The sequence below is a fragment of the Kumtagia ephedrae genome (assembly GCF_003012745.1).
In the GTDB taxonomy this organism is placed as follows: Bacteria; Pseudomonadota; Alphaproteobacteria; order Rhizobiales; family Rhizobiaceae; genus Kumtagia; species Kumtagia ephedrae.
Genome location: NZ_PXYK01000003.1, coordinates 111313 through 311663, shown reverse-complemented (window position 1 = coordinate 311663; position 200351 = coordinate 111313). Strand labels below are relative to the sequence as shown.

At 66.4% G+C, this 200351-nt stretch carries 183 protein-coding genes, 1 other RNA gene and 3 pseudogenes (1 of these 187 running past the window's edge); 69 read left to right on the top strand and 118 right to left on the bottom strand.

Annotated features, from left to right (window positions below):
• The 4 genes from C7I84_RS29500 to C7I84_RS04700 all read right to left on the bottom strand — a co-directional run.
• Nucleotides 1-143 (bottom strand): formate--tetrahydrofolate ligase (locus C7I84_RS29500; RefSeq protein ID WP_120785110.1); only part of this gene is annotated, 143 nt, incomplete at its 3' end.
• Between the two features lie 44 nt (nt 144-187).
• On the bottom strand, nt 188-1087 hold the full coding sequence (locus C7I84_RS04710; protein ID WP_106771008.1) for a bifunctional methylenetetrahydrofolate dehydrogenase/methenyltetrahydrofolate cyclohydrolase: 900 nt from the start codon (nt 1085-1087) through the stop codon (nt 188-190).
• A gap of 170 nt (nt 1088-1257) precedes the next feature.
• On the bottom strand, nt 1258-1632 hold the full coding sequence (locus C7I84_RS04705; RefSeq protein ID WP_106770970.1) for a BRA0787 family protein: 375 nt from the start codon (nt 1630-1632) through the stop codon (nt 1258-1260).
• Between the two features lie 277 nt (nt 1633-1909).
• The gene (locus C7I84_RS04700) at nt 1910-2641 is read right to left on the bottom strand and encodes a helix-turn-helix domain-containing protein (protein WP_106770969.1); all 732 of its coding nucleotides are present in this window, start codon (nt 2639-2641) and stop codon (nt 1910-1912) included.
• Between the two features lie 221 nt (nt 2642-2862).
• Between C7I84_RS04700 and C7I84_RS04695 the strand changes: the two genes are divergently transcribed.
• Nucleotides 2863-3312, top strand: a complete 450-nt coding sequence (locus C7I84_RS04695) for a cupin domain-containing protein (protein ID WP_245428313.1) — start codon at nt 2863-2865, stop codon at nt 3310-3312.
• A 94-nt stretch (nt 3313-3406) separates the two neighbouring features.
• On the opposite strand, the gene C7I84_RS04690 is transcribed toward C7I84_RS04695, so the two are convergent.
• From C7I84_RS04690 to C7I84_RS04680, 3 genes are all read right to left on the bottom strand, one after another.
• Complete coding sequence (locus C7I84_RS04690) at nt 3407-4252, bottom strand: citryl-CoA lyase (protein WP_106770968.1); 846 nt, start codon at nt 4250-4252, stop codon at nt 3407-3409.
• Nucleotides 4249-5430 carry a CaiB/BaiF CoA transferase family protein gene (locus C7I84_RS04685; RefSeq protein ID WP_106770967.1) on the bottom strand — a complete coding sequence of 394 codons (1182 nt, stop codon included), beginning with the start codon at nt 5428-5430 and terminating at the stop codon, nt 4249-4251. Before C7I84_RS04685 ends, C7I84_RS04690 begins: the two co-directional genes overlap by 4 nt.
• 112 nt (nt 5431-5542) lie before the next feature.
• Entirely contained in the window at nt 5543-9439 is a 3897-nt protein-coding gene (locus C7I84_RS04680; protein ID WP_342587150.1) for an AsmA-like C-terminal region-containing protein, read from the bottom strand.
• A gap of 351 nt (nt 9440-9790) precedes the next feature.
• Here C7I84_RS04680 and C7I84_RS04675 point away from each other — a divergent pair, with 351 nt between their 5' ends.
• From C7I84_RS04675 to C7I84_RS04660, 4 genes are read left to right on the top strand one after another with little or no spacing between them, the layout of a single operon-like run.
• Nucleotides 9791-10408, top strand: coding sequence for a glycosyltransferase family 29 protein (locus tag C7I84_RS04675; RefSeq protein WP_106771005.1), 618 nt, complete (start codon nt 9791-9793; stop codon nt 10406-10408).
• 22 nt (nt 10409-10430) lie between these two features.
• Nucleotides 10431-11132 (top strand): glycosyltransferase, encoded by a 702-nt coding sequence (locus C7I84_RS04670; RefSeq protein ID WP_106770966.1) that lies wholly within the window; start codon nt 10431-10433, stop codon nt 11130-11132.
• Nucleotides 11133-11180: 48 nt separating this feature from the next.
• Complete coding sequence (locus C7I84_RS04665; RefSeq protein WP_106770965.1) at nt 11181-11498, top strand: type II toxin-antitoxin system RelE/ParE family toxin; 318 nt, start codon at nt 11181-11183, stop codon at nt 11496-11498.
• The gene (locus C7I84_RS04660) at nt 11479-11769 is read left to right on the top strand and encodes an addiction module antidote protein (protein ID WP_106770964.1); all 291 of its coding nucleotides are present in this window, start codon (nt 11479-11481) and stop codon (nt 11767-11769) included. Before C7I84_RS04665 ends, C7I84_RS04660 begins: the two co-directional genes overlap by 20 nt.
• 10 nt (nt 11770-11779) lie before the next feature.
• Here the strand turns inward: C7I84_RS04660 and C7I84_RS04655 are convergent, their stop codons facing one another.
• Nucleotides 11780-13183 carry an FAD-binding oxidoreductase gene (locus C7I84_RS04655; protein WP_106770963.1) on the bottom strand — a complete coding sequence of 468 codons (1404 nt, stop codon included), beginning with the start codon at nt 13181-13183 and terminating at the stop codon, nt 11780-11782.
• 98 nt (nt 13184-13281) lie between these two features.
• Between C7I84_RS04655 and C7I84_RS04650 the strand changes: the two genes are divergently transcribed.
• Both C7I84_RS04650 and C7I84_RS04645 read left to right on the top strand, forming a co-directional pair.
• Nucleotides 13282-13761, top strand: a complete 480-nt coding sequence (locus C7I84_RS04650; protein ID WP_106771004.1) for a thioesterase family protein — start codon at nt 13282-13284, stop codon at nt 13759-13761.
• A gap of 162 nt (nt 13762-13923) precedes the next feature.
• Nucleotides 13924-14127: a hypothetical protein gene (locus C7I84_RS04645; RefSeq protein ID WP_106770962.1), complete on the top strand. Its 204-nt coding sequence runs from the start codon at nt 13924-13926 to the stop codon at nt 14125-14127.
• Between the two features lie 34 nt (nt 14128-14161).
• On the opposite strand, the gene C7I84_RS04640 is transcribed toward C7I84_RS04645, so the two are convergent.
• Complete coding sequence (locus C7I84_RS04640; RefSeq protein ID WP_106771003.1) at nt 14162-15040, bottom strand: dienelactone hydrolase family protein; 879 nt, start codon at nt 15038-15040, stop codon at nt 14162-14164.
• Nucleotides 15041-15305: 265 nt separating this feature from the next.
• Nucleotides 15306-16421, bottom strand: a complete 1116-nt coding sequence (locus C7I84_RS04635) for a metallophosphoesterase (RefSeq protein WP_106770961.1) — start codon at nt 16419-16421, stop codon at nt 15306-15308.
• Between the two features lie 220 nt (nt 16422-16641).
• Here C7I84_RS04635 and C7I84_RS04630 point away from each other — a divergent pair, with 220 nt between their 5' ends.
• Nucleotides 16642-17316 (top strand): L,D-transpeptidase, encoded by a 675-nt coding sequence (locus C7I84_RS04630; protein WP_106770960.1) that lies wholly within the window; start codon nt 16642-16644, stop codon nt 17314-17316.
• 10 nt (nt 17317-17326) lie between these two features.
• Nucleotides 17327-17875, top strand: coding sequence for an OmpA family protein (locus C7I84_RS04625; RefSeq protein ID WP_106770959.1), 549 nt, complete (start codon nt 17327-17329; stop codon nt 17873-17875).
• Nucleotides 17876-18165: 290 nt separating this feature from the next.
• Here C7I84_RS04625 and C7I84_RS04620 read toward each other — a convergent pair.
• A pseudogene (locus C7I84_RS04620) lies at nt 18166-18692 on the bottom strand (glyoxalase superfamily protein).
• 244 nt (nt 18693-18936) lie between these two features.
• Between C7I84_RS04620 and C7I84_RS04615 the strand changes: the two are divergent.
• The gene (locus tag C7I84_RS04615) at nt 18937-19638 is read left to right on the top strand and encodes an HXXEE domain-containing protein (protein WP_245428312.1); all 702 of its coding nucleotides are present in this window, start codon (nt 18937-18939) and stop codon (nt 19636-19638) included.
• 7 nt (nt 19639-19645) lie between these two features.
• On the opposite strand, the gene msrA is transcribed toward C7I84_RS04615, so the two are convergent.
• Together msrA and C7I84_RS04605 are read right to left on the bottom strand one after the other, a co-directional pair.
• The gene (gene msrA, locus C7I84_RS04610; protein ID WP_106770958.1) at nt 19646-20161 is read right to left on the bottom strand and encodes a peptide-methionine (S)-S-oxide reductase MsrA; all 516 of its coding nucleotides are present in this window, start codon (nt 20159-20161) and stop codon (nt 19646-19648) included.
• Between the two features lie 280 nt (nt 20162-20441).
• Nucleotides 20442-22760, bottom strand: coding sequence for a glucose/quinate/shikimate family membrane-bound PQQ-dependent dehydrogenase (locus C7I84_RS04605; protein ID WP_106770957.1), 2319 nt, complete (start codon nt 22758-22760; stop codon nt 20442-20444).
• A gap of 209 nt (nt 22761-22969) precedes the next feature.
• On the opposite strand from C7I84_RS04605, the gene C7I84_RS04600 reads away from it, so the two are divergent.
• The 3 genes from C7I84_RS04600 (at nt 22970) to C7I84_RS04590 (ending at nt 28093) form a co-directional block, all read left to right on the top strand.
• Entirely contained in the window at nt 22970-25798 is a 2829-nt protein-coding gene (locus tag C7I84_RS04600; RefSeq protein ID WP_425351297.1) for an ATP-dependent helicase, read from the top strand.
• A 72-nt stretch (nt 25799-25870) separates the two neighbouring features.
• Nucleotides 25871-27595, top strand: a complete 1725-nt coding sequence (locus C7I84_RS04595; RefSeq protein WP_106770955.1) for an AIPR family protein — start codon at nt 25871-25873, stop codon at nt 27593-27595.
• 303 nt (nt 27596-27898) lie between these two features.
• The gene (locus tag C7I84_RS04590) at nt 27899-28093 is read left to right on the top strand and encodes a hypothetical protein (protein WP_106770954.1); all 195 of its coding nucleotides are present in this window, start codon (nt 27899-27901) and stop codon (nt 28091-28093) included.
• 848 nt (nt 28094-28941) lie between these two features.
• Here the strand turns inward: C7I84_RS04590 and C7I84_RS29910 are convergent.
• Nucleotides 28942-29082, bottom strand: a complete 141-nt coding sequence (locus tag C7I84_RS29910) for a hypothetical protein (RefSeq protein WP_165815979.1) — start codon at nt 29080-29082, stop codon at nt 28942-28944.
• 219 nt (nt 29083-29301) lie between these two features.
• Here C7I84_RS29910 and C7I84_RS04585 point away from each other — a divergent pair, with 219 nt between their 5' ends.
• The 3 genes from C7I84_RS04585 to C7I84_RS04575 all read left to right on the top strand — a co-directional run bounded on the left by C7I84_RS04585 (nt 29302) and on the right by C7I84_RS04575 (nt 31394).
• Nucleotides 29302-29973, top strand: a complete 672-nt coding sequence (locus C7I84_RS04585; RefSeq protein WP_106770953.1) for a Crp/Fnr family transcriptional regulator — start codon at nt 29302-29304, stop codon at nt 29971-29973.
• A 92-nt stretch (nt 29974-30065) separates the two neighbouring features.
• Nucleotides 30066-30446: a VOC family protein gene (locus C7I84_RS04580; protein ID WP_106770952.1), complete on the top strand. Its 381-nt coding sequence runs from the start codon at nt 30066-30068 to the stop codon at nt 30444-30446.
• Nucleotides 30447-30548: 102 nt separating this feature from the next.
• Nucleotides 30549-31394, top strand: a complete 846-nt coding sequence (locus tag C7I84_RS04575) for a BON domain-containing protein (RefSeq protein WP_245428311.1) — start codon at nt 30549-30551, stop codon at nt 31392-31394.
• A 64-nt stretch (nt 31395-31458) separates the two neighbouring features.
• Here C7I84_RS04575 and C7I84_RS04570 read toward each other — a convergent pair whose 3' ends face one another.
• The 4 genes from C7I84_RS04570 to C7I84_RS04555 form a co-directional block, all read right to left on the bottom strand.
• On the bottom strand, nt 31459-32298 hold the full coding sequence (locus C7I84_RS04570) for an EamA family transporter (protein WP_106770951.1): 840 nt from the start codon (nt 32296-32298) through the stop codon (nt 31459-31461).
• Between the two features lie 186 nt (nt 32299-32484).
• On the bottom strand, nt 32485-32982 hold the full coding sequence (locus C7I84_RS04565; RefSeq protein WP_106770950.1) for a hypothetical protein: 498 nt from the start codon (nt 32980-32982) through the stop codon (nt 32485-32487).
• A 127-nt stretch (nt 32983-33109) separates the two neighbouring features.
• Nucleotides 33110-33751: a DapH/DapD/GlmU-related protein gene (locus tag C7I84_RS04560; protein WP_106770949.1), complete on the bottom strand. Its 642-nt coding sequence runs from the start codon at nt 33749-33751 to the stop codon at nt 33110-33112.
• A 38-nt stretch (nt 33752-33789) separates the two neighbouring features.
• Complete coding sequence (locus C7I84_RS04555) at nt 33790-34278, bottom strand: CreA family protein (RefSeq protein WP_106770948.1); 489 nt, start codon at nt 34276-34278, stop codon at nt 33790-33792.
• A gap of 134 nt (nt 34279-34412) precedes the next feature.
• Here C7I84_RS04555 and C7I84_RS29905 point away from each other — a divergent pair, with 134 nt between their 5' ends.
• From C7I84_RS29905 to C7I84_RS04545, 3 genes are read left to right on the top strand one after another with little or no spacing between them, the layout of a single operon-like run.
• Nucleotides 34413-34574 carry a hypothetical protein gene (locus tag C7I84_RS29905; RefSeq protein ID WP_165815978.1) on the top strand — a complete coding sequence of 54 codons (162 nt, stop codon included), beginning with the start codon at nt 34413-34415 and terminating at the stop codon, nt 34572-34574.
• 55 nt (nt 34575-34629) lie between these two features.
• Entirely contained in the window at nt 34630-35208 is a 579-nt protein-coding gene (locus C7I84_RS04550; RefSeq protein WP_106770947.1) for an SCO family protein, read from the top strand.
• Nucleotides 35209-35224: 16 nt separating this feature from the next.
• Nucleotides 35225-36097: a 50S ribosomal protein L11 methyltransferase gene (locus C7I84_RS04545; RefSeq protein ID WP_106770946.1), complete on the top strand. Its 873-nt coding sequence runs from the start codon at nt 35225-35227 to the stop codon at nt 36095-36097.
• A 37-nt stretch (nt 36098-36134) separates the two neighbouring features.
• On the opposite strand, the gene C7I84_RS04540 is transcribed toward C7I84_RS04545, so the two are convergent.
• Nucleotides 36135-36317, bottom strand: coding sequence for a hypothetical protein (locus C7I84_RS04540; protein WP_106770945.1), 183 nt, complete (start codon nt 36315-36317; stop codon nt 36135-36137).
• A 202-nt stretch (nt 36318-36519) separates the two neighbouring features.
• Between C7I84_RS04540 and C7I84_RS04535 the strand changes: the two genes are divergently transcribed.
• Nucleotides 36520-38364: an aminopeptidase P family protein gene (locus C7I84_RS04535; protein WP_106770944.1), complete on the top strand. Its 1845-nt coding sequence runs from the start codon at nt 36520-36522 to the stop codon at nt 38362-38364.
• A 44-nt stretch (nt 38365-38408) separates the two neighbouring features.
• Here C7I84_RS04535 and C7I84_RS04530 read toward each other — a convergent pair whose 3' ends face one another.
• Both C7I84_RS04530 and C7I84_RS04525 read right to left on the bottom strand, forming a co-directional pair.
• Nucleotides 38409-38705 carry an AzlD family protein gene (locus C7I84_RS04530; RefSeq protein ID WP_106770943.1) on the bottom strand — a complete coding sequence of 99 codons (297 nt, stop codon included), beginning with the start codon at nt 38703-38705 and terminating at the stop codon, nt 38409-38411.
• Nucleotides 38702-39451, bottom strand: a complete 750-nt coding sequence (locus C7I84_RS04525) for an AzlC family ABC transporter permease (protein WP_106770942.1) — start codon at nt 39449-39451, stop codon at nt 38702-38704. The genes C7I84_RS04530 and C7I84_RS04525 overlap by 4 nt, the downstream gene beginning before the upstream one ends.
• Before the next feature lie 204 nt (nt 39452-39655).
• Between C7I84_RS04525 and C7I84_RS04520 the strand changes: the two genes are divergently transcribed.
• A complete protein-coding gene (locus C7I84_RS04520) occupies nt 39656-40495 on the top strand; it encodes a VOC family protein (RefSeq protein ID WP_106770941.1) in 840 nt (279 codons plus the stop codon).
• A 104-nt stretch (nt 40496-40599) separates the two neighbouring features.
• Here the strand turns inward: C7I84_RS04520 and C7I84_RS04515 are convergent, their stop codons facing one another.
• Both C7I84_RS04515 and ligA read right to left on the bottom strand, forming a co-directional pair.
• A complete protein-coding gene (locus tag C7I84_RS04515; RefSeq protein ID WP_106770940.1) occupies nt 40600-41289 on the bottom strand; it encodes a DUF2461 domain-containing protein in 690 nt (229 codons plus the stop codon).
• Nucleotides 41289-43502 carry an NAD-dependent DNA ligase LigA gene (ligA, locus tag C7I84_RS04510; RefSeq protein WP_106771000.1) on the bottom strand — a complete coding sequence of 738 codons (2214 nt, stop codon included), beginning with the start codon at nt 43500-43502 and terminating at the stop codon, nt 41289-41291. The genes C7I84_RS04515 and ligA overlap by 1 nt, the downstream gene beginning before the upstream one ends.
• A 307-nt stretch (nt 43503-43809) precedes the next feature.
• Between ligA and C7I84_RS04505 the strand changes: the two genes are divergently transcribed.
• Entirely contained in the window at nt 43810-44448 is a 639-nt protein-coding gene (locus C7I84_RS04505; RefSeq protein ID WP_133170057.1) for a hypothetical protein, read from the top strand.
• A 9-nt stretch (nt 44449-44457) separates the two neighbouring features.
• On the opposite strand, the gene recN is transcribed toward C7I84_RS04505, so the two are convergent.
• The 21 genes from recN to C7I84_RS29620 form a co-directional block, all read right to left on the bottom strand.
• Complete coding sequence (gene recN, locus C7I84_RS04500; protein WP_106770938.1) at nt 44458-46134, bottom strand: DNA repair protein RecN; 1677 nt, start codon at nt 46132-46134, stop codon at nt 44458-44460.
• Nucleotides 46135-46144: 10 nt separating this feature from the next.
• Nucleotides 46145-47014: an outer membrane protein assembly factor BamD gene (locus tag C7I84_RS04495; RefSeq protein WP_106770937.1), complete on the bottom strand. Its 870-nt coding sequence runs from the start codon at nt 47012-47014 to the stop codon at nt 46145-46147.
• A gap of 156 nt (nt 47015-47170) precedes the next feature.
• A complete protein-coding gene (lpxC, locus tag C7I84_RS04490) occupies nt 47171-48121 on the bottom strand; it encodes a UDP-3-O-acyl-N-acetylglucosamine deacetylase (RefSeq protein ID WP_106770936.1) in 951 nt (316 codons plus the stop codon).
• A 271-nt stretch (nt 48122-48392) separates the two neighbouring features.
• Nucleotides 48393-50111, bottom strand: a complete 1719-nt coding sequence (ftsZ, locus tag C7I84_RS04485) for a cell division protein FtsZ (protein WP_106770935.1) — start codon at nt 50109-50111, stop codon at nt 48393-48395.
• A gap of 68 nt (nt 50112-50179) precedes the next feature.
• Complete coding sequence (gene ftsA, locus C7I84_RS04480) at nt 50180-51490, bottom strand: cell division protein FtsA (protein ID WP_106770934.1); 1311 nt, start codon at nt 51488-51490, stop codon at nt 50180-50182.
• Nucleotides 51487-52413, bottom strand: a complete 927-nt coding sequence (locus C7I84_RS04475) for a cell division protein FtsQ/DivIB (protein ID WP_106770933.1) — start codon at nt 52411-52413, stop codon at nt 51487-51489. Before C7I84_RS04475 ends, ftsA begins: the two co-directional genes overlap by 4 nt.
• Nucleotides 52401-53327 (bottom strand): D-alanine--D-alanine ligase, encoded by a 927-nt coding sequence (locus C7I84_RS04470; protein WP_106770932.1) that lies wholly within the window; start codon nt 53325-53327, stop codon nt 52401-52403. The genes C7I84_RS04475 and C7I84_RS04470 overlap by 13 nt, the downstream gene beginning before the upstream one ends.
• 290 nt (nt 53328-53617) lie before the next feature.
• The gene (locus tag C7I84_RS04465; protein ID WP_106770931.1) at nt 53618-54070 is read right to left on the bottom strand and encodes an NUDIX hydrolase; all 453 of its coding nucleotides are present in this window, start codon (nt 54068-54070) and stop codon (nt 53618-53620) included.
• 92 nt (nt 54071-54162) lie between these two features.
• Complete coding sequence (murB, locus tag C7I84_RS04460; protein WP_106770930.1) at nt 54163-55128, bottom strand: UDP-N-acetylmuramate dehydrogenase; 966 nt, start codon at nt 55126-55128, stop codon at nt 54163-54165.
• Nucleotides 55125-56531: a UDP-N-acetylmuramate--L-alanine ligase gene (gene murC, locus C7I84_RS04455; RefSeq protein ID WP_106770929.1), complete on the bottom strand. Its 1407-nt coding sequence runs from the start codon at nt 56529-56531 to the stop codon at nt 55125-55127. Before murC ends, murB begins: the two co-directional genes overlap by 4 nt.
• Complete coding sequence (murG, locus tag C7I84_RS04450) at nt 56528-57655, bottom strand: undecaprenyldiphospho-muramoylpentapeptide beta-N-acetylglucosaminyltransferase (protein ID WP_106770928.1); 1128 nt, start codon at nt 57653-57655, stop codon at nt 56528-56530. Before murG ends, murC begins: the two co-directional genes overlap by 4 nt.
• Before the next feature lies 1 nt (nt 57656).
• Nucleotides 57657-58814, bottom strand: coding sequence for a putative lipid II flippase FtsW (ftsW, locus tag C7I84_RS04445; protein ID WP_106770999.1), 1158 nt, complete (start codon nt 58812-58814; stop codon nt 57657-57659).
• A complete protein-coding gene (gene murD / locus C7I84_RS04440; RefSeq protein ID WP_106770927.1) occupies nt 58814-60214 on the bottom strand; it encodes a UDP-N-acetylmuramoyl-L-alanine--D-glutamate ligase in 1401 nt (466 codons plus the stop codon). Before murD ends, ftsW begins: the two co-directional genes overlap by 1 nt.
• Before the next feature lie 6 nt (nt 60215-60220).
• Entirely contained in the window at nt 60221-61303 is a 1083-nt protein-coding gene (mraY, locus tag C7I84_RS04435) for a phospho-N-acetylmuramoyl-pentapeptide-transferase (RefSeq protein WP_106770926.1), read from the bottom strand.
• Between the two features lie 20 nt (nt 61304-61323).
• Entirely contained in the window at nt 61324-62757 is a 1434-nt protein-coding gene (locus C7I84_RS04430) for a UDP-N-acetylmuramoylalanyl-D-glutamyl-2,6-diaminopimelate--D-alanyl-D-alanine ligase (protein WP_106770925.1), read from the bottom strand.
• Nucleotides 62754-64208 carry a UDP-N-acetylmuramoyl-L-alanyl-D-glutamate--2,6-diaminopimelate ligase gene (locus C7I84_RS04425; protein WP_106770998.1) on the bottom strand — a complete coding sequence of 485 codons (1455 nt, stop codon included), beginning with the start codon at nt 64206-64208 and terminating at the stop codon, nt 62754-62756. Before C7I84_RS04425 ends, C7I84_RS04430 begins: the two co-directional genes overlap by 4 nt.
• A gap of 65 nt (nt 64209-64273) precedes the next feature.
• On the bottom strand, nt 64274-65992 hold the full coding sequence (locus tag C7I84_RS04420) for a peptidoglycan D,D-transpeptidase FtsI family protein (protein ID WP_106770924.1): 1719 nt from the start codon (nt 65990-65992) through the stop codon (nt 64274-64276).
• The gene (gene ftsL / locus C7I84_RS04415) at nt 65989-66360 is read right to left on the bottom strand and encodes a cell division protein FtsL (RefSeq protein ID WP_106770923.1); all 372 of its coding nucleotides are present in this window, start codon (nt 66358-66360) and stop codon (nt 65989-65991) included. Before ftsL ends, C7I84_RS04420 begins: the two co-directional genes overlap by 4 nt.
• A gap of 2 nt (nt 66361-66362) precedes the next feature.
• On the bottom strand, nt 66363-67373 hold the full coding sequence (gene rsmH / locus C7I84_RS04410) for a 16S rRNA (cytosine(1402)-N(4))-methyltransferase RsmH (protein WP_106770922.1): 1011 nt from the start codon (nt 67371-67373) through the stop codon (nt 66363-66365).
• Nucleotides 67370-67834: a division/cell wall cluster transcriptional repressor MraZ gene (gene mraZ, locus C7I84_RS04405; protein WP_106770997.1), complete on the bottom strand. Its 465-nt coding sequence runs from the start codon at nt 67832-67834 to the stop codon at nt 67370-67372. The genes rsmH and mraZ overlap by 4 nt, the downstream gene beginning before the upstream one ends.
• Before the next feature lie 415 nt (nt 67835-68249).
• Nucleotides 68250-68474 carry a hypothetical protein gene (locus C7I84_RS29620; RefSeq protein ID WP_133170056.1) on the bottom strand — a complete coding sequence of 75 codons (225 nt, stop codon included), beginning with the start codon at nt 68472-68474 and terminating at the stop codon, nt 68250-68252.
• A 72-nt stretch (nt 68475-68546) separates the two neighbouring features.
• Between C7I84_RS29620 and C7I84_RS29495 the strand changes: the two genes are divergently transcribed.
• Entirely contained in the window at nt 68547-71846 is a 3300-nt protein-coding gene (locus C7I84_RS29495; protein ID WP_120785109.1) for a calcium-binding protein, read from the top strand.
• 105 nt (nt 71847-71951) lie between these two features.
• On the top strand, nt 71952-73070 hold the full coding sequence (locus C7I84_RS04385) for a cystathionine gamma-lyase (RefSeq protein WP_106770918.1): 1119 nt from the start codon (nt 71952-71954) through the stop codon (nt 73068-73070).
• A 67-nt stretch (nt 73071-73137) separates the two neighbouring features.
• Here C7I84_RS04385 and rnpB read toward each other — a convergent pair.
• Nucleotides 73138-73585, bottom strand: an RNA gene (gene rnpB, locus C7I84_RS04380) — RNase P RNA component class A.
• An 83-nt stretch (nt 73586-73668) separates the two neighbouring features.
• On the bottom strand, nt 73669-74154 hold the full coding sequence (locus tag C7I84_RS30525) for a lytic transglycosylase domain-containing protein (RefSeq protein ID WP_342587149.1): 486 nt from the start codon (nt 74152-74154) through the stop codon (nt 73669-73671).
• Nucleotide 74155: 1 nt separating this feature from the next.
• Here C7I84_RS30525 and C7I84_RS30520 point away from each other — a divergent pair, with 1 nt between their 5' ends.
• Nucleotides 74156-74617 carry a hypothetical protein gene (locus C7I84_RS30520; protein ID WP_245428310.1) on the top strand — a complete coding sequence of 154 codons (462 nt, stop codon included), beginning with the start codon at nt 74156-74158 and terminating at the stop codon, nt 74615-74617.
• Nucleotides 74618-74741: 124 nt separating this feature from the next.
• On the opposite strand, the gene C7I84_RS04370 is transcribed toward C7I84_RS30520, so the two are convergent.
• The 3 genes from C7I84_RS04370 to C7I84_RS04360 form a co-directional block, all read right to left on the bottom strand.
• Nucleotides 74742-75518, bottom strand: a complete 777-nt coding sequence (locus tag C7I84_RS04370) for an N-acetylmuramoyl-L-alanine amidase (protein WP_106770916.1) — start codon at nt 75516-75518, stop codon at nt 74742-74744.
• Entirely contained in the window at nt 75515-76222 is a 708-nt protein-coding gene (locus C7I84_RS04365; RefSeq protein WP_106770915.1) for a J domain-containing protein, read from the bottom strand. Before C7I84_RS04365 ends, C7I84_RS04370 begins: the two co-directional genes overlap by 4 nt.
• Nucleotides 76223-76435: 213 nt before the next feature.
• On the bottom strand, nt 76436-76654 hold the full coding sequence (locus C7I84_RS04360; protein ID WP_106770996.1) for a hypothetical protein: 219 nt from the start codon (nt 76652-76654) through the stop codon (nt 76436-76438).
• Nucleotides 76655-76921: 267 nt separating this feature from the next.
• Here C7I84_RS04360 and C7I84_RS04355 point away from each other — a divergent pair, with 267 nt between their 5' ends.
• Both C7I84_RS04355 and C7I84_RS04350 read left to right on the top strand, forming a co-directional pair.
• On the top strand, nt 76922-78166 hold the full coding sequence (locus tag C7I84_RS04355; RefSeq protein WP_106770914.1) for a BtaA family protein: 1245 nt from the start codon (nt 76922-76924) through the stop codon (nt 78164-78166).
• On the top strand, nt 78163-78831 hold the full coding sequence (locus C7I84_RS04350; RefSeq protein ID WP_106770913.1) for a class I SAM-dependent methyltransferase: 669 nt from the start codon (nt 78163-78165) through the stop codon (nt 78829-78831). The genes C7I84_RS04355 and C7I84_RS04350 overlap by 4 nt, the downstream gene beginning before the upstream one ends.
• Here the strand turns inward: C7I84_RS04350 and C7I84_RS04345 are convergent.
• Complete coding sequence (locus C7I84_RS04345) at nt 78822-80198, bottom strand: serine hydrolase domain-containing protein (RefSeq protein ID WP_106770912.1); 1377 nt, start codon at nt 80196-80198, stop codon at nt 78822-78824. The genes C7I84_RS04350 and C7I84_RS04345 overlap by 10 nt on opposite strands.
• Before the next feature lie 213 nt (nt 80199-80411).
• On the opposite strand from C7I84_RS04345, the gene C7I84_RS04340 reads away from it, so the two are divergent.
• Nucleotides 80412-81233: a GH25 family lysozyme gene (locus C7I84_RS04340; protein WP_106770911.1), complete on the top strand. Its 822-nt coding sequence runs from the start codon at nt 80412-80414 to the stop codon at nt 81231-81233.
• Nucleotides 81234-81329: 96 nt separating this feature from the next.
• Entirely contained in the window at nt 81330-82508 is a 1179-nt protein-coding gene (locus tag C7I84_RS04335; RefSeq protein ID WP_106770910.1) for a lytic murein transglycosylase, read from the top strand.
• 85 nt (nt 82509-82593) lie between these two features.
• Here the strand turns inward: C7I84_RS04335 and C7I84_RS04330 are convergent, their stop codons facing one another.
• Entirely contained in the window at nt 82594-82968 is a 375-nt protein-coding gene (locus tag C7I84_RS04330) for a hypothetical protein (protein WP_106770909.1), read from the bottom strand.
• A gap of 100 nt (nt 82969-83068) precedes the next feature.
• A complete protein-coding gene (locus C7I84_RS04325) occupies nt 83069-84292 on the bottom strand; it encodes an alanine racemase (protein ID WP_106770908.1) in 1224 nt (407 codons plus the stop codon).
• Nucleotides 84293-84506: 214 nt separating this feature from the next.
• Here C7I84_RS04325 and C7I84_RS04320 point away from each other — a divergent pair, with 214 nt between their 5' ends.
• Entirely contained in the window at nt 84507-85439 is a 933-nt protein-coding gene (locus C7I84_RS04320; protein WP_425351295.1) for a DMT family transporter, read from the top strand.
• Nucleotides 85440-85796: 357 nt separating this feature from the next.
• On the opposite strand, the gene metF is transcribed toward C7I84_RS04320, so the two are convergent.
• Nucleotides 85797-86717, bottom strand: coding sequence for a methylenetetrahydrofolate reductase [NAD(P)H] (gene metF / locus C7I84_RS04315; RefSeq protein ID WP_106770907.1), 921 nt, complete (start codon nt 86715-86717; stop codon nt 85797-85799).
• Complete coding sequence (locus C7I84_RS04310) at nt 86717-87721, bottom strand: ArsR/SmtB family transcription factor (RefSeq protein WP_106770906.1); 1005 nt, start codon at nt 87719-87721, stop codon at nt 86717-86719. The genes metF and C7I84_RS04310 overlap by 1 nt, the downstream gene beginning before the upstream one ends.
• A gap of 85 nt (nt 87722-87806) precedes the next feature.
• Between C7I84_RS04310 and tsaA the strand changes: the two genes are divergently transcribed.
• Nucleotides 87807-88349: a tRNA (N6-threonylcarbamoyladenosine(37)-N6)-methyltransferase TrmO gene (gene tsaA, locus C7I84_RS04305; RefSeq protein WP_245428309.1), complete on the top strand. Its 543-nt coding sequence runs from the start codon at nt 87807-87809 to the stop codon at nt 88347-88349.
• Nucleotides 88349-88657, top strand: coding sequence for a DUF2293 domain-containing protein (locus tag C7I84_RS04300; protein WP_106770905.1), 309 nt, complete (start codon nt 88349-88351; stop codon nt 88655-88657). The genes tsaA and C7I84_RS04300 overlap by 1 nt, the downstream gene beginning before the upstream one ends.
• Nucleotides 88658-88712: 55 nt before the next feature.
• Here the strand turns inward: C7I84_RS04300 and C7I84_RS04295 are convergent, their stop codons facing one another.
• The 5 genes from C7I84_RS04295 to C7I84_RS04275 form a co-directional block, all read right to left on the bottom strand.
• Nucleotides 88713-89336, bottom strand: a complete 624-nt coding sequence (locus C7I84_RS04295) for an MOSC domain-containing protein (RefSeq protein WP_165815977.1) — start codon at nt 89334-89336, stop codon at nt 88713-88715.
• Between the two features lie 10 nt (nt 89337-89346).
• Nucleotides 89347-90459, bottom strand: coding sequence for a beta-ketoacyl-ACP synthase III (locus C7I84_RS04290; RefSeq protein ID WP_106770904.1), 1113 nt, complete (start codon nt 90457-90459; stop codon nt 89347-89349).
• Nucleotides 90460-90645: 186 nt separating this feature from the next.
• Nucleotides 90646-91416: a trans-aconitate 2-methyltransferase gene (gene tam / locus C7I84_RS04285; RefSeq protein ID WP_106770992.1), complete on the bottom strand. Its 771-nt coding sequence runs from the start codon at nt 91414-91416 to the stop codon at nt 90646-90648.
• Nucleotides 91417-91589: 173 nt separating this feature from the next.
• A complete protein-coding gene (locus C7I84_RS04280; RefSeq protein ID WP_106770903.1) occupies nt 91590-92444 on the bottom strand; it encodes a hypothetical protein in 855 nt (284 codons plus the stop codon).
• Between the two features lie 126 nt (nt 92445-92570).
• Complete coding sequence (locus C7I84_RS04275) at nt 92571-92828, bottom strand: hypothetical protein (RefSeq protein WP_106770902.1); 258 nt, start codon at nt 92826-92828, stop codon at nt 92571-92573.
• A 205-nt stretch (nt 92829-93033) separates the two neighbouring features.
• On the opposite strand from C7I84_RS04275, the gene C7I84_RS04270 reads away from it, so the two are divergent.
• Genes C7I84_RS04270 through C7I84_RS04260 form a run of 3 tightly spaced genes read left to right on the top strand, consistent with a single transcriptional unit; the run spans nt 93034 to nt 94995 of the window.
• A complete protein-coding gene (locus tag C7I84_RS04270) occupies nt 93034-93678 on the top strand; it encodes an MT-A70 family methyltransferase (RefSeq protein WP_106770991.1) in 645 nt (214 codons plus the stop codon).
• Complete coding sequence (locus C7I84_RS04265; protein ID WP_106770901.1) at nt 93675-94295, top strand: BglII/BstYI family type II restriction endonuclease; 621 nt, start codon at nt 93675-93677, stop codon at nt 94293-94295. Before C7I84_RS04270 ends, C7I84_RS04265 begins: the two co-directional genes overlap by 4 nt.
• Nucleotides 94288-94995, top strand: a complete 708-nt coding sequence (locus tag C7I84_RS04260) for a hypothetical protein (protein WP_207770965.1) — start codon at nt 94288-94290, stop codon at nt 94993-94995. Before C7I84_RS04265 ends, C7I84_RS04260 begins: the two co-directional genes overlap by 8 nt.
• Before the next feature lie 87 nt (nt 94996-95082).
• On the opposite strand, the gene C7I84_RS04255 is transcribed toward C7I84_RS04260, so the two are convergent.
• The 3 genes from C7I84_RS04255 to C7I84_RS04245 all read right to left on the bottom strand — a co-directional run bounded on the left by C7I84_RS04255 (nt 95083) and on the right by C7I84_RS04245 (nt 100227).
• Complete coding sequence (locus C7I84_RS04255; RefSeq protein WP_106770900.1) at nt 95083-95277, bottom strand: hypothetical protein; 195 nt, start codon at nt 95275-95277, stop codon at nt 95083-95085.
• 97 nt (nt 95278-95374) lie between these two features.
• Complete coding sequence (gene ettA / locus C7I84_RS04250) at nt 95375-97024, bottom strand: energy-dependent translational throttle protein EttA (RefSeq protein ID WP_106770899.1); 1650 nt, start codon at nt 97022-97024, stop codon at nt 95375-95377.
• A 191-nt stretch (nt 97025-97215) separates the two neighbouring features.
• On the bottom strand, nt 97216-100227 hold the full coding sequence (locus tag C7I84_RS04245; RefSeq protein WP_165815976.1) for a M10 family metallopeptidase C-terminal domain-containing protein: 3012 nt from the start codon (nt 100225-100227) through the stop codon (nt 97216-97218).
• 512 nt (nt 100228-100739) lie between these two features.
• Here C7I84_RS04245 and C7I84_RS04240 point away from each other — a divergent pair.
• The 6 genes from C7I84_RS04240 (at nt 100740) to C7I84_RS04225 (ending at nt 106154) form a co-directional block, all read left to right on the top strand.
• Nucleotides 100740-101675, top strand: coding sequence for an alpha/beta fold hydrolase (locus tag C7I84_RS04240; RefSeq protein WP_106770897.1), 936 nt, complete (start codon nt 100740-100742; stop codon nt 101673-101675).
• Nucleotides 101676-101931: 256 nt separating this feature from the next.
• Nucleotides 101932-102054, top strand: coding sequence for a hypothetical protein (locus C7I84_RS30835; protein WP_280954213.1), 123 nt, complete (start codon nt 101932-101934; stop codon nt 102052-102054).
• Nucleotides 102051-102896 carry an FRG domain-containing protein gene (locus C7I84_RS04235; protein WP_245428308.1) on the top strand — a complete coding sequence of 282 codons (846 nt, stop codon included), beginning with the start codon at nt 102051-102053 and terminating at the stop codon, nt 102894-102896. The genes C7I84_RS30835 and C7I84_RS04235 overlap by 4 nt, the downstream gene beginning before the upstream one ends.
• 9 nt (nt 102897-102905) lie before the next feature.
• A complete protein-coding gene (locus C7I84_RS29615; RefSeq protein ID WP_133170055.1) occupies nt 102906-103274 on the top strand; it encodes a pPIWI-associating nuclease domain-containing protein in 369 nt (122 codons plus the stop codon).
• A 67-nt stretch (nt 103275-103341) separates the two neighbouring features.
• Nucleotides 103342-104508: a CaiB/BaiF CoA transferase family protein gene (locus C7I84_RS04230; protein WP_106770896.1), complete on the top strand. Its 1167-nt coding sequence runs from the start codon at nt 103342-103344 to the stop codon at nt 104506-104508.
• Nucleotides 104505-106154, top strand: a complete 1650-nt coding sequence (locus tag C7I84_RS04225) for a thiamine pyrophosphate-binding protein (protein WP_106770895.1) — start codon at nt 104505-104507, stop codon at nt 106152-106154. The genes C7I84_RS04230 and C7I84_RS04225 overlap by 4 nt, the downstream gene beginning before the upstream one ends.
• Before the next feature lie 2 nt (nt 106155-106156).
• On the opposite strand, the gene C7I84_RS04220 is transcribed toward C7I84_RS04225, so the two are convergent.
• From C7I84_RS04220 to C7I84_RS04180, 8 genes are all read right to left on the bottom strand, one after another.
• On the bottom strand, nt 106157-106423 hold the full coding sequence (locus tag C7I84_RS04220; RefSeq protein WP_106770894.1) for a type II toxin-antitoxin system RelE family toxin: 267 nt from the start codon (nt 106421-106423) through the stop codon (nt 106157-106159).
• A complete protein-coding gene (relB, locus tag C7I84_RS04215; RefSeq protein ID WP_106770893.1) occupies nt 106407-106640 on the bottom strand; it encodes a type II toxin-antitoxin system RelB family antitoxin in 234 nt (77 codons plus the stop codon). Before relB ends, C7I84_RS04220 begins: the two co-directional genes overlap by 17 nt.
• A 170-nt stretch (nt 106641-106810) precedes the next feature.
• Nucleotides 106811-107251 carry a CHRD domain-containing protein gene (locus C7I84_RS04210; RefSeq protein WP_106770892.1) on the bottom strand — a complete coding sequence of 147 codons (441 nt, stop codon included), beginning with the start codon at nt 107249-107251 and terminating at the stop codon, nt 106811-106813.
• A gap of 141 nt (nt 107252-107392) precedes the next feature.
• Nucleotides 107393-108364: an ABC transporter substrate-binding protein gene (locus tag C7I84_RS04205; RefSeq protein WP_106770891.1), complete on the bottom strand. Its 972-nt coding sequence runs from the start codon at nt 108362-108364 to the stop codon at nt 107393-107395.
• A 22-nt stretch (nt 108365-108386) separates the two neighbouring features.
• A complete protein-coding gene (locus tag C7I84_RS04200) occupies nt 108387-109529 on the bottom strand; it encodes an ABC transporter permease (protein WP_106770890.1) in 1143 nt (380 codons plus the stop codon).
• A gap of 214 nt (nt 109530-109743) precedes the next feature.
• A complete protein-coding gene (locus C7I84_RS04195) occupies nt 109744-110625 on the bottom strand; it encodes an ABC transporter permease (RefSeq protein WP_106770889.1) in 882 nt (293 codons plus the stop codon).
• The gene (locus C7I84_RS04190; RefSeq protein WP_245428307.1) at nt 110618-111061 is read right to left on the bottom strand and encodes an endonuclease domain-containing protein; all 444 of its coding nucleotides are present in this window, start codon (nt 111059-111061) and stop codon (nt 110618-110620) included. The genes C7I84_RS04195 and C7I84_RS04190 overlap by 8 nt, the downstream gene beginning before the upstream one ends.
• Before the next feature lie 234 nt (nt 111062-111295).
• Nucleotides 111296-112078 (bottom strand): ABC transporter ATP-binding protein, encoded by a 783-nt coding sequence (locus C7I84_RS04180; protein WP_165815975.1) that lies wholly within the window; start codon nt 112076-112078, stop codon nt 111296-111298.
• Between the two features lie 130 nt (nt 112079-112208).
• Here C7I84_RS04180 and C7I84_RS04175 point away from each other — a divergent pair, with 130 nt between their 5' ends.
• Nucleotides 112209-112673: a cupin domain-containing protein gene (locus tag C7I84_RS04175; RefSeq protein WP_106770887.1), complete on the top strand. Its 465-nt coding sequence runs from the start codon at nt 112209-112211 to the stop codon at nt 112671-112673.
• Here C7I84_RS04175 and C7I84_RS04170 read toward each other — a convergent pair.
• Nucleotides 112621-112965 (bottom strand): type II toxin-antitoxin system PemK/MazF family toxin, encoded by a 345-nt coding sequence (locus C7I84_RS04170; protein WP_106770886.1) that lies wholly within the window; start codon nt 112963-112965, stop codon nt 112621-112623. The two genes, C7I84_RS04175 and C7I84_RS04170, sit on opposite strands and share 53 nt — an antisense overlap.
• 225 nt (nt 112966-113190) lie before the next feature.
• Here C7I84_RS04170 and C7I84_RS04165 point away from each other — a divergent pair, with 225 nt between their 5' ends.
• Nucleotides 113191-113466, top strand: a complete 276-nt coding sequence (locus tag C7I84_RS04165) for a hypothetical protein (protein ID WP_106770885.1) — start codon at nt 113191-113193, stop codon at nt 113464-113466.
• A 106-nt stretch (nt 113467-113572) separates the two neighbouring features.
• Here the strand turns inward: C7I84_RS04165 and C7I84_RS04160 are convergent, their stop codons facing one another.
• The 4 genes from C7I84_RS04160 to aptA all read right to left on the bottom strand — a co-directional run bounded on the left by C7I84_RS04160 (nt 113573) and on the right by aptA (nt 117138).
• On the bottom strand, nt 113573-113986 hold the full coding sequence (locus tag C7I84_RS04160; RefSeq protein WP_106770884.1) for an NUDIX hydrolase: 414 nt from the start codon (nt 113984-113986) through the stop codon (nt 113573-113575).
• A 16-nt stretch (nt 113987-114002) separates the two neighbouring features.
• The gene (locus C7I84_RS04155; RefSeq protein ID WP_106770883.1) at nt 114003-115253 is read right to left on the bottom strand and encodes a Zn-dependent hydrolase; all 1251 of its coding nucleotides are present in this window, start codon (nt 115251-115253) and stop codon (nt 114003-114005) included.
• A 263-nt stretch (nt 115254-115516) separates the two neighbouring features.
• Nucleotides 115517-115810: a cupin domain-containing protein gene (locus tag C7I84_RS04145; protein WP_106770882.1), complete on the bottom strand. Its 294-nt coding sequence runs from the start codon at nt 115808-115810 to the stop codon at nt 115517-115519.
• The gene (gene aptA / locus C7I84_RS04140) at nt 115810-117138 is read right to left on the bottom strand and encodes an omega-aminotransferase AptA (protein WP_106770881.1); all 1329 of its coding nucleotides are present in this window, start codon (nt 117136-117138) and stop codon (nt 115810-115812) included. Before aptA ends, C7I84_RS04145 begins: the two co-directional genes overlap by 1 nt.
• A gap of 239 nt (nt 117139-117377) precedes the next feature.
• Between aptA and C7I84_RS04135 the strand changes: the two genes are divergently transcribed.
• From C7I84_RS04135 to C7I84_RS04125, 3 genes are read left to right on the top strand one after another with little or no spacing between them, the layout of a single operon-like run.
• Nucleotides 117378-118010, top strand: a complete 633-nt coding sequence (locus tag C7I84_RS04135) for a TetR family transcriptional regulator C-terminal domain-containing protein (protein WP_106770880.1) — start codon at nt 117378-117380, stop codon at nt 118008-118010.
• Between the two features lie 38 nt (nt 118011-118048).
• Nucleotides 118049-118693 carry a sigma-70 family RNA polymerase sigma factor gene (locus tag C7I84_RS04130; RefSeq protein WP_106770879.1) on the top strand — a complete coding sequence of 215 codons (645 nt, stop codon included), beginning with the start codon at nt 118049-118051 and terminating at the stop codon, nt 118691-118693.
• A complete protein-coding gene (locus C7I84_RS04125) occupies nt 118690-119067 on the top strand; it encodes a VOC family protein (protein WP_106770878.1) in 378 nt (125 codons plus the stop codon). Before C7I84_RS04130 ends, C7I84_RS04125 begins: the two co-directional genes overlap by 4 nt.
• A gap of 282 nt (nt 119068-119349) precedes the next feature.
• Here the strand turns inward: C7I84_RS04125 and C7I84_RS04120 are convergent, their stop codons facing one another.
• From C7I84_RS04120 to C7I84_RS04110, 3 genes are read right to left on the bottom strand one after another with little or no spacing between them, the layout of a single operon-like run.
• Complete coding sequence (locus tag C7I84_RS04120) at nt 119350-119718, bottom strand: DoxX family protein (RefSeq protein WP_106770877.1); 369 nt, start codon at nt 119716-119718, stop codon at nt 119350-119352.
• 58 nt (nt 119719-119776) lie between these two features.
• Nucleotides 119777-120238 (bottom strand): carboxymuconolactone decarboxylase family protein, encoded by a 462-nt coding sequence (locus C7I84_RS04115; protein ID WP_106770876.1) that lies wholly within the window; start codon nt 120236-120238, stop codon nt 119777-119779.
• Nucleotides 120239-120277: 39 nt separating this feature from the next.
• The gene (locus tag C7I84_RS04110) at nt 120278-120775 is read right to left on the bottom strand and encodes an RrF2 family transcriptional regulator (protein ID WP_106770875.1); all 498 of its coding nucleotides are present in this window, start codon (nt 120773-120775) and stop codon (nt 120278-120280) included.
• Nucleotides 120776-120982: 207 nt separating this feature from the next.
• Between C7I84_RS04110 and C7I84_RS04105 the strand changes: the two genes are divergently transcribed.
• Complete coding sequence (locus tag C7I84_RS04105; RefSeq protein WP_106770874.1) at nt 120983-121969, top strand: TAXI family TRAP transporter solute-binding subunit; 987 nt, start codon at nt 120983-120985, stop codon at nt 121967-121969.
• A gap of 83 nt (nt 121970-122052) precedes the next feature.
• Entirely contained in the window at nt 122053-124110 is a 2058-nt protein-coding gene (locus C7I84_RS04100) for a TRAP transporter permease (RefSeq protein ID WP_106770873.1), read from the top strand.
• Nucleotides 124111-124157: 47 nt separating this feature from the next.
• Here the strand turns inward: C7I84_RS04100 and preA are convergent, their stop codons facing one another.
• The gene (gene preA, locus C7I84_RS04095; protein ID WP_106770872.1) at nt 124158-125471 is read right to left on the bottom strand and encodes an NAD-dependent dihydropyrimidine dehydrogenase subunit PreA; all 1314 of its coding nucleotides are present in this window, start codon (nt 125469-125471) and stop codon (nt 124158-124160) included.
• An 82-nt stretch (nt 125472-125553) separates the two neighbouring features.
• On the opposite strand from preA, the gene C7I84_RS04090 reads away from it, so the two are divergent.
• Entirely contained in the window at nt 125554-125784 is a 231-nt protein-coding gene (locus C7I84_RS04090) for a type II toxin-antitoxin system HicB family antitoxin (protein ID WP_106770871.1), read from the top strand.
• A gap of 3 nt (nt 125785-125787) precedes the next feature.
• Nucleotides 125788-126024 (top strand): type II toxin-antitoxin system HicA family toxin, encoded by a 237-nt coding sequence (locus C7I84_RS04085; RefSeq protein WP_106770870.1) that lies wholly within the window; start codon nt 125788-125790, stop codon nt 126022-126024.
• Here C7I84_RS04085 and C7I84_RS04080 read toward each other — a convergent pair.
• The 3 genes from C7I84_RS04080 to C7I84_RS04070 form a co-directional block, all read right to left on the bottom strand.
• Nucleotides 126021-127385, bottom strand: a complete 1365-nt coding sequence (locus C7I84_RS04080) for an NAD(P)-dependent oxidoreductase (RefSeq protein WP_106770869.1) — start codon at nt 127383-127385, stop codon at nt 126021-126023. The two genes, C7I84_RS04085 and C7I84_RS04080, sit on opposite strands and share 4 nt — an antisense overlap.
• Nucleotides 127386-127508: 123 nt before the next feature.
• On the bottom strand, nt 127509-128000 hold the full coding sequence (locus C7I84_RS04075) for a DUF1772 domain-containing protein (RefSeq protein ID WP_106770868.1): 492 nt from the start codon (nt 127998-128000) through the stop codon (nt 127509-127511).
• Between the two features lie 121 nt (nt 128001-128121).
• On the bottom strand, nt 128122-129657 hold the full coding sequence (locus tag C7I84_RS04070) for a trimethylamine methyltransferase family protein (protein ID WP_106770867.1): 1536 nt from the start codon (nt 129655-129657) through the stop codon (nt 128122-128124).
• Nucleotides 129658-129871: 214 nt separating this feature from the next.
• Here C7I84_RS04070 and C7I84_RS04065 point away from each other — a divergent pair, with 214 nt between their 5' ends.
• Nucleotides 129872-130462, top strand: coding sequence for a transglycosylase SLT domain-containing protein (locus tag C7I84_RS04065; RefSeq protein ID WP_106770866.1), 591 nt, complete (start codon nt 129872-129874; stop codon nt 130460-130462).
• A 17-nt stretch (nt 130463-130479) separates the two neighbouring features.
• On the opposite strand, the gene C7I84_RS04060 is transcribed toward C7I84_RS04065, so the two are convergent.
• The 6 genes from C7I84_RS04060 to C7I84_RS04035 form a co-directional block, all read right to left on the bottom strand.
• Entirely contained in the window at nt 130480-132921 is a 2442-nt protein-coding gene (locus C7I84_RS04060) for a dipeptide ABC transporter ATP-binding protein (protein ID WP_106770865.1), read from the bottom strand.
• 210 nt (nt 132922-133131) lie between these two features.
• Nucleotides 133132-134289 (bottom strand): ABC transporter permease, encoded by a 1158-nt coding sequence (locus tag C7I84_RS04055; protein WP_106770864.1) that lies wholly within the window; start codon nt 134287-134289, stop codon nt 133132-133134.
• 12 nt (nt 134290-134301) lie between these two features.
• The gene (locus C7I84_RS04050; RefSeq protein ID WP_106770863.1) at nt 134302-135339 is read right to left on the bottom strand and encodes an ABC transporter permease; all 1038 of its coding nucleotides are present in this window, start codon (nt 135337-135339) and stop codon (nt 134302-134304) included.
• A gap of 95 nt (nt 135340-135434) precedes the next feature.
• The gene (locus C7I84_RS04045; protein ID WP_106770862.1) at nt 135435-137087 is read right to left on the bottom strand and encodes an ABC transporter substrate-binding protein; all 1653 of its coding nucleotides are present in this window, start codon (nt 137085-137087) and stop codon (nt 135435-135437) included.
• 266 nt (nt 137088-137353) lie between these two features.
• Nucleotides 137354-143113 (bottom strand): translocation/assembly module TamB domain-containing protein, encoded by a 5760-nt coding sequence (locus C7I84_RS04040; protein WP_106770861.1) that lies wholly within the window; start codon nt 143111-143113, stop codon nt 137354-137356.
• A gap of 10 nt (nt 143114-143123) precedes the next feature.
• Nucleotides 143124-145055: an autotransporter assembly complex protein TamA gene (locus tag C7I84_RS04035; RefSeq protein ID WP_425351294.1), complete on the bottom strand. Its 1932-nt coding sequence runs from the start codon at nt 145053-145055 to the stop codon at nt 143124-143126.
• A gap of 255 nt (nt 145056-145310) precedes the next feature.
• Between C7I84_RS04035 and C7I84_RS04030 the strand changes: the two genes are divergently transcribed.
• The gene (locus C7I84_RS04030; protein WP_425351293.1) at nt 145311-150776 is read left to right on the top strand and encodes an alpha-2-macroglobulin family protein; all 5466 of its coding nucleotides are present in this window, start codon (nt 145311-145313) and stop codon (nt 150774-150776) included.
• 125 nt (nt 150777-150901) lie between these two features.
• On the opposite strand, the gene C7I84_RS04025 is transcribed toward C7I84_RS04030, so the two are convergent.
• Complete coding sequence (locus C7I84_RS04025; protein WP_106770986.1) at nt 150902-151288, bottom strand: helix-turn-helix domain-containing protein; 387 nt, start codon at nt 151286-151288, stop codon at nt 150902-150904.
• 390 nt (nt 151289-151678) lie between these two features.
• Between C7I84_RS04025 and C7I84_RS30515 the strand changes: the two genes are divergently transcribed.
• Nucleotides 151679-154033 (top strand): penicillin-binding protein 1C, encoded by a 2355-nt coding sequence (locus C7I84_RS30515; protein ID WP_245428306.1) that lies wholly within the window; start codon nt 151679-151681, stop codon nt 154031-154033.
• 267 nt (nt 154034-154300) lie between these two features.
• Here C7I84_RS30515 and C7I84_RS04005 read toward each other — a convergent pair whose 3' ends face one another.
• On the bottom strand, nt 154301-155071 hold the full coding sequence (locus C7I84_RS04005) for a pyrroline-5-carboxylate reductase (RefSeq protein ID WP_106770860.1): 771 nt from the start codon (nt 155069-155071) through the stop codon (nt 154301-154303).
• Between the two features lie 137 nt (nt 155072-155208).
• Between C7I84_RS04005 and C7I84_RS04000 the strand changes: the two genes are divergently transcribed.
• Both C7I84_RS04000 and C7I84_RS03995 read left to right on the top strand, forming a co-directional pair.
• Nucleotides 155209-155523, top strand: a complete 315-nt coding sequence (locus C7I84_RS04000) for a hypothetical protein (protein ID WP_106770859.1) — start codon at nt 155209-155211, stop codon at nt 155521-155523.
• Nucleotides 155524-155776: 253 nt separating this feature from the next.
• Complete coding sequence (locus tag C7I84_RS03995) at nt 155777-156991, top strand: MFS transporter (RefSeq protein ID WP_106770858.1); 1215 nt, start codon at nt 155777-155779, stop codon at nt 156989-156991.
• 130 nt (nt 156992-157121) lie between these two features.
• Here C7I84_RS03995 and C7I84_RS03990 read toward each other — a convergent pair whose 3' ends face one another.
• The 6 genes and pseudogenes from C7I84_RS03990 to C7I84_RS03965 all read right to left on the bottom strand — a co-directional run bounded on the left by C7I84_RS03990 (nt 157122) and on the right by C7I84_RS03965 (nt 164031).
• Entirely contained in the window at nt 157122-158288 is a 1167-nt protein-coding gene (locus tag C7I84_RS03990; RefSeq protein ID WP_106770857.1) for a serine hydrolase domain-containing protein, read from the bottom strand.
• A gap of 61 nt (nt 158289-158349) precedes the next feature.
• Nucleotides 158350-159384 carry an ABC transporter substrate-binding protein gene (locus tag C7I84_RS03985; protein WP_106770856.1) on the bottom strand — a complete coding sequence of 345 codons (1035 nt, stop codon included), beginning with the start codon at nt 159382-159384 and terminating at the stop codon, nt 158350-158352.
• Nucleotides 159385-159412: 28 nt separating this feature from the next.
• A complete protein-coding gene (locus C7I84_RS03980) occupies nt 159413-160216 on the bottom strand; it encodes an ABC transporter permease (RefSeq protein WP_106770855.1) in 804 nt (267 codons plus the stop codon).
• Nucleotides 160209-161132 carry an ABC transporter permease gene (locus tag C7I84_RS03975; protein ID WP_106770854.1) on the bottom strand — a complete coding sequence of 308 codons (924 nt, stop codon included), beginning with the start codon at nt 161130-161132 and terminating at the stop codon, nt 160209-160211. Before C7I84_RS03975 ends, C7I84_RS03980 begins: the two co-directional genes overlap by 8 nt.
• 2 nt (nt 161133-161134) lie before the next feature.
• Entirely contained in the window at nt 161135-162229 is a 1095-nt protein-coding gene (locus tag C7I84_RS03970; RefSeq protein ID WP_106770853.1) for an ABC transporter ATP-binding protein, read from the bottom strand.
• 138 nt (nt 162230-162367) lie between these two features.
• Nucleotides 162368-164031 (bottom strand): annotated as a pseudogene (locus C7I84_RS03965) (amidohydrolase).
• A 203-nt stretch (nt 164032-164234) separates the two neighbouring features.
• On the opposite strand from C7I84_RS03965, the gene C7I84_RS03960 reads away from it, so the two are divergent.
• Nucleotides 164235-165266 (top strand): histone deacetylase family protein, encoded by a 1032-nt coding sequence (locus C7I84_RS03960; protein ID WP_106770852.1) that lies wholly within the window; start codon nt 164235-164237, stop codon nt 165264-165266.
• 257 nt (nt 165267-165523) lie between these two features.
• Here C7I84_RS03960 and ilvD read toward each other — a convergent pair whose 3' ends face one another.
• From ilvD to C7I84_RS03885, 12 genes are all read right to left on the bottom strand, one after another.
• Nucleotides 165524-167359 carry a dihydroxy-acid dehydratase gene (ilvD, locus tag C7I84_RS03955; RefSeq protein ID WP_106770851.1) on the bottom strand — a complete coding sequence of 612 codons (1836 nt, stop codon included), beginning with the start codon at nt 167357-167359 and terminating at the stop codon, nt 165524-165526.
• A gap of 289 nt (nt 167360-167648) precedes the next feature.
• A complete protein-coding gene (locus C7I84_RS03950; protein WP_106770850.1) occupies nt 167649-168548 on the bottom strand; it encodes a transglutaminase family protein in 900 nt (299 codons plus the stop codon).
• Between the two features lie 487 nt (nt 168549-169035).
• A complete protein-coding gene (locus C7I84_RS03940) occupies nt 169036-171435 on the bottom strand; it encodes a circularly permuted type 2 ATP-grasp protein (protein ID WP_106770849.1) in 2400 nt (799 codons plus the stop codon).
• A gap of 264 nt (nt 171436-171699) precedes the next feature.
• Nucleotides 171700-175053: a transglutaminase family protein gene (locus C7I84_RS03930; protein ID WP_106770847.1), complete on the bottom strand. Its 3354-nt coding sequence runs from the start codon at nt 175051-175053 to the stop codon at nt 171700-171702.
• A gap of 109 nt (nt 175054-175162) precedes the next feature.
• Nucleotides 175163-175474, bottom strand: a complete 312-nt coding sequence (locus C7I84_RS03925; protein WP_106770984.1) for a HigA family addiction module antitoxin — start codon at nt 175472-175474, stop codon at nt 175163-175165.
• A 23-nt stretch (nt 175475-175497) separates the two neighbouring features.
• The gene (locus C7I84_RS03920) at nt 175498-175776 is read right to left on the bottom strand and encodes a type II toxin-antitoxin system RelE/ParE family toxin (RefSeq protein ID WP_106770846.1); all 279 of its coding nucleotides are present in this window, start codon (nt 175774-175776) and stop codon (nt 175498-175500) included.
• Between the two features lie 89 nt (nt 175777-175865).
• Complete coding sequence (locus tag C7I84_RS03915; protein ID WP_106770845.1) at nt 175866-176207, bottom strand: winged helix-turn-helix domain-containing protein; 342 nt, start codon at nt 176205-176207, stop codon at nt 175866-175868.
• An 8-nt stretch (nt 176208-176215) separates the two neighbouring features.
• A complete protein-coding gene (locus C7I84_RS03910; protein WP_106770844.1) occupies nt 176216-176956 on the bottom strand; it encodes an SDR family oxidoreductase in 741 nt (246 codons plus the stop codon).
• Nucleotides 176949-177941, bottom strand: a complete 993-nt coding sequence (locus tag C7I84_RS03905) for an ABC transporter permease (protein WP_106770843.1) — start codon at nt 177939-177941, stop codon at nt 176949-176951. Before C7I84_RS03905 ends, C7I84_RS03910 begins: the two co-directional genes overlap by 8 nt.
• A 232-nt stretch (nt 177942-178173) precedes the next feature.
• Nucleotides 178174-179175, bottom strand: coding sequence for an ABC transporter permease (locus C7I84_RS03895; RefSeq protein WP_106770983.1), 1002 nt, complete (start codon nt 179173-179175; stop codon nt 178174-178176).
• Nucleotides 179176-179278: 103 nt separating this feature from the next.
• On the bottom strand, nt 179279-180781 hold the full coding sequence (locus tag C7I84_RS03890) for a sugar ABC transporter ATP-binding protein (protein WP_106770841.1): 1503 nt from the start codon (nt 180779-180781) through the stop codon (nt 179279-179281).
• A gap of 161 nt (nt 180782-180942) precedes the next feature.
• A complete protein-coding gene (locus tag C7I84_RS03885; RefSeq protein ID WP_106770840.1) occupies nt 180943-181926 on the bottom strand; it encodes an ABC transporter substrate-binding protein in 984 nt (327 codons plus the stop codon).
• Between the two features lie 182 nt (nt 181927-182108).
• Here C7I84_RS03885 and C7I84_RS03880 point away from each other — a divergent pair, with 182 nt between their 5' ends.
• On the top strand, nt 182109-183206 hold the full coding sequence (locus C7I84_RS03880; protein ID WP_245428305.1) for a LacI family DNA-binding transcriptional regulator: 1098 nt from the start codon (nt 182109-182111) through the stop codon (nt 183204-183206).
• 190 nt (nt 183207-183396) lie between these two features.
• On the opposite strand, the gene C7I84_RS03875 is transcribed toward C7I84_RS03880, so the two are convergent.
• From C7I84_RS03875 to C7I84_RS03865, 3 genes are read right to left on the bottom strand one after another with little or no spacing between them, the layout of a single operon-like run.
• On the bottom strand, nt 183397-184413 hold the full coding sequence (locus tag C7I84_RS03875) for a Gfo/Idh/MocA family protein (RefSeq protein WP_207770963.1): 1017 nt from the start codon (nt 184411-184413) through the stop codon (nt 183397-183399).
• A complete protein-coding gene (gene uxuA / locus C7I84_RS03870) occupies nt 184410-185603 on the bottom strand; it encodes a mannonate dehydratase (protein WP_106770839.1) in 1194 nt (397 codons plus the stop codon). The genes C7I84_RS03875 and uxuA overlap by 4 nt, the downstream gene beginning before the upstream one ends.
• Nucleotide 185604: 1 nt before the next feature.
• Nucleotides 185605-187071: a mannitol dehydrogenase family protein gene (locus C7I84_RS03865; RefSeq protein WP_106770838.1), complete on the bottom strand. Its 1467-nt coding sequence runs from the start codon at nt 187069-187071 to the stop codon at nt 185605-185607.
• 150 nt (nt 187072-187221) lie between these two features.
• Here C7I84_RS03865 and uxaC point away from each other — a divergent pair, with 150 nt between their 5' ends.
• From uxaC to C7I84_RS03825, 8 genes are all read left to right on the top strand, one after another.
• On the top strand, nt 187222-188631 hold the full coding sequence (uxaC, locus tag C7I84_RS03860) for a glucuronate isomerase (RefSeq protein WP_106770837.1): 1410 nt from the start codon (nt 187222-187224) through the stop codon (nt 188629-188631).
• A 38-nt stretch (nt 188632-188669) separates the two neighbouring features.
• On the top strand, nt 188670-189647 hold the full coding sequence (locus C7I84_RS03855) for a TRAP transporter substrate-binding protein (RefSeq protein WP_106770836.1): 978 nt from the start codon (nt 188670-188672) through the stop codon (nt 189645-189647).
• Nucleotides 189648-189873: 226 nt separating this feature from the next.
• Complete coding sequence (locus C7I84_RS03850) at nt 189874-190449, top strand: TRAP transporter small permease (RefSeq protein ID WP_106770835.1); 576 nt, start codon at nt 189874-189876, stop codon at nt 190447-190449.
• A 4-nt stretch (nt 190450-190453) separates the two neighbouring features.
• The gene (locus tag C7I84_RS03845) at nt 190454-191734 is read left to right on the top strand and encodes a TRAP transporter large permease (RefSeq protein WP_106770834.1); all 1281 of its coding nucleotides are present in this window, start codon (nt 190454-190456) and stop codon (nt 191732-191734) included.
• Between the two features lie 9 nt (nt 191735-191743).
• Nucleotides 191744-192505 carry a FadR/GntR family transcriptional regulator gene (locus tag C7I84_RS03840; RefSeq protein WP_425351292.1) on the top strand — a complete coding sequence of 254 codons (762 nt, stop codon included), beginning with the start codon at nt 191744-191746 and terminating at the stop codon, nt 192503-192505.
• 31 nt (nt 192506-192536) lie between these two features.
• Nucleotides 192537-193385 (top strand): 5-dehydro-4-deoxy-D-glucuronate isomerase, encoded by an 849-nt coding sequence (gene kduI, locus C7I84_RS03835; protein WP_106770832.1) that lies wholly within the window; start codon nt 192537-192539, stop codon nt 193383-193385.
• Nucleotides 193382-194146, top strand: a complete 765-nt coding sequence (gene kduD, locus C7I84_RS03830) for a 2-dehydro-3-deoxy-D-gluconate 5-dehydrogenase KduD (RefSeq protein ID WP_106770831.1) — start codon at nt 193382-193384, stop codon at nt 194144-194146. The genes kduI and kduD overlap by 4 nt, the downstream gene beginning before the upstream one ends.
• A 32-nt stretch (nt 194147-194178) precedes the next feature.
• Nucleotides 194179-194523: a cupin domain-containing protein gene (locus C7I84_RS03825; RefSeq protein ID WP_106770830.1), complete on the top strand. Its 345-nt coding sequence runs from the start codon at nt 194179-194181 to the stop codon at nt 194521-194523.
• Between the two features lie 22 nt (nt 194524-194545).
• Here C7I84_RS03825 and C7I84_RS03820 read toward each other — a convergent pair whose 3' ends face one another.
• On the bottom strand, nt 194546-194860 hold the full coding sequence (locus C7I84_RS03820) for a hypothetical protein (protein WP_106770829.1): 315 nt from the start codon (nt 194858-194860) through the stop codon (nt 194546-194548).
• A 145-nt stretch (nt 194861-195005) separates the two neighbouring features.
• Between C7I84_RS03820 and mbfA the strand changes: the two genes are divergently transcribed.
• Nucleotides 195006-195989 carry an iron exporter MbfA gene (gene mbfA, locus C7I84_RS03815; protein ID WP_106770828.1) on the top strand — a complete coding sequence of 328 codons (984 nt, stop codon included), beginning with the start codon at nt 195006-195008 and terminating at the stop codon, nt 195987-195989.
• A 2-nt stretch (nt 195990-195991) separates the two neighbouring features.
• Here mbfA and C7I84_RS03810 read toward each other — a convergent pair.
• From C7I84_RS03810 to C7I84_RS29900, 3 genes and pseudogenes are all read right to left on the bottom strand, one after another.
• A pseudogene (locus C7I84_RS03810) lies at nt 195992-196335 on the bottom strand (antibiotic biosynthesis monooxygenase family protein).
• Nucleotides 196332-196664, bottom strand: a complete 333-nt coding sequence (locus tag C7I84_RS03805) for an NIPSNAP family protein (RefSeq protein WP_106770980.1) — start codon at nt 196662-196664, stop codon at nt 196332-196334. Before C7I84_RS03805 ends, C7I84_RS03810 begins: the two are co-directional and overlap by 4 nt.
• A 92-nt stretch (nt 196665-196756) precedes the next feature.
• Nucleotides 196757-196975 (bottom strand): DUF1127 domain-containing protein, encoded by a 219-nt coding sequence (locus C7I84_RS29900; RefSeq protein WP_165815974.1) that lies wholly within the window; start codon nt 196973-196975, stop codon nt 196757-196759.
• A 71-nt stretch (nt 196976-197046) separates the two neighbouring features.
• Here C7I84_RS29900 and C7I84_RS03795 point away from each other — a divergent pair, with 71 nt between their 5' ends.
• A complete protein-coding gene (locus C7I84_RS03795; protein WP_106770827.1) occupies nt 197047-197727 on the top strand; it encodes an ArsR/SmtB family transcription factor in 681 nt (226 codons plus the stop codon).
• Between the two features lie 48 nt (nt 197728-197775).
• Here the strand turns inward: C7I84_RS03795 and C7I84_RS03790 are convergent, their stop codons facing one another.
• Entirely contained in the window at nt 197776-198282 is a 507-nt protein-coding gene (locus tag C7I84_RS03790; RefSeq protein WP_106770826.1) for a YciE/YciF ferroxidase family protein, read from the bottom strand.
• Nucleotides 198283-198682: 400 nt separating this feature from the next.
• Here C7I84_RS03790 and C7I84_RS03785 point away from each other — a divergent pair, with 400 nt between their 5' ends.
• Entirely contained in the window at nt 198683-198880 is a 198-nt protein-coding gene (locus C7I84_RS03785; RefSeq protein ID WP_106770978.1) for a hypothetical protein, read from the top strand.
• Nucleotides 198881-198892: 12 nt separating this feature from the next.
• Here the strand turns inward: C7I84_RS03785 and C7I84_RS03780 are convergent, their stop codons facing one another.
• A complete protein-coding gene (locus C7I84_RS03780) occupies nt 198893-199309 on the bottom strand; it encodes an iron chaperone (protein WP_106770825.1) in 417 nt (138 codons plus the stop codon).
• Between the two features lie 129 nt (nt 199310-199438).
• Between C7I84_RS03780 and C7I84_RS03775 the strand changes: the two genes are divergently transcribed.
• On the top strand, nt 199439-199882 hold the full coding sequence (locus C7I84_RS03775; RefSeq protein WP_106770977.1) for a thiol-disulfide oxidoreductase DCC family protein: 444 nt from the start codon (nt 199439-199441) through the stop codon (nt 199880-199882).
• A 74-nt stretch (nt 199883-199956) separates the two neighbouring features.
• Here C7I84_RS03775 and hrcA read toward each other — a convergent pair whose 3' ends face one another.
• Nucleotides 199957-200351 carry the end of a heat-inducible transcriptional repressor HrcA gene (hrcA, locus tag C7I84_RS03770; protein ID WP_106770824.1) on the bottom strand. Its footprint extends 676 nt past the window's final position, so 395 of the gene's 1071 nt are visible here — the last part of the coding sequence; its start codon lies beyond the right edge, outside the window; the stop codon is at nt 199957-199959.

The window sequence follows — 200351 nt, the reverse complement described above, 5'->3', positions numbered from 1 at the left end:
ATGAACTCGGCCGACACTTTTGCCTTGTCGTGGCCGTAGGGCAGCAGATGCTCGGATGGAATGCCGATCCGGGCGCCGATCTCCTGGATCGGCAGCTTCTTGGCAGCACGTGCTATCGCGATGTCGGTCTTGAAATCGGCCATGGGGCTCCCCTGGAAAACGGTTGGTTCGAAGTGGAGGATTTGGATCAGAACGCCGGCCTCGGCCGTCCGGCGGCGAGGCTGGCCGAGACCAGCGTGTTGGCCATCAGCAGCGCGATCGTCATCGGCCCGACCCCGCCCGGCACCGGGGTGATGGCGCCGGCCCTCTCCGCCGCCTCGCCATAGGCGACGTCGCCCACCAGCCGCGTCTTGCCCTCGCCCTTCTCGGGTGCTGCGACGCGGTTGATGCCGACGTCGATCACGGTGGCACCCTGCTTCACCCAGTCGCCGCGGACCATCTCCGGCCTGCCAACCGCCGCGACAAGAATGTCGGCGCTCCGGCAGATCTCGGCCAGGTTTTTGGTGCGGCTGTGGGCGATGGTCACGGTGGCGTTGGCGGCGAGCAGCAGATTGGCCATCGGCTTGCCGACGATGTTGGAGCGGCCGACCACCACGGCATTCAGCCCGGACAGATCCCTGCCGCGCAGCCGCTCGATCAAAAGCATGGAGCCGGCCGGCGTGCACGGCACGAAGGCGGTGGCGAGCTCGCCGGTGCCGAGCTTTCCGACATTGACGAAATGAAAGCCGTCGACGTCCTTGTCCGGCGAGATCGTCTGGATGATGCGGCCGCTGTCGATATGCTCCGGCAGCGGCAGTTGCACAAGAATGCCGTGGATGGCCGGATCGGCGTTGAGCGTCTCGACGAGCGCGACCAGCTCGGCCTCAGCCGTGTCGGCCGGCAGCGTGTGCTGCACCGAGTGGAAACCGCACTCCTTGGCCTTCTTGCCCTTGGAGGCGACATAGACCTGGCTGGCCGGATCCGCGCCGACGATGACCACCGCCAGGCCCGGCACGATGCCGGTCCCGGCCCGCAGCTCCGCCGCAAGCACCTTCACCCGCCCGACCACATCCTCCGCGACCGCCTTGCCGTCGATCACCGCAGCCATGCGCGCCTCCCCGTCCGCCGGCCACGGCTGTCGGCGGCGCTCGCCGCCCATGCCGTCCGCCGATCCGCCTCTTCCGGCGATTGTGGCTCCAGGTCGCTGCGATCGTAGCTGTCGGTCACGAAAGATCCTGCAATGAATATGTCTAAGGCCCGGCTTCGAACGCCGCCTGTCTAGAGGGCGCCGCTGGCGCAGGCATCGGCCGCGGCGCTCGGCAGGCACGGCTCCGCGGTCTTCCGCCGGGCGCAATCGGACAGCAGGAGCGCGGCCCAGCGGCCATAGGTGTCGCCGCTCTCGACCGTCGGGCCGCTTGGCATCGACCGTGCCAGGACCTGCAGGACATCGCGGGTCCTGAGCGGGACGAGGTCCGTGCAGTCGATCATCCCGGCCAGAACCGCGGTCGCGGCAAAACGGCGGCCGTCGACGAAAACCGGCGGTTCCGGCTCGCCCGGCGCCCACGTTTCCAGCGCTTCCATCGTCTCATGGAAGGCGTGGTGCAGCGCGATCGGGGCGTGGCCAAGATGAAGCCCCGGCAGGATTTTCGACATCGATTCCTCCCCATCGACGGACGGACATTTGCGCCCGGCGCGCGTCCGCCCGATTGAACCACAAGAAAAATACTTTCACACAGTTCAAGGCATAGCCAAGCTACAGCAATGACGGGAGACGTCAATGCGCCATCCCGGTCGGCTGATAGAAGGTTTCTATCACGCAGGCGTGACATGGCGGGAACGGGCCGGAAGGGGGAAGTCGTCGCCGCCTTACCCGGTGCCGCCGCACCGCGCCCGCATAAGCCGTCCGGATGCCGGACGGGAATGGGGCGGGTTATTCGCTGCCGCTGCCCTTGCGGTAGGAGATGATCGACAGATAGCGGATCGGCAGCCTGGTCAGTTCGTCCGGGCCGTGCGGCGCGTCGGCGTCGAAGAACAGGCTGTCGCCGGGCAGCATCCGGTAGAGGTTGGCGCCGTGACGGTACACGACCTCGCCCTCCAGCATGTAGAGGAACTCCATGCCGTCATGCTGGAAGGTCGGGAAGACGTCGGAGTTTTCGGTAAGCGTGATCAGGTAGGGCTCCACCAGCACGCCCGCGGTGTTGGAGCCGATATAGCCGAGCAGATTGTACTGGTGGCCGGCGCGGGTGCCGCGCCGCTCGACGTCGACGCCTTCGCCGGCCTTCACGAACACGGCGTTGCGCTCCTCCTCGAAGCGGCGGAAGAAGGCGGTGAGCGGCACGCCGAGGGCGCGCGACAGCGCCTGCAGCGTCGTCAGCGACGGCGAGGTGATGCCGTTCTCGATCTTCGACAGCATGCCGAGCGAGATGTTGGTGGTGGCGGCGAGGTCGGCGACGGTGATGCCGAGCTTCTTGCGGAAGGCCCGCACCTCGTGGCCGATCGCCACCTCCAGCACCTTTTCGCGCGTGTCGCGGATGGCGTGCGGATCCTGATGCAGCGTCGTCTGCCGTTGTGGCGGCGCGAGCGGAATCCTGGTTCCCGCGGCCGCGGCCGCCGCTGTCTGCTGGCCGTTGTCCTTATTGGCCCCTTGCCCCCCGCCCGCCATGACTACCTCTCCCGATTTCACCACAGGTGAAGATACGTATCCTGCTGTTCAAGTCCACCAAAATATGGCTTGCGATGCCAAGCCACCGGCAGGCATGTCGGACCGCCGGACCCGCACGCCGCGCAAGTGCCCTGGCCCGTGCGATATCGGGCGAGTGAGGCTTGCCACGCCGGCCCGCCGGCCGCAAAGTCGGTCTCGTCGGGATGCGTCGGGGGGAAGGCATGGTCGGGATGCGTGCGGGAGTTTTCGGATGCGCCGGCCTTGCGGCGCTGCTTTTGCAGGCCGCCGCCGCCCGCGCCTTCGACGCGACGGAAAAGGCGCCGCCAGCAATCGTCACGCCGCTCGCCTCGGCCGAGGTCACGGCGACCGGCCAGCCGATAACCCTGCCGGGCAAGGATGTGCAGGTGCTGGCGTGGATCTACGAAATCGCGCCGGGCGCCACCTTGGCGGTGCACAAGCATCCTTTCGCCCGCTATGCCTACGTGCTCGCCGGAAACCTTCGCGTCACCAATGTCGAGACCGGCCAGGGCACCGACTACAAGACCGGCGACTTCATCGTCGAGATGATCGGCCAGTGGCATCAGGGCACCAACACCGGCGCCGAGCCGCTGAGGCTGCTGGTGATCGACCAGGTCGAGAAGGGCTCGCCGCACACTGTGGTGCGGGACTAGCGCCAAAGTATCGAGCTTTCTGCAAGCACCCTTCACCGGCCGGCGAAGATGTTTCTGCCCACCGAAACTCCGCTGCCGACTTGTGTGGACGCCGCTACTCGTCCTCCGCCTTCGGCAGATCTCGCGCCGGCTCGCCGGCATAGGCCCACAGCCATTCGCGCGGCAGCGGGCCCTTGTTGCGCTCGCCCTGCTGCGACTGCTCCCAGGCATGCGCCAAGATGCCGACGGAGCGCGACAGCACGAACAGGCCGCGCGTCAGCGGCGGCGGGAAGCCGAGCTCGCCGTAGATGACGGCGGTGGCGCCATCGATGTTGAGCGGGATTTTCTTGCCCTTGCGCCGCTCGACCCCGGCCTCCACCGCTTCCGCGATGTCGGCGAAGCGGCCGGGCACGACGCCGCGGCCGGCGAAATCGCGCGTCACGGCCAACAGCCTGGGGGCACGCGGGTCGACCGGGTGGAAGCGGTGGCCGAGGCCGGGAACGTAGCCTTCCGCCTCGGCGAAGAAGCGATCGAGCCGAGCGGCCGCCGCGGCTTCCAGCGCGTGCCCGGCATCCATGGCCGCGGCGATGTCGCCGAAGAATGCCAGCGCCTGCTCGCCGGCGCCGCCATGCACGTCGCCCAGCACGTTGACGGCCGATGCCATGGCGCTGTTGATGCCGACGCCGCAGGTCATGGCCATGCGGGCGATCGCGATCGACGGCGCCTGCGGCCCGTGGTCGACCGCCGCCGACAGGGCGATGCCGAGCAGGTCGGCCTGCTCCTCGCTCGGCAGCTCGCCGCGCAGCATCAGCCAGATCATGGCGGGAAAGCTGACGCGGCCGATCAGCTCCTCGATGGCATAGCCGCGCAGGCGGATCATGCCCGGCTTCATCTCGATGATCTTCGTCGTCCACCATTCCTCGCCGCGGGCGCGGCCGGTCTTCTTGTCGTCCGTGCTCATGAGGCGGCCTTTCGGGCGCGGCGCGGCGTCGCCGCGAAAATCTCGTCCGAATGCTCCCCGAGCACCGGCGGCGGCGATTCGGGCAGCGGCGGCCGGCCGTCGACGATGACGCCGCCGCGCACCACCGTCAGCGGCTTTTCGCGGCCGGCGACGCCGGCGAAGCTGCGCGTCATGCGCCGCTGCCGCACCTGCTCCTCGTCGAGCACCTGCGGGATGGTGAGCACGCGGCCCGCCGGCACGCCGGCGCGATTGAGCTTTTGCTCCCACGCCGCCGCCGTATCGCCGGCCAGCGCTTCCTCGAGCAAGGTCTTCAGCGCGGTGCGGTTCTTCTTGCGCGTCTCCCGTTCGGCGAAGCGCGGGTCGGCGGCGAGTTCCGGCCGGCCGGCCAATGCGCACAGCGTCACGAACTGCTCCTGCTTGTTGGCGGCGATGTTGAGCAGACCGTCGCCGGTGCGGAAGGTGCCGGAGGGTGCCGCCGTCATGTTCTCGTTGCCCATCGGTGTCGGCTCGACATCGGCGGTGAGATAGTTCGATACCGGCCAGCCCAGCGCCGACAGCGCGCTCTCCAGCATAGACACGTCGAGGAAGGCCCCTTCGCCGGTGGTCTTCTGCCGCACCAGCGCGGCGCAGGTGGCGAAGGCGCCGACCAGCCCGCCGACCGTGTCGGCGACGGGATAGCCGACCCTGAGCGGCGCGGCCTCCGGCGTGCCGGTGATGCTCATGATGCCGGAGAGCCCCTGGATGATCTGATCGTAGGCCGGGTTGTCGCGCATAGGGCCGGTCTGGCCGAAGCCGGAGATGGCGCAATAGACCAGGCGCGGCTGCACTCCCTTCAACACGTCGTAGCCGAGCCCGAGCCTCTGCATGACGCCTGGCCGGAAATTTTCCACCAGCGCGTCGGCGGTGGCGACGAGGTCGAGGAAACGCTCGCGCTCGGCTTCCTTCTTGAGGTCGAGCACGACCGAGCGTTTTCCGGCGTTCTGGGCGAGGAAGGAGGCGCCCATGCCGGCGCGGTTGAGCTCCGGCGAGGCGCCGAGCTGCCGCGCCAGGTCGCCGCCCGCCGGCGCCTCGACCTTGATCACGTCGGCGCCGAGCAGGGCGAGCTGGTAGCAGCAATACGGCCCGGCCAGCACGTTGGTGAGGTCCAGCACGCGGACGCCGGAGAGTAGGTCGATCATTGCACCTCCTGTCATCCGGTAATCCTTGGCGGCGGCGCCGGTTTTTGATCGCCATTCGCGACGCGCCCCTGAATTTCGATCCACCCCCGAGGCACGAGCCGGGCGAGCCCCCTTACCCGCCCGTCAGTGAATCGATGAAGCCCTCGATGGTCTGCGGCGTCGGTTGCGCCGGCCGGAGGGGCTGGACGTCCTGGCGCGGTGCCGGCAGCGGCACGTCGCCGGGATCCGAGGGCAAGGGCGCCACCTGGTCCGCCTGGCGCCGGAGGGTGGCGGCGCGCTGCCGCTCCTCTTCCGCGGCGCGCCGAGCCTCGGCCGCCCTGCGGGCCTCGTCCTCGGCGACGATGCGCCGGAATTCCTCTTCCTCGGCGCGCAGGCGTGCCTGCTCGGCCGCCCTCGCCTCCTCTGCCGCCTCCTGCCGCGCCTCCTCTTCGGCGCGGCGGCGGCGTTCTTCCTCTTGCGCCTTGCGGCGGGCTTCGGCTTCGGCGCGCTGGCGGGCCTCCTCCTCCGCCTTGCGCAGCGCCTCGGCGGCGACCCGCTCGCGCTCGGCCTGCAGGGCGGCGTAGTAGCGGACCTCGCGGCGCAGCCGCTGCTTCTCGACCAGCGCGGCCTGCATCGCCTCCACCCGCTCCTGCTCGCGCTCCAGGGCGCGCTGGGTCAGGAACTGCGCCAGCGGACCGCTGTCGAAGCTCGCCTCCGTGACCCCGGCCCGACGCCGCGCGGAAAAGTTCAGGCTCGGCTCCGAGCCGGTCAGGGCCGCCTCGCCCGCCGCATAGGCGATGCTGCCGATGGCCGAGGCCTCGCCGCTGCTGAAGTCGCTCCGCAGCTCGGCCGTGATCCGCGCCCTCGGATTGCCGAGCAGCACCGGCGGGGTGCGCAGCACGCCGGCGGCGATGGTGAAGGCGGCATCGGCGTCGCCCGCCGCGAAAGCGCCCGCGCCGACGATCGCGGGGGCGAAGGCGGCGACCTTGCCGGCGTCGATGTCGCGGCCGATCGCGTCGGCGCGCGCCAGCAGCGCCGGCAGCGCCGTGTCGGCGATGCCCTGGATGGCAAGCCCCCTGGCCGATGCCGTTCCCGAACCGGACAGTGACGCGACCAGCGCTTCGACCGACTTGCCATTGCCGGTCACGGTGGCCGAGAGATTGCCCTTTCCGGCAAGCCCGCCCGCCACCGCCTCGCTCAGCTCGGCGCCATCGAGCCGGAACTGCCCGGAGAACAGGGCGGTGCCGCCATTGTTCTTCAGCTCGAACCGGCCGTCGAGCGCTCCGCCGGCATAGGTCGCCTTCAGGTCGGCGACCCGCAGCCCGTCGTCGTCGAGCCCGAGCGACAGCGTCGTGTCGTAGGCCGCCGCCGAGCCGGCCGTCAGCGTCGCGGCGGAGACATCCAGCGACGCGGTGAAGGGCAGCACCGTTTTCTGCCCGAAGGGCGCCGAGGCCCACCGGCCCTTCACGCTCGCCAGCGCCTCCCCGCCGACGACCATTGCCGCGAACGGCTCCAGCGGCAGATCGTCGAGCACCAGCGCCCCGTCGAGGCTCGGCCTGTCCGCCTCCAAGCCGACATTGAGGTCGCCGGCGACCGCAGTCTCGTTGACGACGCCGTCGACTCCGTCGAGCACGAGCAGGCCCGAGCCGAGATCGGCATTGGCGGTGAAGTGGACGGCCGTGCCCAAGCCCATGCCGGGCAGGCTCAGGCCCATGGTCATCAGCCACGGCTCGATGTCGGCCGCCTCCACATTGGCCTTTCCCTTGGCGGCGAAGCCGTCTTCCTCCATGGTCGACGTCCCGGCGAAAGTCGCGAGGAACGCGTCGCCCTTCAGGGTCGCGATGCTGTCCAGCCCGCCCGCCAGCGTGCCCCTGGCGGACACGGCCAGCTCGCCGGGGCCGGTGACGCCGAGCGGCAGCGCCGGCAGCCCCGCAAGCGCCAGCAGGGCGGTGGCGTCGCCATTGCCGGCCGAGGCCGACAGCGACAGCTCGGCATCCCGGATCGCGTCGGCCTGGCCGTCGCCGGATATGCTGGCCGACAGCGTCGACCCGCCGGCGATGCCGTCGAGCCCGAGTTCCACGGCGGTCCGGCCATCCGTGCCTTGCCGCGCCTTGGCCACGATGTCGAGGCGGGCGTCCGTCAGCAGGCCCGGATAGGCGGCGACACGGCGCTCGAGCTGCTGCGCCGGAAAGCTGTCGGGAAAGCGTCGGGCCACCAGGCCGGCCAGCGGCGCAAGGTCGACCGAGACGATCGAGGCATCGACGTTGCCCGCCGGCTTCTCCGGAAATCCCTCGATCATGCCGGTCGCGCTGATCGATGCGCCCGCCAGCCCGCCGATGGACAGGCGATCGATCTCCAGTCTTCCCTCGCGCAGCCGCAGCGCCGTGTCGACGGTTTCCGCCGAAAGCCCGGCCATGTCGACCGGTCCCGCCTTCACCTGGAGGTCGAGATCGGACGCGCCGAACCGGGTCCGCCCGGCATCGCTGACGAAGAGCGATGCGAAGGCCGAAAGCCCGTCGACATCGAGCGCATCGCCGTCCAGCCGGACCAGCATCGACGGACGCTGGTCGACGGGCTGACGGCTGTCGATCTCGCCGCGGAAGCGCGCCTTGCCGAGCGCCAGCTCCAGGTCGCGGAAGAGCTGCCGCCGCTCGGTCATCTCGACCCTGGCGCTGAAGCCGGCGGCCGGCAGCCGGCGGATGGCCTCGTCGATGTCCCGGGCCACCCAGGCGGCGAAGCCGGATGGCTGGGCAACGGCGATCAGCAGATTGCCGTCGAAGCCGAATTCACCCTCGGTGCGCAGGAATCCGTCGGCCTCCAGCGTGGTGCGGCCGGGCAGCGTGGCTGCGGCCGACTTGATGCTCCAGCCGCCGTCGGCCGGCTCCGCCGCCAGCCGCACGTCGCGGATCGTCGTGTCGCCGGCCACCACCGCCGGCAGGTCGACGGAGATCGAGCCCGGGATCGTCGGCTTCGGCAGGGCGAGCATCGCCGCCGTGAAAGCCCTTAGCCGCTGCTCGAGCGACAGGCTGGCACCCTGGTCGGCGCCGAGCGCTTCGTCGATGCGCATCTGCGCCCCGCTCGCCTTGATGGTAAAGCGCGGCTCGGCGCCGAAATCGAGGCTCGCCATGCCGTCGGCCGTATAGGGATGATCGAGCGGCCCGCTCTCGAAGCGGAACGCCGCCAGGTCCAGCTTGCGGCTGTCCAGGATGAATTGGCCGTTGAGGCGGTAGCGCGGCGCCTCCGCCTTTCGGACCGGCTGCGCCTCGCCTTCCGCCGCAGCCGGCTTGACCGGCGTCTCGGTCAGCCGGAAGCCGCCGGAGTAGACGAGCCCCTCCGGCTTCAGCGCCACCTCGCCATCGGCATCGAGCGAGACCGGCTGCCGCGCGGGCGCCAGCTTGACCCTGAGACGCAGGCGCCCGTCCGGATCGGCTACGCCCGTCGCCGCGGAGACGGCGGCTGCCTCGCCGTCGAAGGCCAGCGTTCCGGCGAGCCGCCACGGGCCGGCCAGCGACTTCGCCGACAGCTCCGTTTCGATGCCGGACACGACATGCGTGCGCCCGGACGGGCGGTGGCGGATCTCCACCCGGCCGTCCGTCACCGTCAGCTTCTCCAGGGCGATCTTCGAGGCCGGGATCGGGCTCGACGGCCGCACCGCCCAGTCGACCATGCCGTCCTCGCCGATATCGACGATCGCCCTCGGCCGCACCATGCGCATGTCGAAGATCAGGAACTCGCCGCGCAGGAACGGCGCGAGCTCGGCATCCATGGAGAAGGTCTCGACCGTCATTGCCGGCTCGCCACGCAAACCGCCGCCCACCGAGACATCGGAGAAGCTCACCGAGGGGAACGGCAGCAGCCGCGCCTCCGCCGGGCCCTCGACTGTAACCTTGCGGCCGAGGACCGCGCTCGCCTCGCGCTCGAAGGCGGCGCGATAGCTGGTCCAGTCGATGAAATAGGGAGCGACCAGCGCCGTGGTCAGCGCCAGAACGATCAATCCACCGACGAAGACGAACAGCCGCGCCAGAATCAAGCCCTTTCATCCATGGGAGCGGATACTCACTCTAAGCAGGTTCCGCAAAAGTGTCGCACGGTTTTGCGACGGGAACCTGCGACGGACAAACGAATCTAAAAGGCATCCGTCCGTCGATAAAGTGGCGATTCGCCTCGCTTGCCCGGTTGTGCGGCTCATCGCAAGGTTGCGCGTGCATCCTTCACGAAGCCGTGTCATAAGCAGCCGCGTCGGTGCTCCAGGCACAGCGGCGAATCGGCCGCCCTCCCCCAGTCCCGCCCGGCGACGGCGCGAAACCTCGCGCCGGTTGACAGCTTGGACCCGGACGGCAGGCGCGGCAGGCGGCCAAGCCATCCGGACCAGAGACGGATGATGGCGCGCAAGACCCTCTACATCGTCGGCAACGGACCGGTCGGCCGCGACATGTCGGCCGAGATCGACGCGGCGGATTTCGTCGTCCGCTTCAACGAGCCGAAGGCCTCGATCGGCATGTCGGGCGTGAAGACCGACATCCTGTTCCTGTGCAATGCCGGCAAGCCGATGCAGCGGCGGCTGGAGAGCCCGGATTTCCTGGCCTCGGCCATTGTCAGGAACGCCGGTCAGGTCATTCTCGCCTATCACCCGATCATCATCGACCGCTACTTCCCGAAACCCAACTTCCTGTCGCGGCTGAAGGGCCGGCGCGAGGACTGGACCTTCGCCACCATCATGGCGCTGGGCGGCATTGGCAAGGCCAGCATCGTCTTCCCGGCCTCCTTCTACATGGACGGCTGCCGCGAGCTCGGCCTGCCGGAGGACAAGATGGCCAGCGTCTATCCGAGCACCGGCTATTTCGGTATTTTCTACGCCCTGCGCCATTTTTCTGCCGCGGAATGGGCGATCTCCCTGTGCGGCTTCTCCTGGGAAGGCTGGAAGCGGCATGCCTGGGCCGACGAGCGCAAGTGGGTCGAGGACAGGGTCAGGCAGGGCCTTCTCACAATGATAGAGTGACGAGCAAAACGTCGAGGACACTATGAGCAGATCTCTGGACATCTACATCGGCTGGGATTCACGCGAGCCGATCGCCTATGAAGTGGCGAAGCGCACCATTCTCGACCACGCCTCCATCCCGGTCCGGGTCATCCCCATCGTGCTGAACGAGCTGGTGGAGAAGAAAGCCTATACGCGCGAGATCGATCCGCTCGCCTCCACCGAATTCACCTATTCGCGCTTCTTCACGCCGTGGCTGGCCGGCTACGAGGGCTGGGCGCTGTTCTGCGACTGCGACTTCCTGTTCTTCGCCGACGTCGCCGACCTGCTGCAATACCGGGACGACAGCAAGGCGGTTGCCTGCGTCAAGCACGACTACCGGCCGAAGGAAGGCGTCAAGATGGACGGCAAGGTGCAGACCACCTATCCGCGCAAGAACTGGTCGTCCTTCATGCTGTTCAACTGCGCCCATCCGTCGACCCGCCAGCTGACGCCGGAGCTGATCAACCGCGAGAGCGGCGCCTACCTGCACCGCATGCAGTGGGCGGCCGACGACGAGATCGGCGAGATCCCGGTGAGCTGGAACTGGCTGGAGGGCTGGAACGACAAGCCCGCCGCCGGCACGCCCAACGCCGTGCACTTCACCAATGGCGGCCCCTGGTTCAAGGACTGGCAGAACGTCGACTACGGCGACGAGTGGCGCGCCGTCGCCCGCGAGATCGAGCCGGACTTCAAGCCGATCTGAGGGATGCTGGGTGGTTGACGGTATGTAATCTTTAAATTACATACCGTCATGCCGGTGATCAAGCAAACCGAGACGTTCCGCAAATGGGAACGCAGTCTCAGGGATCCCAAGGTGAAAGCCGCGATCGCGGCTCGCCTCTTCCGACTCGTCAATGGCTTGGCCGGCGACGTATCGCCGGTCGGCGGAGGCATCAGCGAGTTGCGAATTCACTACGGTCCCGGCTATCGCCTTTATTTTCAGCAGCGGGGTGCCGAGATCATCCTCCTGCTGTGTGGTGGAGACAAAAGCACGCAGGACCGCGATATCAGGCTTGCCAAGCAGTTGGCCGCTGAATGGGACAACCGAAATGGTAGAGAAATTCTATGACTACGATCCCGCAGATGCGTTGAAGACCGACGAGGCCATCGAAGTCTTCCTCAACGATGCGTTCGAGACGGGAGATGCGCAATATATCGCGCGTGCCCTGGGCGTCGTGGCGCGCGCGAAAGGCATGACGAAAATCGCCAACGAGACCGGCCTGGCGCGGGAGCAGCTCTACAAGTCCCTCAGCGAGCAGGGTAATCCGACGCTTGCGACCACGCTGGCCGTGCTGAAGGCGATAGGCTTCGAGTTGACAGGCAAGCGTCACGCTGCCTGATCGGCAGCCTCTAAAAAATCTTCCCCGGATTGAGAATTCCCAGCGGGTCGAGCGCTGCCTTGACCGCGCGCATGACGTCCACCCCGTGGCCGAGCTCGTGCTCGATAAAACCCATCTTGCCCTGGCCGATGCCATGTTCGCCGGTGCAGGTGCCGTCCATAGCGATCGCCCGCATGTTGAGCCGCTCCACGAACCGTTCCGTGCTTTCGATCTCCGCGCGGCTGTCGGGGTCCATCAGCACCAGGACGTGGAAATTGCCGTCGCCGACATGCCCGACGATCGGCGCGATCAGGCTCATTTCGGCGATATCCGCTTCGGTTTCGGCGATGCATTCGGCCAGCCGCGAGATCGGCACGCAGACATCCGTCGACAGGCCCTTGGCGCCCGGCCGCAGCGTCATCGACGCCCAGTAGGCGTCGTGCCGCGCCTTCCACAATCTCGCCCGCTCCTCAGCGACCTTGGTCCACTGGAACGGCCCGCCGCCATACTCGGCGGCGATCTCGCCGAATAGTTCCGACTGCTCGGCCACGCCGCTGTCGCTGCCGTGGAATTCCAGGAACAGGCAGGGCGATTCCGGATAGTCGAGCTTCGAATAGGTCTTCAGCGCCCGCATCTGCAGCGCGTTCACCAGCTCGATACGCGCCACCGGGATGCCCATCTGGATGGTGGCGATCACCGCCTGGCAGGCGGCGTCCACGCTCGGGAACGGGCACACCCCGCCGGCGATCGCCTGCGGTATGCCGTAGAGCTTCAGCGTCAGCGCGGTGATGATGCCGAGCGTGCCTTCCGAGCCGACGATCAGCCGCGTCAGGTCGTAGCCGGCCGAGCTCTTCTTGGCCCGCTTGCCGGTGGAAATCAGGCTGCCGTCGGCGAGCACGGCCGACAGCGACAGCACGTTTTCCCGCATGGTGCCGTAGCGCACGGCGTTGGTGCCGGACGCCCGCGTCGCCGCCATGCCGCCGAGGCTGGCGTTCGCACCCGGGTCGATCGGGAAGAACAGGCCGGTGTCGCGCAGATGCGTGTTGAGGCCCTCGCGCGTCACGCCGGGCTCGACCACGACGTCGAGATCCTCCGCATGCACGGCCAGCACCCGGTTCATGCGCGAGGTATCGAGCGAGATGCCGCCGCCGGGCGCGTTCACATGCCCTTCCAGCGAGGTGCCGGTGCCGAAGGCGATCACCGGCACCCGGTGCTGGGCGCAGAGCTTCACCACCTCCTGCACCTCTTCCGCGGTCTCGGGAAAGACCACGCCATCCGGCGCCTGGACGGGAATGTAGGTGGTCGTGTGCGCGTGCTGCTCCCGGATCGCCTGGCCGGTCTGGAACCGCTCGCCGAACCGCTGCTTGAGCACGCCGGCGACCAGCGCCGCCCCCTCCGCGTTGCGGGCAACGGGTTTGAGGTCGCGCAAAGCCATGGTTTCCTCCGCGAATGGACCAGCGGCCACTTCCGCCGGCCCTTATGGTCGCCTATGCCGAGAACCGCCTCTTGTCCAGCGCCAGAAGGATCGCCTCCATGCCCCTGCCCGCCCCCTTCGTCTCCAGCCTCATGGACATCGAGAAGGAGTGGATCGACTACAACGGCCATCTCAACATGGCCTATTACAACGTGCTGTTCGACCGCGCCTCGGACGACGGCTACGAGCTGATGGGCATGGGCCCGGCCTATGCGCGCGAGCGCGGCCTCACCATCTACACGGCGGAAGTCCATGTCTGCTACGTGCGCGAGCTGCATCTCGGCGACCGCGTGACGGCGAGCCTGCAGCTGCTCGACCATGATGACAAGCGCATCCGCGGCTACCAGGAGATCCGCCATGTCGACGGCTGGCTGGCGGCGACCTCCGAGCATCTTGCCCTGCATGTCGACATGAGCGGGCCGAAGGTGGCGCCGTTCCCGCCCGACATCGCCGAAAAGGTGGCGGCGCTCGGGGCTGCCCATGCCGGCCTGCCGGTGCCGGAGCGCGCCGGCCGCTCGATCGGCATCAGGCGGAAATAGCCGTTTACCGATCCTTAACCATGCCGGGCATCAAAATCTTAAGGTTACCGTTTATGCACAATTTGAATGGTCGGGCCCGGTTGATCGAACCGGCCTGACCGAAAACACTCCGGTCCAAGAGACCGAGTCGCGTGGGCGGAACGCGATTCGCCGGAGATTGGTATGAAGCTGGACATCGCGGCGATGTCGGCGCGGCTCGCGTCCGACACGAAGCTCACCGACTATGATTTCTGGCGAGCCATCAAGATGATCGATGACGAGCTCTACCAGATCGAGCGCCGCGGCAACCCGATCCCCATGCAGATGCTCTATGCCCGCCACGTCCTCAGGATCGCCCGCTCGACACGGCTCAAGCGGAAAACATAAGGCCCCCTCCGCTGTCGCTCCGGCACAGAAACCCCTACCCCAGCTTCTCCTTCAGAAACGCCACCGACCTGCCCCAGGCGAGATCCGCGGCCTCCTTGTTGTAGCGGGCTTCCGACGTGTCGTTGTTGAAGGCGTGCTGCGCGCCCTCATAGACGTAGACGGTGAACTCCTTGCCGGCCGCCGTCAGCGCCGCCTTGTAGGCGTCGATGCCGGCATTGATGCGCTCGTCCTGGCCGGCATAGTGCAGCAGCAGCGGCGCCTCGATCCGGCCGATCGCCGCCTCGTCCTTCACCTGCGCGCCGTAATAGGCGACGCCGGCCGCGAGGTCCGGCGCGGCGGCGGCGAGATTGTTCACCGTGCCGCCGCCCCAGCAGAAGCCGATGGCGCCGACCTTGCCGTTGACGTCGTCGCGGCCCTTCAGATAGGCGATCGTCGCCACGCCGTTGGCCGCGGTCTTCGCCGGATCGAGCTGCGAGAACATCCCGCGCGCTGCCTCCTCGTCGGCCGGCGTGCCGCCGAGCGGCGACAAAAAATCGGGCGCCAGCGCGACGAACCCCTCCAGCGCCATGCGCCGCGCCACGTCCCTGATATGGGCGTTCAGCCCGCGGTTTTCGTGGATGACGATGACCGCGCCGAGCTTGCCGCTCTGCTCGGCGGGGCGCACCAGATAGCCCTTCATCTCGCCCCCGTCGCCCGGCCAGGCGACGTCCTCGGCCGCGAGCCGCGTATCGTCCTCGGCGACGACAGCGGCCTGCGCCGAATTTGCCGCCAGCATCGGCGCGATCACCGCCGCGGCGGCACCTGACCCCGCCAGCCTCGTCAGCTTCTCCATGAAGCCGCGGCGGTCCAGCGTCAGATGCGTGTATTCGTCATAGGCGTCGATCATCGCCTGGGTGATGACGGGTTCTGTCATGGCGGTCTCCCTCGGATGGATGGACGGAACATAGGCCGGCGGCATCGCAGGTCCAGTCAAGGCCCGCTCGCTGCGTCTGGTCAACTGTCACGCCAGGCTCAAACTGGCAGTCGTCCCTCATACCCCCACCCCTCAAGGGGAGGGGGACCGGCTGGCATCTTTCCCGGCGCAAATCATCCACGAATTTGCACGCGTGGCGGCCGCAAAGTCCCCTCCCCCTGAGGGAGGGGTTAGGGGTGGGGGTATGACACGCCGAAAGGCGGCATCATTTCTCCAACACCTTGCTGAACGCGTTGGTGAAGCGCACCGTCCCGCCGCGATCCACGGCCTCGCCCAGCACGACGTCCATGAAGCCGTCGGTGACCCGCACCAGCGCGAAGCCGCCCATATAGGCGGCCTTGGGCTTGAACAGATCGAGACCGTCGCGGCGGTAGATCATCGGCGTCTCGTGCTGGTGGCCGTGAAAAATGCCGACGACGTTATAGCCCGCGAGCGCGTCCAGCATCGCCTGCCGCTCCGCCTCGCTCCACCAGTGCGGCGCGCCCTCGCCGTCGTCGTCGAAGGTCCTTTTCGTCGGATCCCAGCGCTCGATCGAGAAAGAATCCCAGCCGTAGTGCTGGAACAGCACCACCGGCCGGCCGTCGCCGGCATGGGTCTTCAGATCGTCCCTCAGCCACGGCAGGCCGCTCGCCGCGCCCTTGGCCGTGTCACCGCCGAAGCGGTGGAGCTGCACGAGGTGCAGCCCGCCCCAGTTCCAGGAATAGCAGTCGGAGGCAACATCGTAATTGTCGGCCGGCACCGGCGGCTTGAAGAACACGCCCGGCCGGTGGTTGAGCTCGACATAGTCGCGCAGCTCGCGGCGGTACCAGTCGACGCGGGGCGGCTGCCCGTCCTGGTCGAGATCGTGGTTGCCGAGCCCGACATAGACGGGAAAATGCACCCGGTCGGGCCCGACTCCCTGCTGATAGCGGTGGCTGAATTGCAGCAGTTGCGTGCCTTCGTGCGGCAGCGCGGTCTGGCCGCCGCCGTCGTCGGTCACGTCGCCGCCGATCACCAGCCCGAGCGGCCGGGCGATCGGGTGGCCGGCGCCGGCAAGCCCGCTGGCAGCGCCGGCCACCTCCTTCGGCCAGTGGCCGCGCTCCAGCCCGTTCAGCGCCGCGATGTGGCTGAGCAAATTGGCGTCGGTCTTGCCCTCTTCCGCGCAGTTCGGGCTGAGGCCGTTGCCCATGCGGCAGGCATGGACATCGTTGGAAAACAGGAAGGTGGCGTCCGTGTGCGGCCGCCCCGCCTGCGGCTGGGCCACTGCACGGCCCGGCACCAGCGGCGACAGTATCGCCGCAGCAAACCCGCAGATCAGGTCGCGCCGGGACAGGATGTTCATGCGTCGATCACCAAATGACCACGGCGCCGGCCGGCAGATCGGTCCGCCGGAAGCCATGACATCTTGGCAGGATCGCAGCCGGCAAATCAACTGGCAAGCCCGCGCGTCGGGCGAAAGTCATGCCGTTGACCCTGCCGGCAAGATCGGCGATTTCCATTTGAACGCAAACAACTCTGCATTATGCTCCGCGCCACGAAAAGCTTCGAGGGGGAAGTTGTCGATGATTCTTTCGAGACGCCAGGTCGTTCTCGGCGGGCTGGCCGTGGCCGCGGCCGGCCTTGCCGGAACCGACGCGGAGGCGGCGGCCGCGTCCTATTTCGCCGGCACCGCGGTCGACAACGGCGTCACCTACGCCAAGACCAATTTCGCCAAGATCGACAGGAAATGGCACCGCCAGGTCGTCAAGTTCAAGTCGAGCGAGCCGCAGGGAACGGTCGTCGTCGACACCCGCAACCACTTCCTCTACCTGATCATGGAGAACCGAACGGCGATCCGCTACGGCGTCGGCGTCGGCAAGGAGGGGTTCCAGTGGTTCGGCCGCTCCACCATCGACCGCAAGGCGCTGTGGCCGCGCTGGACGCCGCCGCCGGAAATGCGCAAGCGCCATCCCGAATTGCCCGCCTTCGTCGAGGGTGGCTCGCCCAAGAATCCGCTCGGACCGCGCGCCATGTACCTGCACCGCGACGGCGCCGACACCGGCTACCGCTTCCACGGCACCATCGCTCCGTGGAGCATCGGCACCGACGCCTCGTCGGGCTGCATCCGCATGTTCAACGAGGACGCCATCGACCTCTACCAGCGCTGCCCGGTCGGCACCGCCGTGCAGGTCCTGCCGCATCTGGCCGAGCAGGCGCGGAAGTCGCTCGCCCGCCCCGAAGAGCCGGAAACCGAGTAGGCCGCCGATCATGATTTTTCGCTCCGACGCCTTCCGGCGCCCGCTCGCCGCCTGCCTGCTGCTGGCGCTCGCCGCCTGCACCTCCACCAACACGGGAATCGAGACCCCGCAGGTCGCCGCCGCCGTGAACCCCAACGACATCGGCAACACCAACGACCCCGCCGCCGGCTTCGCCAACATGCAGCCCGGCAGCGAGGAGGACTTCATCCTCAATGTCGGCCGCCGCACCTTCTTCGCCGCCGGCTCGGCCGAGCTGGATTCGGTCGCCAGGACGACGCTCGACCAGCAGGCCGCCTGGCTGACGAAGAACCCGCGCTGGCTGGTCAAGCTGCAGGGTTTCGCCGACGATTCCGGCTCGGACGCCCAGCAGGTGGCGCTGTCGCAGAAGCGCGCCGGCGCTGCCATGGCCTATCTCGTCTCCAAGGGCGTCGACGCCAAGCGCATGTGGGCAAAAGGTTACGGCAAGGACCGCGAGGTGCGTGCCTGCACCGACAGGTCCTGCAAGGTGCAGAACCGCCGCGTCGTCACCAATCTGCGCAACGAATACGACACGCCGTAGCCATCCTCCCCCCTTGCGGGGGAGGTGCCCGCGAAGCGGGCGGAGGGGGTAACCTCAGAAGGCACCGCCCTTGGCAGCCTCAGAAGGCACCGCCAAAACGCCGAGCACTGCCGCGGCTACCCCACCCGGCCGAGCGCCGCGTCCCCTCCCCCCTCGCGGGGGAGGTGCCCGCGAAGCGGGCGGAGGGGGTAACCTCAGAAGGCACCGCCCGGACGCCAGAACGCCGAGCACTGCCGCACCGACCCCACCCGGCCGGACTGCGTCCGGCCACCCTCCCCTCAAGGGGGCCGTCACTCCTCCAGAAACCGGATCCTGTTCCCGAACGGGTCGATGACCACGCATTCCAGCCCCCAGTCCTGCCGCTGCAGGCCGGGCCGGTTGTACCGATAATTCTTGCCGGCCAGCTCCTTCTGCCAGGCCTCGACGCCGGTCATGTAGACCAGCATGTTGGCCCCCGGGCTGGCGTCGCCCGAGTGCTCGCTGAGATGCAGTTTCAGCGCCCCGCGCGACACCTGGCAGTAGAGCGGCATGCCCGGCTCGAAACGATGCTCCCAGTCGAGCGTCAGGCCGAGGAAGCCGAGGTAGAAATCGCGCGCCTTCGCCTCGTCAAAAATCCTGACGATCGGCGCCGGCGGCTCGAAGCGCCACGGCACGCCCTCCGCTTCACCGATCTTCGCCGACAGCACGTTCCAGCTTCCAGCCCGAACTGTCTCGCCACGATCTCCAGCGCCTCGGCGTGCTGGATCGTCACGCCGCGCGCGGCAAGCTGTTCGCGCATGGCCTTTGCCATCGCCTTGGCGTTCAAGAATGTACGCATGGGTTCCGGTTCTCCGTCCCGGCGAAGCTTCTTCTACCTCAGCGCCCGCATTGCCGAAGTCTCCGCCGGACAGGTTCACCGGTTGGACTTTTCCAGGTCGACGCATTCGCCAAAAAAACCCTTTCGGGCGCGGACTGCCGGCTGCGTCGCGGCCGTGCGGGAAAGCTAGCGGCGGGCGCTGGCGGCGTCAACGATGCGGCGCGCCGGACTGGCGGAGGCGCAGCGCGGCTTCTAAGCTTGCCCGATGTCTTCGTTCTCGCATCTCTGGCCATGGATCGGACTGGGCTTCGCGGCCGGGGTGCTCGCCGGTCTGCTGTTCGGCGAGTTGCGCGGCGATCGCACGGTGCCGCGCAGCCGTGACATGGTGTGGCTCGCCTGGGCGGCCACCGCGGCCTACCTGCTGCACCAGTTCGAGGAGCATGGCATCGACGCCGAAGGCCAGCCCTATGCCTTCCACGCAATGATGTGCGAAACATTCGGCTTTGCCGACGCGGCCGCCTGCCCTGTCCCCAAGGCCTTCATCACCGCGGTGAACATCCCGCTGGTATGGCTGGCCGGCCCGATCTCGGCCCTGCTCGGACGCCGCTGGCCGGCGGTCGCGCTCAGCTTCTTCGGCGTAGTGTCGGTCAACGCGGTCGCGCATATCGGGCCGGCGCTGGCCAACGGCAGCTACAATCCCGGCCTCGTCACCTCGATCCTGCTGTTCCTGCCGCTGTCGCTCAGGGCCTTGTGGATTGCCCTGCGGCGGCCGGACCTGGGAGTGCCCGCCGTCGCCGCGACCGTGCTCGCCGGCATCCTGATCCACGCCGTGCTCATGCTCTCGCTGAAAGCCTATCTGGCCGGCTGGATCGGCGAACCCGTCCTGATCGCGATCCAGATCGTCAATCCGGCGATCCCGATGCTGCTGCTTGCGGCGTTGACCTTGCGCCGGTCGGCTCGGGTCTGAGAACCCCTCACGCGCTCTTCCGCTCCTCCCGCCTCGGCAGCCTCCAGTTCGGCCGCGGGAAATGGCAGGTATAGCCGTTGGGGTAGCGCTCCAGGTAATCCTGGTGCTCGGGCTCGGCCTCCCAGAACGCGCCGGCCGGCGTGACCTCGGTCACCACCCTGCCCGGCCACAGGCCGGAGGCGTCGACATCGGCGATGGTGTCTTCCGCCACGCGCTTCTGCTCGTCGCCGATATAAAAGATCGCCGAGCGGTAGCTGGTGCCGACGTCGTTGCCCTGCCGGTCGCGGGTGCTCGGGTCGTGGATCTGGAAGAAGAATTCCAAAAGGTCGCGGTAGCCGATTTTTGCCGGGTCGAACACGATCTCGATCGCCTCGGCATGGCTGCCGTGGTTGCGGTAGGTAGCGTTCGGCATGTCGCCGCCGGAATAGCCGACGCGGGTGGAGATCACGCCGGGATAGCGGCGGATCAGATCCTGCATGCCCCAGAAACAGCCGCCGGCAAGCACTGCGCGTTCGGTCGCCATGGTGGTGTCCTCGCTTCTCGGATTGGATGCGCCTGATATAGGAATTTCGCAGCGTTTTGTTAGCGGCGGCCTCCTGCCTTGATCACGTCCGCGCCAGATTACCCCCACCCCTAACCCCTCCCCACAAGGGGGAGGGGATTCGCTGGCGTGTCCGCCAGGCGCGCCAATCGACGGTTTCGCGTGGCATGGCGGCCGCAAGGTCCCCCTCCCCCTTGTGGGGAGGGGTCAGGGGTGGGGGTGCGAGCGACGATAAGGCCACGCCCGGCGTATGGATCGCCCCTCACCGCGGCAGCGTATAAGCGAGCACATAATCCCCCGCCTTGGTGCCGATCGAGCCGTGGCCGCCGGCCACCATGACGACGAACTGGCGCCCGTCGGAGGCTTCGAAAGTCATCGGCGTGGACTGGCCGCCGGCCGGCAGGCGCGCCTCCCAGAGCTGCCGCCCCGTGGTCAGATCATAGGCGCGCAAGAAATCGTCGACGGCCGCGCCCAGAAACACCACGCCGCCGGCCGTGATCATCGGCCCGCCGATGCCGGGCACGCCGACCTTGAACGGCAGCGGCAGCGGGGTCATGTCACGCACCGTGCCGTTGCGGTGGCGGTAGACGATCTTGCCGGTCCTGAGATCGGCGGCGGCGACGAATCCCCAGGGCGGCGCCTGGCAGGGAATGCCGAGCGCCGACAGGAACGGCCCCATGACGACCGCATAGGGCGCGCCCTCGTTGCGGTTCAGTCCCTGCTCGCTGCCGCGCCCCTCGTCCGGCGGCGGCACTTCCGCGCGAGGGACGAGCTCGGACTTGAAGGCAAGATAGGTCGGCATGCCGAACATCACCTGCCGCACCGGGTCGACCGCCACGCCGCCCCAGTTGAAGGTGCCGAAATTGCCGGGGAAGACCAGCGTGCCCTGCACCGAGGGCGGCGTATAGCGGCCCTCGTAGCGCAGCCGGCGCAGCTCGATGCGGCAGGCGAGCTGGTCGAACATGGTGACGCCCCACATGTCCGCGCCGGTGAGCGGCGGCGGCATGAAGGTGAGGTCCGAGACCGGCTGTGTCGGCGCGGTAAAGTCGCCTTCGATCGCGCCGCCCGGCGCCGGCACCTCGTTGACGGCGATGATCGGCTCGCCGCTGCGCCGGTCGAGCACGTAGATGTCGCCCTGCTTGGTCGGCCCGACCAGCGCCGGCATCACGCCGTTCGCCGTGGTGATGTCGATCAGGCTCGGCTGCGCCGGCACGTCCATGTCCCACAGGTCGTGATGCACCGTCTGCCGCACCCAGCGCACCTGGCCGGTATCTAGGTCGAGCGCCGTGATCGACGACGAGTATTTTTCCACATGCTCGCTGCGATTCATGCCGAGCTGGTCGGGCGTCTGGTTGCCGAGCGGGATGTAGACCAGCCCCAAGGCCTCGTCGGCGCTTGCCGTCGACCACATGTTGGGCGAGTTGTGGGTATAGGTCTCGCCCGGCCCGAGCGGCGTCGTGCGGTCCGGGTTGCCGGAATCCCAGGCCCACACGATCGCCCCGGTGACGGCGTCGTAGGCGCGGATGACGCCGGACGGCTCTTCCGTCGAATAATTGTCGTTGACGGCGCCGCCGACGATGATCTTGCCGCCGGCGATCAGCGGCGCCGAGGTCGAATAATAATAGCCCGCCTTGTCGGCATAGGGCATGTTGGCGAGCAGGTTGAGCGTGCCACCCTCGGCGAAGCTCGTGCAGATCTCGCCCGTCCCGGCATCCAGCGCGATCAGCCGCGCGTCCGAGGTCGGCAGGTAGACGCGCTCGGCGCATGGCTGGCCGGCCGGTGCGCCCGCCACCGCGTGATAGGCGACGCCGCGGCAGGTCTGGTGCTGGCGATCCTTCTCCAGCCCGACCCTGGGGTCGAAGCGCCAGCGCTCCTTGCCCGTCTCCGCCTCGATGGCGATGGCCCAATTGTGCGGCGTGCAGATGTAGAGCAGCTCGCCGATTTTCAGCGGCGTCACCTGGTAGGTCGTCTCGGTCACGTCGTCGGGGCCGCGCACGTCGCCGGTGCGATACGTCCAGGCGGGCTGCAGCGAGCCGACATTTTCCGGCGTGATCTGGGCGAGCGGCGAATAGCGCTGGCCGAACGGGGTGCGGCCGTAGAAATGCCATTCGCCCGGCGGCATCGCGCCGCCGCCGAGATTGGGCTGGGCCGCGACCTGCTCGGTCGGCAGCGCGCCGGGGATGTCGTAGCGGTCGGTCGTCATCGCATAGCCGGCGACCACCAGCGCCGCCAGCACGGCCATGCCGAGCGCCGTGGCCCCGCCGGAGCCCGCAAGCCGGCGCCGCACCCAGGGGGTCAGCAGCCACAGGCCGATCAGCACGATGACGCCGCCGCGCGGGCCGAGCTGCCACCAGTCGAAGCCGACCTCCCAGATAGCCCAGGCGAGCGTGCCGACCAGAAGCAGCGCGTAGACCCATAGCGCCGTCTGGCGCCTGCGCACCAAAAGCAGCGCGGTGGCAAGAAAGCCGAGCGCGGCGACGACGTAGTACCAGCTGCCGCCGAGCACCGCGAGCCAGATGCCGCCGGCGCCGATGGCCAGACCGATGAGCGCCAGAACCAGAGCCGTGATGCCGATGACCAAGGGTCGCCTCCCTCTTGCCTGTCGCAGCCGCCGCGCAAGCGCAGTCTTCAACCTCCGGCAGCAGACTGTCAAACACTGGTTGATTCGCGAGAGCGGCACCGCCACCGCCAAGGAAATAATTCCTCGACCTCGCGCCTTCTCCTCTTGCTTTCGGTACAAAACGGAAACGCCGCTGGCCTTTCCCACCCGAATCACTACATTCGGTGGCGATGTCACCGGACGACCTGCCTTTCTTCGACGACGACGCGCCTGCCCCGCGCGGCGGCGAAGCCGCGCGCGCCCCGGCACCCCCGCGCGCCGAAGGCGGCATCGCCGCGCGCGCCATGGCGGCCAGGGCCGGCCACAACAACCGGACGCCCGACTACCTCAACGGCCTGAACCCCGAGCAGCGGCTGGCGGTGGAGACCACCGAAGGCCCCGTGCTGGTGCTTGCCGGCGCCGGCACCGGCAAGACGCGCGTGCTCACCACCCGCATCGCCCACATCCTTGCCACCGGCCGCGCCTTCCCCAGCCAGATCCTCGCCGTCACCTTCACCAACAAGGCCGCGCGGGAAATGAAGCAGAGGGTGGGCCTCCTCGTCGGCGAGCAGGTCGAGGGCATGCCCTGGCTCGGCACCTTCCACTCGATCGGCGTAAAGATGCTGCGCCGCCATGCCGAGCTGGCCGGCCTGCGCTCCAGCTTCACCATTCTCGACACCGACGACCAGATCCGCCTCATCAAGCAGCTCATCCAGGCCGAGGGGCTGGACGACAAGCGGTGGCCCGCGCGCCAGTTCGCGCAGATGATCGACGGCTGGAAGAACAAGGGGCTGGGCCCCGCCGAGATCGCCGAGGGCGACGCCCGCGCCTTCGCCAACGGCAAGGGCCGCGCGCTCTACAAGGCCTATCAGGACCGCCTGCAGACGCTGAACGCCTGCGACTTCGGCGACCTTCTGTGCCACCCCATCCGCATCTTCCGCGCCCACCACGACGTGCTGGCGGAGTATCACCGGCGTTTCAGGTACATCCTCGTCGACGAGTACCAGGACACCAACACCGCGCAGTACATGTGGCTGCGGTTGCTGGCGCAGCGGCCCTCCTCGAAGGATGGGGTGCGGCCTGGCGGCCGCGATCTCTCCCCCCTTGAGGGGGAGATGGCCGGCAGGCCAGAGGGGGTACCGTCAGAAGGCACCGCCAGAACGTCGAGCACTGCCGGACGTACCCCCTCCGGCGGCTTCGCCGCCACCTCCCCCGCAAGGGGGGAGGGAGCGTCGCGCACTGCCGAGGCTACCCCACCCGGCCAGCCTCCGGCTGGCCACCCTCCCCGCAAGGGGGAGGGAAGAATCCCCGTCAACATCTGCTGCGTCGGCGACGACGACCAGTCGATCTATGGCTGGCGCGGCGCGGAGGTCGACAACATCCTGCGTTTCGAGAAGGATTTTCCCGGCGCCGCCGTTATCCGGCTGGAGCGCAACTACCGCTCCACCGCCCACATCCTCGGCGCCGCCTCGCATCTCATCGCCCACAATGAGGGCCGGCTCGGCAAAACCCTGTTCACCGAGCGCGAAAACCCCGAGGACGCCAGGGTCGCCGTGCATGCCGCCTGGGATTCGGAGGAGGAGGCGCGCGCCGTCGGCGAGGAGATCGAGCAGCTGCAGCGCAAGGGCCATCTGCTCAACGACATGGCCATCCTGGTGCGCGCCTCCTTCCAGATGCGCGAGTTCGAGGACCGCTTCGTCACGCTGGGCCTGAACTACCGCGTCATCGGCGGCCCGCGCTTCTACGAGCGCCAGGAGATCCGCGACGCCATGGCCTATATGCGCGTCGTCGCCCAGCCGGCCGACGACCTCGCCTTCGAGCGCATCGCCAACGTGCCGAAGCGCGGGCTGGGCGAGGCCGCCATCCGCCAGGTGCACGACACGGCCCGCGCGCTCGGCGTGCCGATGCTTGCCGCCGCCGAAACCCTTGCCGAGAGCGACGAGCTGAAGCCGAAGCCGCGCGCGGCGCTGCGCCAGCTCGCCGCCAACTTCCGCCGCTGGCAGGAGCTTCTGGAGACGACGCCCCACACCGAGCTCGCCGAGACGATCCTCGAAGAATCCGGCTACACCGAGATGTGGAAGAACGACCGCTCGGCCGAGGCGCCGGGGCGGCTCGAAAACCTCAAGGAGCTGATCCGCTCCATGGAGGAATACGAATCGCTGCGCGCCTTCCTGGAGCATGTGGCGCTGGTCATGGACACCGAGCAGAACGCCGAGCTCGACGCCGTCTCCATCATGACGCTGCATTCGGCCAAGGGGCTGGAGTTCGAGACGGTTTTCCTGCCCGGCTGGGAGGAAGGCCTGTTCCCGCACCAGCGTGCGCTTGACGAGGGCGGCCGCTCGGCGCTGGAGGAGGAGCGCCGCCTCGCCTATGTCGGCCTCACCCGCGCCAAGCGCAACCTGCATCTGTGGTTCGTCTCCAACCGGCGCATCCACGGCCTGTGGCAGTCGACCATCCCCTCGCGCTTCCTCGACGAGCTGCCGGAGGCGCATGTCGAGGTGCAGCAGGCCGACACCTCCTATGGCGGCTACGGCTCGCCCTACGGCCGCTCCGGCGGCGGCTTTTCGGCCGGCCGCCAAAACCCCTACGGCGCCTCGCGTTTCGACAATCTCGGCGGCACCAGCGGCGGCTCGGGCGGCCAGCGCGGCGGCGACCAGGGCCGCTCCTTCTCCAACACCTACGCCACCCCCGGCTGGCAGCGCGCCCAGCAGAACCGCACCGAAGCCACCGACCGCAACTGGGGCTCGCGCTCCGGCCACCAGGTCGAGCGCATCGGCTATGGCGAGACCGATTCCGGCTACGGTGCGGGAGCGGGCTCGGTGAAGGGAAAAACCATCGACGGCGAGCTGGTGGCAAAAAGCGTCGCCGATACCCCCTCCCCCTTCAACATCGGCGACCGCGTCTTCCACCAGAAGTTCGGCAACGGCAATGTCGCGGCCATCGAAGGCAACAAGCTGACGATCGACTTTGATCGGGCCGGGCAGAAGAAGGTGCTGGACGGGTTTGTGACGGGGGTGTGAGTCCACCCGCGGTACTTGCATCGAGCTGAATTCTTCGTTTAATCTTTGCTATTGTTTCCGGGCGGGTGGGTGATGAATCCAGTTGTGAAAGCACAGCTTAAGGCATTTGAGCGCGCGAACCCGCATACCGGACTGCCCGATCCTGATCTGTTTGAAGTTTTTGCGATATTTTCCGTCGCAAATGGAATCCTTACCGACAATATCGATCCCTTCTCCGCGCATTTGAAGGGCACGGAGTTCGGAATCGACGGCATCGCGATAATGGTCCAGGGCGAGTTGTGCAGAACCGCTGACGACGTCGCTGGAGCACTAGCGTCAGGGAAAAATCATTCAGTAGAATTCAACATCTTTCAAGCAAAAAGTAGCGACAAAATTGACTATGGTGACTTGTCCAAATTTTTTGACGGAGTCAGCACCTTTTTCGACGGAAACTTTGTAGACGTTACGGAGCAAATTAACGAGCTGATTGACGCAAAGAACACGATATACGCCTCAGCTCTAAAGAAAAATCCTGTTTTGAGATTATTTTATATAACGACCGGCAGTGCCGAGTTAAGCAAGCATGTAATTCAATTAATAGATACTAATAAGACCCGCTTTGGTGAAAAAAACATATTTGAAGCCATTGAAATTGAGATTATTGGAGCCAGAGAACTTCAGGCAGGATATCGGTCAGCCACCAATTCCATCTCTGCGAAACTTGACATCTCCAAGCCGATCACGCTACCAGACCACCCATCGGTGGAACAGGCATTTCTTGGATATGTTTCTGCGGAGGATCTCGTTGGCCTCGCTACCATCGCTAGCTCTGAGCACGGAGAGCGGCGAATAAATCGAGCCGTTTTCTTTGACAACATACGCGACTTTAACCCAAAATCCAGTATAAACATTTCCATTATTGAAGAACTCATGAACGACCACAGGGCAGCGGAATCCTTTATATTCAAGAACAACGGGGTAACGGTGGTCGCGAGGGACATCAATCGGAAGGGCGACTCTTTCGAGATCGACGACTATCAGATAGTAAATGGATGCCAGACTAGCAATATCTTATTCCTGGCAGGGAATAAGGCAAAAGGAGTTCAAGTGCCTATTAGACTTATAGGCAGCATCGATCCCGATTTTGTTTCAAGTATTATTGTTGGAACTAACAAGCAAAACGAAGTCAAGGAAGATCAATTTTGGGCATTGACCCCTTTTATGAAAAATCTCGAGGAGTATTCCAGGGAGCAAGATGAAGAGATAAGGCTATTTATTGAGCGTAGGGAGAACCAATATCGAAATGAGCTAATTGAGAGGACGCGCATTTGTAAGCCAAGCGACCTGGTGAAAGCGGTTGCTGCCATGTTCCTATCACAGCCTCATCGCGCAGCAAGGGACTATCGAGGCATAAGGAAGGAGTTCTCTAGTCAAATCTTCCAAGAAACACATTTCGTGCCCTTGTACCATGCTGCTGCGTTCGCCTCTTATCGTGCCGACTTCGCGCTACGAAACCGGCGAATTAATGGAAGCTGGGGCATTTATAAGTACTACGCATTGGCTGCGGCCGGACAAAGATTGGGAGGCGAGCACGACGTTTTCAGCTTGAAGAAATCTAAGCAGGAGGCCATTGCAACGGCAATTATCGAACTATTTAGAGACGAAGCTTCGCTGGTAAAGCACTACAAAGAAGTAGTATCTATACTTGAAAAGATAGCCGGTCTGACACATGCAGCATCAAGGGAGCGCCTTCGAGATTTCTTGCGCACGGAAAGCGTCGCGTCGCAATTTTCACAGGCCCTAAAGAAGGGAGCATAGTGGGTCCTCAGAGGCCCTCAGCCGCCCGCTTCATCACCCTCTTCGCGTGCGTCGGCCTACAGCTCCTCCGACGGTTCCGATTGGCCCTTCCCTTCGTCATCCTATGGCGAAGCAGGCCGAAGGCCGTCGCGCAGACCATAGGATCCATGCCGTACCGACAGCGGAGGGCTCCGGCGGTGCAGAAGATACCTCCGCCTGCTCGCCCAGAGAGCATCCCAGGTACCAATACCAGGAACAACCTGCCCCCATTCCTCGTTCCTTGCTGCGAGGCGCAATGCCTCGACTGCGACCAGGGAGGTCAAGATGCCTGACAAGGACAAGAAGAGCGGCCAGAGCGACCGCGACATGAAGCAGGACATGAAGGAGCGCGGCCGCCAGCAGGAGGCTGAGCGCGGCGGCACCGGCGGGCAGGAGAAGAGCGGCCAGATGGGCGGCGACAAGCAGCGCGACAAGCAGCAGCGCGGCGGCCAGACCGACAACACCCGCCAGAATCGTTAGCTCACGGAAAACCGGCGCGGGAGCACATCCCGCGCCGATTTCGGCATCGACCGCCCGGGCGCGTGCTCCGCGCAGGGGACAGATTATTTGCTGTCGGCGGAAAAGTGGCGGCGCTGCAAGGTTGGCGCGACCAGAAAAAACAAGCCGGCGCAGGTACTTACGCCACCTCGCCGCAACCTCGGCAAGCCAAGGCAGCGGCGTTCCGGCCGATTCTTATCCCCGGCCTCTCCACCTCCCTTATTCTTGCCGGCAGTCCCTCCTGCGGGAACGCCGGTCATGACGGTGGTTTGCGGGGAGGGATCGGTGTCCGGAAGGTAGCGGCTAACGTGGCCGCGAGGTCCGGCGCTGCTTCAGAGTTTCTACCGATCCCGAAGAATGAGCGGGACGGGGCTCCGGTATGGCCTCAGGAGCCGTCATGAAGGATATCGCCGGCGTCACTCAAGTCGGAGTACGATCCCATGACCCGGAAATGAAGCGGCGAAGAAGCACCGGACGGGCGGCCGAAAGGTCGCATATAAATTTAGATGAGCGATCCTGCGGCCGCCCGTCTTCCCGACTTCTTCAATGGCCAGACTGCGATGCAGGGCGTGGCAAGGACGAGATGTGTGGGTCGGATAAGCGCGAGCGGGTCACGGATACCGGATGGCTGGCGACAGCATCGAAGCGCCTCGAAACTCAGGCGGCGCGGCGGATACGCCCGACCTTTGTCCGCCACGCCGCCTTTTCCGCACCATGGCCAGCCGGACCGTCTTTCGTGGAACGGGCGCGGCCGTCGGGGCCGGGGAGGACGGACCCGCCGTCGCCTTTCGCCTGATGTTCCATCCGCGGTCCGGCTGGCATGGAAGCCTTCACATGCGGCCGCGCCGATTCAGCATGCGCCGGGTGGCCGGGCCGGGCCCGCGCATGTAATAGAGCGCCGGCCTGTAGCTCGGCAGGATGAATTCGCGGAGCGCCGATGCCAGGTGTGCGAAAAGTGTCCAGGGTTCCATCGTTTGTCCTCCTGCACCGTGTGCCGTCTTGCAGGCCGGCACCGTCCAGGTAATGGCGGAAGGATACGGGCATCGCGCCGAACCGTCTGTGCGGTTTCGCACAGTCCCGGCGAAATCCGCACTGGGAGCGCCGGCGCCGGATTCCGGGCTCGGTCCGCCGCGCTTCCGATATGCGGGCAGGAGCGGTAAAGTCGGGGAAAAAAGAGGGGAAAGACTAGAGTGACGACTTCCACGGCCTTCCTGTCGAGGCTTTCCGACGCCGATTTCGCCGCTCTGGCCGGGCGCTGGGCGGCATCCGGCTACCGCCCCGGCGCGCTGATCATCGCCCATGGCGACACCGACCGCGACGTCTTCTTCCTTCTCGACGGCAGGGCGCGCGTCACGCTGTTTTCCGAGGATGGCCGCGAGATCTCCTATCGCGATCTCGTGCAGGGCGACATTTTCGGCGAGCTCGCCTGCATCGACGGCAAGGAACGTTCGGCCAGCGTCGTCGCGCTGGAGCCGACACGCGCGGCGCGGCTGTCCGCCGCCGCCTTTCGCGAGCTCGTGCATCACCATCCCAATCTGGCCTGGCTTCTGCTGGAGCACTTGTCGGCGCTGCTGCGCCGCATGACCGACCGGGTTTTCGAGTTCAGCACGCTGGTGGTGCGCAAGCGGCTGATCCTCGAGCTGCTGCGCCGGGCCGACGAGATCGAGCCGGCCAACGGGCGTGTGTCGATCTGCCCGGCGCCCACCCATTTCGAGCTGGCGGCCAAGATCAGCACGCACAGGGAAGCGGTGTCGCGCGAGATGAGCACGCTCGCCAAGAAGGGGCTGGTCGAGAAGCACGGCAACCGGCTGGAGCTGCGCGACCTCTCGGCGCTCGAAGCGCTGGCGACGGCGGAGGATTAGCGGCGGCGGCATGCGCGAGGCATCTGCCCTGTCGGAACCGGACATCCCCGGACGTCTTTCAGAAAGCGGGGCAACCGAAAGGGAGAAGCAGCATGCTGAAGGAAAAGTCCTCCGCGGCGATCGTCGCCGTCAGCGACATCGAGCGCGCCAAGAAATTCTACCGCGACACGCTCGGCCTCGACCTCGAAGAGGAGTTCGAGGGCCATGTGCTGACTTTCCGTACCGGGCAGACGCATCTCGTCGTCTATCGCTCGGAGATGGCCGGCACCAACAAGGCCAATGCCGTCGTCTGGGGCGTCGGCGACGACATCGAGACGATCGTCGCCGATCTCAAGGCCAAGGGCGTCGTCTTCGAGCATTACGGCGACATGCCGGGCGCGCGGCTGGTCGGCGACATCCATGTCGGCGACGGCATCAAGACCGTCTGGTTCAAGGACCCCGACGGCAACCTCCTGCACCTGAACAGCATGTGATCCGCATCGGGCCCGCGGCCGACAAATCCATGTCCGTTCCTGGAACAGGATGCCCGCAAGCTGGTTTCCTGCTCAGAGCAGTTTTCCAGAGAGGAGACGGACATGGACAATCGCAGAGGCATGCGCGGCGAGCATCGCGGCCGCGAGGATTTCGATACCGAATACGGTCGCAGCCGCCAGCAGGGCGGCGACTATGGCGACCGCGGCCGGCAGCAGGACCAGTTCAGCCGCGACTATCGCCAGCAGGGCGGCTACCAGGAGGATTTCCGCCAGCAGGGCGGCAATGTCGGTCGGGACGAATGGTCCGCCGGCGACGAATACGGCTATGCCCAGCGTCGTGACCGCGGCGGCTACGGCTATGGCGGCGAACCCGGCGGCTACGAGAGCGGCTATCGCGGACGCGACGAATGGCAGTCGCGCGGCGCCTTCCCGCAAAGCAGCGGCTACTCGCCCGGCGACAGCGGCTATGGCTACGGTTATGGCGGCGAGGACTACGGCTCTCGCGGAAGGTCCGGCCGCTGGTCGCGCGAACGCTCCTACGGCGGCGGGCGGCGCGGTGCGTCCGAGGGCGGGCGCGACTTTTGGGACAAGGCCTCCGACGAGGTGTCGTCCTGGTTCGGCGACCATGATGCCGAACGCCGCCGCGAGATGGACCAGTATCGCGGCCGCGGCCCGAAAAACTACGCCCGCTCCGACGAGCGCATCAAGGAGGATGTCAACGACCGCCTGACCGACGCCGGCTGGCTGGACGCCAGCGACATCGAGGTCGAGGTGAGCGATCGCGAGGTCACATTGTCCGGCGAGGTCGACAGCCGCATGGCCAAACGCCAGGCCGAGGACATCGCGGAAGCCGTATCGGGCGTGACCAACGTCCAGAACAATCTGCGGGTACGCGGCGGCACGGGCACGACCGCGTCGACCATGGACAAGCGCTCGGGCACGTTCTGACCGGAACGACCGGCGCTTGGGACCCGGCGAAGCTGGCCCTCGCCGGGTCCTTCCGCGAGGGCGGTCAGCCGGATGCGGCTAGCAGGATCACGCCGGCGGCCACCACCAGGGCCGCCGCCAGGCGCCATCGCCACGGCCGCTCGCCGAAGAAGACAACGCCGATAAGCGCCGCGATCACCACGCTCGATTCGCGTACCGCCGACACCGCGCCGATCGGCGCGATCGTCTTGGCGTAGAGCACCGTGCCGTAGGCGGTGACGGAGAAGACGCCACCGATCAGGCCGAGGCCGAACACCCGCCACGAGATCGTGCCTTTTTTGACGTGCCGGTTCCACAGGATCGCCAGCACCACCGGCGCCTCCAGCAGGAATAGCCAGCCCATGTAGCCGAGCGGACTTTCCGAAACCCGGATGCCGATGCCGTCGGCCACCGAGTATGCGGCGATCGTCAGGCCGAGCAGTGCCGCCACGCCCACGGCGCGCGGATCGGCATGCACCGCGCCGCGCTGCAGCGCCAGGAGGCCGATGCCGAAGGAGATCGCCGCCAATCCCGTCCAGCCCTGCGGCGACAGCGTCTCGCCGATGATCAGGAACGTTCCAAGCGCCACCAGGGCGGGCGCCAGTCCGCGCGAGATCGGATAGACCTGACTGAGGTCGCCCAGCCGGTAGGCCTGGAACAGCAGCGCGTAATAGATGTAGTGGATCAGCGTCGAAGCCGCGATCGACGGCCAGCTCGCCATAGCCGGCGGCGACGAGATCGCGATCAGCGCCAGACCCGTCGCGGCATGCGCCCCCGAAACCGCCGCCAGCACCAGCGCCCGGTCGGACGCCGCCTTGACCAGTGCGTTCCAGCTGGCATGCAGCACGGCCGCGAACAGCACGAGCGACAGGGCGAATGCGGACATCGTTCTCCTTAGCCGGCTTGGACGCAACGGCTTGCGGCGCTATCTGCCTGCTCCAGGGCGGCAAGGCATTACGGCAGCGGCAGGAGATTCACCCGTCCACGGGATGCGATAGCACGAAGCGGGGAGTCTGCCCAAAAGAAAGTGCCGGCCAAGCGGCCGGCACTCAAGTGGTCATCGAAGGGCTAATCAGGCGCCGTCATAGACATAGACGACCATCGATCCGTCGGGCTGGATCTGCGTTGCCACCACGTTGTCCGTGCGGATCTGCTGCTCGGTCAGCCGTGCGCTCACGGCCTGGTTGGCGACCAGCGCCGCGCGCAGATCGCTCACCGGCTGCATGTTCTGGCTCATGGCGGCGTCGAAGGCCTGCTTGTCGGCGCTGGCCCAGTCATTCACCTTCACCACCCGAACGGTCGATACCTCGCGGATGGTCTGGATCTGGCCGGCCGTCGTCGTGCCCTGCGCCATCACCGGAACGAGCGTCTCGACGCTGGTGATGCTGGAGGTGGTCATCGCGTCGGTGCCGTCAGCACCCTCGGCGTTGAGCTGCTGGACTCCCGGATTGATCTGCGTCTGGCCGGTCGAATCCGGATTGCCGGACTGTGCCGGGCTCTCGGCGAAGCTCGGAGCCGCGAGGGCGGCGATACCGGCGACGGAGGCGGCGAACAGAAGGCTGCGTTTCATCTTGATATCTCCTTTGCTAGTCCCTCGCCGCCTCAACCCGCGGGACTCGCGAAGGTTCCGGGCACAATCGGTCGCAAAATCTTACAGGACGATAGACAGGGACAGCCGGCGCGAGGAGCGACGCCGATCAGTCTTTTTGGCCTTCCCAGCGAGCCAGAAAAGCCTCGATCGGCAGGGTTTGCATGTCGGGAATGGCTTTCACCAGCCGCTCCAGCGGCCAATCCCACCAGGCAAGCGCGGCAATGCGGCGGCAGACGGTCTCGTCGAACCGCGGGCGCAGCCGTTTTGCCGGCACTCCGGCGACGATCTCGAACGGCGCCACGTCCTTCGTGACCACCGCGTTGGCACCGACCACCGCGCCATTGCCGATCGACACCCCCGGCAGGACGACCGCGCCGTGGCCGATCCAGACATCGTTGCCGATTGACACCTGCTTTGCCCGCCGGCGCTCGCGGAAGGCCGCGTCGACGCCGAGATAACGGAAGAATTCGTTCGGCCGGTAGCTGACCTTGTGGCTGGTGACCCGCTCGATCGGATGTTCCAGCGCGTTGATGCGGGCGTTGGCGGCGATCGAGCAGAATTTTCCGATCGTCGTGTAGATCGCCTCGGCATGGCGCTCGAAATAGGAGAAGTCGCCGACGGCGACCTCGCGCAGGATCACGCGCTCGCCGACCACCGCGTAGCGACCCAGCCGGCAGGATTTGAGTTCCGCCGTCGGGTGGATGCGGGGTTCGGGATCCTTGAAGCGCAGATCGGGATCGACAGCCATTCAGGCGCCCCGGACGAGCGCCGGCGGGGTGCGCGGCCTCATTGCGGCTTGCCGTTCGTCCACACGACCTCCTGGCCGTAGAGGGGAACGGTGGAGATCGCCATCTTGGCCGAGCCGTCCTGCACCTGCCTGGAATGCGAGAGATAGATCAGCGTCTGGTTGGCCTTGTCATAGATGCGGTTCACCACCTGCTTCTTCCAGATCAGGCTGATGCCCTGCTTGAACACCTCCTCGCCACCCTGGCCGAATTCGATGTCGCGGATGGTGATCGGCCCGGTCTGCTCGCAGGAGATCGCCGAATCGGACGGGTCCTCGAACCAGTTGCCCTTCTGCAGCCGGTCGACGACGCCACGGTCGAAATAGGACACGTGGCAGGTGACGCCGTCGACCTTCGGGTCCTTGATCGCCTCCACGATGATGTCGTTGCCGAACCAGTCGACCCCGACCTCGCCGACCTGCTGGGCAAAGGCCGAGCCGGCCGATATGCCGAAAAAGGCTGTCGCGAGACAGAGCGCGATGCAACGCATGGACGATCTCCTCAAGGTCGAACACCAAAGGACTTGAGAGTTGGTACGGTCGCCGGTCGAATGCAAGCCCTGTCGCCGCGGCAGCGTCAAGATGGCCTCTTTCACCTGCCCGCCGCCGGCGCTATCTTCCAACCATGACGTCGCTCGCCAAGATTCACCTGCCGTCCGCGGTCAAGTATGCCGCCGCAGTCGCCGTCGCGGCAGCCGCCACCGGCGCGGCTTTCGCCGCCTGGGCGGCGCAGGGCTCCGACATACTGGTGACGATGATCCAGTCCGGCCTCTCCTGGTGCTTCTAGGCGGACGGCAGGCACAGCCAGGCAACGAAAAGCTTACCCGACAGGCCAAGCCAACATGATGCGAACCATACTCGTCGGCATTCTGGTTCTTATGGCGGCCGGCGTAGGCTGGCTCACCTTCGACTGGTACCGTGCCCGCAGCAGCGCCGAGGCCTTCGGCGCGCCCTTCACCCTGGTCGACCAGAAGGGCGCGGAGATCACCGAGAAGGCGTTCCGCGGCCAGCCATCGGCTGTGTTCTTCGGCTTCACCCACTGCCCGGAGGTCTGCCCGACCACGCTGGTCGAGCTCGACAGCTGGCTGAAGAAGCTCGGCGACGAGGGCAAGGACATCCGCGCCTATTTCGTCAGCGTCGATCCCGAGCGCGACACGGCGGAAGCGATGGACCGTTATGTCGGCAACGTATCGGACCGCATCACCGGCATCACCGGCGATCCGCAGAAGGTCGCGGAGATGACCAAAGCCTTCAAGATCTTTTCGCGCAAGGTGCCGCTGGAAGACGGCGACTACACGATGGATCACACCGCCTCGATCCTGCTTCTCGACCGCAATGGCGGCTTCTTCGGCACGATCTCCTATGGCGAGGACCCGGATGCGGCGATCGCCAAGCTCAAGCGCCTTGTCGCCGAAGGCTGAGCGGCCGCGCGCATCGATGACCCAGACGCGGCTTTTCTTCACCGCCGGCAGAGACGCTGCCGGGCGGCTGTTCCCGGCACTCGAGGCCGCCTTCGAGGAGGATGGGCTGCCGCTCGCCGTCATCGAGCTGGACGAAGCCGAGAACACCCAGGAAATCTCGCTCTATGTCGACGGCGACACCGCCGACGCGCAACGGCGCTTAGCCGAAATCCTGCGCGAGCACGGCGAGCCGGAAACGATCTCGCAGGAAAAACTGCCGGACGTCGACTGGGTGGCACGCTCCCTGGAAGGCCTGAAGCCGGTGCGCGCCGGCCGCTTCTTCGTGCATGGCTCGCACGACCGCCACCGCCGCCGCATCGGCGATCTCGCCATCGAGATCGAAGCGGGACTGGCCTTCGGCACCGGCCATCACGGCACGACGGCAGGCTGCCTCGACATGATCGGGGCGGTGGTGCGACGCGAGCGCCCGGCTAACGCGCTCGATCTCGGCACCGGCAGCGCCGTGCTCGCGATCGCATTGGCGAAGATGGCACACATCCCGGTGCTGGCGACCGACATCGATCCGGTGGCGACCAAGGTGGCGGCGGAGAATGCGCGCCTGAATGGCGTTTCCGCCTTCGTCCACACCGCGACAGCACCGGGCTTCCATCATCCGGTGTTCGGGCACGCCGGGCCCTTCGACCTGATCGTCGCCAACATCCTGGCGCGGCCGCTCATGCAGCTTGCGCCGCGGATGGCTGCCCATCTGACGCCGGGTGGATCGCTGATCCTGTCCGGCATTCTCGAACGCCAGCGCGATGCCGTTGTCGCAGCCTATTCGGCGCAGCGCTTCCGCCACGTCCGCACCCTGCCCCGCGAGGGCTGGGTGACCTTGCACCTGAAACGCTGAAGCGCGGCGATGCGTCCGATGCCGCGGACCGCAGTCCTTACAGATGGGAGACCGTCGCCCGCTTCCTGAGGTCGGCACGGTCGTAGCCGCCGGCATGCAGCGTCTCGTCGTCCATCGACAGCAGCACGCCCGCCACATAGCGGTCAGCCTGCGCCTGGCGGGCGCGGACAAACGCGTCGAGAGCGGACTTGAAGAAACCGGGAGCAGCACGGGTGGTCATCGACGTTCTCCTTCGGAACGAAACATGTCCTCCACGCCTCACAAGATATGGTGCACCGCACAAACCTTGAAGTGCGGATTGTGCATGGCTCCCATCCTGGTTTGCGTTCCGTCGCGGCAACGCCGCGCGAGCGTCGGCCGCGTTGCCTTGCTCCCGGGCCGGCGATAGGGTCGCGCATTCGAATCCGGCAAGGAGGCTCGCCATGTTCCAGACCTTCGACGAGGTGAGCGATCCCACGCTCGGGGCGGACAGGGTGCGGCAATTGCGCGAATGGCTGGCGACGCGGCAGCTGGGCGGCTTCATCGTGCCCCGCTCCGACGAGCACCAGGGCGAATACGTCGCCGAGCGCTCCGAGCGGCTGCGCTGGCTGACCGGTTTCAGCGGCTCCGCCGGTGTCGCGCTCATCCTCGGTGACCGCGCCCTGCTCTTCGTCGACGGCCGCTACACGCTGCAGGCGCAGCAACAGGTCGATCCGGCGGTGTTCGCCATCGAAAGCCTGATCACCAACCCGCCACCGGACTGGCTGAAGGAGAATGCTGCCAAGGGCCTGCGCCTCGGCTTCGATCCCTGGCTGCACACGATCGGCGACACCAAGGCGCTGCGCACCGCGCTCGAGGCGAAGGGCGCGGAATTGGTTGCTGTCGACAAGAACCCGATCGACGCGCTGTGGGCCGGACAGCCGCCCGCTCCGCTGCGGCCGGTCGAGATCCATCCGGCCGCCTTCGCCGGTGAACTGGCCAAGGAGAAGCTGGCGCGGCTCGCGGCCGACATCGACAAGCAGGGCGCCACCCATGCCGTGCTGACCGACCCGTCCTCGCTGGCCTGGACCTTCAACATCCGCGGCTCCGACGTGCCGCATACGCCGCTGGCGCTCGGCTTCGCCATCCTGGCGGCGGACGGATCGCACAAGGTTTTCCTCGACAAGCGCAAGCTGCCGATCGAGCCGGAGGCCTACCTGACCCAGCTCGCCGATCTGCGGCCGCCTTCCGCGCTGGAGGGAGATCTCGTGGCGCTCGCCCGGTCCGGCGCGCGCGTGGCGCTCGACCCGGCGCTGGCGGCGGAGCGGCTGCGCCAGCTCGTCGCCGACAATGGCGGCACGGTGGTCGAGGCGCTCGATCCCGCCCGCATTCCGCGCGCCACCAAGAACGCCGCCGAGGTCGCCGGCACGCGCGCCGCCCACCGGCGCGACGGCGCGGCGATCACGAAAATGCTCGCTTGGCTGGACCGGCAGCAGCCGGGCTCGATCGACGAGATCGCCACGGTGGAGCGGCTGGAAGGCTTCCGCCGCGGTGTCGGCGAGGAGACGCAGATGCCGCTGCGCGACATCTCCTTCGCCACCATCGCCGGCGCCGGCCCGAACGGCGCGATCATGCACTATCGCGTGTCGCGCGCCACCAATCGCGTTCTTCGTGACGGCGAGCTGTTCCTGATCGATTCCGGCGGTCAATACCAGGACGGCACCACCGACATCACCCGCACCGTGCCGATCGGCACCCCGACCGAGGAGATGCGCGAGCGCTACACGCTGGTGCTGAAGGGCATGATCCGCATCTCGATGCTGCGTTTCCCGGCAGGCACGCGCGGCGCCGACATCGACGCAATTGCCCGCGCCGCCCTGTGGGAGCGCGGCCTCGACTATGCCCACGGCACCGGACACGGCGTCGGCTCCTATCTCTCCGTCCACGAGGGGCCGCAGCGCATCGCCAAGACCGGCGTGCAGAAGCTGCTCGCCGGCATGATCCTCTCCAACGAGCCGGGCTACTACAAGGAGGGCCATTACGGCATCCGGCTTGAGAACCTGATCTTGGTGACTCCGGAGGGATCCCTCGAGGGCGGCGACATCGCGATGCACGGCTTCGAGACGCTGACGCTGGCGCCCTTCGACAAGCGGATGCTGCTCACCGACCTGCTGACCCGCGACGAGCTGCACTGGCTCGACGCTTACCACGCCCGCGTGCTCGCCGAGATCGGCCCGATGCTCGACGGCGAGACGCTCGCCTGGCTGGAGGCGGCGGCGGCGCCATTGCCGCACGACCACAAGGGATGATGGCGAAGGTCGTCTCGACCTAGCGGAAGGCGCTTTGGGCGGCGTCAGGCCATGAACTGACGCAGGACGATCAGCACCGCGGCCCCGGCGAGGAACATCGTCAGCAGGCCGCCGCGCAAAGCGACCAGCCCGCCGACGGCGAGTGCTATCCACTCGGCCGGGCCCGCGGTGAGCATGGCCGGCGCGACCAGCGTCGTCAGCACCGCCGCCGGCACGGCGTTGAGGCCCGCCTCGACGCGCGGATGCACGGTCTCGAAGCGCGACAGCACGAGATGGCCGCCGACGCGCGTCAGATAGGTCGCGACCGCGGCCGCCAGGATGATCCAGACGGTCGTGCTCATGGCGTCGGCTCCTCGGCTTCGACCTTGCCCGGTGCCGGACCGAAGATGGCGCCGATCGCGATGCCGGCGACCGCGCCCAGCGACACATGCCAGGGCGAGCCGACGAACTTGTAGGCGAGGATCGAGGCGACGCCGCTGACAAGGACGATCGGCAGCCAGAGCGGGCGCTTGCGGAAACCCATGACGATGCCGAGGAAATAGATCGGCAGCAGGAAATCGAGGCCGAGCGCCTGCGGGTTCGGCACCAGCCTGCCGAAGGCGGCACCCACCCAGGTGCAGGAGACCCAGGACACGCCGACCGGCATGGCCGCGCCCATGTACCAGACGAAACCGACCTTGCGCCCGCTCTCGGCGCGTGCCTCGGCCAGCGCGAATTGCGGATCGGTCAGCAGGAAATAGCCGGCCGCCTGCTGCCACACCGGCCAATGCGCCAGCCGGCTGCCGATGGCGGCGGAATAGAGCACATGGCGGAAATTGACGGCGAAGATCGACAGCACGATCAGCCACGGCGCCACCTTCTGGCCGAACAGCTCGATGCCGACCATCTGGCTGGCACCGCCGAACACGGTGAGGCTCATCAGCGTGGCCTCGAAGACGCTCAGCCCGTTCGCCACCGCCAGCGCGCCGAACAGCATGGCGAATGGCGCGGACGACACGATGACCGGCACGCCCAGCCGCGCGCCGTCGAGAAAGTCGCGGCTGGCCGGACGCTCGGCGTCCTCTTCGATGGTCGCATCGGTCGACATGGCGGCTCCGGAGATTGAGCGCTAGGTAGGGAGCCGGCTTGGCAAAGTCACGCGAATTCGGCTGAACCAGTCTTCAGCGCTGCTGACTGGAGCAGTCGCTCGAAAGGCGCGTCGGGGGCATTACCCGGATACCGGCCAGCACAGCGATTGCCCGCGGCACGGACCGTGAGCTACCGTCGCGCCGCACGCATCGTGAGAATCCGCATGAACAAGATCGATCATCTCGTGCTTGCCGGGCACGACCTTGGCGCAATGCGCGCCACCTACGGGGCGCTCGGCTTCACGCTCTGTCCGGCTGCCCGGCACCCCTTCGGCACCGCCAACACGGCGATCCAGCTCGAGGGAAACTATCTCGAGCTGCTGTCGCTAGCGGCACCGGAACAGGTTCCCGAACATGGGCCGGCGCGCTTCTCCTTTGCCGCCTTCAACCGCGACTACCTGGCGCGGCATGACGGTTTTTCCATGCTGGCGCTTGGCACACAGGACGCGGATGCCAACATTGCACGCTGGCGTGCGGCGGGTCTGCGCACCTACGAGCGCTTCGACTTCTCGCGGCCGGCGAAGACAGCCGGTGGAGAGGACGTGACGGTCGGCTTCTCGCTCGCCTTCGCCTCCAGCCCGGCCGCGCCCTGGCTCGGCACCTTCGCCTGCCAGCATTTTTCGCCCGGCTATTTTGCGCAGGCCGAGTACCAGCGGCACGCCAACACGGCGCGAGGCGTCGCCGACGTGTGGATGAGCGGCGCCGACGCGGAGGAGCTCGCAGGCTATTTCGAGACGCTGGCGGGAGCGGCCGCCGAGCGTCTGGCCGACCGCATCGAGATCAGGACTGCTGCCGGCACGATCGTGCTGGCTTCGCCCGAAACGTTCCGCAGCGCCTTCGGCGTGGCGCCGCCGCATCCCGAGGACGGCCCGCACCTCGCCGGGCTCACCGTCGCCTGCCGCGACCTGACCTTTTTCGGCGGCCTCGGCCTGATGGAGGTGGGCGACCGGCTGGTGCTTCCGCCGGATCGCTGCTGCGGCACGGCGCTGGCGTTCATGGCGTAGATGACAGGCGGAGACATAAGCAGAAGCGGAAGCGATTGGACGTCAGGTCCTCCCTCGATCTCGGCTTCGCCACGGTTTTCGTGAACTCCGGGTCCGGCGAACATCTACCGAGGAGGATGCTTCTCGATCGCCCTGCCCCAGTCGAGCAGCGGTTTCGCCCGAAGCGTGAAGTCGACAAGCTCCTCGACGAAGTCCGGGCCGTGGATGCCCGCCGGGTCGATGTCATGGCGGGTCACGAAATGGCGGTTGCGGACGGCTTCACCGAGATCCGCCTCGGCTACCTGTTCGAAGCCGCGCGGCAGCCACTTCAGGCGTTCGTCATCGTCGAGCACGAGACCGTTGCTGCGCAAGGCGTCCGACATCGCGCGGAATTCGTCCGGACGCGCCACGATGGCGCTGCGCATCGCCTGCAAAAGCTCCGGCCGCGGCTGCCACCAAGCCACACCGGCGAAGCACCGGTCGACGCCGACATAGACGAACAGGACACCTTCCGACGACTTCGAGCCATCGGGCGACAGGATTGCCGAAAGATGCTGGTTGTAGGGCCGCTTGTCCTTGGCAAAGCGGACGTCCCGCGTGATCCGGAACATCGACTTCTTGCGGTCGCCCCTGAGACCAAGTCCGAGGGCGCCGAAACGTTCGGTCAGCGTCTCAACGAGGTCGCCGAACGGCTCCCGCAGCGCGCGCTCGAAAAGCTCGCGGTTCTCTTGGAACCACTCGCGGCTCTGATGGAACCCGAGCGCCTTGAGGAAGGGGATTGCGTCCTTGCCGAATCCCTTGAATTCCGCGCCCATCACGATGATCCGGCGACGCGCTCGAACCAGGCGTCCTCGTCGATGACCTCGATGCCGAGCTCCGTCGCCTGCTTCAGCTTGGAGCCCGCGCCGGGGCCGGCGACCACCAGGTCTGTCTTGGCCGACACCGAACCGGCGACCTTGGCGCCCAGCCGTTCGGCCATCGCCTTCGCTTCACCGCGCGACATCTTTTCAAGCGAGCCGGTGAAGACGACGGTCTTGCCCGCCACCGGGCTGCCGGCCGCTATGCTGACCACGTAGGGTTTAGGGCGAACCTGGGCGAGCAGCGCGTCAAGCACCGCGTCGTTGCGCTCGTTGCCGAAGAAATCGACGAGCGCGCCGATGACGGTGCCGCCGATGCCGTTGATCGATGGAAACACGGTGTGCGGATCCTCCGCAGCGGCCGTCTCCTTGCCGACGCGAATGAATTCCTCGACGGTCGAAAACGTCTTCGCCAGCAGCGCGGCCGTGGTCTCGCCGATGTGGCGAATGCCGAGCGCGAAGATGAAGCGGTCGAGTTCCGGCTCGCGCCGCGCGTCGATTGCCCCAAAGAGCTTCTCCAGTCCTTCGAAATTGCGCTCCTCCGCGCCGCGCGCGTTCTTGCGCGTCTTGCCCGAGGCCGCCTCGCGCTGCCGCGCCTGCTCCTCCCGGCGTTCCGCAAGCGCCCGCTGAACATCCGAACGCCTGTCCTTCAGCGTAAAGATGTCGGCGGCGGTCTTGACCAGGCCGTTGTTGAAGAAAAGATCGATATTTTCCGTGCCGAGGCCCTCGATGTCCATTGCGCCGCGCGACACGAAGTGGCGCAGCGCTTCCACCGCCTGCGCCGGGCAGATCAGTTCGCCAGTGCAGCGCCGCCGTGAATCCTCCTTGCCGGTCTTCTCGTTGATCTCGCGTGTGGCCGGGGAACCGCAGACCGGGCATTTGTCGGGAAACCGATAAGGCTTTGCATCGTCTGGCCGCTTTTCCAGCACGACACGCACGATCTGCGGAATGACGTCCCCTGCCCGCTGGATGACGACGGTATCGCCGATGCGGACGTCGATGGGTTCTTCGCCGCGGATGGGCAACCCGTTGCTGTCGATCCCGGCGATATAGTCCTCGTTGTGGAGTGTCACGTTGACGACGGTGACGCCACCGACGGTCACCGGGTCGAGCCGTCCAACCGGCGCCAGCGTACCCGTGCGGCCCACCTGGATGTCGATCTGACGCAAGACGGTGGTTGCCTGTTCCGCCGGGAACTTGTGCGCGACAGCCCAACGTGGCTCGCCCGTCACGAAACCCCAGCGGCGCTGCAGCTCCAGCTGGTCGACCTTGTAGACGACGCCGTCAATGTCGTAGCCGAGCGAGGAGCGCTGCGCCTCGATGAGCTTGTAGTGCGCGATCAGTTCGTCGACCGATTTGGCGCGGATCATCAGCGGGCTGATCCGGAAACCCCAGTCGGCGAATTTCCGCACCGATTCGTACTGTGTCGGCGCCGGGTCCCCGGTGGTGTAGCCCCAGGCATAGGCGAAGAATTTGAGGTTGCGGCTGGCCGTGACCGACGGATCCTTCTGACGCAGCGAACCCGCCGCGGTATTGCGCGGATTGACGTAGTCCTGGCCGCCGACCGCGGCCGAACGCTGCTTGAGCGCCTGGAACTCCGCATAGGTCATGTATACCTCGCCACGGATCTCGATGACTTCCGGCCAGCCTGTCCCTCGCAACCTGTGCGGAATGTCGGCAATGGTCTTCAGGTTCGCGGTTATGTCCTCGCCGACCGTGCCGTCGCCGCGCGTGGCGCCTTGGACGAACACGCCCTTCTCGTAGCGCAGCGAGGCCGACAGCCCGTCGATCTTCGGCTCGGCCGTGAAAGCGATGTCGAAATCCTTGTCACGTTCGAAGAAGCGTTTCGCCCGCTCAAGAAAATCGACAACATCCTGATCGGTATAGGCTTTTGCGAGGCTGAGCATCGGCACGGCGTGGCGTACCTTGGCAAAGCCTTCCGCAGGCGGCGCTCCAACCGACCCGGTCGGGCTGTCCGGCCGCACCAGGTCCGGGAAAAGCTGTTCGATCGCCGCATTGCGCAGCCTCAACGCATCGTATTCGGCGTCCGAAATCGTCGGCGCATCCTCGCCGTGATAGCGCCGGTCATGCTTGGCGATCTCGGCGGCGAGCCGCGCGAGTTCCTCGGCGGCCTCGGCCTGGGTGAGGTCTTCGACGGATTTCTCGTTCACCGACATGGCTTTCCTTCCGCAACAAATGCCGCCGGCACGTTAGTTCAGTTTCGCCGCGCAAGGGAGGCTCCTGGCCGAGGAGGACCGCTGCTGTTGACAGGTTCTGACTCGGGCTGTGCCGACAGTGCCCCACCGAGCACCTCGAATTGGACCTCAGTCACAAGCTACCGTCTACAATCTTTGATTGTAAAACGATCACATCGCATTGCTTTAAAAGGAAAAACCTCCGGAAATTTGATAAAATACCTTCAAAATACAACTATAACGTGATATCCAAGTAATGATCGCACGGGCTTCGGGGGCCGTCATGCTGGATGCGGATTGGGCAACGTTCACTCTGGCTGCGGTGACTGCCGCCGCAGGACTCTGGCGGTACTGGCGCAACAGCGGGCAGGCGAGCGCGATCAAGGCCGCCGATGAGATGGAGAAGTTCCACACCGACAGATCGGTTTCCATCGCCGAACGGCTGCTGGACTACAGCACCTGCTACATCGGCTATGAGAAACTCTCCGGTGGCGTGGAGAAGATCAAGATAGAGCCGCAGGATTTCCACTTGGCTCTCCGCCACCATTCGGTCCGGCGGAAGGAGGTTCCCGGCTATGATCCCGAGAAGGACATCTTTGCCAAGACGACGCCCGAAGGCAACTACGATCCGCAATATGTGTTCTCCGGCAGAGAACACTACGTCCGCGACGTCTTCGACCGGTTTCTCGGCCGCCTCGAACGAATCGAGGCGCTGATCTCGAAGGAGGTCATCGCTCCCGAGGACTTTGCCGACCACTTCTCCTACTGGCTGAAGGTCATCGGCGATCCAAAAGGACCGCAGACGCAATTCAGCGCCGACAAGCGCAAAACACTGCTCGACTACATCAACAGATACGAATTCAACGGTGTGATCAGGCTGTTCGCCCGCTACGGGATGGATATTTCCCGCCCTGTGGCGTGACGACCGGCGTCAGGAAGCGGCCGCGACATTCTCCCTGAGCAGGCGCTCGGCGGCCGCCCTCGCCTCCTCTGTGATGGTCTCGCCGGCCAGCATGCGGGCGATCTCCTCCTGGCGCGACGGCCGGTCGATCTCCCGCACGGTGGTCGACACGCGGTCGAGTCCGCCCGACTTCGAGATCAGGAAATGCGTCTCGGCGCGCGCCGCAACCTGCGGCGCGTGCGTGACGGTCAGCACCTGCACACGCTGCGACAGCCGCCCCAGCCGCTGTCCGATGGCGTCGGAGACCGCGCCGCCCACGCCCGAATCGATCTCGTCGAACACCAGCGTTGGGGCCGAGCCGCGATCGGCCAGCGCCACCTTGAGCGCCAGCAGGAAGCGCGACAGCTCGCCGCCGGAGGCGACCTTCATCATCGGACCGGGCCGCGTGCCGGGATTGGTGCGCACCCAGAACTCGACCTGGTCGTTGCCTTCCTCGGCACGGCTCTCCCGCTCGGTCGATATCTCGACGATGAAGGCCGCGCGCTCCAGCCTGAGCGCCGGCAGTTCGGCCATGACCGCGGCTTCGAGCGCCGACGCCGCCGACCTGCGCAGTTCCGACAGATGCGCCGCCTGATCGTCGTAGGCGGCACGCGCCGCCGCGGATTGCGCCTCCAGCGCCCTCAGCCTCTCCTCGCCCGCATCGAGGTCGGCGAGGTCGGCGACCATGGCGTCGCGCAGCTGCGCGAGATCGTCGACCTGGACATTGTGCTTGCGGGCGGCGGCGCGCAGCGCAAACAGCCGCTCCTCGGCGCGCTCCAGCTTCTGCGGATCGTATTCGGTCGCCCGCAATGCCGCGTCGATGCCGGACTGCGCCACATCGAGCGAGATCAGCGCCTCGTCCAGCGCCTTGACCACGTCGTCGAGCAGATCCGGCACCTCCGGCGCCTTGCGCTGCAGCCGCCTCAACAGGCTGGCAAGCTGCGGCAGCGGCGAATTCGAGCCGGACAGCACGTCCTGCGCGTCCTGGATCTCGGAAGCGACCTTCTCCACGCGCATCATCGAAGCACGCATCTCGGCAAGGTCGGTTTCCTCCCCCGGCTGGGGATCGAGCTTCGACAATTCGGTCACGGAAGCGCGCAAGAAATCCGCTTCCCGCGCCGCCGCCTCGACCTTCGCCTTGTGGCGGGCAAGCTCCTGCTCGGCGTCGCGCCAGCGGCGCCAGGCGGCGGCGGTTGCTTCGGCCTCGCCTACATGGCCGCCGAAAGAGTCGAGCAACTCGCGATGCGCGCCGGCGTCGACCAAGGCGCGCTCGTCGTGCTGTCCATGGATCTCGACAAGCGCCCGGCCGATGTCGCGCATAAGGCCGACGCTCGACGGCTGGTCGTTGACGAAGACGCGGGTGCGCCCGTCCGCCGTCTGCACCCGGCGCAGGATGACGTCGCCGTCGTCGTCGATGGCGTTGTCGGCCAGGATGGCGCGGGCCGGATGATTGCGCGGCACGTCGAACACCGCGGTGACCTGGCCCTGCGCCGCGCCATGCCGCACCAGGGACGCGTCGCCGCGCGCGCCGAGCGCCAGCGACAGTGCGTCGAGGAGGATCGACTTGCCGGCGCCGGTCTCGCCGGTGAGCACCGACAGGCCGGGCGCGAAATCGATGTCCAGCCGGTCGATCAGGACGATGTCGCGGATCGAAAGGCGCGAAAGCATGCGAAAGCCGTCAGGCGCCGGTGATGAGTGCTCCGGCCCTGGATATCCACGATCCGGAATTTTCGCGTGGCTCCAGACCGCCCGACTGCAGCAGCTTGTAGGAATCCTTGTACCACTGGCTGTCCGGATAGTTGCGGCCGAGCACGGCCGCCGCCGTCTGCGCCTCGGTGGTCAGGCCCATCGCGTAATAGGCTTCCGTCAGACGCGACAACGCTTCTTCGACGTGACGCGTATTGGCATAGTTCTCGATCACGTAGCGGAAGCGCTTGACCGCGGCGATGTATTCGCGCCGTTCCAGATAGTAGCGGCCCGTCTGCATCTCCTTGCCGGCGAGCTGGTCGCGGGCGACACGGATCTTCTGCCGGGCATCGTCGACATATTCGGACTCAGGCCAGCGCTGCACCAGTTCCTCCATCGCCTGGATGGTGTTGCGCGATTCCTTCTGGTCCTGCGTCACGTCGCGGATCTGACGGAAATAGGAAAGCCCGACGATATACTGCGCGTAAGCCGCATCCGGAGAAGAGGGATAGAGCGTCACATAGCGTTTGGCGGCGTTGATCGCCTCGTCATACTTGCCCTGGCGGTAGTTGGCGAAGGCGCCCATAACCATCGATTTGCGGGCATATTCGGAATAGGGATGCTGGCGGTCGATCGCCTCGAACTTGCGGCTGGCTTCGGTCAGCCGGCCGGCATCGAGATTGGCGAGAGCCTGATTGTAGAGAACGTCCGCGGGCTCGGTCTGCTCGACATAGGTGGCGAGGTCGACATCCGCTTCGGTGGACATGCATGCCGACAGCACGAGCGGCGCGCCAAGCGCGGCCAAGGCGAGCAGGATGCGCCCGTTGCGGTGGATTTCCGTGGCAGCACGCGTAAACGACATGTTTTCGAATCGCCCCTCTGGCGTCGGCAAAACCGAAGGCGAGCAGCCATAACCACAACGGCTCGCGACGGCAACGCTATCCGGACGCAATGGCGCTTTTTTGTGGCACCTGCCGCAGTTTCGGCCCGATGCCGGAGAAACGCCCGGGGTTTCGGATCACAGGACCCAGGGCGCGTAGACCGGCGCGTTCACCGCGATCAGCTCCGCGGTGCGGCCACGCGCACGGCGGCCGGTCTCGACGATCTCGAAGGCCGTGGGATCGGACAGCAGGTGCCTGAGCGCCGCTGCATTGAGCCGGTGGCCACCGCGGAAGGAGCGGAAGCTGCCGATGAAGCGTGCGCCGGCCAGCGCGAGGTCGCCCATCGCGTCGAGCGTCTTGTGACGCACGAACTCGTCGACGTAGCGCAGGCCTTCCATGTTGATGACCCGGTTGTCGTCACCGATGACGATCGAGTTCTCGAGCGAGGAGCCCAGCGCGTAGCCCGCGGCCCACAGTCTCTCGACGTCGCGCATGAAGCCGAAGGTCCGTGCCCGCGCGATATCGCGCCGAAAAGCGGTGGGCTCGATGTCGGTGGCAAAGGCCTGGCGCCCGATTGCCGCGCTGTCGAAGTCGATCTCGATCTCGAAGCGGGTGCCGCGATACGGCCGGAACTCCGCCCAGGACGCACCGCTGTCGATGCGCACCGGCTTCACCACGCGGATATAACGGCGCTTGGCATCCAACGTCTCGATACCGGCCTGATCGAGGGCGTCGACGAAAGGCGCCGCGCTGCCGTCCATGACCGGCACTTCGTTGCCGTCGATCTCGACCACGACATTGTCGATACCGAGGCCGAACAGCGCCGCCATCACATGCTCGACGGTGGCCACGTGAAAGCCCGACGGCGCGCCCAGCACCGTGCAGAAGGCGGTCGCGCCGACTTCCGAAACCAGGGCCGGAACCTGGCGGCCCGCACCCTGCTCGCCGCTATAGACGAAGACGACTCCCGTATCCGGGTCGGCCGGAAGGAAGCGGATCGTCACCGGCTTGCCGTTGTGGACGCCAATGCCGGACAGCGTCACGCACGATTTCACCGTGGTCTGATAGTCGTGCAAATTCGTCCCCATAAGCCATTCATGCTCAAGACCGCGGACCCTTCCCAACCCGCGGATATTTCGTCTCGGCAGAAGCGGCTTTCCGCAGTCCAATTCCTGCCATCTTTCGGTGGCGAAGATAGTCTTCCGGAAGGCTCTCTCCAAATCACGGTTTCTTACTCTGTGTTACCGCCGAGCGGCGTCGCGCGGCAACGGTAACGCCTTGATTATCCTTCATAAACAAACGGCGCGGATGGGTGGTGAAAAACCCTTCCGCGCCGTTTTGTTAACGAGCGTTTACGCCTCAGTTCGCCTGCCGGCGAAGGAATGCGGGAATCTCGAGCTGGTCGTCCTCATGAGTCGCGCGCGCCTGCGGCGTGAGCCGGCCCTGGTCATCGAGCTGGCCGCGACGCGGGGCGTAGACCTGCGGGTCCTGGCTGCCGAGGCGACGCGCCTCGGGTGCCGGCTGGCGCAGTCTGGGCTCGCGCGGCTGCGCCGGCTCGAGCCGTGCCGGCTCCTCCTCGCGGCGGGTCAGGCCGACCGTCAGCCGCTTGAGCAGGCCGATCGGACCGCGATCCTCCTGCTCGGCAGGACGGGCCTTGGCTTCCGCCTCCGCCTTCACCATCGGCGGAAAGTCTTCGACCCTGGGCATGCGCGGGGCGGCGGCAGCCGGCTGCGGCGCCGGGGCCTGACGCTGCACGGCTTCGACCGGCTGAGCGGCAACAGGCTGCAGGACGACAGGCTGCATCTCCTCGGCCATCTGGACCGGCGCGGCCGGCTGCGGCGCCGGCTGGCGGACCGCGACGGGCTCCGGCTGCTGCGCCTGGAACAGCTTGCTCTGCGGCCGGAAGTCCTCGGCCGCAGCAGGCTGCGGACGCGCCGCCGCCGTCGCGGCGTTCTGTTCGGCCATGCGGATCGCCTCGGCGACCGGGTCGGCAGCACGCATGTCGGCGCGCGGCGCTTCCGCCGGGGCGACCCTGCCGTCCGCGACCGGACGCGGCTGCGGCTTCGGCGGCGCCTGGCGGATGGCGATCGGCGCCTGTGCCATCTGCTCGGCCGACTTGTCGATGCCGGTCGCCACCACGGACACGCGGATCACGCCCTCGAGTTCTTCGTCGAAGGTGGCGCCGAGGATGATGTTGGCATCCTGATCCACTTCCTCGCGGATGCGGGTCGCAGCCTCGTCGACCTCGAACAGCGTCAGGTCGCGGCCGCCGGTGATCGAGATCAGCAGGCCCTTGGCGCCGCGCATCGAGGTCTCGTCGAGCAGCGGGTTGGAGATCGCGGCTTCCGCCGCCGCCATCGCCCTGCCCTCGCCGGAGGCCTCGCCGGTGCCCATCATCGCCTTGCCCATCTCGCGCATGACGGAGCGCACGTCGGCGAAGTCGAGGTTGATCAGGCCTTCCTTGACCATCAGGTCGGTGATGCAGGCGACGCCCGAATAGAGCACCTGGTCGGCCATGGCGAAGGCGTCGGCGAAGGTGGTCTTGTCATTGGCGAGCCGGAACAGATTCTGGTTCGGAATGACGATCAGCGTATCGACGCTCTTCTGCAGCTCCTCGATGCCGAAGTCAGCGGTCTTCATGCGGCGCTGGCCTTCGAAATGGAACGGCTTGGTGACGACGCCGACGGTGAGGATGCCCTTTTCGCGGGCCGCCCTGGCGACCACCGGGGCAGCGCCGGTGCCGGTGCCACCACCCATGCCGGCGGTGACGAAGCACATATGCGTGTTGGAGAGGTGGTCGACGATCTCGTCGATGCACTCCTCGGCGGCGGCGCGGCCGACTTCCGGCTGCGAGCCGGCGCCGAGGCCTTCGGTGACATGCGCGCCGAGCTGGATCAGCCGCTCGGACTTCGACATGGTGAGCGCCTGCGCGTCGGTGTTCGCAACAACGAAATCGACGCCGCGAAGACCCGCCGTGATCATGTTGTTGACGGCATTGCCGCCGCCACCCCCGACGCCGAACACGGTGATCCGGGGCTTGAGCTCGGTGATGTCCGGTCTCTGGAGATTAATGGGCATTTCTTTCGTCCTCTGCCTTCCTGCCGCATCGCCGCCGCGGCTGTTTCTGGGGCTTGCCCCGCCGAATACTAGAAACTGTCTCTCAACCACTGACCCATGCGCTGCAGCCGGCCGCCCGTCCCGCTCATGCGCAATCTCGTGTTGCCGCTGATTCTGTCGTCCTCGAAACTGGCGACCTGCGGATAAATCATCAAGCCGACCGCAGCCGAAAAAGCCGGCCCCTTGGCAGCTTCGGGCAAGCTTGCCACGCCGAGCGGGCGTCCCACCCGGACATTGCGGCCTAAAATGCGTCGCGCCGCGTCCGGCAGCCCGGCAAGCTGGCTGGCGCCGCCGGTCAGCACCACGCGCTTACCCACGACATTGCCGTAGCCCGACTTGTTCAACCGGTCGCGCAGCAGCTCCAGCGTCTCTTCGACGCGGGCCCGGATGATGCGCGTCATCACCGAGCGCGGCACCTGCAGATGGATGTCGGTCTCGTCTCCGCCGATCGGCTGCACCGTCACGATGTCCCGATCGTCGGCACTGCCCGGCAGCGCCGAGCCATGCATGACCTTCAGGCGTTCGGCATCGTCGAAGCTCGTGGACAGGCCCTTGGCCATGTCGAGCGTCACATGCGTGCCGCCGATGGCGATCGCATCCGCATGCACGAACTTGCCGTCGGCGAAGACCGAGATCGTCGTCGTGCCGCCACCCATGTCGATACAGGCCGCGCCCATTTCGAGCTCGTCGTCGACCAGCGCGGCAAGGCCGCTGGCATAAGGCGTCGCCACCAGTCGCTCGACCGACAGGTGCGAGCGGTTGACGCAGAGCTCGAGGTTGCGCTGCGGCGCGGCGTCGCCGGTGAGCACATGCATGTCGACGCCGAGCGTCTCGCCGACCATGCCGCGCGGATCGCGCACGCCGCGCTCGGCATCGAGCGAGAATGCGACGGGCAGCGCGTGCACCACCTCGCGCTCGGCCTTCAGCGCCTGCTTGGCGCCGGCGGCGAGCACCCGCCTTATGTCGCCCTCGTCGACCTCATGGCCGCCGAGATTGACGGTGGCGGAATAGGCATGGCTCTTGAGACGCCCCGAGGTCAGATTGACGAGAAGGGAATCGACGGTCAGTCCCGACATGCGCTCGGCCGCGTCGACGGCGAGCCGGATCGCCTGCTCGGCGCGGTCGAGATCGACGACCACGCCCGACTTCACGCCGTGCGACTTCTGATGGCCGATCCCGATCACCCTGATCTTGTGGGTGCGGCCGCGCAGCAGCTGGCTGGGCTCGCAGGGCTTCAGCTGGGCGACCACGCAGCAGATCTTGCTCGAGCCGACATCGAGCACGGTGACGATGCCGGATTTGCGCTGGCTGCCGTCCTTCTGTCCGCCAAGCCAACTCATATGCGCTTCTCCGGCTTGGATTTCTTCTTGCCGGCATTGGCGATATCGGCCTGCCGGCTTTCGGCCGCCTCGGGCGTGAGCTGCAGCACCAGGCGGTCGGAAAACCTGAGATCGATGGCCGCCAGCTGGCGCTTGAACAGGCTCTGCTCCCGTTCCATGCGCAAAAGCGCCGCGACCGCCGCATCCACTCCAGCCTCGGGCAGCCTAACGGTCATGCCATTGTCCAGCCGCAGATCCCAGCGACGGCCGGCGACCAGGATGTAGCCCTTCACGCGCGCGGCGAGATCGGGATATTTCGCCATCTCGTCGACAAAGGCCGCCGCGCGTTCCGCCGCCCCGGCCCCGACGACGAGCGGCAGATCGGCATGGCGCCCGCCGGTGAACGGCACGATCACATTGCCCTTCCTGCCGATGATGGAGAGCTGGTTGTCGTGCTGCCAGATGGCGAAGGGCTCGCGCTCGGTGATGCGGATTTCGAGCGTCTCCGGATAGACCTTGCGCACGGAGGCGACCTCGACCCAGGGAAGCGCCGCGACACGGTCCCGCGCATCGTCGACGTCGAAGCCGATCAGCGAGGTCCAGCCGGTCAGGTCGAGCTTTTCGAGGATGTCGATCTCGGACGTTTCGCGATGCCCGACGACCCTCACCTGGTCGACAGCAAAGCCGGTGCGCGCGGTAACCGCCTGCGCCACTTCCAGCATCCGGCCACCGACATAGGTTCCGTAAACACCGGTGACGGCGAACAGCGCCGCCGTCGCCATGGTTGCAGCAAAGCGCGGCGGGACGAAGTCGCCGGTGCCGAGCCGCGCGAACAGCCTGACCGGCCGCCGCAGCCAGCGCGGCAGCACGAAGCGGTCAGCCTGCGAGGAGGCGCCCGGCACGCCCGCCGCCCTCCTGCCCTGCCCCGCCCTCAACGCGAACACGACGCGTCCTCCACCATCCAACTCAACAATTCACCGAAGGAATGGCCCGCTTCAGCGGCAATCTCCGGTACGAGCGACGTCGGCGTCATGCCGGGCTGGGTATTGACCTCCAGCCACACGACCTCGCCATTTTCGGAATGGCGATCGTCGTAGCGGAAATCCGACCGGGAGACGCCCCGGCAGCCGATTGCTTGATGAGCCTTGAGGGCCAGTGTCTGTATCTTTTGGTAAATATTTAGTGAAATTTTAGCGGGAACGACGTGTTTTGATCCGCCCGGCGCATATTTCGAGTCGTAATCGTAGAAGGAATGGCCGGTCGGCACGATCTCGCAGACGCCGAGCGCCACATCGCCCATGACGGCGCAGGTGAGCTCGCGCCCGTGGACGTAGCGCTCGACCATGACGCGGTCGCCATATTTCCAATCCGGCGAGGAGATGACCTGCGGCGGGAAGGATTGCCCCTCCTTGACGATCACGACGCCGAAGCTCGACCCCTCATTGACCGGCTTCACGACATAGGGCGGCTTCATCGGATGCTGGTTCTGGATGGCATGGCGATCCATGATCCGCGATTCCGCAACAGGAATCCCCGCTGCCCTAGCGATTTTCTTCGCCTGCTCCTTGTCCATGGCCAGCGCCGAGGCGAGCACACCGGAATGCGTGTAGGGAATGGAGAGGAACTCCAGCACACCCTGGATGGTCCCATCTTCGCCGAACGGCCCGTGCAGCGCATTGAAGGCGACGTCCGGCTTGAGCTCGGCCAGCACCGCGCCGATGTCACGGCCGACATCGACCCGGGTAACCCTGTAGCCCGCCGCCTCCAGCGCATCGGCGCAGGCATTGCCCGACGAAAGAGACACGGGCCGCTCCGACGAGAAACCGCCATGGAGAACAGCAACGTGCTTTTTCGACATACTCCGCAATCCCCTCGAGCGCTACGCACCACCATCGCGTCCGGACAGAGTCCCGGCCGTTCCGGCGAGCCTCCTCGCCAGCTACGCACCACACGACTCAAATCAGGAAACGCTTTCAAGCCAAAGAATCAGACCATGGATTCCGTGGCAAGCATTGATTTCCGGGAAATCGAAATTCGTGACTTCCTGACAGAAATTCGCCGGCCGACTATGGCATTTTGGACTCACCGCAGGTTGCGGCTGGTACCTGATCGCGATGCTGCGGCGGACGCCACCCACGCTGCATTCGCTCACGACCGCGGCAGGCGCCGCAGAAGCGGCCTCTGCCCGACGATCATCTTTTCGGTCGCCTCTTGAGGTCGGAACCAGGCCGCGCGATCGACTTCGGGAAAGGACTGAATCCGGCCGCTGCGTGGTGGCCATTCCAGTTCGAACGCATTGCTCTGAAGGGTATTTACATCGAAGTCGCCCTCCGCTGCGAAGGCGGTCACCACTTTGCCACCGCCCTGGCGGACCGTTCCGAGCGGGGCAAGATCGCCGTCGAGCGTCCATCCCGTCTCCTCGGTGAATTCCCGGCGCGCCACGGCTTCCGGGTCCTCGCTCTCGACATACTCGCCCTTTGGGATCGACCAGGCACCCAGATCCTTCAGGCGCCAGAAAGGGCCGCCGGGATGCACCAGCAGCACCTCCACCGCACCAGCGGTCCGCCGGTAAACGAGAACGCCTGCGCTCAGCTTCGCCATTTGGCATTCCTTCCGCTCGCGCATGGCGGGAAAGGAGAGTTCAAAGGCCCCCGGGAGCCAGCGACTATGTAACCGGGAAACGTCCCGGCGGCCTACAACAACTGCCCCAAAAACTCCTGCACCTCATGCCCGGGCTTGAAGCGGCCGATGCGCTTGATCTCCCAATGCAGCCGTATTCCGGACGTTTCGAGAACCCGCGCCCGTACCGTTTCGCCCAAAAATTCGAGGTCGTAGCCGGTGGCGTTGCCGGTGTTGATCATGAAGTTGCAATGCATCGGCGACATCTGCGCCCCACCGATCATCAAGCCGCGGCAGCCGGCCTTGTCGATCTCCTTCCACGCCGAGGTTCCTTCGGGATTCTTGAAGGTCGATCCCCCGGTCTTCTCGCGTATCGGCTGCACCGTCTCGCGGTGATGCTGCACCGCGTCCATCGCCGCCTTGATGGCGTCGCGCTCCTCGGCAAAACCCTCGAACAACGCCGATGTGAAGATCAGCTCGGCAGGCGCCGAGGAATATCGATAGGCATAGCCCATATCGGCATTGGACAGCTTGTGGACCTTGCCCTTGCGGTCGAGTGCCCGCACCTCGACGACGCGCTCGCGCGTCTCGACGCCGTTGGCACCGGCATTCATGCGCAGCGCTCCGCCGATGGCGCCGGGAATGCCGTGATAGAAATGAAAGCCGCCGATGCCCGCCTCAAGCGCCAGCGCCGCGACGCGCTTGTCCGGAGTGGCCGCCCCGGCGCGGATGCGCGTCGGCGCAGCCAGTTCCGCCTCGCCGAAACCCTTGGCCGACAGCCGCACCACGAAGCCGGGGATGCCGCCTTCGCGCACCAGCAGATTGGAGCCGATGCCGACGACGGTGATCGGGATTTCCTCGGGCACGGCCTTCAGGAAGGTGGCAAGGTCCTTCTCGTCGGCCGGCTGGAACAGCGCATCGGCGGTGCCGCCGGCGCGGAACCAGGTGATCTTGTCCATCTCCGCATCGGCGGTAATACGGCCACGCAGGCCGGCAAGCCTGTCGCCGAGGCCGGCAAGAAGATCCTGGCCGCGCGTCATGCCGCCTCGCCGCCCAGTTCCCCGGGCAGGGCGTAGGCCCATTGCGTGATGTTGCCGGCGCCGAGGAAGACGACGAAGTCGCCCGGCCTGGCGAGTTCGCGCACCACGGGCGCCACCGCCGCCGGCCCCTCGATGTAGCGGGCGTCGCGATGGCCGCCGGCGCGGATGCGCTGCGCCAGGGTTTCCGAATTGACGCCTTCGATCGGGTCCTCGCCCGCCGCATAGACAGGCGCCACGAGGATGGTGTCGGCATCGTTGAAGCAGGCGGAAAAATCGTCGAACAGATCGCGCAGCCGCGTGAAGCGGTGCGGCTGGGTGATGGCGATCACCCTGCCTTCGGTCGCCTCGCGCGCCGCCCGCAGCACCGCCTTGATCTCGACCGGGTGATGGCCGTAGTCGTCGAAGATGCGCACCCCGTTCCACGTGCCGGTCGGCGTGAAACGGCGCTTGACGCCGCCGAAGGTCGACAGGCCCTTGCGGATGGCATCGGCGGAGAGGCCGAGTTCGTATGCGACGGCAATCGCGGCAGTGGCGTTCGACACGTTGTGGCGGCCGGGCATCGGCAGGAGCAAATCCGGGATCGCCGTATCCGCGCCCGTCTTGCGGTTGCGGATGATCACGTCGAACAGCGACGAGCCATTGGTCATGCGGTGCCGGCTGAAGCGCACGTCTGCCTGCGCGTTCTCGCCGTAGGTGATGACCCTGCGGTCCTCGATGCGGCCGACCAGCGTCTGCACTTCCGGATGGTCGGTGCACATGACGCCGAAGCCGTAGAACGGCACGTTCTCGACGAACTGCCGGAACGCCTCGCGCACCTTGTCGAAGCTGCCATAGTGGTCGAGGTGCTCGGGATCGATGTTGGTGACGACGGCAATGTCGGCGGGCAGCTTCAGGAAGGTGCCGTCGCTCTCGTCGGCCTCCACCACCATCCAGTCGCCGGCGCCCATGCGGGCATTGGTGCCGTAGGCGTTGATGATGCCGCCGTTGATGACCGTCGGGTCGAGCCCGCCGGCATCGAGCAGCGCCGCCACCATGGAGGTGGTGGTCGTCTTGCCATGCGTGCCGCCGATGGCGACGGCCTGACGGAAGCGCATCAGCTCGGCCAGCATCTCGGCGCGCCGCACGATCGGCAGCAGTTTTTCGCGCGCCGCCATCAACTCGGGATTGGACTTCTTGATCGCCGTCGACACGACGACCACCTCGGCATCGCCAAGATTCTCGGCGCGGTGGCCGACGAAGCACTCGATGCCGTTGTCGCGCAGCCGCTGCACATTGGCGCCGTCGGCCTGGTCGGAGCCCTGCACGCGGTAGCCGAGATTGCGCAGCACTTCGGCGATGCCGCTCATGCCGATGCCGCCAATGCCGATGAAATGCACCGGTCCGATGCTCTGCGGCATCTTCATGAGCGCGCTCCCTGTCCGAATTCGCTTGTCGTCCTCCCTTCGGCAATAGCCTCTGTGAGGTCGGCGAGCAACCGCGCCGCATCCGGTTTGCCGGCTGACTTCGCGGCAGATGCCATAGCGGAGAGCCGCGCCGGGTCGTCCATCAGCCCGCCGATCAGCTCGGCGATGCGCTCCGCCGACAACGTCGCCTGGGGGTGCACTTCCGCCCCACCCACCGCAGCCAACGCCGCTGCATTGGCCGCCTGGTCGTGGTCGAGCGCATGCGGAAAGGGCACCAGCAGCGCCGGCCGGCCGATAACGGCGATCTCCGAGACCGTCGAGGCGCCGGAACGCGACATGACGAGATGGGCGGCGGCGATGCGCGCCGCCATGTCGGTGAAGAAGGGCGAGATTTCGGCCGGAACGCCCAGATCCGCATAAGCCTGCCTGACCTGCTCGGCGTCCTCCTTGCGGGCCTGCTGCACGACGCTCAGCCGCCTGCATTGACCCTCGGAGAGTTTCGCGATCGCCGCGGGGACCGCCTCCGAGAAGAACTGCGCGCCCTGGCTGCCGCCGAACACCAGCAGCCGGAACGGTCCTCCGACTTGCGGAGCATCATACGGCTGCCTTGCCGCCTCCAGCACGGCCGGGCGGACGGGATTGCCGGTGGCAACGATCTTCGCCGCGACGCCGCTGTCGCCTTTTTCGAGGAAACCGCCGGCGATCGCGTCGACGCGGCCTGCCAGCGCCTTGTTGGCGCGCCCCATCACCGCGTTCTGCTCGTGGATCAGCGTCGGCACCTTGCGGCGGGTCGCGGCATAGAGCGGCGGCACGGTCGGATAGCCGCCGAAGCCGATGACGACGGCAGGCTTGATCCTGCCGATCACCGCGGAGGCCTGGCGCACGCCTCGCCAGATCGTCCAGAAGGCGCGAAGCAGCGCCACCGGGTTGCGGGCTCCGATGGTCGCCGAGGCGATCGGATGGACGGCTTCGGCCGGAAAGCTGCCGGCATAACGCTCGGCGCGGCCGTCGGTCGCCAGATGCACCGACCAGCCGCGCGCCGCCAGTTCGTGGGCCAGCGCCTCGGCAGGAAAGAGATGGCCACCCGTTCCCCCGGCAGCCAGCAGGATCGTCCCCTTCGCCATGCTATTCGGCGGGCAGAGCGTGCCGCGCCATCATGGCGATCCCGGGTCGCTTGCGCCCTTCAGGCTTCTTGCGCGTCAGCGCCAGCACCATGCCCATCGACACGGCGACTGCGATCAGCGACGAGCCGCCATAGGAGATGAAGGGCAGCGTCATGCCCTTGGCCGGCATCATCTGCAGGTTCACGCCCATGTTGATGATCGACTGGAAGCCGAACACGGCGACCAGGCCGGACACGGCATAGCGGGTAAAATCGTCCTGCTCCCTCAGCGCCGTTTTCAAGCCCCGAAGCACCACGAAGGCGAACAGCGCCATGATTAGGAAACACATGATCAATCCGTATTCCTCGCCGGCCACCGCGAACACGAAATCGGCATGGCTGTCCGGGATCATCTTCTTGTAGACGCCCTCGCCCGGACCGACGCCGAACCATCTGCCGTTGAGCAACGCGTCGAGCGCCATATCCACCTGATACCTGTCGCCCTCGCCGGTCAGGAAGCGGTCGATGCGGCCGGCGAAATGGTCGAAGGTCACATAGGCGCCGAACACGCCCACGACCGCCAGGGAGCCGATGCCGATGATCCAGAACCATGGCATGCCGGCCATGAAGAACATCACGCCCCAGGTGCTGATCGTCAGGATCGTCTGGCCGAGGTCGGGCTGCAGCACCAGCAGCGCCACCACGAGGCAGAGCAACAGCAGCGCCAGCAGGTTGCCGGGAATGTGCGGGTTGCGCGCCTTCTCCGCGAACAGCCAGGCACAGATGATGACGAAGGCCGGCTTCATGAACTCGGACGGCTGAACGGACACGCCGAAGAGCGATACCCAACGGTGTGCGCCCTTCACCTCGACGCCGATGTAGAGCACCGCGACCATGAGCAGCAGCGCGCCACCGAGCATGACGACGGCGAGCCGCCGGACCTCCCGCGGCGTGAGGAAGGACACGGCGAGCATCGCCGCCAGCGCCGGGATCATGTAGACGATCTGCCGGGTGGCGAAATGGAAGCTGTCGAGGCCGATGCGCTCGGCCACCGCCGGGCTGGCCGCGAAGGACAGCAGGATGCCCAGGCCCATCAGCGACAGGAATGCGGCGAGGAACCAGCGGTCGATCGTCCGCCACCAGACGGCGACCGGGCTGCGGTCCAGACGGCTGCTCTGCATCAGCATGTCCCTCCGATGGGCACAATGTCGGGAATGGCGTGCACGGCGGCCCGGAAGGCATCGCCGCGCACCTCGAAGTTGCGGAACTGGTCGAAGCTGGCGCAGGCCGGCGAAAGCAGGACGACGGCTTCGCCGGCCGCGTCCTCCGCCGCGTCGCGCGCCGCGTGCTCGACGGCCGCGGCCAGCGTTCCGGAGATCTCGTAAGGCACCGCTTCGCCGAGCGTCGCGGAAAAGGCGGGAGCGGCCTCGCCGATCAGATAGGCCTTGGCGATGCGGCCGAAATAGGATCGCAGCGGCTCGATGCCGCCCTCCTTCGGCAGGCCGCCGGCGATCCAGTAGATGCGCGGGAAGCTGGAGAGTGCCGGCGCCGAAGCATCGGCATTGGTCGCCTTGGAATCGTTGACGAAAAGCACGTTGCCCTTGCGGCCCACCTGCTCCATGCGGTGGGCAAGGCCCGGAAAGCTCTCCAGCCCGGACTGAATCTCGCCAAGATCGAGCCCGACCTTCAGACAGGCCGCGACCGCGGCGAGCGCATTCTGCGCATTGTGCTGGCCGCGCAGCGAGCCGATGCCCTCGAGGAAGGCGATGCGGCTGTAGCGGCCGTCGATCGCTTCCATCAGGCTGGTGCCGTCGGCAAAGTAGCCGTCGGGCAGCGGCAGCCGCTTGGAGATGCGCACCACCTGCCTGCCGGCCTTTTCCAGCCGGTCCGCGATCTGGGTGCAGTAGATGTCGTCGACGCCGATGATGGCGGTGTCGCTGCCCGAGACCAGCCGCTCCTTGATCGCCGCGTAGTGCTGCATGGTGCCGTGGCGGTCGAGATGGTCGGGCGTCAGGTTAAGCAGGACGCCGGCCGTTGGGTTGATCGAGGGGGCAAGGTCGATCTGGTAGGACGAGCACTCGACCACGTAGAAGCGGTCGGCGGCGAGCGGATCGAGCGTCATCACGGCGCGGCCGATATTGCCGCCCATCTGGGTGTCGCGGCCGGCCGACCTCAGGATATGCGCGGTGAGCGCGGTGGTGGTCGACTTGCCGTTGGTCCCGGTGATGGCGACGAAAGGCGCAGCAGGTGCCTGGGCAATGCGCTCGCGGGCGAACAGTTCGACATCGCCGATGACCTCGACGCCGGCGCCGCGCGCCAGCTCGACCGTCCAGTGCGGCTTGGGATGGGTCAGCGGCACGCCCGGCGACAGCACGAAGCTGGAAAAACCGCTCCAGTCGGCGGCGCGCAGGTCGCCGACCGCGATGGCCTCGACCTCGGCGCGCGCCACGCTCTCCGGATTGTCGTCCCAGGCGAGCACCTCCGCCCCGCCCTCGACCAGGGCGCGGCCGGTGGCGATGCCCGAGCCGCCGAGCCCGAACAGCGCGACCTTCTTTCCGGCAAAGGAGCGGGCTGGAATCATCCTGGGCTACCGCAGCTTGAGGCTGGAAAGGCCGACCAGCGCCAGGATCACGGCGATGATCCAGAAGCGGATCACGACCTGGCTTTCCGTCCAGCCGAGCTTTTCGAAATGGTGGTGGATCGGCGCCATCAGGAACACCCGCTTGCCGGTCATCTTGAAGAAGCCGACCTGGATGATGACCGACAGCGCTTCCATGACGAACAGCCCGCCGATGATGGCAAGCACGATCTCGTGCTTGGTGGCCACGGCGATCGTGCCGATCAGGCCGCCCAGCGCCAGCGAGCCGGTGTCGCCCATGAAGATCGCCGCCGGCGGGGCATTGAACCAGAGAAAACCGAGCCCGGCCCCAATGACCGCGCCGAGGATGACGGCGAGCTCGCCGGTGCCGGGCACGAAGTGGATCTGCAGGTAGTCGGCGAACACGGCGTTGCCCGACAGGTAAGCGATGACGCCGAACGAGGCGGCCGCGATCATGATCGGCACGATGGCGAGCCCGTCCAGGCCGTCGGTGAGGTTCACCGCATTGCCTGCGCCCACCACGACCAGGCAGGCGAACGGAATGAAGAACCAGCCGAGGTTGAGCAGAAAATCCTTGATGAACGGAAAGGTGAGCGAGGAGGAGAACGGCGCCTGGCCGTTCTGCATGATCACCCAGGCGGCAATCGCGGCGATGACGAACTCGATGCCGAGCCGCGCCCGGCCGGAGAGACCGAGATGCGACTGCTTCGTCACTTTGAGGTAGTCGTCGTAGAAGCCGATCGCGCCGAAGCCGAGCGTCACCAGCAGCACCACCCAGACATAGACGCTGGTAACGTTGGCCCACAGCAGGGTCGAGCCGACGATGCCGGAGATGATCATCAGGCCGCCCATGGTGGGCGTGCCGGCCTTCTTGAAATGCGTCTGCGGCCCGTCGGCGCGGATCGGCTGGCCCTTGCCCTGGCGTATCCGCAGCGAGTCGATGATGCGCGGCCCGAAGATGAAGACCAGCAGCGCCGCCGTGATCAGCGCACCGCCAGTCCGGAAGGTGATGTAGCGGAAGATGTTGAAGACCGAGACATGGTCGGAAAAACTGACGAGAAGCGTGAGCATGCGTCCCCCGGAGCCCGCGGTCAGGTTGGTTTCTGGCCGCCGGCTTGCGCCGGGAACCGGTTGAGGAGCGCTTCGACCAGCTTCGAGAAGCCGATCCCCTTGGAAGATTTGACCATGACCACGTCGCCGGGCCGGACCGCGTCCAGCAGGATCGGCTTCAGATCGTCGACGCTCGGGCGGTATTCCTTGCGAATGTCGCCGGGCAGCGTGTCGGCAAGGTTCTTCATCTGCGGCCCGGCCATCAGCACGATGTCGGTGTGCGTCTCCGAGATCACCCGGGCGAGCCCGGCATGCAGTTTCGCCGAGTGGCTGCCGAGCTCCAGCATGTCGCCGAGGACGGCGATGCGCCGGCCTTCGGCCGTAACCGGCGTCGCCTCGAGCAGCTCGATCGCCGCCTTCATGGAGGCCGGATTGGCGTTGTAGCTCTCGTCGATCAGCGTGAAGGCGCCGCTCTCCGTGCCGAGCCGATGCTGCCGGCCGCGGCCGGTCTCCGGAACGAGCTCCGCCAGCGCGGCGACAACGGCCTTGAGGTCGGCGCCGACCAGCCGCGCCGCGCCGAGCACCGCGAGCGCGTTCTGGACGAAGTGCCGCCCTGGCGCCCCGACCCGCGCCTCGATCTCCTTGCCGCCGATCTTGACGGAGATCAGCGAGTGGTCGGCGGCGAGTTCGCATTTGGTCAGCCGCACCTGGGCGCGCGCGTTCTCGCCGAAGCCGACGACGTTCTTGACGCCGGCGTCGCGCGCCAGCCGCTCCAGCAGCTTCCAGCGCCCGTCGTCGCGGTTGAGCAGGGCGTAGCCGTTCGGCTCGATCCCCTCGAAGATCTCGGCCTTGGCGCGGGCGATCTCGTCGAGGCTGTTGAAGAAACCGAGATGGGCGGCGGCGATCAAGGTGACGATGGCGACATGCGGACGCACCATCTTCACCAGCGGCCGGATCTCGCCGGGATGGTTCATGCCGATCTCGAAGACGGCGTAGTCGCAATCGGCCGGCATGCGCGCCAGCGTCAGCGGCACGCCCCAGTGATTGTTGAAGGACTTGTCGGACGCATGCACCTTGCCTGCCGCCGACAGCACGTGCCGCAGCGCTTCCTTGGTGGTGGTCTTGCCGACCGAGCCGGTGACGGCGATGATTTTCGCCTTGCTTCGCGCCCGCGCCGCCATTCCCGCCTTTTCGAGGGCGACGAGCACGTCCGGCACCACGATCATCGGCACCGTCAGCCTCCCGAGCGCCGGCAGCTTGCCTTGCGCCACGACGAGCAGGGCCGCCCCCGCCTTGATCGCGGCGGTGGCGAAGTCGTGGCCGTCCATCGCCTCGCCCTTGATGGCGAAGAACGCATCGCCCGGCCGCAGCGTGCGGCTGTCGATCGAGATGCCGCCGATCCCGCCGGGCATCGCGCCGACCGGACGACCGTCCATCGCCGCGATCAGCTCCTCGCTCGTCCACAGCAGGCTCATGCGGCGCGCTCCCGGAGAGCCTTGCGCACCTCCTCGTGGTCGGAGAACGGCAGCGTTTCCGCCCCGATGGTCTGGCCCTCCTCGTGGCCCTTGCCGGCGACGATCAGCGTATCCCCGGCCTTGAGCATGTCGACGGCCGCACGGATCGCCTCGTGCCGATCGCCGATCTCGATGGCGCCCGGCGCGGCGGCGAGGATGGCGGCACGGATATCGGCCGGCACCTCGGAGCGCGGATTGTCGTCGGTGACGATCGTCACGTCGGCCAGCCGGGTCGCGATTTCGCCCATGATCGGGCGCTTGCCGCGGTCGCGGTCGCCACCGCAGCCGAACACCACGATAACCCGCCCGGTGGTGAACGGCCGGACGGAGGACAGCACGTTCTCCAGAGCTTCGGGCTTGTGGGCATAGTCGACATAGACCGGCGCGCCATTGGCCGCCGTCCCGACGAGATCGAGGCGACCCGGTGCGCCCTTCAGTTTCTCCAGCGCCTTCAGGGCTTTGGAAGCATCGGTTCCGGTGGCGATGGCGAGCCCGGCGGCGACCAGCGCGTTGTAGATCTGGAAATCGCCGGCGAGCGGCAGGTCGATCTCGTGGATCACGCCGGCATGCTCGATCTCGGCACGCTGGCGGTAGCGCTCGTGCTCCACCCGCTTCAGCGTCAGGAAATCGCCGTGGCGGCCGACGGTATGCACGGCAAGGCCTGCGGCCCGCGCCGCCTCGATCGTCGGGGCGGAATAGGCGTCGTCGGCAAAGATGACGGCCGGCGCCCCCCTGGGCAGCAGCGTGTCGAACAGCCTGAGCTTGGCCGCGAGATAATCCTCCACGGTCGGATGGTAGTCCATGTGGTCGCGGCCGAGATTGGTGAAGGCGCCGGCGGCGAGCCGCACGCCGTCCAGCCGCCGCTGGACGAGGCCGTGGCTGGAGGCCTCCATCGCCGCGTGGTCGACGCCGGCCGCCGCGAGCTCGGCGAGCAACATGTGCAGCGCGATCGGATCGGGCGTCGTCAGCGAGCCGTAGTCGTTGCGGCCGGGCGCGATGACGCCGGTCGTGCCGATGCTTGCGGCGCGAAATCCGACCTGCTCCCAGATCTGGCGCGTGAAGGAAACGACCGAGGTCTTGCCGCTGGTGCCAGTCACCGCGACCATCGTCTGCGGCTGGCGGCCGTAAAAACGCGCCGCGATCCGCGCCAGCGCCAAGCGTGGGTCGTCCACGGGTATGACGGGCACGGCCAGCCGAGCCGGCGCGGTCTGCCTGCCTGTGATCACCGCCACGGCTCCCCGTGCTTCGGCATCCGCGGCAAAAGCCGAGCCGTCCGCCTTCACCCCGGGCACGGCCACGAAGATCATTCCCGGCCGGACCGCGCGCGAATCCGAGGTTATGCCGGCCACTTCCAGGTCTGCGGGCAAGCCCGGCGCGACGGGAAGAACAGCGGCGAGGTCGGCGAGCTTCATCTTTTCTTCGTTGTTCTTTGCGGCCTGCGTAAACAAACGGCGCGCTTTGCCGGCGCGCCAGGGAATCACTGCGTCGAGACCAGCGTTGCCTCGCCTTCTTGTCCGAATTCGGGCTTCACGCCAAGCAGGGAAGCCGAACGGCGGATGATGTTGGCAACGATCGGCGCGGCGTTCAGACCCGACGTGGCGGCCATGCCCGGCTTTTCTGGTTTCGGCTCGTCTACGACGGAGAGTACAATGTATTGCGGGTCGTCCATGGGAAACGCCGCCACGAAGGCGTTGAAGCGCACGTTCTTGGCGTAACGCCCGTTGACCACCTTCTCGGCCGTCCCGGTCTTGCCGCCGACGCGATAGCCGGGAACCTGCGCCCGCGCACCCGAACCGCCCGAACCCTTGGTGGCGTTCAGCTTGTAGAGATAGCGCATCGATTCCACCGTGTAGTCGGAAACGACCTTTTGGCCGACGGCATCAGCTTCGTCTTCGGAACGCGGCAGGAAGGTCGGCGGCAGCAGCTTGCCGCTCATCAGCGCGGCTGCGCCGACGGCGGTCTGCAATGGCGTCGTCGTGAAGCCGTGACCGAAGGCGGCGGTGATCGAATGCACCTTCTTCCATATCCTCGGCTCGGTCGGCCGCGCCACCTCCGGCAACTCCGTCTGCATGCGGTCGAGCAGGCCGAGACGGTGCAGGAACTCGCGATGTCCCTCGATGCCGACCACGTCCGCCTCGCGCGCCGAGCCGATGTTGGAGGAATAGATGAAGACCTCCGGCACGCTGAGCACCCTGCCCTTGCCGTGGAAGTCGCGGATAGTCTGGCGGCCGATGGTGATCGGTCGGGTGGCGTCGAAGCGGCTCTCCAGCGTCACCTTGCCGGAATCCAGCGCCATCGCCGTGGTGAAGCTCTTGATGGTCGAACCCATCTCGTAGACGCCGGCCGACATGCGGTTCAGGCGGTCCTTGTCGAGAGCGTTGAAGGGGTTGTTGGGATCGAAATCGGGCACCGACGCCATCGCCAGGACTTCGCCGGTCTTGACGTTGAGGACGACCGCGCCGGCGGCGATGGCGTGGTAACGCTCCATCGCCCGCACGATCTCGTCGCGCACGATGTGCTGCACACGCAGGTCGATCGACAGCCGCACCGGCTGCAGGTCCCCGGCCACGGCGAGACCGGTGGCCTGCAGGTCGGCAAAACCCTGGTCGTCGATGTACTTCTCCAGGCCGGCGATGCCCTTGTTGTCGATATTGGTGAGGCCGAGGATGTGCGAGGCGGTCGGGCCGCCGGGATAGAAGCGCCGCTTCTCGGTGCGGAAGCCGATGCCGGGCAGGCCGAGCGCCATGATGTCGGCCTGCTGGCGCGGCGTGAGCTGCCGCTTCAGCCAGACGAAGCCCGATCCGCTCTTCAGCTTATGGTAGGTCTGCTCCACCTGCAGGTCGGGCAGCACGGTCGACAGCTTTTCGATCACCTCGTCGGCGTCGACGATGCGGCGCGGCTCGGCGAACAGCGAGGCCGTCTTGATGTCGGTCGCCAGCACCTGGCCGTTGCGATCGACGATGTCGGGCCGCGAGGCGGTGACCCGCGCCACCGGACCGGAGCCGTTGTCTGGCTCAATCAGGCCAAAATAGACCAGCCGTCCGGCGATGGCCGCGTAGATGCCGAAGAAGACGGCCATGGTCATGATGACCCGCGTCCGCGCCCGCCCGCCGGTCGCCATGCGGGCACCGTCGACGACGATCGCGGCGGTCGAGCTTGCGGCGGCGGCCGCTTTCCTGCGCCAGAACTTCATCATTGCCGCACCGCACCCGTCGTCGTTTCGTCCATGCCGTCGTCGGGCAGGTCGAAGGCCTGACCGATGATGTCCGTGATTTCCAGCGGCCGGATCGGAATCTCGTCGACCCGCGCGAACTGGCGCGCGTCGGTCGGCTGCAGCTTGAGGTCGGCCTCATAGGTCTCGGTGAGCTTCTGCAGACGCGAGGGCTGCGTGAGCAGGCTCCAGTCCGCCTTGAGCAGCACGATCGAATCCTCTTCCAGGCGGATCTGCTGCTCCAGCTTGCGCACCAGCGTGAGCTGGTCCTCGGCGACCTGCTTGGTCTTGTAAGTGAAGGCGGCGGCCGAAACCATGACCGCGATCAGCACCATGTCGCTTGTCCGGAACATCGTTACCTCTCTGGCCGCAGATCGGGGAGCTTCGGCAGGCCGAACAGGCCGAGATCGGCGGGGCGCGCCGACGCAGTGGTGCGGACCGCCGCCCGCAGCTTCGCCGATCGCGCCCGCGGATTGGCGGCGATTTCGGCTTCGCCGGGCGCCACCGCGCCGCCGCGCTTGTCGAAGGTCGCCACCACGGCGTGTTTCTGCGGCAGATGCCGCGAGCCGGCGGGCGCCGAGGACCGGTCGGCGATGAAGCGCTTGACGATGCGGTCCTCCAGCGAATGGAAGGTGACGACGACCAGCCGGCCGCCCGGCTTCAGCACCCGCTCGGCGGCGATGAGCGCCAGTGCCAGCTCGCCCAGTTCGTCGTTCACATAGATGCGCAGCGCCTGGAAGACGCGGGTCGCCGGATGGATCTTTTCACGCGGCGGGAAGCCGACGAGATCGGCGATCGACTGGGCGAGATCCGTGGTGCGCAGGAACGGCCTTTCAGCCCGCCGCCGCTCGATCATGCGGGCGATGCGGCCGGCATGCCGCTCCTCGCCGAGCAGGCCGAAGATGCGGGTGAGGTCGCCGGCCATGAAACGGTTGACGACATCGGCGGCCGACGGGCCCGCCTGCGCCATGCGCATGTCGAGCGGCCCGTCGGCACGGAAGGAGAAACCGCGTCCGGCCTGGTCGACCTGCATGGAGGAGATGCCGATGTCGAGCACGACGCCGTCGACCGCCTCTGCATGCTCGTCCAGGGACGAGAACGGCGCCTCGACCAGCCTCAGCCGGCCGCCGGCCGCCGCCTCCAGCGCCTTGCCCGCGGCGATCGCGTCGGGGTCGCGGTCGATCGCCACCACCGATGCGCCGCGATCGAGGATCGCCCTCGTATACCCACCCGCGCCGAACGTGCCGTCGACGATCACCTGGCCCGCTGCCGGCTGCAGCGCCTCCAGCACCTCGGCGAGAAGAACCGGAACATGGCGGGCCGGTCCGCCAACCGCGAAGTCGCCTTCGCCGTGGCCCGCCATCATTCCGGCGCCCCCGCACCAACGGATTGCGGAACTTGCCTGAGTCTCAGCAACCTGTCCCGCACGACCTTGCCATGCGCCTCGAAGCGGCCCGGCTCCCATATCTGAAAGAAGGCGCCGCGACCGACAAAGACCGCTTCCGTCGTGATGCCCGTATGGGCGCGGATGAAGTCGCTCATCGTGATGCGGCCGTCCTGGTCGATCTTCAAAAACGTCCCGTCGCCATGGACGAAGAAGGACATATCGTCGGCAGCGCCCTGGAAGGGGTCCTCCTGCGCGATGCGCTGCTCGTAGCGGTCGAGCAGGTCGAGCCCGCCGACGTCCATGGCCGGCGCATCGAGCGCCCGCAGCGCATAGAGATCGCAATAGCCCCGCTTCTGCACGACCGCGCGGAAATGCGCCGGCACGGAGACGCGCCCCTTCGCATCGATCCTGTTCACGGCGTTCGACAGAAAGCGATCCATCATCCGAAACGTCCGCCGCGCCCCACTCGCACTCCTGGCGGCCACCGACCGGACCGCCGCATCTCAGCACCCGAATCCCGCGCGCAAAGCCGCCCGGACGCGGCAAAAGCCCACCGCCGGCCGCCGAACGCATCGACGCCGCCACCCTTCCCCGCGCAACTTCGTGAATATCGAAATGGGATATCATGGGGCAATATGGGCGTCAACGGGAGCAATCTCGAAACCGGAGCCGGAATCAGCGAAGCGAAGGCATTTCCGGCCCTTGCGCCTTTATCGTCCATTAAGCCTAACGAAGGGTTATTGCGGGGTTGCGGCCTCGTGCTTGCCCAGACAACCGGATGGCGGACAACCGCCCGGCCAGTTCTTAGCCAGGCAACGAAAGTGACCGAACACCCACCCGCAGTTGCGCAGATTATCAGAGCCCGAATTCCTTCAGGAGTCGTTGATCTTGCTTGCGCCGCCATCTTTCCGGACCAACGTCTGCCATCCGCCAAACAAACGATCCATTCCAATGCAACATTGACTTGCGCAGTATGTATTTGGCATACGTCAGAGTGGGTATGTTTGGGGACAAATCTGTGCCGATGCCGCCGGAGGCAGGCGCGATCAATTCCATGACCCGATGCAGCTTGCCGGACATTCGTGTCGCGGCACAGGATTTCGCGAAGCACGGCAGAGCCGGTGCTCACCGTGACCGCACGAGAGGGCAAGCATGGCAACGTATGTTCTGACCGCCGGCGACGACAAGATCACCGGGACCGCAGATGCGGACACGTTCAAGGGCAACGTGCAAGGAAAAATCGGCGGAGTTGATACATTAAAGGGCGAAGGGGGAAATGACACATTTTTGCTAGGAGAGTACGGACAATTCAATCAAAATGATCGAGTTTCTGTTGATGGTGGAGAAGGAACCGATACAATATTACTTTTCAAAAGATACAGTCCTGACGATTTTTTTCTTGTGAAGAACGTTGAACTTCTTGATATTGCAACAATAAGTATAAGCACTTCTACAGAATTTCTTTCTTTGTTTCAAAAAATATTTAGCTCATATACAGCTAATAATTACATAAGGATCAATCTTTACAGCAATGGAAATCCCATCGACTTTTCGTCGCGGATTGCCGATGGGCAGAAAATAAGCGTAGATGGCGAATACTCAGAATACGGGCTTGGCATAATCGCAACAAAGGCAGACGACATAATTTCAGGCTCATCCTTCGATGATAATATAGATGGCTTCGACGGAAACGATCTAATTTATTTTTCAGAGGGAAAGGACAATTTGGCAGGAGGTAGTGGCGATGACACGTTTTCAACTCTTTTGACGTATTCAATAAAGAGCGCCGTTGATGGAGGGGAAGGATTCGATACATTCGTAGCGTCCGATGCTTATATTCCAGAGTACTCGGTAAAAAACGTCGAGCTACTTATTGCAGAGGGCATTATTTCAACAGAAATTGGATTTTTACTGTCGTTTGAAAGAGTAAACTTGAATGAGATTCAGGAGATACAGCTCGTCGGGGCGGGCGGTGCGTTCGATTTTTCCAAGACCAAAACTGTACCAAGCGGAATAGATACTTCTGCAGCAAATGCTACTTCCGGCGTTGAATTAATAGGAACCGCTCATTTCGACAGAATAGTCGGCACCAAATTTGCTGACACCCTCCACGGAAAGGGGGGCGGCGATGTTCTTAATGGTGGCGGCGGCAACGACGTGCTCATCGGGGGTACAGGTTCTAACCATCTCGACGGAGGGTTAGGTACGGACACCGCCTCTTATGTGGACAGCAGCAGCGGCGTCGTGGCAAGTCTTGGTGATCTGGACGACATCGACATTACCACAGACGACAGCTATTTCTCTGTGGAGAATCTGAATGGATCTTTGTTCAGTGATCGGCTGTATGGCAGTGCTCAGGCCAACACGATCCTTGGCCACTCGGGCAACGACATCATCGATGGCATAGTCGGTGACGACAAACTTTTTGGCGGCGACGGCAATGATACCCTGATAGGCGGCGGCGGTGCGGACTACCTGAGCGGCGGTACCGGCATCGACACTGCCAGCTATCTCCATGCTTCGGCTGGTTTGGTCGTGAGCCTCACCGATCCCTCGACAAACACCGGCGACGCCGCAGGCGACACCTACAATTCCATCGAAAACCTCGCCAGTTCCGCCTTCAGCGATCGGCTCGAAGGCAATGCCGGCATCAACACTATTTTCGGCGAGGCCGGCAACGACGTCATCGCCGGACTGGGCGGCAGCGACAAGCTGTCGGGCGGAGATGGCAACGACACGCTCTCAGGCGGCGTCGGCGCGGATTATCTCAGCGGTGGTGCCGGTACCGACACGGCGTCCTATGAAGCCTCAGCAACAGCGATACGTTTGAATCTCGCCGACCCATCCAAGAACGCCGGAGAAGCCAAGGGCGATACTTTCAACTCGGTGGAGAACCTGAGAGGCTCGGCCTTCGACGATCGGCTGGAAGGCAATGCCGGCATCAACACTATTTTCGGCAACGCCGGCGACGACGTTATCGCAGGGCTCAGCGGCAGCGACAAACTGTCCGGCGGAGACGGCAACGACATCCTTAGCGGCGGCGTTGGTGCCGACTATCTGAGCGGCGGCCTCGGCATCGATATCGCCTCGTATCTCGGCGCTGCCGCAGGCGTGGTCGTGAGGCTCGGGGATGCCACGAACAATGCCGGCGAAGCGGCAGGCGACACCTACAATTCGATAGAGAACTTGTCAGGCTCGGTCTTCAACGACCAGCTCGAAGGCAATGCCGGCGTCAACGCCATCATCGGCAATGCCGGCAATGACGTCGTCGCCGGACTGGGCGGCAGCGACAAGCTGAGCGGCGACGACGGCAACGACACGCTCCTCGGCGGCCTCGGTGCCGACTATTTGAATGGTGGAACGGGCATCGATACCGCATCCTACCTTCATGCCGCCACGGGCGTGACTGCCGCTCTGGGCAACATTGCGCTCAACACCGGTGAAGCAGCCGGCGACACCTATTCTTCCGTCGAGAATCTGGCTGGCTCCGCCTACGCCGACCGACTGAACGGCAACCACGGCGTCAACTCCATTGCCGGCAATGCCGGAGACGATACCATCAAGGCATATGACGGCGACGACAAGCTGTTGGGCGGCGACGGCAACGACATCCTCATCGGCGACGACGGCGCCGACTACCTGAGCGGCGGTCTGGGCATAGACACCGCATCTTACGCCGGCGCCTCCTCCGGCGTGCACGCCAGTCTCTCCGATCCCACGCAGAACTCCGGAAGTGCAGCCGGCGATTCGTACAACTCGATCGAGAACCTCGTTGGTTCACAGGAGGACGATATCCTGACAGGCAACGCAGGTGCGAACACGCTCTTTGGCGGCAGCGGGTATGACACGCTGAACGGTGGTACCGGTGCCGACCTGCTTATCGGCGGAGCCGGGAACGACGAGGCATCCTACGAAACCGCAACAAGCGGCGTGCGCGCCAGCCTGGAAGATCAGTCGATCAACACAGGCGAAGCAGCGGGAGACAAATACAGCTCGGTCGAGGGACTGGTCGGCTCGAAATTCGCGGATTTTCTCTACGGGGCCGCATCCGCCGACTTTATCGTGGGCGGCGATGGCAATGACCTGATCAATGGGCGCCGCGGCACCGACATCGTGGTCGGCGGCGCCGGCAGCGACATTTTCGTGTTCGACACCGCTCTGAGCCAAATTACGAATGTCGACCTGATCAGAGATTTCGTCACAGCAGTGGACACTATCCAGCTGGACAATGCCATTTTCGATGCGATCCTGGGTACCGGCACGCTATCGGCCGATCAGTTCGTCGCCAATGCCAGCGGGACTGCGCAGGATGCCAGCCACCGGATCATCTACGAGATCGACGAGGGCAGGCTTTTTTACGACGCTGACGGCAATGGCGCAGGCGAGAGCGTGATATTCACCGTCCTCGATAATGCACCTGCTTTAAGCCACGCGGATTTCGTGATTGTCTGATATCCCAGGCATGGGTGTCCCGCCTGGTATGCCCATCTGCATCGGTCAGACTTGCCGCGACCGCTGCCTCCCGCTACTGCAACCCGGCGCAGCGGAGTGGACGGTATGAGCGACGGGACGAATGCACGGGCGGCGGGGCTGCAGCACCTGCGCAGGCGCGGGCTGGACAAGGGCGATCCGATCCCGCTGCCCCTCACCCTCGCCTCGACCTTCCACCTGCCCGGCGAGCCCGGCGATTTTCACCAGTACGGCCGTTCCGAGAACCCGACATGGGAAGCGCTGGAGGAGATGCTGGCGCATCTGGAGGATGCGCCCTGCGTCGCCTTCCCCTCCGGCATGGCGGCGATCTCGTCCGTCCTCTTCGGCCTGCTGAAGGCCGGCGACCGCATCCTGCTGCCCAGTGACGGCTATTACACGCCGCGGGTTCTCGGCGACCGCTTCCTGTCGCGCTTCGGCGTCCGCTTCGACCTGCGCCCGACCGCCTCCTTCCTCGACGGCGGCTTCGACGGCTACCGGCTGGTCTATGTCGAGACGCCGTCCAATCCCGGCCTCGATCTCTGCGACATCGCCGCCGTCGCCTCCGCCGCCCATGCGGCCGGAGCCCTGGTGGTCGCCGACAACACCACCATGACGCCGTTCGGGCAGCGGCCGCTCGAGCTCGGCGTCGACATCCTGGTCGCAGCCGACACCAAGGCGCCCAACGGCCATTCCGACGTGCTGTTCGGCCACGTCGCCAGCCGCGACGCCGAAATCCTCAAGTCCATACGGGAGTGGCGAAAACTCTCCGGCAGCATTCCCGGCCCGTTCGAGGCCTGGCTGCTGCACCGTGGCCTGGAGACGCTGGAATTGCGTTTCGAGCGTATGTGCCGATCGGCGGAGACCATCGCGCCGCGATTGAAGGCGCATTCGGCGGTCCGCGCAGTGCGCTATCCCGGCCTGCCCGACGATCCCTCGCACAATCTCGCCGCCGCGCAGATGCTGCGCTTCGGCTCGCTCATCGGGCTGACCCTCGACAGCGCCGACAAGGCCGAGGCCTTCATCGACGGCTGCGCCTTGCTGCAGCCCGCGACTTCGTTCGGCTCGGTGCACAGTTCGGCCGAGCGCCGCGCCCGCTGGGGCGACGCGGTGGCGCCGGGTTTCGTCCGGCTCTCCCTGGGCTGCGAGCCGACGGAGGAGCTTTGGAGCGCGATCGAGGCGTCGCTGGACGCGCTGTCCCGGTCGTGACGGGCGGCGTCCGCGCCTGATTCATTTTGTCAACGCGATCGGGAATCGCGTTGAATCCGTTTAGAAAAGTGTCAGCCGGCCTGTAAGCCGGGTTCTGTACGGCCCGTGCGCCTTGCGGCGCGCGGACGCGGCGGCCATTCGTCTTGGGCGCGGATTGCTCCGCGCCTCGCGCAACCTACCCGGATGGCCGGACCGGAAACAGTCCTGAGGGTCTCCCCTCGCGCCATCCCTATTCGGTCTTGCTCCCGGTGGGGTTTGCCGTGCCGCCACCGTTGCCGGCAGCGCGGTGGGCTCTTACCCCACCCTTTCACCCTTACCCCGCCGGCACAGCGGCCGGTCCGCCCGGGAAGTCGGACGGATGCAGCCGTTGTGCAGGCGGGGCGGTCTGCTTTCTGTGGCACTTTCCCTGGGGTCGCCCCCGCCGGTCGTTAACCGGCACCGTGTCTCCATGGAGCCCGGACTTTCCTCACCCGCGGCCTTTCGGCGTTTGCGGGTGCGGCCGCCCGGCCGGCTGACCGCCCGTATAAAGGTGCTCACCGGGCAAAACGCAACCCCGATTTCCGCCTCTCCTCGGAAATCGGGGCCTCGGCGTGTCCAATCAGCTGGCGAGCAGGCGCTGCACCTTGCCGCAATAGGCCTTCGACACCGGGTTCATGCGGCTGGCGCCATGACCTGCATTGTATTTGAGGATCGTGCCGCAGGTCGTGCCGCCGCCGAGCTGATGCGCCATGGCCAGATATTTCATGCCGAAGCGGATATTGGTCTCGGGATTGTAGAGAGCCGCAACCGAGCCGCTGTAGCCCAGGCCACGGGCGGTGGCCGGCTTGATCTGCATCAGCCCGACCTCGCCGGCGGAGCCGGTCGAGTTCGGCTGGTAGTTGCTTTCCACGCTGATCACGGCATGCGCGAGCGAGACCGGCACGCCGTATTCGGCGGCGTAACGGGCGATCACCGCGTGATACGGCCTGCCAGACTTCGCTGCCGACAGCGTATCCGGCTTGACCGGATAGCCGGACGCGGTCTTCACCTCGACGGTGGTTTCGGTCACCGTGATGCCGCCCGACTTGGCTTTCCGGCGGCTCACCTTGGCGCTCCGCTTCGCATTCCTGGTATCCAGCCTCGCCGTCTTGCGTTTCGCATTCGATGCCTTGCCGGCCTTCAAGGTCTTTGCCGCTACCTTGGCGTTCGGCTTGACCGCGCTGCCGGCGGCCTTTGTCGTCTCAGTCCCGGTTTTCTTGGTCGTAAACAGCGGAGTCCGGGCAATGGCAGGCTTCTTCGCCGGAGCAGCCTTCGGAGTAGCGGCAGCCTTCGTCGCGGATTTCCTCGTCGTTTTGGCGCCCGGCTTCGCCTTCTCCGTGGTTGCGGCAGCTTTCTGCGTGGAAAACAGTGGCGTGCGCGGGATGTTGGGGAACTCAGCCGCGTTGGCGGCAAAAGAGGTCAGGGCGGCGGCAAGCGCCACCGTCAAGAAGATCGGCTTTTTCATCAGTTCCTGTTCGCTGACGACGGGGCGGAAGCGCCCGGTCGGTGTAGTCTCAAGCCTGCGGTGACAGCTGGCCGGCGGGTATGACCGGCCGTTTGCTGGTGAAGTTTGGGGCGAAAATGGCCCAGGCGTTCACTTTTTGTTACAGTGCATGTCAACCGAAGGTCGAGCAGCAGCAGCCTTCCGCTACGTCAAGCAGCCCGCTCTCCGACTCGTGAGGGCAATGCGGCAAGCAGCCGCTGAAGGGTTTCCCGCGTCGCCGGATCGGCGATTCCATCGACTTTTTTCGGCCGGAAATGCAACTGAAAGGCCGAAACCACGGTCTTTGTGGCGCCGTCGTAAGTGCCGCCGGTCTCCAGTCCATATCCATAGGAAGCAAGCATCGCCTGCAGCCGCGTGACCTCCTGGCCCTCGTCGCCGGGCTGCAGCGCTGCGCCGCGCCGATGCCGCGCCGGCGCGACGAAATGGCCCACCCCGGCACGGGCGAGCGCGCGCCACGGAAACCGTTCGCCCGGGTCGATCTTGCGCCCCGGGGCCACGTCGGAATGGCCGAGAACCATTTCCGGGCGGATCCGATGGCGCGCGACAATACCTTGGCAGAGCGAGATCACCGCGGCGATCTGCCTCGGGGGAAACGGCGGGTGACCAGCCAGCGGGCCCGGATTGACGACCTCGATGCCGATCGACTGCGAGTTGATGTCGGTCACGCCCCGCCAGGAACTCTGTCCGGCATGCCACGCACGGTCGCTCTCGCGCACCATCTGCACGATCCGGCCGTCCTCGTGGACGAGATAGTGCGAAGACACCTCGCTTGCCGGATTGCACAGCCAGTCCTCGGCCCCCGCCCCGGTCGTCATGCCGGTATAATGGAGCAGGATGATTTCTGGCCGAAATCCCTCGCGTCGGGGCCCGAAATTCGGCGAGGCCCTGACCATTGCACCGGGCTGGTCGGGGGCAAAGCCGCTCATAGCTGGCGCATGCCGCGTTCGATCATCTCGTAGGCGGTGTTGATGGTGGCAAGCCGCGTCGTGGCAAGCGCGATGAACTCGGCCGGCAGCCCGCGACCGATCAGCCGGTCGGGGTGGTTGTCCGCCACCAGCTTGCGGTAGCGGCGACGCACTTCATCGAACGGCCGGCCGCGAGCGATGCCGAGCACCGCGTAGGGATCGGCCAGGCCGATATCGACGTGGCGGGCCAGGATAGTGCGGTAGTGCTCCTCGCCGATCTCGAAAATCTCGGCGACCCGCCGCAGGTACAGGCTCTCACGCTCATGCAGCAGGCCGTCCGCCTTGGCGATGTGGAACAGTCCGTCGAGGATATCCTCCAGCATGGCGCAGTTCGGCCGTCCGGAGCCGCAAAGTCGCGCCATCTTCTCCGCATAGGCCTCGAAGCCGGCGATGTCGGCCTGCGCCAGATCATAAAGCCGCGCGACATTGCGCGCCTCGGCGGGCGGGACCGAGAATATCTGCTGGAAGGCGCGCACCTCGTCCTGCGTGACCACGCCGTCCGCCTTGGCCATCTTCGCCGACAGGGCGATCATGGCCACGGAGAAGGCGACGCGCCGACGCAGTTCCGGGTCGCCGCCGAAGACGACGCGCAACGCCTCGGCGAGGTCGGACACACCGGCGCCCGCCTTGCTGACGAATTCTCCGATGCGCTCCCATATCGACATGGCCGCTTCATAGCCAAGGCCTTCGTGCTTGGCGAGGCTTGATCGGCAACGATCTGGTGAAGTTTCGGCATCAGACGGACGTGGCCCAAGCGATTGTCGGCCACGGAGCAACTGCTTTTCGGACTGAGGCTCGAGGCTGCCGGCGCCAGATGGAGCGCATGGCAAAGCCGCGCGACCAGGATGGCCGCGCGGCTTCTTCAAATGAAACGGACGTTACTGGGCCGGTGCCGGCGCAGGCTGGGCCGGCGGGCTTCCCTGGGTGTCGCCGCCCGTGCCGGTCTGCGGCGCAGGTGCCGCATTCGGCGTTGTCGTGTTGTCGATCGCTGGCGGCGGCGTCGTGCTCTGCGTCGTCGTGTTGTCGGCGCTGTCGCTGCAGGCCGCGAGGCCGAGCAGGCCGATCGCGGCGGCAGAGGCGAGTACGAGCTTCTTCATCATGGACTCCTTCGTCATTCGGCAAGGCAGACGCGGGAGAAATGACGCGAGGCCCTCTAACGTTTCTTCACGTATGACGACGGCCGTAAACAATACGTGATAATCGCAATTCTCGCTGCACGACCGCGTGATCGTTTTTTTTCGATCGGCCGCGATCCGCGCGTCCCCATCGCGAGCCTGTCACGGCAGCGTCATCGCCGCGTCACCGCTCCGTCATGGCGTCGCGCTACCCGCTTGCGGAATACGCCAACGGGATTCGCGCCGCTCATGACCGGTCCTTCCGCAACCCCTCTCCTGCGCGGCAATGCGCGCCTGAAGCAGGCCGTCTACCAGCACCGTGCGCTCTCCCGCGCCGGCCTGTCGGAGCGGCTGTTCACGTTGCTGTTCTCCGGGCTGGTCTATCCGCAGATCTGGGAGGACCCGGACGTCGACATGGAAGCGATGCAGCTGGGCGAAGGCCATCGCGTCGTCACCATCGCTTCCGGCGGCTGCAACGTGCTGGCCTATCTCACCCGCTCGCCGGCGGCTATCGAGGCGGTCGACCTCAACCCGGCGCATGTCGCCCTCAACCGCCTCAAGCTCGCGGCGCTCGCCCACCTGCCCTCCTACGCCGATTTCCATCGCTTCTTCGGCGAGCCCGGCAACCGCCACAACAGCCTCGCCTACGACCGCTTCATCGCGCCGCACCTGGACGAAAGCTCGCGCCGCTACTGGGAGCGCCGCCGGTTGCGCGGCCGCCGCATCGACGTGTTTCAGCGCGATTTCTACCGCACCGGCCTGCTCGGCTGGTTCATCGCCACCGGCCATCTCGCCGCCCGGCTGCACGGCGTCGACCCCCGCAGGCTGACCGAAGCGAAGAGCCTCGACGAGCAGCGCCGCTTTTTTGAAGACGAGCTGGCGCCGGTCTTTGGAAAACCGCTGCTGCGCTGGGCGACGGCGCAGAAGGCGTCGCTGTTCGGGCTCGGCATCCCGCCGGCGCAATACGATTCCCTGGTGACGTCAGGAGACGGCACCATGGCGAGCGTGCTGAAAGCGCGGTTGGAAAAGCTCGCCTGCGATTTCCCGCTGGCCGACAACTATTTCGCCTGGCAGGCCTTTGCCCGCCGCTACCCGCGGGAAGGCGAAGGCGCCCTGCCCGCCTATCTCGACCGCGCCAGCTACGCCACGATCCGTGCCAACGCGCCCAGCGTCAGCATCCGCCATGCCAATGTCGCCGAGCTCCTGGCGCGAAAGCCGGCCGGCTCCGTCGATCGCTACGTGCTGCTCGACGCGCAGGACTGGATGACGGACGGCCAGCTCAACACGCTCTGGACCGAGATCATCCGCACCGCGGCTATCGGCGCCCGCGTGATCTTCCGCACCGCCGCCGAGCCGAGCATTCTCCCCGGCCGAGTGTCGCAGAGCATCCTCGACCACTGGGACTACCGCCAGGAGGAGTCGCTGGACTTTTCGGCGCGTGACCGTTCGGCCATCTATGGCGGCTTCCATCTCTACGTGCTGAAGGACAGATGAGCGCCGTCGGCGGCCATGCGGCGCTGATGGACCGGAACTACCGGCTGCAGCGCCATGTCTACGACCTGACCCGCAAATACTATCTGCTCGGCCGCGACGGAATGATCGCCGGGCTCGGCGTGCCGCAAGGCGGCTCCGTGCTGGAGCTCGGCTGCGGCACGGGGCGCAATCTGATCCTCGCCGGCCGGCGCCACCCGGAGGCGAGGCTGTTCGGACTCGACATCTCCGCCGCCATGCTGGAGACCGCCGCCGGCAATCTCGCGAGAAAAGGCATCGCCGGCCGGACGACGCTTACGCACGGCGACGCCACCGCCTTCCACGCAAAGGAACTGTTCGGCGAAGAGACGTTCGACCGCGTCTTCATTTCCTACGCGCTGTCGATGATTCCCGACTGGGAAGGGGCGATAGCGGCGGCCCTGCGGGCGCTGTCGCCTCAGGGCTCGCTTCACATCGTCGATTTCGGCCAGCAGGAGCGCCTGCCCGGCTGGTCCCGCAGTACACTCCACGCGTGGCTGGCAAAGTACCACGTGACGCCGCGGGCTTCGCTGGAGGCCGAACTGCGCAGCCAGGCCGGGGCTGCCGGCCGGCCGCTGCGCTTCGAGCGCTGGTACCGCGGCTATGCCTGGCACGCCGTGGCAGGACCTCGGCCGGCCCTTCAGTCCTGACCCAAAACCTTCGCCAGAGCGCCGACCATCGCCTGCGGCTTGTAGCCGAGCCGCTCCGGGGTCAGGCCCATGCGCACCACGACCAGCCTGAGTGAGGGGATGATCGCCGTCGACTGGCCGTCATGGCCGATCAGCCAGAACGTGTCGCCGGGCACGCCGAGCGCGACGTCTTGCGCCTTCGTGCTTCTTGGTCCGCGCAGCCAGAGCTGGCCCCGCCCATAGCTGCCGTCCGAGGCGGCCACGGGCTCGCGCATCCATGCGGCGTAGCCGGCCGGTAGGACCGGCTCGCCGTTCCATTCCCCGTCCTGCAGCAGGAACTGGCCGAAGCGCGCCCAGTCGCGCGCCGTCGCATAGAGATAGGACGACCCGACCAGCGTTCCCGCCGCATCCGGCTCAAGCACCGCGCTCGCCATGCCGAGTGGCCCGAACAGTTTTTCGCTCGGCCAGGCGAGTGCGGCCTGCGGGTCGCCGACCGCCTCCTGCCAGACACGCGAAATGAGCAGCGTGGTACCACTGGAATAGCTGAATGCCGTGTCCACCGGCGCCGTCAGCGGCTTGGCCGCGGCGAAACCCGCCATGTCCTTCTCCAGGAACAGCATGCGGGTGACGTCGGTCACGTCGCCATAGTCCTCGTTGAAGGCGAGGCCGCTCGACATGCCCATGAGCTCGGCGAGCGTGATGTCCGCACGGCCGTCGGCGCGCCAGGCCTGGAAAAGCTGCTTCTTGTCGACGGAGAGCTTTCCTTCCCTGACCAGCATGCCGACGAGCGCCGCCGTCACCGTCTTGGTCATCGACCAGCCGAGCAGCCGCGTCCCGGCCGAAAAGCCTTCGCCATAACGCTCGGCGACGATGCGGCCGTCCCTGACCACGACCACCGCCCGCATGCCCGGACCGGTCATCGCCAGATCGTCGAGGATTTTTGCCAGCGCCTGATCTCCCGAGACCTCGACCTGCTCGCCCTCCGGCCACAGCACCGGCGACGGTGCGGCCGGCACCGGCATCGCCGCCTGCCGGTCGGCGAGTGCTGCCGGCACGATCCCCTCCGGCAGCACGGTGCAGCCAAGCCCGCCGCGGGCAATCGCCGTGCGCGCGCCCCAGAAGCCGAACAAGCCCGCCCGCACCATGCGCGCCTCGCGATCGACCTTCACCTGCATCAGCTTCAGCAGCGGATGGCCCGGCGCCTGCACGTCGTCGGCAAGCACCTGATCGGGGTCCCGGCCGGCAAGGAAGACGTTCGAGCAGACGATCTTGGCGCTGTAGCCGGCGCCGACCCGGATAAGCTCCGGCGGCACCATGGCGAACCAGCCGACGGTCCCGGCCGCGCAAAGCAAGGCCGCCGCAGCAACGCTCCTGATCACCGCCCTCATGCCGTCCCTTCCATCGTTTCCATTGACGAATGCCTTCACGCAGATTTTATTCGCCTTCGTGCATCGTCAACCGGTTATCAACCATGTTCGACGATCACGGAGGGGACTATTCCGCTCCATAGGCGCGGGCGCGCCCGAGAGTGCGTTGTCGGCCGGAGGGCCAGCCTACTCGAAGATGCAGCTTTGCCGCCGCGCCGGCAAGAAGGGGACGTGATGCGCCGACTGGCGGCTCTTGTGCTTGCTTGCGTGCTTGCCGGCTGCAGCACGGTGGACGACCTTGGCCTGCAGTCCACCGCGGCCGCCCTGCCGCCGGCCGGCGCCAGGCTGGCGACGGATCCTTCCGTGCTGCATCCGCGCTTCGGCGACAACGACCCGCATCAATGGGGCACGCGCACGCCCTTCCACTATGCGGTGCATGGCACCGACGTGTCGAAATACCAGACGAGCATCGACTGGGCCAAGGCCAAGGCCTCCGGCATCTCCTTCGCGTTCATCAAGGCGACGGAAGGCGGCGACCGGCTCGACGACAGATTCGCCGAGCACTGGCGCGGCGCGGGGAATGCCGGCGTGCCGCGCGGCGCTTATCATTTCTATTATTTCTGCCGCCCGGCCGCGGAGCAGGCGCGCTGGTTCATCGCCAACGTGCCGCGCGACCGCTCCGCCCTGCCGCCCGTGCTCGACATGGAATGGAACCCGCACTCGCCGACCTGCAAGCTGCGGCCGCCCGCGGAAACGGTGCGCAGCGAGATGAGCATCTTCCTGTCCATGGTGGAGAAGCACTACGGCAGGAAGCCGATCATCTACACCTCGATCGACTTCTTCGACGACAACCGGCTCGCCACCTTCACCGGCTATCCCTACTGGCTGCGCTCGGTGGCCGACCATCCGTCCGACCGTTACGGCGCCCACCCCTTCACCTTCTGGCAATACACCGGCACCGGCGTCGTGCCGGGCATCAGGGGCAACGCCGACATCAACGTCTTCAACGGAAGCCATGCCACGTGGAGAAAGTGGCTCGCCCAGAACACGCGCTGAGCCCGGACGCGCGCCGAAAATTGCCGTTCTGCCCGGTTTTCGCCATGACTCTTGGGCAGAGCACAAAACTTCTCAAACAATCAGGACACGCCCCGAATGCGGATTTCCGTAAAAGCCCTCTCTGTTCTTGCCGTGATGGCATCGGCAACGGCCGCGCAGGCCCAGGAGTGCGGCGTCGATTTCGAGGTATGGCGCAAGGGCGTGGCCGACGAGGCGCGCGCCGCCGGCGTCGGCGAGCGCGGTCTTTCGGCGCTGGCGGTAGCCGACATCGACACGCGCGTGCTGGCGCGCGACCGCGCCCAGGGCGTGTTCAGCCAGACCTTCATCGAATTCTCCTCGCGCATGATCTCGGACTACCGGCTGAAGCAGGGTGCGGCCAATCTGAAGAAATACGCCGACGTCTTCGCCCGCGCCGAGCGGGAGTTCGGCGTGCCCGGACCGGTGGTCGCCGCCTTCTGGGCGCTGGAGACCGATTTCGGCGCCGTGCAGGGCGATTTCGGCACGCTGAACGCGCTGGTCACGCTGGCACATGACTGCCGCCGGCCGCAGCTCTTCCGCCCGCAGCTCGTGCCGCTGTTGACGCTGATCGACCGCGGCATGCTGCCGGCCGACGTCAAGGGCGCCTGGGCCGGCGAGATCGGCCAGACCCAGATCCTGCCCACCGACTATCTCCTGCGCGGCATCGACGGCGACGGCGACGGCATCGTCGACCTGCGCGGCAGCGCGCCGGACGTGATCATGACCACCGCCAACAAGATCCGGCACCGCGGCTGGAAGGCCGGCCAGCCCTGGCTGGTCGAGATACGCGTGCCCGACGACATGCCGTGGGACCAGACCGGCCGCACCAACAAGCTGCCGGTCGCGCAGTGGAGCGACTGGGGCGTCACCAAACGCGACGGCTCGCCGCTCGAGGACCACGGGCTCAATGCCGGCGTCGTCCTGCCGATGGGCCGCAAGGGCCCGGCCTTCCTGAGCTACGACAATTACGACATCTACCTGCACTGGAACCAGTCGGCCACCTACACGCTCACCGCCGCGGTGCTCGCCACCCGGCTGGCCGGCGCTCCCGCCTACGACAAGCGCAACCCCGAGCCGGGCCTCATCGGCGACACCATGAAGCAGCTCCAGCAGAAGCTCGCCGACAAGGGCTACGACGTCGGCGGCATCGACGGCATTCTGGGCGCCGGCACCCGCGAGGCGGTGCGCCAGGAGCAGATCAAGCTCGGCCTGCCGGTCGACGGCTGGCCGACCCCGGCGCTGCTGGGGATGATGTGAGGGTGCGCCTGCTCGTCATGGCGGCACTCATTCGCCTGCCCGCCGCGACCACGAGCCAACCCGGCAACCGAGATTCGGTCTTACGCTACCTTAAGTTCTGAGTTCCGTAGTGGAACTCCCCAATGCTGCAGGTAAGTACCTTCACGTCCGGCTTGAAGGCCTTCCTTGCCCGCCGCCTGAACTCCTCTTCGCCGGTGATCGACCAAGCATATCTGTAGAAAACCGGTTTATCGACGAACTCGTATGTAAACCTCACCGAGGGGCGGCGGTTTATCATGCCGCATTCCACTCCGGTGACGAGGCCGTGATGTCCGAACGACCTCATATTCTTCGAGAATGCAGCAACCCTGTCCAGCCGAATCCATCTCGTGGCTTTAGCTTCCGCTACCGTGGAAAGCAGCAGGGTTTGAGCGATAGCAATGAAGAGAACCAGCAGCTTCGATAGCACGCGCACGTTCACCGATACTCCCCCTGGCCCCAGATAGCCTTGACGTAGAAGTGTGGATCGATTGGGCCAAGATCGACCGGCACAGTTATCCGTGGCAGCGCGACTGTCTCCCTCATTCCGCCGCCATCGTCTCGACGCTGGCGAACCCCTGCGGCGCCACGCCTTCCTCGAAGGGCGTCGTCACCTCGACGAAGGTGTCGGGATAGAAGCCGTTGAAGCGCGTCCGCAGCGACAGCGAATAGGCGCCGATATGGCCGATCTCGATCCAGTCGCCGGTGTCGACCGTCTCCGGCAGCCAGAACGGGCGCGACAGGATGTCGACGGAATCGCAGGTGGCGCCGCACACCTTGAACGGTACGATGTTGCTCTCGCTGCCGTTGCGCGAGCGGATCGCCGGATCGGGGATGAAGCGCGCCGGCAGCGTCAGCTTGCCGGTCCACGAGTCCGACAGCGAGGCCCAGATGCCGTCGTTGATGTAGAGCCGCCTGCCCTTGCGCAGCAGCACGCGCACGATCAGCGAGAAGGCGCGCGCCACGATGACCCGCCCCGGCTCCGCCACCAGCGGCAGCGTGTCGAACTGCCACTCCCTTAGGTCCGCACGCAGCCGCGCCATGAGATGTTCGAGCGACGGCATGGGCGGCTTCTTCGACGCCGGGTCGATGCCGTATTCGGCCGGAAAACCGCCGCCGACGTCGAGCCCGGCAATGTCGAAGCCGACCCGGTTGCGCACCCAGTCGGCGGACGCCAGCGCCCGCTCATAGGTATCCGGATCCTCGATCTGGCTGCCGACGTGGAAGCACAGTCCCACCTTGTAGCCGTAGCGGTTCAGGCGGTCGGCGAGTTCCACCGCATAGGCCGGCCCCGCCCCGAACTTCTTCGATAGTTCGTAGGCGGCCAAACCCTTGGTCTGGATGCGCACGAAGACGGTGATGGCGCCCGGGTCGATGTCGAGCGCCCGTACCACGCGCGTCAGCTTGGTGACCTCGTCCTCGTGGTCGACGGCGATCACGCGGATGCCGTAACGCTCCAGCGCCAGCCTTATGTCGGACTGTGCCTTGACCGGGTGCATGTAGAGCATCTCGGCATCGGCGGAGACGGCCCTCACGGACGCGAACTCGCCGGGCGATGCGACGTCGAAGGCGGTCACGCCTGCCTCCACCAGCGCCTTCAGCACCAGTTGTTCGCCATTGGTCTTGACCGCATAGGCGGTCTTGCCCGGAAACATCTGCATGAACTGGCGGGCATCGGCCTTCAGCACGTCCGGCCGGAAGCAATAGACCGGATCGTCGGGCCTCAGTGCCAGCGCCGCTTCGGTGGCGTTGTCGAATTTCTGCATCGGGCCTCCGGCGAACGAGGTGCGGCCCATACTTAGGGCAAGGCCGAACGGAAGGGAAATGGTCATCGGCGCGGAACGCTCCGCCGGTCGCGCGGACGCCATCGCGCCAACCTGCCGCGATGCGGAACAATCGTTGCGCCAGCGACCGGAAAACGGGTGGCCGCTGCCTCGCGCCGGTTCTATGGCGGGCCTACAAACACAGCGGGAGGTTCCGATGTCGACGCTCGATGCTGCCCGGAACGCGGGCCAATCCATGTCGCTGAAAAGCTGGGCGATGCTGGTGCTGCTCGGGGCCATCTGGGGCGGCTCATTCTTCTTCGCCCGCGTCGCCGTCGCCGAGATCCCGCCGCTGACGCTGGTGCTGTTCCGCGTCGCCCTGGCGGCGATCGCCCTGCACGTCTATCTGGCTGCGCGCGGGCTTTCCTTCCGCCTCGCCCTGCCCTATGCCGCCGGCTTCTTCCTGCTGGCCCTGCTCAACAACGTCATCCCGTTCTCGCTGATCTTCGCCGGCCAGACCGAGCTCGGCGCCGGCCTCGCCTCGGTGCTCAACGCCACCACGCCGTTCTGGACGGCGCTGCTCGCCAACAGCCTGACGACGGACGAGAAGCTCACCTGGAACAAGGTGGCGGGCATCCTGCTCGGCATCGCCGGCACCGCCATCATGATCGGCCCCGGCCTCGTCGCCGGACTGGGCGGCCCTGTCTGGGCAAAGTTCGCGCTGGTCGGCGCCTCCGTCTCCTACGCCTTTGCCCTCATGGTGGCCAAGCGCTTCAAGGGCGTGCCGCCGACGGTGGTCGCCACCGCGCAGCTCACCGCCTCGACCGTCATCATGCTTCCCGTCGTGCTTGCCGTCAGCGGCGACGAAGACCTGTTTTCGGCGGGCGGGCATGTCTGGGCCGCCGTCGCCGGCCTAGCGCTGGTGTCGACGGCCTTCGCCTATATCCTCTATTTCCGCCTGATCGCCGATGCCGGCGCCACCAACGCCTCGCTGGTCACGCTGATCGTACCGGTCAGCGCCATCCTTCTCGGCACCGCCTTCCTCGGCGAGCGTCTGGAACCGGTCGAGATTCTGGGCATGGCGGTCATCGCGGCCGGATTGGTGACCATCGACGGGCGGCTGTTCGGCGGCATGACCCGGCGTTCCTGACGAATTCCGCCACAATTTCGCGAGACCGGATTCCCGAAATCTTTTCAACGGCTAACGGCCGAACCCGGCGGGAGTTTTCCATAGTTCCGCCGCAATGCAGCATGTTTTCCGCTTGTCTGCCGGGCAAACTCGCTTAGATTCCGCCTCCATGCTCTACTCATGGAGGCATCGCATGGGACTTGCACGGTCAGTCAACGCTCTGATGATTTGTGCTGCGTTCGCCGTTATCGGCGCCCTCATTATGGGAGTTCTTCCGTGACCGCATGAGTTTGGGGGGTATCGGAGCGGTTCCGGTACCAGAGACGAGAAAGGCCCGCCGGCGACGGCGGGCCTTTTCGTTTGAGAAGCTTCTGCCGCTCAGGCGGCGGCCGACCCTGCGTCCACGGCGGGCTCGTGCGCCCGGATGCCGATCATGTGGCAGATGGCGAAGACCAGGTCGGCGCGGTTCATCGTGTAGAAGTGGAAATCCTCGACGCCCCGCTCCATCAGGTCCATCACCTGCTCGGCCGCGACGGCCGACGCCACCAGCGCATGCGTCTGCGGGTCCTTCTGCAGCCCGTCGAAGCGCTCGGCCAGCCAGGCCGGCACATGCGCGCCGGCTCGCGAGGAGAAGTTGGCGACCTGCGAAAAATTGTGCACCGGCAGCACGCCCGGCACGATCGGGATATAGATGCCGGCCCGCCGCGCCCGCTCGACATAACGCTCGTAGAGATCGTTGTCGAAGAAGAACTGGGTGATCGCCCGCGTCGCGCCACTGTCGACCTTGCGCTTCAGCATGTCGATGTCGGTGGCGAAATCCGGGCTCTCCGGGTGCTTTTCCGGATAGGCGGAGACGGAGATGTCGAAATCGCCGACGGCGCGCATGGCGCCGACCAGTTCGGCGGCATTGGCATAACCTTCCGGATGCGGGCGGTAGCGCGCGCCGACGCCCTCGGCCGGATCGCCGCGCAGCGCCACGAAGCGCTTCACGCCCATCTCCGCGAATTCGGCGACCACCTGGTCGACCTGGTCGCGCGTCGCGTCGACGCAGGTCATGTGGGCAGCCGGCGTGAGCCGCGTCTCGGTGAGGATGCGCCTGACGGTACGCGCGGTGCGCTCGCGCGTCGAGCCGCCGGCACCGTAGGTGACGGAGACGAAGCGCGGCCCGAGCGGCTCCAGCCGCGTCACCGTCTGCCAGAGCTTTTCCTCCATTTCGTCGGTTTTCGGCGGAAAGAACTCGAAGGAGACGCGAATCCTGCCGCCCATGTCGGGACGGCGCGAGAAACGGAACTGGTTCATCAGGCGGTTTCTCCCTGCAGCGCTGTGTTCGGGCGGTCGGCGATCAGCATGCGGCGGTCGCGGCCGAGCCAGAGTTTCACGGTGAGCGTCGCGTCGCCGGCGACGCGCGGCTCGAAGGCCTCCGCCAACTCGACGTCGAGGTCTGCCTCGGCAAACCATTCGGCGATCTGCTGGTCGGAGAAGCCGAGGCGCAGATGCGCATGGTCGTCGCGCAGGAATTCCAGCGCATGCGACGCGAAGTCGACGATGACGAGCCGGCCGGACGGGCGCAGCAGCCGCGCCGCCTCGCGGATCGCCGCCCCCGGCTCCTCGAGATAGTGCAGCACCTGATGGATGGTGATCAGGTCGAAGCTGTCACGCTCGACGGGCGGGGCAAAGATGTCGCCCTGGCGCACCTGCGCATGCGACACCCCTGCCCGATCAAGATTGGCGCGCGCCACCGCCAGCATCTCGCGCGAGAGATCAACGCCAACGCCGCGGCGATAGAGCGGTGCGAACAATTCCAGCAGCCGCCCCGTGCCGGTGCCGAGGTCGAGCATGGACTGGAACGGCTTCTTGCCGACGGCGGCGAGCAGCGCCGCCTCGACGGCCCGGTCCGGTGCATGCAGGCTGCGCAACTGGTCCCAGGAGGCGGCGTTGCGGCTGAAATAGGCGCTCGCCTTCTCCTGGCGGCGCTGCTTCACCGCATGCAGCCGCTCGAGATCGCGATCGACCTGCGGGTCGCGTTCATGCACGCGCGAGACGATGCCCTGAACGAATTCGCGGATGTCCTCGTCGTCGGAGATACGGAAGAACGCCCAGGAGCCTTCCTGATAGCGCTCCACCAGCCCCGCCTCCATCAGCAGCTTCAGATGACGCGACACCCGCGGCTGCGACTGGTTGAGGATTTCGGTGATGTCCGAGACGGTCAGATCGCCGCGCGAGATCAGCGCGAGGATGCGCAGCCGGCTGGATTCGGCCGCCGCCTTCAATATATCAACCATCTGGTCGAGGGTTATGCGCATGGACGTACAAGCCAACAAGACATAAACATATCTTTATGTGAAGAAAGGTTCGACTGCAAGAGCCATGTCGCTTGAGGACAAGAAAATGCCGCTCGGGGAAGATGCCATGTTCGAGACGCGCGACGGCGAGGTGGCCCTGGCCGGGGACCCCGCCGCGCAGGCTGGCGACGCCCATCTGGTCTTCATCGGCGTGATCCGCTCGCCCTGGAAGCGGCGCGAGGACTGCCCGAAGAACATGCGCGAGGCGCGCGAGCGCGGCGGCGGCGCGACGGTGGAGATCGCCCCGGCCTACCGGCCGGGGCTCGAAGGCCTTGCCGCGACCAGCCACGTCGCCGTTCTGAGCTGGCTGCATCATGCGCCGCGGAATCTGATTGTGCAGAAACCCCGGCATGCCGTTCAATCGAAAGGCGTTTTCGCGCTGCGCTCGCCTGTGCGCCCCAACCCGGTCGGATTGCATGTGGTCCGTCTTGTCGACGTCGATCCGACCTCGGGAGTACTTTCGCTGGAGGCGATCGACGTGCTCGACGGAACGCCGGTCATCGACATCAAGCCGTACTTCGCCTCGACCGACGCCGTGCCGGACGCCGCCTATGCCAAGGGCCAGACATCCGGGGACGGGTCGAGCTGATGTCGACGCAGCGGCAGCGGGCGATCGCCAAGGTGCTGACGGCGCTGCTGCCGCAGGCGCCTTATGCCGATACGGAGAAGATCAGGGCCGACGCCAATGCCAGGCACCTGAAGACGCTGCCGCCGTCGGTGGCGGTCTGGCTGGCGACGGTGGCGCATGTCCGCCACACCCATACCGATTACGAGGCGCTGCTCGAGGATGATTACGACCGCGACTCCGCCCGCTTCTTCGTCGTCGACCAGATCAATGCGATGCTGACCCGCTGGCGGGCGACCCGGCTGCTCGATCCGGACGACGAGGAGGTGTAGCGGCGGTATCCGACCTGTCTGCGGGCAACCCCTCCCAATCGAGACGGCCGTCGAACTAGGCCCGATAGATCCATTGCTCCGGCACGCGCACCGACACCTCCTCGCCGAGCGCCACCCTGCCCGGCTTCTCGACCCAGGCGACTAGGCCGCGCAGGCGCTTCGCCACCTTCGGAAAGAGCAGCGCGCCGGCCTCCTCGTCGGCCATGCCGGCACGGACCGCTATCTGCTTGCCGGCAAAGCGGCACGGGCCGTTCTGCGCGTCGATCTTCACCGTCGCGCCGCCCTTGAAGAACAGCAGCGTGCCGGCGGGCAGCATCGACAGATGCGGGATGCCGTCGAGCAGAAGGTTGGCGCCGGTCCATTCGGGCAGTATCTCCGCCAGCCCCATGCGGCCGGCCACGACAGCCAGCTCGTCCGGCGCGACGATCGACAGCTGCCGCTCGTTGCGCATCTCGGTACCGCGCGGATACCAAGGCTCGCGGCTGCCGGATCGCCGGGTCGGGCCGGCATGGAAATCGCCGGGAATGCCGTCCAGCGCGAGGTCGAGCGTTTCGGCCGCGCTGGTCTCGAAATGATCGCCTGCCGCGGCATAGAGGCCGGCAACGCGGCCGGCGAGCTTCCTGGCGGGAATGATGTCGAAAGCGGCGTCGCCGGCAGGCGGCATGGGCAGGTCGAGCATAAGGTGTCCCCTACATCATCCTCAGCAGCCCGCCGCCGATCGAATAGCCGGCGCCGAAGGCGCATAGCAGACCCCAGTCGCCGCGCTCCATGTCCTTGTGGTTCTCCTGCATGGCGATGACCGCCCCGGCCGCCGCCGTGTTGCCCAGCCGGTCGAGCACCATCGGCGCGCGGTCGGGGCCGACGTCGTGGCCGAACGACAGCCGCAGGATCATGGCGTTCATGCGCGCATTGGCCTGGTGCAGCCAAAAACGTCTTATGTCGTGCGGCGTCAGCCCGTGCTCGGCCAGGAAGTCGACGATGAAGCGGTGGCCTGCCACCGTCACTTCCTTGAACACCTTGTTGCCGACCTGCTTGATGAGATTGCCTTTGGCGGGAATGGCCGAAGGATCGTCCAGCCCGGCGCGCAGGAGAAAGCCGAAATTGGTTCGGATGTTGTTGGAGAACTGTGTCCAGCCGCGCGTGTCGATGACCTCGAAGCGGCCGGGCCGCTCCTCCAGCCGCTCCACCACCAGCGCGGTGGCGGCGTCGCCGAAGATGAAATGCGTCTGCCGGTCGCGGAAATCGAGATGGCCGGTGATGATCTCCGGCGTCACCACCAGCACCCGCCGCTGCGCGCCCGAGCGCACCAGATTGGCGGCGACATGCAGGCCGGCGGCGGCCGACGAGCAGCCGAGCCCCATGTCGAAGGCCGCGCCCGGCGCGCCTAGCGCGCTCTGGATCTCGATGGCGATGGCCGGATAAGGCCGCTGGTGGTGCGAGGCGGCGCAGATGACCATGTCGATGTCGGCACCCTCCAGCCCGGCATCGTCGAGCGCCCGGCGCGCCGCGCCGAGGCCGAACTCGGCCATGACCGACAGCTCGTCGTCGCCGCGCGGCGCGATGCGCGGCGCCATGCGCTCGGGGTCGAGGATGCCGTCCGGCGTGTGCACATGGCGCGACTTCACGCCCGACGCGTGCTCGATGAAATCGGCGGCCGACTTCGCCAGCGGCGGCTCGCCGGTGCCGGCGCGGCGCGCGTTCTCGGCCTCGACATAGGTGTTGAAGCTGTCGACCAGCTCGTCGTTGCCGATGGAGGTTTCTGGGATCAGGACGCCGATCCCGCTGATCATGACGCGGTGCATGCTCTTCAAGACTTCCTTACATCCGCGCGATCAGCGCGCGCCGGTCCGCCCCGGCTTCGGCGTCACATTGCGCCGCACCCGTTTACGCCGATTTAAGCGCGCCGCAAAGGGTGCGATGCAGCATAAAACCGGGCGGCGCCGCCTCTCGCGCCGCTGCCGTCGCCTCTCCATGGTCCGCCACGAATGCTAAGCCGCCCGCTGCGCGACGATGAACAGCCGGGGAAATCGCAGCAGCACCCGGCCGTCGACGCGCGGCGGGTAGGCTTCGGCGATGCGCGCGAGATAGAGGGCGAGGAACTGCCGCTTCTCCTCCTCGTCGAGCGGATCGAGAAACGGCTTCAACCCGGTCGAACTCACCCAGTCGACGATCGCCTGCGCGTCGGCGAGCGGATGGTTGTAGGCGGTGTGCCAGATGTCGAGGCGCGCCGCCCGCGGCGCCAGAAGATCGTAATAGGCCGCGACCGGCGGCAGCGGGTCGCGCGCCGCGCCGGCCAGCTTGGCGGCGAAGGACACGGCCGCCGCCGTCTCGCGCATCAGCCGGTGCGAGGGCTCGCCGAGATTGTCGGGCATCTGCACCGCCAGCACTCCGCCCGGCGCGAGCCGGCCGAGCAGCTTCACCAGCAGCGCCGGGTGGTCCGGCAGCCACTGGAACACGGCATTGGCGAAGATCACGTCGACCGGTTCTTCCGGCGCCCAGCCCGCGGCGTCGGCGAGCGCGAAGCTCAGCCCGGGCAGCCGCGCCCGCGCCTTGTCGATCATGTCCGGCGAGGTGTCGATGCCGCTCACCTCGGCCCCGGGCCAGCGGGTGGCGAGCAGCTCGGTCGAATTACCGGGACCGCAGCCGATGTCGACGACCCGGCGCGGATTTTCCAGCGGGATCTGCGCCAGGAGGTCGCGCGCCGGGCGCGTCCGCTCGTCCTCGAATTTGAGATAGAGCGATGCGGACCAGTCTTTTATCATCTTTCGCATCGTGCGAGCCGAGCCTGCGAGGATTGGAGAAGGACGTTCGATCCGCCTTGTTTGCAGAACCGTTGCTAGATCGATCGCGCCGCCGCCACAAGCGCCGTCGTCGCCACGCCGCGGAAAATCCGCGGGGCTATCTTCGCTTCTCACGCCCGGCGGCGGCGCCGTCACGAGGTGTCGGGGCGCTGCAGGGCGTCGAAGGCAAGCCCGTGCAGTTCGTTCAGCACCTCGTGCACCGGGTGGACGGGCTTTCGCCGCCAGCCCGGCGGGCGGCCGGGCTTCAGCGGCCGCATCCGTTGGAACCGGCGCGTGCCGCCGGCTTTTCCGTCTTGCGTACCGGCGGCGCGGCCTTTGTTCTGCGTGAGGGCGGCATCGCGGCCGGCCCGCCAGCGGGCGAAACGTCTTGCCTGGGCCGGCAGGTCGTCGAGTGCGGCGGCCAGCGCCTCCAGCCGCAGGGCGACCCGCGTCGCATCGACCGGATCGTCGGGCGACGGCGGGGGCGGTATGCGGAACGGCACGCTGTAGCCCGGAAAGGAGATGCGCGGCACGCTCCTGGGGACCCACCAGGTGCGGCCGTTCCAAGGCCGGGGCATCCGCAGCGGATCGAGCAGGGGCAGCGACGCGACACGCCGGGCGAGGTTTTCCGCCGGCACCGGCACGCCGGGACGGCCGGCCTTGCGCGGGATCGCGGGTTTCATCTCGTGCGGTTGGGGCGTCGGCAGGGCGACCACCAAGCCGCGCGCGGCCACGACGATCAGCCGCCGCACCGCCGCCTCGGCCGGATACAGCAGCTTGACCACGGCGCGGCGGAGATGGCGCGGCAGGGTGAATACCGGGTCAAGTGCCGGGGACAGTTTACTTTTTTCGGCCCGCGAAAACCTTGAAGCGGCTGTGCCCTTCTGCCGAAACAAAGTAAACTGTCCCCTGAGTTCCCCGAGATCCAGCCCGGCCATGGAAAGGAGCATGGCGAGGATACGCTTCAGCGCCTCCCTGTTCTTCTCGATTGCCGCATCCCAGTCCACCGCCGCTTCCTTCCTGCACAGGCGGCGGTATTATCGCTCCGGTCGGGAGGGGCGGGGATAAGTTTGGGAAAACAATCCTGACGGATGCTGACAACGGGACTGGCGTCAGAACACGAAGTACCGGCCTTACTCCGGCGCCTTGTCGCGAGCCTTGCGGGCGATCGCCGAGACGTCCCGGTAGATTTCGTCGAGCCGGTCGTCCAACGCATCCAGTTGCTCGGCGGCCAGCCCGAACACCTCGTGGCAGGCGCCGCGGACTTTCTCGTCCTTCACGCCCTCCAGGATGAGATCGAGCGCGTCGACCCGGTAGCGCGCCCGCTCCAGCGTCTCCTTGGCTGCGATCAGTTTTGTGCGGATGTCGTCAAGACGGTCGAGGTCTTCCATGGCGGTCGCTCTTGGTTCGCACGGACGCACAGGATAGCGGACTTCAGCGGGCTTGTTTACATGCCGCCGAAATACGGCGCTCCACGCGCCATATCTGGGGACGACGTCGCGCGGAACAGGCAAATAGAACGGACACTTCCGCCGAATCGTGCGATCTTGACACGCACAATATGTTCTGCTTTTGTTCGAGTTCAAGGGGATCGTCATGAATGCCGAAGCGATGAATGCCGCCATCGATTTGGCCAAGAGAACGGCCGGAAAGCGCTTCCAGACCGTGCTTGCCGACCCGCCATGGCGCTTCACCAACCGCACCGGCAAGGTCGCCCCGGAGCACCACCGTCTGTCTCGTTACGGAACCATGACGACGGACGACATCTGCGCGCTTCCGATCGCCGAACTGACCAAGCAGCCGGCGCATCTGTATCTCTGGGTCCCGAACGCGCTTCTGCCCGACGGGCTGCGCGTGATGCAGGCGTGGGGATTCGAGTACAAGTCCAACATCGTCTGGCACAAGGTGCGGAAGGACGGCGGCTCCGACGGGCGCGGCGTCGGCTTCTATTTCCGCAACGTGACCGAACTTCTGCTGTTCGGCGTGCGCGGCAAGAATGCCCGCACCGAAGCCCCCGGCCGCAGCCAGGTCAACTACATGTCATCGCGCAAGCGTGAGCATTCGCGCAAGCCCGACGAGCAGTACGACCTGATCGAAAGCTGCTCGAAGGGGCCGTATCTGGAGCTGTTCGCGCGCGGAACGCGGCCGGGTTGGACCTACTGGGGCAACCAGGCCGACGAGGACTACAAGCCGACCTGGAAGACGTATGCTTATAATTCGGCGGCCGAAGCTGCGGAATGAGCAGGCTACCGAAAATCGATCTGATCGCTGGCTGGGACTGTTACGACTGGCGCAATGCACGAACGATCCTGCAATTTGGCCATGCGGATGAGTGGCGGGACATCATCGAGGTGCTCACCTCGGCGCGGCTGCCACACAGCGCCATTTCGGCGAAAGGCGGAAGCAAGACCGAGACGGCGACGGCCATCGATTCCGAGTTCTACAAGCGCGGCTGGATCGAGAAGAAGTTTGAGACCAAGATCGTGGTCGACGAGATTGAAAGCGAAAGTCCGACACACAAGGTCGACTGCTTCAAAGGCAAGATCGCGCTCGAAGTCGAATGGAACAACAAGGACCCGTTCTACGACCGCGATTTGAACAATTTCCGGCTGCTCTACGATCTGAGGGTCGCGGATGTCGGAGTAGTCGTCACACGTTCGACTGAACTCCAGCAATGGTTGCACCGGCGCCGGGTGGAATTCGGCCGCGATGCCAGTACCTTCGGCGGCTCAACCACTCACTACGACAAGCTGGAACCGCGCATCGTGGGTGGCGGGGCCGGCGGCTGCCCAGTGCTCGTATTTGCAATGACACCGGCAATCTATTTGGATGATCGCGATCTAATTCCAAGTGACTAACGAAGGCATTAATGTACACGAACATATGCTGGAGCTAGCGCTTGGTGCGCTAGCCCATGCAAATTGGCATGCCAACTATCATAGCTTTGAGAATTCACGCTGGTCGGAACTGTCAGTTCTCCAAGCGGCTCATGCCTGCGAAATCTTAATAAAAGCGCGGATTGCCCAAGAACATCCGCTTCTTATTTTTGAGCATTTGCCAAAGCCACAACCGGGACAGGCGTCCCTCTCGATCCGCGAACTAGTGGAAGGCGGAAGGACGTATCAATATTCCGATCTACCAGATCGACTATGGGCCACCACAGGAATTCGGCTGCCCGGCCTGGAACGCCACAAGGAATTTGGCCGTCTACGAAATACAATTCAGCACTTCTTAGCGCCTTCATATATGGATATATCTTACGAAACCATAGCGTTTATTTATGAAGTGATAGATCCGTTTATCAATACGAGCTGGGGGCTATTTGCAGTAGACTACAATGAGGATCACGAAGAATACATATACCTGGTGGGAGGATTAATAAGGCGAGGAGTTCGTTTCCTAGCGTCGCCTGGAATGATGGAATGCTTCGACTCCATTGATTTTGAATGGCCTCAGGGTGATTCGGAATATAGAAAATTTATGGAATCACGATTTGAGGTAGCAAGAGCTGCCTACCCACCGAGAGCGCCTTCGCGGCGTTCTTCTCGATCCGAATGAGCCAGGCCACGCCAGGCGAGACTCAGCGGGTCAGACCGAGGCGCTCCCGCACCTCTTCCAGAGTGTAGAACTCGACGTCGCCGCTGTTCAAGCGTTCGAGCGCGGCACGCCCACCGCATGCGCCGCCTGATCGGCGCTCAGCCCATCCTTCATCGCGCGCCGCCATCGCGCCACCGCGTCGCGTCTTCTCGTCGCTTCGATAGTTGTGGTCTGCGCGCCGAGAAGACGCGACACCCGGCCAGCATTGCGTATAACATGGCCGGGCAGGCCAAAAACCTGCATGGGGTTCTCCTGGGATTCGAGCTTCGCAACCCGAGTTACGGAGAACCCCTCCCTCAATGCAAGAATCTCATATCTGTCTGAGCGGGGTCACGCACCCCTACCGCGTCAGCCGCTTGTACGTCATCCTGTGCGGGTTGATGGCGTCCGGTCCCAGGCGGCGGACCTTGTCCTTTTCATAGTCCTCGAAATTGCCCTCGAACCACTCGACATGGCTGTCGCCCTCGAAGGCGAGCATGTGGGTGGCCATGCGGTCCAAGAACATGCGGTCGTGGCTGATGATGACGGCGCAGCCGGCATAGCTTTCCAGCGCGTCCTCCAGCGCTGCCAGCGTCTCGGTGTCGAGGTCGTTGGTCGGCTCGTCGAGCAGGAGCACGTTGCCGCCGGTGCGCAGCATCTTTGCCAGGTGCACGCGGTTGCGCTGGCCGCCGGAGAGGTTGCCGACCTTCTGCTGCTGGTCGCCGCCGCGGAAGTTGAAGGACGAGCAGTAGGCGCGGGTGTTGGCCTCGAACTTTCCGAGCTTCACCACCTCGGCGCCGCCGGAGATTTCCTCCCAGACCGTCTTGTTGGGATCGAGCGCGTCGCGGCTCTGGTCGACATAGCCGAGTTTCACCGTCTCGCCGACGCGGATCGAGCCGGAATCCGGCGTCTCCTGACCGGTGATCATCTTGAACAGCGTGGTCTTGCCGGCGCCGTTCGGGCCGATCACGCCGACGATGCCGCCGGGCGGCAGCTTGAACGACAGGTCCTCGATGAGCAGCTGGTCGCCAAAACCCTTCGACAGGCCCTCGACCTCGATGACGACGTTGCCCAGCCGCTCGCCATGCGGGATGACGATCTGCGTGTCGCTCGGCCGGCGCTTGTCAGCCTGCTCCAAAAGGTCCTCGAAGGCCTTGATGCGCGCCTTGGACTTCGTCTGCCGGGCCTTCGGCGAGGAGGCGATCCACTCGCGCTCGCGCGAAATCGCGCGCTGGCGGGCGTCGTCCTCGCGGCCCTCCTGCTTCAGGCGCTTGGCCTTGGCTTCGAGATAGGCGGTGTAGTTGCCCTCATATGGGATGCCGCGGCCGCGGTCGAGCTCGAGGATCCAGCCGGTGACGTTGTCGAGGAAATAGCGGTCGTGGGTGATGATCAGCACGGCGCCCTTGTAGGCGCGCAGGTGCTTTTCCAGCCACGCCGTGGTCTCGGCGTCGAGATGGTTGGTCGGCTCGTCGAGCAGCAGCAGGTCGGGCTCGGACAAGAGCAGCTTGCACAGCGCGACGCGGCGGCGCTCGCCGCCCGAGAGTTTGGTCACGTCGGCGTCCTTGGGTGGGCAGCCGAGCGCCTCCATGGCCATCTCGACCTGCTGCTCGAGGTCCCACAAATTGAGGCGGTCCATCTCGTCCTGGAGCTTCGCCGATTCGTCGGCGGTCTCGTCGGAGTAGTTCATCATCAGCTCGTTGTAGCGCTCGATGATGGCGGTCTTCCTGACGACGCCTTCCATGACGTTGCCGAAGACGTCGAGCGCCGGGTCGAGCTGCGGCTCCTGCGCGAGGTAGCCGACGGTGGCGCCTTCGGCGAGCCACGCCTCGCCGGAAAATTCCTTGTCGATGCCGGCCATGATCTTGAGCACGGTCGACTTGCCGGCGCCGTTGGGGCCGAGGATGCCGATCTTGGCGTCGGGATAGAAGGAGAGGTGGAGGTTTTCCAGCACCTTCTTGGTGCCGTAGGCCTTGTTCAGGCCGGCCATGTGATAGATGAACTGGCGTGCCACGCGCGCAAAACCTTTCGGACGCTGTTACGGGAGTTGCGCGCTATGTAGGCGAACGAGCGGCAAACGGCAATCGCCAAGTGGCGAATATGGCCGCTGGCGGCATGCGCGAAGCCATATCGCGGCAACGCGCCGCCGGAATCCCCGACACAGCCCGGGCGCCGGCGCCGGGTGGCGCCGGCGCCCGGAATGGGTCAGATCACGGCGAAGTCGGCGTTGGTGAGCGCCGGCAGGCCGGTGAGGACGGCGAACTGGATGCGCGCGCCCGCGCCGGTCCCGTCGGCATCGTAGAACAGCGCGCCGGTGTCGGTTTCGTAGAGGATCCGGTCGCTGGCATCGTGAGCGAGGCCGGTGGTGCTCGCCCAGAAGGCCGAGGCCACCAGCGTGCCGAGGCTCAGCGCGGCGAAGATCGCGTCGTCCAGCCCGATCGTGTCGTTGGGCACGTTGAAGTCGGTGACGGTGTCGACATTGGTCGAGGCGCTCAGCGCCGTGCTGAAGACAAACAGGTCCTTGCCGGTCCCGCCGGTCAGCGTGTCCTTGCCGGCAAGGCCCTTCATGGTGTCGTCGCCGCCCTTGCCGTCGAGCTTGTTGGCGCCGCTGTTGCCGACCACCTCCTGGCCGATCTCGTTGCCGGTGAGGTCGATGCCCGACGTGCCGGCGGTGCCGTTGGTGGCCAGCCGCTCGACATGCGCGCCGGCGGTGAGCACGTAGTCCACCGCCGCCATCACCACGTCGTAGACGCCCTGTGCCGCGGTCTCGACGACGACGTCGGCAGCATTGTAGACGCGATAGGTGTCGTTGCCGCCCAGCCCCTTCAGCGTGTCGGCGGCACCCGCCCCGCCGTCGTGCAAAATGTTGTCGCCGGCATTGCCGGTGATGTCCTGCTGCAGCGCATTGCCGGTGAGGTCGATCGCCGCGGTGCCGCCGGAGGACGTCGTCGTCAGAACCTCGATATGGACACCGGCGCCGAGCGCGAAGTCGACGGCCGCCGCCACCCGGTCGCTGCCCTGGCCGGCCGCTTCGGCCACCGTCGTTCCGGCGGCATAGACTAGGTAGATGTCGTCGCCGCCCAATCCGTTCAGGGCGTCGGCCACGCCGCCGCCGTCCTTCAAAGTGTTCGCGCCGGCATTGCCGGTGGTCGTCTGCTTGAGCGCGTTGCCGCTTAGATCGATCGCCGTCGTGCCCGCCGACGACGTCGTCGTCAGCAGCTCGATGGAGACGCCCGCCGCCAGCGCGTAGCTGGCGCGTGCCGCGACCCGGTCGGCGGTGCCGTTTCCGGCCGTCTCGGTCACCACGTCTGCGGCGGAATCGACGAAATAGACGTCACTGCCGGCACCGCCGGCCATGCTGTCGTCGCCCGTGCCGCCGTCCAGGGTATCGTTGCCCGTTCCGCCGCCGCCGCTTCCCGGCGTGCCGCCTGCGGAGATCTGGAGATCGTAGAGCGCTCCGCTGCCGATCGGGCCGTTGGAGGTGCTGCTGACATAGGCGCCGACCTCGATGTAGTAGGTTCCGGCGGTCTTCACCTGGTAGGTCAGGTAGGAGTCGAAGCTGCTGGTCGACCCTCCGGCTCCCTCGGTGACCTGGCTGTCGTCGTCGAAGGCGACGGCGGTGCTGGTCGGATCGTACAGGAAAAGAAAACTGTCGACGCCGGACGTGTTGTCGATGTCGAAGGTAAGCGTCGTCCCGGCATTGACGGTGAGCTTGTAGTAGTCGCGGTTGCCGTCGCCGGTCCCGCTGATCGTCACATGCGGCGTGGCGGTGGAGTCGATGATGTTGGCATTGGAAGCGAGGCTGAACTCCTTGGTCACGTCGATCGCCGTCGCCAGCGATATGTTGCCGGCGCCGGCCGGCTTGACGACGACGCCGTCGCCGAGTTCGACGCCGGGCGGAATGCCGGGTATTCCGTCGCCATAGAGCGTGTCGGCAGCGCTCCCGCCATAGAGCTTGTCGCTGCCGAAACTGCCGACCAGCGTGTCGCCGCCGTCATTGCCCCGCAAGGTGTTGTTCGCCTGGTTGCCGACGATCGAATCGTTGCCCGATCCGCCGGTGGCGTTCTCGATCAGCGAGCGGGTGTCGTTGTTGTAGAGCAGCGCATTGGCGACATTGCCCACGGCCGGCGCGACGCCGCCGCTGTAGGCGCGGTGGTTGACGAGCTGGGCGGCCGAGAAGGTCGAGAACGCTCCGGGCGCGAGATCGATCGACAGATCGGTCGCGTAGTTGGAAAGGTCGTAGGTGTCGACGCCGTTGCCGTCCCACAGCGTCATCGAGATCTTGTTGGAGGTGGGAGCGCCCTGCCCGACGCCGTCGATGGACATCTCGCCGGTGGTCGGGTTCCAGCTATAGACGGTGGCGCTGCTGTTCGTGTCGAAGTTCGCGCCATAGAGATATTGCAGCGCGGCGATGTCGTTCTGCATGTAGGTCTGGGGCTGGTTGAAGCCCTCGCCCTGGAAGGCGACGGGAGCGCCCGGATCGGAACGATAGGTCATCAGCGACCAGTCCTGCCCGTCGTGGTTGGCGGGCAACTCGGCCGAGCCGTAGCGCGGTCCGCCGCCGCCCGGCGGATCGAGATATCCCTCGCCGGCGAGATCCACGGCGGTGTAGTCCTGATGGCCATGCTTGAGGCCGAGCGCATGGCCGATCTCGTGCAGGATGGTGGCCATGCCCCAGTTGCCCATCGCCGGCGTGTCGTAGAAGGGCTGGCCGGTCATGCCGAACCAGACGTCGCCGGCCTGCTCCGAACTGGACGGGAAATTGGCATAGGCCGACGGAACATCGTCGTAGGACGTCTGGCTGAAGCGCAGCTCGGCATGCGTTGTGGCCGATTCGGCGACCTCGGTGAAGGTCAGATTGGTATAGGACTGCACGAGGCTCAGCGCATAGCGGACGGCGTCCTGCTGCATCGCGTTGAAGGCGACATGCTCGGCCGGTTCGGTACCCGCGGGATATCCCTCGTCGGCATAGAAGGTGCCGCTGGTGGGAAAGCTGAAGGTGAGATTGCTCAGCGTCCATCGCGAGCCGATAAGGGTGGCATCGATGTCCTGGTTGCCGCTGAACTCGTAACGGCCGTCGGCGGCGTCGAAGACCTGGCTGATCAGCGCGGTTCGCCCCGCGCCGTACGCGTCGCCGGGCTCTTGCTCCCGCATGTCATAGGGAGGTCTCATCTGGTCGAACTGCGGCGGGGCGACCGAGACGGAACCGCTCGGCATCGGAGCGTCGATCTCTTCGCTCGCGAACCGCGAGACGGTCTGGCACATCATGCACATGGTTTGGACCCCTTGTTGCCTTCAACTGCCCGGTGGCGTCGGCGTCCGGCAAATGCCTCAGCATTGCCGAAGCGATCGCCGATCCGGGTTGCGCCGCAGCGATGATCGCGGGCGCCTACTCCGCATCGCCCCAAGATTCAGGTCGTTCTCCGGAAGATTTCTCCGGTATCAAACACCTCCGCACGAAAGGCCGAACAATATCCCGGCCATATCAGCTTGTCATATCGTGCATGCCCGCCCGAATCCTGATAAGCATCGTCTTATTCAAAATAAAACATGCCCGCCGCAACAAATAACCCAAGATGTTACTACAATATCCCCTTGCTTTCAACATGCCACCGGTTAGAATTTGACGAACCAGAAAATAGACTTTTCGTCATTTCCGCAGCATCGGCTTGCGGAATGGCGGCTTGACGCCGCCCCGCTGCCCATGGAGAGTCGCGCGAGGGGGAAGCATGCCGTTCGACGAAGAGACAGGCCTCGTTTCGCCGACCGGCGCGAAGCTCGCCCTTTTCATCCATCATGCACGCGGCAAGCCGGCCGGCATCGTCCAGATCAACCATGGGCTGGCCGAGCACGCCCGCCGCTACGCCCGCTTCGCCGACGCGCTCGCCTCACGCGGCTTCCATGTCTATGCGCACGACCATCGGGGTCACGGCCTGACCAGGGCCCCGGACGCACCTGCCGGCCGCTTCGCCGCGACGGACGGCGTCGCCACGCTGCTCGGCGACGTCGATGCCGTCCACGCCCTCATCGCGGAACGCCATCCCGGCTTGCCGCAGATCATCTTCGGGCATTCGATGGGCGGCCTCGTCGCACTCAATTCGGTGCTGCGCCGCTCCGATCGGCTGGCCGGCGCGGCGATCTGGAATGCCAATTTCTCGGCCGGCCTGCTCGGGCGTCTCGCCCAGGCGATCCTCGCCTGGGAGACGTTCCGGCTGGGGTCCGACGTGCCGTCGCGCATCCTGCCAAAACTCACCTTCCAGGACTGGGGCCGGAAGGTTCCCGATGCACGCACCGCTTTCGACTGGCTGTCGCGCGATCCGGCCGAGGTCGGCGCCTATATCGCCGACCCGCTGTGCGGTTGGGACGCGTCGGTGTCGATGTGGCGGGACGTCTTTCGCATGGTGTTCACCGGCGCCGACGACCGCAGCTTCGCCGGCGTGCGCCGCGACCTGCCGTTCCATCTCGCCGGCGGCGGCGCCGATCCGTCGACGGACAACGGCAAGGCCGTCGAACAGCTCGCGGCGCGGATGCGGGCGATGGGCTTTTCGAATCTTGAAACAAGGATTTGGCCGGAGACGCGGCACGAAGGCTTGAACGACATCAACCGCGACGACATCACTGCGGATTTCATCGGCTGGGTGGAACGGGTCGTCTCGGCGACGTGATGGTCACCGCCTTGGTAGGCCTACAACGTACTGCCGATATCGACCAAGCGATCGACCTGCTGCTTGCGCCCACGCGGCGCGAATTTCAATCGTCGACGCGGACGGCCGCTTCGAGCGCCTGTCGACCGGCGACGCCATGATCAAGGCGCTGCGCAAAAGCGCGCCGGCGATGCCGGTGGTCTCTGCGATGCTCAAGGAACCCGTGAGCCCATCCGCGCAAGAGCCTCCAGCAGCCTGCGCCTGATGCAGGAAGCGCATGTTTCGGCCGTGGCTCCTCGACGATTCCGACCGTCTGATCGGCCTGGTGATCTACGAGAATCTTGGCGAGATGACGATGGTGCGCGCCGCCCGGCCGGCGGCGCGAGAGACGGGACGATGAAGCGCCACCTTCGGTCCGTTGGGCCGGAAGGTGACAGCCCGCTCACACTTTGCTACGCAGCGCTGGGTGCAGAGGCGCAATTCATCGCATTTTTTCTCGGGTGGGGCATTATGAGAAAACCCGAAACGATAGCCCGTGAACGGCGGGACCATTGGCGAAAGCTGCTGGACTTCGTCGATCGTCATGAACAAGCAAGCTGGATTTTTCGGGGCGTAGCAGATGCCGACGGCCACAAGCTCGTGCCGAAAATCGGACGAAAGACCGAGATATACGATCCCGCGACAGAACGAGTAGTCTTCGCCAATTTCAAGCGTCGAGCGAGGCAGTACGTCGATATTGGTCAGATGAGTGATTGGGAAGTTCTCGCCCTCGCCCAGCATCACGGTCTTCCAACCCGCCTTCTCGATTGGACCACGAACCCGTTGGTCGCCGCCTATTTTGCGGTCACCAGCCAGCCGATGGACAAGACAGCACGTGTCTACGCCGCATGGGCTCCGCAAATCATAGATGTTGACACCAACAGCAGCCCCTTTGATTGCCATGAAGTCCGAGCTTACGTTCCGACATCCGTAACTCCGAGGATCGTTGCGCAACGCGGGCTTTTTACAATTCATCCCGATCCCACTTCTCCTTGGGACGTGCACTCCACGGCGACCGGACGTGGCACTGCCGCTGCCGAAAAGGAATTCGACATTCCCCGCCAATTCCGTGCATACTTTGAGCGAAAGCTGTTTCAGGTTGCTGTTGATGCAGCAGCGATAATGTCCGATCTGGACGGAGTTTGTGAAACACTCGCTTGGCAGTTCCGGAGCCGAGTTGCTGTCGGCATATTCAACTATTAGGAGGCGGCTGTGGGCCACTCTTTGGCAAAGCGTTCGTCAGCGGAGAATCCAAAGGTTCGTGCGGTCGTCGATGCGGTAACGTCATTTGATCTTCCGAGCTCCCCGTGGTGGACCGAATTAGACGCCCTTTCCACGCATACCACCTTGGATGGTTTGGAGGTCGATCCCGAAGGCATTATTCTGGAGGGTACCAAACGGTTTAAAGGGGTCATGAATATCTATCTAGCCCTGCAGTATGGCGATAGCAGTGATGATGGATTTCAGACTACCGAATCGTTTCTTGGGCGTTTCTCAGGACATTTTGACCAACATGGAACCCCTCATGTTGATGCCGTTTCGATTGATACGTCATCGTTCTACGAAGGCGAGGAACGCTAGCGTGACATTCCGCCAGGGAGTCTGCTAGGCACATCGCCATCCCAGACGGAGTAGCCTAGTACCTTCCATGGCCAATCCCCCCCTGCACGGCGTCCGCGTCATCGAGCTCGCCCGCATCCTGGCCGGCCCGTGGGCCGGGCAGTTGCTGGCCGATCTCGGCGCCGACGTGATCAAGGTCGAGAGCCCGGATGGCGACGACACCCGCAAATGGGGGCCGCCCTTCGTGACGGGCGAGGACGGCGAGAACCTGTCGGCCGCCTATTACCATTCCTGCAATCGCGGAAAACGCTCGATCGCCGTGGATTTCTCGACGCCCGAAGGCGCCGAAACGATTCAAAGACTGGCGGCTTCCGCCGACGTGCTCATAGAGAACTTCAAGCTCGGCGGGCTGAGGAAATACGGCCTCGACTACGGGAGCCTGCGAAAAATCAATCCGCGGCTCGTCTACTGCTCGATCACCGGCTTCGGCCAGGACGGCCCCTATGCGGCGCGCGCCGGCTACGACTTCATCGTGCAGGGCATGTCCGGCCTGATGTCGATCACCGGCGCGGCCGACGGCGAGCCGCAGAAGGTGGGCGTCGCCGTCACCGACATTTTTACCGGCCTCTATTCGGTGATCGCCATCCAGGCGGCGCTCCGCCACGCCGAGGCGACCGGCGAGGGCCAGCATATCGACATGGCACTGTTCGATGCGCAGATTTCCGTGCTGGCCAACCAGAACCTGAATTATCTCGTGTCCGGCAAGGCGCCGTCGCGCATGGGCAACGCGCACCCCAACATCGCACCCTACGAGGTGCTGCCGGTCTCGGACGGCCATTTTATCCTTGCGGTCGGCAACGACGGGCAGTTCAGGAAGTTCTGTTTCGTCGTCGGACTGGACGGCCTCGCCGACGATCCGGATTTTTCCACCAATTCGGCGCGCGTCGCCAACCGGGTGGCCTTGCGTGCGGCGATGGTAGAAAAGCTGGCGCATTTCGAGCGCGACGCCCTGCTGGCGAAGCTCGAGGCGGCCGGCGTGCCGGCAAGCCCGATCAACACGATCGCCGACATGTTCGCCGACCCGCAGGCGATCGCGCGAAAGATGCGGCTCGACCTCGACGACGGCCACGGCAACACCCTGCCGTCGGTGCGCTCGCCGATCGTGTATTCTCAGACGCCGCTGGTCTATGATCGCCCCTCGCCGCGCCTCGGCGAGCACACGGCGGAAATCCTTGCCGAACTGGAGGGCTCATGAAAACCGGCGGACAGCTCATCGTCGAGGCACTCGAGGCCAACGGCGTCGACCGCCTCTATTGCGTGCCGGGCGAGAGCTATCTCGCCGTGCTCGACGCGCTGCACGATTCGCCGATCAAGACCATCGTCTGCCGCCAGGAAGGGGGTGCTGCGATGATGGCCGACTGCCACGGAAGGCTGACCGGAAAACCCGGCATCTGCTTCGTCACCCGCGGCCCCGGGGCCACCAACGCCTCGGCCGGCGTGCACATCGCCATGCAGGATTCGATCCCGATGATCCTGTTCATCGGCCAGGTCGCCAGCAATGCGCGCGAGCGCGAGGCGTTCCAGGAAGTGAACTACCGGGCCTTCTTCGGCCCGATCGCCAAATGGGCGACAGAGATCGAGGATGCCTCGCGCATTCCCGAGATCGTCACCCGCGCCTTTTCGGTCGCCACCTCCGGCCGGCCGGGTCCGGTGGTGATCGCGCTGCCGGAGGACATGCTGGTGAGCGAAGTCGAGGCGCCGGCGGCGAAAGCCTGGACGCCGGTGGAGACGCGGCCCGGCGAGCCGGAGATGCGGCAGCTGGCCGACCTGCTGGCCAACGCCAGGCGACCCTTCGCCATACTCGGCGGCACGCGCTGGACGGCGGACGCCAAATCGGCCTTCGAGAGGGCGGCGGAAGCCTGGGCGCTGCCGGTCGGTGTCTCCTTCCGACGGCAGATGCTGTTCGATCATCTGCACCCCTGTTACGCGGGCGATGTCGGCATCGGCCCGAACCCGAAGCTCGCCGACTATGTCAAGCAGGCCGATCTGGTGCTGCTGGTCGGCGGGCGTTTCGGAGAAATGCCGTCGTCGGACTATACGCTGCTCAAAAGCCCCTACCCCGACCAGACACTGGTTCACGTCCACGCCGATCCGAACGAACTCGGCCGCGTCTACAGGCCGACGGTCGCGATCAATTCATCGCCCGCGGCTTTCGCCGAAGCCTTCGCCGCGACGGCACCGAATGCGCCGCCGATCTGGGAAACCGAGGCCGAGCGCCTGCATGCCGCCTATCTCGACTGGTCGACGCCGCCCGAGAGCGGGCCGGGGCCGGTGCAGATGGGGCCGATCCTGGCCTATCTGGAGAGCGTGCTGCCGGACGACGCGATCCTCACCAACGGCGCCGGCAACTACGCGACCTGGGTGCATCGCTTCCACCGCTCCCGCCGCTTCGCAACGCAGGCGGCCCCCACTTCCGGTTCGATGGGCTACAGCACGCCGGCAGCCGTCGCGGCAAAACAGCTTTTCCCGGATCGCGACGTCATCTGTTTCGCCGGCGACGGCTGTTTTCTGATGAACGGCCAGGAGTTCGCGACCGCCATGCAATACGACCTGCCGATCATCGTCATCGTCGTCAACAACGGCACCTACGGCACCATCCGCATGCATCAGGAACGCGAATATCCCGGCCGCGTCTCCGGCACCGACCTCGTCAATCCGGATTTTGCCGCGCTGGCCCGCGCCTATGGCGGGCATGGCGAGACGGTGGAAAAGACCGCCGACTTCGCGCCGGCCTTCGAGCGGGCGCGCGCCAGCGGCAAGCCGGCGATCATCGAGGTAAAGCTCGACCCCGAGGCGATCACGCCGACGCGGACGCTGACGGATATCCGGGAAGGGCGGTGAGATCAGCGATAGACGTCGCCGCGATGACCGATATCGATGACGAGAACAATCAAACGTCGATCCTCGATCCGGCAGATGATGCGATAGTCGCCAACACGGTATCGCCATTGCCCCCGCAACGCGCCAGATAGCGCCCGCCCTTGCGAGCGTGGATCGTCGGCGGCAGCAATTCGCTCGTCGAGGAATGTGACGATTCGGCGCGCGACCTTTCGATCGAGCCTTGACAGTATCTTTTCAGCGGGCTCGGTATATTCAATCGTCCAAGCCAAGCCGGCGTCTCACTTCAGCGGAGGTGTAGGTTCTGATCTCACCACGCTCAAGCTGATCGAGTATCTGCTCTGAGCGCCGGATATCTTCCTGATCTTCAAGATCTTCCAGTCCGCGCAAAATCGCCTCGCGAAGGATGGTCTCCCGCGTGCGCCCGGTGCTCTTGGCGAAGCGCTGTAGGATCGCTTCGATATCGGCGTCGATGGAAACGGTGGTCATCGCAAATCTCCAAGATTTAAGTATAGCATCCCAGAGAATCGCCGGCGACTCCTTAACGGGAATGAGGAGGCGACACCGATTGGTGCTTGTCGCATGGAGCAGCGGCACAAAAGGACAGTCGCCCGCCCTTTCCCGATCGTGCGTGGCAGCACCCCCGCTCATCCCGTGCGCTACATCGCTCTCTCCACCTGGCCGCGGATCTCGCCGCCGGCATGCGCCGCGGTGTGGATGTTGACGTAGTACTGGCCGGCCATCAGGTCGGTCGCCTGCGCCTCCGTCAGCGTCGCCGAGCCCTTGGCGCCGCTCTTCGGATCCTCGATCGGCACCGCCACGTCGGCATTCTGGCCGGCCGCGGCAGGACCGTGGAAATGCGCGCCGGTGGCATCGCCGGTCAGACCGGAATATTCGATCGTCCAGTCGAGTTTCCTGGTCTCGGTGTCGAAGGTGATGTCGGCGGTGCCCTTGGCGGCGCTGTCGTTCGGCGGCACTTCCTGAGAAGCCTCGAGCGTGGCCGCCATCTTGACCATCTCGGCCATGGCCGGCGGCGCAGTGACGAAGGCGGCGGCCAGTGCGAGACCGGCGGCGAACGGCAGGGAAACAGACTTGCGCATGGCATTCCTCCCTTGATGAGCGCCGCGCGACTGGCGGCGGCTGTGCTGCTAACGAAGCGCGCCGGCATAGGTTTCCCATCCAGCAAAAAAGGGGCGGTCGCCCGCCCCTTCCAGATCTTCGATGAAGCCTGCGCGAGCCGCTTACTTGATCGCCTTGTCGGTGATGGCGCTAGTCCAGGCGCCGGAGGGCTCCTTGGTGATGATCTTCTGGTCGAGCAGCGCCTTGGCGGTGCGCTCGTAGGCGGCCTCGATCAGCTTGCCGTCGGCATTGTCGATCAGTTTGGCCACCTCGCCCATCATGCGCTTCTGGTGGTTCTCGTCCTGGCCGCCGTTCTCGACCACGATGCCGGCCGCCTCGTCGGCGTTCTCGGTGGCGTATTTCCAGCCCTTCATCGAGGCGCGCACGAAACGCACCATCTTGTCCTCGAAGGCCGGGTCCTTGAGCTTGTCCTCCATGGCATACAAGCCGTCCTCGAGCAGGTCGTTGCCCATCGCCGAATAGTTGAAGACGATGAGGTCTTCCGGCTTGTAGCCGGCGTCGATGAGCTGCCAGTATTCATTGTAGGTCATGACCGAGATGCAGTCGGCCTGCTTCTGGATCAGCGGCTGCACGTCGAAGGACTGCTTCAGCACGGTGACGCCGTCCGCCCCGCCCTCGGTCGACAGGCCGAGCTTGTTCATCCAGGCGTAGAACGGGTACTCGTTGCCGAAGAACCAGACGCCCAGCGTATGGCCTTTGAAGTCGGCCTCGGTCTTGATCGGCCCGTCCTTCGGGCAGACCAGCTCCATGCCGGCCTTCTTGAACGGCTGGGCGATGTTGACCAGCATGACGCCCTTGTCGCGGGCCGCCAGCGCGCCGCCCATCCAGTCGACGATGACGTCGGCGCCGCCGCCGGCGATCACCTGTTCCGGCGCGATGTCCGGCCCGCCCGGCTTGATGGTGACGTCGAGGTTCTCCTCCTCGTAAAAACCCTTCTCCTTGGCGACGTAGTAGCCGGCGAACTGCGCCTGCGTCACCCATTTGAGCTGCAGCGTCACCGCGTCGGCGGCGAGCGCCTGCCAGGCGGCCAGCGACATCGCGCCGGCGAGCAGTGAGACGATCGTTTTTTTCATGTTTCTTTCCTCTGGAGTTTGTCTATCCCCCGCGGACAGACGGATGCCAAAACGTGGCGGCCCTCTCGAACAGGGCGACCACGCCATAGAAGACCGAACCCGCGAGCGCCGCAACCGCGATTTCGGCCCAAACCATGTCGATGTTCATGCGCCCGACCTCGGTGGAGATGCGGAAGCCCATGCCGACCACCGGCGTGCCGAAGAACTCCGCGACGATGGCGCCGATCAGCGCCAGCGTCGAGTTGATTTTCAAGGCGTTGAAGATGAAGGGCGCGGCCGCCGGCAGGCGCAGCTTGAACAGCGTCTGCCAGTAGGAGGAGGCATAGGTGCGCATCAGGTCGCGCTCCATATGGCCGCTGGCCGTCAGCCCCGCCACCGTGTTCACCAGCATAGGGAAGAAGGTCATGATGACGACCACTGCCGCCTTCGATTCCCAGCCGAAGCCGAACCACATGACCATGATGGGCGCCACGCCGATGATCGGCAGCGCCGACACAAGATTGCCGATCGGCATCAGGCCGCGCCGCAGGAAGCCGAACCGGTCGGCGAGGATGGCGACGACGAAACCGGCCGCGCAGCCCATGGCGTAGCCGGCAAGGGCTGCCTTGAAGATGGTCTGCCGCACGTCGGCGGCGAGGATCGGCAGGGAGTTCGCGATGCGCGCGCCGACGGCGCTCGGCGGCGGCAGCAGGATGAAGGGGATGCCGGCCCCGCGCGTGATCGCTTCCCAGAAGATCAGCAGCCACAGGCCGAATATCGCCGGGATGACCAGCCGCAGAAGAACCCTCGCCCAGCGCGCCGCCGGCTGCAAGCCGGAGAGCAGGGTCACGCAGCGCCAGGCGAGCAGCCAGGCGGCGGCGAGCAGCAGATAGAAGGGCGCGCGCGCCGTGCCTTCGAAGCCGGCGATGCCGGACAGCAGTAGCCAGGCCGCACCATGCGCGCCGACGAACAAGACAAGCGCTGCGGCGATCGGCGGAATGCGCGCCATCGAGATCGCGCCCGCCACCAGGATCAGGTCGAAGACGAAGCTCTTGGTCTCGGCGAATGGATAGCCGGCAGCAGCCTGCTCGGTCGTCTCCGCCGTGGTCACGGGACCGAGCACGGCCGCCAAGATACACAGCAGGACGGCAAGCACGACCTGCCAGGACGGGCTGAACCACCTCATGCCGGCAAGCCTTTCCGACTGGACGACTGAATACCCCCACCCCTGGCCCCTCCCCTCAAGGGGGAGGGGTACTTTGCGGCCGCCATGCCGCGCGAAATCGTCAACGATTGGTGTCTGGCGGAAAGGCAGCAAGATTCCCCTCCCCCTTGTGGGGAGGGGTTAGGGGTGGGGGTCCGCGATCTCATGCTCCGCAGGTGTCCGACGCCAATGCGCATCATGCCGGGCGTGCTCCCATCGACCGCTCCACGATCCTGCCGGCGACCCCGACCAGCGCCACCAGCAGCGCCGCCACCACCGAGCCGGCCACCAGTGCCGCCCAGATGTCGATCGTCTGGCTGTAATAGGAGCCCGCCAGCAGCTTGGAGCCGATGCCGGCGACCGCGCCGGTCGGCAGCTCGCCGACGATGGCACCGACCAGGCTCGCCGCCACCGCCACCTTCATCGAGGCGAACAGGAACGGCACCGAGGCGGGAGCCCTGAGTTTCCAGAACACCTGCGACGGGCTGGCGAAATAGGTGCGCATCAGGTCGAGATGCATGATTTCGGGCGAGCGCAGCCCCTTCACCATGCCGACGGCGACCGGGAAGAAGGAGAGATAGGTGGAAATCAGTGCCTTGGGGATCAGCCCGGTGACGTTGACGGCCGCCAGCACCACGATGATCATCGGCGCGATGGCCAGGATGGGGATGGTCTGCGAGGCGATGATCCACGGCATCAGGCTGCGGTCCAGCGATTTCAGATGCACGATGCCGACGGCGATCAGGATGCCGAGCGCCGTGCCGAACAGGAAACCGACCAGCGTCGACGATAGCGTCACCCAGGAATGGTAGACGAGGCTGCGGTTGCTGGTGATTTTTCGCAAAAACGTGTTCTCGAAGAAATTCGCCGCCACCTGGTGCGGCGCCGGCAACGTCGGCTTGGGCTGCGACAGCGTCGCCCCGATGAATTCCAGCGTGGTCCGCGTGACGTCGCCGCGCCGGTCGAGATCGCGCTGGAACGGCGCGTTCATGGCGACGGCGCCGATGTACCAGACGGCCACCAGCACAGCGAGGATGGTGGTGACGGGGATGGTCTTGTCGCGAAGGCGGTCAGTCATGGGGCCGACCTGGTCCCCCTCCCCCTTGCGGGGTGGGGCTAGCGGTGGGGGTACCTTCCTGATTTTCCATCAATCCCAAAGCATGCAGAATTTCGATGATGCAGCCTTCGAAGGAATCAGAAAGTTCGCCGGTGGTAAGGCGCAGCACCTTGTATCCTTGTGACGCAAGCCATTCGTCACGCCGCAGATCTCGTGACATCCGGTCGGGCAGAAAATGATGCTCGCCATCGACCTCGATGACCAATCTATGCTCATGGATCACGAAGTCGGCAACATACGGGCCTATGGGTGCCTGTCGTCGAACATGGATGCCGTACCACCGGCGAAATTCTCGCAACTCGGACCAGAGTCTGCGCTCCCCGTCAGTCATCCCTCGCCGCAACTTGCGTGCGCGGGATATAGCCGCTGGCGGGATCGAGGTCGGCACGATCAGCATCCCTGCTCCTCAAGGACAACGCAAGATGGGAAAAGCATCCAAGGACGTCGCCTGGCAGCACCCCCACCCCTAGCCCCTCCCCACAAGGGGGAGGGGGACCGGATGGCACATCCCCGAGGCGCCAATCGTCGCTGGTTTCGCTCGGCATAGCGGCCGGAAAGTCCCCCTCCCCCTTGTGGGGAGGGGCTAGGGGTGGGGGTACCTTGATTTGCCACTGCCTCGCCCACAAGAATGTCAATCCTCATAGCTGTGCCCCGCCCTCAAGCCGTCGCGCACGCGCGCCGCGATCTCAAGAAACTCAGGCGTCTCGCGGATGTCGAGCGGGCGCTCGCGCGGCAGCGTCGATTCGATCACGTCGGTTACGCGCCCGGGGCGCGGCGACATCACCACGATGCGGGTGGAGAGATAGACGGCTTCCGGAATGGAATGGGTGACGAAGCAGATGGTCTTGGTGGTGCGCGCCCACAGCTCGAGGAGCTGCTGGTTGAGATGATCGCGCACGATCTCGTCGAGCGCCCCGAACGGCTCGTCCATCAGCAGGAGGTCGGCGTCGAAGGCGAGCGCCCGGGCGATCGAGGCGCGCTGCTGCATGCCGCCGGAGAGCTGCCACGGATATTTCTTCTCGAAGCCGGTGAGATTGACCATGTCGAGGGTGCGGCGGACCCGCTCCCTGCGGTCGGCTTCTGCGAGCCCCATGACCTCCAGCGGCAGCGCCACGTTCTTCTCGATGGTGCGCCAGGGAAACAGCGCCGCCGCCTGGAAGACGTAGCCGTAGGCCCGCGCCTCGCGCGCCTGCTCTGGCGTCATGCCGTTGACCAGGATGGAGCCGGCGGTCGGCTTCTCCAGGTCGGCGATGACGCGCAGGAAGGTCGTCTTGCCGCAGCCCGACGGTCCGATGAAGGAGACGAACTCGCCCTTGCCGATGGTGAGGTCGACGTTGGAGAGGGCGTTGACGGGTCCGTCATTGGTCTGGAAGGTAAGCGACAGGCCGCTTGCGGAAACCACGGGTGAGGTCATGCTGCTCATCTTGCTGGGCCGGCACGCGGCGACTGGACGGAAACGGATCGCGCCACCGATTTGAACAACGGCGGCGGGCCGACTGCAAGCGGCGGACGCCGCGTCGCGACGAAAGGCTGGGGGAAAGCGAATGGATCAGTCACCGAAACCGATCTGCCGGCTGCTGCGGCCCGACAGCACCTATGACGGGAAGCAGGGTTTCAGCTATTTCGAGGGCATCGCCCGCGAGACCGTCGGCGCGCAGGGCATCTGCATGCATCTGCTCACCGTGCCGCCCGGCAAGCGCGCCAAGGCACATATGCACGAGAGCCACGAGACGGCGATCTACGTGCTCTCCGGCGAGGTCCACACCTGGTACGGGGACGCTCTGGAACATGTGCAGGTCGCCCGCGCCGGCGATCTGTTCTACATCCCGGCCGGCGTGCCGCACCTGCCCGCCAATCTCTCCTCCGAGCCCGCCTCGGCGGTGATCGCCCGCACCGATCCGCACGAGCAGGAGAGCGTCGTGCTGCTGCCGCATCTGGATGCGCTGGTGCCGGCGCCTAATCCGGAGAGTAGCCTTGCTTCAACGGATCAAGGTCCAGCATCATCATGAGAGCCAGGTCGATCCGACGCAGGGAGTCGCGATCCAGCTTGCCGATATGCTGATGTATCCTGTGCTCAGGTATTGCATAAAGCTTGTCGACCATGACCTTGGACGCTTGTTTCAGGCCATTTCGGCGCAACGTCGACGCGCAACAGCTTTGCGCCTTCGTCGAAGGTCGCCATAAGAGCGATGATGTAACTTTCCAGTCGCCCTTCCAGCCTGTCATTCTGCAGACAACGGCCGGTCTCGGTTTGCCATAGTCGCCCGGAAGCGAAACGATGACGATGTCCCCGCGCTTCACCGGCCATTCTCTTCCATTTCTTCAATGAGCCGCATGGTTTCCCGGGCGGCTCCCTCCACCCAGAGGTTAACGTCGGCCCGACCGCCGCGAAAACCATCGCCAGTGCGCCGCTCGCGACCGGGGACAAAACCGTCATCGACAGGACATCGAGCCGTCGCCTCACCGTCACCACCCATTCATGGCGGGGCCATAGGGTCGCTTCCGCAACCCTTTCCGGAGGCCGACATGGCGGACGAAACCAACACCCTCGTTTACGAACAAACCCCTTCCCCGGCCGCATCCGAGGAAATCGATGCGGCCGCCCGGCTGCAGATTGAAGCCGGCGAGGCGGTCGAACAAGCCGCAACCGACGTCGAGGAAGACGAAGCCGCTGCCGAGGCCGACGAGGAATCCGGCGGCACCGAAAGCAAGGACGACGAGTCCGAAGACGACGATGATGATGATGACGACAAGGAAGAGGACGGCGGCGACAAGGACGAAGACGAGGGCAAGGACAAGTAACGCCCTCGGGCACGCTCTTACGCCTCTTATCTGTCGGATGCACCGGCCCACGCCGCGCCAGGCCGAATCATCGTCGGAGGAAGCGCGGCGAAGGGCTTGAGCGGGTTCATCTTTCCCGCCGGAGGCTGCGGGCCAGCGGCAGCATGAAGTCGCGCGTCAGCGCCGCGAGTGGCAGGTCGGCCGGCGCGTGCGGATCCACCCAGGCGAGCTCCTCGATCTCGCCGGAAACGCCGACCGGCCGGTCGTGCCCGAAGGCGAACACATGCGCCTCGACGGTGCGGCCCGGCTGGTGGGCGGCGGGAGCCCGGAACACGCCGTGGTCGGAGACCTGCGAAAGGTCCGGCAGCGTCACGCCGATCTCCTCGATCAGCTCGCGCGCCAGCGCCTGCACGGGCGTCTCGCCGGGATCGATCTTGCCGCCCGGCTGCATGAACTCGACCGTGCCGCGTTTGCGCACGGTGAGCATCCGGCCATCGCGATCGAGCAGGATTGCCGCGGCAATGACGATTGGCTCCTCCATCAGCGGCGGACGGCGCTCAGGGGACGATCTCGGCCGTCTCGACCACCGCGTGGAACAGCACGTCGGCGCCGGCGGCGGCCCATTCCTTTGAGATGTCCTCGGCCTCGTTGTGCGACAGCCCGTCGACGCAGGGGCAGAACACCATCGCCGTCGGGGCGACGCGGTTGATCCAGCAGGCGTCGTGGCCGGCGCCCGAGACGATGTTGCGATGCGTGTAGCCGAGCCGTTCGGCGGCGTCGCGCACCGCCTTCACGCAGGTCTCGTCGAAGGTGACGGGGTCGAAATGGCCGACCTGCTCGATCTCGTATTTTATGTCGAGCGCCTCGCAGATCAGCTCGATGCCCTCGCGGATGCGCTGATCCATGGCATCCAGCACCTCCTTTTCGGGCGAGCGGATGTCGATGGTGAACACGGTGCGGCCGGCGATGATGTTGCGCGAGTTGGGGTAGACCTCCATGTGGCCGATCGCGCCGACGGCGTCGGGCTGGTAGTCCATCGCCACCTCGTGCGCCATCTCGGTGATGCGCGCCATGCCGAGCCCGGCGTTGCGCCGCTTCGGCATCGGGGTGGAGCCGGTGTGGCTCTCCTTGCCGGTCAGCGTCACCTGTAGCCATTTCAGGCCCTGGCCGTGGGTGACCACGCCGATGTCGATGCCCTCGTCCTCGAGGATCGGCCCCTGCTCGATATGCAGCTCGAAGAAGGCCTTCATCCTGCGCTCGCCGACCGGCTCGTCGCCCTTCCAGCCGATGCGCTCCAGCTCGTCGCCGAAGCGTTTGCCCTTGGCGTCTTTCCGGTCATAGGCCCAGTCCTGCTCGTGCACGCCGGCGAACACGCCGGACGCCAGCATGGCCGGCGCGAAGCGGGTGCCTTCCTCGTTGGTCCAGTTGGTGACGACGATCGGGTGTTTTGTCCTGATGCCGAGGTCGTCGAGGGTGCGGATCACCTCCAGGCCGCCGAGAACGCCGAGCACGCCGTCGAATTTTCCGCCGGTGGGCTGGGTGTCGAGATGGCTGCCGACATAGACCGGCAGCACGTCGGGGTCGGTGCCCTCGCGGCGGGCGAACATGGTGCCCATCCGGTCCACCGCGACCTCCAGCCCGGCCGCCTCGCACCAGCGCTTGAACAGGTGCCGCCCCTCGCCGTCCTCGTCGGTGAGCGTCTGGCGGTTGTTGCCGCCGGCGACGCCGGGGCCGATCTTCGCCATCTCCATGAGCGAATCCCACAAACGGTCTGGATTGATTCGCAGATTTTCGCCGGGGGCTGCCATGGGTCAGGACCTCGTTGGGTGGGTGGGATGGCAGTTCGCAGAGGCGGGCGCCCCTTCGCACCCCCCTCTGTCCTGAGCTTGTCGAATGGGCCGGACATCTCCCCCGCAAGGGGGGAGATCAGCCGTCAGTTCCGATTTCGCCAATCGGCTAGGTCGCAGGATGGGCGCCGACAAGGCGGTCGTCCAATCGCCCCCCTTGAGGGGGAGATGTCCGGCCCATTCGACAAGCTCAGGACAGAGGGGGGTGCGAAGGGGCGCCAACGCTACTTCAACTCCACCTCGACGAACGCCATCGGCGCGTCGCCGCCGTTGATCACGTTGTGCTCGACGCCCTCGTCGCGGCGGTAGGCGACGCCGGCCTCGAAGTCGACGCGCCGGGTCCCGCCGCCGGGCTCCTCCAGAAGCATCGAGCACGGCGTGACCGTGGTGATGACATAGTCCATGCCGTGCCGGTGCCAGCCGGTTTCGGCGCCGGGCGCAAAATCCCAGCGCGTCACCTTCACGCGGTCGTCGTCGACCAGGACCGTCGGACGGGCGACCTCGCGCGCGATCATCATCAGTCGATCATCCTCAAAACTTCGCGGATGTGGTCGATCAGCTCGTTGATCTGGCCCTTGGTGATGATCAGCGGCGGCGACAGCGCGATGATGTCGCCGGTGGTGCGGATCAGCGCGCCGCGCTCATAGGCCTTGAGGAAGGCCGAGAAGGCACGCTTGGTCGGCTGGCCGGCGATGGGCGCAAGCTCGATCGCGCCGATCAGGCCGATGTTGCGGATGTCGATGACATGCGGCTCGCCCTTCAGCGAATGCAGCGCGTCCTCCCAGTAGGGCGCGAGCTCGGCGCCGCGCGTCAGCAGCCCCTCCTCCTTGTAGGTGTCGAGCGTGCCCAGCGCGGCGGCGCAGGCGATCGGGTTTCCCGAATAGGTGTAGCCGTGGAAGAACTCGATCAGATGCTCCGGCCCGGTCATGAAGGCGTCGTGGATCTGCTTGGTGGCGAACACCGCGCCCATCGGGATGACGCCGTTGGTGACGCCCTTGGCCGTGGTGATGATGTCGGGCTGCACGCCGAAATAGTCGGCGGCGAACGGCGTGCCGAGGCGGCCGAAGCCGGTGATGACCTCGTCGAAGATCAGCAGGATGCCGTGCTTCGTGCAGATCTCGCGCAGCTTCTGCAGGTAGCCTTTCGGCGGGATCAGCACGCCGGTGGAGCCGGCGACCGGCTCGACGATGACGGCGGCGATGGTCGAGGCGTCGTGCAGGGCGACGATGCGCTCCAGCTCGTTGGCGAGTTCGGCGCCATGCTCCGGCTCGCCGCGCGTGAACGCGTTCTTCTCCGGCAGATGCGTGTGCGGTAGGTGGTCGACGCCGGTCAGCAGCGAGCCGAACATTTTTCGGTTGTTGACGATGCCGCCGACCGAGATGCCGCCGAAATTGACGCCGTGATAGCCGCGCTCGCGGCCGATGAGGCGGGTGCGCGCGCCATCGCCCTTCGCCCGGTGATAGGCGATCGCCATCTTCAGCGCCGTCTCGACCGATTCCGAGCCGGAATTGGTATAGAAGACGTGCTCCATGCCGGCCGGCGCGACGTCGACCAGCCGGTTGGACAGCTCGAACACGGCGGGATGGCCCATCTGGAAGGCCGGCGCATAGTCGAGCTCGGCCGCCTGAGCCTGGATCGCCTCGGTGATCTTCGGCCGGCAATGGCCGGCGTTGACGCACCACAGGCCGGCCGTGCCGTCCAGCACCTTGCGGCCGTCGCTGGTGGTGTAGTGCATGTCCTTGGAGGCGACGAACATGCGCGGCGCCTGCTTGAACTGGCGGTTCGCCGTGAACGGCATCCAGAAGGCGCTGAGATCGTTCGGCGCGACTTTCAATCTGTTGGACATGACCAAGCCTTTCCCAGAAATTCCCCGTTGAGCTAACGGCCGACGCTTGGTCTATGCGGCGTTTGATGCTACGCAAATTTTGACCGATTGGACAAACGTTAGCACCGCCGGATCGGCGGTCAAGACAATAGTAGCGGAAATGCCGCGCAGAAATCGCGCTCCACAGCAGGTCGGCAAACTGGTCCAGAGAATTGGGCCAGGAAACCGTTTTCCTCAATCGGAATAAGGTGGGTTCCTGAATGGAAAGCGCAGCGCGCAGGCCCCGCACCCGCATCCAGCAGGAGAAGCGGGAGCTTATCCTGGAGGCGGCGCTGGAAGTGTTTTCCGTCAACGGCTTCCGCGGCTCGACGGTCGACCAGATCGCCGAGGCGGCGGGCATGTCCAAGCCGAACCTGCTCTATTATTTCCGCAGCAAGGAAGACATCCACGTCACGCTGATGCAGCGGCTGCTCGACACCTGGCTGGCGCCGCTGCGCGAGCTCGACGACGTCGGCGACCCGATGACGGAGCTGCGCAGCTATATCAGACGCAAGCTGGAGATGGCGCGCGATTTTCCGCGCGAGAGCCGGCTGTTCGCCAACGAAATTCTGCAGGGCGCGCCGCGCGTCATGCCGATGCTGGAAGGCGAGTTGAAGGTGCTGGTGGACGAGAAGGTGGGGGTGATCAAGGGCTGGATGCGCGCCGGCAAGATCGCCCGCACCGATCCCTACCACCTGATCTTCTCGATCTGGGCGACCACGCAGCACTATGCCGATTTCGACGTGCAGGTGCGCGCCGTGCTCGGCCCCGACCGGGGCGCAGACGGCCGCTTCGAGGACGCCGCGCGGTTTCTGGAGCAGCTCTATCTGAACGGACTGAAGCCGGCTCGCTAGCGGCTTGACGGGCCTGCGTGCCGTCGCAAGGATGCCTAATGGCCGGCGAAATGAACAACAGGACTTTGATTGCGCTGCGGCGCCTTGCGGCAAGGCATTCGCAGGCGGCCTGCGAGGTAGACGATCTCGTTCAGGACGTGCTTCTCGCCGCTATCGGCAGCGGCCGCCGCTGCGCCGGTCCCGGCTTTCTCGCCTGGGCGCGGGGCGCGATCAGGAACCATGCCAAATTCGTCGCGCGGGGCGCGGCAAGGCGGCGGTTTCGCGAGCGTCTGTTCGCCGATGTCCATGCCGCCGCCGCAATGCCTCTGCCGCGTCTGCCCGACGACGCGATCGAGGTCCTGCCGCCGGCCCAGCGCGTCGTCGCCCGCCTCATCAACGCCGGCATGAACCGCCGCGAGATCGGCTTCCTGCTCGCACTGAGCGAGGTCGCGCTGCGCCAGAGGCTGACCGGGCTGCGCCGTTCGCTGCGGCTGCATGGAACCGCGCCGGATTATGAACGGCCAGAGCCATTTGAAGGGGACGGCCCTGCCCGGCGCGCCCTGAAGGCAGCCATTCCGGTTGTACCACCGCGCAGCTTCGCCATCCGCGACCCCGACGGCACGCCGATTTTCTTTTCTGTCCGGGCTCACATTTTGGCCGGCGGCGGCAACTCTATGCGTCAACACCATGGAGAGACCCAATGACCGTCAAGCTCAACGGCGTGACCATCATCTTCAACGTCACCGACCTCGACCGCACCAACAAATTCTACCGCACCCATCTCGGCCTCGATTTCGTCCGCTACGAGGAGGCCGGTTCCACGTTCCTGATGACCAAGATCGGTCCGGACATCGACGTGATGGCGTTTCGCGGCGACCCCAGGCCCGGCAATACGCCGAATGTCGTCTTCGGCCTGGCGGAAGGCGGCATAGACGGCTTCGTCGAACGCCTGGCGGCGGCCGGCGTCGAGATCGTGACACCGGTGTCGGAGGCGCCGGACGGTCTCTATGCGGACTTTCGCGATCCCGACGGCCACACGGTGTCGGTCTACCAGCCGGCGACGCTGCCGCGCAGCTAGGCGGCGGCTCCCGAGGACGCGATGACCTGGCGGCCGGCCGGCTTGGTATCCTGGCAGGTGACCAAACTGGCCACCTGGGTCAGAATTTGCTACCGGCGGGCATTGTCCTGACCGTCGGTGCCGCCCGCCAGCGGGGAGAGATGCCCAAGTTTCACCGATTTCGCCAACCGAAGGCTGGCGATTGGCGAAGCGTTGCGGGCAGCCACTCTCTCCCCGCACGCGGCGAGATGTCCGGCAGGACAGTGAGGGGCAGTGCCGACGACGAGGAAATGACCTTTGATTTCATACCGCCGCGATCAGCAGCCCGCCGGCGAGCGCGACGTTACTGACCCAGCCGTTGATCTTGGCGGCCCGGTCCGGTCCCGCGACATCCCAGAAATTGTGGAACATCGGCGTGGCGGCGATCAGGAAGACGATCAGCGCCGCGGCGGCATAGGGCACCAGGATGCCGGCGGCGAACAGCACGCCGGCAACAATCTGCAGCACGATGCCGGCATAGAGCGCCGTGCCTGCCATCGGCACGCCGCGCGCCTCCATCAAACCACCCACCAGCGACGCGTTCATGACGTTGCGGATACCGGCGAAGACGAAGGCGCCGCCGAGCAGGATGCGGCCGATGACCACCAACGCGGTCGTCATGTCGGATTCCATCGTCTCCTCCTTGGTATCGCGCGCGGCACGGTTGCGCAGCGCCGTTCTCGGCGCGATCTCACGCCGCCTGCGCCTGCCGGTCGATCGGGTGCTGCGACCGGAAGCCGACGGCGAGCCGGTTCCAGCCGTTGATGGCGACGATCAGCATGGTCAGCTGCACGATCTCCTCGTCGGAAAAATGCTGCTTCAGCGGCTCGTAGAACGCGTCGTCGGCGCGGCTCTGCGGCAAAAGCGTCAGCGCCTCCGTCCATTCCAGCGCTGCCCGCTCGCGCTCGCTGTAGAGCGGGCTTTCGCGCCAGGCGCTGATCAGGTGCAGGCGCTGCTCGGTCTCGCCGTCCCTGCGCGCTTCCTTGACATGCATGTCGACGCAATAGGCGCAGCCATTGATTTGCGAGGCCCTGAGCTTCACCAGGTGCAGCAGCATGTGGTCGAAGCCGGACTCCTTCACCGCAGTCTCGAGCCCCACCATCGCCTTCATCAGCTCCGGCGCCTTGGCGTAATAGTTCATGCGCGTTTTCATGGCTTTTTCCTTTCGTGGTCGGGACTCGGATGGAACTGTTCAGCGCGGCATGCGCTGGCTGCGTTCGAGGAAGGCGCAGCTGAACGCCACTGCCCTGGGGTCGGCGTCGGCCACGTACCCCTCGATCAGGTCGGACAATTTTGTTTCGGCGAGCACCGCCCGGTAAGCGCGCTCGGCCCGCAGCATGGCGGCGTTGATGCCGCACGGCTTGTTGTAGGCGGCCGGCTCCAGCGCGCCCGGACCCTTCTGGCGGATCTCCAGGCAGCGGAAGGCCGGCTGCGGTCCCTCGATGGCGAGCACCACGTCGAGCAGGCTGATCTTTTCGACGCCGCGCGCCAGCCGGTAGCCGCCGGCCGGCCCCGGCACCGATTCCAGGATTTTTGCCGCGACGAGGCCCTTCAGGTGCTTCAGCAAATAGCTGCCGGAGACGCCGTGATATTCGGCGAGCGCCGAGCCCGGCAGGGTCGCCCCGTCCGGCAGGTCGGCCAGCACGATCGCCGAATGGATCGCCGCCTCCACACCTTCGCTCAGCTTCATCTCGCCCTCATAATCATGGATAAATTATATCATGGATATATCATGTCCTCAATGGAAGGAGATAGTCTCCTGACACATCGTGACAGCCGCTTTCGCCAGCTCGAATCCATCCTTGCCGGCGGCTGTTCACCCGGCAGCCGAGGAGAGCGAGGTTGACATTCGGCTCGCGGACTTCTCAATCTCCGGCACGAAACAGGGAGAACGATGATGGCCTTTTCAATCACCCGACGCGCCTTCACGGCAGGTGCCGCCTTGCTCGCCGCCGGAGCCGGCGCGGGACGCGCCTTCGCCCAGCAGGCTTTCTTCCGGATCGGCACCGGCGGCACGTCCGGCACCTATTACCCGATCGGCGGACTGATCGCGAACGCCATCTCCGCAACCGGGCCGAACGGCGTGCAAGGTCTGGTCGCCACCGCCGTCTCGTCGAACGGCTCGGTGGCCAACATCAATGCCATCCAGAGCGGGGCGTCCGAATCCGGCTTTTCGCAGTCCGACGTCGCCTTCTGGGCGCATTCAGGCACCGGCCTCTACGAAGGCAAGGGCAAGGTCGAGGACCTGCGCCTGATCGCCACGCTCTATCCTGAAACCCTGCACGTGGTGGCGCGCGCCGACGCCGGCATCAAGTCGATCGCCGACCTGAAGGGAAAGCGCGTTTCGATCGACGAGCCCGGCTCGGGCACGATCGTTGACGCCCGCATCGTGCTCGGCGCCTTCGGCATCACCGAGAAGGATATCAGCCCCGAACATCTGAAGCCCGGCCCGTCCGGCGAGAAGATGCGCGACGGCGCGCTCGACGCCTTCTTCTTCGTCGGCGGGTTTCCGGCTGGCGCGATCACGGAACTGGCGGCGTCCACGCCGATCACCCTCATCCCGGTGGAGGGGCCGGAGGTCGACAAGCTGCTCGGCGAATACAAGTTCTTTTCGGCCAATACGGTGCCGGCCGAAACCTACAAGGGCGTGCCGGAGATCAAGACGCTGGCCGTCGCCGCGCAATGGGTCACCAGTGCCAAGCAGCCGGACGACCTCGTCTACAACATCACCAAGTCGCTCTACAGCGAAGGCACCCGCAAGGCGCTTGACGCCGGCCACGCCAAGGGCAAGCAGATCACCCTGGAGAACGCGATCACCGGCGCCGGCATCCCGTTCCATGCTGGAGCGGAAAAATTCTACAAGGAAGCAGGCGTTCTGAAGTAAGCTGACACGGGTTCGATCGACCCTCCGGGGCGGAAAGCCGGCTTTCCGCCCCGTTTGCATTACGAGGCCGACGGCATGATCCGATGACGGAAAAGAACCAGGACGACGTTCATCTCGCGCCGATGGAGCTTGACGAGGCGAAAGCGCGCGAGCTTGAGGAAAAATTCGATTCCGAGATCCGCTTCCGCCCGCTTTCGCGGACGGCGATGTGGATCGTCGGGGGGCTGCTGATCGTCCTGTCGATCTTCCACTACTACACCGCCGGCTTCGGCCTGCTGCCGGAAATGATCCACCGGGGCATCCACCTCTCGCTCGTGCTTGCCCTCGTCTTCCTCGTCTTTCCCGCCTGGAGAGCCGGCTACGACCAGCCGGCCGCTTCCACCCTGTTGCGACCGCTCGGCATCCCTATCCTCGACTGGGCGCTTGCCATCCTCGCCGTCGTCGCGGTGGCGCATGTGCCGCTCATCCCGCTCGACGACCTTGCGTTCCGGGTCGGCAATCCGACCCGCACGGACGTGATCCTCGGCGGGGCGCTCATCCTGCTGCTGCTGGAGGCGACGCGCCGCTCCGTCGGCTGGCCCTTGCCGATCATCGCGCTGATCTTCATGGGGTACGCCCTGTTCGGGCCCTGGATGCCGAGCATCCTCGTCCATCCCGGCGCGACCGTCCCGCAGCTCGTCGACCACCTCTACCTGACCACCCAGGGCATCTACGGCATCGCGCTGGGCGTGGTTGCGACCTACGTCTTCCATTTCGTTCTGTTCGGCGTGTTTGCGACGCGGATCGGGCTCGGCCAGCTTTTCCTCGACTGCGCCGCCTTCGTTGCGGGACGGTTCGCCGGCGGCCCGGCAAAAGTGTCGATCTTCGGCTCGGCGCTGTTCGGGATGATCTCCGGCTCGTCGGTCGCCAACACAGTCACCGTCGGCTCGCTGACCATCCCGGCGATGATCCGCCTCGGCTACAAAAGGCCGTTCGCCGCCGCGGTCGAGGCGGCCTCCTCGACCGGCGGCCAGATCACCCCGCCGATCATGGGCGCCGCGGCGTTCCTGATGATCGAGTTCCTGGAACTGCCCTACACCACCATCATCCTGGCGGCGATCGTCCCGGCCTTCATGCATTTCTTCGGCGTTCTCATGCAGGTGCATTTCGAGGCCAAGCGCAACGGCCTGCGCGGCCTGCGTCCCGACGAGATGCCGGACATCGTCGACGCGCTGAAGCGCGACTGGCCGACTATCATCCCGCTGGTCGTGCTGATCGGCGTGCTGCTTTCCGGCTACACGCCCTATCTCGCCGCCTTCTGGGGCATCACGCTCTGTATCCTCGTCGGCCTGCTCAATCCGCGCCGCCGCCTCACCATCGTCGAGATCTTCGAGAGCCTGCGCGACGGCGCCAAATATGCGCTGGCGGTGGGGGCGGCGGCCGCCACGGTCGGCATCGTCGTCGGCGTGGTGACGCTCACCGGTGTCGGCTTCAAGGTCTCCTTCATCGTCACCTCCACCGCCGCCCAGCTCGCCGGCGTGTTCGGGCCGCTGATGCCGTGGTTCGCCGCCAACACGCTGACGCTGCTCTTCACCCTGGTGATGACAGGCGTCGTCTGCATCCTGATGGGCTGCGGCATCCCGACGACGGCCAACTACATCATCATGGTGACCATCGCCGCCCCGGCGCTCGGCCTGCTCGGCGTGGAGCCGATCGTCGCCCACTTCTTCGTGTTTTATTACGGCGTTCTGGCAGACATAACGCCGCCGGTTGCGCTCGCCGCCTATGCGGCGGCGGGCATGGCCGGGGCCGATCCCTTCAAGACCGGCAACACGGCGTTCCGGCTGGGCCTGGGCAAGGTGCTGGTGCCGTTCGTCTTCGTCTTCTCGCCGTCGCTGCTGCTGGTCACCAAGGATTTCACCTGGCCCGATTTCGCCCTCGCCTTCGCCGGCTGCACGATCGGTATCACCTGCCTGGGCGCGGCGCTGTCGCGTTTCATGCTGGTGCGGACGAGGGCCTGGGAAAATGCGCTGCTGCTGGTCGCCGCGCTGCTGCTGGTCGCGCCCGAGCTTTATTCGACCCTGCTCGGCCTGGTGCTCATCGTGCCGGTGCTGGTCCGGCAATGGACGGCGTGGCGGACGGAACGGCCAGTGCCGTCGTGACACGCTCGCCATCGGCGACGGGTTTCCGCCTGGAAGAGCGTTGATAGCTACTCCGCCGCCACCTTGGCCATCGGGTTGTTCGGGTGCGTGGTCCAGTTGGCGTAGACCGGCGAGACCGGTTTCTGCGTGCGCTTGTCGAGCGCGCCGGCGGCCAGCGGCTCCATGGTGATGCAGCCTTCCACCGGGCAGACGTTGACGCACAGATTGCAGCCGACGCACTCCTCCTCCATCACCTCGAAGTGCCGCACGCCGTCGACCATCGCGGTGATCGCCTGGTGCGAGGTGTCCTCGCAGGCGATGTGGCAGCGGCCGCATTTGATGCAGGCGTCCTGGTCGATATGCGCCTTGGCGACGTAGTTGAGGTTGAGATACTGCCAGTCGGTGACGTTGGGCGTGGCGCGGCCGACGATCGAATCGAGCGAGGCGTGGCCCTTCTCGTCCATCCACGCCTTCAGCCCCTCGATCATCTCCTGCACGATCTTGAAGCCGTAGGTCATCGCCGCCGTGCACACCTGCACGTTGCCGGCGCCGAGCGCCATGAACTCGGCGGCGTCGCGCCAGGTGGTGATGCCGCCGATGCCGGAGATCGGCAGGCCGCGCGTTTCCGCGTCGCGGGCGATCTCGGCCACCATGTTCATGGCGATCGGCTTCACCGCCGGGCCGCAATAGCCGCCGTGAGATCCTTTGCCGTCGATGGTCGGCTCCGGCGCGAAGCTGTCGAGATCGACCGCGGTGATCGAGTTGATGGTGTTGATCAGGCTGACGGCGTCGGTGCCGCCGGCATGAGCGGCGCGCGCGGGCTTGCGGATGTCGGTGATGTTGGGCGTGAGTTTTGTGATCACCGGCATGCGGGTGTTCTGCTTGCACCAGCGCACCACCATCTCGATATATTCCGGCACCTGCCCGACCGCCGCCCCCATGCCGCGCTCGCTCATGCCGTGCGGGCAGCCGAAATTGAGCTCGATGCCGTCGGCGCCGGTGTCCTCGACCACCGGCAGGATCGCCTTCCAGGCCTCTTCCACGCACGGCACCATCAGCGAAACCACCAGCGCCCGGTCCGGCCAGTCCCGCTTGACCTGCTTGATCTCCTGAAGATTGAGCTGCAGGTCTCGGTCGGTGATGAGCTCGATGTTGTTGAGGCCGAGCAGCCGTCGGTCCGCCCCCCAGATCGCGCCGTAGCGCGGGCCGTTGACGTTGACCACAGGCGGGCCTTCCTCGCCGAGCGTCTTCCACACCACGCCGCCCCAGCCGGCCTTGAAGGCGCGGATGACGTTGTAGGCTTTGTCCGTGGGCGGCGCCGAGGCCAGCCAGAACGGGTTTGGCGATTTGATGCCGACGAAATTGTTGCGGATGTCAGCCATGGGATATCCTCCGGAGTTGGAGATTTCCTGGTGAGAGAGTATCTTCGGTGAAGGAGAAACTGTCGCCGCGAGGTCGCGAAGAATGCCCACCGAGAGACGTTTCACAATCCATCTGCTGCCCGAGCCAGAGGGTGGCTTTACCGTCCGCGTTCCGGCGCTTCCCCCGGTCGTCACCTATGGGGAGACTTACGAGGAAGCTCTCGCCAATGCGCGGGAAGCGATCGAGGCCGTCCTCGACGTCTATCGGGAAGACGGGATCGAAATCCCCCCCGACATTGAGACACGCATCGACACACTTACGATTGCAGCCTGACAGGTGAACCCACGCCGGCTTCCGGTCGTAAGCGGCCAGGAGGTCGTCCGCGCATTGCGGAAGGCAGGCTTCGAACTGCGTCATGTTCGCGGCAGCCATCATATTCTGATCCAAGCCGGCCCCCCGCGCAGAATGGTCTCCGTGCCGGTCCATGGCAGCCGGCATGTTCCCGTCGGCACGCTGTCAGACATTCTCGACGAAGCAGGTCTTTCCGCCGAAGCGTTCATTGCGCTGCTCTAGGCTTCCCGTGACATAAGCGCCCGATGCATGCTCTCCGCCGCGTCGCGCCCCGCGGCGACCGCCGCGACCGTCAGATCCTCGCGCGCGTCGACGACGCAGTCGCCGCCGGCCCAGACCTTCGGCAGCGAGGTGCGGCCTTCGGCATCGACCTTGATGCGGCCCTTCTCCAGCGCGATCGCCGGCGTCGATCCGTTCAGCGCCGTGGGCACGAAACTCTGGCCGATCGCCTTGAACACCTGGTCGGCGGCGAGCGTCAGCGTCTCGCCGGTGCCCGCAAGCCTGCCGTCCTGCATCGCCGTGTATTCCAGCTCGATGCCGGCGACCTTGCCGAACTGCACGACCACGCGCTTCGGCTGCAGCCAGTGGCGGATGGTGACGCCCTTGGCGGCGGCGAGTTCCTGCTCGAACTCGGAGGCGTTCATGTGCTCCTTGCCGCGGCGATAGCAGATTGTCACCTCCTCGGCGCCGAGCAGTTTCGACTGCACGGCGGCGTCGATCGCGGTCATGCCGCCGCCGATCACCACCACCCGGCGGCCGACCGGCAGTTCGGCCAGGTCGTCAGCCTGTCGAAGCACGGCGATGAAATCGACAGCGTTGTCGACGCCCGCGGCTTCCTCGCCTTCGGCGTTGAGCGCGTTCACGCCGGCCAGCCCCATGCCGAGGAACACCGCGTCGTACATGGCGGCAAGGTCCGATAGATGCACGTCGCGGCCGAGCGCCCGGCCGTATTCGATGGCGATGCCGCCGATCGCCGTCACGTAGTCGACCTCGGCATGGGCGAAGTCGTCTGTGCTCTTGTAGGCGGCGATGCCGTATTCGTTGAGGCCGCCGGCCTTCGGCCGCGCCTCGAAGATGGTGACATCGTGACCGTAGCGGGTCAGCCGGTGCGCGGCGGCGAGGCCGGCCGGGCCCGCGCCGACCACGGCGATCTTGCGCCCGGTCGGCTGGGCGCGCTGATAGAACTGCTTGCCCTGGCGCATCGCCGTATCGGTGGCGAAACGCTGCAGCCGGCCGATCTGCACCGGCTTGCCCTCGGCCGTCTCGCGCACGCAGGCTTCCTCGCACAGCGTCTCGGTCGGGCAGACGCGGGCGCACATGCCACCCAGGATGTTCTGGTCGAAGATGGTCTTGGCCGAGCCGATCGGGTTGCCGGTGGCGATCTGGCGGATGAACAGCGGGATGTCGATCGACGTCGGACAGGCGTTCATGCACGGCGCGTCGTAGCAGAAATAGCAGCGGTCGGCCTCCACCAGCGCCTCGTGATGGTCGAGCGGCGGGTGCAGGTCGGAGAAGTTCTCGGCGTACTGCGCAGGCGCCAGCCGCGCGCCGGCTATGCCCCCTTTGAATTGACCAGCGGCCATCCAACTTCCCCATTCTTGATCTTTTGAGGAAAGCTAGCACGTTTTGTTTTTTTATCAATCGGTCAAATTTTTCGAGGACGGGCTAAGTCGCGGAAATACTTGATTAAAGTACTCATGATTATGTCAGCCGGCCAGCGAGACCGCCGCGGCAAGCAGGATGAAGCTCAGCACGGAAAGCCCGGCGCGGATGACATGCGACCATTCCCATTGGGCGCGCAGCGCGCGCCAGTCCGCCTGCTCCTCTGCCGTCCGGCCGGTTCCGAAAAAGGCGATGCCGGCCCGGGAAAGCCTGGTGTCCTTCAGCCAGAAGTCATTCACGGGGTGAGTCATCCCCCAATAGACGGCATGGGCCGCTGCCAGTGCCGCGAACGCGCCGGCAACCAGCCAGAAACCCGCACCCAGGGGCACCGAGAACAACAGGACGAGCAGCGCGAGCACGCCGAGCGGCTCGGCGGCGCCGCCGATGGTGAAGCCGGGATAATAGATCGGCTGCACCGCCAGATATTCGGCTTTCTCCAGCCGCATCTTGCCGGGCAGTTCCAGCGCATGCGCCAGCGACAGCGCCATGGCGACGGCGACGAGCAAGAGACTGACGATTTCCAGCAGTTGCAGCATGGCCTTCGATCCGCCGGGCCTTGCCGGCGGTCCTAAGGTGTCAAACAACTGGCGTCTCGTGAGGTTCCCGGGAGCGATCGGCGGAGAGAGGGGTATTTCGTTGGCGAACGGCCGGCAGTCCTCACGGCTCGCCGTCACCGATCTCTTCCCGGCGTTTCGCCACATACGCTTCGAGGGCCTCGCGTACCGGCGCGTCCATCACCGGCTCGGCATACTCCTCCAGCGCCTTCTTCCACAGTTTTGTCGCGCGCTGGGTGGCGTCCAGTCCGCCGGCTTCCTTCCAGGCTTCGAAATTCTGCCAGTTCGATACCAGCGGCTGGTAGAAGGCGGTCGAATAGCGCTCGAGCGTGTGCGGATCGCCGAAGAAATGGCCGCCTGTCGGCACCCGGCCGAGCGCGTCCAGCGCCAGTTCGGCGTCATCGACCTCGATCGGCTTCAGGAACTCGGCCATGTGCTGAATCATCTCGACGTCGAGGATGAGTTTTTCGAAGGACGCCGTCAGCCCGCCTTCCTGCCAGCCGGCGGCATGGTAGACGAGGTTGCCATGGCCGAGCACCGCGCCCCAAAGGGCCATCATGGTCTCGTAGGCGCCCTGTGCGTCGGCGGCGTTGGAGGCCGATCCGGGCGTGCTGCGGTAGGGCAGGCGATAGCGCCGCGCCAGCTGCCCCGAGGCGACGTTGGCCTTGGTGTTTTCCGGCGTGCCGAAGGCCGGCGCGCCCGAGCGCATGTCGACATTGGAGGTGAAGGCGCCATACATCACCGGTGCGCCCGGCCGCACCAGTTGTGCCAGCACGATGCCGAACAGCGCCTCGGCATTCTGCTGCGCCAGCGCGCCGGCGAGCGTCACCGGGCTCATCGCGCCCATCAATGTGAATGGCGTTACCGCCACGGACTGGCCATGCTCCGCCATGGTCATCAGGCCTTCGGCCATGGCGTCGTCGAAGCGGCGCGGCGAGTTCACCGAGATGATGGTGGTGACGCCGGGATCGGCGGCGAACGCCTCCAGCGTCAGCCCGCGCGCGATCGCCATCATCGCGATGCCGTCGAGCGCCCTGCCCCGGCCGATCGCCGAGACGTGGAAGGCCTTGTCGGTCAAGGTCAGGTTGGCGAAGTAGGTGTCGAGATGGCGCGAGTTTGCCGGCAACTCGACCGGAGCGCAGACCTGATTGCCCAGCATCGTGATGCAGTTGAAATGCTGGGCGAGCCGCACGAGGTCCTGGTAGTCCCGAAGGTTTCCGGCGCGGCGGCCGCGCTCGCAGTCATGCACGTTGGGCGGTCCGGCAACCAGGGTGAAGTTGATCGTGTCGCCGCCGACGTGGACAGTCCGCCCGGGGTTGCGCGGAGTGAGCGTGAAAGCGGATGGCGCCGTCCGCAGTGCCTCTTCCACCAGACCGCGGTCGATCCGCACCGTCTGGCTGGCATGGTCGACCGACGCGCCGGCCCTTTCGAACAGCGCAAGCGCCCGCGGGCTCATCACCTCGATGCCGAACTTTTCCAGGATGCGCATGGAGGCGTCGTGGATCGCCTCCACCTGGTCGTCCGACAGCAACGCCATCGGCGGATAGGGGTTGCGTAGCCGGCCGGGCGGCAATTGGGGAATACGAGTGGATCGCGCCTGCGTGCGGTCGGCGCTGCGTCTGCTGCGATGCATGGTCATGGCCGCATCAAAGCGCCACCACGAGACGCCGGCTGTCGAAAATACGTCAAAAGCCGGCGTGATTTTAGTCATGGCGGCATATCCAGAACAGGGAACATCACAAAAGCGACTCATATAGTCGCCATTATGACACCAGGCGAAGAGCGGGGCCGAACCGAATGGTTAAGATGCCCGGCAAGACTCCCTTTATGATTTCGGCCTAAAGCTGCCGGCCATGCGCGCATCGAATTTTAGTAAAATCGTATCGATCGCGGGCGTGCTGGCGCTGTCCGCCTGCGCCACGCCGCCGAGCCGCATCAACGACATCTGCGCGGTGTTCGAGCAGCGCGACGGCTGGTTCGTCAACTGGCAGCGCTCGGCCGAGCGCACCGAGCGCAAATACGGCGTGCCCGTGCACGTGCTGATGGCGACGGTGCGCAAGGAATCCGGCTTCAAGGGCAATGCCCGGCCGCCGCGCAAGAAACTGTTCGGCTTCATCCCGTGGAAGCGCCAGTCGAGCGCCTATGGCTATTCCCAGGCGCTGAACGGCACCTGGTCGCAATATGTGAGCGAGACCGGCAACTGGAAGGCGCGGCGCACCAATTTCGACGACGCCATCGATTTCGTCGGCTGGTACCATTCGCGCTCCGCCGACAATCTCGGCATCGCCAGGAGCGACACCTACAACCTCTATCTCGCCTATTATTCCGGCTGGACGGCCTACAAGCGCGGATCGTGGCGCAGCAACACCGGCATCCAGCGCTATGCCCGCGAAACCGACGACATGGCGCAGCGCTACGCCGCGCAGTTGCAGAGCTGCCGCTGAGGGCGACGCTCCCCCGATCAGCTCTTCTTCGGCCTCTCCGCCTCGTCGTCGTCAAAGGCCGACGGCACATCGGCATCATCCGCCTGGCGGCCGTCGCCGACCTGCAGCGGCGAGATCGGTCCGGCGTCGGAATTCGCCGACCGCGTGGCGCCGAAATCCTCCGACCGGTCGTCGCGGACCTCATGGGAGCGGGCGTGGCTGCGCGCCTCAGCCTGCTCGGCCGCATCCTCCTCCGCGCCGGCCGCCGGGCTCGCGCGCTTGCCGTGCGGACGCTTCGGCTTGGCGCCGGCGAAACCCGGGCCTGTGCCGGGGCGGGCGTCTTCCGGAACCGGGTCCTTGACCGGCGGCTCCTGGCCGCCGCCCTCGAAACTGATGACCGGCTCCATCGTCGCGAGCTGCGCATCGTCGAGCCAGCACAGGCTGCGGTGGCCGGCGCCGAGTTCCCTGAACGGCGGCAGCTGCGTCTCGCACAGATTGTCCGGCACGAACTTCTTCCAGCGGCAGCGCGTCTGGAACGGGCAGCCGGGCGGCGGGTTCATCGCCGACGGGATGTCGCCCTCCAGTACGATGTGCTTCTTCACCACCGAGGTATCGGCGATCGGGATCGCCGACAGCAGCGCCTCGGTATAGGGGTGGTAGGGTGGCGCAAAAATCTGGTCGGTCGTGCCATGCTCGACGATGTGACCGAGATACATGACCACCACGCGGTCGGCGATGTAGCGCACGACCGAAAGATCGTGGCTGATGAACAGCATGGTCGTCTTGTTCTTGCGCTGGATGTCCATCAGCAGCTCGGTGACCGCGGCCTGGACGGAGACGTCGAGCGCCGACACAGGCTCGTCGGCCACCACCACCTTGGCCTGGCCGGCGAAGGCGCGCGCCACGCCGATGCGCTGCTTCTGGCCGCCGGAGAGCTGGCGCGGCATGCGCTCGGCGAAGGCGCGCGGCAGCTTGACCAGATCGAGCAGCTCGAACATGCGCTTTTTGCGGTCGGCCACCGACTTGCCGACGCCGAATTTCTCCAGCGTACGGATGATCTGCGAGCCCACCGAATGACTGGGATTCAGCGTGTCGAACGGATTCTGGAACACCATCTGGATCGACGACACGGTGCCGACGTCGCGCTCCTCGATGCCGGTCGACTGGATATCCCTGTTACCGAGCGTCACCTTGCCGGAGCTTGCCGTCTCAAGGCCGAGCAGCACTTTCGCCAGGGTCGACTTGCCGCAGCCGGATTCGCCGACGATCGCCACCGTCTCGCTCTCGCGCGCCTCGAAGCTGATCGCTTCGTTGGCCTTGACGACACGCCCCTCGCCGCCGCCGAACACCTCGTTGGCGGCGACCCTGTAGTATTTCTTGAGATTGTCGACCTTGAGTACCGGCGCGCCGGGCGTAACCGGCGGGTTCTCCTTGCGCGCGCCCTCCGGCAGTGCCGCCCAATCGATCTCGTTGAAGCGCACGCAGCGGCTGAAATGCCGGTCGTGCCCTTCCACTTCGATCATCGGGATTTCCGCGGCGTCGCAGCGGCCGGGCACGAAATGCTGGCAGCGCGGGCCGAAATTGCAGCCGTTCGGCCGCTCATGCGGCAAGGGAAGCTGGCCGGGAATGGCGATCAGCGGCCGCGCATTCTTGTCGGCGCCGGGCAGCGGGATGGAGCGGAACAGCCCCTGCGTGTAGGGGTGGCGCATGCGGTCGAACACGTCCTCGATGCGGCCGGTCTCGACCGCCTCGCCGGAATACATGACGGTGATGCGGTCGCAGGTCTCGAGGATCAGGCCGAGATTGTGCGACACGAAGATCATCGACGTGCCGAATTTCTCGCCGAGCCCCTTCACCAGTTCGACGATGCCGGCCTCCACCGTCACGTCGAGCGCCGTGGTCGGCTCGTCGAGTAGCAGCAGCGCCGGCTTCGACAGCAGTGCCATGGCGATGACGATGCGCTGCTGCTGGCCGCCGGAAAGCTGGTGCGGATAGGAGCGCATGATGCGTTCGGGATCGGGCAACCGCACCGCCCGCACCAGGTCCAGCGCCCTGTCGTAGGCCTCCTGCTTCGACACCTTGTCGTGCAGGATCGGCACCTCCATCAGCTGCCGGCCGATCTTCATGGCCGGGTTCAGGCTGGCCATCGGCTCCTGGTAGATCATGGCGATCTCGTTGCCGCGGATCGCCCTGAGCTCGGCGTCGGACATCTCGCCCATGTCCTTGCCCTTGAACCTGATCCGCCCGCCGACGATTTTGCCGATGTTGGACAGGTCGCGCATGATGCCGAGCGACACCGTCGACTTGCCGCAGCCGGATTCGCCGACGATGCCCATCGCCTCGCCCGGCATGACGTTGCAGGAGAAGTCCATGACGGCGGGAATCTCGCCGCGCTTGGTGAAGAAGGAGATGGAGAGGTTCTCGATCTCCAAGATGGGATCGGCGTCTTTGATGTTCGTGGCTCTGACGGCTTCGTTCATCGTGATGCTCCTCTTACCCTCCCCCTTGTGGGGAGGGTCGATCCGCGCTGCGGATCGGGGTGGGGGTCAAGACGTGAGGGGTTCGACGCTGCATCGGCGGGAATTGGAGGCACCCCCACCCCGTCTCGCGGTATTCCGCTTCGCTCCAACCGCTCGCCGACCCTCCCCACAAGGGGGAGGGTGAGGCGGAGAGGCCGGCGCCCATTGGCCTCAATCCTTCATCGACTGCTCGCGCAACGCGTCGGCGAGCAGGTTGAGGCCGAGCACGAAGCTCATCAGCGCGAAGGTGGGCGGCAGCGCCGGGTGGATGAAGGAGCGCAGCAGCCGGCTGGAATCCTTGATCGCCGTGCCCCAGTCCGGGCTTTCCGGTGCCAGGCCCAGCCCGAAATAGCCGAGCGTGCCGAGCAGGATGGTGGTGTAGCCGATGCGCAGGCAGGCATCGACGATCAGCGGCCCGCGCGCGTTGGGCAGGATCTCCCACAGCATCGTGTACCAGGGCGTCTCGCCGCGGGTCTGCGCGGCGGCGATGTAGTCGCGCGTCTTGATGTCCATCACCAGCCCGCGCACGATGCGGAACACACCCGGCGACGAGGCGAACACCACCGCCACGAAGATGTTGAGCTCGTTCGGCGCGATCGAGATGACGCCGAGCGGGTCGGCATCGAAGACCAGCCCGACATAGACCCAGCCGCCGATCAGGATGGTCAGGCCGAGCAGCAGGTAGAGCCGCTCCGGCCGGTTCTTGAAGCGCGTGTAGAAAAGGGTCGCGAAGAAGATTATCGGGAACAGGAAGAACAGCCCCGCCATCCAGCGCGGCAGTCCCGTCTCGACGATGCCCGGCGTGACCAGCAGGTAGAACAGCAAGATCACCGGAAAGGCGAGCACGAGGTTGGCGAGGAACGACAGCACCGAGTCGATCCTGCCGCCATAGTAGCCGGCCGGCAGGCCGAGCGTGGCGCCGACCATCAGCGCGAAGGCCGTCGCCGCCGGCGCGATGATCAGCACGATCTGGCTGCCATGGACCATGCGGCTGAACACGTCGCGGGCGAGCTTGTCGCCGCCGAACAGATAAACCCCACCGCCGTCCGGAACGACCGCGCCGGGCAGCGCGTCCTTCATGATCGGCACCTGGGCAAGCGGATCGAAGGGCGCCACCCACGAGGCGGAGATCGCGGTGAACAGCCAGAACAGGCAGATGAAGACGCCTGTGACGCCGACGCCGCTGTCGAAGAGCTGCCCGTAGAGCCCGAGCTTCTTGCGGTAGAACAGGCTGGCGGCAAAGACGATGGCGAGCGCCAGCCACACCGGCCAGAAGCGGGCGATCACGCCGAGGACGATCTGGAAGGCGCCGATGAATTCGAGTTGCATCGCGTTGTCCCCCTATTGAACGCGAATGCGCGGGTTGAGATAGGCGTAGCCGACGTCGGAAATCAGCTGCGTGAACAGCACGACGAAGACGGAGACGAGGCTGCAGCCAAGCAGCAGATCGATGTCGTTGTTACCCGCGGCCTCGACCAGCGTGAAGCCGAAGCCCTGGTAGCGGAACATCGTCTCGACGATGACCACGCCGGTGAGCAGCCACGGGAATTGCAGCATGATGACCGTGAAGGGCGCGATCAGCGCGTTGCGCAGCGCGTGCTTGACGACCACCCCGGAGAAGGAGAGTCCCTTCAGCCGGGCGGTGCGGATATATTGCTGCGTCATCACCTCGACCATCGAGGCGCGGGTCATGCGGGCGATGTAGCCGATGCCGTAGATCGCCATCGTCATCACCGGCAGGGTGAAATTGTAGAAGGTGATGCCTTGCCCCGTCGCCGAGGCGGCCGAGCCGTTGAGCCAGCCCAGCCAGGTGGCGAAGATGACGGTGAAGATGACGCCGGAGACATATTCCGGCGTCGCCGTGGTGGTGATGGAGGCGACCGACAGCGAGCGGTCGGTCTTGGACCCCTCGCGCATGCCGGCGAGAATGCCGATCAGCAGCGCGATCGGCACCATCGTCACCATCACCCAGAACATCAGAATGCCGGTAGCGCCGAGCGCCGGCCACAGCTTCGCCGACACCGTCGTCTTGAACTTGGTCGAGCAGCCGAAGTCGCCCTGCAATATGCCGCCGTAGTAGGGCTCGGCCGGCTCGTTGCAGAAGGAGAAGCGCGGCGTTGCCTTGCCGGTCGCCGGGTCGACATTGGGCTGTTTCTGGACGACCCCGATCCACTGGCCGTAGCGGACGAAGAAGTTCTGCCGGTAGCCGTTCTTGACCAGCCAGCTTTCCAGTTGCTCCGGCGGTGAGCGCATGTCGAGCTGGCTGATCGCGAGCTTCTTCAGGTTCGGCTCGAGATTGACCATGAAGAACACGACCATCGTCAGGCACAGCATGGTCACGACCATGGTGCCTAGACGGCGCAGAATGAAAGCAAGCATCGTCACCCCCTGCCGGACGGGTTGGGGTCAGAGATCGTCACACCCGATTGAAGCGCCATAGGGGGCGCCAGCGCCCCCTATGAAACAAACGTCGCTCACGCTTCGTCCAGCCAGACCTTGCCGAAATCGTGCTCGAAGGTCGGATGCATGGCGTGGTTCTTCACCACCGGCATCGAGCTGTTGTAGAGCTTGCGCCAGTACGGCTGGATGATGATGCCCGAATCCTGCAGGATCTTCTCGATGTCGGCCATCGCCGCCTTGCGCTTCTCGGCATCGGCGATTCCCAGCGCCTCGCCGATCTTGGCGTCGAGGTCGGGATTGGAGTAGGCCGCCTCGTTCCAGGCCTCGCCGGTGCGGTAGGCGATGGCGACCACCTGGATGCCGAGCGGGCGCATGTTCCAGTTGGTCATCGAATACGGATACTTGGTCCAGTCGTTCCAGAAGGTCGAGCCGGGCAGCACCGTGCGCTTCACCTTGATGCCGGCGTCGCGCAGCTGCGCGGCGATGGCGTCGCCGGTGTTCTTGTGCCAGTCCTCGTCCACGGTGATCAGGTCGTGCTCGAAGTCGGCCTGCCCGGCTTCCGCCATCAGCGCCTTGGCCTTGGCCGGATCGCGGGCCACCTTCGGCAGCTCGACATATTCCGGATGGATCGGCGCGACGTGGTGGTTTTCCGCCGGCACGCCGGCATTGCCGTAGCCGAGCTGCAGCACGACGGCGTTGTCGACGGCAAGCTGAAGCGCGTTGCGCACCTTCTGGTCTTCGTAAGGCTTGTTGGCGACGTTGGTGCGCGCCACGATGGTCGCGGCGGTGACCGTCTCCGACGTGATGGCGCCGACGCCTTCGAGGATCGACACGTAGTCGGCCGAGGTCTCGTGATTGGTGTGGACCTCGCCCGCCTCGTAGGCCGAGACCATGGCCGAGGGATCGGTGCCGTAGTCGATGAACTCGACGCCGTCGAGATAGACGTCGCCATTCCACCAGGTGCCGTTCTCGCGGCGCTTGTAGACCACCTTCTGGCCGACGTCGTAGGAGACGAGCTCGAACGGGCCGGTGCCGATAGGGTTCTGCACGAAGTTGGCGCCGGTCTCGTCGAAGGAGCGGTGCACGACCAGCGCCGGGTAATCGGTCAGGTTCGGGATCAAGGCAATGTCGGGCTTGGTCAGCTTGAGCTTGACGGTGTGGTCGTCGACCTTCTCGATCGAGCCTTCGCGCAGCTTGCCGGTGGCTTCATCGACGAGCGTGCCGAGACGGCCCGGCATGGAGTTGCCTTCGGAGCTCTTGTCTGCCCAGCGGGTGAAGTTGAAGATGACGTCGTCGGCGTTGAAGGTGTCGCCGTTGTTCCAGGTCACGCCCTGGCGAAGCTTCAGCGTGTATTCGGTGGCGTCGTCGTTCACCTCCCAGCTTTCCAGGAGATAGGGCTCGAAGGTGTAGTCCTTGGTGTATTTGACCAGCGGCTCGAGCGCCTGGCGCTCGGCGTTGGAAATCTCCGACCAGTCGGCGGTGCGCGGATCCTTCGGATCCTTGATCCACATCGCCACCTTGAGGATACCGCCCTTCTTGGGCTCCTGTGCCGCCGCCGGCGTCGGCGCGGCAAGCCCGATCATGCCGTAGGCCATGGCCGTCGACGCACCGAACACGCTGGCCATGGCAAGGAATTCGCGGCGGTCGACCTTGCCCGCCCTGGCGCTCTCGGCCATTCGCTCGATATGGGCCGGAACACGATCACCGTTACTCTTGTAGACCGTCATTGCAAACTCCCCATTGTTGGCTTTTCGCCTGTTAGCATTCCGCATCCCCTCCGCGATGTCAAAGCGCGGGGATGATGTTCCCGGAACGGAATGTGCAACTTTGCGGGAAGAGCGGTTCGCGTGAATACGACAAGAATGGCGCAAATTCGCAAATTTGCGGCGGGCCGGCTCAGAATTTTCGCGGGGTCAGGATGCGCGTTGTCCACAGCCCGCAACAGCGCCAGCGGCGCCCGGTAGTCGTGCCACAGCCGGCGGGACGAGAGGAATCAGTATTCGCGTTCGTAGAAGATGCCGCCCTTGGCCTCGCCGTCGTCGCGCGCCTCGCCGCGCAGCTTGACGCCGCGGCCGACGTCGAGGTCGATGGCCGCCCGGCCGGAGCCGGCGCGATCGCCGGTCTCGATCGTCAAATAGGTGCGGTCGTTGAGATATTTGCCGACCGACACGGTCGTGTCGCCCTCCTCGTTGGTCTTGAGGTCGAGGTCGTCGACGCCGAGCCGCTCGCGCAGCGAGGTGAGCAGCGAGGTCGTGCCGCCGCCGCCGGCAAGCTGCGCCGCGGCATCCGCGAGCTGCGCGATCTGCAGCGGCGACAGGTTGGACATGGACCGGCCGAAGATCAGCCGCGCCAGCACCTCGTCCTCCGGCAGCGCCGGAACGGACGAGAAGCTGAACTTGGGATTGTTGGCCGGGCCGGAGACCAGAACCGTCACCGTGGCGTCGCCCGCCGTGGATTCGGCGGAGAGGTCGAGATAAGGCACCAGCGAGCCGGCAAAGGTGAGCGTGCCATGGGTGAAGGTCAGCCGCCGCCCAAGCAGCGCCAGCCGTCCGCGGCGGAGGTCGAACTCGCCGGTGGCCTGCGGCGACGAGACCGGCCCGACGAGCCTGAGCGAGCCGCCCAGTTCGGCGTCGAGGCCCCTGCCCTGGATGAAGATGCGCTGCGGCGCGTTGACGGTGATGTCGATCTCCAGCCCGGAGCCGCCACCGCCGCTGGCCGACGCCGGGCGCAGCGCCTGCGCCTGTTTCCTGACGGCTTCCGGCGCGTTCCGGTGCTGGACGTCGAGTGCGGCCAGCGAGCCGGGGAGCCGTTCCGGCACGGTGATCACAGTGCGCGCCAGGTCGATCGTGCCGGTCAGCCGTGGCGCCGACAGCAGCGGCCCCTTGACGGCCAGGTTGCCCGACAGCGTGGTCGCCACCATCTCGCCGTCGGTATAGCGGGCGTCGGCCAGCCGGATGGCGATGTCCGCCGGAAAACCCTGATTGGCTTCGATGCCGACCGTGCCGGAGGCCGAGACGGTGCCGCCGCTCGACAGCGAGCCGCTCAGCCGGTTGATGGTGGCGCGGCCGGAGGCGATGCCGACATCGGCGGCGATGTCGTTGAGCGCGATGCCGGAGCGCGCATCGACCAGCCGCGCGCCGGAGGTGCGGATGCTGCCGCCGATCACCGGAGCAGCCGCGGTGCCAGTGACCGTCAGGTTCACATTGGCCGTCCCGGACAACGACAGCGCCTGTGCGGCGAGGCGCGACTCGATCAGCGAGAACGGCACGGCGCCCTCGAAGCGCAGGTCGAGGCGCGGCGGTTGCGCCACGGCGACGCTGCCGCCCCCGCGGATCGAAAGGCCTGAACCGTTGCCGAGATTGGCGTCGAAGGTGAGCCGGTTCGCGGCGAAGGTGCCGGTCGAGCGGATCGTGACCGGGCCGACGCCGGCGCCGCGCGTCTGCGCCGTTTCCGCGCCGCCCCAGTCGGCGGAGTAGCGCACCGTCGGATTGGCCGCGGCGCCGCTGACGTTGACCGTACCGGATATGGTACCGCCGGCGTCGAGGCCGGGCGCGAAATTGTTGGCGACGGACGCCGGCAGCCGCGCCAGCGCCACGTCGAGCGCAAGATTCGCGCCGGCCGTGCCCGACACCGTCGCCGTGCCGCCGCCGACCGCCAGCGCGAGGTTGTCGAGCCGCGTCTGGCCGCCGGCGATGCGTACCGTCGACGGTCGCGCCAGCGTGGCGCGGATGCCGCGCATCGTCGCTTCCGCCGAGGCAAGCTCGACGGTGGTCGTGCCGCCGGCCGAGCGGACCCGCCCGGCCGCCCGAGCGGGAATGTCGTTGACCTCGGCTCCGCCGGAAAAGCGCGTCCAGTCGCCCTCGCGCGACAGGTCGACGCTGATGCCGCGGATGACCGTGCCGCCCGACCGCACCTCGTCGGCGCGCACCGTCCCGGCCACGCCGGGCTGGGCAAAATAGTCGCTGATGGTCGCGTCGATGTTGACCGAGCGCACCGAGAGGTCGCCGCGCGTGATCGCCGGCGCATTGGCGGAGATTCTTGCCTGCGGCCTGCCGCCGACGCGGGTGAAGGCGGCATTGCCGCGCACGTTGCCCTCGACCGTCTCCAGCGCCAGCGCGGCCAGCCGGCCGAGATCCGGCAGGTCGAAGTCGACCGTGCCTTCGGGCACGAAATTCTCGTCGAGCGCCAGCGCCCCGGCGATGCGGTTGCGCCCCAGCGACAGGTTGAGGTCGCGGACAGCGCGCCGGCCGTCGGCGGTGTTGAGCACCGCCCTGCCGTCGAGCTTTTCGCCGGCGACGGTGCCCGTCAGCGTCACATTGGCTTCCGGGTTTGCCAGGTCGGCCCGGCCGGAAGCGTTGAGCGCCAGGTTCTCGATGGCGCGCGCCGCCACCGTCATCCTGTCGCTGGTGACGGAGAGTGCCACGTCCGGCGCCGACAGCGCGCCCTTGGCGGTGGCGGAGAAGGCGACGGAACCGCTCGCCTGCTCGGCCAGCGGCGAAATGTCGGTGAGCGCGCCCTTGATGTCGGCGTCGAGCTGGCCGCCGGTCAGCTGGATGACGCCTTGCCCCGTCAGGCCGCCGGACTGCAGCGCCAGCGCGTTGGCCGACACCTTGCCGTCGGCGTCGCGCTCCAGGCTGGTGGAGAGCGCCAGCTGCTCGCCGAGCACCGGCCGGACCGCGGCGGGCAGCGCGGCCGACAGCACGTCGGCCTTGAGATCGAGCGTGATCACGCCGGTCGGCAGCGAGACGGTGCCGCTGAAGCCGCCGTCGATGGCGTCGCTGCGCAACACGCCGCGCTCGACCCTGAGCGCCTCCGTGGACAAGGCGCCGTCGATCTCGGCCCGGATCTCGCCGGCCACCAGCGGCGCCACTGTCGGGTTGTCGATGGTGAGTGACGCGGCGGTGACCGAGCCGGTCATCGGGCCGGTGCGCGAGGCGAGGTTGAAGCCGTCGGAACGCAGCGCGATCGCCATGCCGGCCAGCTGCACATGGTTGGTCGCGACCTGTGGCAGGCGCGCGGCGATGTCGAGGCGCGGCGCGTCGATATCGCCCACCGCCCGCAGCGTCGCCGAATCCAGCGTGATGTCGATCGGCGCCTCGTCGGTGCCGAAGGACAGCGGCAGGTTGCTGGTGCCGGTGCCAAGCTGCACGGTGAGGTCGACCGGGCCGGCCGGGTCGACGCTGCCGCTGGCCTGCGCTCGCAGCGCGCCGTTGGCGAGCTCGACCCGCTCGATGCGTAGCGCACCCGCCTCTCCGGTGGTGGCGGCGACGTCGAACGTCGTCTGGCCGTCCAGCAGCCTTCGCGCCCGCTCCGGCGCGAAGCGCGCGAACGCGCCCGTTCCCTTGATCTCGACCAACCCGTCAGCCGCGCGGCGGGCGAGCGAAAAGTCGGCAACCTTGGCGCCTTCCATGGCGAGGGTGCCAGTGCCGCCGATGTCGGCCGCGGTGCCCTCGACGCTCATGCGGATGTCGGCCGGCGGCTGGCCGGGCAGCAGGTCGGCGAGCGTGGCGCCGAGCGTGCCGGATATCGCAGGCGCCTTGAGGAAATCGGAGACTAGCGCATCGACGGCGATAGACCGCACGTCGAGCGTGCCGCGCCTGACGGAATCGGAATTGAGCACCACCTGGACGCGCGGCGTTCCGCCCTCGCTGGAGAAGGCCGCGCTGCCTCTGGCGCTGCCCTCCACCGTCTGGCCGGCGAGTGCCGCCAGCTCGCCGAGATCGGCGAGATCGAGGTCGAGCGTGCCGGTGGGCAGGAAGCTTTCGTCCAGCGTCAGCGCGCCGGCGATGCGGTTCTGGCCCAGCGTGAAGGCGATGTCGCGCACCTCGCGCCGGCCGTCGGCCGCTGCCAGGACCGCATTGCCTGCCAGCGCCTGGCCCTGGAACGCGCCCTTGAGCGCGACCGAAGCCTGCGGGTTGGCGGGATCGACCCGGCCGGTCACCCGCAGATCGAGATCGTCGAGCCCACGATCACCGAAACCCAGCCGCTCGCTGGTCAGCGACAGGTCGACGTCGGGCGCCAGCAGCACGCCCTTCGCCGTCGCCGTCAGCGCCAGCGCGCCGGATGCGTTCGGCGCCAGCGGGGCGATGTCGGCCAGCGTGCCCGACAGCTCGGCGTCGACCGTGCCTTCGCGCAGACGCGCCGAGCCGGTGGCGCTGAGCCCGCCGGATTCCACGGTCAGCGAGCGGGCGGCAACGTTGCCCGAGGCGTCGCGCTCCAGGCCGGCAGCCAGCGCCACCTTGTCCCCGAGCAGCGGCCGCGCCCCGGCCGGCAGCGCCGCCGACAGGACGTCGGCGTCGAGCTGCACCGTGATCGCGCCGTTCGGCAGCGACACCGTACCGGAAAAGCGGCCGTCGATCGCGTCGCTGGCGAGCGTGCCGGCGGTGACCGTCAGCGCCCCGGTCGCGAGCGTTCCCTCCAGCCCGGCACGGATTTCGCCGGCAACCAGCGGCGCGACCGTCGGGTTGTCGATGGTGAGCTGCGCGGCCGTCGCCGCGCCCCTGATCGGGCCGCTGCGCTCGGCCACGTTGAAGGCGTCCGAGTGCAGGACGAGGCGGAGGTCGGCAAGGCTGACGTCCCTGGTGGACACCGAAGGCAGGGTGACGGTGACGTCGACGCCGGGCTCCCGGCCATCGCCGAGGGCACGGATCGACGCCTGCCCGACCGTGAGATCGATCGGGCTCTCGCCGGTGCCGAGGGCGAGCTGCACGCCGCCGTTCTTGGGCTCCAGCTCGATCGCCACGTCGGTGGCGCCGGCCGGATTGAACGCCCCGATCGCCGTCGCGGTCAGCGCACCGCTCTCGATCTCGGCCCGGCTGATGTCCACCCCGCCGTCGCCGGTCAGCGTGCCGGCGAGGTCGAAATGCGTCTGCCCGGCAAGCAGCGGTCGGAACCGTTCAGGCAGGAAGCGGTCGAACACGCCGTTGCCGATCGCCTCGACCACCCGGCCGGCCTCGGTCTGCCTGTGCGTCGCCGACACGCTGGTGATCAGGCTGCCGTCGACCGAGAAGGTGCCGTTCCCGCGCCAGTCCGCCATCGGGCCGGAGCCGCTGACGACGATGTCGACGGCGGGTTGTCCCGGCAGCTGCAGCAGATTGGCAAGGATGCCGCCCGTCGGCTCCGATGCTTTCAGGTCGACCTGCAGGCGGTTCTGGTCGGGAGCGAAATCGATCGAGGCGAGCACCTGGCCGGCCGTGCCGTCGGTGCGCGAGACGTTGAGGTCGGCGGCCACGACCAGCGGCGCGCCTTGCGCCACCACCTTGCCCTCGGCGGCCGCGCTGGCCACCTGGCCGCCGGTGACGGCCTCGCCAAGCGCGATGTCAGGGAAGTCGAGCGCGTCGATCGAGATGTCGACCGGCAGCGTCGACGATCCGCCCTCCGCGGGCGGCTGCGCCGACGGCTTAGGCAGCCTGGCGAACTCGATCCGCTCGGCAGCGATGCGCTCGGCGTGGAAGCGCGACCGCAGCAGCGCCATCGGCGACCACCGGACCTCGACGCCGCGCGCCGCCAGCCAGGGGCCGTCGGCATCCGCCAGCACGAGCTGGTCCATCGCGAAATTACCCGACCAGATGCCGCGTATGCCGCTGATGGTCACCGTCCGCTCGGGCGACGAGGCGAGGTCGGAGACGATCCCCGCCAGATTCTCCCTGCCCCGCTCGGTGAGCGTCAGCACCGCCACCGCGCCGATGGCGAAGGCGAGCAATGCGAGGAGCGTGTAGCCCAGTATCCGCAGCACCTTCTTGAACACCGTCATCGGCCGGCTCCTAGAAAGCCTGGCCGACGCCGGCATAGATGCCGAAGTCGGGATCGTCGGGACCGGGATTGAGCGGGATGGCTGCGTCGACGCGCAGCGGCCCGAACGGCGTGATGTAGCGGATGCCGACGCCGGCGCCCGCCTTCATGTCGGAGAAGTCGGGAAACTCGTCCAGCGACACGGTGCCGACGTCGACGAAGGGCACGACACCGAACGTCTCATTGACGGCATAACGCAGTTCCAGCGAGCCCTCGGCCAACGACAGGCCGCCGGTGGGCGTGCCGTCCGAATCCTTCGGCCCGATGCCTTGATAGGCGTAGCCGCGCACCGAGCCGCCGCCGCCGGCATAGAAGCGGCGGTCGGCGGGGATGTCCTCGACGCCGGCTCCGACGATCGAGCCGAGCACCGCCCGGCCGGCGATGACGAACCTGCCGCCGGAATCCAGGGCCTGATAGGCGGACCCCTCGCCTCTCATCTTGACGAAGGTGGTGCCGCCGATCGTGTCGTAGGCCGGCTCGACATAGGCGAGCGCCCGGAAACCCTTGGTCGGGTTGAGCCGGTTGTCCCGGTTGTCGAAAATGTATTGCAGCGGCGTCGACACGATCAGGTATTCGCGATCGTCGACGAAGGCGTCGGTGATGCGCGAATAGTCGACCGCTAACTCGCCGGAAACGCTCTGCGTCTTGCTGATCTCGTAGGCGAGGCCCGTGCTCGCCTTCACCGAAAAGCGGTCATAGGCGTCGGGATGTTCGTAGACGCTCCTGAGGCTGGTGAAGAATTTCGACGCCGGCCCGACCACGCCCGGCTTCTCGAACATGATGCCGGCATTGTAGTTGAGCTTGTCGACTCCCTCGGCATCGCCGATCCGCCCGATCGAACCTTCGATGCGCAGCTTCTCGGCCTTGCCGAACAGGTTGCGATGTCCCCAGTAGCCTTCCAGCCCCAGCCCTTCGGTGTTGGAGAGCGTGGCGCCGACGCCGTAGAAGCGCTGCTTGCGCTCGCTCACCGTGACGTCGATCGGGATTTGGCCGGCGGCGTCGAGCGCGTCGGCTTCCGTCACCGCCACGCTGTTGAAGACGCCGAGGCCGACCAGCCGCTCGCGTGCGTCGTCGATGTCCTTGGGCGAATATCTCCGGCCGGGCTCCAGCCCAGCCATATAGGCGGTGAAGTCGCGGTCGACCGCTTCTGTGCCCTTCACCGTGGTCGGACCGTAGCCGGCCACCGGCCCGGCGGCGACGGTGAGGGAGACATCCAGCGTCATGGTATTGTGGTCGGCCACGATCTCGCGGCTGGTGACGGCCGCCAGCGGCCGCCCGCCCTCCTTGAGCCGCCGCACGATGTCGGCTTCGGCCCGCAGCACCCTGTTCGAGCCGGCATCGCCGCCGGACACGAGACCGAACTCCTGCGGGGCAAGGCCGGCGGCGTCCCCCTGCAGCTGGACCCGGCCGAGCCTGAACACGGCGCCCGGGTCGACGGAAATGGTCACCGGCACCGGCCCCGCGCCGAATTCGGCGTCCGGCGGCAGCGTGTCGATCGACTTGCCGGCGATCAGGATGCGCACGATGCCGTCGTAACGGGCCTGCTCGTAGAGCGCCGCGACCAGCCGCTGCCGGTCGCTGCGCGCCTTGGTCAGCAGCCCCAGCGAACCCGAGACCGGCCGCTCGGCATCGGCGACCAGCAGCGACGCGTTGTTCAGCGCCTCGGTCAGCTCGGCATCTCCGCCGGCCACCTCGATGGATACGGTATAGTTGAGAGGATCGACGATGTCGGCGTCCTCGTCCTCCTCCTTCCCGAAGAAGCGGAAGCCGAACAGCTCGAATGCGGCGGCCCGTGGCGGCAGGGCAATGACCACCGAGGAGCACAGAATCCCGGAAAGCACGAGGCGCGCGAACCAAGCCGTCGCGGGAACGCTCCTCGAACTCTGCGGTTTCCGCTTCATCATTAACGCGAACTTACTCCGGCACCTAATTTTGAAGTGCCGATATGAACCGTTCGTAAAGGGGCCACAATCGCTCTGTCAGAATTTGATGGGCAGAACATGACCATCCGTGCTCCAGTCGCCCCCATAGGCGGCCTACCACGGAAGAACGCGATGGCCAACCGCCGAAGAGATCTTCGCTTTTCTTCGGCCTGGATTGACAGACGGTCGGGGCGATGCTGGTCTGTGCCGACGACCGCGATGCAAGGGGGAGTTGTGATGCGCCCGGTTCGTCTTCTGTCGGCCCTTTTTCTACTTGCAGGCATATTGGCCGCGCCGGTCTTCGCAGCGGATGGCCGTGCCATCCGGACGACCGAGAACGGCGACTATTTCGGCTTCGACCTGCGGGCGGAGCAGAACGTCTCGCTCGACCAGTGCAAGACGATTTGCCTCGGCGATTCGCAGTGCCGCGCCTTCACCTACAATACCAAGGCCAAGTGGTGCTTCCTGAAGTCGGACTTCGCCACGCTGAAGACCTTCAATGGCGCCGTCGCCGGCAAGGTCGTTCCGATCGACGGCGAGCCCGACATCGGCGCCCCGCCGGCGATGTCGTTCTTCCCCTCCTGGATGGCCGACGAAGCATGGCAGTACCGCGCCGCACTGACGGCGACGCCGCCGGCCGCCGACGCCGGCCTGGCCGGCCTCGTCGACGCGGCCGAACAGGCGATGCGCACCAACGATGCCTCCGGCGCACGCGACAGCTACATCGCCGCGATCCGCATCTCGCCCGACGACGGCAAGCCGTGGCTGGGCCTGTCGCGGGCGCTGCTCGCCATTCAGGGCGCCAATGGCCAGGAAACGGCCGCGCTCAACCGCGACGCCACGTCCGCTGCCTGGAACGCCTACCAGCTCCTGCGCACTGCTTCCTCCCGCGCCGATGTTCTTGCCGCGATCGCCGCCGGGCTCGACCGGCGCGACCTGTTCCGGCCGGCGCTGCAGGCCTACGAGGCGAGCCTGGCGCTCGTCAATTCGGCTGCCGTGCGCGCCGACTACGAGGATCTGAAGGCCCGAAAAGGCTTCCGCGTCGTCGACCATTCCATCGATGCCGACACCGGCTCGCCGCGCGTCTGCGCCCAGTTCTCGGAAGAGCTGGTCAAGACCGGCGTCGACTACGCGCCGTTCGTCACCGTCGACAACGCCGCCCCGAAGGCCATCGAGGCCAAGGACAAGCAGATCTGCGTCGAGGGCCTCGAGCACGGCAAACACTACAGCATCACCTTCCGTGCCGGCCTGCCGGCTGCGATCGGCGAAGTAATCCAGGCGCCGGTCGTGCTCTCCATCTACGTCCAGGACCGCGGCGCCTCCGCCCGCTTCACCGGCGACAGTTTCGTGCTGCCGGCGGCCGGGCGCCACGGCATCCCGCTGGTCACCGTCAACTTGCCGGTGGCCGACGTGAAGCTCTACCGCGTCGGCGACCGCTCGCTGGCGCAGCTCCTCACCGGCTACCAGTTCCTGCGCCAGCTCGATGGCTACGACGTCGAGACCATCGCCGACCAGCTCGGCCAGCCTGTGTGGGAAGGCAAGCTCGAGACCGCCGGCGATCTCAACAAGGAGGTCACCACCTCCTTCCCGGTCGACGAGGCGCTGCCCGAGCGCAAGCCCGGCGTCTATGTGCTGACCGCCCAGCCGGAGAACGACACCAGCGACAGCTGGAGTTCGCGCGCCACGCAATGGTTCGTCGTCTCCGACATCGGGCTCTCCACCTATAGCGGCCAGGACGGGCTCAACGTATTTGCCCGCTCGCTCGGCTCGGCCAAGCCGATGGCCGGCGTCGAGCTGACGCTGCTTGCCCGCAACAACGAGGTGCTCGGCACCGCCACCACCGACGCCGGCGGCCGCGCCACCTTCACCGCCGGCCTGACGCGCGGCAGCGGCGGCATGCTGCCGGCGGTGCTGACGGCGAACGCGGCCGGCGAGGACTTCGTCTTCCTCGACATGACCCGTGCCGGCTTCGACCTCTCCGACCGCGGCGTCACCGGCCGCGCCGCCCCCGGCGCGCTCGACGTCTACACCTGGACGGAACGCGGCATCTATCGCGCCGGCGAGACCGTGCATGTCGCCGCGCTCGCCCGCGACGACAAGGCAAACGCGGTCGAAAAACTGCCGCTCACCTTCGTCTTCACCCGGCCCGACGGCGTCGAGGACCGGCGCGTCGTCAGCGACGGCGCAGCGGCCGGCGGCCATGCCGTCGACCTCGCGCTGGCGGCCAACGCCATGCGCGGTACCTGGACCGTGTCGCTCTACACCGATCCCAAGCAGCCGGCGGTCTCCAGCCAGATGTTCTTGGTCGAGGACTTCGTGCCCGACCGCATCGAGTTCACGCTGGCCAGCGACCGCGACGAGATTGCCCCGGGCGAGCCGGCCGAGATCACCGTCGACGGCCGCTTCCTCTACGGCGCACCGGCCGCCGGTCTGGCGCTCGAAGGCGAGGCGACGATCGACACCACGCGGGACTGGGAGGATTTCCCGAATTTCCAGTTCGGCCTGGCCGATGAGGATGCGGTCGAGGCGACCCGCATCCCGCTTGCCGACCTTCCCGTTGTCGGCGACGACGGCAAGGCCACCTTCCCTGTCGCGATCGACGCGCTGCCCGCCACCACCCGCCTGCTGACCGCGACCGTGACGGTGCGCATGCTGGAGAGCGGCGGCCGCGCCGTCGAGAAGGCGATCGACCTCGGCATCCGCTCGCCCGCCGACGTCATCGGCGTCCGACCCGATTTCTCCGGCGGCGAGGTGCCGCAGGGCGGGACCGCGAAATTCACGGTGATCGCCGTCGACCCGGACGGCAACCGCAAGGCGCTGCCCGGCGCCCTGTGGTCGCTGGTCAAGGTCGAGCGCAACTATCAGTGGTACCGCAGCGGCAATGCCTGGAACTACGAGCCGGTCACCTCGACCAGCGCCGTCGCCAACGGCACGCTCGGCATCGCCGCCGACGGCAGCGCCAGCCTGTCCATGCCCGTCGACTGGGGCCGTTACCGCCTCGAAGTGACGACCGCCGATCCGGAAGGCCCGGCGACCAGCGTCGAGTTCGACGCCGGCTGGTACGTGGCGGCGACCTCGACCGAGACGCCGGACGGGCTGGAGATCGCGCTGGACAAGGACCGCTACGCGGCGGGCGAGATCGCCAAGCTGAAGGTGTCGCCGCGCTTCGCCGGCGAGCTGCTGGTCACCGTCGGCGCCGAGCGGCTGCTGTCGACCTTCACGGCGAGCGTGCCGGAGGGCGGCTCGACCATCGACATCCCCGTCTCGGCCGATTGGGGCGCCGGCGCCTATGTTACGGCGACGCTGTTCCGGCCGGGCGATGCCGCGCAGTCGCGCATGCCGGCCCGCGCCATCGGCCTGAAATGGCTGGCTATCGACCCCGGCGCGAGGAAGCTGGCCGTTGCCCTTTCGCCGCTCGAAAAAACCGAGCCGCGCCAGCCGCTGCGGATACCCGTCAGCGTCACCGGCCTGCCGCCGGTCACCGACGCCTATGTGACGGTGGCGGCCGTCGACGTCGGCATCCTCAACCTCACCGACTACAAGGCGCCCGACCCGGCGGCCTGGTATTTCGGGCAGCGCATGCTCGGACTGGAGCTGCGCGACCTCTACGGCCGCCTGATCGACGGCTCGCTGGGCGCCGCCGGGCGGCTGCGCACCGGCGGCGACGGCGCCGCGATGGCCTCGCAGGGCAGCCCGCCGACCGAGAAGCTCGTCGCCTTCTTCTCCGGACCGGTCAAGCTGGATGCGGACGGCAAGGCGACAGTCGACTTCGACATCCCGCAGTTCAACGGCACCGTCCGCGTCATGGCCGTCGCCTGGACCGCGGACGCCGTCGGCCATGCCTCGACCGACGTCACGGTGCGCGACCCGATCGTCGTCACCGCCGGCCTGCCGCGCTTCCTCGCCCCCGGCGACGCCGCGGTCATGCGGCTCGATATCGCCAACACCGACGCGCCAGACGGCGACTACCACTTCGCCGTCGAGACCACCGGCGATCTTTCCACCGGCAGCGCCGCCCTGCCGGAGACGGTGACGCTGACGTCAGGCAGGCGCCAGTCGATCACCGTGCCGCTGACGGCGCAGACAGCGGGCAACGCCAGCGTCACGCTGAAGCTCGCCCGCGACGGCGGCCCCTCGGTCGAGCAGACGCTGCATATCCCGGTGCGCCCGGCGACGCTGCCGGTCACCAACCGGATGGTCGTCGACCTCGGCCCGAACGGCAAAAGCCTGCGCATCGACCGCGAGCTGCTCGCCGCCAGCGTGCTGCCCGGCGCCTATGTCAGCGTCGGCGTCTCGCCCTCGGCCGCCTTCGACGTGCCATCGCTGCTCTTGGCGCTCGACCGCTATCCCTATGGCTGCGCCGAGCAGACCACCAGCCGGGCGCTGCCGCTGCTCTATGTCGGCGAGCTGTCGGCCGGCGCCGGCATGCAGGACGACCCGGCGCTGCGCGGCCGCATCCAGGAGGCGGTCTACCGGGTGCTCAACAACCAGTCCTCCACCGGCAGCTTCGGCCTGTGGGGACCGGGCTCCGGCGACCTCTGGCTCGACGCCTATGTCTCCGACTTCCTGACCCGGGCGCGCGAGATGAACTACGACGTGCCCCGCCAGGCGATGCGGCAGGCGCTGAACAACCTGCAGAACTCGCTCTCCTACGACATCGACGTCGAGGACCGCGGCAGCGAGATCGCCTATGCGCTCTATGTGCTGGCCCGCAACAAGAAGGCCTCGGTGGGCGACCTGCGTTATTATGCCGACACCAAGCTGGAGGCTTTTTCCAGCCCGATGGCGGTAGCCCAGCTGGCGGCCAGCCTGGCGCTCTACGGCGACGCCCAGCGCTCGGAAGCGACTTTTCAGGCGGCGCTGCAGCTCGCCAGAAACAATCCCGAGCACGACTATTCCCGCTCCGACTACGGCTCGCGGCTGCGCGACGGCGCCGCCATGCTGGCGCTGGCGGCGGAGAGCAGGCCGATGCCGTCGGTCGTGCCGCAGCTGGTCACGCTGGTCGGCGCGGAGCGGCAGGCGACGCGCTGGACCAGCACGCAGGACGACGCGTGGATGCTGCTCGCGGCGCGGGCGCTGCGCGCCAACGCCGCCGACATGAAGCTCACGGTGAACGGCGCCCCGCACACCGGCGCCTATTCCGAGCGCTTCGACGGCAGCGCCCTGGTCGACAGCCCGGTGACCATCGCGAACGCCAGCGGCAGCGCCGTGCAGGCAGTGGTGACGGCGGTCGCAGCGCCCGCCGAGCCGCTGCCGGCCGGCGGCGACGGTTTTGCCATCGAGCGGACCTACTACCGCCTCGACGGCAGCGAGGCCAACGTCACCGAGGTGGCGCAGAACGAGCGCTTCGTCGTCGTGCTCAAGGTGACGGAGCAGAATTCGTGGCCGTCGCGCGTGCTGGTCAGCGACCTCTTGCCGGCCGGTTTCGAGATCGACAATCCGGGCCTGGTCAGCAGCGCCAATCTCTCCAACTTCGGGTGGCTCGACCAGACGCAGGCGGCGCATCTCGAATTCCGCGACGACCGTTTTGTCGCCGCCTTCGACCGCAACGGCGATTCCGGCCGGGAATTCACGCTGGCCTATGTCGTGCGCGCCGTGACGCCCGGCACCTACGCCCATCCGGCGGCAAGCGTGGAGGACATGTACCGGCCGCAATTCTCGGCCCGCACGGCCACGGGGATGATGGAGGTCACGGCGCCGTGACAAAGCGCGCCGGCTCTCCCTCCCCCTCGAGGGGAGGGTGGCCGCGAAGCGGCCGGGTGGGGTCGCCGCGGCCGGACGCCGGCCTTGCCAGGCGTCGGAGCTTTTCGTCAGCGGCCCTGCGCTTGTCAGGCCAGCCAGTCCACCGGCACCTCAAGTGCCTGGGCAAGCCCAGCGATGGTTTCGGCCGAGCCCGATTTCCGGCCACGTTCGAGCTCGGAAAGGTAGCCCTGCGTAATTCCCGCGCTGGCCGCCAGCTTGAATTGAGCGATCCCGCGCCACTTGCGCAGGACCTGAAGTCTGGTGTGTCCGTGCAGGAGCAGGCTGCTTACCTCCGCGGGCAAATGCGGGTTCGGGTCGCCGGCAAGCTCGCCCTTGCGGGCGTCGTACATCGCAATGTCGGCCGCGTCCTCGTCGGTGTCCGCCGCGGCCGCGACGAGGGCCTCATACTCGGCGCGGGGAAGCACGACGAGTTCATCGCCGCTCGGGCTATGGATGATCTGGACGTCGGACATAGGTCGTTTCCTCCACCGTTTCCGATATGCAGTCGTTTCGCGTCTTCCAATGTAGATGGCGAGCACTGTGGTTCGATCCTCGTCGAACAGCACACGATAGTTGCCCACGCGCATCCTGAAGCCGTCCCGTCCTTGCAAGCGCTCTACGTCTCCTTCGCCGGACGTGGCATAACGGATCAGTGCGCACCCGACCGCTGCACGCGATTGTGGCGGCAAGGAATCGAGGTCTCGTGCGGCAGCGTGGGTGATGATGATCGTTTTAGCGGCTATAATATCGCTCCAAACGGCACGAAAAATCAAGTCAAGTCAGCAATAATTTCGCCAAAGGCCGCGGCACCCCTTCTCCCCTTCTTCGGGGAGAAAATCGCGGCATGGGAATGAGGAGCGGCGATGCCGATCCTCCAAAAATCCGCTCTTCGCAGGCACGCCCGACGCGTGGCCATCGGCATCGCCGGCTGCGCGGCACTTGCGGCGCTTTCCACCGCCGCGCTCTTCTCATTGGACCGCGCCTTCCCGCCTCCCCTGCCCGAAAAACTCGCCGTCTCGCAGGAGGTCGTCGACCGAGACGGCGCCCTGCTGCGCGCCTACGCCACCCCCGACGGCTACTGGCGCCTCGGCGTTTCGCTCGACCAGGTCGACCCGGACTTCATAAAAATGCTGGTCGCCTATGAGGACAAGCGCTTCTGGGAGCACTCCGGCGTCGACCCGTTGGCGCTGCTGCGCGCTGCCGCCCAATTCGCCGCCAACGGCCGCATCGTCTCGGGCGGCTCGACGCTGTCGATGCAATTGGCGCGCCTGATCGAGCCGCGCGAAAGCCGCAGCATCGGCTCCAAGCTCGTCCAAATCTTTCGCGCCTGGCAGATCGAGCGGCGGCTCGGCAAGCGCGATATTCTCGAGCGCTACCTGACGCTGGCGCCTTATGGCGGCAATCTGGAAGGGGTGCGCGCCGCCTCCCTCGCCTGGTTCGGCAAGGAGCCGAAACGGCTGACCGTCTCGGAGGCGGCGTTGCTGGTGGCGCTGCCGCAACTGCCGGAGCGGCGCCGCCCCGATCGCTTCCGCGACAACGCGGAGGCGGCGCGCGACCGCGTGCTCACCCGCATGGTCGATGCAAGACTGCTTGGGGAACACGAGGCGGCACGCGCCGCCGACGACGAGGTCTCCGCCACCCGCTTCGCCCTGCCGTCGCTCGCCGCCCATCTGGCTGACGACGCGCTGCGCGCCGGTGCGGTTGCGCCTGCATCGGCCCCCGCCATCAAAGGGAGCGGGCACTCGCGTCTACCCCCACCCCTAACCCCTCCCCACAAGGGGGAGGGGAACTCTGCGGCAACCCTGCCGCGCGAAACCGCCGGAGATTGTCGCCCGGCGGAGACGCCGGCGAATCCCCCTCCCCCTTGTGGGGAGGGGTTAGGGGTGGGGGTAAACTCACATCCGACGGCCCTGCCACAGGAGGGCGAAGCCAGAGAGGCGGCCAACACACGCCATCAGCTCACCCTCAGCAAATCCGTGCAGGCCGGCCTGGAGGCCGTGGCGAGGGACGCCGCGCGAAAGCTCGGCGAGCGCGTCTCGGTGGCCATGGTGCTGGCCGACGCCCGCACCGGCGACATCCTGGCTTCGGTCGGCTCGGCCGACTATTTCGACCCCGGCCGCTTCGGCTGGATCGATATGACGCGGGCCCGCCGCTCGCCCGGGTCGACGCTGAAACCGTTCATCTACGGGCTCGCCTTCGAGCAGGGTCTTGTCGCGCAGGAAACGCTGATCGAGGACCGGCCGGCCGATTTCGGCGGTTATCGCCCGAAAAACTTCGACCTCGCCTATCAGGGCGACGTGAGCGTCCGCCAGGCGCTGCAGCTGTCGCTCAACGTGCCGGCGGTGCGGCTGCTCGACGCCGTCGGCCCGGCGCGGCTGACGGCGCGTTTCCGCAGCGCCGGCGTGGTGCCGTCGCTGCCGCCCGGCGAGCGGCCGGGGTTGGCGATCGGACTGGGCGGCGTGGGGTTGAGCCTGCGCGACCTCGTCCAGCTATACGCCGGGCTCGCCAATGGCGGCCGGGCCAAGCGGCTGCGCGACGGCACGGAGAAAGACTTCGTGCCGTTCGCCGACGGCACGATCCTGGAAGCGCCGGCCGCCTGGCAGGTCACCGACATCCTGGCCGGCGTGCGCCCGCCGGAAGGCGCCAGCCCGCGCGGCATCGCCTACAAGACCGGCACCTCCTACGGCTACCGCGACGCCTGGTCGGTCGGCTACGATGGCCGCCATGTGCTGGGCGTATGGGTCGGTCGCGCCGATTCCGGCTCCGTGCCGGGGCTTGCCGGCTATGCCTCGGCGGCGCCGATCCTGTTCGAGGCGTTTGCGCGCTCCGGCCTCGCCGCCGTGTCCCGGCAACCGCCCCCGGCCGGTACGTTGCGCGCCGCGCCGAAGGATCTGCCGGTGACGCTGCGGCGCTTCGGGTCCGCGCTGGACGCTTTTCCCACCGCCGGGGCAATCGTGCCGGAACCCGCACCCACCATCGTCTTTCCGCCCGAGGGCGCGCGGGTCGAGCTCGGCGCCGCGTCCTCAGCAGCGAGCCCGCTGGTGCTGAAGCTGCAGGGCGGCCGCGCGCCGTTCCGCTGGCTGGCCAACGGCAAGCCGCTGGCCGAGCCGGTGCGCCGCCGCACCGCCACCTGGACGCCCGACGGCACCGGATATGCGACGCTGACCGTCATCGACGCCGCCGGCCGGGCCGCCAGCGTGAAGGTGTTCGTGGAGTAACGGCTCGATCCCTTCTACCCCTGCCCTGTAGGGCAATCATGCGTGGAAATTCTGGAAGCGTCGGCCGGCGCAGCACCCCCCTCCCCACAAGGGAAGGGAGTTTGCGGCCGCCATGCAACGCGAAACCGTCAACGATTATGCTCGGCAGACACCAGCATATCCCCCCTCCCCCTGAGCAAAGCGGCGGCGGATGAGGGGTGCTGGACGCAGCGCGACATCGCCTGCGAACTCGATAGCGGCGGCCCACATCACCGCGCCCATGTCGGCTCACCCTCCCAGAATACGCCGGTGCACGCCGTCGAGGTTTTCGGCGAAAGCCTCGAACAGCCCCTTTGCCGTGAGTTCGCGCAACACCTGCTCGTTGATGCCGCCGCGCGTCGCATAGTCCTGCGCCAGATGCGTGAAATCCATGTCTGGCGCGGTGTCGGGGGCGCTCGCCAGCGCCTTGAACAGGGCGGTGACATAGTCGCGCGCGGTCGCATCGGCGACGCCGTGGTCCTTCAGCCAGGTATGAAGCGTGTCGAGATATTTGAAATAGCTGGCGAAGGTCGCCGTGGCGACGCTGAGCGCGTCGAACTCGGCGGGATCCTTAACCTCGATCACCTTGCCGAGCCGGCCGAACAGTGCCGCCATGCTTGGATCGGGCGGGCAGATCATGGTCGGTCCCTGCCGCGACGCGACCATCGGCATGGGCAGCGCCTTGATCACCCGCTCCGCCGGAGCGGCGAGCGCGGCGACCTCCTTGCCGGACAGGGTGGCGATCAGGCTGACGACGTGGTGGTCGCGCCGGAACCGCAAGTCGGCGAGCACGGCGTGCGCGACCTGCGGCCGTACCGCGAGGAAAACGGTGTCGCACCGATCGAGCACGGCCTGGTTGCCGGCGGCGACACGCACGTCCGGAAAGCGCGACACCAGGCCGGCGGCGATGTCCGCGTTGCGCGGCGACAGGATGATCGCCGCGGGCTCGTTCGCCTGCGATTTCAACCCGGTAACGATCGCGGCTGTCAGCGCGCCCGTGCCGATGAAGCCGAGTTTCATGGCGTCTCCCAGAATTTCGAATCCTTGAGGGACAATAACCCCGGCCGGCCCGGCGGCAAGCTTTTGCGACGCCCGGCGCGGTTGCCTGCCACCGCCTTCCCCGCCTATGCTGCCCCGCGAGGTTGCAGGAGGCAGGCATGAGCGAACCCACCGGCTGGCGGCACATGAACGGCGCGCCGAAGGACGGCACGCGGATCCTGGTCACGGTGCGCTCGTCGGAGCAGGGACCGGCCGAGGTCGACGTCGCCTACTGGGCGCGGGCCGACCAGTTCGGCATCGAGGGCTGGCGCGCCGCCGATTCGCACCCCGGCAACATCGTCGGCTATGCCGATCCCGAGCTGAAATGCTGGATGCCGCTGCCCAAGGCCAATACCGGCGAAGCGAGTGCGCCCGGCATGCCGGCGCCCTGGGAGGGCGAGGACGCCGAGGAACTGTTCGGCTCGGGGATTTGATTTTTCGAGCACCGAGCAGATCGGCATCTCATTCCGATGCCGCGGCCAGGACCGAGATAATCTTCCCCATGGCACTGCGCCGGCGCGTGGATGGATGTCAGGGCGGCGCTGCCGCTGCCCCAAGCGGCAGCCGCAACTGACACAATCAAGCCTTGCGGATTGGCAGTAGAGGGACGATTACTCCCAAGACCAAGTCGACCGCGGCCAGCGCGGCCGGCCGAATCGGAATTGAAATTCCGGCTAGGACCAAGACATGACGGACGCTGCGGCGACAGCGGGGCGAACTTCGGCCCAAAACAACACGGTCTACGCGATCATCCTCGCGGTCAGCTTCTGCCACCTGCTCAACGACGTCATGCAGTCGCTGCTGGCGGCGATCTATCCGATGCTGAAGAGCGATTTCGGCCTCGACTTCTGGCAGATCGGCCTGCTCACGCTCGCCTTCCAGGTGACTGCGTCGCTGCTGCAGCCGGTGGTCGGCATCTATACCGACCGGCGGCCGTTGCCCTATTCGCTGACCGTCGGCATGGGCTGCTCGATGGTCGGCCTGATGCTGCTGGCGGTGGCCCACGACTACTGGATGCTGGTGATCGGCGCCTGCTGCATCGGCATAGGCTCGTCCATCTTCCATCCCGAATCCTCGCGCGTGGCGCGCCTCGCCTCCGGCGGCCGCTTCGGTCTGGCGCAGTCGCTGTTCCAGGTCGGCGGCAATTTCGGCCAGGCGCTTGGGCCGCTGCTCGCCGCCTTCATCGTCGTGCCGGTGGGGCAGGGCAGCGTCGGCTGGTTCTCGGTGGCGGCGCTGCTCGGCATGGTCATTTTGTGGCAGGTCGGCAACTGGTACGCCGCCTATCGCCGCGACGCCGCCAAGCGTCCGGTCGCGCCGGTGTCGCTGACGCTGCCGCGCCGCAAGGTGGTGCTGGCGCTGGTCGTGCTCACCATGCTCACCTTCAGCAAGAACATCTACATGGCGAGCATTTCCAGCTACTACACCTTCTACGTCATCGAGCGCTTCGACGTGTCGGTGCAGGCCTCGCAATACCTGCTGTTCGTCTTCCTCGGCGCCGCCGCGCTCGGCACCGTGCTCGGCGGGCCGATCGGCGACCGCTTCGGCGCCAAATTCGTGATCTGGTTCTCGATCCTCGGCATCCTGCCGTTCACGCTGGCCCTGCCTTATATGGACCTGTTCTGGACCGTGGTGCTGTCGGGCGTCATCGGCCTGGTGCTCGCCTCGGCCTTCCCGGCCATCGTGGTGTTCGCGCAGGAGCTGGTGCCCGGCCGGGTCGGCATGATCGCCGGCATCTTCTTCGGCTTCGCCTTCGGCATGGGCGGCATCGCGGCTGCGGTGCTCGGCGTCGTCGCCGATGCGAAAGGCATCGAATATGTCTACTGGATCTGCTCTTTCCTGCCGCTGCTCGGCCTGCTGACCATCTTCCTGCCGTCGGCAAAACAGTTGCGGGCGGCGGGATAGCTCGGGCTGAGGCGGCCGGCGCTTCTCCAGCCAAGGTTCCTCGCCCTCACGAAGTGGGGGAGAGGTGGCGAGCCCGAAGGGCGAGACGGAGGGGCTCCGACGGTTGGCAAACAAGGGTCTTCAGCAGCCCTCAAACCCTTTCCGCGATCGTCCTCAACAACCGCAGCGTCTCATGGTCGAGCGGATCGTCCACCGGCAGGTGCTGGCTCGACTGCTTGACGATCACCACTTCGGCAGAGGGATCGATGTACAGCCACTGGCCGTGGATGCCGATGGCCATGAAAGCGCCGCTGGCGTAGCCGGACTGGTACCACTTGCTGCGGTAGCTGCCGTTCTCCAGCAGTTTTGCGAAGTCGCCGTCCTTCCAGGCCTGGCGGTCGCCGCCGGTCGTGGTGTCGCGGACCCAGCGCTCGGAGAGCACGACGCGGCCAGCGGCTATGCCGCCGTTGCGCAGCATCTCGCCGATACGGGCAAGGTCGCGCGAGGTGATCGATACGCCGCCGGCGCCCCGCGCATTGCCTTCGGCGTCGATCGACACCATGCAATGGCCCTTGCAGCCGACCTTCTCCCAGATACGGGTCCTGAGCAGATCGGCGTAGCGCTCGCCGGAGGCGGCTTCGACGATCAGGCCGAGCATGTCGGAGTTGGGCGACTGGTAGCGGAAGGGCCCGCCATGCGGCCCCTGGCCCTTGCGCAGGGACAGCACGAATTCGCGCAAGGTCTGGCCGCGCGGTCCCGGGTTCCACAGCATGGAGCGGCGGTAGCGCGCGAAGATGCTTTCGGGATCGGTATAGGCTTCATCGAAATCCAGGCTGACACGCATGTCCATCACATCGCGCACGCTGGCGTCGCCATAGGCGGAGCCGGCGGCGTCCGGGACGTAGCGGGTGACCGGCGCCGAGGGATCGAGCTTTCCCTCGTCCTCCAGCGTGCCGGCGAGCAGCGCGGTGAGCGACTTGCCAATCGAGAAGACCAGGTGCGGCGAGGCGGGTTCGCAGGTCGGCGCGTGATGGTCGGCGATGAAGCGGCCGCGCTTCATCACCACCAGCGAATCGGTGAAGGACCGTTCGAGGAACGCCGACACGGTTTCGCGGCCGGCCGGAAGGTCGAGCGTCAACGCCAGGATATCGGAAGGGTCTTCGCCCGGTTCGGCCTCCGCCGCGCTCGACACCTGTGCCGACGGCACCAGTTCCGAGACGTTCTGGAACGACCATGTGCAATAGGGGCGGGTGCGCCAGTTCTCCAGCCGCACGTCGCGGCGGGGGAAGCCGTAGCGCTGTTCGAAGGCAGTCGTCATGCCGGGTGTCATCGCACGTGCTGGGGGCGGCGGGGCGGAAGCGTCCCGCCGCCCGCGTCTGCTATTTCTGGATTTCCGTCCAGATGCGCGTGTAGAGTTCCTGCACGTCCGGTTCGCAGGTGGTGAGGAACTCGCCCGCCTTCTCGAACTCGGCCGGCACCACCAGTTCCGGCGCCGTGCGCATGTCTTCCGGCATGAACTGCTCGGAGCCCTTGATGCCGTTGGCGTATTTGGCGAAGGCCGAGATCAGCGCGGCGTTCTCCGGGTCCATGATGAAGTTCATGAACAGCTTGGCGTTGTCGACGTTCTTGGCGTCCGCGAGGATGGCAACGCTGTCCATGAACACCGGATAGCCTTCCTTCGGATAGCCGAACTTGATGTCGGGGTTCTTCAGGCGCGAGCGCATGATCGCGCCGTTCCAGTAGTACACCGCCGAGTAGTCGCCGGCCGGCAGCTTCTCGGTGACGCTGTAGTCCATCGCCAGCCATTTCGGCTTGGCCTCGACCAGCTTGTCGCGCACCTTCTTCAGCACTTCGAGGTCCTTGGTGCACCAGTCGCCGCCGAAATATTTGATGGTGGCGAACAGCACGTCGGTCATTTCGGGCTCGACGTTGATCTTGCCGACCAGTTCGGCCGGCGGGTCGAGCCAGATCGCCGAGGTGTTGATGTCGCCGCCATAGACTTTGGTGTTGACGCCGATGCCGCTCACGCCCCACTGCCACGGCACGGTATAGCGGCGGCCCGGATCCCAGGGGACGTCGACCCAGCGCTGATCCACGTTCTTGAAGTTCTCCATCTGGTCGGGACGGGCCTCGAGCAGCAGTCCCTCCTTCACCCAGATGGGCACGTAGTTGGCCGAGGGGACGACGATGTCGAAGCCGTGGCCGCCGGCCCGCACCTTGGCGAGCGCGGTGTCGTTGGAATCGTAGTCGGTGACCGTCACCTTGACGTTGTGCTGGGTCTCGAACTTCTTGATCAACTCGGGGTTGGTGTAGTCGCCCCAGTTGAAGATGTTGAGCTCGCCCTCCGCCGCGGCGCTTCCCGCCAGGGCCAGCACCGCAATCGCCGCCGCTGCGGCCGTCGTCTTCCACCTCATGGCTGTTCTCCGTTGGTCTTGTGGTTGGTCATGGCTTTCGCCGGTTGACGAAGAAGAACACGGTGACCAGCAGGACCGACAGGGCCAGGAACACCGTGGCGATGGCATTGATCTCGGGTGACGTCTCACGCCTGAGCTGGCCGAGCATGTAGGTGGGCAGCGTGTCCTGCCCGCCGGATTTGACGAACTCGGTGATGACCACGTCGTCCAGCGAAATCACGAAGGCCAGCATGAAGCCGGCGATGATGGCGGGCCGCAACAGCGGCAGCGTCACATGGCGGAACGCCTTCCACGGCGTGGCATAGAGGTCGGCGGCGGCGCGCTCCAGCGTCAGGTCCATGCTCTCGAGCCTTGCCCGGATCGGCAGATAGGCGAACGGGATGCAGAAGGCCGTATGGGCGAGGATCAGGTAACCCATGCCGGAATAGCCGGTCCACACCTTGATGCGGGAGAAGACGATCAGCAGCGCGACGGCGGTGACGATCTCCGGCACCATCAGCGGCTGGTTGATGAAGGCGTATTTGAAGGTCAGGCCGCGATAGGGGGCGGTGCGGGTCGTCGCCAGCGCCGCCATGGTGGCGGCGATCGTCGCCAGCGCGGCGGCCCAGACTGCCAGCATGAGGGAGCGGATCGCGGCGTCCTGCACGGCGGTGTTCTGCCAGGCCGAGACGAACCAGCGCAGCGAAAGCCCTTCCCAATGCGAGAGCGATTCCGCCGCATTGAACGAATAGGCCACCAGCGCGGCGATCGGCAGGTAGAGCGCGAAGAAGGTGATCAGCGCGATGAAACCGAAGCCCGGCTGGGCGCGGATGTCGAAGGGTCGCCTAGCCATGACCGGCCCCCGAGCGCGTTGCGTTGCGCACATAGACCAGCAGCGCCACCATGACCATGGCCATCAGCGTGATCGAGATCGCCGCGCCCAGCGGCCAGTTGCGGCCGGAGCCGAACTGCAGCTCGATCAGATTGCCCAGCATCATGTTCTTGCCGCCGCCCAGAATCCGCGGGATGACATAGGCGCCGAGCGAGGGGATGAAGACCAGGATGGAGCCGGCGATGATGCCCGGCTTCACCAGCGGGATGATGATGCGCCACAGCACCTGCAGCCGGCTCGCATAAAGATCGTATCCGGCCTCGACCAGGCGGAAATCGAGCTTCTCCATGCTGGCATAGAGCGGCAGCACCATCAGCGGCAGGTAGACGTAGACCATGCCGAGCAGGATCGCCACGTCGGTGTGCATGATCTGCAGCGGCCGCTCGATGATGCCGAGCCAGATGAGCGCGGTGTTCACCAGCCCTTCGTTGCGGATCACCTGCTGCATGGCGAAGGTGCGGATCAAGAGGTTGGTCCAGAAGGGAATGGTGACGAGGAACACCCAGATCTCGCGCGTGTGCGGCGGCCGGGTCGAGATGAAGTAGGCGGTGGGGAAGCCGAAGATCAGTGTCAGGACGGTGGTGTAGAAGGACAGGCGGAGCGATCGCCAGAGGATGCTCAGATGCGCGTCGGCGAGGCCGAGCGTGTCGTCGAAGATGTCGCGCTGGAACAGCACCGAGGTCCAGCCGTCGAGCGAGAAGGTGCCGAACTTCACGTCGCCGTAGTCGCCCTTCGCCATGAACGAATAGGCCAGCATGACGAACAGCGGGCCGATGGCGGCGACGAAGATGATGATGAGCGCGGGCGTCGACAGCAGCCAGCGCCTGCGAACCTGCTCCTGCTCGGCGTGCTTCGCGGTCTCCGCGGCGGTGGCCACCGTCAGTCCCTCAGAACCTGGGCGCCGTCGGCGGCGATCTCGATGCCGGCACGGTCGCCGATCTCGAAACCGCAGGACTGGCTGCGGGAGTTCTGCTGGCGGACCGTGAAGACGTCCCCCTGGTCCAGCCGGACGTGGATATGCGTGTCGGTCCCGAAGTAGACGATGGTTTCGACCGTGCCGGCGAGATGCCCGCCCGACTTGACCGCGCGGGCATGCTCGGGCCTCACGATGATCGTCGCCGCGCCGTTGGGTGCAAAACCTTCGGCGATGGTCGCCGGAATCTCGATGCCGGATCCCAGGCGCGCGCGGCCGACCCCGTTGGCGATGCCGTCGACCGTGCCGGTGAGGAAATTCGTCTCGCCGATGAAGTCGGCGACGAAGCGCTCGGCGGGCTTGTCGTAGATGTCCCAGGGGGTGCCGACCTGCAGGATCTTTCCGGCCGACATCACCGCGATACGGTCGGACATGGTCAGCGCCTCCTCCTGGTCGTGGGTGACGAAGATGAAGGTGATGCCGGTCTCGTGCTGCAGCCGTTTGAGTTCGATCTGCATCTCCTTGCGCAGCTTGAAGTCGAGCGCCGACAGCGGCTCGTCGAGCAGCAGCACCTTCGGCTGCGGCGCCAGCGCCCGGGCTAGCGCCACGCGTTGCTGCTGGCCGCCGGAGATCTGGCTGGTGCGGCGCCCGGCGAGCTGCTCCATGCGCACCAGCTTCAGCATCTGCGCCACGCGGGCCTCGATCTCGGCCCTTGGTTTTCCGAGCATTTCCAGGCCGAAGCCGATATTCTCAGCCACCGTCATGTGCGGGAACAGCGCGTAGCTCTGGAACACCGTGTTCACCGGCCGCTTGAACGGCGGCAGCGGCGCGATGTCCTCGCCGTGGAGGAATATCTCGCCTTCGCTCGGAAAATCGAAGCCGGCGATCAGCCTGAGAAGCGTGGTCTTGCCGCAACCCGAGGGGCCGAGCAGGGTGAAGAACTCGTTTTCCCGGATTTCGACGGAAACCCGGTCGAGCGCGGCGAACCGTGCCTCCCCGCTGCCGAAAATCTTGCTGACGCTGCGAACTTCGATCGCGTTCCTGGCAGGTCGATCTGACACGATACCCCTATGGCTTTGCGGGTCTGTCGACCTCTCGTTCCCCGGGCGGATTGTCAGCACAAGCGCCGGCGTTTGGCAACAGAGGCGCAACCGGATTTCACATCCGGTTCCTGCCGGACGGAAAAGAGATGCCGATGCTTAACCTTCGAAGGTGATGCGGCCGCCGCAAACCGTCAGGGTTGGCCGGATTTCCGTCAGGTTTTCGGCGGAAACAGCATCGAGTTCTCCGGAAAGCACGACGAAATCGGCAAAGAATCCCGGCTTTAGAACACCTTTCCGGTGCTCGTTGAACTCGGCATAGGCGCCGCCGGTCGTATAGGCTGCCAGCGCCTCGTCGAGCGAAAGCTTCTGGTCGGGGCAGCCGTCCGCCCAAGGCTTGCGCAGCATCGCCGCCTGGATGCCGAGGATCGGGTCGATGGGTGCGACCGGCCAGTCCGAAGCGAAGACGATTCGGGCACCGGCCTCCTTCAACGTGCGGACGGGATAGGCGAAGGGCCACCGGCTCGTGCCGATGCGCGAGACGGTCGGCTGCAGCGGCAGGCCGGCCGAGCCGGGCGGATGCGTCGGCTGCATGGAGGCGATCACGCCGAGCCTTGCGAAGCGCGGGATGTCGGCGGCCGTGGTCACCTCGATATGTTCGACGCGGTGGCGGCTGTCGCGGCGGCCGTTCACGCGCTGCGCCTGCTCATAGCCGTCGAGCACAGCGCGCACGGCGCCGTCGCCGATGGCGTGCACGGCGATCTGCAGGCCGCGGCGGTCGGCCTCGACGGCGACCGCGGCGAAGTCCTCTGGCGAGAACAGCGGCTCGCCGCGCCAGTCCGGCCGGTCGGCATAAGGCTCGACCATCACCGCCGTCCAAGACTCCAGCACGCCGTCGTAGAAGACCTTCACCATGCCCGAGGACAGCCAGTCCGAACGGTAGCGCTCGGCCATGAGCGAGGCCTTCTCCAGCATGTCCAGCGCCATGAAGTTCTTGAAGTGGAAGGGAATCCTGGCGCGGCACAGCAGTCCGCCCTCGGCCTCGATCTCCGACAGCAGCTCGAGCTGGTAGAGATTGCCGTCCATGTTGTGGATCGAGGTGATGCCGTGGCGGGCGCACCAGTCGAGGCCGCGCCGCAGGATGGCGCGGTCGGCCTCCCGCTCGGCCGGCGAGGGGACGGGATCCGGCTCGCCGCCGGTCGACAGGCCGAGCCGCGCCCGCTCCTCGCCCGCCAGCGCCAGCACCGGCGCGAAAGCTTCGTTCTCCCGGAGTTCGCCGGTCGCCAGGCCGTCGGCGGCCATCACCACCTCGTTGCCGGCTCCGACCTGCCGGCCATGCAGGATGCCGGCCAACTCGAGCGCCCTGGTGTTCGCCCACACCGTGTGATGGTCGGGTGCCGCCATGGCGAAGGGCCGGCCGGCAGGATGCGGTCGAGGTCGTGCCGCGTAAGCGGGCGCCCGCCGAGGATGGTGTAGTCGGCACCCTGGCCGAGCAGCATCGGCGCGTCCGGTCGCGCCGCGGCGTAGCCGCGGATGGCGGCGGAAAGCGCCGCCTCGCCATGCACGCCGGCGAGTTGCAGATGGGCGAGTTCGGCGGCACCCGAGAACAGGTGCATATGCCCTTCGACGAAGCCAGGAACGACCGAATTGCCCGCCGCGTCGATCACCTTGGTGTTCGGGCCGCGCAGGTCGGCGATCGCCGCGCGGTCCCCGACCGCGACGATCCTGCCGCCGGAAACGGCAAGCGCCTCGGCTGCCGGCCGCTCGAGATCCATGGTCCTGATGCGGCCGTTGACGACGATCAGCTCGGCATGTGCGGTCATAGGGCATTTCCGGTTGGACATCCTGCTCTAGCACCGGCGCGACCGACGACGCCAGATCGATGGTTCGCCAGGCTGGAGGCGCAGATGCCCGGACATGGAGCGGACGAACGAGCTGGAGTGGTCCATCCTGCGGCAAGCGGTAGCGCTTGTGAAAAGCTGGCGGCTGCGGCTAGGGTCCGGCCGACGTCAACGAGAGGGGTTTCATGAAGACGATCTTTTCGCCGCTGCATGCGGGACATGCCGGGCAGATGGAGCTGATCTCCGGCGGGCTGGTGCCCGGCTTCGAAAAGCCGTCGCGGGCCGAATACATCCGCGCCCGCGTCGAAGCGGAGAAGCTCGGGCCGATCCTGCCGCCGGCGGAGCACGACATCGCGGCCGCCAGGCGCGTGCATGCGGCCGACTATATCGATTTCCTACCGACCGTCTGGCCGGAATGGGAGAAGGCCGGGCGTTCAGGCTCGGCCTTCGGCTTCACCTGGCCGACGCGCGGGCTGCGTGCCGATGTGCGGCCGAAAACCATCGACGCGCTGCTCGGCTACTATTCCTTCGACGCCGGGGCGAGTTTCGTCGCGGGCACCTGGACGGCGATCAAGTCGTCCTTCGACGTGGCGTTGACCGCCGCCGGGCTGGTCAAGGACGGCGAGCGCGCCGCCTTCGCGCTCTGCCGGCCGCCCGGCCATCATGCCGGCGCCGCCTTCATGGGCGGCTATTGCTTCATCAACAACGCCGCCGTCGCCGCGCAATTCTTCCGCGATCGGGGTGCGGCGAAGGTGTCGATCCTCGACGTCGACTACCATCACGGCAACGGCACGCAGGAGATTTTCTACGCGCGCGCCGACGTGCAGGTGCTCAACCTGCATGGCGACCCGATGACCGAATACCCGTTCTTCCTCGGCCATGCCGACGAGAAGGGTTCGGGAGACGGAGAGGGTTTCAACGTCAACTACCCGATGCCGTTCGGCACCGCCTGGGACGGCTGGAGCGCCTCGCTGGAGGACGCCTGCGCCAGGCTCGAAGCCTACCGGCCCGACGTGGTGGTAGTATCGCTCGGCGTCGACACCTTCGAGAAGGATCCGATCAGCCAGTTCAAGCTGAAGAGCGAGGACTATCCGAAGATCGGCCGGCGCATCGCCAAACTCGGCCTGCCGACGCTGTTCGTCATGGAGGGCGGCTACGCAGTCGAGGAGATCGGCATCAACGCCGTCGGCGTGCTGACCGGGTTCGAGCAGGGATGATCAGCTATCTTCTCCCCGTCTACAGGGAGAAGATGCCGGCAGGCAGATGAGGGGCGGCGCGTCTCTGGATGGCGTGATGCAGCCCCTCATCCGCCCCCGCGGGCACCTTCTTCCCAGGTCTATCGCATATGCGTTTACCCTCCACCCCTGCCCCTCCCCACAAGGTGGGAGAAGGTGGCCGACCCCGAGCTTGTCGAGGGGGAGGTCGGATGAGGGGTGCTGGACGGAGTGCGGCGATGCCTCCTAAGCTACCGCCCCTACTCCGGCAGCTTGCGCACCGCGCCCTTGTCGGCGCTGGTGGCGAAGGCGGCGTAGGCCTTGAGCGCCGTGGTGACGTTGCGCTTGCGCTGTTCCGCCGGCTTCCAGCCTTTTGCGTCCTGTTCGGCGCGGCGGGCGGCGAGTTCCGCCTCATCGACCAGCAGGTCGATGGTGCGGCCGGGGATGTCGATGGCGATGGTGTCGCCGTCGCGCACCAGGCCGATGGCGCCGCCGGTCGCCGCTTCCGGCGAGGCGTGGCCGATCGACAGGCCGGACGTGCCGCCGGAGAAGCGGCCGTCGGTCAAGAGCGCGCAGGCTTTTCCAAGACCCTTCGACTTCAGGTAGCTGGTCGGGTAGAGCATTTCCTGCATGCCGGGGCCGCCCTTCGGGCCTTCGTAGCGGATGACGACGACGTCGCCCGCCTTCACCTCGTTGCCCAGAATGCCCTTGACCGCCGCGTCCTGGCTCTCGAACACCTTTGCCGGGCCGGTGAACTTCAGGATCGACTCGTCGACGCCCGCAGTCTTCACCACGCAGCCATCGAGCGCGATGTTGCCCTTGAGCACGGCGAGGCCGCCGTCCCTGGAGAACGGATGTTTTGCCGAGCGGATGACGCCGGTCTCGCGGTCGGTGTCGAGATCGTCCCAGCGCCGGTCCTGGCTGAAGGCGACCTGCGTCGGCACGCCGCCCGGGGCGGCCATGAAGAAGTCGCGCACCTTGGCGCTGCCGGTGCGGGTGATGTCCCAGTGCTCGATGGCCTGGCCGAGGGTCGCGGTGTGCACGGTTGGCTGGTCGCGGGTGAGCAGGCCGGCGCGGTCGAGCTCGCCGAGGATGGAGAAGATGCCGCCGGCGCGGTGGACGTCCTCCATGTGAACGTCGCTCTTGGCGGGCGCCACCTTGCACAGCACCGGCACCTTTCGCGACAGCGCGTCGATGTCGTCCATGCCGAAATCGATGCCGCCCTCATGCGCGGCGGCGAGGATGTGCAGTACCGTGTTGGTCGAGCCGCCCATGGCGATGTCGAGCGCCATGGCGTTCTCGAAGGATTTCTTGGAAGCGATGTTGCGCGGCAGCACACTCTCGTCGTCCTGCTCGTAATAGCGCTGGGCGAGATCGACGACGAGGTGGCCGGCCTCGACGAACAGCCGCTTGCGGTCGGCATGGGTGGCGAGCGTCGAGCCGTTGCCGGGCAGCGACAGGCCGAGCGCTTCCGTCAGGCAATTCATCGAATTGGCGGTGAACATGCCGGAGCAGGAGCCGCAGGTCGGGCAGGCCGAGCGCTCGATCACCTTGACGTCCTCGTCCGACACCTTGTCGTCGGCGGCCGCAACCATGGCGTCGACCAGGTCGAGCGCGTGCTTCTTGCCGTGCAGCACGACCTTGCCGGCCTCCATCGGCCCGCCGGAGACGAAAACGGCCGGAATGTTGAGGCGCATCGCCGCCATCAGCATGCCGGGCGTGATCTTGTCGCAGTTGGAGATGCAGACCATGGCGTCGGCGCAGTGGGCGTTGACCATGTATTCGACGCTGTCGGCGATCAGCTCGCGGCTGGGCAGCGAGTAGAGCATGCCGTCATGGCCCATGGCGATGCCGTCGTCGACCGCGATCGTGTTGAATTCCTTGGCGACGCCGCCGGCCGCCTCGATCTCGCGGGCGACCAGCTGGCCGAGATCCTTGAGATGCACATGGCCTGGCACGAACTGGGTGAAGGAGTTCACTACCGCGATGATGGGCTTGCCGAAATCGCTGTCCTTCATGCCCGTGGCGCGCCACAGGCCGCGGGCACCGGCCATGTTGCGGCCGTGGGTGGTGGTGCGGGAGCGATAGGCTGGCATCGATATCCTCGAACTGATGCGGGCTCGCAGCCTGCGCTGCGGCAACAGGGTTGTTTAGACCGTTTTCACCGGATCGGCAACGAAAAATGCGTACCGTAACGTACGGTACGCATTTCGCGCGCCGCCCTGATGAGACCGATCTTCGGGTACGATGTCGGAAGCGGGCGGACATCGCGCCGTCGGATCGAGGCACCATGACCGGACCTCCGCCGGTAATCGTGATCGAGAATCGAAGTGTCGGACGACCGGGTCGGCTGCTACGCTCCGCGCCGCGGGTCGAGACCGGCGTTCAGCGGGCACTCTCGACCGGTTTGGCATCAACCGGGATCACATCGACGGACTGTTCCGCCTCCTGCCCGCCCGTCGTCTTCAGCACGCCGACGATGGGTGCCACGTCCGAATAGTCGCGGCCGTAGCCGACAGTGATGTGATCGTTGGAGGCGAGCATGTCGTTGGTCGGGTCGAACTCGATCCAGCCGCTCTCGCGGCCGCACCACACCTTCACCCAGGCATGCATGGCGTCGGCGCCTTCGAGCCTCTCCTTGCCGGCCGGCGGGATGGTGCGCAAGAAACCGCTGACATAGCCGGCGGGGATGCCGAGCCCGCGCAGCCCGGCGATCATGACATGGGAAAAATCCTGGCAGACGCCGCGGCGCAGGCCGAAGGCGTCGCGCGCCCGCGTCGTCACCGTGGTCGCGGTGCCGTCATAGGCGAAGTCGCGGTGGATGCGCCGGCAGAAATCGCCGGCGATCGCCCGCACCGAGCCGTGGCCAAGGCTTTCGCTGGCATAGGCGGTTATATCGGGATCAATGCCCGCATGGTCGCTGGCGGGGAGGAAATGATGCGGCGCCTCCGGCCCGAGCGACAGCACCGAGGCGACCTGCCCGGCAAGCTGCGGCAGGCCGGGCGAGACGTCGAAGCCGGGCTCCGGTCTTTTCACCGCGACGCGCGCCGTCATCCTGACCTCAAGGGTCTCGTGCGCCTCGCGATAGGTGACCGCGGTGGCGCGGGTGCCGAAGAAGTCGGTGAAGTCGGAACGCTCCCTCGGTTGCGGCGTGAAGGAGAGCGCAGCGGCGATCACCCGCTGCACGCCGGGTATGGTCGGGGGAAGCACGCGCAACTGGTGCCGCCCGCCGCCGGCCCAGGCGTCGTAGACATAAGAGAGGGTGAGGCGGATGTCGTAGTGCATCAGAGGGCTCTGATGGGCAAAGAGAGCACGCGATGCAGACGCCCCTTCGCACCCGCCTCTGTCCTGAGCTTGTCGAGTGGGCCGGACATCTCCCCCGCAAGGACAGGGCAATCGTATATTGAGCTACCCCCACCCCTAACCCCTCCCCTCAAGGGGGAGGGGGATCTTGCCGCTGTTGTGCCAGACATGAATCGGTGACGATTTCGCTCGGCATGGCGGCCGCAAAGTCCGCCTCCCCCTTGAGGGGAGGGGTTAGGGGTGGGGGTAACCCGCCGGCCGACCCTTCCAGAACTTCCATAGGCGATCGCCCTGCCCGCAAGGGGGGAGATTACATCGGCCGCCCGGCTTTCGCTAACCACCGGCGGAAAGGCCGTATGGACGAAACCGCCAATCTCCCCCCTCGCGGGGGAGATGTCCGGCCCATTCGACAAGCTCAGGACAGAGGGGGGTGCGAAGGGGCGCGTCTCGTTCAATTCCAAGGCCGCCTTCACCCGAAATACGCCTTCGCCAGCGTCTCGTAGAGCCCGCCGACGTCCCAGGCGATCTGGTCGAGCGCGTCGGGGTCGAGCTCGGCCGGCTCGTGCGTGGCCAGCCCGGTGTGCAGCCGCCACACTTCCTTGGCCGGCGCCGACAGGCCGTGGCGGTCGGCGTCCGGCAGGTGGTCGATCTCGTATTTGAGACGTTCGAGCTGGAACAATACCGAGCGCGGGTTGAGCGGGTCGAGCGCCAGAAGGTCGACGACGGTGCCGCACCCCGCGCGCACCGTATATTGGCGGCGGTGGGTCATGACGCTGTCGCCCACCTCCAGCATCATGTCGAGCGCGCCGTCCGGCGCGTCGTCGCGCGTCACCCGGCCGAGCATGCGGGAAATCTGGATCGCCCGCTCCAGCCGCCGTCCGATCTCCAGAAAACGCCAGCCGGTGAAGCGGTACATGTTCTCGTTGAGCAGGCCGGAGAAGCCGGCGATCTTGCGCAACAGCACGGTCATGGCGCGCGTCGCGTCGTCGCCCGGCTCGACCGTGCCGGCGAAGCGGTGCAGCGTCGCCGACAGGTCGCGCAGCGCCAGCCAGCCGTCGGGCGAAAAACGGTCGCGGATCTGGCCGGCGCTGGAGACGGCACTGTCGATGTTGGAAAGCAGGCCGAGCGGCACGGCCGCCGCCATGTCGATGCCGATCGGCTCCATATGCGCGCGCATGTCGGCCAGCAACGGCATCTCGGGATCGCCGGTTTCGGCGAGGCGGACGTGATAGGCGCGCAGCACCCTGACCGTGTCCTCGGCCCGCTCGACGTAACGGCCGAGCCACGTCAGGTTTTCGGCCGCGCGGCTGGGCAGGCTGCCGGGCGTGCGGCGGGCAAAGCCGTCGCCGGCCTCGGGCAGCAGCGTCTCCCGTTCCACAGCCCGGCCGGACACCACCCAGACGTCGGCGGCATGGCCGCCACGCTGCATGGCGATCGCCGCCGTGTCCTCCGTCTCGCCGACGCGGGCGAAACCGCCCGGCATGACGATCCAGCCCTGCGGCGTGCGCGCCAGATGCACACGCAAGGCCGCCGGCCGCGGCTCCAGCGCGCCATCCCGATAGACCGGCGTGGTCGACAGCGTGACCGCCTCCTGACCGACGAAGCTCTGGCCGTCCGCCTGCAGTTGCCGGGTCAGTGCCTCGCGCCCGGCCGCATCGAGCGACGCGCCGAGGCGGGTCGCGCCGTCGTCCTCGAAGGCAAGCCGCGTCGACAGCGCCGGCCCGACCATCATGCGGTCGAGATTGGCCACAACGTGGTCGCGCTCGGCCGGCTGGCCGCACCACCAGGTGGCGATGGACGGCAGCGCCAGTTCCTCGCCGCGCAGCTTTCGGCAGATGCGCGGCAGGAAAGCGAGCAGCGCCCGTGTCTCCAGTATTCCGGACCCCAGCGCATTCACCACCGCGACCGAGCCCTGGCGCACGGCTTGCACAAGGCCAGGCGTGCCGATTCGCGAGGCTGCATTGAGCTCCAGCGGGTCGGCGAAGGCGGCGTCAAGCCGCCGCCACAGAACGCTGACCGGCTTCGGCCCGGAGACGGTGCGCACCATCAGCCGGCCTTCCGACACGGTAAGGTCCTCGCCCTCCAAGAGCATGATGCCGAGATAGCGGGCAATATAGGCGTGCTCGTAATAGGTCTCGTTGAGCGGGCCGGGGGTGAGAATGGCGACGCGGCCTTCCGGATCGCCGGCCGCCTCGACCAGCGCGTCGCGAAAACGGCGGAAAAAGCCGGCGAGCCGCTCGACATGCATCTCGGCGTAGAGGTCGGCGAGCGCGCGGGTGGTGGCGACGCGATTCTCCAGCGCGAAGCCGGCGCCGGACGGCGCCTGGGTGCGGTCGCCCAGCACCCACCAGCCGCCGTCCGGCCCGCGGCCGAGCTCGAAGGCGCAGAAATGCAGGAAGTGCCCGCCGGCGGGCCTCACCCCGGCGAGCGGGCGCAGATATTCGGGGCTTGCCGCGATCAGGCCGGGCGGCAGCAGCCCGTCGGCGACCAGCCGGTTGTCGCCAAAGATGTCGGAGAGGATCGCCTCGAACAGCTCGGCCCGCTGGATCAGTCCGGCGCTGATCGCCGCCCATTCCTCCTCGCCGATCAGCAGCGGGAGGTGCGACAGCGGCCATTCGCGCTCGTTGGCGTCGACCCTGTCGTAGACGCGGTAGTAAACGCCGGCGTCGCGCAGATACTGGTCAGCGCGGGCGAAGCGCTTCGTCAGCTCGTCCGGGCCGAGGTTTTCGAGGACGGCGATGAAATTTTTCCAGACCGGCCGCGGATTGCCGGCGGCGTCGACCATCTCGTCGGGAATGCCGGGCAAGGGGCGGTAGCCGTCGAGGAGGGGATGGGGCTTACGGTCCGGGGATGCCGTGGACGCCCTCATTGCATTCCTCCAGAGGGCAAGCCGCGCCCCTTCGCACCCCCCTCTGTCCTGCCGGACATCTCCCCCGCAAGGGGGGAGATCAGCTGGCCGGTTTGGGTTCGCAAGTCGCCGGCGCTGCTGGAGATGTGCTGAGAGCGAAGCTGCTGATCTCCCATCTTGCGGGGGAGATGGCCGGCCCATTCGACAAGCTTAGGACAGAGGGGGGTGCGAAGGGGCATAAGCCCTCTCTTCGACGGACACCCGACCCTATTCCTCCCCATCTCCTCACACCCCCGCCGGCCGTCTGAGGTCGAGCGTCATCGGGAAGTCGGCGGCGGGGTGCTCGTCGGAAAACTCGAACGGCCCCGGCGTGTGGCCGAAGCTCTCGAAGCGAGCGAGGCGGCGCGCCTCCGCCTCGTTGGCGTTGACCGGGAAGGTCTCGTAGTTGCGGCCGCCGGGATGCGCGACATGGTAGACGCAGCCGCCGACGGCGCGGCCGGACCAGCGGTCGTAGATATCGAAGGTGAGCGGCGTGTCGACCGGCAGCGCCGGGTGCATGCCGGACGCCGGCTGCCACGCCTTGAAACGCACGCCGGCCACCGCGACCTCTCGGTCGTCGGTCGGCCTCATCGGCACGAGGCGTTTGTTGCACAGCACTGCGTGGCGCTCCGGGTTCAGGCCTTCGGTGCGCAGCTGCAGCCGCTCGACGGAGGAATCGACGAAGCGCACCGTGCCGCCGATCGCCCCCTGCTCGCCCATCACATGCCACGGCTCCAGCGCCTGCCTGAGTTCCAGCTTCACGCCGGCATGGGCGACCTCGCCGCAGAAGGGGAAGCGGAACTCGAACTGGGCGGAAAACCATTCGGGGCGGAAGGTAAAACCGTTCTGCTTCAGGTCTTCCAGCACGTCCAAAAAATCCTGCCAGACATAATGCGGCAGCATGAAGCGGTCGTGCAGCGCCGTGCCCCAGCGGGTGAAGCGGCCAGACAGCGGCGCCGTCCACAGCCGCGCGACGATGGCGCGCACCAGGAGCTGCTGGGCGAGGCTCATGCGCGCATTGGGCGGCATCTCGAAGCCGCGGAACTCGACCAGGCCGAGCCGGCCGGTCGGCCCGTCGGGCGAGAACAGCTTGTCGATGCAGATCTCCGAGCGATGGGTGTTGCCGGTGACGTCGACGAGCAGGTTGCGGAACAACCGGTCGACCAGCCAGGGCAGCGGGGCGGTCCCCTCGCCCGGCATCGGCACCTGCGCCAGCGCGATCTCCAGCTCGTACAGGCTGTCGTGGCGGGCCTCGTCGAAGCGCGGCGCCTGGCTGGTCGGGCCGATGAACAGGCCGGAGAACAGATAGGAAAGCGCGGGGTGCCGCTGCCAGTAGAGCACCAGGCTCTTCAAGAGGTCGGGGCGGCGCAGGAACGGGCTGTCGTTCGGCGTGGCCCCGCCGACCACGACATGGTTGCCGCCGCCGGTGCCGGTGTGGCGGCCGTCGATCATGAATTTTTCCGCGCCGAGACGGCTCTGGCGGGCCTCCTCATAGAGCGTCGTGGTGGTGGCGACGCAGTCGGCCCAGCTCTTGGCCGGATGGACGTTGACCTCGATGACGCCGGGGTCGGGAGCCACGCGGATGACGTTGAGGCGCGGATCGTGCGGCGGCGCGTAGCCTTCGATATGGACGGGAAGCCCGGTGTCGCGCGCCGCCGCCTCCGCCGCCGCGACCAGTTCGAGATAATCCTCCAGGGATTCGACCGGCGGCATGAAGATGGTCAGGCGGCCGTCGCGCGGCTCGACCGAGATCGCGGTGCGCACCGCCCCGTCGATGCCGGAAAGCTGCTGCTCGACGATCTCCTGCCCGCCGGTCGCGGCCGTGAACGACGCCTCGATCTGGGCACGGCCGGGGGCGTCGCCGCCCGCCGGGGCGGCAGCCGCCGGCGGTTGCGGATTGGGCGGCAGCGGTCCGCGAGGCACCGAGGGGTCGACGGGCACGACATAGGGAAATTGCGCGGGCGGGATATGGGGCAGAGTACCGAGCGGCAGGCGGTAGCCGACGGGCGAATCGCCCGGCACCAGGAACAGCCGGCCACGCCGCGTCTTCCACTTCTCCGAGCGCCATCGGCGCCCGTCGCTCGCCGCGGCGTTCCAGCGCTGGATCGGCAGCACGTAGCCGGAGGGCGCCGTCAGTCCGCGCTCGAAGACGCGCGCCATGCGGCTGCGCTCCTCCGGGTCGGCGAGCTTGGAGTTGGTCGGATCGAGATTGTCCGGCAGCTTCGCTTCCTTCAGCACCCACTCGGCCGGATCCTCATAGGCCTCGTCGACCATCCCGGCGTCGATGCCGAGCCCGATCGCCATCGCCTTGAGCAGCACCTCGGCGTCCTTGTGGCCGGCCTTTGGCGCGCCCTTCTCCGTCGCGATGAGGCTGGGATCGCGCCACACCGGCTCGCCGTCGGCGCGCCAGTAGAGCGAAAAGGTCCAGCGCGGCAGCGATTCGCCGGGATACCATTTGCCTTGGCCGTAGTGGAGAAAACCGCCCGGCGCGAATTTGTCGCGCAGTCTGCGGATCAGCACGTCGGCCTTCTGCCGCTTGGTCGGGCCGACGGCGGCGGTGTTCCACTCGGCCGATTCGAAGTCGTCGATCGACACGAAGGTCGGCTCGCCGCCCATGGTGAGGCGCACGTCCTGCTTGTCGAGCACCACGTCGACCTCGTTGCCGAGCCTCTCCAGCGCTTCCCAGGATTCGTCGGAGAAGGGTTTCGTGATGCGCGGATGCTCGGCGATGCGGGTCACCTGCATGTCGAAGTCGAAATCGACCTCGGCGAAGCTCGCCATGCCGGAAATGGGCGCGGCGTTGCGGTAATGCGGCGTGGCGGCGAGCGGCACGTGGCTTTCGCCGGTGAGCAGGCCGGACGTCGGGTCGAGGCCGATCCAGCCGGCGCCGGGCAGGTAGACCTCGCACCAGGCATGCAGGTCGGTGAAGTCGGCCGCGGTGCCGGGCGGGCCGTCGAGCGCGACGAGATCAGGCTTGAGTTGGATGAGGTAGCCGGAAACGAAGCGGGCGGCAAAGCCGAGGTTTCGCAGCACCTGCACCAGCAGCCAGCTCGAGTCGCGGCACGAGCCTTTTGCCAGCGCCAACGTCTCTTGCGGCGCCTGCACGCCGGGCTCCATGCGCACGATATAGGCGACCTCACGCTGGATGCGGGCGTTGAGGTCGACGATGAAGGTGACGGTGTTCTGCGGCGAGCGGTCGATCGAGGCGAGAAAAGCGTCGAGCGCCTGCTCGGCCGGCTCGGGCTTACGGTAGATGGAAAGGTCCTCGGCGAGCTCTTCCGGATAGTCGAACGGCCAGGTTTCGGCGGAGGGTTCGACGAAGAAGTCGAACGGGTTGTAGACAGTCATGTCGGCGACGAGGTCGACCTCGATCTTCAACTCGCTGACCGGATCGGGGAAGACGTAGCGCGCCAGGAAGTTGCCGTAGGGGTCCTGCTGGACGTTGACGAAGTGGTTGGCCGGCGAAACCTTCAGCGAATGGCTCGGCACCTTGGTGCGCGAATGCGGGGCGGGCTTCAGCCGGACGACCTGCGGCGCGAGCACGACCGGCCGGTCGTATCGATAGTGGGTCAGATGATGGACGGCTGCCAGGATGGCCATGGGCTGCGCGAAAACCTTTCGCCGGGGTCGATTTCGCCACACTCCCACAAATCGGCAAGGCCCGCCAAGCGTTTATTGCAGTGCGAAAAGAAGAAGATCCGCCATGCCGTCAGGCGGCCGTCCTCAGCGTGGGTATGTTGCTGACGTCCACTTCCCGCTCGGCGTGCCAGGCATCGTAGGCAGCTTGCATCCGGAGCCAAACGGCGGCGCCATCACCGAACAGCTTGCCCAGCCGAGCAGCCACCTCCGGAGACACCGGCTTGCGCTCCCGGACGATGTCGTAGAGATGCTGCCGGGAAATCCCCAGCAGGCTGGCGATCTCCCCCTTCCTCCGACCGGTTGCGGGAATGATGTCATCAAGCAGCGCCCCCGGATGCGACGGGCACCGCTCGGTCGGCCGGCATACTTCGTAGAGGACCATCATACTCTCCATCACATCGGTGATCAGTGGTATTGCTCGAAATCGACCTTCGCGGCGTCGGTTCCGTCGAATTCGAATGTCATGCACCAGGGCCCGTTCACGTGACCGGTGTAGCGCGTCGGGTTGAAGCCGATCAAAGCGTGGTAGTCGAAACCCGGGAGGTTCATGTCTTCCGGGCGTGTCGCGGCATCCAAGCGGTCCAGCCGAACCATAATCCGCTTGTGCATCCTGGCGTCGATCTTCGACGTTTTGCCACTCGCGAACAGGTCGGAGAAGCCCTTGTGTTTGAAGGACCTTATCATGGCGAATGTAAGCAGATCGCTTACGATTCATCAAGAGCATGCAAGCAAAAGCTGACATACAGACAGCGGCACTCCCAGTGCAGCGCGCGTCACGCCGCGTCGATCTCCGCCTGCAGGGCGGTCATGTGGGGCGCTGCGGCGGCCAGGGCAGCGCGCTCGATGGCGCGGAAGCGCGCCACCACGGCCAGGCCGACGGCGGTGAGCTGGGCGCCGCCGCCCTTCTTGCCGCCGGTCTGGGCGGCGACCACCGGCTTGCCGAACAGCACGTTCATCTCCTCGACCAGGTCCCAGGCATGCTTGTAGGACATGTCCATGCGCCGCGCTGCCGCCGAGATCGAGCCGAAGGCGGCGATGTGTTCCAGAAGCTCGATCTTGCCGGGGCCGATGCGTCCGTCGGGATCAAGATTGATGCGCAGGCTGAGCGAGGGCATCGCCTGCCTTACGTCACCTTGAAGCCCGAATCCACCGGCATGGACAGGCCGTTGACCATGGAGGCGCGGTCGGACAGCAGGAACAGGATGACCTCTGCCACCTCCTCCGGCTCGAGGAAGCGGCCGAGCGGCATGCGTGCCAGCATCGGCGCGGATTTTTCGGGGTCGCTCCACGCCTTCCTGGCCATGGCGGTCAGTGTGATCGCCGGGTTGACGCAATTGACGCGGATGCCTTTCGGGCCGAGCTCGTTGGCCATGACCCGGCTCATCGCGTCGAGCCCGCCTTTGGAAGCGCAATAGGCGGCGTGGTCGGCGAAGCCGGTGAAGGCGGACATGCTGGAGACGTTGACCACCGCCCCGCCCTTCCCGGCGGCGATGCGTGCCTTGGCGTATTCCTGCACGAAGATCAGCGGCGCGCGCGTGTTCACCGCCATCAGCTGGTCGAAGGATTCCACGGTGACGTCGAGAACCGATTCGAGAATGGTGAAGCCGGCGCAATTGACGAGAAAGTCGACCGGCTGCGCATCGCGCGCCGCCGCGCGCGCCGCCTCGGCGTCGGCGAGGTCCGCGGTTAACGTACGACATCCGATTTCGGCGCTAAGCGATTCCAGATCCTCGCGGCTGCGGCTTACGGCGACGACCGCGGCACCGCGTCGGGCGGCGAGTCTCGCCGTCGCCAGGCCGATGCCTTTGCCGGCCCCGGTGACCAGCACCGACTTGCCCGAAAATTCCGATTTTTCATCAACCATTTGCACGCGCTCCCGCGATCTTTGCCTGCAGAATGACCACGGCCAGCAGGAACAGGCCGCGGATGACCGATTGCCAGTAGGCCGAGAGCGATATCCAGCCCAGGCCGTTCTCGAAGTTGAGGATGTTGAACACCATGGCGAGCAGCAGCGCGCCGGCCAGCGTCGCGCCGATCGAGCCGACGCCGCCGGTGAGCAGCGTGCCGCCGACCACCACCGAGGCGATGGCGAACAGCTCCCAGCCGACGCCTTCGGTCGGCTGGCCGGCGCCGAATTGCGCGGCGAGGATGACGCCGGCCATGCCGGCGCACAGGCCCGAGGTGATGTAGACGCCCATCAGCGTCTTCTCCACCTTGAGGCCCATCAGCTTGGCCGTCGCCTCGCCGTCGCCGATGGCGAGGACGCGCCGGCCGACCGGGTGCCGCTCCAGCGCGATCCAGCCGGCGATATAGAAGGCAAGCGCGATCCAGGCCGGAATCGGGAAGCCGAGGAAATCGCCTTGGCCGATCTCGGTGAAGCCGCTGTCGTAGGAGACGGAGACGGACTGGTTGCCGGCGAGCAGCAGGCCGGTGCCATAGGCGGCGAGCATGGCTGCCAGCGTGGCTATGAAGGGCTGGATCTTCAGCCGGGTGATGACCACGCCGTTGATGATGCCGACCACCAGCCCGGCGGCGAGCCCGCCGGCGAGTCCGGCGGCCCAGTGGTAGGGCGAGAAGATCGCCGCCACCACGCTCGCCATCGCAGCGGTGCCGCCGACCGACAGGTCGATGCCGCCGGTCATGATCACCAGCGCCATGCCCAGCGCGATCAGCGCGAACATGGAGTTGTAGCGCAGGAAGCTGAGCGCGTTGTAGGACGACAGGAAGTTGTCGTAGCGCAGCGCCCCGAAGACGATGAGCGCGATCAGCGCCGCGATCACGCCGAGGCGGGCGAGCGCGATGGTCGAGCGCGGCGCCAAAGGGCCGAGGAAGGACAGGTAGGTGGTCATCTTGCCCGCTCGTTGATAGCGCCTGGCACTCTACGCTGCCCCCCTCTGTCCTGCCGGACATCTCCCCCACAAGGGGGGAGATTGGCTGTCACACCGATTTTCGCCAACCACCAGCGTTGCAGAACAGGCGCCCACGAAGCGGCAGGCCGATCTCCCCCCTTGTGGGGGAAATGTCCGGCAGGACAGAGGGGGGCAACGTAGAGCACCGGCGTTTCCATAAACCGCATGCGCCCTACCCCCGCTCCGCCCGCTGCTGGATGAACACCGCCGCCACGATCAGACCTGCCTTAACCACCAGCGCCGCGGCGTCCGGCACGCCGTTGGCGAGCAGCGTGTAGCGCACGAGTTGGATGACGCAGGCGCCGAGCAGCGTGCCCAGCACATATGCCCGCCCGCCGGTGAGCAGCGTGCCGCCGACCGCGACCGCCGCGATCGCATCGAGTTCCATGCCGAGCCCGACCAGATTGGCGTCGCTGGCGGAGTTGCGGGCGACCACGACCAACCCGGCGATGCCGGCCAGCGCGCCGCTGACGACATAGACCAGCCGCTTCACCCGCACCGCCGGGATGCCGGAGAGCCTGGCCGCCTTCTCGTTGCCGCCGACCGCGATGATCTGGCGGCCGAAGCCGGTGCGGCGGATGACGAAAGCGGCGAGCGCCACCACCACCGCCATGATGATCACCTGCGTCGGGATGCCGAACACGCGGCCGAGCGCGATGAACTGGAAGGCATCGTTCCTGAACACCTGCAAATTGCCGTTGGTCATCACCTGGGCGATGCCGCGCCCGGCGATGAACAGCACCAGCGTGGCCACGATCGGCTGGATCGACCAGCGGGTGATGAGAAAACCGTTGAACCAGCCGAGCGCGCCGGCGACGACCACCGGGACGATGAACGCCAGCGTGACCGCCAGCGCCGGGCTGGGGATCGGGTAGATGGTGCCGAGGAAAATCATCGGTGCCAGCGCGCCGGAGATCGCCATCAGCGAGCCGACCGACAGGTCGATGCCGCCGGTGGCGATCACCAGCGTCATGCCGACCGCCACGATGACGATGGTGGCGACCTGGGTGAGATTCACGTTGAGCGTCTGCCAGGAGAGAAAATTCGGCGTCACCGCCATGTTGAAGGCGATCAGCGCCAGGAAGGCGACCAGCGTGCCGTAGCGGCTGATCCAGATAAGCGAACTGCGCTTAGCGGGAGTCTGGGCGGGGGTGGTGGTGTCGAGGGTGGTCATGTCGGCGCCCGCGCGGCTTCGCATTCCGTCGATTGCCAAATCGGCATTGTCGCGCTTCGTCCAGGAGTGCTGGATGGAGCTGAATGGATGAAATCCGCAATCATCACGCCGCCTCGCCGTCCTGGTGCGCCATGGCCACCATCAGCCGCTCCTCGCTGAGCTCGGCGGCCGGGATGCGGGCCACCGAGCGGCCGTCGCTGAGTACTGTGACGTGGTCCGCGGCGGCGATCAGCTCCTCCAGCTCCGAGGAGATCATCAGCACGCTCAAGCCTTCGTCGGCAAGGCCGCGCAACAGCTTGAGAATCTCGGCCTTGGCGCCGACGTCGATGCCGCGCGTCGGCTCGTCGACGATCAGCAGCCGCGGGTTCATGCACAGCCAGCGGGCGAGCAGCACCTTCTGCTGGTTGCCGCCCGACAGCTCGCGGATCGGCTGCTCCGGCGAGGCGCATTTGACGCCGAGCGCCTTGATGTAGCGCTCGACGATCTCCTGCTGCCTTGCACGGTCGACGATGCCGGATTTCTGCAGGCGCGGCAGGATGGCGAGGGTGAGATTCTCGCGCACGCTCATCTCAGGTACGATGCCCTCGACCTTGCGGTCCTCGGAGACGAAGCCGATGCCGTCGGCGATCGCATCGGCCGGCTGGGCATAGGCGGTCTGCCGGCCGCCGACCGACAGCGTGCCGCCGTCGCGGCGGTCCGCGGCGTAGATCAGCCGCGCGGTCTCTGTGCGGCCGGAGCCGAGCAGGCCGGCGAGCCCGGCGATCTCGCCCTTGCCGATGGCGAGCGAGACGTCGCGCACCCGCACGCCGGCCGACAGGTTTTTCGCCTCGACCAGCGTGGCGCCGTCGGCTTCCTCGCGGTTGCGCTGGGCCGCCGTGAAGGCGGTCAGCTCCTTGCCGAGCATGGTGCGCACCAGCTCGAGTTTCTTGATGTCCTTCATGGCGCTGACGGCTACCGTGCGGCCGTCGCGCATGACGGTGACGCGGTCGCAGATCGCATAGAGCTCGTCGAGGCGGTGGCTGATGAAGATGGTCGCCACGCCGTCGCGCTTCAGCGTGCGGACAGTCTCGAACAGCACCGCGACCTCGCGTTCGTCGAGCGAGGAAGTCGCCTCGTCCATGATCACGAGTTTGGCGTTCTGGGTGACGCCGCGGGCGATCGCCACCATCTGCCGGGTGGCGGCACCGAAATTTTCCAGCGGCCGCTCGACATCGATGTCGAGGTTGAAGCGCTTCAGCACCGCCCGCGCCTCCGCCCGCATTTTTCGACGGTCGACGAGACCAAAGGCGGTGCGCGGCTCGCGGGCGAGGAAGATGTTTTCGGCCACGGTGCGGTTCGGCGCCAGGTTGATTTCCTGATAGATGGTGGCGATGCCCGCCGACTGGCTGTCGGCGGTGGAGGAGAAATGCACCTCGCGGCCCTGGAAGGTGACGCTGCCGGCGTCGCGCGAATAGGCGCCGGTGAGGATCTTGATCATGGTGGACTTGCCGGCGCCGTTCTGGCCGACCAGGGCCATCACCTCGCCCGGTTCGACCTCAAGCGAGGCGGCATTGAGAACGCGCACGCCTGAGAAGCTCTTGTCGATGGCCTTCATCGATAAAAGCATGCTTTCGGATTCCTCCCGTGAGCGATCTTGCCCGTGATGGGGCGGGGGTGCAACGGGCATCGCGGGTTGTCTGTCAACGCCAACCGCAGCGTTCGACGTTGCGCCCTTTTCACAAACAAAGCCGGCCAGCGCGCTCGCCGGCCGGCCTTGTCGAATGGCGATCAATAGGCGTTCGCCAATTCCGCCGCCGCATTGGACGGATCGTAGAACTTGTCGTCGTTCTTCACCCAGGCATCGATCTTCTCCCCCTTGGCGTATTTGGCCATGGTCTCGAAGGCTTTGGGTCCGAAGCGCGGGTTGCACTCCACCACCGCGTTGATCTTGCCGTCGACCACCGCCTGCACGGCCTCCTTGCCACCGTCGATGGACAGCACGATCACGTCGGTGCCGGGCTTCTTGCCGGCGGCCTCGAGCGCGGCGATGGCGCCCATCGCCATCTCGTCATTGTGGGCGTAGATGACATCGGCGTCGGGATGCGCCTGCAGCAGCGCCTCGGCGACCTGGCGGCCCTTGTCGCGAGCGAAATCGCCGGACTGCGAGGCGAGCAGGGTGAAGCCGCCGGCAGCGTTGATCGCCTCGTCAAAACCCTTCTTGCGGTCGTTGGCGGGCGAGGAGCCGGTGGTGCCTTCGAGCTGGATGATCTTGGTCTTGCCGCCATTGTTCTTGACCAGCCACTCGGCGATGCGCTTGCCCTCGTCGACGAAGTCGGAGCCGATGAAGGTGACGTAATCCTCGCCGGCCTTGGCGAGCGCCTGGTCGACATTGCGGTCGAGCAGAATGACCGGGATGCCGGCCTTCTTGGCGGCCATGACGGCGGGGATCAGCGGCTTCTCCTCGCGCGGAGCGAGGAAGATCAGGTCGACGCCCTGGGCGATCATCGAATTGACGTCGGCAACCTGCTTGGCGGCCGAGCCGGCGGCGTCGGTGTAGACGAGCTGATAGCCGAGCTTGCCGGCCTCGTCCTGCATCGACTTGGTCTGGGCGATGCGCCACGGATTGTTCGATTCGGTCTGGGCGAAGCCGACCTTGTATTTGTCCTTGGCGGGCAGCGGCGGCAGGTCGGCGAGCGCAAGGCCACCGGTCACCGCCATGGCGCCGATGGCGCCCGCGGAAAGCAGCAGGGTACGACGGGTCAGAAGTTTCATGGAATCTCCTCCTTGGATTTCGGCTTCTCCCGGGCCGATGGAAGCAATTGCCTGCTTCACATACGGAAATCTTGCGCTAATAATATTAGCAGTCAAGCGGAAAAGTATGACTTGACGGACTCTTGACTGCACGCCGGGCAGCGCCGGATGCGCATAAAAACCGTCAGGCAGGGATGGAATCGATGGCCGAGGGCGAAGGCAGCGGCAACGCGCGGTCCGACCGCGGGCGCGGCAGGCCGACCATGACCGACGTGGCGCGTATCGCCGGCGTCTCGCAGTCCAGCGTGTCGCTGGTGCTGAACCAGATGACCGGCGCGCGCATCTCGGCCGAAACGCAGAGCCGGGTGTTCGAGGCGGCACGGCAGATCGGCTACGCGCTACCGGCGATCCGGCGCGAGGGCGCCAACGGCGCGGAGCGGCGCACCATCGCCTATCTGGTCGACGAGATCTCCACCAGCCCGCATCCGGTGGTCAATCTCGACGGCGCCCGCGACTACGCCTTCGAACAGGATTTCCTGGTGGCCGCCCATGTGACGCGCTCCAACCCGGAGCTGGAGGAGGCGACGATCGCAGCCATCAAGCGCGACCGCTCGGTGATCGGCGTCATCTATTCGACCATCTTCACCCGCCGCGTCACCTTGCCGAAAGCGCTGGAGGACGTGCCGACCGTGCTGCTCAACTGCTATGCCGAGCCGCGCAAGCATATCTCCATCCTGCCGGGCGAGGTGGTGGGAGGCTTCGCCGCCACCGCGCATCTGACGGCGCTCGGCCACCGCCGCATCGGCTTCATCAACGGCGAACCCTGGATGGACGCCTCGCAGGACCGGCTCAAGGGCTACCGCCAGGCGCTGGCCACGGTCGACGTCGCCTATGACGAGGCGCTGGTGCGGCACGGCGACTGGCTGCCGCTGACCGGCTACCACCACGCCTTCGACCTGCTGGCGCTGGAGAAGCCACCGACGGCGATCTTCTGCGGCAACGATTTGATGGCGATCGGCGTCATGGAGGCGCTGAGCGAGCGCGGGCTGAGGGTGCCCGACGACATCTCGGTGATGGGCTATGACGACCAGGAACTGGCGCGCTACACCCACCCGCCGCTGTCGACGCTGGTGCTGCCCAACTACGAGATGGGCCAGCGCGCCGCCGAGGCGCTGCTCGACATCACCGTGCACGGCAAACCGATGCGGCCGATCACCATCAAGATCGACGGTCCGCTGGTGCCGCGGGCGTCGACGGGGGCGGTGCCGGAAACTGTCCGGGCGGGTGGTCGGCGGTCCTGAGCTTCGTCGGTCTGGATTGCTGCCAAGCCCCTCTCCGTCTCGGGCTTCGCCCTCGACACCTCTCCCCACTTCGTGGGGCGAGGAACCCGGGCTGGAGAGGCGCCGCATCGCGGCAGTGGTTCCTCGCCCCGCGAAAGCGGGGAGAGGTGTCGAGGGCGGAGCCCGAGACGGAGAGGGGTTCTCAGCCGAGCTAAACCCGCTCCCGCTGCCCCGTCTGCGCTGCCCTGAGCAGCGCATCGATCAGCCGGTGCACCTTCAGCGCCTCGCGGCCGCCGACTTTCGGCTCGCGATCCTCATCGATGGCGTCGAGGAAGTCGGAAAGCACCGCCCGGTGGTGGTGATGCGGAAAGGCCATCGGGTCGGCCCCTGCCCCGCCGCCGAGCGCACCGTCCTCTTCCGAAAACGCGGAGCCGTCGTGGAAGGCTGCGAAGAGCTTCGTGCCGTCGATGCGCGCGGTGCCCTTGGTGCCGATGAGCTCGATCGAATCCGGAAGACCGGGATAGGCAGTGGTAGTGGCGTGGATGGTGCCGAGCGCACCGTTGGCGAAGCGCATGGCGCCGGCGACGAGATCCTCGGTCTCCATGCGATGAACCGGCGTGGTCGTGGCAAAGGCCGAGACTTCCGCGGGCATGCCCGCCAGCGAGATCAGGAGGTCGAGCGTGTGGATGCCCTGGGTCAACAGCACGCCGCCGCCGTCGCGCGCCCGGGTGCCGCGGCCGGGCTGGTCGTAATAGCTCTGCGGCCGCCAGTTGGCGAGCTTTGCCGAAGCGCTCACCAGATCGCCGAGACGGCCCTGGGCGATGAGGTCCGACAGTGCCAGGCTGACCGGCCGGAAGCGGTGCTGCAGCACGACGCCGAGCTTTATGCCGGCCTGCTCGGCGATCGCCACCAAGCGCTCGGCGCGGCCGAGGGAAATTTCCAGCGGCTTTTCCAGAAGCACGTGCTTGCCGGCAGCGGCGGCACGCTCAACCAGGTCGAGATGGGTGTTGGGCGGCGCAAGTATCATCACCGCATCGATCGCGGCGTCGGAAAAGATGCCGTCGAGGTCGTCGGTGACGGGAAAACCCCAGGCTTCGGCAAAGGCTTTGCGCCGCGCCTCGGTCGGGCTGTAGGCGGCCGCCACCGCGACGCGGTCCTCGAGGTCGCGCAGGCTTTTCGCATGCGGCCCCGACGCCATGCCGAGGCCGATGACGGCGATCCGTTTCACCGCGGCCAGCTTTCGGCGGGCAGGCTTTCCAGCGTGCGCATGATGCCGCGCAGCTCGGCCAGGCCTTTGAGGCGGCCGATGCAGGAATAGCCGGGGTTCACCTTCTTGCCGATGTCGTCGACGATGGCGTGGCCGTGGTCCGGCCGCATGGGGATCTGCCAGTCGGCGCGACCTTCCGCCTGCCGCCGACGTTCTTCCGCCATCAGCGCAGCGACCACCCGCACCATGTCGGTGTCGCCCTCCAGATGCTCGGCCTCGTGGAAGGAGAAGTCGCCCTCCTTGGTGACGTTGCGCAGATGCGTGAAATGGATGTCCGGGGCGAATTCACCAGCCATAGCGACGAGGTCGTTGTCGGGATTGGCGCCGTAGGAGCCGGTGCACAGCGTGATGCCGTTGGACAGCGATTTTGCCGCCGCGATCAGCGCGCGGGCATCGGCCGCCTTCGAGACGACGCGCGGCAGGCCGAAGATCGGAAACGGCGGATCGTCGGGGTGGATCGCCATCCTGACGCCCGCCTCCTCCGCCACCGGCACGATCTCGCGCAGGAACGCGAACAGGTTTTCGCGAAAACCTTCGAGCGAGATGTCGCGGTAGATGTCCAGCGCCCGGCGAAAACTCTCGCGATCGAAGATGAACTCGCGCGCCGGCACCCAGCCGATCAGGTTCTGCTCGAGCTTTGCAAGCTGGCTCTCGCTCATGCCGGCGAGGCGCTGGCGCGCCGCCTCGATGCGTGCCGGCGGATGCTCGGCTTCGGCGCCGCGGCGCTTCAGCACCAGCACGTCATAGGCGCAGAACTCGACCATGTCGAAGCGCAGCGCCGTGCCGCCGTGCCACATCGGATAATCGAGGTCGGTGCGGGTCCAGTCGGTGATGGCCATGAAATTGTAGCAGACCACCTTGATGCCAGCCGCGGCGACGGCGCGGATCGACGCCTTGTAGTTGTCGAGCAGCTCGCGATAGCGGCCGGTGCGGGTCTTGATGTCCTCATGCACGACGATGCTCTCGACGACCGACCATTCCAGCCCCGCCGCCTCGATCTCGGCCTTGCGTTTGAGTATCTCGTCGGCCGGCCAGGCGCGGCCGTCGTTGAGATGGTGCAGCGCGCTGACGATGCCGGTCGCACCGGCCTGCCGCACATGCGGGAGCTTCACCGTGTCGTCCGGCCCGAACCACCGCCAGGTCTGCTTCATGTCATGCTCCTTCCCGCGCAGCGGCCGCCATGGCCTCGCCCGCGCCCTTGTCGATGATCGTCTTCAAATGCCCCGCCGCAAGCGCCCGCAAGGGCTCGTCGCCGGCGAAACCGGCTGCCGCGAAGACCTCCGCGACCAGCGCTTCCGGCGCTTTTATCCGTGCGAAAATCGCAGTGAGAGTCGAATCGAGCGGATCGGCGAAATGGCCGGCGGGTAGTCCATGTCCCCGCTCACGGCAGCAGGCGATCCAGGCCGCGACCACCAGCATCAGGTGAGACGCCGGCGCGCCGTCGGCGAGCCGCGCCCGTGCGGTGGACAGGATGCGCTGCGGCAGCTTCTGGCTGCCGTCCATGGCGATCTGCCCGGTGCGATGCTTCAGCGCCGGATTGGCGAAGCGCTCTGCAAGTGCAGCCGTGTAGGCTCGTGGCTCCAGCCCGGCATCTTTCGGCAGGGTCGGGATCGCCTCGCCCCAAAGCCGGTCGACGAAGTTTCTGATACGCGGGTCGGCGAAGGCGGCCGACACCGTCTCGTGGCCGGTGAGCAGGCCGAGATAGGCGATGGCCGAATGCGCGCCGTTGAGCAGCCGCAGCTTCATCTCCTCGAAAGGCCGCACATCGCTCACCATGGTGACGCCGCATTCCTCCCAGCGCGGCCGGCCGGCCGAAAAATTCTCCTCCACCACCCATTGCATGAACGGCTCGGTCATCACCGGCCAGGCGTCCTCGACCCCGAGCGCGGCGGAGACGCGGTCGCGGTCGGCGTCGGTAGTGGCCGGCACGATGCGGTCGACCATAGTGGACGGACAGGCCACCTCATCACGGATGAAGCGGGCGAGATCGCCGCCCTTCAGCCCGGCGAACTGCAGCAGCAGTTTCTGCACCGTCTCGCCGTTCGCCGGGAGATTGTCGCAGCACAGCACGGTGAACGGCGCGGTGCCGGCCCGGCGCCGCCCGGCGAGCGCGCCGGCAAGGAAGCCGAAGACGCTGCGCGGGCGATCCGGATTCTGCAAATCCCACTGGATGTCCGCATGGCTTGCGTCGAGATCGCCGCCGGCGCCGCGCAGATAGGCCTTCTCCGTCACCGTCAGCGTGACGATGCGGGTGCGCGGGTCGGTCAGGCAGGCCAGCACGGCAGAGGGGTCTTCCGGCGCGACCAGCAGGGACGTCAGCGCGCCGATGACGCGCAGTTCCTCGCCGGCGCCGCTGCGAGAGGCGACGGTGTAGAGCCCATCCTGGGGGGCCAACGCATCGTGCGTGTCCGGGCTGCGTAGCGACACGCCGGCGATCGCCCAGCCGTGCTCGCCGGCGGCAAGCCGGTCGTCGACATAGACGGCCTGGTGGGCGCGGTGGAACGCGCCAACGCCGAGGTGGACGATGCCTTCGATGGTTTCGGAGCGGTTGTAGGCGGGCGTGGCAGCACCACGGATCGCACCAAGCGTGGCATTGCCGAGCCGGACGTTCGATCCCATCCATCTCCTCCTCTTCGAAGCCCCCTCTCCTACAGACGACGCTGCCAACGTGCAACCGAACTCATCATACAACCACACAATTTTTGTATGTTGACATGATGAGTTCTCCATTCTAGCCATTGACGGCCGAAGAGGAGCGGCACGGTTGGCATGCAATCCCTGATCGATCCCGACCTGTTGTTCCCGCCGGAGCCGGGCGTCCGCTCGGTCGCCCGCTCGCTCTATGCGACGGTCAAGGACCTGCCGATCGTCAGTCCGCATGGACATACCGATCCCCGCTGGTATGCGCTGAACGAGCCGTTTCCGGACCCGGCACAGCTTTTGATCGTGCCGGACCACTACATCTTCCGCATGCTGTTCAGCCAGGGCATCCCGCTGGAGAGTCTTGGCGTTCCGCGTCTCGACGGCGCCCCGGTGGAAACCGACGGCCGCGCCATCTGGCGGCTGTTCGCGCAGAATTATCGTCTCTTCCGCGGCACGCCGACCAGGCTGTGGATGGACTACGTGCTTTCCGAGCTGTTCGGCATCGAGGCGCCGCTCTCCGCCGGGACGGCGGACGCGACCTATGACGCCGTCGCCGAGAAGCTCGCCGAGGACGCCTATCGCCCGCGTGCCCTGTTCAGCCGCTTCAACATCGAGGTGATCGCCACCACCGAAGGCGCGCTGGACGACCTGCGCTGGCACCAGATCATACAGGAGAGCGGCTGGAGCGGCCGCGTCGTCACCGCCTACCGTCCCGACGCCATCGTCGATCCCGACTTCGAGGGTTTTTCCGACAATCTCGACCGGCTGGCCGAGATCACCGGCGCCGACACCAGAACCTGGAAGGGCTATCTCGACGCGCACCGGCTGCGCCGCGCCTTCTTCAAGTCCTACGGGGCGACGTCCAGCGACCACGGCCATCCGACGGCCGATACCGCGAACCTCTCCGATGCGGCGGCCGAGGAGCTGTTCAGCCGCATCCGTGCCGGCTCGACCGACGAGCGCGAGAAGCGGCTGTTCCGCGCCCAGATGCTCACCGAAATGGCCAAGATGAGCCTCGACGACGGTCTGGTGCTGCAGATCCACCCCGGCTCGTGGCGCAACCATTCGGCTGCCATGATGGCGCGCTTCGGCCGCGACAAGGGGTTCGACATCCCGACCCATACCGACTACGTAGCGGCGCTCAGGCCGCTGCTCGACGCGGTCGGGTTGGAACCCAACCTCACCGTCATCGCCTTCACGCTGGACGAGACCAGCTATGCGCGCGAGCTGGCGCCGCTGGCCGGCGTCTATCCGGCGCTCAGGCTCGGGCCTGCCTGGTGGTTCCACGACAGCCCGGAAGGCATGCGCCGCTTCCGCGAGATGACGACGGAGACAGCGGGTTTCTACAACACGGTCGGCTTCAACGACGACACCCGCGCCTTTCCGTCGATTCCGGCGCGGCACGACATCGCGCGCCGGGTCGACTGCGCCTTCCTGGCGCGGCTCGTGTGCGAGCACAGGCTGCGCGAGGACGAGGCCTACGAACTGGCGACAGAGCTTGCCCATACGCTGGCGAAGAAGGCGTATCGGCTTTAGGCGGGGCGGTTTTCGCCTCGGACAACGGGAGGAGAACAATGCTGCATTTCTCGAAACTTGCGGCGGCAGCGACGCTTGCCGCATCCTTGATGGCCGGATCGGCCGGCGCACAAACTGTGCTGAAATCGTCGGACACGCATCCGGACGGTTACCCCACCGTCGAGGCCGTCGAGTATTTCGGCGAGCTGGTGAAGGAGCGCACCGGCGGCCGCTATGCCGTCGAGGTCTACCACTCGGCCCAGCTCGGCGAGGAGAAGGACACGATCGAGCAGGTGCGCTCGGGCGTGATCGAGCTCAACCGCGTGTCGATGGCGCCGTTCAACGGCACGGTGAAGGAATCGATCGTGCCGGCGCTGCCCTACATCTTCCGCTCCGAGGAGCACATGCACAAGGTGATGGACGGTGCGGTCGGCGACCAGATCAAGACGGCGTTCGAGGGTGCCGGGCTGGTGGCGCTGGCCTTCTACGACGCCGGCTCGAGGTCCTTCTACAACAAGACCAAGCCGATCAACTCGGTCGCCGACATGGCCGGCCTGAAGTTCCGCGTCATCCAGTCGGACATCTTCGTCGACATGGTCGCCGCACTCGGCGCCAACGCCACGCCGATGCCCTATGGCGAGGTCTACTCGTCGATCGAGACCGGCGTCATCGACGGCGCGGAGAACAATTTTCCGAGCTACGACACCGCCAAGCATTTCGAGGTGGCCAAGCACTATTCGCTCGACCAGCACACCATCCTTCCGGAGGTGTTCGTCATGAACAAGGCGGCCTTCGACAAGCTGACGCCTGGGGACCAGGCGATCTTCAAGCAGGCCGCCACGGACAGCGTCGCCAAGCAGCGCGAGCTGTGGGCCGCCAAGGATGCGGAATCGCGCAAGAAGGTCGAGGCTGCCGGCGCGCAGATCACCACGCCGGACAAGCAGGGCTTCATCGACGCCATGAAGCCCGTCTACGAGAAGCACGTCACCGACGATGTGCTGAAGAAGATGGTCGCCGACGTCCAGGCGGTGCAGTGAGCGGACGTTGGGCGGGCAGGTCTCCTGCCCGCCCGGTTCGACCGGTTATGGAACGGTCAAGTGCGATGGAGTTCGGGGTGCGAACTGGCCGTGCCATACCGCTGGTGACGTCTGCCGGCAGGGCGGAAGGTCCATCGGACCGCGTTGAATGCATCCGTGAACCCGGCCGCTGTCAGGTAAACAGAGCCGCGGAAGACCGATCGCCCGGCCGCATCGAGAGACTGCAATGACATCGTCCGAAGCCACATCCCCCTTGGCCCGTCTCGGTCGCATCCTCGCGGCCGTGAGCACACTCTCGCTCTGGCTGGCCGGCATCGGCCTGGTCGCGATGACGGCGATGGTCGCCTGGCAGGTGTTCTGCCGCTACGTGCTCAACGACTCGCCGAGCTGGACCGAGCCCGGCGCCGTCATGCTGATGAGCTGGTTCATCTTCCTGGGCGCTGCCGTCGGCGTGCGCGAAAATTATCATCTCGGCTTCGACGTGCTGCTCTACGCGCTGCCGAAGGGCGGCAAGAAGTGGCTGAGGATGATCTCCGACGTGGTCGCCTTCGCCTTCGGGATCGGCATGGTCTGGTACGGGTCGGAACTGGTCGGCCTCACCTGGAACACGGTGCTGCCGTCGCTGCGCATTTCCGGCGGCTGGGACTACGTGCCACTGGTCGCCGGCGGGGTGCTGATCTGCCTGTTCGCACTGGAGCGCATCGTGCTCAGGCTCGCCGGCGAGCCGATCGACGACGTCCTCGACGAGCTGCCGCCGGCGGAAGTGGCGGCCGAACTCGACACAGCCAATGTGAAGGCCTGACACCATGGAAATGCTGATCCTGTTCGGCACCTTCACGCTGCTGATGCTGATCGGCACGCCGATCGCCTTCTGCCTCGGCGTCGCCAGCTTCGCCACCGTGCTCTACCTGGGCCTGCCGCCACTGGTGGTGTTCCAGCGACTGAACTCCGGCATGAGCGTGTTCTCGCTGCTCGCCATCCCCTTCTTCATCTATGCCGGCGACCTGATGGTGCGCGGCGGCATCGCCCAGAAAATCGTCGCCTTCGCCGCCTCGCTGGTCGGCCACATCCGCGGCGGGCTGGGCCAGGTCAACATCGTCACGGCCACGCTGTTCGGCGGCATCTCCGGCTCGGCCGTGGCAGAGGCGGCGGCGGTCGGCGGGCTGATGATCCCGCAGATGAAGCAGCGCGGCTACGGCGCCGACTATGCCGTCAACGTGACCTCGATGGCGGCGCTGATCGCGCTGCTGCTGCCGCCCTCCCACAACATGATCATCTATTCGATCTCGGCGGGCGGAAAGATCTCGATCGCCGACCTGTTCACCGCCGGCATCCTGCCCGGCCTGCTTTATGCCGCGGCGCTGATGGTGACCGCCTATTTCGTGGCGCGCAGCCGCGGCTATCCGGTCGAGGCGTTTCCGGGATTTGCGGCCGTCGGCCGCTTTCTCCTGATCGCCACGCCCGGCCTGCTGCTGATCGCGATCATCTTCGGCGGCGTGCGCTCCGGCGTCTTCACCGCCACCGAAAGCTCCTGCATCGCCGTGCTCTATGCGCTGCTGGTCACCCTCTTCGTCTACCGCAGCATGAGCTGGAGCGATTTCGTCCATGCCACCCATGGCGCGGTGCGCACTACCGCCATGGTGCTCCTGATAATCGGCATGGCCGCCGCCTTCTCCTGGCTGATGGCCTTCCTGAGGGTGCCGGCGGCCCTGATCGCCTCGATGAACGCGGTGTCGGAGAACCCGCTCGTCATCCTGCTGCTGATCAACGTGCTGATGCTGTTCCTCGGCACCTTCATGGACATGGGGCCGACCATCATCATCTGCACGCCGATCTTCCTGCCGGTGGCGATGGCCTACGGTGTCGACCCCGTGCATTTCGGCGTCATCATGATCCTCAATTTCGGCATCGGGCTGAATACGCCGCCGGTGGGAGCCGTCCAGTTCGTCGCCTGCGCGGTGGGAAAGATATCGGTGTGGGAAGCGATGCGCTCGATCTGGCCGTTCTACCTGGCCGGGCTGGTGGTGCTGGGACTGGTCACCTACGTGCCGGCGATCTCGCTGTGGCTGCCCGGCGTGTTCAAGTAGGGGATGGCGATGGACCTGTCGCCCGAGATGCGGATCGAGCGGAAGCCGAAGCTGTCGGAGCGCGTGGTCTTGGCGCTGCGCACCCAGGTGCTGGCGGGCGAGATCCCGGTCGGCCACAAGCTGCCGACCGAGACGCAGCTGACGGAAGCCTTCGGCGTCAGCCGCACGGTGATCCGCGAGGCGATCGCCACTCTCGCCGCCGACGGGCTGGTCGAACCGCGCCAGGGTGCCGGCGTGTTCGTGCGCGAGCGGCCGGCGCCATCGCCCGGCCCCTTCAGCCTCGACATCGGCAACAAGATCTCGCACGCGCTGAACGTGCTGGAAGTGCGGCTCGGCATCGAGATCGAGAGCGCGGCGCTCGCCTCGATCCGCAGGAACAATGCCCAACTCGCCGAGATCCAGGAGGCGTTCTTCGAGTTCGACCGGTTGCTGGAGCTGGGCGAGGCCACCGGCAGGACCGACTTCGCCTTCCACCGGGCGATCGCGGCGGCCACCAACAACCCCTTCTATGTCGACGTGCTGGAAGCGCTCGGCACGCGCGCCATCCCCTGTGACGTCAGTTCGCCCTGGGGCACCGATTCGACGCTGACGCGCGACTACCAGGAAGGGCTGCAGCAGGAGCACCTGGCAATTCTCAAGGCGATCTCGGACGGCGATCCGGATGCGGCGCGGGCCGCCATGCGCACCCACCTTTCCGCCAGCCAGCAGCGCTACCGCCGCCGGCTTCACGACCAGCAGGCCGACTACGGCTCGGGCCGGACCGCGCCGTGACGCCGCGGCAGGATTTCCTCGGGGACAGACCATGACCGAAAGCCACATCCGCACCAGCATCCGCCATGCGATCGACCCGGCCGCGGCAAGCCGCATGGGCACGGAGGAATTGCGATCCAACTTCCATGTCGGCGGGCTGTTCGAGCCGGGCCGCATCAATCTTACCTACACCCACTATGACCGCATGGTCGTCGGCGGCGCCATGCCGGCCGGCACGCCGCTTCTCCTGGAAGCCATCAAGCCGACCGGGACAAAAAGTTTCCTGGAGCGCCGCGAGCTGATCGCCGTCAACATCGGAGGCGTCGGCACAGCCGAGGTCGACGGGACCCGGCACCGGCTGGAGACGCGCGACATGCTCTATGCCGGTATGGGCAGCTCGGTGTCCTTCGCCTCGGAGGACCCGCAGCGGCCGGCGAAATTCTACCTGCTCAGCGCGCCGGCGCATCAGGCCCACCCTACCCGGCTGATCCGCATCGGCGACGCAAAGCGCCTCGACCTCGGCAGCAAGGCAAGCGCCAACGAGCGGTCGATCTTCCAGTTCATCCATGCCGAGGGCGCTAAGACCTGCCAGCTCGTGGTCGGCATGACCCAGCTCGCGGAGGGTTCGGTCTGGAACACCATGCCGGCGCATGTGCACGACCGGCGCATGGAGGCTTATCTCTATTTCGGCCTCGCCGAGACGGCGCGGGTCTTCCACTTCATGGGCGAGCCGGCCGAGACACGGCATGTCGTGATGGCCAATGAGGAGGCCGTGCTGTCGCCGGTCTGGTCGATCCATTCCGGCTGCGGCACCTCGAACTACACCTTCATCTGGGCCATGGCCGGCGACAACGTCGATTATACCGACGTCGATCCGGTGCCGCTGGAGACGATGCGGTGACGGATTCTTCCGCCTTCAGCCTTGCCGGCAAGCGGATCATGGTGACCGGCGCCAACACCGGTATCGGCCAGGGCATCTGCGTCTCGGTGGCGCGAGCCGGCGGCGCGGTGATCGGCGTCGGCCGCTCGTCGATGGAGGAGACGGCGGCGCTGGTGGCGGAGGCCGGTGGGCGCTACGACGCTGTCCGATACGATCTCGCCGACACCGCCGGCGTGCAGGGGATGCTCGACCGGGTCTGGCAGAAAAGCGGGCCGCTCGACGGGCTGGTCAACAATGCAGGCATCATCCGCCGCGCCGACGCGGTCGAGCTCAGTCTCGCCGACTGGGACGAGGTGATGGATATCAACCTGAAGACCACTTTCCTGCTCTGCCAGGCTTTTGGCAGGCAAGTGCTCGGCGCCGGGCGGCAGGGTCGCATCGTCAACATTGCCTCCTTGCTCTCCTTCCAGGGAGGCATCCGCGTCGCCTCCTACACGGCCTCCAAGCACGGCGTCGCCGGGCTGACGAAGCTGCTCGCGTGCGAATGGGCAGGCAAGGGCATAAACGTCAACAGCGTCGCACCCGGCTACATCGTCACCAACAACACGGAAGCCTTGCGCAACGACCCCGACCGCAGCGCCGCCATCCTCGGCCGCATCCCGGCCGGGCGGTGGGGCGAGGCGGCCGATATCGGCGACGCCGCCGTGTTCCTGCTGGCGCCGGCGTCGAAATACATGCACGGCGCCGTGGTGCCGGTGGATGGCGGCTGGCTGGCGCGCTAGCGCTTGGCCGGCCGAACCCAGGGAGACTGTCGATGACCGGGCAAGAACTGTTCGCATACGGTACGCAAGGCGACTGGACCGCCACGCCCGACGGCAACCGCCGCCGCGTGCTGCTGCATACCGACGAGTTGATGCTGGTCGAGTTCGCCTTCGAGAAGGGCGGCGTCGGCGTGCTGCATTCGCACCCGCATGTGCAGGCGAGCTATGTCGCCGCGGGGCGCTTCGAGGTGACGGTCGGCGACCACACCGCGGTGCTGTCGGCCGGCGACAGCTTTATCGCGCCGTCCAATGTGACGCATGGCGTGAAGGCGCTGGAAGCCGGGCGGCTGGTCGATTCCTTCACACCGCACCGGGCGGATTTTCTGGGCAAGAGCTGATCTCGTCGCTCCGTCCAACCCTTCACCCCATCAGCGCCATCTTGCGCTTGGCCCCGCCCGCCTTGCGCCAGGCATTGAACCGGTGGGTGGCGGCGGCGAAGGAGATCTTCATGGCGCGCGCCACCGAATAGCGGCTCTGGCCTTCGTCGAACATCCGGTAGCAGCATTCGACGCCCTCGGGCGTCAGCTTGCCATCCGCCGCCTTGTTGTGCGGATTGGCAGGGTCGAAGACTTCGGGCGGCACTTCCAGCATCGCCTTCAGGCGCTGCAGATCCGCCTCGATCGAGGCGATCAGATCGAGCACGGGTTTGGTGTCGAGCGGCTTCCTGTCCGGCATCGGGTTTCCTTTCGTTAGGCAAAGCTTCGTCAATATAGGTGATGGTTTGCCTATAGGAAGGGGCGCTGCTCGGTGACGTGCAGTCCTTGACCCTGCTTGCCTGGCCTCCTAGTTTAGAATTATTCTAAACTAATGGAATTGTCTCATGTTTTCCCGTGTCTTCGGCTTCAGCCGCCGCTCCTTCGCGTCCCTCGGCGAGCAGGAGGTGCTGGCCTTAGCCATCTCGTCGGAGGAGGACGACGGCCGCATCTATCGCGCCTATGCCGACGGACTGCGCGACGACTATCCGCATTCGGCCGCCGTGTTCGACGAGATGGCTGACGAGGAGGAGCGCCATCGCGCGGCGCTGATCGAACTGCACCGCACCCGCTTCGGCGAGCGCATTCCGCTGATCCGGCGCGAGCATGTCAGCGGCTATTATCATCGCACGCCGGACTGGCTGGTGCGGCCGCTGGGGCTGGAGAAGGTGCGCGTCCAGGCCGAAGCGATGGAGCAGGCGGCGCAGCGCTTCTACGCTGAAGCCGCCAAGCGCAGCGCCGACGCCGGCACAAGAAAGCTGCTTGGCGATCTGGCGGCGGCGGAAAAGAGTCACGAATCGCTCGCCCGCCGTCTTGGCGCCGCCCACCTGCCGGAGGACGTGCGCGCGCAGGAACAGGACGATGAGCGCCGGAAATTCATCCTGACCTATGTGCAACCGGGCCTCGCAGGCCTCATGGACGGCTCCGTGTCGACGCTGGCGCCGATCTTCGCCGCCGCCTTCGCCACCGGCGACACGTGGCAGACGTTCCTCGTCGGGCTGTCGGCGTCGGTCGGCGCCGGCATCTCCATGGGCTTCACCGAGGCCGCCCACGACGACGGAAAGCTGTCCGGGCGTGGCTCGCCGCTGGCGCGTGGGCTGTCTTCGGGCATCATGACGGCGGTCGGTGGACTGGGCCACGCCCTGCCCTATCTGATCCCGCATTTCTGGACGGCCACCGCGATCGCCGCGGCCGTCGTCTTCGTCGAACTGTGGGCGATCGCCTTCATCCAGAACCGTTTCATGGAGACGCCGTTCCTGCGCGCCGCCTTCCAGGTAGTGCTGGGCGGCGCGCTGGTGTTCGGCGCCGGCGTGCTGATCGGCAATGCCTAGAACTATCCATGAGCCTGCCGGCTGTCGGCCGGCGCCTCGGCACGGTCGTCGAGGCCGTAGTCGCGCAGCACATGGGCAATACGCAGCCGGTAATTCGCGAAGACACCGCCGCGCCCGGCAGCCTGCGCGAGGCGATGGCGGTCCGTGTTGCGCCAGGCCTTCACCGCCTCCTCGTCGCGCCAGAAGGAAAGCGACAGCAGCTTCCCGGTGTGGCAAGGCTCTCGAAACGTTCGACCGAGATGAACCCGTCGATCCCCTGCAGAGCCGGCTTGAGATCGGCGGCAAGGTCGAGATAAGCGTCGCGACGGCCGGCGCTCGGCTCGACTTCGAAGATGACCGCGATCATGGCTCCAGCCTTTTGCCGTGCGGCGCCGAAGCGAGCTTCAGGAAGATGCGGTCCTCACGCAGGATGAAGCGCTCCCGGCGGGCGAACTCATAGTTCTCCCGGCCCAACGGATCGGCCGCCAGACGGACGCGATAGGCCTCATAGGCGGCGAGGCTTTCGACAGTGTAGACACCGTAGGCGGTCGTGGCCGAACCCTCATGCGGCGTGAAGTAGCCGATGAGATCAGCGCCGCAGCGCGGGATCGCCTGCCCCCAGTCGCGGGCATACTGCTCGAACGCCTCCTTCTTGAACGGGTCGATCTCGTAGCGGATGAAACAGGTGATGGCCATGGAAGCCCTCTTTTTTTGGGAAAACTGCTGTGCCGGCACTTCGACCGGCATCGAACTGTCAGGCAGGCCAACATGTTAGCCTCCCGTTCCGCTCAGCGCTTGGTGCGCCAGAAGGGAACCGCGCTTTCGGTCAGCGCCTGCTTGCGGCTCATGCCGATGTCGGCGAGCAGGCGGTCGTCAAGCTCGGCGAGGTCGCGGCGCTGACAATAGCGGTCGTACCAAGCAGCAAGCATCGCGACGGCCGAGCAGATCGGGCCGCGGAAGGGGCCGGCCGCGGGGTTGGCAAAGGAAGTGGCAGGATGTGTCGGCATCGTCGTCTCCAGTCTGCGATGCCTTCAGACTAGCGATTGCCTGACGAAGATGCTTCGACTAGGATCAAACCATGCGTGAAGGGCCTGACATAGCCAGAATTGCCAGCCTGGTCGGCGATCCGGCACGGGCCAACATGCTGAGCGCGCTTATGGACGGCGGTGCCCTGACGGCCAGCGAGCTGGCGCTGGAGGCCGGCGTCGGCCTGCCGACGGCGAGCTCGCATCTGGCGAAACTCGGCGACGGCGGGTTGCTCTCGCAGTCGAGCCAGGGCCGCCACCGCTATTTCCGCCTCGCCGGCCCGCAGGTGGCCGCCATGCTGGAAGCCATCATGGGCGTTGCCGAGACGGCAGGGCCGAAACGCGCCCGCCCCGGTCCGCGCGATGCCTCGATGCGCGAGGCGCGCGTCTGCTACGATCATCTGGCGGGAGAGCACGCCGTCGCCATGCTGGACGGCTTTTTCACGCGCGGCATTCTCGATCAGGGAAAGGATGGCGTCGTCATGGGCAAGGCGGGCCCGTCCTTCTTTGCGGCCGCGGGGATCGACCTCTCCACCCTGCCCGGCAAGCGCCGGCCGGTCTGCCGGGCCTGCCTCGACTGGAGCGTGCGGCGTTCTCACCTTGCCGGTTCGCTCGGCGCCGCCATCCTCGACCGCATTCTCGAACAGAAATGGGCGCGGCGGGACGCTCAGAGCCGTGCCATCCGCTTCACGCCGCCGGGACGCCGGGCTTTCGAGAGAACGTTTCTGGCGTAAAAAGGCCGGCGCCTCCCGGCGCCGGCCCGCGAAGCTTGTTCGGCAGACCTATTCGGCGGCCTGCAGGTTCACGCCGCTCTCAGCCATCTGCGTGAGCTTCTTGTCCGTGGCTTCCTCTTCCTTGAGGTTCTTCGCCAATACCGAGGCGCAGTCGGAACGGCCGAGTTCCTTCGCCCAGGCGATCAGCGTGCCGTAGCGGGTGATCTCGTAGTGCTCGACGGCCTGCGCGGCGGCGATCAGGGCGGCGTCGAGCACCTTCTTGTCGGCAACGTCGGCTGCCACCTCGTCGGCCTCCTCCAGGATACCGTCGATCGCCGGGCAGTTCACTTCCTTGGCCTTGACACCGTGCATCTCGAACACCTCCTCGACGCGGGCGATCTGCCCCCTCGTCTCGGCGAGATGCTGCTCGAAGCCGGCCTTCAATCGCGGATTGGTCGCCTTGTCGATCATCTTAGGCAACGCTTTCTCGATTTCCTTCTCGGCGTAGTAGATGTCGCGCAGGGTATGCACGAAGAGGTCGTCGAGCGAAGCGATGTCTTTCGAGAAAAAGCCCATGGCTCTGTCCCTTTCCTGTTCTGATTGCTGCTGAAGCGGTCAGGGAGGTGCCCTCGCTGCACCTGGCCTAGCCGGTCGCCCGGCTGCCTTGCCAACGCCCGGCGGGCATGGGGGTTCCGTGCCCGCCGGATTTCTTCCCGCCGGCGGCGGGGCTTCCGTAACGGGACCCGAAACCAAAGCAGGGATCGGCGTCATCGTTGCGAAACCGATGTGGTGTGAAAGTCACATCAGGGCAAAAGCGGGCATTCGGCAACAAAATACCTCGCCAAAACCGCATTTCGACCATGAAGCAACTGATTTTCGGGCGGACGTTAACATGTCATTCACGGAGGATTCACGATCGCCGGCTAACATGCCGGATCAATCGGACGGGACATCCGAGGGACAGGGATCGACGAAAATGGCTATCTGGACACGCCTGACGACGTGCGCCTTCGCGGTTCGCGAATTCATCGCGCCGACCTATCGGCCGGAGCGGCACTACATGCGCGGCCCGGGCCCCGCCTGTGCCCGACGCCGTGGCGTCGAGACGTTGCACTCGCCCGCTTCGTTTCGTGAGCGCTCGGCCGGAATGCGCCGGCAGGGCTCGATCGGCTGACGACTGGCCAAGCTAGCTGCCGGCCACCGGCCTCCTCGCTATCTTCGGCGCGGTGGCCTTGGCCCTATCGGCTTCGGCCGTTTCTTTCGCCCGAAACGTGGCGATCCTTCCGATCAGCGCCTCGGGGACCGGCTCCGCCAGCGGAAAGCGCATCGTCCCCTTCTCCACCTCATACGGCGTCAGTTCGTTCCTGAAAGCCGCGACCAGCGCTTCCGTCGCCGGATAGAGCGAATAGTGCTTCTTCCAGCCCGAGAAGTAGATCACGCTCCGGCCTTCCACCTTGTAGACCGGGATCTGATACGAGATCACCTCCTCGGCCGCCGGCAAGGCCTTGCAAATGGCTGCCCGTACGCGCGCCAGCACGGTCTTTGCGGATTCAGGCTGCGACGCCAGATAGTCGTCCACGGACTTGAAGTCGGTCTTCGCCATTCGTTCCTCCCGAGCCTGAGAGATGATCGCCTGCCTACGATCAATGCGAATCCCCGCAAGGCTGCGACGCCGACGCCGCTTGCGCAAGGCGCGGCCACCACTACGTTGATGACGAAGCAGGGGGCCGAAATGCCCGAATACGAAAAACTGGCGAACATCCTGCCGGCGGAACTCGGCGGTCGGCCGCTGATCGTCTTCGATGCCGCCTGCGTGCTCTGTTCGGGCTTCGCCCGCCTGGTGGCGCGGTTGGATCGCTCGCAGCGCTTCCGCTTCGCCACCGCACAATCGCCGCTCGGCGAAAGCCTGTTCCGGCACTTCGGCCTGCCGACGGACGTCTATGAAACCAATCTCGTGCTGATCGGCGGCGCCGGCTACTTGCGCATGGACAGCCTCGTCGCCGTCATGCGCGAGCTCGGCTGGCCGTGGAGGGCGGCCACGGCGCTGAATCTGCTGCCGCGCCGCTCACGCGACTGGCTCTATGCGCGGATCGCGGCGAACCGCTACGCCCTGTTCGGCCGGAAGGAGAGCTGCGACGTCCCCTCGCCCGGGCTGCGAAGCCGACTGATCGGTTGAGATCGGTGCGCTGCCTCGCCCTGATTTATGCGGGGCGGATCGAGGCACTCGAACGAAGCCGGCTGAACTGAAGCCTACCGCAGCATGCGCGAGATGAGCTGCGCGGTGTAGTCGACCATCGGCACGATGCGCGCATAGTTGAGCCGCGTCGGGCCGATGACGCCGAGCGCACCGACAACGCGCGCGTCCTTGTCGCGGTAGGGCGCCACCACCAGCGACGAGCCGGACAGCGAGAACAGCTTGTTCTCCGAGCCGATGAAGATGCGCACGCCCGATCCGGCCTCGGCAAGATCGAGCAGCTGGATCATGCCGTCCTGCGTCTCGAGGTCGTCGAACAGGTGCTTGAGCAGGTCGAGGTCGGCCTGCGCGGTCACGCTTTCGAGCAGGTTGGCGCGGCCGCGCACGATGAGACGCGCCGGCAGGCCGCTCTCGGCGCCCGCCCAGACCGCCAGCCCCTTCTCCACCAGCT

Bases quoted from the DNA above. Each gene is read 5' to 3' on its own strand.
- C7I84_RS04710 (WP_106771008.1), bottom strand. From the start codon at position 1,087: ATGGCTGCGGTGATCGACGGCAAGGCGGTCGCGGAGGATGTGGTCGGG.
- C7I84_RS04705 (WP_106770970.1), bottom strand. From the start codon at position 1,632: ATGTCGAAAATCCTGCCGGGGCTTCATCTTGGCCACGCCCCGATCGCG.
- C7I84_RS04700 (WP_106770969.1), bottom strand. From the start codon at position 2,641: ATGGCGGGCGGGGGGCAAGGGGCCAATAAGGACAACGGCCAGCAGACA.
- C7I84_RS04695 (WP_245428313.1), top strand. From the start codon at position 2,863: ATGGTCGGGATGCGTGCGGGAGTTTTCGGATGCGCCGGCCTTGCGGCG.
- C7I84_RS04690 (WP_106770968.1), bottom strand. From the start codon at position 4,252: ATGAGCACGGACGACAAGAAGACCGGCCGCGCCCGCGGCGAGGAATGG.
- C7I84_RS04685 (WP_106770967.1), bottom strand. From the start codon at position 5,430: ATGATCGACCTACTCTCCGGCGTCCGCGTGCTGGACCTCACCAACGTG.
- C7I84_RS04675 (WP_106771005.1), top strand. From the start codon at position 9,791: ATGGCGCGCAAGACCCTCTACATCGTCGGCAACGGACCGGTCGGCCGC.
- C7I84_RS04670 (WP_106770966.1), top strand. From the start codon at position 10,431: ATGAGCAGATCTCTGGACATCTACATCGGCTGGGATTCACGCGAGCCG.
- C7I84_RS04665 (WP_106770965.1), top strand. From the start codon at position 11,181: ATGCCGGTGATCAAGCAAACCGAGACGTTCCGCAAATGGGAACGCAGT.
- C7I84_RS04660 (WP_106770964.1), top strand. From the start codon at position 11,479: ATGGTAGAGAAATTCTATGACTACGATCCCGCAGATGCGTTGAAGACC.
- C7I84_RS04655 (WP_106770963.1), bottom strand. From the start codon at position 13,183: ATGGCTTTGCGCGACCTCAAACCCGTTGCCCGCAACGCGGAGGGGGCG.
- C7I84_RS04650 (WP_106771004.1), top strand. From the start codon at position 13,282: ATGCCCCTGCCCGCCCCCTTCGTCTCCAGCCTCATGGACATCGAGAAG.
- C7I84_RS04645 (WP_106770962.1), top strand. From the start codon at position 13,924: ATGAAGCTGGACATCGCGGCGATGTCGGCGCGGCTCGCGTCCGACACG.
- C7I84_RS04640 (WP_106771003.1), bottom strand. From the start codon at position 15,040: ATGACAGAACCCGTCATCACCCAGGCGATGATCGACGCCTATGACGAA.
- C7I84_RS04635 (WP_106770961.1), bottom strand. From the start codon at position 16,421: ATGAACATCCTGTCCCGGCGCGACCTGATCTGCGGGTTTGCTGCGGCG.
- C7I84_RS04630 (WP_106770960.1), top strand. From the start codon at position 16,642: ATGATTCTTTCGAGACGCCAGGTCGTTCTCGGCGGGCTGGCCGTGGCC.
- C7I84_RS04625 (WP_106770959.1), top strand. From the start codon at position 17,327: ATGATTTTTCGCTCCGACGCCTTCCGGCGCCCGCTCGCCGCCTGCCTG.
- C7I84_RS04615 (WP_245428312.1), top strand. From the start codon at position 18,937: ATGTCTTCGTTCTCGCATCTCTGGCCATGGATCGGACTGGGCTTCGCG.
- msrA (WP_106770958.1), bottom strand. From the start codon at position 20,161: ATGGCGACCGAACGCGCAGTGCTTGCCGGCGGCTGTTTCTGGGGCATG.
- C7I84_RS04600 (WP_425351297.1), top strand. From the start codon at position 22,970: ATGTCACCGGACGACCTGCCTTTCTTCGACGACGACGCGCCTGCCCCG.
- C7I84_RS04595 (WP_106770955.1), top strand. From the start codon at position 25,871: ATGAATCCAGTTGTGAAAGCACAGCTTAAGGCATTTGAGCGCGCGAAC.
- C7I84_RS04590 (WP_106770954.1), top strand. From the start codon at position 27,899: ATGCCTGACAAGGACAAGAAGAGCGGCCAGAGCGACCGCGACATGAAG.
- C7I84_RS29910 (WP_165815979.1), bottom strand. From the start codon at position 29,082: ATGGAACCCTGGACACTTTTCGCACACCTGGCATCGGCGCTCCGCGAA.
- C7I84_RS04580 (WP_106770952.1), top strand. From the start codon at position 30,066: ATGCTGAAGGAAAAGTCCTCCGCGGCGATCGTCGCCGTCAGCGACATC.
- C7I84_RS04575 (WP_245428311.1), top strand. From the start codon at position 30,549: ATGGACAATCGCAGAGGCATGCGCGGCGAGCATCGCGGCCGCGAGGAT.
- C7I84_RS04570 (WP_106770951.1), bottom strand. From the start codon at position 32,298: ATGTCCGCATTCGCCCTGTCGCTCGTGCTGTTCGCGGCCGTGCTGCAT.
- C7I84_RS04565 (WP_106770950.1), bottom strand. From the start codon at position 32,982: ATGAAACGCAGCCTTCTGTTCGCCGCCTCCGTCGCCGGTATCGCCGCC.
- C7I84_RS04560 (WP_106770949.1), bottom strand. From the start codon at position 33,751: ATGGCTGTCGATCCCGATCTGCGCTTCAAGGATCCCGAACCCCGCATC.
- C7I84_RS04555 (WP_106770948.1), bottom strand. From the start codon at position 34,278: ATGCGTTGCATCGCGCTCTGTCTCGCGACAGCCTTTTTCGGCATATCG.
- C7I84_RS29905 (WP_165815978.1), top strand. From the start codon at position 34,413: ATGACGTCGCTCGCCAAGATTCACCTGCCGTCCGCGGTCAAGTATGCC.
- C7I84_RS04550 (WP_106770947.1), top strand. From the start codon at position 34,630: ATGATGCGAACCATACTCGTCGGCATTCTGGTTCTTATGGCGGCCGGC.
- C7I84_RS04545 (WP_106770946.1), top strand. From the start codon at position 35,225: ATGACCCAGACGCGGCTTTTCTTCACCGCCGGCAGAGACGCTGCCGGG.
- C7I84_RS04540 (WP_106770945.1), bottom strand. From the start codon at position 36,317: ATGACCACCCGTGCTGCTCCCGGTTTCTTCAAGTCCGCTCTCGACGCG.
- C7I84_RS04535 (WP_106770944.1), top strand. From the start codon at position 36,520: ATGTTCCAGACCTTCGACGAGGTGAGCGATCCCACGCTCGGGGCGGAC.
- C7I84_RS04530 (WP_106770943.1), bottom strand. From the start codon at position 38,705: ATGAGCACGACCGTCTGGATCATCCTGGCGGCCGCGGTCGCGACCTAT.
- C7I84_RS04525 (WP_106770942.1), bottom strand. From the start codon at position 39,451: ATGTCGACCGATGCGACCATCGAAGAGGACGCCGAGCGTCCGGCCAGC.
- C7I84_RS04520 (WP_106770941.1), top strand. From the start codon at position 39,656: ATGAACAAGATCGATCATCTCGTGCTTGCCGGGCACGACCTTGGCGCA.
- C7I84_RS04515 (WP_106770940.1), bottom strand. From the start codon at position 41,289: ATGGGCGCGGAATTCAAGGGATTCGGCAAGGACGCAATCCCCTTCCTC.
- C7I84_RS04505 (WP_133170057.1), top strand. From the start codon at position 43,810: ATGCTGGATGCGGATTGGGCAACGTTCACTCTGGCTGCGGTGACTGCC.
- recN (WP_106770938.1), bottom strand. From the start codon at position 46,134: ATGCTTTCGCGCCTTTCGATCCGCGACATCGTCCTGATCGACCGGCTG.
- C7I84_RS04495 (WP_106770937.1), bottom strand. From the start codon at position 47,014: ATGTCGTTTACGCGTGCTGCCACGGAAATCCACCGCAACGGGCGCATC.
- lpxC (WP_106770936.1), bottom strand. From the start codon at position 48,121: ATGGGGACGAATTTGCACGACTATCAGACCACGGTGAAATCGTGCGTG.
- ftsZ (WP_106770935.1), bottom strand. From the start codon at position 50,111: ATGCCCATTAATCTCCAGAGACCGGACATCACCGAGCTCAAGCCCCGG.
- ftsA (WP_106770934.1), bottom strand. From the start codon at position 51,490: ATGAGTTGGCTTGGCGGACAGAAGGACGGCAGCCAGCGCAAATCCGGC.
- C7I84_RS04470 (WP_106770932.1), bottom strand. From the start codon at position 53,327: ATGTCGAAAAAGCACGTTGCTGTTCTCCATGGCGGTTTCTCGTCGGAG.
- C7I84_RS04465 (WP_106770931.1), bottom strand. From the start codon at position 54,070: ATGGCGAAGCTGAGCGCAGGCGTTCTCGTTTACCGGCGGACCGCTGGT.
- murB (WP_106770930.1), bottom strand. From the start codon at position 55,128: ATGACGCGCGGCCAGGATCTTCTTGCCGGCCTCGGCGACAGGCTTGCC.
- murC (WP_106770929.1), bottom strand. From the start codon at position 56,531: ATGAAGATGCCGCAGAGCATCGGACCGGTGCATTTCATCGGCATTGGC.
- murG (WP_106770928.1), bottom strand. From the start codon at position 57,655: ATGGCGAAGGGGACGATCCTGCTGGCTGCCGGGGGAACGGGTGGCCAT.
- ftsW (WP_106770999.1), bottom strand. From the start codon at position 58,814: ATGCAGAGCAGCCGTCTGGACCGCAGCCCGGTCGCCGTCTGGTGGCGG.
- murD (WP_106770927.1), bottom strand. From the start codon at position 60,214: ATGATTCCAGCCCGCTCCTTTGCCGGAAAGAAGGTCGCGCTGTTCGGG.
- mraY (WP_106770926.1), bottom strand. From the start codon at position 61,303: ATGCTCACGCTTCTCGTCAGTTTTTCCGACCATGTCTCGGTCTTCAAC.
- C7I84_RS04430 (WP_106770925.1), bottom strand. From the start codon at position 62,757: ATGAGCCTGCTGTGGACGAGCGAGGAGCTGATCGCGGCGATGGACGGT.
- C7I84_RS04425 (WP_106770998.1), bottom strand. From the start codon at position 64,208: ATGAAGCTCGCCGACCTCGCCGCTGTTCTTCCCGTCGCGCCGGGCTTG.
- C7I84_RS04420 (WP_106770924.1), bottom strand. From the start codon at position 65,992: ATGATGAAGTTCTGGCGCAGGAAAGCGGCCGCCGCCGCAAGCTCGACC.
- ftsL (WP_106770923.1), bottom strand. From the start codon at position 66,360: ATGTTCCGGACAAGCGACATGGTGCTGATCGCGGTCATGGTTTCGGCC.
- rsmH (WP_106770922.1), bottom strand. From the start codon at position 67,373: ATGATGGCGGGCCACGGCGAAGGCGACTTCGCGGTTGGCGGACCGGCC.
- mraZ (WP_106770997.1), bottom strand. From the start codon at position 67,834: ATGGATCGCTTTCTGTCGAACGCCGTGAACAGGATCGATGCGAAGGGG.
- C7I84_RS29620 (WP_133170056.1), bottom strand. From the start codon at position 68,474: ATGTCCGGCAAGCTGCATCGGGTCATGGAATTGATCGCGCCTGCCTCC.
- C7I84_RS29495 (WP_120785109.1), top strand. From the start codon at position 68,547: ATGGCAACGTATGTTCTGACCGCCGGCGACGACAAGATCACCGGGACC.
- C7I84_RS04385 (WP_106770918.1), top strand. From the start codon at position 71,952: ATGAGCGACGGGACGAATGCACGGGCGGCGGGGCTGCAGCACCTGCGC.
- C7I84_RS04370 (WP_106770916.1), bottom strand. From the start codon at position 75,518: ATGAGCGGCTTTGCCCCCGACCAGCCCGGTGCAATGGTCAGGGCCTCG.
- C7I84_RS04365 (WP_106770915.1), bottom strand. From the start codon at position 76,222: ATGTCGATATGGGAGCGCATCGGAGAATTCGTCAGCAAGGCGGGCGCC.
- C7I84_RS04360 (WP_106770996.1), bottom strand. From the start codon at position 76,654: ATGAAGAAGCTCGTACTCGCCTCTGCCGCCGCGATCGGCCTGCTCGGC.
- C7I84_RS04355 (WP_106770914.1), top strand. From the start codon at position 76,922: ATGACCGGTCCTTCCGCAACCCCTCTCCTGCGCGGCAATGCGCGCCTG.
- C7I84_RS04350 (WP_106770913.1), top strand. From the start codon at position 78,163: ATGAGCGCCGTCGGCGGCCATGCGGCGCTGATGGACCGGAACTACCGG.
- C7I84_RS04345 (WP_106770912.1), bottom strand. From the start codon at position 80,198: ATGAGGGCGGTGATCAGGAGCGTTGCTGCGGCGGCCTTGCTTTGCGCG.
- C7I84_RS04340 (WP_106770911.1), top strand. From the start codon at position 80,412: ATGCGCCGACTGGCGGCTCTTGTGCTTGCTTGCGTGCTTGCCGGCTGC.
- C7I84_RS04335 (WP_106770910.1), top strand. From the start codon at position 81,330: ATGCGGATTTCCGTAAAAGCCCTCTCTGTTCTTGCCGTGATGGCATCG.
- C7I84_RS04325 (WP_106770908.1), bottom strand. From the start codon at position 84,292: ATGCAGAAATTCGACAACGCCACCGAAGCGGCGCTGGCACTGAGGCCC.
- C7I84_RS04320 (WP_425351295.1), top strand. From the start codon at position 84,507: ATGTCGACGCTCGATGCTGCCCGGAACGCGGGCCAATCCATGTCGCTG.
- metF (WP_106770907.1), bottom strand. From the start codon at position 86,717: ATGAACCAGTTCCGTTTCTCGCGCCGTCCCGACATGGGCGGCAGGATT.
- C7I84_RS04310 (WP_106770906.1), bottom strand. From the start codon at position 87,721: ATGCGCATAACCCTCGACCAGATGGTTGATATATTGAAGGCGGCGGCC.
- tsaA (WP_245428309.1), top strand. From the start codon at position 87,807: ATGCCGCTCGGGGAAGATGCCATGTTCGAGACGCGCGACGGCGAGGTG.
- C7I84_RS04300 (WP_106770905.1), top strand. From the start codon at position 88,349: ATGTCGACGCAGCGGCAGCGGGCGATCGCCAAGGTGCTGACGGCGCTG.
- C7I84_RS04295 (WP_165815977.1), bottom strand. From the start codon at position 89,336: ATGCTCGACCTGCCCATGCCGCCTGCCGGCGACGCCGCTTTCGACATC.
- C7I84_RS04290 (WP_106770904.1), bottom strand. From the start codon at position 90,459: ATGCACCGCGTCATGATCAGCGGGATCGGCGTCCTGATCCCAGAAACC.
- C7I84_RS04275 (WP_106770902.1), bottom strand. From the start codon at position 92,828: ATGGAAGACCTCGACCGTCTTGACGACATCCGCACAAAACTGATCGCA.
- C7I84_RS04270 (WP_106770991.1), top strand. From the start codon at position 93,034: ATGAATGCCGAAGCGATGAATGCCGCCATCGATTTGGCCAAGAGAACG.
- C7I84_RS04265 (WP_106770901.1), top strand. From the start codon at position 93,675: ATGAGCAGGCTACCGAAAATCGATCTGATCGCTGGCTGGGACTGTTAC.
- C7I84_RS04255 (WP_106770900.1), bottom strand. From the start codon at position 95,277: ATGCAGGTTTTTGGCCTGCCCGGCCATGTTATACGCAATGCTGGCCGG.
- C7I84_RS04245 (WP_165815976.1), bottom strand. From the start codon at position 100,227: ATGCCGAGCGGTTCCGTCTCGGTCGCCCCGCCGCAGTTCGACCAGATG.
- C7I84_RS04240 (WP_106770897.1), top strand. From the start codon at position 100,740: ATGCCGTTCGACGAAGAGACAGGCCTCGTTTCGCCGACCGGCGCGAAG.
- C7I84_RS30835 (WP_280954213.1), top strand. From the start codon at position 101,932: ATGTTTCGGCCGTGGCTCCTCGACGATTCCGACCGTCTGATCGGCCTG.
- C7I84_RS04235 (WP_245428308.1), top strand. From the start codon at position 102,051: ATGAAGCGCCACCTTCGGTCCGTTGGGCCGGAAGGTGACAGCCCGCTC.
- C7I84_RS04230 (WP_106770896.1), top strand. From the start codon at position 103,342: ATGGCCAATCCCCCCCTGCACGGCGTCCGCGTCATCGAGCTCGCCCGC.
- C7I84_RS04225 (WP_106770895.1), top strand. From the start codon at position 104,505: ATGAAAACCGGCGGACAGCTCATCGTCGAGGCACTCGAGGCCAACGGC.
- relB (WP_106770893.1), bottom strand. From the start codon at position 106,640: ATGACCACCGTTTCCATCGACGCCGATATCGAAGCGATCCTACAGCGC.
- C7I84_RS04210 (WP_106770892.1), bottom strand. From the start codon at position 107,251: ATGCGCAAGTCTGTTTCCCTGCCGTTCGCCGCCGGTCTCGCACTGGCC.
- C7I84_RS04205 (WP_106770891.1), bottom strand. From the start codon at position 108,364: ATGAAAAAAACGATCGTCTCACTGCTCGCCGGCGCGATGTCGCTGGCC.
- C7I84_RS04200 (WP_106770890.1), bottom strand. From the start codon at position 109,529: ATGAGGTGGTTCAGCCCGTCCTGGCAGGTCGTGCTTGCCGTCCTGCTG.
- C7I84_RS04195 (WP_106770889.1), bottom strand. From the start codon at position 110,625: ATGACTGACCGCCTTCGCGACAAGACCATCCCCGTCACCACCATCCTC.
- C7I84_RS04190 (WP_245428307.1), bottom strand. From the start codon at position 111,061: ATGCTGATCGTGCCGACCTCGATCCCGCCAGCGGCTATATCCCGCGCA.
- C7I84_RS04180 (WP_165815975.1), bottom strand. From the start codon at position 112,078: ATGACCTCACCCGTGGTTTCCGCAAGCGGCCTGTCGCTTACCTTCCAG.
- C7I84_RS04175 (WP_106770887.1), top strand. From the start codon at position 112,209: ATGGATCAGTCACCGAAACCGATCTGCCGGCTGCTGCGGCCCGACAGC.
- C7I84_RS04165 (WP_106770885.1), top strand. From the start codon at position 113,191: ATGGCGGACGAAACCAACACCCTCGTTTACGAACAAACCCCTTCCCCG.
- C7I84_RS04160 (WP_106770884.1), bottom strand. From the start codon at position 113,986: ATGGAGGAGCCAATCGTCATTGCCGCGGCAATCCTGCTCGATCGCGAT.
- C7I84_RS04155 (WP_106770883.1), bottom strand. From the start codon at position 115,253: ATGGCAGCCCCCGGCGAAAATCTGCGAATCAATCCAGACCGTTTGTGG.
- C7I84_RS04145 (WP_106770882.1), bottom strand. From the start codon at position 115,810: ATGATGATCGCGCGCGAGGTCGCCCGTCCGACGGTCCTGGTCGACGAC.
- aptA (WP_106770881.1), bottom strand. From the start codon at position 117,138: ATGTCCAACAGATTGAAAGTCGCGCCGAACGATCTCAGCGCCTTCTGG.
- C7I84_RS04135 (WP_106770880.1), top strand. From the start codon at position 117,378: ATGGAAAGCGCAGCGCGCAGGCCCCGCACCCGCATCCAGCAGGAGAAG.
- C7I84_RS04130 (WP_106770879.1), top strand. From the start codon at position 118,049: ATGGCCGGCGAAATGAACAACAGGACTTTGATTGCGCTGCGGCGCCTT.
- C7I84_RS04125 (WP_106770878.1), top strand. From the start codon at position 118,690: ATGACCGTCAAGCTCAACGGCGTGACCATCATCTTCAACGTCACCGAC.
- C7I84_RS04120 (WP_106770877.1), bottom strand. From the start codon at position 119,718: ATGGAATCCGACATGACGACCGCGTTGGTGGTCATCGGCCGCATCCTG.
- C7I84_RS04115 (WP_106770876.1), bottom strand. From the start codon at position 120,238: ATGAAAACGCGCATGAACTATTACGCCAAGGCGCCGGAGCTGATGAAG.
- C7I84_RS04110 (WP_106770875.1), bottom strand. From the start codon at position 120,775: ATGAAGCTGAGCGAAGGTGTGGAGGCGGCGATCCATTCGGCGATCGTG.
- C7I84_RS04105 (WP_106770874.1), top strand. From the start codon at position 120,983: ATGGCCTTTTCAATCACCCGACGCGCCTTCACGGCAGGTGCCGCCTTG.
- C7I84_RS04100 (WP_106770873.1), top strand. From the start codon at position 122,053: ATGACGGAAAAGAACCAGGACGACGTTCATCTCGCGCCGATGGAGCTT.
- preA (WP_106770872.1), bottom strand. From the start codon at position 125,471: ATGGCTGACATCCGCAACAATTTCGTCGGCATCAAATCGCCAAACCCG.
- C7I84_RS04090 (WP_106770871.1), top strand. From the start codon at position 125,554: ATGCCCACCGAGAGACGTTTCACAATCCATCTGCTGCCCGAGCCAGAG.
- C7I84_RS04080 (WP_106770869.1), bottom strand. From the start codon at position 127,385: ATGGCCGCTGGTCAATTCAAAGGGGGCATAGCCGGCGCGCGGCTGGCG.
- C7I84_RS04075 (WP_106770868.1), bottom strand. From the start codon at position 128,000: ATGCTGCAACTGCTGGAAATCGTCAGTCTCTTGCTCGTCGCCGTCGCC.
- C7I84_RS04070 (WP_106770867.1), bottom strand. From the start codon at position 129,657: ATGACCATGCATCGCAGCAGACGCAGCGCCGACCGCACGCAGGCGCGA.
- C7I84_RS04065 (WP_106770866.1), top strand. From the start codon at position 129,872: ATGCGCGCATCGAATTTTAGTAAAATCGTATCGATCGCGGGCGTGCTG.
- C7I84_RS04060 (WP_106770865.1), bottom strand. From the start codon at position 132,921: ATGAACGAAGCCGTCAGAGCCACGAACATCAAAGACGCCGATCCCATC.
- C7I84_RS04055 (WP_106770864.1), bottom strand. From the start codon at position 134,289: ATGCAACTCGAATTCATCGGCGCCTTCCAGATCGTCCTCGGCGTGATC.
- C7I84_RS04050 (WP_106770863.1), bottom strand. From the start codon at position 135,339: ATGCTTGCTTTCATTCTGCGCCGTCTAGGCACCATGGTCGTGACCATG.
- C7I84_RS04045 (WP_106770862.1), bottom strand. From the start codon at position 137,087: ATGACGGTCTACAAGAGTAACGGTGATCGTGTTCCGGCCCATATCGAG.
- C7I84_RS04040 (WP_106770861.1), bottom strand. From the start codon at position 143,113: ATGACGGTGTTCAAGAAGGTGCTGCGGATACTGGGCTACACGCTCCTC.
- C7I84_RS04035 (WP_425351294.1), bottom strand. From the start codon at position 145,055: ATGATGAAGCGGAAACCGCAGAGTTCGAGGAGCGTTCCCGCGACGGCT.
- C7I84_RS04030 (WP_425351293.1), top strand. From the start codon at position 145,311: ATGCGCCCGGTTCGTCTTCTGTCGGCCCTTTTTCTACTTGCAGGCATA.
- C7I84_RS04025 (WP_106770986.1), bottom strand. From the start codon at position 151,288: ATGTCCGACGTCCAGATCATCCATAGCCCGAGCGGCGATGAACTCGTC.
- C7I84_RS30515 (WP_245428306.1), top strand. From the start codon at position 151,679: ATGCCGATCCTCCAAAAATCCGCTCTTCGCAGGCACGCCCGACGCGTG.
- C7I84_RS04005 (WP_106770860.1), bottom strand. From the start codon at position 155,071: ATGAAACTCGGCTTCATCGGCACGGGCGCGCTGACAGCCGCGATCGTT.
- C7I84_RS04000 (WP_106770859.1), top strand. From the start codon at position 155,209: ATGAGCGAACCCACCGGCTGGCGGCACATGAACGGCGCGCCGAAGGAC.
- C7I84_RS03995 (WP_106770858.1), top strand. From the start codon at position 155,777: ATGACGGACGCTGCGGCGACAGCGGGGCGAACTTCGGCCCAAAACAAC.
- C7I84_RS03990 (WP_106770857.1), bottom strand. From the start codon at position 158,288: ATGACGACTGCCTTCGAACAGCGCTACGGCTTCCCCCGCCGCGACGTG.
- C7I84_RS03985 (WP_106770856.1), bottom strand. From the start codon at position 159,384: ATGAGGTGGAAGACGACGGCCGCAGCGGCGGCGATTGCGGTGCTGGCC.
- C7I84_RS03980 (WP_106770855.1), bottom strand. From the start codon at position 160,216: ATGGCTAGGCGACCCTTCGACATCCGCGCCCAGCCGGGCTTCGGTTTC.
- C7I84_RS03960 (WP_106770852.1), top strand. From the start codon at position 164,235: ATGAAGACGATCTTTTCGCCGCTGCATGCGGGACATGCCGGGCAGATG.
- ilvD (WP_106770851.1), bottom strand. From the start codon at position 167,359: ATGCCAGCCTATCGCTCCCGCACCACCACCCACGGCCGCAACATGGCC.
- C7I84_RS03950 (WP_106770850.1), bottom strand. From the start codon at position 168,548: ATGCACTACGACATCCGCCTCACCCTCTCTTATGTCTACGACGCCTGG.
- C7I84_RS03940 (WP_106770849.1), bottom strand. From the start codon at position 171,435: ATGAGGGCGTCCACGGCATCCCCGGACCGTAAGCCCCATCCCCTCCTC.
- C7I84_RS03930 (WP_106770847.1), bottom strand. From the start codon at position 175,053: ATGGCCATCCTGGCAGCCGTCCATCATCTGACCCACTATCGATACGAC.
- C7I84_RS03925 (WP_106770984.1), bottom strand. From the start codon at position 175,474: ATGGTCCTCTACGAAGTATGCCGGCCGACCGAGCGGTGCCCGTCGCAT.
- C7I84_RS03920 (WP_106770846.1), bottom strand. From the start codon at position 175,776: ATGATAAGGTCCTTCAAACACAAGGGCTTCTCCGACCTGTTCGCGAGT.
- C7I84_RS03915 (WP_106770845.1), bottom strand. From the start codon at position 176,207: ATGCCCTCGCTCAGCCTGCGCATCAATCTTGATCCCGACGGACGCATC.
- C7I84_RS03910 (WP_106770844.1), bottom strand. From the start codon at position 176,956: ATGGTTGATGAAAAATCGGAATTTTCGGGCAAGTCGGTGCTGGTCACC.
- C7I84_RS03905 (WP_106770843.1), bottom strand. From the start codon at position 177,941: ATGACCACCTACCTGTCCTTCCTCGGCCCTTTGGCGCCGCGCTCGACC.
- C7I84_RS03895 (WP_106770983.1), bottom strand. From the start codon at position 179,175: ATGACCACCCTCGACACCACCACCCCCGCCCAGACTCCCGCTAAGCGC.
- C7I84_RS03890 (WP_106770841.1), bottom strand. From the start codon at position 180,781: ATGCTTTTATCGATGAAGGCCATCGACAAGAGCTTCTCAGGCGTGCGC.
- C7I84_RS03885 (WP_106770840.1), bottom strand. From the start codon at position 181,926: ATGAAACTTCTGACCCGTCGTACCCTGCTGCTTTCCGCGGGCGCCATC.
- C7I84_RS03880 (WP_245428305.1), top strand. From the start codon at position 182,109: ATGGCCGAGGGCGAAGGCAGCGGCAACGCGCGGTCCGACCGCGGGCGC.
- uxuA (WP_106770839.1), bottom strand. From the start codon at position 185,603: ATGAAGCAGACCTGGCGGTGGTTCGGGCCGGACGACACGGTGAAGCTC.
- C7I84_RS03865 (WP_106770838.1), bottom strand. From the start codon at position 187,071: ATGGGATCGAACGTCCGGCTCGGCAATGCCACGCTTGGTGCGATCCGT.
- uxaC (WP_106770837.1), top strand. From the start codon at position 187,222: ATGCAATCCCTGATCGATCCCGACCTGTTGTTCCCGCCGGAGCCGGGC.
- C7I84_RS03855 (WP_106770836.1), top strand. From the start codon at position 188,670: ATGCTGCATTTCTCGAAACTTGCGGCGGCAGCGACGCTTGCCGCATCC.
- C7I84_RS03850 (WP_106770835.1), top strand. From the start codon at position 189,874: ATGACATCGTCCGAAGCCACATCCCCCTTGGCCCGTCTCGGTCGCATC.
- C7I84_RS03845 (WP_106770834.1), top strand. From the start codon at position 190,454: ATGGAAATGCTGATCCTGTTCGGCACCTTCACGCTGCTGATGCTGATC.
- C7I84_RS03840 (WP_425351292.1), top strand. From the start codon at position 191,744: ATGGACCTGTCGCCCGAGATGCGGATCGAGCGGAAGCCGAAGCTGTCG.
- kduI (WP_106770832.1), top strand. From the start codon at position 192,537: ATGACCGAAAGCCACATCCGCACCAGCATCCGCCATGCGATCGACCCG.
- C7I84_RS03825 (WP_106770830.1), top strand. From the start codon at position 194,179: ATGACCGGGCAAGAACTGTTCGCATACGGTACGCAAGGCGACTGGACC.
- C7I84_RS03820 (WP_106770829.1), bottom strand. From the start codon at position 194,860: ATGCCGGACAGGAAGCCGCTCGACACCAAACCCGTGCTCGATCTGATC.
- mbfA (WP_106770828.1), top strand. From the start codon at position 195,006: ATGTTTTCCCGTGTCTTCGGCTTCAGCCGCCGCTCCTTCGCGTCCCTC.
- C7I84_RS03805 (WP_106770980.1), bottom strand. From the start codon at position 196,664: ATGGCCATCACCTGTTTCATCCGCTACGAGATCGACCCGTTCAAGAAG.
- C7I84_RS29900 (WP_165815974.1), bottom strand. From the start codon at position 196,975: ATGCCGACACATCCTGCCACTTCCTTTGCCAACCCCGCGGCCGGCCCC.
- C7I84_RS03795 (WP_106770827.1), top strand. From the start codon at position 197,047: ATGCGTGAAGGGCCTGACATAGCCAGAATTGCCAGCCTGGTCGGCGAT.
- C7I84_RS03790 (WP_106770826.1), bottom strand. From the start codon at position 198,282: ATGGGCTTTTTCTCGAAAGACATCGCTTCGCTCGACGACCTCTTCGTG.
- C7I84_RS03785 (WP_106770978.1), top strand. From the start codon at position 198,683: ATGGCTATCTGGACACGCCTGACGACGTGCGCCTTCGCGGTTCGCGAA.
- C7I84_RS03780 (WP_106770825.1), bottom strand. From the start codon at position 199,309: ATGGCGAAGACCGACTTCAAGTCCGTGGACGACTATCTGGCGTCGCAG.
- C7I84_RS03775 (WP_106770977.1), top strand. From the start codon at position 199,439: ATGCCCGAATACGAAAAACTGGCGAACATCCTGCCGGCGGAACTCGGC.